Here is a 230,686-nt window from a genome sequence, read left to right as displayed (position 1 = left end):
TTGCGCGAGTCAAAATAGAAGCATGACTATTGGCAGAGCCATTAACACTAACAACCCCTGCTAAATGCCCTTTTGGTACTTCAGCAAGCATGGCAGGAGTTAATGTATTAGCAATCAAAATAGTATTTGAGGGGTAATCTTTTATTGCGTGTTCGGTATTAACTAAGTGATGCAATACGCGTAAGCCTATGTCTTTAACATCAACAGCACGCTCTTTTATGTATGGGTCTTGCATCGCATTAAATTGCGAAATTAAACGCTCAATCACAATTTTAAGTGCGCTTTTTGCACACCATCCCTCGAGTAACTGAACCTCTACATTGTGACCTAAACTTTTAGCATCTAATAACTGTTGGTAAACATCAAATACGGCTAACGCCTCTTGAGGAATAGAGTCACTCAACGTCATCGAAAGCGTGTTAAATTCTTTTCGTGTAGCGGCCACCGCTTGAGTAAATAGGCGGCGCTGCTCTGTTACATCACTATTTTTTTGAAGCTCAATTGATTTAAAGTCAAGCTTTGGTAAAAGTACAAATGCAGTACCTATACCTATACCCGGCGCACTGGATACACCCTTTAAAACGGATGTTTGATGAGATGACTCGTCTTGTCGAAGTACTTCTTTAATTTCGGCATGTGCTAATTGTGAAGCAAGCTGAGCAGAAAGCGTTATTAAAAATGATTCTTCATCTTGGCTGAAAACACGGGCCATTTTTTGTTGAACAACAATAACGCCCAGTACTTTTTTTTGATGAACAACAGGTACCGATAAAAAAGCATTATAGCCTTCTTCGTTGACCTCAGGAGAGAGCTTAAAGCGCGGGTGAGATTTAGCAAAGGCAATATTTATGGGTTCTTCGCGTTGAGCAACTAACCCCACTAAACCTTCTGTAAAACCAATTCTAAACTTGCCTACCGCATCAGGGTTTAACCCTTCGGTAGCCATTAATACAAAATTGTCTTGGCTGTAGTCGGCAAAATAAATAGAGCAGCACTGGGTTTTCATGGCGTCTTTCACCATTTGCACAAAGCACACTAAAGCAGCGTCTAAATTCGCTTGTTGCGATACAGACTCAGCAATAGATCTTAGTGTTGCCAGCATGTCCTGCTCCTTTATTTTATTATAAAGTTATTACCTTTTACTTCGCCAATGGTCTTTATGGTGTTCTCTTTTATTAAAGGGCATAGCAAAAGGAGCAAACTCCTTCATTACACGTCGGTAAACATCCCGTTTAAACGACACAACCTGCCTAACAGGGTACCAGTAACTCACCCAACGCCAATCATCAAACTCTGGGTGATGAGTTTTAAGTAAGTTTACATCTTCATCTTTACAACGAAGTTTCAGTAAAAACCATTTTTGTTTTTGCCCAATACACACCGGACTTGAGTCGCGACGAATTAATCGTTTGGGTAATTTATAGCGTAACCAATGTTTTGAACTTGCGACAATTTCTACATCTTCTGGTCGCAGTCCGACCTCTTCGTGTAATTCACGGTACATAGTTTGTTCTGGTGTTTCACCATCATCAACACCGCCTTGGGGAAATTGCCAAGAGTGCTGACCATAGCGCCTGGCCCAAAATACTTGTCCCTGATTATTGCAAATTACAATTCCGACATTGGCACGAAAACCTTCGGCATCAATCACCTTAGTGCCTCATTTGTAAGTCGATTTTTAATGATTGTTCCACATTAGCCGCAATACGGCAAACACTATTATAAGCGAGCCGCTGGGTAAGTGTAATTTACTCTCATCTCGAAGATGAAAATACTGAGATACGAGTAAAAAGATTTAAAAAAATGTATAAAAGCTATTGCAGTTATTATTTTACTCTAGTTACTCACAGTTTGTGCATAACTTTTAAAAAACACGTTCATTTTGCAAACAAATCCACAATACAAGATCGAAAACGTGTTGTTCTCCACAGATTCTGTGGATAAACATGTTCATATAGTTGTATTTATCCCTGTAACTTTTATTACGCCCAATACAATCAATACTCGCCAACAGAAAAAAACCAAGTTAGTCAGCAACTTAACGAATTAGGTGCAATTTTCACAATGTATAAAATTAACACACACAACCACCGAACAAAAAACACACAACCCTAAAGATATCCACGGCTTAGCTGATTTGCTATCATGAGCATGGTATTTATTCAACTCAAATTAATATTATGCGCCCAACTAAACCACATTCAATTAATGACCTTATTCAACGTGTAAACAGTATTGCAGGCCTTACGCTTGGGCAACTTGCCGAGCAATATAACTTTAAAACCCCTGATGACTTATTAAGAGAAAAAGGCTGGACGGGTCAATTAATTGAGTACGTATTAGGTGCAACAGCAGGTTCTAAACCCCTTCCAGACTTTGAGGATTTAGGTATTGAACTCAAAACGCTGCCTATTTCCTATAAGGGCAAACCTCTTGAAACCACCTTTGTATCGGTAACGCCACTAATAAACGTAACGGGCATGACATGGCACACTAGTGCGGTTCGTAAAAAGCTTAACCACGTTTTATGGCTTCCGGTTTTAAGCGAGCGTGATATAGCACCGTTTAATAGAACCATTGGCAGTGGCTTTTTATGGCAACCAACGCCTGAGCAGGACGCTAAACTACAACGAGACTGGGAAGAGCAAATGGAGCTTATTGCGCTTGGTAGGGTTGATGAAATATCAGGCCATTTAGGCGATGCAATGCAAATACGCCCAAAAGCAGCTAATAGCAAAATTGTGACCGATGCCATTGGCCCAAACGGGCAAATAATAAAAACCCTCCCGCGTGGTTTTTACTTAAAAACCAGTTTTACAGGTGACATTTTAAAGCAGCAATTTCTGCTTTGATTAATCCTCGTCGACAACAAGGCTTAAATTTTCTATAAAACTTTTTAGGAAGTTTTAACACCATTAACGCCATATTAGTATCTCAAATTAATTGAGGATTCTTGTTAATTAGTGTTGTAGTTACTCAAAAGCTTAAACAAAAAATCCCCGCATTGGCGAGGATTTTATAGCTTAAAATTTAAAATCAGCGTTTAAAAAAGAATTACTGACCTTTAACTTCTTTTAAACCGTTGTACGGTGCTTTAGCGCCTAATTGCTCTTCAATACGAAGCAATTGGTTGTACTTAGCTACACGGTCAGAACGACTTAATGAACCCGTTTTGATTTGGCCCGCAGCAGTACCTACTGCTAAATCAGCAATTGTTGCATCTTCTGTTTCACCAGAACGGTGAGAGATAACAACAGTAAAACCAGCGTCTTTCGCCATTTTAATAGCCGCTAACGTTTCAGTTAGTGAACCGATTTGGTTAAACTTAATTAAGATTGAGTTAGCAATACCGTTGTCGATACCACGCTTTAAAATCTTAGTGTTAGTTACAAATAAGTCATCACCTACTAATTGGATTTTATCGCCCATTAATTTAGTTTGGTGAGCAAAGCCATCCCAATCTGACTCATCTAAGCCATCTTCAATAGACACAATTGGGTATTGCTGTGTAAGCTCTTGCAAGAAGAAGTTAAATTCTTCAGACGTGAATTTTTTGCCTTCACCTTTAAGGTCGTAAATGTTTGCTTCTTTGTCGTAAAACTCAGAGGCAGCACAATCCATCGCTAAAGTAATATCTTTACCTAGCTCGTAACCTGCGTTTGCTACCGCAACTTTAATTGCTGCAAGTGCTGCTTCGTTAGACTCAAGGTTTGGCGCAAAACCACCTTCATCACCAACCGCTGTTGAGTGGCCGTCTGCCTTAAGTACTTTTGCAAGGCTGTGGAAAACCTCTGCGCCCATACGTAGGCCTTCACGGAAGTTTGCAGCGCCAACAGGTTGGATCATAAACTCTTGAATATCTACAGAGTTATCTGCGTGTTCACCACCATTGATGATGTTCATCATTGGAAGTGGCATAGAATAAACACCCGGTGTACCGTTTAAATCAGCAATGTGCTCGTATAGTTCTACTTTTTTAGACTGAGCTGCGGCTTTAGCTGTTGCTAGAGATACTGCTAAAATTGCATTTGCACCTAATTTTTCTTTGTTCTCAGTGCCGTCTAAATCTAGCATTACTTTATCAACTGCACTTTGGTTAAGTGCATCTTTGCCAGCCAACGCATCAGCAATTTCTTTATTGATGTAACCAACCGCGTTTAATACGCCTTTACCTAAGTAACGTGCTTTGTCACCATCACGTAACTCTAATGCTTCGCGAGTACCAGTAGATGCGCCTGAAGGTGCTGCCGCACGACCCCAAGAACCATCAGCTAAATGTACGTCAGCTTCAACAGTTGGGTTACCACGCGAGTCCATGATTTCGCGACCAATTACTTTTACGATATTTGACATCTTGTTTCCTCTATATTCCCAAAATGGTGAGTTTTGTTAACTTTACTATGTTTGATATAGCTTAGTCAGTCTTAAAAACAAAAAAGCCGTACAATATATGCACGGCTTTTTATAAGTTACGATGACGCTTTTTGGTGGATATGCGCTGCTGCTACAAACCCTTCAAATAGCGGATGACCATCACGTGGTGTTGACGTGAATTCCGGGTGGAACTGCGCGGCAATAAACCAAGGATGATCTTTGTTTTCAATAATTTCTACTAGTTTTTTATCTTCAGATAAACCCGAGAATGTTAAACCTGCTTTTTCTAGTTGGTCTACGAAGTTGTTATTTACTTCGTAACGATGGCGATGGCGTTCTACAATTTCCTCGCTACCGTAAACTTCGTGCACTTTAGAGCCTGGTGTTAAGTAACATTTTTGTGCGCCTAAGCGCATTGTGCCACCAAGATCTGATTTCTCGTCACGAACTTCTACTTTACCTTCGGCGTCTAACCACTCGGTGATTAAGCCAACAACCGGCGCTGCAGATTTGGCATTAAACTCAGTAGAGTTTGCATCAGCTAAGCCTGCTACATTTCGTGCATACTCAATAAGCGCGACTTGCATACCTAAACAAATACCTAAGTAAGGCACTTTATTTTCACGTGCGTATTTTGCCGCTAAAATTTTACCTTCAACACCACGACCACCAAAACCACCTGGAACTAAAATAGCATCAAGGTGAGAAAGTAATTCTACGCCTTTACTTTCTAGGTCTTGTGAATCTACATATTCGATGTTGATTGTTAAACGGTTTTTAAGGCCCGCATGTTTTAATGCTTCGTTAACCGACTTATAGGCATCAGGTAATTCAATGTATTTACCCACCATACCAATGGTCACTTCGCCCGTAGGGTTAGACTCTTGGTATAATACTTGTTCCCACTCAACCAAGTCAGCTTCAGGCGCGTCTAAGTGAAAACGACGACATACAAAATTGTCTAGCTCTTGTGATTTTAACAATGCTGGAATTTTATAAATACTGTCTACATCGGGTAATGAAATTACCGCTTTTTCTTCAACATTGGTAAACAATGCAATTTTTGCACGCTCGTTATTAGGTAACTTACGATCTGAGCGACAAATAAGAATATCTGGCTGAATACCAACAGAACGAAGCTCTTTAACTGAGTGCTGTGTTGGTTTTGTTTTCACTTCGCCCGCAGGGCCTAAGAAAGGCACTAACGTTAGGTGAATAAAGAGTGCGCGTTCGCGACCTATCTCTGTGCCCATTTGACGAATTGCTTCGATAAACGGTTGTGATTCAATATCACCTACCGTGCCACCAATTTCAACAATGGCAATATCGTGGCCTTCAGCGCCTTCATAAACACGCTGTTTAATATCGTTAGTGATATGAGGAATAACCTGAATAGTGGCGCCTAGGTATTCACCACGACGCTCGCGACGTAATACGTCTTCATATACGCGGCCTTGCGTGAAGTTATTTCGGCTAGTCATTTTGGTGCGAATAAAACGTTCGTAGTGACCTAAATCAAGATCAGTCTCTGCGCCGTCTTCTGTAACGTATACTTCACCGTGTTGAATTGGGCTCATTGTGCCTGGGTCAACGTTGATGTAAGGATCCAGCTTTAAAATAGTAACATTTAAGCCACGGGCTTCTAAAATAGCCGCCAACGATGCTGCTGCAATACCTTTACCCAACGAAGAAACAACCCCGCCAGTAACGAAGATAAATTTTGTACTCATGCGAACCCTAGAATATCAGGAATTAAAAGGAATATAACACCCAAAAAAGTGGCTATGGGCATATCATCAAGACGGGGCGAAATTGTACCAAAACCTGCTTTAGCAATCCAGCTAAAATTAGCGAATAAGCGATTAAAAAACGTGCGCTATTTTATTTATGTTTTTTGATTGCTTCCCACGCATTATCCATTTCTTCAAGGCTTGCTGTCTCTAGGCTTTTACCTTGCGCTTGCAAATATGCTTGTACCTTTTCAAACCGGGCAGAAAACTTATCGTTTGCATTTCTGAGGAGCTGCTCTGGGTCACGTTTGACATGACGCGCTACATTAACGGTGGCAAATAGTAAATCGCCAAGCTCTTCTGCTGTGTGATCCGATAAGGGGTCGTGCGTTATTGCTTCTTTAACTTCAAGTACTTCTTCGCTTACTTTATCAAGCGCACCATGATAAGTCGGCCAGTCAAAACCCATTGAAGCTACTCGCTGTTGAATTTTTTTAGCCTTGCTAAGACTTGGCATATTTGCAGGAATATCTTGCCATAACAGTGATTCTTCAGATATTGCTTTTTCGCTTCGCTCTTGGGCTTTAATAGCTTGCCACTGCAATGACAACTGCTCATCATTGAGGGCTTTTTTCTCGCCAAAAACATGAGGGTGGCGACGTGTTAATTTTGCATTTAATTGTTCTATTACGTCGTTAAAGTCAAACAAGCTTTGCTCTTGAGCTAATTGGGTATAAAAGACAATTTGAAACAGTAAGTCACCAAGCTCATTTTTAAGCTCATTTAAATTACCCGATTCGATGCAGTCGGCAACTTCATAGGCTTCTTCAAGTGTATGCGGCACAATTGATTTAAAGTCTTGTTTAAGATCCCACGGGCAGCCGCCATTGGGATCTCTGAGTGTTTGCATAATATTTAAAAGTTCTGTTAATGCTGAATGGTTAGCCAAAGCTACTGCCCTCGCTTAGCGTGGTGAACACCTTCAATTTGATGCAATTTAGACAGCACTCGGTTTGTGCCCGACAAATCGTGTACTTCTATTTGCATGGTAAATACCGCTAACTGGTCAGCACCCACAGTATTAACGTTCATATTAATTACGTTTACTTTTTCGTTAGCAAGTACAGAACTGATATCGCGTATTAGTCCAGATCTGTCGCTTGCTTCAATTTTTATACTGAGCGCGTATGATCCATTTATATCTTCAGACCAACTAACTTCAACAACACGCTCTGGGTGCTGCGTTTTCAAATTATTAAATGAATCACAATCATCACGATGTACACCAATACCGCGTCCTTGCGTGATATAACCGATGATCTGATCACCAGGAACGGGGCGGCAACATTTAGCAACGTGGCTCATTAAACTACCCACACCATCAACCACTATGCCGTTTTTATCGCCCGTTACTTTGCTTGGTGCTTTAAAACGAATAACGGGTTCGTCTTCTGTGCGGTCAGTAACAAAATTAAGCATTTGGTTAAGACGCACATCGCCCGCTCCAATTGCGACCATTAAGTCATCAAGCTCCTTAAAGTTAAATCGCTTGATTGCTGGGGCTAAATCTTTGTATGTTAAATCAAGCTTTTGCAGCTCGTTATCAAGAATTTCTTTACCTGCACTTAGGTTTTTATCGCGGTCAAGTTGCTTAAACCAGTGGTGTATTTTGGCACGTGCACGAGATGATTTAATATAACCCAGTGACGGATTTAACCAATCTCTACTGGGATTTGGCTGTTTTTGTGTGAGGATTTCGACCTGATCGCCCGTCGTTAATTGATGCGTAAACGGCACTATTTTGCCAAATACTTTTGCGCCAATACAACGGTGTCCCACATTAGAATGAATGTAGTAAGCAAAATCGAGCGGTGTGGCCCCTAATGGTAGATCAAAAATATCTCCACGCGGGGTAAATACATATACACGGTCTTCAACAACTTGGTTTTTTAGCTCTTCAGCTAAATCGCCGCCATCAACCACTTCTTCCTGCCATTGCAGTAATTTACGTAACCAGCTAATTTTTTGCTCGTAGCCTGAGCCACGCCCAGGTAAAGCCCCTTCTTTGTACATCCAATGAGCGGCTACACCGAGTTCTGCATCTTGATGCATATCTTGTGTGCGAATTTGTATTTCTACGGTTTTGCCCTCAGGGCCAAAAACAACGGTGTGAATTGACTGATAGCCATTTTGCTTAGGCGTGGCAACATAGTCATCAAACTCTTTGTTCAAATGGCGCCAGTTGGTGTGCACTATACCCAGCGCACCGTAGCAATCTTGCAAGCGCTCGACCACAATACGCATGGCACGAATATCAAACAATTGATCGAACTCGTAGTTTTTTTGCACCATTTTTTTATAAATACTGTAGATATGCTTAGGCCGACCATATACTTCGGCGTCAATACCTGCTTCACTTAAACGGCTTTTAACCTGCTCTACCATGTCTTCCATGTAGGCTTCACGGGCAAGACGTTTATCATCAAGCTGCTTGGCTATTTTTTTGTATGTATCTGGGCGTAAATACCTAAACGATAAATCTTCAAGTTCCCACTTTAATTGGCCAATACCAAGTCGGTTTGCTAAAGGAGCAAAAATGTCGGCTGTTTCTTTGGCGGCAATAACACGCTCTTCTTCACCGGCGTCTTTCACGTTTCGTAAATGACAAACCTGCTCGGCAAGCTTTATTACCACAGCCCGCACATCTTCAACCATGGTTAACAACATTTTACGAATATTATCAACTTGAACAGTGCCTTTACCTTGGTGCGACAAAGTACTGATAGTAGCCATTTGAGAAACGCCCGTTAACAGCAGCGATATATTACTACCGAGCTGCTCTTGAACGGTTTCAAGGGAGACAACGTCATATAAAAAATAAGGCGTTAAGTAGGCCGTGGCTAACGATTCGGCATCAAGGTTTAGCTCGACTAAAATTTCTACCATTTCGATGGCTGTATTTTGCCAAGCTTGGTTATCACTTTTAACACAAAGCGCTTGCGCCTTATTAAGCAACTGAATCTTTTCTGTAGATAGGTCGAGTGCTTTTAACCGTGTAAAAAGATCACCCGCTTCATCTTGTTGATGTGATTGACGTGTCGCTACCATAATGCGCTTTACCTCCGTTGAAATAACGCCATAGTTTCAATATGCCCAGTATGAGGGAACATATTCATTAGCCCAATTTTGTTGAGCTCAAAGCCTGCTTGCGAAATAATAGCGCTGTCACGGGCTAGGGTAACAGGGTCGCAAGAGACGTATAAAATTGTTTTAAATTGCTTTAAAGGTAATTGCTCTAATATAGCCATTGCACCAGTACGTGAAGGGTCTAATACCAACACATCTAGATTTTTATTAAACCACTGCGCATTTTGTATTTTTTGCGTTAAATCAAAACAATGAAACTGCGCGTTACTGATAGAGTTAGTTTGCGCATTTTGCGCGGCCATTGCAACCGCAGAAGCAACACCTTCTATACCAATAACCGTTTTTGCTTGTTTTGCCAGCACAAGTGAAAAGTTACCAATACCACAAAATAAATCTAATATATTTTCATTACCACTTAAACCAAGCCAATCTACCGATTGTTTTAACATAGCTTGATTAACTTGCGCATTAACTTGAATAAAATTATCCAAACCAAACTCAAATTTTAGTTTAAATTCATCTAGGTAATAGTACGGCATAGTAATATTAGTATGGTCAATTACATCACTTTCGCTTTGCCAAATAACTGAGTATTTGTAAGGCGTACAGGCTTTTATGACCACAGCTTTTACTTCATCACTAATTGCTTTAGTGTGACGAATAACTACAAAGTTATGCGTTTCACTTTGGCATAATTGCAGGTGGCTTATACTGTGTAATGACTTATTGTGATTAATTAATTCATCAAAAAGTGTAAAAACAGCTTCATAGGCATCAGTCAAAACTGCACACTTATTGATACTGACAACATTTTTAGAACCGCTTGCTCTGTACCCTATACGCATTTTTTTAGCAGCCTTATCAAACATAACCGCTATTCGTGCACTTCGCCTATAATGTGTTGGTTTACTTAATAATGGAGTTTGCCAGTTTAAATTTGTTTGCTTGGCAAATTTTTCGAAAAGCTGTTCAACCGCGGTTTGCTTTTCAACTACTTGCTGATTCACATCTAAGTGCTGTAATTGGCAGCCACCACAGTGATTATAATGCTCACAAAAAGGCGCTACTCTTGCTTTACTTTCTTTAATCACTTTGTGTGTAACAGCACTACTGTAACGCGCTTTATCATCAACAAGCCTCGCTTTTACCTGCTCGCCTGGTAATGCACCTGCAACAAAGCATACTTTATTGTTATATTTTGCTATGCCACGGCCTTGGTGATCCATATTTGTTATATCGAGCACCACTGACTTTTGTTGAAGAGGTTTTTTTTTCGCTTTAAAAATTTGTGCCATGTGGCATTACCTTACATTTATTTAGGTTAAAACTCGTTACTAATCACGTGTAGGTGAAGCTTTGAGAATAAGCATCGAAACGTATATACTCAAAACATACTAATAATGATAATAATGCTCCCACTATGACCAAATTAGGCTTACGTGATTCAGTTTTAACTTTGACCATGATCCCCACGGTGATCATTGGATTGCTGCTTGGTGGTTATTTTACAGTAAATCGTTACATTGAGCTTGATGAAATTTTATATCAGCAAGGTGCAACAATTTCAGAGCCTTTAGCTATTGCCCTAGAGCAGCCACTTCTTGATAAAAATAAAGTATTACTTAATCGTTTAATCAGTTTTACACATAATCGGCACTCCCCGTCTATTAAGTCAATTGCTATATTTGACACTAACAACGAGCTGTTGATGACGAGTAATTACCACCGTTCATTCGATGAATTAATTAATCAAGCGTCTCTTGAATCACTTAAAGTCACAAAAATAGAATCCTCAAAAGATATAATTACTTTCTATACGCCAATTGTGGGTCATTCTTCACCTAATACTCAATGGGACGCTTCAGCCTTTCAAACATCGTTAGGTACGGTCATTTTACAGCTAAACAAAGATAAAGCCGTGATTGGTCAACAACGCGCCTTACTTATTAGTGGCATTGTTATTATTTTATCTTTGGTATTAGCGGCAGTTTTGGCATTTAAACTTAGCCGTATGTTTATGACCCCTTTAAATAAGTTAGTACTTGCAACCGACAAACTTGTTGAAGGAAAAAGAAGTACAGGCCTTACCGATACCATGTTAGGTGAATTTGATATTCTTCGTGAAGGGCTAAACACGATAGCCGATACTATGGTGATGCAAAAAGACGAAATGCAAAAAAATATTGACCAAGCAACCAGTGATTACCGTGAAACGCTTGAACAGTATGAAACACAAAATATTCAGCTCACAATGGCAAAAAAAGAAGCACAAGATGCCAACCGTGTTAAGTCTGACTTTTTAGCAAAAATGAGTCACGAGTTACGTACGCCACTTAATGGTGTAATAGGATTTACTCGCCAGCTTTATAAAACACCACTGAACAAGCATCAAAAAGATTACCTAGATACAATCATGTTGTCGGCTAATAGTTTAATGACCATTATCAGCGATATTTTAGATTTTTCTAAACTAGAAGCTGGGGCGATGGAACTTGAGTCGATTCAATTTCAATTGCGCGATGCAGTAAATGAAGTAATGACACTGCTTGCCCCAAGCGCCCATGAAAAACAGCTTGAGCTCTCTATTTATATAAACCCGCAGGTCCCTGACGATTTAACAGGCGATCCTACTCGCTTTAAACAAGTACTTATTAATTTATTAAGTAACGCAATTAAATTTACCGAGCAAGGTTCTATAAAAGTAGATATTAGCTACCGCTTACTTGATGAAGAAAGTGCCTCTGTTTTAGTGTCGGTAACAGACACAGGTGTGGGTATACCAATGGATAAACAAGATTCATTGTTTACCCCTTTTGGCCAAGCAGATTCGAGCATTACGCGTAAATTTGGGGGTACCGGCCTCGGCCTGATTATCACCAAACATATTGTTGAAGCGATGAATGGTCGAATATCGTTAAACTCAGCGCCTGGTAACGGAACATGTTTTACATTTAATAGCGTTTTTAGACTCCCTAATCACGTATTTACCAACGATCTACCAAGTAAGTCACTCATTGGTAAGCGTATTTTATACTTAGAGCCGCACGAGCATACGCATCATGCTGTACTGTCTTTATTGACTGAGTGGCAAGCAAATGTAACGCCATGCTTTAACGAAGCCAGCTTCTTATCGGCTGTAGAAAATACCCAAACTAAATTTGATATTTGTTTAATAGGTCACATGGCATCGGTTGATCATATGCAACTATTAAAAGGCTATGTAAAAACAGTAAGAGACTCGACCGATTATTTATATTTAATGCTCAACACCGTTTCACATAATATGCGAGAGGCGTTTATTGGCAGCGGTGCAGATGCCTGTTTAAGTAAGCCGCTTAATCATCGTAAGCTATGCGAGGTACTTGCTGCGCCATATAGGCTCGATCACCCTGTCCATAATATAGAGCAAAGCGAACAAAAGTTGTTGCCACTCAAAGTGTTAGTTGTTGATGATAACGATGCTAACTTAAAACTTATATGTACACTGCTTGATGAGCAAGTTGAGGTCATTGATACCGCTCATAATGGTTCACAAGCTTATAGTTTAAGTAAAAGCCATAAGTATGATGTTATTTTTATGGACATTCAAATGCCGATAATGGATGGCATAACCGCATGTAAACTTATCCAAGAGTCATCCCTTAATGAAGATACACCTATAATAGCAGTAACTGCGCATGCCCTGCATAGTGAAAAAGAGCAACTACTGAAAGATGGCTTTAAAGGGTATTTAACCAAGCCCATTGATGAAGATACACTTAAACAAATTATTAGCGACCACAGCCCACAAACGCCAATAAACCGTGAAAAAAGCAAAAATGAAATACCACAAAGTCCAGCGCCTTTTGAGAGTAGCCGAATAGATTGGCCCCTTGCATTGCAACGGGCTGGTGGAAAAAACGAATTGGCGCTTGAAATGCTTAATATGCTGCTTTTAAGCGTACCAGAAACGCTTAATTTACTGACTAAAGCTATTGATGATGAAGCTTGCGAACAAGTACTCAGTATTGTGCATAAATTTCATGGTGCGTGTTGCTACACCGGTGTACCGAAATTAAAATCGTTAGCTGAAACTATTGAGACTTCACTTAAAAATGAGTGCGTGCTCGAAAATATAGAACCTGAACTTTTTGAGCTACAAGATGAGCTTGAAAACCTATTGGTTGACGCAAAAATGGATAGTAAAAACAAAAAAGACGTGCTTTAAGCGCGTCTTTCAATTAGGCCTTAACACTCAGACCTGATAGTTAAGTTAAAACAGCTATTTATAATTGAAGTTAAATCCGCGCTTCAATCATTAGGCGCTTCATATCACGCACCGCTTTATCTAAGCCATCAATGGCGGCACGCGCAATAATAGCGTGGCCTATATTTAACTCATAAATTTCTGGCATAGCCGCTATTGGTTTTACATTATGGTAATTTAAACCATGCCCTGCATTTACAATTAAGCCTAAACTTGCTGCGTATTGTACACCTTGACGAATGTGTTCAAGTTCTCTGCTTAAGTCGCTATCGTTTGTAGCGTCTGCGTATGCACCAGTGTGTATTTCTACATAAGGTGCGCCACAGGCTTTTGCAGCATCTAATTGTGCAGTATCCGCGTCAATAAATAATGAAACTTTGATACCTGCATCAGTAAGGGTTTTAGTTGCCGCTTTTATTTTGTCTATATTACCTGCAACATCTAAACCGCCCTCAGTGGTCAATTCCTCTCGTTTTTCCGGCACTAAACAAACATATTCAGGTTTCACCTCTAAAGCAATAGCAATCATTTCATCGGTTACTGCTGTTTCGAGGTTCATACGCGTTTGAATTGTTTTTGCCATTACATACACGTCACGGTCTTGAATGTGGCGGCGGTCTTCACGTAAATGAATGGTAATGCCATCTGCACCGGCGTGCTCTGCAACGCTTGCTGCATGCGCTGGGTCAGGATATGTTGTTCCTCGTGCTTGGCGAAGCGTTGCAATGTGATCAACATTTACACCCAAAAGAATATCTTTCATTGTTTTACCTGTAAAATTACGTTTATTGAGAGGCCGTAAATAACTCACGACTTTTTAATGGCTTATTACCTAACAAAGGTTTTAGTAAATAGCGACTTAACTGTTTCGCCATATATAACACATCTTTTCGGCTAAAGTCATGATTTGCTATTGCTTGAAGCTGTTCACCGCTAAAACCTGAGCGAGTATCTTCTTGGATAACAAACCCAAATTCAGAGAAATAACTATACGTAAGCGCTTCATCTATTGGCTCACCGTTGGTATCAAAACTAAAATCAACACCGTAACCCAATAATTCTAGTAGTTGAAATTCGTACGAACGCAAAACAGATTGCAAATTGGCGCCACGGTTTAAATTTTCTAAATGAGATTTATAAAGCTCATAAGCTTGTTCAATTGGCTCATTAACAGGCACTATTCTGTTTGTTAACTCGTTTAAATAAAACCCACAATAAAGCTCGTCACCAGATAAAAAAAGCGGTGCGTCGTGCAGCTCAAATTTATTAATGTATTTTAAATCGTACTTACCACTATAGTGAACAAGTAGAGGTTGAAAGGGTTGTAATTGCGCTTTGTGCTTAGTGGCCTGGCGGCCACTAATTCGTGCGATCATTCTAAGCTGGCCAACGCCTTCTACTAGCATATCGAGCATTACTTGTGAGTCACTATAAGGACGTCGGTGTAATAAATATGCGGTATAGAAGTCACTATCCATAAAGTAGGTTACTTACTATTTTAGTCTTCACCATAGCCTAGGCTTCTAAGTGCGCGTTCGTCATCAGCCCAACCAGATTTAACTTTTACCCAAAGCTCTAAAAATACTTTGTTATCGAGCATTTCTTCAAGGTCTTTACGGGCTTCACGGCCAATTACTTTTAGCTTTTCGCCTTTATTACCAATAACCATGCGCTTTTGTGTTTCACGTTCAACTAAAATTAACCCATTGATATGCCAAACACCGTTTTCTTGCCACTTAAACTGCTCTATTTCAACAGTCACCGAGTAAGGTAATTCTTCACCCATAAAGCGCATTAGCTTTTCACGGATAACCTCTGCAGCCATAAAGCGCATCGAACGATCGGTTACGTAGTCATCAGGAAAGTAAAACTCACATGGCGGAAGACGTTTGGTTACTTCGTCTTTTATAAGGTCAACATTTTTACCTTGCTTAGCCGAAACGGGCATAATGCTCACAAAGTCAAACTTATCGCCTAATAACTTCATGTGCGGAAGCACTAAATCACGGTCTTTCACTTGGTCAATTTTATTAATAACCAACATCACTGGCTTACCGCTTTGCGATACTTTATTTAGTACCATTTCATCATCAGCAGTCCAGTGTGTTCCTTCAACCACAAAAATAATCAGTTCTACGTCACCAATCGAACTAGATGCAGCTCGATTCATTAAACGGTTAATTGCGCGCTTTTCTTCTATGTGAAGTCCCGGCGTATCAACATAAACGGCTTGATGCTTACCTTCTGTATGAATACCCATAATACGGTGGCGCGTTGTTTGCGGCTTACGTGAAGTAATACTGACTTTTTGCTCAATAATCTCATTGAGTAAAGTCGATTTACCTACGTTAGGACGTCCTACAATGGCAATCATGCCACAAAATGTATCAATATCGCCTTCATGAGGTTGTATTAGGGTATCAAGATTCATTTTTAATTATCTTCAATGCTTTTTCAGCAGCTTTTTGTTCGGCCTTACGGCGTGAGCTACCAACAGAAATTATGCTATCCATTCCATCAACAATACATTCAACCGTGAATGTTTGATTGTGCGCTTGGCCCTTTGTATCAACCACAGTGTAACCTGGTAAAGGAAGTTTGCGACCTTGTAGATGCTCTTGCAGCAGGGTCTTCGGATCTTTTTGATTAAGCCCTGGTGAAATAGCATCTAAGCGTGATTCGTACCACGATAAAATAAGCTCGCTGCAACGCTCAATACCTGAATCTAAGAACGCAGCACCAATGATGGCTTCTACTGCATCGGCAAGTGTTGATTCGCGGCGGAATCCACCACTTTTAAGCTCACCTGGGCCTAAACGTAAGTAATCACCTAAACCAAACTCAACGCCAAACTCAGCAAGTGTTTGACCACGTACCAGTGTTGAACGCATGCGGCTTAAGTCGCCTTCACGTGCTTTAGGGAATTTGGCATAAAGTGCATTAGCAATAACAAAACTCAAAATTGAGTCGCCTAAAAACTCCAAGCGCTCGTTATGCTGACCTTTGTGACTGCGGTGCGTCATTGCCTGTTCAAGTAAACCTTGATCAGAAAACTCGTAGCCGATTTTGTTGTATAACTCTGTTACATTTTTTTTCATTGTTACTGAATATTACCTAGGCGTTCAAAGCGAACACCAGTTGGAACCCATCCTGGTAAAACATCATCAGGGCCATTCTCAAATTCAAAACTCATCCATATAAAGACAGCTTTCCCCACCAAGTTTTCTTTTGGTACAAATCCCCAAAATCGACCATCTTCACTATTATCTCGGTTGTCACCCATCATAAAATAGTGATCTGCAGGTACAACCCACTCATCGGTGCGAGTACCAGCTTGTCTAAAGTAGCGACCCTTTTTCTCTGGAACCTCAGGGTAAATTAAAATATCGTGACCATCTTCTGTTAGCGATTCATTTATTCGAACCGATTCCATGCCTTTTAGCATAAACTCGCCTCTATCTTTCACTTCCATGTTAATTTTGTTGTACTCACCACATTGTAAGTTACTGCGGCTTACTTCACCTTCGCTGCACTTTGGCTGAATGTATAGATGCTTATCGCGGTATACAATCTTATCGCCAGGTAGTCCTATTGTTCTTTTGATGTAGTCAATTGTTTCATTACCAGGAAACTTAAAAACAACAATATCACCTCGTTCAGGCTCATCCATCTCAACTAATTGAGTGCGCCAAACAGGATCTTTTATACCGTATGAGTACTTTTGTACTAAAATAAAATCGCCCACAAGGAGTGTGGGCATCATTGAACCTGACGGAATTTGAAAAGGTTCAAAGATAAACGATCTGAAAATAGTAATAGCAGCAATCATCGGAAAAATCGATTTTGCAGTTTCAGTTAATACTGGCTCTGGTGCAATTAATGCAGCTGTTTCATCATCTAACTTTGCGCCAGCTGAGGTTTGTGCTAACACTAAACGCTCTTGCCTTTTTGGTGCATACATTAAGTGGTCTATTAACCATATTAAGCCTGAGCCTAAGGTTAATAGCACCAATAAAATTGAAAAGTAACCAGCCATTTATAATCCTTTGTTGTTATTTGCCAACTTTCAAAATAGCTAAAAACGCCTCTTGAGGTACTTCTACATTACCTACTTGTTTCATGCGTTTTTTACCATCTTTTTGTTTTTTAAGTAGCTTTTTCTTACGACTCACATCACCACCGTAACATTTAGCAATTACGTTTTTACGTAGTTGTTTTACAGTTGTACGCGCAATAACATGCTGGCCAATCGCGGCTTGAATTGCAATATCAAACATTTGGCGCGGAATAAGTTCTTTAAGTGCATCAGCAAGTTGACGACCACGCGATTGCGCACTGTCTCTGTGGGCAATAATTGCAAGCGCGTCAACACGTTCACCATTAATTAAAATATCAACGCGAACCATGTCTGAGGTCTGAAAGTGCTTAAAATTATAATCTAGCGATGCAAAACCACGACTTGTAGATTTAAGCTTATCGAAGAAATCCATTACCACTTCAGCCATTGGTAACTCATACGTTACTGCAACTTGCTTACCGTGATAAGTCATTTTGGTTTGGCTACCGCGCTTTTCTATACATAGGGTAATTACATTACCTAAGTACTCTTGCGGCACTAATATATTTGCCTCAACAATCGGCTCACGAATTTCTACAATGTCATTTACTGCGGGTAAGTCAGACGGATTATCGATTTGAAAAGTGCGATCGTCCTTCGTTACGATTTCGTAAATTACCGTTGGTGCGGTTGTAATTAAATCAATATCGTATTCGCGCTCTAAACGTTCTTGAATAATTTCCATGTGGAGCATGCCCAAGAAGCCACAACGAAAACCAAAACCAAGTGCCGTTGAGTTTTCTGGTTCGAAGAATAAAGACGCATCGTTTAAGCTTAGCTTGTTAAGAGCATCACGGAATGACTCATACTCGTCAGACGCAATTGGGAACATACCTGCATATACTTGCGGTTTAATTTTTTGAAAGCCAGGTAAACGCTCTGGTGCTGCGTTTCTTTGATGCGTGATCGTATCACCAACGGGTGCACCGTGAATCTCTTTAATACCTGCGATAACAAAGCCTACTTCACCGGTACGTAAGATACCTGTATTGGTTTGCTTAGGTGTGAATATACCCACTTGATCGGCTGTATGAATGTGCTCGTTAGACATGATTTTAATTTTGTCACCCGTACGTAGCTCACCATGCTTGATGCGCACAAGCGATACAACGCCTTGGTATGGGTCAAACCATGAATCAATAATTAGCGCTTGTAGAGGCTCGTCTTTTTCTCCAACTGGCGGCGGGATGTCTTTGACGATCATTTCAAGTACTTCGGCAATACCAACACCTGTTTTAGCACTACACTGCACAGCGTCTAAAGCATCAATACCAATAATTTCTTCGATTTCTTCAGCAACACGCAATGGATCTGCTTGTGGCAAATCGATTTTGTTTAATACAGGAATTACTTCTAAGTCCATTTCAATTGCGGTGTAACAGTTTGCTAGAGTTTGCGCTTCAACGCCTTGTCCCGCATCAACAACTAATAATGCGCCTTCACATGCAGCTAAAGAACGCGATACTTCATAGGTAAAGTCAACGTGCCCTGGGGTATCGATAAAGTTAAGTTGATATGTTTCGCCGTCATTTGCTTTATAGTTCAACGTTACACTTTGCGCTTTGATGGTAATACCACGTTCGCGCTCAATATCCATTGAATCTAAAACTTGTTTTTGCATTTCACGGTCGGTTAAACCGCCACAAACTTGAATCAAACGATCTGAAAGGGTCGACTTACCGTGGTCAATATGGGCGATTATCGAAAAATTACGGATATGCTTCATAAACTGAGTTCAATACTTCTTATTTAAAGGACTAAATATGGATACCTAAGTGACTTGCAAATACTTGTTTTAGTATGTTTTTTGTTAATTAATTAAAACATACATAATGACGAAAAATGATATAAACAATCAAAACGGCTCACACAGCAACCATGCTGCTTAACATTTATTAAGTTGTTTTAAATCACAGCTTCTTGTATTTCCAAGTTACTTGGGTATAAAACGCCAATTTTACATTTAATTGGCGTCAATCACCATCTATTTGAGTTAAAGGGATACTAATTGGGTGAATTTTTACTACTTTTATATCGTGCCTGAGCGATTTAACACGTGTTTTTGCAATATAAAACCCCAAAACACCACCCACCACAGCTGCAAATATTTGCCAACCTTCGCCCATTATCAATAACTCAGACGTTACAAGTGCAAAAATAAGACTAAAAAAAAGCGGCAGCATATACACAGCAAATGCGTGTTTTACCATATGGCTATCATCGAGGGATAAAGTGATCTTCTGGCCTACTTCGACAGGGGACTCAAACTTATAAGGGAGTGTTTTTTTTGCAGTGCCAAATAATTTACTAAATACTTGGGAGCCGCAGCGCCCGTTGCAGCCAGCGCAAGCTTGCTTTTGCTCAGCTTCTAAATGAGCCGTGTGGCCACTAAGGGCCACAACAGTGAGGGTTTGTTCAATCATAACAATCCTTACGAATCGTTTATAAAGCGCGCGTAACAGATTCGGCTATTGCCTTTGCAGTTAAGCTTGGCACATTACCAACAACCGATACATCAAAATTACCGCCATTATGCACATAAACCGTTGTAGCGCCAGAGGTGAGTGCACCACTTAAACGTTTACCAGGCAGTGGTCGCTGAATAAATACCGACACTTCAACAAACCCATCTGAATATAGATAGTAATCCGTAAGCTCGTTATTCAAATCTAGCTTGTGTCTATCCGATTTGAGTAGCTCGAAACCAGCAGGTAACCAGCTTATTTTCCAGTTAGTTGACGAACTATCAACTCCTTTCAACTCGCTTTCAGGCAACGGTGTAGGAAAATTTCGATTTAACACTTCTAATAGCATAGGTGCTGGTTGTTCAGTCACACTAATATGGGTTAACTGAAGCTGCTCAAGAGCCTCTCCTTGATGGTTTACATAAGCAGCTTTCAACAGCAGCGCCGATTCCATATCAAGCCAAATCCAGTAGTTATATTTGTGCTCATCTTTTGACTCTATGCGTACAAGCTGTGCAGCACGCCCTGCAATACGCCCTTTTCCACCAAGTACAAAATCATAGTGCTCACTTAAGCGCTGTATATCTTTAAAAAGAACTTCAGGGATAGGGCCTGCAATTGAATCTGTTTTAATCGAGTAAGGCTCAGACTGTGGCTCAAAATAAGTTACCTGGTCGTTAACTCTAATCATTTCAAGGCCTGCGCCATTGAGCAAACTTAGGTGTTCGAGTTCGGTTTCATCTTGTTTGGCGTGCACCCATCGGTAGGGTTCCATTGATTTACCTTTAACAACAACAAATGAAGCGTCAAAGTTACGATTATGGACAGCATTGGCCATTTCTAATAATAGCATTTTGGCAGGGTTTGTCTCGTTGGCAACGGCAGTAAAGCTTAATACCAACGACAGAACAAAAGTAATTACTTTCATTTAATTAGTTTTTTTCCTCTTGCGCTTTTGTTTCATTTTGCGCTGTTTGAAGAGAGTTAGCAACACGTGCTTGACGTTGATGCTCTAACACCAACGCACCAATACGTTGTTGTTGTAACTCACGCAAACCTTGCTCTGCGTTTTCAAGGGCTGGCGCTGATGAGTAGCTCACTGGTGACGCCATACCTGTTAACGGTGTGGTTTGAAGTAATGGAATTTCATTTTGCTGTGGATCACTTTGCGGCAAAGTACTCACTCCCACAATCGCAAACATTGCTACGCTTGCAGCTATTGCAAGCTGCGCAACAGGTTTACGCCAGTTAAATGCCACTACGTTATTTTGTTCTTTTTTATCAGTTGCTTGAGACTGCCCTTTAGACTGAGTAAAGTCAGCGTAAACAGGCTCGCTTTCTAGTGCTAATGCAACGCGTTCACTAATATCAATATGGATGTCGTGGTTATTTTTTTGAGCACGCATTGCATCACCAATTAACGCATAACGACCAAACGTAGAAACATCTTGCTCTGCAATTTTTGCATCAGCTAGGTGCTGCTCGCCATCAAGTAATGCAGATAACGATTCGTTATCTAACTTGTTAAGGTGTGCTTTTGTCATACTAAGACTCGCCTATTAATGGGTTTAATTTGTTATCAATTGCTTCACGAGCACGAAATATACGCGAACGTACTGTGCCTACAGGGCAATCCATTACCACAGCTATTTCCTCATAGCTCATACCCTCAATCTCTCTGAGAGTTATTGCGGTTTTAAGGTCTTCAGGCAAACTATCAATTGTATTAAAAATTACAGCGCGAACCTCTTCACTTAATAAAAGGTTCTCAGGTGATGCGTTTGAACGCATGGAGTCACCACAATCATAAAATTCAGCTTCTTCGGCGTCAATATCATTGGCTGGCGGCTTACGCCCCTGTGCAACTAGATAATTTTTAGCACAATTAACGGCAATACGGTATAACCAAGTATAGAAAGCACTATCGCCTCTAAAGTTGGGAAGTGCACGGTAAGCTTTTATAAAAGCCTCTTGCGCTACATCAGCAATATCACCTTGGTTTGATACATAACGAGAGATCAAACCTGCAATCTTGTTTTGATACTTCTTTACTAATAGATTGAAGGCATTTTTATCGCCCTGCTGCACTCTTCTTACTAGCACTAAATCCAATTCCTGCTCGCTCATTCGAGCCGGTACTCCTATGTCTGGTTTTACTTGTTATTCATATTATCGCCATTGTTCACAAATACTCTGACCGCGACATGAATAAAAAGTTCTGCTTAATATTATTTTTATATAAAATAGTTCATAAATAACGGCGATAAGCCATTAAAATCACTACATAGTGGTATGACAAATATGATACAACTACGAATATTAAAAACAAATACTGCTTTAATTTAAGCATTGTAACCGCAAAGTACCCCTGACATGAACCAAAATAAACATCACATCGCAGATGTCGCTATTATCGGAAGCGGCGCGGCTGGCTTATCTCTTGCCTTATCATTAGCTAATTATTGTAACGTTACCGTTATTAGTAAAGGCGCGCTTACCGAAGGCTCTACACTTTATGCACAAGGTGGCATAGCCGCAGTATTTGATAAAAAAAATGACAGTATTGAATCGCATGTTGAAGATACTCTGGATGCTGGCGGCGGCCTATGTGACCGTGAAGCTGTTCACTATACAGCAAGTAATGCACACGATTGCCTTCAATGGCTAATTGACCAAGGTGTGCCTTTTGACATGGAATTTGATAGCAAAGGCAAAGAGCGTTTTCACTTAACGCGAGAAGGCGGACATAGCCATCGTCGAATTTTACATGCCGCCGATGCGACTGGTAAAGCCGTTCAAACAACATTAATAAGCCAAGTAAAAATACATAAAAATATCACTCTACTTGAGCAATACAATGCAATTGATTTAATCACTGATAAAAATACAGGCCGAACAGGTACACACGTAAAGGGTATGTATGTATGGAACAAAAAAGCTAAAAAAGTCGAAACTATATCAGCTAAATTTGTAGCACTTGCGACCGGTGGAGCGAGTAAGGTGTACTTATATACATCTAACCCTGATGTATCAAGCGGTGACGGTATTGCTATGGCTTGGCGAGCTGGCTGTAAAGTGGCTAATATGGAATTTAACCAATTCCACCCCACCAGCTTATACCATCCTGAATTACAAAACTTTCTAATTACCGAGGCAATGCGCGGTGAGGGCGCGTATTTAAAACGCCCCGACGGCACTCGCTTTATGAAAGATTTTGATGAGCGTGAAGAGCTAGCACCCCGTGATATAGTCGCTCGCGCAATCGATTTTGAAATGAAGCGCTTAGGTGCCAATTGCGTTTACTTAGATATTAGCCATAAAGATAAAGAATTTATTATTGAGCACTTCCCTACCATTTATGCAAAATGCTTGAGTGTTGGGTTAGATATTACAAAAGAAGCAATTCCGGTTGTCCCTGCCGCACACTACACTTGCGGTGGTGTAATGACTGACTTCAACGGTAAAACAGATTTAGATAATCTGTATGCAGTTGGTGAAGTAGCTTACACCGGCCTGCACGGTGCAAACAGAATGGCAAGTAATTCATTATTAGAGTGCATTGTGTTTGCCCATGCTGCAGCGAAAGATATTTTAAGCAAAATTGAACATGCGCCAGAGCCAATGACCTTGCCGCAATGGGATGAAAGCCGTGTAACTAACTCGGACGAAGAAATAGTCATCACTCATAATTGGCACGAGCTACGTCTGTTTATGTGGGATTATGTTGGTATTGTTCGTTCAACTAAACGGTTAGAGCGCGCATTGCATCGCGTTGAGCTGCTGCAACAAGAAATACACGACTATTATGCTAACTTTAGAGTCAGTAACAACTTACTCGAGCTACGTAATTTAGTGCAAGTAGCAGAGTTAATAATTAGAAGTGCCATGCAAAGAAAAGAAAGTAGAGGGCTTCATTACACGATTGACTATCCTGATCAAAACGAAAACCCAACCCCCACTATTTTGACTCCTGAGCGCCACTAACAGCGCTCAAAACAGCTCGTTTTAATCGGGCATAGCTTTGCTTATCAACACCATTGACTGAAATAATAAGCCAATGGTTGTTACTAAATCCTTTTATGCATAGCCAAACACTGCCCGTGAACACTCTGCTTTTGGTACTTATTTGCCCTTCTACTTTATAAGCGTGATTTTCGAATCTAAACAAGTTGGGCTCTAAAATAATCACGCCCATGTGCGGTTGGCATAAAGTTACTTTACGCTCTACTAAAATCCCAGCGATTAGATTGGCAATAACACAAATTATAATAGACAGGACAGAACTTAAAAATAAGCACATTATTAATGTAAGCACACAAAAAAAGACCACAATGGGTTTGTGGTCTGCTTTATTATTTTTTACTGTGAACCTATACACGAACTCTGTTTAATATAAGTTGAACCATGCTATTTAGCTGCTCGTCTTCACATTTTTCATGCCCCATAAACCATGCAAATAAATCAGGGTCTTCTTGTGTTAACAAGCGCTGAAATATAGCTTGTTGCTCTGCATTTAAAGAATCGTATGCTTCTTCTACAAACGGCATAAACAAAACATCTAGCTCTAACATACCACGACGACAAGCCCAACGAATACGTGCTTTACTATGAATTTCAACCATTTTAAACCTCATACTGAATTGACTCGAGTTTAACAAACACAAGCCGGATTAGCAGCTATTAATCAACTATAAAATAAATACAGCCCTGCGGGTGCTTGTCTGTACCATACGTAACAACTGCGTTATTATGTCACTTCATTTGTATTGCAAAGAAGGTTTTTATGTCTAGCGTTTACGCATGTCCGTTATCTCACCAACTTATTAGCCTTACGGGTGCTGATAAATTATCTTATCTGCACGGGCAAATTACTCAAGATTTAAATAAATTAACCACCAGCAATTTTTTATGGACCGGTCACTGTAGTGCCAAAGGAAAACTGTGGGGTGTATTTAAGCTCTTTTCTCACCAAGACAGTTATTACTTATCTGGCAGCAGTGCCGAGGTGGAGCAATCATTAGTTGAGCTAAAAAAATACGCTGTATTTGCAAAAGTAGACATAAGCGCCTCTTCAAAGCGCCTCATTGGTCTTATTGGTGATGACTTATCCGCTACATTAGATGAGCTAAATATTACCTTTAACGAAAGCACTTCAGCATGTGATTTTCCAAGCGGTAAAGCGTTAAAACTGGCTAATAACCGAGTACTGCTTATGGTCGATAATCAGTTTTCAATACCAGATACAGTTTCAACGCTAGATAACGATGCCCCATGGCAGCAAGCAGCAATTTTAGCTGGCGAGCCACAACTCAACAGTGATGCAATTGGTGAATATGTGCCGCAAATGGTTAACTTACAAGCCATTGGTGGAATCAGCTTTAAAAAAGGCTGCTATACGGGGCAAGAAACTGTAGCCCGCATGAAATACCTTGGTAAAAATAAGCGAGCCATGTATATCGTATCAGGCCAAAGTGAAAGTATGCTGGACGAACCCGAACTTGAAGTACAACTGGGTGAAAACTGGCGTCGTGCTGGTAAGCTTATTGCGCAAAGCTTTGATGAAAAAACAAAGATCTTAACTGGCCTTGTTGTGTTGCCAAACGATACTGAAACAACGCAAGTGCTTCGTGTAAAACACACGCCTCAGGTAGAGCTAAGCATTCTGCCTCTGCCCTACTCTTTAGATGATGAATAAATAGGAATGACTATGATCGTTGCGGCAAACAAAGTGGTAAAAATGCATTATTCAGTGATGGATAATGATGGTAACAGCATTGATAACTCGTTCGGTGGTGAGCCGCTACATTTTATTGTGGGTACTGGTTATCTAATTTCAGGCCTTGAAAACGCACTACTAGGTAAGCAACCTGGTGACACGCTAAGCGTAAAAGTAGAACCTGAAGATGGTTACGGTGAACGCCATGACAACCTAATGCAAGCTGTACCAAAGTCGATGTTCGATGGTATGGAAATTGAAGTGGGTATGCAATTTCGTGCATCAACAGATGATGGCGACCAATCAGTAATGATTATTGATATCCAAGATGAAGAGGTCATTGTTGATGGCAATAACCCGCTTGCAGGTATTACACTAAACTTCGATGTTGAAATACTTGAAGTACGAGATGCAACAGCTGATGAGCTTACCCATGGCCATGTACATGGCGAAGGTGGTTGTGGTCACGACCACTAATAAACCTCTTGTAAAAAAAGCGCCTAAGGCGCTTTTTTTATATCATATTATTACGTTTAACCTCTTTGGGTTCGCTTTGTTGCTTTTTAGGCTGCGCCATTTGTACGTTTTGTTTTTTTAGTGCGTCTAGTAACCCTTGTTGGTCGTTTGTACCCACTCTGTACAAGGTGCCATCGTTAAGCGTAAGTTGTACAGCACTAAATCCAGACACAGTATAAACCCAACCATCGTGCGTTATACGAATACCAATGCCATGCCTATATGAGTTTTGAACTGCTTTCGCCTCAGAAATATCGCTAAGCATAATTTGCTGGCCGGCCACACCCGGGCCAAATCCCCAGCTAATTTTTTTATCGTCTACTTTAACTGTTAAGCCATGAAACAAAAAACCCACCAGTACCAATACACCTGCAAAAATAATTAACGGCCAATCTGCCCCAATTAAATTCCACGCTAAAGCAACAAAGCCACCAATCCAGGTCAAAACAAAAAAGATAAACACCGCATACTGTTTATGCTGATACATATTATTCTCTAATTAAATAAAATACTTAAAAGCTATACACTAAAGTAGCACTGAGCTCAGAATCAAACTTAAGTTTATCATCTTCTGGTTTTGAATTATAACGATACATATAGGCAAACTTAAGAGACACCGCCCCTATAACCTGACTAATCAGCGCAGTTTCAGATTTTAGTCGTGAATTTAACCCTGACAATGACTGCTCTATACTCACATCTTGATTAAAACGAGTGCGTTTTGAAACCAGTCGCTCCCATTGCATAGCAACACGAAGTAAGTAACCGGTTTTACTTTCTTCGCTTTCACTAACCGTTGAGTCTTCATCAGCTACCGAACGGTACAAACCAGGCCCGATATCAATATCTACTTTGTTCTTGGTGCCCTGATAAACACGTGCACCATAGCCTGTTGCAATGGTACTTTTAAATTTAAGACCACTAAACTGATCTTCCTCGTAATCGCCATAAATAAAGAACGATGAGTTTTTAACGCCTACTTTATAGTTACCCTGTGCAGATACAAACACACGGTTTGCAGTTACGTCGCTATCTCCAGTGTCGTCATTTTCGTCGCGCTTATAGAGGGTGTCAATTTTAAATTGGTTTCGCCACTTTTCAAAATCTTGGTACAGGTTACCTTTGAGTTTAAAGCTGGTTGAATTAATATTTCCCCGAGACAAAATAAACCCAAACTCAGTATCGCCGTAAAGCATTTCACCTTTGTGCAACTCGTGAATCTCTTCGTCAGAAAGCTGCCCATACTCATGAAAATCTTCAAATGGATCAACAGCCCAGCAAGAGCCACTAATTAAAACAAAAATTATAAATAAATACTTACGCAACATTCTCTCTCGCCACTTAATAAAAAATAAACAAGCAGTGGGGCTTATTCACTTTCTTTCCATAAAATATGGCAAAATGGGGCGTCTTTATCACGGCTAATTAAAATTTTTGCAAATAGCACATCTTCATTATCAAACTCTAAACCCACTAGCACTTGAATAAAATGTTCTGGCTCAATTTCAAGCGCAACAAAATCTTGCCACTGGTCGTCAGGTTCATCTTCTTCAATAAAGCCAAGGTCTTCTCGGTATTCATTAAAGTTTTCAACGTCATCATCACTTAAGTTACTCGGTGCTAACTCTAAAAAAATATCATAAGCTTGATGTGTTGCTTCTTCGATTGTAAATAAACGTGGACCCGACATATCTGCGTAACCTTAACCTTAATAATTGGCGCTATGTTATCAAATCTGATTAGCTATTTGATAAAAAAGCGTTTAAAAACCTGACTTTTTTAACCTCAAACCACACTTTATGTATTATCAAAATAAAACCAAGTCATTCAGACTGCCCATTTACAAATAAATTCAATCTATTTTAAAAACTGCATCACTTTACTTCACCTTTCTAACCGCATAAGCTCAAGCAACAGGTCAGAGGAGTTAACAATGATAAAACTAGAAAAGCAAAACGGTATTGCAACGGTTACCTTGAGTCGAGCCGACAAACAAAACGCATTAAACTTTGCCATGTTTGTGTCGTTAAATAACACGATTAAAAATATAAAAAAGGATCGTACTATTCGCGCGGTAATTATAAAGGGAGATGGCGATCATTTTTGTTCAGGGCTTGATATTGCCGCGGTTATGGCCTCACCTTTAAATATCATAAAATTACTCTTTAAATGGTTACCCGGCAACCAAAACTTAGCGCAAAAAGTAGTACTGGGTTGGCAGTCTTTAAGCGTACCTGTTATTGCACAAATTAATGGCAATTGTTTAGGTGGGGGTTTACAAATAGCGTTAGGAGCTGATTACAGAATTGTACACAATGACGCCAAGCTAGCCATCATGGAAGCTCGCTGGGGGCTTTGCCCTGACATGGGGGCAAATGTAATGATGGGCGGACTTGTTAAACGCGACCAAGCACTTTTTCTTGCAAGCCATGCAACCCCTATAACCGCAGAGCAAGCAAACGAGCTAGGGCTCGTCACACAGCTAACAAACAACACAGAACTTGCTACCCAAACACTGCTGAGTACATTACTTGAACGATCGCCCGATACCCTAGCTGCTATTAAGCGTATTACTCAATTAAGCTATCAGTCACAGCAACGAAAAATACTCGCAAAAGAAACTTGGAGTCAAATTCGTTTACTAACAAACCCAAATACAAAAAAAGCCATCGCAAAAGCAAAGGGTAAATCCGATATAGAATACAACAACGCTAAGCGGTGGTAATTAAATCGGCGTTAATACTAAACCGACGTTAATACTAAGGCACAATGTACACACCGTTATTGATTGTTAAACTAAATGCACCCTATTAAATTGAGTAATAATGATGAAATATCTTTTAAGTAGCGCAATCATTTTGCTGTGTTTAGCCTGCGCTAAACTTATTATGCATTATACGGGAGGCAGCTTTCCTGCACCTTTACTCGCTATGGTTATTCTATTAGTGTTACTGCTAGCAGGCATAGTAACAGAGCAACAACTAAAGCCTTGTGCCTCCCCAATTTTAAATGTTATGCCTATTTTTTTTATTCCCGCTGGCGTTGGCTTTATTGAACACCTAAACCTTATAAAATCTAATTGGCCTTTTTTAATGTCTGTTATTTTTATTGTGCCAGTAAGTACATTATTACTAGTCAGCTCAGTAATGGTTTTTTTCAAAAGTAGAAAAAACAATGACTGAGTTAAAACCCGACTATTGGTGGTTGTGTATGCCTATTATTATTGCTTTGTTTTTACTGCTTAAGGCCTTTAACACACGCATGCAAACTAGTGCTTTAAAATCAATTACAAACCCTGTTTTTTTAAGTATTGCCGTTATTGCTTTGCTATTAATAAACTTAAACCTGCCTTACTCCAAGTTTGCCCATCATAGTCAACTACTAAGCTGGCTTTTAGAGCCCGCCATAGTAGCTTTAGCACTGCCTTTATATCAGCAATTCATTCATGTACGTAAAAATTTATTATTCATATTAGGTACTTGCAGTTTAGGTATTGTAAATGCAACTTTTGTGGCTTTTTTATTAAGTGTATTTTTTAAGGTTCCTTCTGAACTTAGTGCTTCTGTGGCAGCGCTTAGCGTTACCACGCCTATTTCGTTAATTGTTACAGATTCGTTGGGGGGGATCAGTTCTTTGGCCGCCGCTATGGTTATTTTTATTGGCTTACTAGGGGCATTATTTGGTTTCATGCTGTTTAAATTAGTAAAAATAGGCAGTCATGAACCCCAAGGGGTTGCTATGGGGACAGCCTGCCACGCTATTGGTACAGCAGCGGCACTTGCTGAACACCCTAAAATAGGTGCATTTTCATCAGTAGCTATGGCGCTCAGTGCATTGCTAACGGCCATAATAGTCCCACTCCTCTATCCTTTTTTAGTAAACAGTTTGCTATAGTTTACAAAAATTTAATTACACGAGTTAAGAGCCTATAATGATCAGTTCTGAAATAGAACAATTTGAAAAATATTACACCATGCTCACTGAGTATTTAGTTACCTACAGCATGCAAATTGTAGGTGCTATTTTTATATTATTGGTGGGCCTTTGGGTAGCACAAAAGCTATCTAAAATAGTCGCCAACATAATGACACGTCATAACATAGACATAACACTAACAAACTTTGTCAGTAGCGTTGTAAAAGTACTGCTTATTGTGATGGTACTTGTTATTGTGCTCGGCAAAATAGGCATTAGTGTAACACCGTTTGTCGCAGCCATTGGTGCCGCTTCTTTAGGCGCGGGCTTAGCATTACAAGGCATGCTATCAAACTATGGGGCTGGCCTCGCTATTATCGCTACACGCCCTTTTGTTGTTGGTGACACCATAGAAGTAAAAGGCGTCAGTGGGCAAGTAAAAACAATAGAGCTTGGTTACACCATACTCATCAACGAAGAGAAAGTTGAAATAACAATCCCTAACAAACACATTGTGGGTGAAATTATTCATAACTCATTTAGTTATTCTTTAGTAAAAGGTGAGATTGATATTGCCTATAGCGCCTGTTCAAATACCGCAATTAGCCTAATAGAAGGTGTTTTAAATGCGCACGAAGGTGTTGCTAAAAATCCCGCATCGCAAATAGGTATTGAAAAATTTGCCGATAGCGGTGTTACTATTAGCTACCGATACTGGGTACCTACTACGAAAATTATAGAAACAAAGTTAGCTATAAACGGCGGTGTGTACAAAGCCATTAACGACGCCAATATCGAAATACCTTTCCCGCAACGTGTTGTTACTATAAATAAAAGCGACTTATAACTGTAAATACAACGCTGGTCCAGCTAGGGACTGGCGTTAAAACAACTCAACACCACCGACTAAAAGCCATATTGGTTTGTTATTTTTTCTGTACTGTTAAGTTACAGCTTAAAAAGCCGATACCTTTTTAGAACAACAAAAAAATAATGAGTCACTATGAACCTCAGCCCATTTTATTTAGGCGATTGGCAGGTAAGCCCCCTATCAAATAGCATTCAATATGCTGGTAAAAACAAGCAGCTAGAACCAAAAGCCATGGATGTTTTAATCTATTTATGCTCAAAAAAAGGAGAGCTTGTTAGCAGTGACGAACTACTTACCCACTGTTGGAAAAATATTGAAGTAGGCGATAACCCGCTACATAAAATAATTACACAGTTGCGCAAAGCTCTTGGCGATAAAGCAAGTGCACCACAATACATCGAAACAATAAGAAAACGTGGCTACCGAATCATTGCAAAGCTGGACTTTCCTTTAACTGCAGAAGAAGCCCCGAAAGTGACAAGCTGGCAAGGGGGTTCCCCTTTTTTGGGATTAAGTGCTTACAATACAAACGATAATCACCTTTTTTTTGGCCGGAATCAGGCCATTGCCACGTTATTAGAAAGGGTGGCAAGCCAAGTAAATTTTGGTCGCGCTTTTTGCTTAATTTTAGGCCCAAGCGGTACAGGTAAATCATCCTTAGTTAACGCGGGCATTTTGCCCAAACTGCTTGATAAGCGCGGCTACAATGGGATTGGTGTTGTTTCGTATACCCAGCTAGATTTTGCAGATATTGACCACAGTCGACTTTATTTAGATTTAGCGTCTGCCATGCTTGATTGGGATATAAATAATTTACCTGTCTTTGATGGTTTGAGTGCCGAAACACTTGCCCAGCAATTAACACAAAACACTACTAGCGTTATTCATACTTTAACTAATACCCTAAATAAAACGGTAACAACACTCAAAAACCCGAAATTATTTTTGTTCATAGATCGTTTAGAGGTCCTACTTTCATCACCTTTATTTGATAACGAAACACGTAGCCAATTTTTATCGGTTATTGAACGCTTAGCAACGTCTAAAGCGGTGATTGTATTTAGTGCGTGCAGAAACGATTTTTACCCTTTAGTGGTTGAGCAACCAAGCCTTATGGCTGGCAAAGCTAATGGCGCGCATTACGACTTAACACCACCGAACAGGCACGAACTTCAACAAATTATTCGCCTGCCTGCAATAACCGCTAATTTAACGTTTTCACACGACCCGCTTACCAAAGCACCACTGGATGAAATATTGTGCGCCGATACCGTCAATAACCCAGATGCATTGCCTATGTTGCAATACACTCTTCAAGAGCTGTATTTACAGCGCAGTGATAATAACGAGCTACTACACAGTGTTTACAAAAAACTTGGCGGTATTGAGGGTGCGATAGGCAAAAAGGCAGAGGATGTATTTATTGGCCTTTCTAAAGCGCAACAACTGCAACTAAAAAGCGTGTTATCACAATTAATAACGCTAAACCCTGACGGTAAAACCATCACTAGCCGCGCAGCCCGCTGGAAAGCATTAACCAACACCAGCCAAAAAGAGCTTGTGCAAGCCATGGTCGACAGCCGCTTATTTGTATCGCACTTACAAAATGGCGAAGCCTGTTTTAGCCTTGCGCACGAAGCATTATTACGTCAATGGCCGCGCGCAAAGCAGTGGATAAGTGATCACAAAGATGCACTAGAAGTAAAAAGTCGCTTACATCACCAAGCACAAAATTGGATAGATGAAGGTAAAAGCAATGCTTACCTCCTTGCAACAGGAAAACCGCTGCAAGAGGCCGTTACCTTATTGAACGACAACACATTCGAGCTAGGCGATAACGAACATGCCCTCATAGCCAGCTCTCTTAAGCATAGTAAAACAAAAACAACCCTAAAACATGGCACCGTCGCTTTGCTTTGTTTACTTACCTGTGTTGCCCTGTTTATGAGTTTTACCAGCTTTCAAGCGCAGCAACTAGCACAGCAAAAACGCCAAGAGGCTGAAAGTTTACTAGGGTTTATGGTTGGTGATTTTGCCGACAAACTACGCAGCGTTAAACGTATGGACTTACTTGACGGTATTAGTAACAAAGCACTTGAGTATTTTACTAGTCAAGTCGAGGAACCAAGCTCGCTATTTAACATTAGCAGTCAACAAGCCGAATTTAAAAATCGCTTTCAGTATGCACAAACCCTAGAAGCCATGGGGGAAGTAGCCTATTCCCGCGGCAAAACCATTGAGGCCTTCACCGCCTTTGAAAACGCCCGCACCCGGCTTGAGGCATTATTACAAATACAGCCAAACAACTTAAAGTTACTCACCCTCGCCGGTGCCAATGCCTTTTGGTTAGGGCAACTTAGCTATGATAAAAGTGATTACGCCGCCACCGAGCCATTTTTTAAAAAGTACCATACATATAGCAAAACCATGTATTCGTTAGCACCGAATGATTTTAATACGATTATGGAGCTATCTTATTCGCATAACTCGCTGGGTTCCCTGTATTTAAAGCAATTTAATTACAAGGGCGCAAAGCAACGCTTTAAAGAGTCGCTCGTTCTTAAAAATGAAGCGCTTGTGCTAAAACCCGATAACAAAAACCTATTAAGGGATAAAGCCGACACCTTAAGTTGGCTTGCTAAAACAGAAGAAAGGTTAGGTAACTTTAATGCCGCGCTAACTATCTATGGAAATGCCTCAAATGAATTGTCAAATATGCTAATGAATTACCCAGATGATGCGAGTTTATCAAGTAGCTTGGCCTATACTTATATTCAGCAAAGTTACCTTTTGAGCTACCTGCCTAATAAAGAACTCGCCTTTAAAAAATCCCAGCAGGCAATAAACACTATTAGTAACGCACGACTACAGGATCCAAAAAGTAAACATTTTCAGCAAGCTTATTTTCGTTTTTTAGCCCACAATTTGATGCTCTCAGCTGACAAAATTATTAATAAAAAAACTCAAGACATAATAAGCTTTATCAAAAGCGAAGGATTTAATAACGCCCATTTAATTAATACACAGGCAAGCTTGATTACATACTTTGTTGATAGAAAATCAGCTTCTAAAGGCCTAGAGCTATTAACTGCACTTGAAAATGATGAAAATTTTAAACAATTCATAGCCAATCAAAAAAGAGTTGGGAATAGCTTATTACTCACACGACTAAATCTAATTAAAGCTAAGTTAGCCACAACGAGTGCAGAGCGAGAGCAACTTTGCTTAGATGCACTTAATGCGATTACTCAAACAGTAGAGACAAACCAAAGCGTTCATATATTGCACCCAATAGTACAAGCTTATACTTGTCTAAACCGAACAAACGAAATACCCAAGATGAAAGCACGCCTAGTTAAACTGGGCATCAATAGCTTTCAACTATAACTACAAAAGGAAATAATATGGACAACACTCAAGAAAAAATTCACTTTACAATTAAAATTGTACTAGGCAGTGACGGCAAAGCTAACTTTACATACTTTATAGGTGACAACAAAGTCACTGGAGGCGGAATTGTTAGAACCAAAACAGCGGGTATTTATAGCTTAGATAAAGAAACACTTGCCCAAGGTTTTTTATTTATCGCCGCTACTATTACCGACGTTGATACAGAAACACATTGTGCACAAGACTTCAGTTTTAAAGTAATCGATAATGGCCACAAAATTATTATTACCGACACCGATGAAAACTCTGGCACAGCTTGTTTAATCTTTAACGTTGAGTGTAATGGCAAAACCTACGAAAGCGCTGATCCGCAAGTTGAAAATAAAGAAGAAGATTAATTAACAACGCGTAGCTATTAATAGTTACATTACAATTTGCACAAGGCTAATTTTCCCCAGTGCAACATTTTATACTGTAAGCACCTTACCCCACCACTCTGAAAACTAAGAAAGCAAACTATACGCACAGCCAAAAATGAAAATAAAACATTAAAAATCAGAATCTTAAAAAGGAAGGTTACCGAAAGGTTTAAAACCCATAAATTGAATAAACTGCTAGACATCAAGTTTCATTAACAATAAAAAATGAGCAAAACTATGTCTAACAATAATGAGAATAGCAGAGAAAATAACACCAACAACGCAGTATCTGCATTAATGAGCAGCATTTCTAATACAGTTAACAATGAAAAAATAAGCGCGATTATTAATGTAACTAATGTGATGGCCGATGCTATTTTTATTGTAAATGCACACGGTGTGTTTGAATCGGTAAACCCGGTAGCTGCACGATTTTTTAATGTTCCTTCAGATATACTAATTGGTAAAAAGTGGCAGCATTTTTTACAAGAGCAATACCGTAACGATTATCAATATATGTTTGAAAGTTGGAAAAACAATTATCAAACGCCCCTTAATCATGGCCCCAAAGAAGTAAAAATAATTAAAGCTAATGGTAACTTTTTAGATGTTGAACTTTCGGTTTCGTGCATTCCACCAGCAACAACCAACAATACTCCTTTATTTATTTGCATCATGCATGATATTTCTAAACACATAAAAAAGTATAAAGTACTCGAAACACTTTCAAAGCTCGATCACCTAACGAGTATTGCAAATCGTGGCACGCTAGAAAAAACAATCCACAAAGATTGGCAAACATGCTTAATGAACAAGCAGCCATTAAGTTTTATATTGATTGATATTGATTATTTTAAACTATTTAACGATAACTTTGGGCATGTAAGGGGTGACAAGTGTTTACAAAAAGTAGCAAAAACAATTGAAGAATGCTTACCGTCAAAAGACAGCTTAGTTGCCCGATACGGTGGAGAAGAATTTGCCGTGATATTACCACGGTCTCATATTTCGAACGCTGAAATGATAGCCAAGCGTATTCAAGATAGAATTTTAAATTTAAATTTTAGAGAAATAGGCCTACCTGACAACATTAAAATTAGCGTTAGCCAAGGCTTAGCGTGTGAATACAATAACCAATATAGAACATCTGAAGCATTAATGTGTGCGGCCGATACCGCTTTATATAGAGCTAAATCGGAAGGAAGAAACATGATTTGTATCAGGTAATGATGACTATTTAAAACAATAAACTTTTTAAAAGCCATTTTATAAGTAAAGTGGCTTTTAAGTTTTGCCAAAACTGAACAACAAATATTTACATTTCTTTACAAATTCAGTTTGAAATCCAAGCCTTTATTAAAGGCTTTATTTATTTAAATTCATAAACTTGCAATAATAAGACAGCCTAAATAACAAGTTAAGTTAGTATAAATTTAAAACAACATGATAGACCTTTTATTTTTGTTAACATATAATAATACTTAATAATTAATACAAAATAACTAGAACAGCCTCGGAACGCTTTCCTTTGAGCAATAGTTTAAAATTAATATAACGAATCATTAATGAAATATATTTTATGGCTTTTGCTTTTAGTATCAGCGCAGTTACTAGCAAAACCCGTTAATAACAGCATCGCATTTTACTACTCAGCCCCAATGCCCCTAGCCGAAATGACTTTTTACTCGCGCGTTGTTGTGCAACCTGAGTTAGTGACTGAGCATGAATTAAATTGGTTTAAAGAACGTAACATTTCAGTTTATGCTTATTTGAGCATTGGCGAATCATACAATAAAAGTGATTATTCACTCACCACAAACCCGAATTGGAACAGCTATATTTCCGATTTAACTTCAACACAATGGCAACAACAATTAAATAGCTCGGCTGTTGCATTAAAAAAACGTGGCTTTAGTGGGTTGTTTTTAGACACCCTTGATAGCTATCAATTATTAGACAACGCACGCTATGATAAATCAGCGCAGCAGGCTGGATTAGTTTCAATAATAAAAGATCTTTCTTTAGTATTTCAAAAGCAACTAGTGCTCAATCGTGGCTTTGAGTTACTCCCTAGCCTACAAAACCTTGCAACCGATTTAGTCGCTGAGGGGTTATTTAGCCATTTTAATCCACTTGATAATAGCTACAAATTTACCACTGAGAGCGATCAAGCATGGTTAGATGCCCAACTTAAAAAAGCGCAAAGTTTAGGTTTTAACGTTCAAGTTATTGATTATGCAAAACCTGATAAACGTCTTGTAATGGCTGAAAAAATTATTGCTTCAGGGTTTAATGCCTGGGTGACCGATGGGCATTTACAAACCTGGGGAACATCAGCTATTAGCCCCGTACCTAGGCGTGTGCTTATTCCGTACAATAGTGACTTAAAACCTCTTATTTATTCTACGGTTCACTTAAAGCTGGCCACTCTTATTGAGTATTTAGGTTATATTCCTGACTATATTGATATGGCCAAGCGAGACCTGCCATTAGTTGACCCAAGTTTACATGCTGGAATTATTTCGTGGACCAACATGGCCGGCTTCTACTCCGCGACGGTTATAAACTGGCTTGAGAGCAACTTAGGCGTTGTGCCTCAATTAATTGTTGGTGAACTACCACAATCAGCTAAATTATTAGCCGCATTAGGCGTGCAAACGCTGAACAGCTCCCCCCCTGGCCCTTATAAACTTAACTATTTAGCACCATGGTTAGAAGGTGAGTCAGGTTCTTCGCCTGCCATTACTAAACCTTATTTATTAAAATTAGCGCCAGAAGCCACCACTCTTATTGATATAACAGCAGCTGATGGCAGCACAATTGTACAAAGTGCCAAAACCAAATATGGTGCAGTTATTGTCGCCCCATGGTTAATTGATACGCTACCAATGGAAGGCAGTAACTGGGTTGTTGACCCACTTACACTGCTTACTAAAGCGATGGGATTACCCGCTATATTAGCACCCGATACAACGACCGAAAGTGGCAGACGAATGCTTACTATGCATATAGATGGTGATGGCTTTACAAGCATTGCACACTTTGAGGGAAGTCCTTATGCCGCAGAGGTCATTCGCGATGACATTATTAAACCTTATAAACTTCCCATAACATCTTCCATTATTCAGGCTGATATAGAGCCTGGAGGAATTCATGCTAAACACAGTAATAAGCTAGAAAAAATTGCGCGCAGTATTTTTGAACTTCCCTATGTAGAAGTGGCTTCGCATACTTATAGTCACCCTTACTTTTGGACCGCGCTTTCTGGCCGAAAAGAGATTGACGAAGAAGATACAGACTATGGGTTTCACTTAGATGTACCTGGCTATGACACAATTAGCTTAGAAAAAGAAATTACCGGCACCATTAATTATATTAACGAAAGGCTAGTACCTAAAGGAAAAAAAACAGTACTTATGTTGTGGTCGGGCGATGCTACACCCGGTCCAGACGCATTAAAAATAGCGCGTAATGCGGGTGTACTAAACGTAAATGGCGGCAATACTGATGTAAATAGTGATAACCCTAGCCTTTCACATATATCGCCGATTGCGCGCCCAGAGGGTGATTTACTGTATCAAATTTACGCGCCAATACTGAACGAAAACGTATACACTAATTTATGGCATGGTCCGTATTACGGGTTTAAGCGACTAACAGAAACCTTTGAAATAACCGAAAAGCCATACAGGTTAAAGCCCTATACTATTTACTATCATTTTTATTCTGGCGAAGTTCCTGCAGGACTTGATGCCCTAAAGCATAATATTGACTATGTATTACAAAGACCTAATACACCGGTATACTTAAGCCACTATGCAAAAATTGCGAAAGATTTTTACTTTTCTGCTTTAGCTAAAGATAGTAAAGGTGACTGGTTGTTTAGTTCAAAAAATATTCGCACCCTTCGCATACCCAGCGACTTTGATATTGCAAACATATCACAAAGCGATGGGCTGCTAGGAGTAACGCAACAAGGCAACTACGTACACACTATTGAGGGTATCTCGCGTATTAGTTTTGACCATAGCCAAAAAGATAATGCCCCTTATTTAGCCTCTGCCAATGTAGTAATAGATACATGGCAAGTAAATGGCGCTGTTAGTTTTAAAGCGTGGATACCTGCAACACTTGATTTAGTGAATGCCCGCTCATGCCAATTTATATCTCACATGGGAAAAAGGTATAAAGGTATCACTCGCGCAAATATAACCCACTTTAAACTACCTGCAGGTGATTTTTTTGGTTATTTAAACTGCACAGGGGTTGCTAATTAATGAATACTAAAAAGCGCCCTCATTTAGTTTCTATAAAAACAATTTTAACAATTCTCGCTGTTAGCTGTTTTTCGTTGTATGCGCTATTTCCGCACACCTTATTTTTTGAAGACGATGCACTTTCACAAGACTATACGTTCGAGAAGTCATACTTACACGCAGCACTTAATACTGACCCAAACAATGAAAAACTGCGCGCTAAATTGGCTGAGCTTCATATAGCATTGAGTGAATATTCAAACGCAACTAATGAGCTTGAAAAACTACCAAAAAGTAAGCGTAAAACAGAACTTGAAATAAAGTTACTTTACTCATTATGGCTTGCAAGTGGTGCCAATGTAGATGATCGATTTGAAGAGCTTTCATTAAAGGTTAGTGCCTATAAACCATGGAACGAAGACATTCTTAGTATCGCTAAGGCACTCGGTTTGAATGTTAAGCTTGCACAATATTATGAAACACACAAAAAACCGTTAATTGCCGCTGATTATTGGTTAACGGCAGGCGAACCTGCAAAAGCGTTGCTGCTTTACAAAAATAACATGAGCGAAACAATAGCCGAAAAAGCGATTGAAACCGCATTGGGTGCAAACGAAGCGGTGCAAGCGTATGCGTGGTGGAAACAATATGGAGATCAATCAAATATAAAGCGCACACTTTATCTCGCTGGCTTAGCAGGCAATAAAGAAGATGCAATTATTGCAGCAACAAAACTGCTGCAAGAAGAGCCTAACAATATTGAGTACTTAACACAGGCAATGCAGCTTCACTTAGCTAATGGCGATGCTAATGGCGCTGAAATATTGCTTTCAAAACTACTAAAACAAAAGCCTAACGATAAAGAGCTTCATTTACTTAACTGGAAAGTAAAGCGCTGGCTTAATAAGCCAAAAGAAGCACTTAAAGAATTTAAATGGTTAATGATAAATAAAGCTGTTACCGCATCAATGCTTACAGACAGTATTAACGATGCAACGGCTTTATACTTATACCAAGACGCTAACGACATTTACGCTTACAAAGCTAAAAATAGGCAACTAAAAGGCAATGGCTTTACTAAATGGATGCAAACCAACGAATTTATTGGCGATGCCAAACAAGAGCTCAGACACATAGAGCGTTTTGAAAGCATAAACGGTAAAAGTGTATTATCGCAATATTGGAAAGCCAAAGTACTGCATGACACAGGAAACTTAAACGGTTTACGTAATTTGTGGCCTATTTATCAGGGTCCCAAAAACGAAGAGGATTTAATGTGGCTAGCTCGCGCGTTTTGGTTAAAAAACGACTTTAACACGGCACTAACTATTTTAAAGCAAAAGCAGCAAAGTACCGATGACGAGTTTTGGAGTGCCCGCGTTGACATGGCGCTCAGGACAAAAAATAAAAAAGAACAGCTTCATGCCCTTGAGCAACTCAAAGCACTGGGTAAATTAGGCGAAGGCGATTTATTGCAGTACCAGCAAATACGCTTTGAAGGCAACCCCAAAGCGTTACTTGCACATTTATGGCAGCAACCTTCACTGAGCGAAAGTCAGCTAATTGACATTGCTAACTTAAGTACGCAAATAAACGATTCAAACGCCGTTGAACGAATCCATAATGAACTGAACAAGCAACGCTACAACAAGGCGCTCTACCCTGCTTGGTTAATTATTTCTAACTGGTATCAAAATCAAAGCGATTTAAATTTAGCGTATACAACACTTAACCGCGCCGCAAAACTGAGCGAATACAGCCCCGATGTGGTGCTTGCACAAGGCTGGTTAGCACTGCAAATGCACGACAGCATTATGATTTCACGTATTTTAAATAACTATGCGGACAACGACCCAACGTATGCGTGGGGCCAACTTTTGGCGAGTTTATCAATTTATGAAAAGTCATATAACAGTGCTTATTTTTACCTACGAAAACTAGCGATAGCTGAGCCCAGTGACTTAACCACATTAGTAAATTTAGCCGATGTAATGAAACAACTTGGCTATTACGCTAACGCCACAGAACTTAATCATTATCTTCTTCAGCATTTACCGAAAAATAAATACGCATACCGAGGACTTATGTTTCGCTGGGCTGGCGCTATGGCTATGCCTCATTTAATGCAGCTAAACACACTCGATGAGTTAGCCCCTGAAACCATAGGCACAGCACAAGCAAATTGGTGGTTATCGCGCCGTGCGGCGCAAAAGCTTGAGCCTTGGCAAACACTCCAGTTGTACATGACCCAAGGTGAGTTTAGTAAAATTAAACAATTAGTTGACACTAATAAGCTTAGCAAAAACGATCAGTTAAGTGCGCTTTTATACCTAAATCAACCTTATGCAACTATGCAACGTTGGTATGAAGAGCTAATTAACGAACCAAACGAAGCTCAACTAGGCTTTTTAAGAAACGCGCGAACAACTTATTTTCGTGCACTTGAAGTCAACCTATCTCCGCAAGCTGGGCTCAATAGTACGCAATACGACATAAATGTGTATTTTCCTTATGCAAAAGGCCAGTGGAAACTTAGCCTTAGCGATCAGCAAAACCTTGGGAATAACGGACTCCTATTCGCAATAGAAAATACCATGACGTTTGGCCGATGGGCTTTAAATGCAAAAGTTGATACGCATCAAGGCGATATTGTTAGCCGACAAGGCTTGAGTTTAGATTCTCGTTATCAGTGGGATGCGCGTACTCAAGTTGGCGTAAACTTACAATACAACGCCGAAAACCGCCAATCTGAAGTGTTACTAAGCTATGCACAACTTAATAAAGCCACGGCTTATATAAATTATAATATTGATAACAGGCAAAGCGTGCAGCTATCAGCCGCTGCTATGTCGTTCACGCGAAGAGACAACAACAGCACACTCGTTAATGGACAAGAATATAACGCACGCTATCAATACAGTATTTTAAAAGATCGCCCTATTTGGAACGCCTACTTTAGTGCGCAATGGCAAGACTTTGACCCAGTAAATACTGCTATTAATACAAATAGAAGACCAAGACGCATAGTTATTGAACCTTTTAGGCGTTTTGCCCTAGGTACTTCTTTTGCCTCAACAGGCTCATTAACGCCCCCATACTTGGGTGCCAGTCCGTCTTGGTTATTTGACATAAGTACAGGCTATCAAACACTGAACGATACAATTGATGTGTCTGTTTCCAGTGGTGCTGGATGGTCAGTACTTGGTGATGATTTATTTAAATTACAGCTCGGTTACCAAAGTAGTAATAAGGTCGGTAACTCAGATACACAGTTACAATTAGGATATTACATACATTTTTAATGTTAGGAGAGAATATGTTTCGCTTAGTTTTACTTAGTTTGGTTTTGCTCTTGTCGGCGTGTACTACAAGTCGAATTGCTGATGATATCGAAATTAGCCCAGCAACTACCGTGGCTTTATTACCGCTTGTTAATCATGCACAAACACCACTGGCAGGTGAGCGCGCTGAAGATATTTTAGCAAGTATTTGGCAACAAAATAAGCTACCTAAGTTACTTCGTGCACCAAGAAATAGCAGTAAAGACCTGCCACCTTTAGACGATCAATACCGTTTAAACAACGCAATGCAATGGCTCAATACTCAACAAGCTGACTATGTACTTAGTGGCAGCATTGAAGAATGGCGTTACAAAGCAGGTCTTGATGGAGAGCCAGTGGTTGCACTTACTTTATTGCTTACAAAAAACGGTGAAACAACGCCAATTTGGACCGGCACCATTGCAAAAAGCGGTTGGGGACGCGATAGCATTGCAGCAACTGCGCAAGATGTCATTGCCGATTTAGTGTCTTATATTGAGGTTAGTGAGTGAAAACACATTTCTTACGCCCAAGAGACGTTCCTGAGCTACAGATATGGGCTGAGGTATGTTTTTTTACCGCTTTAGCTTTGGGGCTGCCTGTTCTATTTAACGCTGAGGACCCCTATTGGACGCAAGGAGGGTTTTCTTGGCCAGTATTAGGGCCGTTGCTTGTTGCTCTACGCTATGGCTTTTCAAAAGGTTTTATTAGTATTTTAACCTTACTAGTAGGGCAATTATTGCTAATACAAAGCAATATATTAGACCCTCAAAGTGAGTTTAATATTAACGCTATGATTGGCTACATTATTGTAGTTATGGTGGCAGGTGAATTTAGAGATGTATGGGAGCGAACTAATCAACAGCAAAGCATTCAATTAGCCTATGTATCAGACCGACTTGAAAAATTTACGCGCCAGTATCACTTAATTAGCTCATCACATGACCGAATCGAACAAATGCTTGCTGGACATACACTTAGTTTACGAGAGTCATTACAAGCCGTACGAGAATCAATTGGTAAATTAAAAGAAAGACGCTTAGACAGTGCCGCTGAGGTTATTTTAAATCTATTTATAGAATATGGCTCGATAGAAAAAGCAGGCTTATATAAAGTTGAAAACGATAAAATACAAGAGCCTGCACTAGCTGCTATCGGTAAAATGAGCGAGCCATCTAATTCAGACCCATTAATAGCTGCCATGTTTGACGAAAAAGAACTGGTCTCACTTAAAAACCCAAAAGCTTCATCGGGTGATAGTAAGTATCATATTGCTATCCCATTGATTGATGTTAACGACACAATTTATGGGGCTATTTTAGTTGAAAAAGTGAAGTTTTTTGCTCTCAAAGAAAACACCCTTACTTTACTTGCCGTCATGGCCGGACACATTGGTGATTTATTGCGTCACGAAATCACTAATCCAATAATGACCCGTGAAGAGTCGCCCTACTTTAAGCGCCAAGTTAAACACGCAAACAAAGAAGCAAAGCGTTATAAAATTCCTTCACACTTTTTAAAGGTGAACGCGCTAAGTATTAATGATGAATCTCGGCGGCTGATGGAGTATTTAACCGAGGCTCGCCGAGGGTTAGACATTTATTTATACGATAATGAAAAACAAGTTCTGTTAATACTGATGCCGCTTGCCGATGAGCTTGAAAAAGATGGTTTTGTAATGCGAATGAATAGCTGGTGTAAAGAGCGTACCGGTAAAACATTACAAGAACTCAATATTATTATTGAGCAAGAAGTGGCGTTTCCAGTCAATAAGGATGAATTATCTAAACTGGTAGCCATACATGATTAAAGTTGTAATAGTCGCCTTAATAGCATGTATATGCGAGTATTTTGCACTGCAAAAAATCCTTAGTACACCAAACTGGTTTAGTGTAATTTTACTGCATGCCATTGCAAGCATACTGTTTACCTTTGTAAGCTACGTTTTAATTCCTAAAAAATATAAAACAACACTTATAAATGGCTCGCTATTATTCTTCTTGTTACTGTTTAGCCTACCTGTTTTTGGTATTTTAGGTGTCGTGCTGGCGCTTACGTTCGCGCTATGTAAACCACTTAAAAATGACGATACCGAAATAATAGAACATGAAATTCCAGAGCTCCCCTTTGAAGTTCCTGATATTTCGGCGAACCCGACTTATTCGATTGGTGGCGTAAAAGCCATTTTAAAATACGCAAGCGAACCTAACAAACGCTTAACCGCGGTAATGGCTGCCCGGCATATGCGCGACAGCCAAGCAATCCCTATTTTAAAACTAGCCCTAAAAGATTTAGAAGACGACATACGCTTACTGGCTTACTCAACACTAGATGCCAAAGAAACAAAATTAAACGAAAAAATTAGTGTTTATCAGCAACAAATAGCTAACACCACAAAACAACCTGAACTGAGTAATTTACAGCAACAATTAGCACACGTGTATTGGGAGCTTAGTTATTTAGGGCTTGCACAAGGTGCTCTAAAAACATATGTATTAGAAAAAGCTGAAGCGCTCAGTTTACAAAGTATTGAGTACGCGCAAAAACCAGCTAATTATGTATTTTTAGGGCGTGTTTATTTAGCGTTGGGTTATTACGAACGTGCGCTTGACTTTCTTGTACAAGCAACTGAATTAGGTATGGCGCGTCGCCATGTTTTACCCTACAAAGCCGAAGTTGCCTTTTGTATGAATAAGTATGATGACTGTAAACGCTACTTAAGTGAGCTACCTGAACAACCTAAAGGAAGCGAGCTTCGCCAATTACAGGAGTATTGGAATGCCTAAAACCAATGCTGATATTTTATTATTGTTAGAAGGTACTTATCCCTATGTGCGTGGGGGCGTATCAAGTTGGGTTCATCAAATTATCGAAGGGCTACCTCATTATAACTTTGAGCTTATTTTTTTAGGCGGTGCTTCTGAGCACTATGGCGATATTAAATACACACTTCCAAAAAATGTTACAAAATTGCATGTTCATTATCTAGTAGAGCAAAATAATACTGATATAAAAGCAAAGCACGGCGTTAAATATAAAAAAGAGTTGTTTGAATTTTGGCAGCAACTACAAAGTTACTTTAGAGACTCAAAAGAGCCTATTCCTACTGAATTACTTAAATTTGCATTTGAACAACTTGGACAAAAAAACGGCATAAATGAGGCTGATTTTTTATATAGCGAGTCATCTTGGCAAGTATTAGCTGATTACTATTTAACATTTTGCGACGAATCATCTTTTATTGATTTCTTTTGGTCGTACCGTAATTTGTATAAGCCTTTGTTTAAAATTGCAGATATTGCCCGCCAATTACCGAATGTTAAACTTATACACTCTATTTCGACAGGCTATGCTGGTTTTTTAGGTGCCGGTGCAAGCGTAATTAATAACACGCCTTACTTATTAACAGAGCACGGCATTTATACCAAAGAGCGAAAAATAGACTTAATTCAAGCCGATTGGATAAAAGAGTCTGAAGCTATTTTAGGTAAAAACTTAAATACCGAAATGGGCTTTATTCGCCGAATGTGGATCACTTTTTTCGAGCAAATTGGCCGCACGAGTTACCACCAAGCCGATAAAATAATTTCACTATACGAAGGTAATAGGCAGCGCCAAATTAAAGATGGAGCCTGTGAGGAGCGCTCTTTAGTCGTACCAAACGGCATTAAAACCGCTCACTACGCTAAAGCACTAGCTGCACGTTCTAAAACTATTCCATTAACCGTCGGCTTAATTGGGCGTGTAGTACCAATCAAAGACATTAAAACCTTTATTCGTGCCATTAAAGAAGTGCAATCAAGCATGCCCGAAATAGAGGGATGGATCATAGGCCCTTTTGAAGAAGACCCTAAATATTACAAAGAGTGCCAGTTACTGGTGGGCAGCCTTGAGTTACAGAACAGCGTGAAGTTTTTGGGTATGCAAAATATAGCTGAAATACTCCCTAAGTTAGGCCTTGTTGCACTAACATCTATTTCTGAAGCCCAACCCTTGGTGTTACTAGAAGCAATGGCAGCAGGCGTGCCTGTTCTAGCCAGTGATGTTGGCTCGTGTCGAGAAATTATTGAAGGTGCCACAGAACAAGACAAGGCTTTAGGTAAAGCAGGTGAAGTTGTTTCTATTGCATCGCCAAGCGATACAGCCGTACAAATTACAAACATACTTAATAACGACGATAAATGGCATGAGTATCAATCAAGCGGCTTAAAACGTGTAAGAGCATTTTATGACGAAAGCCACATGTTTGCCCGATACGACAAGCTTTATAAGGATACAATGTCATGGCCGGAATAGGTTTTGAGATACGGAAAATTCTCAAAAAAAACACGCTTCTTTCTGTATTTGAAGCCTATAGTTACGCAGGTTTAATTGGCTCGGGCCCTTGGTTATTATCAATTATCGCACTGATGTTGATTGGTATTTTAAGCCTTGGGATTGTACTACCTAAATTACTGATTATTCAGTTTTTAACGCTTATCACTTATATGATGGCGGCCTCGTTAATATTAACTGGCGGCTTACAGCTAATGCTTACGCGGTTTGTTGCTGATTTATTTTTTACAAAAGACGACGACTCAGTACTCCCCAATTTACTTGGTGCGCAACTTATTACCACGATTGGTGCATTACTGGTTGGATTTGCTGTTTGGCCATTTTTACCTTTACCCGTTGTAACCAAAATTATTATTTTAGGTGGCTTTGTTAGCCTTTGTAATCAATGGCTTGGCGCTATATTTTTATCGGGCATGAAAGAGTATCGGCTTATTTTAATCACTATGCTCAGCGGATACGCGTTTATGGTGCTACTTGCATTATTACTACGTGACTGGCAATTAGATGGACTCTTTTTTGCTTTTTTTGCAGGTGAAGCACTGTTATTTTTTAGTTTTTTATTCATGATTATTCGTCGCTACCCAGGTAATAAACTAATCAGCTTTGACTTTCTTAGTCGAAAAAAAGTCTATTACATGCTGTTCTTTTGCGGGCTATTTTACAATATTGGCGTTTGGGCAGATAAAATTTTATTTTGGTTTTCACCAAGTACATCCATACATATTATAGGCCCCCTAAGAGCTAGCCCAATTTACGATCTCCCCATATTTTTGGCCTATTTATCAATCATCCCCGGCATGGCGGTATTTTTAGTAAGAATGGAAACCGACTTTGTAGAGCAATATGACCGGTTTTATTCTGCAATAAGGGGCGGCTCCTCGCTCGAAGAAATTTACTTTTTAAAAGACAACATGATCACGACAGCCCGAGGTGGCTTGTACGACATATTTAAAATTCAAGGCATTACTGTTGCGTGTTTACTATTGTGGGGCGAGCAAATTCTTACCTACATAGGGATTGATCCTAACTATAAAACACTCCTTTTTATTGATGTAGTGGGCGTAGGCGTGCAGGTAATATTTTTATCTATTCTCAATATATTGTTCTATCTTGATAAGCGCTTTACTGTGTTGGTTCTTTCGGGCCTATTTTTAGCATTAAACATTGTGCTTACGTATTTATCTATTGCACTTGGGCCACAATTTTATGGCTACGGATTTGCCCTTTCTACAATAATTACTTCTGTAGTTGGCTTGTTTTGGCTATCAAAGCAGTTTGAAGACCTAGAATACGAAACATTTATGTTGCAATAAAAACACTTACACCTAATAAAAAGTAGCTAATATATTTATTGTTTATTAGGTGTAAACTTTATTTACTTACCCAGCGGGCTTTAAAACCACGTGTATCTACATGTATAAATGCCCCTCGGTGTGGTTTAGAGCCATAAACGCCCAACCCACCTAATAAGCCTTTAAATGATTCGCGTTTGGCTAACGACTCTACAATATTTGCCATCACTTTTGCGTCTTCAATAGTATATTTTGCATCTTTATTAATATCATCCATACGGTAATTTCCATCGTTATCGATAAAAATATCTGCTGCGTCTCCAAACACATGACGGCTCAGTTTCACATTCCCAATGGCTTTATTGTAATAAGGTGTTCGGTAACCACTCATCACCACCATGTTACTAACTGGAATGCCTTCTAAAATTAGTTCCTTACGAATCATTTCTAACTTTAGCAGCAGTTTATTTTGCAAAAAAAGATACTTGGGATGATTACTTTTTTGCTTACTCACAAATTCTTTTAAAGAAAAATGAGGCGATAATTTGGTACTTTCATTCTCTGGGGTCACTTCAACAAACCCGTCAGGAACAATATAGTGCTTTGAATCCTTAATTTGCGATGGCTTCGGGTAGTGCCCTATTTGGTAATATTTTAGCTTTCCGCCCTCTACTCTCTCGGCAGGTACTTTTACAAACACGTTAATTTTCATGCGCTGTTTTTTATTTGGCGATTCAATTATTACCGATGTTAAGCCGGGAGTATCCGGTGCCTGCCATTGCCAACGGTTAGTATCAGTTAGCATGAACTTTTCATCGCTAATTAATGTGTAAGCATCGGGTGATTGCGCATATAGCACTTCAAATTCAACCTGCTCATTGGGCATTACAAACACCGAAAAAAGTGAGTATGGCATGACAATATCGTTAATTTTTAAACTAAATTCTGCGTCCTCAAAAGCAGGCCTGTTTTGTATATCAACAACCTGATGAGCCGTTTTAGCAGGCTGAGAAGCAAATAAATGCGTACTAAGCAGAGTAGTCAGCATACTGATTAATAAAATACCGATTAATTTCATATTACCTCTCATTATTTACTTTCTAATAATGCTGCAATAACCGACTGGTTATCATTTTTTAGGAGTGCTTTTTGATCGCGTTTGTAAATATCATCTCTAAAATTAACGAGCTTGTTTTCATCCACCCACGCAGTCCAATAAACTAAATGAATGGGTAATGGCTCGTCCAAATAAAATGTTTGTGTGCTGTTTTCATTTCGTGCATCGTTAACTTGTGCCAATGCATGCTTTTCACCTTGGTGTTTAATTATTTCTTGAGCAAGTGAAAAAGGGTCTTCAATTCTTATGCAGCCATGCGATAACGCACGTCTTGTTTGGCTAAATCGCTGCTTTGCAGGTGTATCATGTACATATATAGCCTCAGGGTTAGGGAACAAATATTTTACTTCACCAAGGGGATTTTTTTCACCCGCACGTTTCACTAAAAAATGGTCAAATTGATAAGGCTTAATTGAATCCCAATCAATATTATTTGGGTTAACTGTTTGTGAGTCTATGTAGCTGTTTTTTCTGATTTCAATATTGTTTTTAACAAGGTAATCAGGGTCTTCTGCTACTTTAGGGGCTATTTCCCTAGTAGCAATTGAAATAGGTATGCGCCACTCAGGGTTAACAACAAATTTTTCTATTTCGTCACTAAATGCCGGTGTTTCCCAGCTAGGTTTACCAACAATCACGTTGTTTTGAAGTTTTACATCACCTACTTTCACATAACGCAACTGATACTCAGGAATATTTACATACACGTACTGTTCATCGCTCGAACCGGCAAAGTTGGTAATGCGATAAAAGTTTAACTTTAACTTATTGAGTTTTTGCTCAGCTGAAATATTAAGTTTAGCAAACGTGTTTTTGCCAACTCGTCCATCAACGTTTAAGCCATGGCGATGTTGAAACTGCTTTACAGCGCGCTCAATATGTTTATCAAAAATGCACGGCGCTTTGGTGCATACGTTAGTGAGTAAATCTTGTTCTTGAAATAAACGCATAGCGAGTAAACTTACCGCTTTACTGTTACTACCTAGTTCAAGCAACTCGCTGGCGGGTAAAGAAATAAACCCACCGCGATTCACTATTTCTTGGTACCAATTAATCGCTTTTTCAGTACGCTTTATTAATTGGGCTGAGTATTGATCAAAGTAATAGCTATCTTTAGTTTGCGTGTAGCGCTGCGAGCTGTAAGTGGTCAGTGAAGAGCTGGCAAGTAAAACACCATCAAGATCATCATTCGCGAGTAAAGGTGAAGCAAACATGCTTGCTAAGCTCACAAACAAAGCCCCTTTCAAAGTAGCTTTGTTTGTTTTGGTAAAACCTTTTTTTGTAAATAGTCCCTTCACGGTGCGCCCCTCGCTAAATAGTGTTGATAAATGCATGTGTACTTGCCGTTTAATTATCAACGAGAGTTGCAACGTCGGTGCCAAAAACAGACTCAAACCTAAGGCGCTGAAAATATTGAGTTTTTTAAAAAATAAATCAATTCATTTAAGTTATGGCACAAGCTGCTTGTGTAATTAATATACTCAAGTGTGTAAAGTTGCTATGTCGATTAATCGCTTAAAAACGCTAAAAAACCACGTTCGTATCTGCTTAAATACTTAGTTTTGCGAGGTAACGTAAGTGACTCACGCCACGCATTTTGTGCTGCTTCATCTTTTTTACATAGGGTAATTAAATCAGGGTGAACATAAGATTTGCGCGCTATTGCTGGGGTATTACCTAATTGTTGAGACACACAATCGAGCATGCTTTTTAAGGTAAGTGCGCCCTTTGCTTTAGCTAACTGCTTAAAAGCAATAACGCTTGCTCGCCAGGTTCTAAAATGTTTTGCACTAAACTCCTCTCCCATTATTCGCTGTATGTATTGGTTTATTTCGCTCGATGTTACATTAGTGCGCTCACCTTCACTTATGTACTGAAATAAATGCTGGCCAGGTAAATCTTGTAAGTCTTTAATTACATGGCTTAGCACTCTGTCAGTAATGTTGACCTCACGTTCTTTTCCAGATTTAGCTCGGTATTTTAACTGAATATTTTTACCTGTTAGCTTTGCGTGTCGTGTGCGTAACGTTGTAGCGCCAAAGCTTTTATTTTGTTTTACGTTTCGCTCATTGCCGACTCTAAGTGCCCCTAAGTCCATAAGCCTAACTACCGCCGCTAATGTGCGTTCTACATTTAACTCACTGCCTTGTAAGTCTGACTCCAAGCGAGATCTCAATAAAGGAAGTTTATGGCCAAAAACACCACAAGCTTGGTATTTTTTAGCCTCTTGCTGTGCTCTAAACTCTGGGTGGTATCGGTATTGTTTTCGCCCTTTACTATCAAAACCTGTGGCTAAAATATGTCCATTTTCTTCGGGGCAAAACCATGCGCTTTTGTAAGCAGGCGGAAATGCTAAGTCATTCAAACGCTCAATAACCGCTTCATCTTTTATTAATTTGCCAATAGGATCGAAATACTGCCATTGCTTATTTTTAAGCTTTCGAGTGATACCAGGTAAATTATCATCCACATAAATTAACTTCATAATCACTGCACTCCGTTTTGATCAATGACAGCCTATAAAACATTTAAACTAACATATTCAAATAACCTTAAACTGAACACTATTATTGATATACAATCAAAAATTAAGCAATAATGTTTAAAGTGCATACGTTATTGTAACTCTGCTGATATTCCCTTTTTAGGGTATGCTATTCATAAGGAGCATTTAATGGCTTTTGATTACGGATCAATCGATCTTGGACTAAAAAACCCTTTTAAACTGGAAGGAAAAGTAAAGGCCGTAAGAGGACTGATTGAGGCTGTTGTGGGTGTTAGCCTGTTGGTTACCGCATCTGGCTCAGTAAAAGAAGATGCAACCGCAGGTTGGATTTTAATGATATTTGGCATGTTAATACTCGCACTCGGTATTCGTACCTTATCTGGCGGTATATATGCCACACTTAAGTACTTTGTAGGTAGAAATCACCCTACATCGCTGGCGTTTAACTTTAGTAAATCGCAAACCTCAACTGCACAAGAAGAAAAAAACGAAGTAGCCTACACAGCACAAACATTAGAGGAAATGCTTGTTGGGCGCAAAAACAGTACGTTCAAAGAACCAAACGGCTTTTTATCTCGCTTACTACACAGCTTAATACCAAAATTATTATTTCTACCCTATCCAATACGTAATGTTGCCCAACGTTTATTTGGTTCATGGGTTAGCACGCTGGTTGCACTTGTTGCTTATGCGTTGGTTGCATTTGTATCACTGTCAGGCTTTACAGGCGAAGCGGGAGAACTTGCTTTTCCGATATATAGCGCAATTTTAATGTTTTACGTGCTGTTTTCTTGGCGTTCGTCTGGTAAACCCATTTCACGAAATGCCGAAAAAAACATTGAAGCCTTGGGCACGGGTGCGCTCGCTAAAATCATTTCCTTATCATTTATATTACCCATTGCTATAGGGCTTTCTATGTCGTGGCTAATGCAAGAACAACGCATTAGTAAACAACAAATAGACAACTGGCTAGAGCAATTACCCAGCCTTAATGCTGGCCTTTATTTAACAGCCATTATCATACTAGCCGCACTGAGTTGTGCCCTTGTGTTTGTGATGGTTAAAGCTCGTTTAAATATTGTGACCCCCACTGCAGAGGTATCAGAACTGAGAGAGAACTGGCAAGAGTCTGTTCATCCCGATGAAATTTTTATAAACCTTGATAATTTAGTGATGGCAAACCGTCGTTACAAAGAAGTACCTAATAGGGTTTACCGTGAATTAGACCCTAAGCTACAAGAGCAAATTGAAGGTAAAGGCGGATTTAAAGGTGAAATGATTCAAGAAATTCAACCTAAACTGCACACGATGGACTTAGATAAACAGTTTAGCCTTTCGCGTTTAATTGCGTTAATTAGCGGTAACTTGCTTTATATTGTAGCGCTTACTTTTACCGTATTGCTTGCCTACTCGTTTATTAATATTTACCACTATATTGATGCAGCAAATATAAATAGCATTGAGCAAGCGTTTAATAATCAAAATATTATTAAGTTTAGTGAACTGTTAATGGCAAGTGTTCACTTATTACTGATTGGTGTATTAATTAAAGCCTTTGCCCAGCTACTAAGCAACAGCGCCCACTTGTTCTTTGCCGAAATGCAATTTGAATCTTTATTGGTATATTTTAAATGCGAAGGCACATTTACTGAGTCAAAAATATCAACAGGTACAGGTATTCATGATAGCACTCGTTCAGAAAACACCTTAGTGCGCAGCAGCATAACACCTTGGGTGATTGTTTCGCGTGTCGTTTCGACAACCTTTGCCGCAACAGGTATGAAAAACCTAGAGCATCCTCGCCATATTATGGAGATGCACAAAGATGAAGGTCAATTACAAGCAATCAAAAAAGATGTAATCGCCTTTTTGAAAGACCGCGAATCCATAGCCTCTATTACGAGTGAACGCGATTTAGGTAATGCATCTCAACTACATCAGTTGAATCAACAAACTCGCGCAATGCCTATGCAACCTACTCTAACTAAAAACGATGAAGAAGCCGCTGGCTTTTTACGTCAAGAAGACGACTTGACGTCTGAGCCAAAAAACTAGCATTTTCAGATAAATGCCACCTGTATAATTGGGTGGCATTTTTTTACCTCAAAATGCCCCACCGCTATGTAACGTCTAAATTAAACTAAACACTTGCAATAACATGATTAATATTTGATTAGCCCACAAAGCCCTTGCTTTATGTTTTAAAACACAAATAATGAAACATTAATCACAGGGTAAGAATGAGGAAAATGAGTTACATACTAACCACCCAATGTGCCGACGATGTGGGCTTAATTGCTAAAATCACCGGGCTTTGTCATAAAAATAACTTGAACATTACTCGTAATAACGAATTTGTGGACAAAGACGCCAAACGTTTCTTTATGCGCACTGAGCTGACGGGGCAACCACAAAGTGACTTTTTAGAGCAGCTACGCGCTTTATTACCTGAAGGCGCCAAACTTGCATTACACGACGATGCAAAAACTAAAGTGGTACTGCTTGCCACCAAAGAAGCACACTGCTTAGGTGGTATGCTATTAAAACAGTTTGAGCAAACACTTAATATTGAAGTGTTAGCTGTTATTGCTAACTACCCTGATTTAGAACCACTTGCTAAAGGATTTGGTGTGCCATTTCATGTGGTATCGCATGTTGGGCTAAGTCGAAGTGAACATGACCAACAAGTAGGTGACTTAATTGCTAGTTATAACCCAGATATAATTGGTTTAGCCAAATATATGCGTATTTTGAGCCCTGAATTTGTAGGCCGCTTTGACGGTAAAATTATTAATATTCATCACTCTTTTTTACCCGCATTTATTGGTGCAAAGCCGTACCACCAGGCATTTGAGCGCGGCGTAAAAATTATTGGTGCAACGGCTCACTTTGTAAATAATGAATTAGATGAAGGCCCAATTATTTTACAAGACGTGACAAGTGTGACTCACGCTAACACAGCTGAAATGATGGCAAAAATGGGTAAAGACGTTGAAAAAACGGTTTTTTGTAAAGCGTTGCAACTCGCTTCAGAGCACAAGCTATTTATAAATGGCAATAAAACCGTTGTATTTAGCTAGGATGCGTTAATCTTTGTGGTTATACCACGCTCATTTGCTAAAAAAGCCAGCTAAGCTGGCTTTTTTATTGTTCGCGTAAAGTAAATAATTACGGTGTGTAATACGTAGGAGACTCAGGCCCTACAGGCATACCCAGTAAAAATACCCACACATAAAACAAAATGACCCAGCCAATAAAAAATATAATACTGTATGGCAGCATGGTAGCAACCAGCGTACCTATACCCATGTCTTTTTTATACTTAACAGCCACGGCAAGTATTAAACCAAAATAACTCATCATCGGGGTTATTAAGTTTGTTACCGAGTCACCAATACGGTAAGCCGCTTGAATAGTTTCTGGCGCGTAGCCTATTAACATAAGCATAGGAACAAAAATAGGCGCTGTAATCGCCCATTGCGCTGACGATGAGCCTAAGCTTAGGTTTACTAACGCACACATTAAAATAAACAGAACAAATACTTCAGGGCCTGTCAGGTTTAAAGCTTGCAAAAGCGCCGCACCGTTTATAGCTAAAATGGTGCCTAAATTAGTCCACTTGAAAAATGCGACAAATTGCGCCGCAAAAAAGACTAGCACAATATATAACCCCATTGAGCTCATGCTTTTACTCATGGCATTAATAACATCTTTATCGTTTTTCATAGTGCCAACAACACGGCCATACACAAAACCAGGAATACTAAATGTCACAAATATAATAACCACAATCCCTTTTAAAAAAGGAGAACCCGCAACTTCACCGGTTGCAGGGTTTCGTAAAATGCCATCGTCAGGAACGATGGTCCAAGCAAGTAATAAAGAAACTACTAATAAAGAAACGCCAGCCCACTTTAAACCTGACTTTTCTTTTTGGGTAAGGGTATCTATGCTGTTTTGAGACAGATCAATACCGGCTTCATCTGGGTTATATTTACCTAAACGTGGCTCAACTATTTTTTCAGTTACTAAAGTACCTAGTACTGAAATTAATAGCACCGATATCATCATAAAATACCAGTTTGCCTCTGCGCCAACAACATAGGTTGGATCAATCATTTGAGCCGCAGGAGTTGTAATACCTGCAAGAAGTGGGTCAATAGTTCCTAATAATAAGTTAGCACTATAGCCACCCGACACGCCTGCAAATGCAGCGGCAAGGCCAGCTAAAGGATGACGTCCTAAACTGTGAAAAATCATCGCTGCGAGTGGAATTAAAACCACATAACCTAGCTCTGAGGCGGTATTAGACATAATAGCGGCAAACACCACCATAAACGTAACTAAACGTTTAGAAGCGCCCATTACCATGCCTCGCATGGCTGCAGAGAGCAAACCCGAGTGCTCAGCAACGCTTACACCAAGTAGTGCAACCAACACGGTACCTAAGGGTGCAAACCCCGTAAAGTTAGTGACAAGCCCAGCCATAATGCGCTGTAAACCTTCAGCGCTTAATAAGCTAACGACTTCAATAACGCCATCAGCGTCGCGCCCTGGAGCGCCTACCGGGCGAGGGTCTATCGCACTTAATCCAAACCAATCTGCAATACCGCTAAACACAACAATTGCCACTGCAAATATTGCAAATAGTGTAATTGGATGAGGCAGCATATTGCCTAAAAATTCGACGGTGGCTAAAAACCGATTAAATAATCCCTTATTTGGATTGTTGCTAGGTGAGTGTGTGGAGTCTGTCATACCCTGCTCTTAAAGTTATAAAATTGCCGTAACCTAGCATTATTTGTAATTTAGATCATGTATAAAAGGTGAATGGTTTGAGAGTAAAGTCAAATAACACAAAAGCAGGAATACGTTGACCTTTTGTAATTAATTACGCCGTTTTATGTTTAATGTTAGACAAAGCAGAAGGTATAGGCATTAAGCGTGTTTTTCATAAGTGAAAAGATAAAAAAGCATAAATGCTAAGCAGACGCTGCCTAAAGGGGTTAACCTACGCCTGCCCTAAATTAAATGCGTTTCAAATTATAGCTAAGCGAGCACTTGCGCTAAAATACCAATTCAAAATAGCGGGCAAAATATAACGGTAATAAATTGCTTCAAAACCCTTAAAACCATTATTGAGCTGGCTCAATAGGCTCTAGTTGTAATTTAGCAGCAATAAGCACGGCTTGAGTGCGGTTATAGACACCGAGCTTTCTAAAAATTGCGGTAATGTGTGCTTTTACTGTTGCTTCTGAAATGTGCAACTCATAAGCTATTTGCTTATTGAGTAATCCTTCATGCAAATATTGTAAAACGCGGTATTGCTGAGGTGTAAGAGAAGCGACTTGCGCTGCAATTTCTCTGTCTTCACCCTCAATTTCGGCTACTTTGTTTTTAAGCTCTTTTGGCAGCCATGTATCACCTTCAAGTATTTGGTTAATTGCATTGGCAATATCGTCCGATGGCGATGATTTGGGAATAAACCCCATAGCACCATAACCCATGACTTTAGAAACAATATTAACGTCCTCACTGCCTGAAACCACAGCAATCGGTAAACTTGGGTATTCTTCTCGGATACGAATAAGACCATACAAATCACCATTACCTGGCATGTGAAGGTCTAGCAGTAATATATCAAGATCTTCTTGCTCGCTTAGCACTTGCAATGTGCTATCAAAATCTGACGACTCGAAAACTTCTAGCCCTTCAAATTTTGCGCTCAGTGCGCCCTTTAGTGCTTCACGAAATAACGGATGATCGTCCGCTATTAAAAACTGACTCATGGTCCACTCCTAAATATTCGGCTGATACTTATTCCTAAGTAACAGCCGATATACTACGTTTAGAATTAACTTGTAATCAAGCTTTTAACGCGTATTTAACGATTTAATCGATTTTCAATAAGCTCATCCACAACCGACGGATCGGCAAGTGTTGACGTATCACCTAGCTGCTGGTGCTCATTAGCAGCAATTTTACGCAATATACGACGCATTATTTTACCTGAGCGTGTTTTAGGCAAACCCGGTGACCATTGAATCATATCTGGTGAGGCTATTGGGCTAAGTTCTTTACGAACCCAATTACGAACCTCTTTTGTAAGCTCGTCACTCACCGTCACCCCTTCGTTGGGCGTAATGTAAACATAAATACCCTGGCCTTTAATATTATGCGGGTAGCCTACTACTGCAGCCTCTGCCACAGCTTCATGCGCAACTAAGGCGCTTTCAATTTCGGCAGTACCCAAGCGATGCCCAGATACATTGAGCACATCATCAACACGCCCTGTGATCCAGTAATAGTCATCTTCATCACGACGACAGCCATCACCTGTAAAGTAGACACCAGGGTATGCGCTAAAGTAAGTTTGCTCAAAACGCTCATGATCGCCATAAACAGTTCGCGCTTGTGATGGCCAGCTATCTAAAATAACTAAATTACCGTCAACCGCACCTTCTAGTGTATTTCCCTCAGCATCATAAAGTGCCGGTGCAATTCCAAAAAACGGATGTGTTGCAGAACCGGGTTTTGTATCTGTTGCACCAGGTAGTGGCGTGATCATAATACCGCCCGTTTCTGTTTGCCACCAAGTATCGACAATTGGGCAATTAGACTTTCCTATGCTTTCGTAATACCAGTTCCATGCTTCTGGGTTAATTGGTTCTCCTACAGAACCCAAAATGCGTAAACTATCGCGGTTTGAAGTTGCTGTGGGTTCATCACCTTTAGCCATTAATGCTCGAATCGCTGTAGGCGCAGTATATAAAATAGTGACACCATGTTTATCGACCACTTCCCCCATTCTTCCTGCGCTTGGGTATGTAGGTACGCCTTCAAATACAACTTGTGTACACCCATTCACCAGCGGTCCATATGCAATATAACTGTGCCCAGTGATCCAACCTACATCGGCACTACACCAATACACATCATCATCTTGTAAATCAAATACGTACTCGTGAGTCATTGACGCATAAACTAAGTAACCGCCAGTTGTGTGTACAACCCCTTTAGGTTGACCTGTTGAACCTGATGTATACAAAATAAATAGCGGATCTTCTGCGTTCATTGGCTCTGGTTCACACTGTGCTGGTAAGTCAGCGACTAAGTCGTGCCACCAAATATCGTGATCGTGCCAATCAACTTCACCACCTGTTAACTGATGTACAATCACGTGCTCAATAGTGGTTACAGAATCTTGTAATACGGCTTCATCAACATTCGCTTTTAATGGCACGCAGTTACCTGCACGTCGGCCTTCATCAGATGTAATGACCACTTTAGCACCAGAGTCTTTAATACGGTCAGCTATTGCCGAAGGTGAAAAGCCACCAAATACAACTGAGTGAATTGCACCAATGCGAGCACACGCTTGCATAGCATAAATAGCCTGCGGGGTCATTGGCATGTAAATAGCAACTCGGTCACCTTTTTGCACACCTAGCTTTTTTAAACCATTAGCAAATTTGGCCACTTCATCGTGTAATTGCTGATACGTAATATTTTCGCTTTGTGACGGGTCATCACCTTCCCAAATAAGTGCAATTTTATCGGCTTTGGTTTTTAAATGACGATCAATACAATTATAAGAGGCATTTAAGAAACCATCTTCATACCATTTGATACTGATGTGCCCTTTATCAAAAGAGGTGTTTTTAACTTTAGTATAAGGAGTAGACCAATCGAGGCGTTGACCATGCTCTCGCCAAAAGCTTTCGGGGTCATTAATTGACTGCTGGTACATCGAATTATATTTATTTTTATCAACGAGTGTTGTGTCTTTTATATGATTAGGAACAGGATAGATACTTTGTGACATCTTAGTCTCCGTTTAAATTACTTGCCTTAGGCTCTTAACAAGGATTACTCAGCAGTGCTTTATTAAGTATTAGACCTTAGTTGTACTCACCTACTTATTGCGTGTTTGTACTATATAATTAATAAACTTAAATATTTTTACGTAAACAATACAGGATGTTAAATAAAGGTGGCAAGAAGCTACCTAATTGTTAAACCTTAGTCTTATAGACCAATAGATAATTGAGTAAACACTACACATAACTAAAGTATTTATGGTGAACAATTAAGCAAACAAACCTGTTGCATGCATTGTTTAAAAATTACAAAAATATTTATAAACACTAAACACACTGACAACATTTATTTTTATTCGTAATTTGTACTTGTAGCAAATATTGAGCAAAAACGAGTAAAAAATAACAAACAACAAGTAGCCTAAACAAGGGATACCAGTATGAAAATTACTCCATTAAAAACACTCGCAGCAAGCGCTGTTTTATGTGCACTATCGAGCACTTCTTATGCAGCGACGGCTGCAAAAATTGGTGACACTGAGTTCACTTACGCCGGATATATTAAACTCGACACAATGTGGAGTGATTATTCAGCGGGTGCCTCTGCTGGTACAAGTGTTGGTCGTGATTTTTATGTGCCAAGCACACTAACGGTAGGTGATGATGACAGCTCGGATGCAGTATTTGATATGCATGCACGTCAATCGCGTTTTAATTTTGGTACGTCGACTTTACTCGATAACGGCAAAAAAATTAACAGCAAAATTGAAATCGATTTTCTTGCCTCAGCCGCAGGTGGTAATGAACGCGTATCAAACTCTTTCGCTCCACGCATCCGCCACGCTTTTATAACCTACGACGGATGGTTATTTGGCCAAACATGGTCAAACTTTCAAAACGTAGGCGCTCTTCCTGAAACGTTAGATTTTGTAGGCCCTGCTGAGGGCACAGTGTTTGTTCGCCAAGCTCAAATTAAATACACAACAGGTGCATGGTCTTTCTCATTAGAAAACCCTGAAAGCACAATCACAACAACAGGCGGAGCACGCGTTGCAACTGATGATGCTTCGCTTCCTGATTTTACCGCACGATACACACACAAAGCAGACTGGGGTAACCTTGTTGTAACCGCACTTGCTCGCCAATTAACGTATAAAGTAGGCGGTATTGATGCTGATGAAACGTCATTTGGCGTAAGTGCATCGGGTATGTTTAAAGTAGGCGACGACAACATTAAATTTATGCTGACACAAGGTAAAGGTTTAGGCCGATATGTAGGTCTAAATGTTGCTCATGGTGCCGTACTCAATGGTGATGAGTTAGATGCAATCGACTCCACGTCTGGCTTTGTTGCTTATCAGCATAAATGGAGCAGCCAATGGCGTTCAACATTCCTTTACTCATTCTTTTCAGCTGACAACAACACTGATTTGTTGAGCATTTCAGGTGATCCAACTGAATCAACGCAAAGCTATAGCGCAAATATTTTATACTCTCCGGTTAAACGTCTAACATTTGGTGCAGAGTTAAAACATGCTGAACGAGAAACCCAAAGCGGTATTGATGGTGATTTAGACCGCTTACAATTCTCTGTTAAATACGCTTTTTAACTTTAAAGTTTACTCAATAAATTAAGCGGCTTAGGCCGCTTTTTTTTATGTGTATAACTTTAAATTTGGTTAATAAACCTCTTAATTTAACCCTACATAATTTTAAAATAAACCTAAGGTATTAATTAAGCTGGCCCAAATTAGTTAAAAGATAAACAAACCACAACAATGCAATTGCAAATTAATATCATTTAGATTAGCATAATTTCCAATTTTTTAACGAACTGGAACCGATATGTCGTCCCCTACTATTTTGCGTTTGTCTAAACTAAGCATTGTTACTTCTTTAATTTTATCTGGAAATACGTTTGCGCAGGAGTTAAAAACTAACAACGAGTCATTAGAGAAAATAGCCGTATATGGCCAGCATCATAAAAACTACATTACCGAAGATGCGCAGTCTGCAACTAAGTTAGGCCTTTCAATTAAAGAAACACCGCAAAGCATATCTGTTGTATCACGTGCACTAATGGACGACTTTTCACTAGACAACATTAACGCTGTGCTTGAAAGTACACCCGGTGTAACGGTGGAGCAAATAGAAACAGATCGGACTTACTTTAAAGCCCGTGGATTTGAAATCACAAACTTTCAAGTAGATGGCTTGGGTATTCCACAAAGTTCGGGATCAATTCAAGGCTCATTAGATACGTCTATATACGACCGTGTAGAAATAGTTCGTGGTGCCAACGGCTTAATGACGGGAGCAGGAAACCCGTCCGCAACCGTTAATATGGTACTTAAAAAGCCAACTTACATAACACAAGCTCATGCATCTGCATCTTATGGTTCTTGGAATAACAAGCGTTTAGAGGTTGATGTTTCAACACCTATAAACGATGAACATGCGGTGCGCGCTGTATTTACTAAGCAACAAGCCGAGTTATACTTAGATCGTTACGAAACAGATAAAACAATTGGTTATCTAGCCTACGAAGGCAAAATAACAAATGACACAACGCTAAGCCTTAACTACGTTAATCAACAAAAAGATGCCGACAGCCCACTTTGGGGAGCATTACCACTTTATTATACTGATGGCTCAGCCACAGATTACGATTCATCTACCAGCACCGCTTCTGACTGGTCATACTGGGACAATAGCGCTGAGCAAGTTTATGTAACTCTTGAACAAAATTTGTCGACTACATGGGTTGCAACGGCTCGTTACGCACACATTAAAAACGAGCAAGATTCAGAGCTTTTTTATGTATTCGGTACACCAGATAAAGAAACAGGACTTGGCCTTACTGGTTACGCAAGCCGTTATAATTACAAAGATAAACACGACCTGCTTGATTTATACGCTAGTGGTAAGTTTGGTTTATTTGGTCAAGAGCACGACCTATCATTCGGTGTAAGCCAAGCAAACATGGATTATAACGAGCAGTCACTATACGATTACACAACGGGCAATGGCTTTCCTGCCATGCCATCACTTGATACATGGGATGGAGTAGCGCCAGAGGCAACACTTGCAGACGGTTTAAACGGTAGTGACATTGAAAACAAACAGCAATCAACTTATATCTCAACTCGTATAAAACTAAGTGCACCACTAAGTATACTTGCGGGCGTTCGTTATACAGACTGGGAAACAAAAGGCACAGCATATGGTGTAGCGCAAACACGTGATGACAGCGAAGTAATCCCTTATGTTGGGGCTGTTTACGACTTTACTGAGTCACTTTCGGCTTATGCAAGCTACACCGAAACATTCGTGCCACAAAATGAACTTGATATAAACGCAGAACAACTTGCGCCAATTACAGGTAAAAGTAGTGAAATAGGTTTAAAAGCACAGCTTTTAGACAATCAAGTGTTTTTAACTTTAGCGTATTTTGATGCTAAGCAAGAAGGACTTGCAGTCGCACTACCTGATTCACTACCAAGTGATACACGTTACTACGGTGCCGATGGCATTAACAGCGACGGTTTTGAAATAGAATTAAGTGGAAAACTTACCGAAAACTTAAGCACAAGCATAAGCTTTAGTAACCTGAGCATTGAAGGTGATGATTTAGTAAAAGACTACACCCCAGAGAACCAATTAAAGGTGGCTGCTACTTACCAAGTACCGCTTGTAGAAGGTTTAACATTTGGCGCAAACTACCGCTGGCAAGATTCGGTGAGCCGAGTGCAAGTATCAGATCCAGCGGGGGCAGCGCTTGTAACAACAAACCAAGGTGCTTACGGTATACTTGATTTAATGGCTAACTACAAAATCACTCAAAACGTAGGGGTTACTTTTAACATTAATAACACCACTGATGAAAAATACCTACATAGCCTATATTGGGCACAAGGTTACTATGGCGCGCCACGCAACTATGCGTTATCGGTTAATTGGCAGTTATAAAGCAAATTATACGTCTTTATATAACTTAATTTAAACGACACATACTCTGTGTCGTTTTTTAATTTGTAATAGCATTCGCAATAATAATTTAGGAAATAAACCTAATGCTATTTGGACTTCCTTTCGCAAACATAGCTCAGCTAGTTAGACAAATCGTTATTATTCATTTAATAGATGTTTAAACATAAAAAAACGCTAACCATTACTGGTTAGCGTTTTTATAAAGCTCGGGTCAAATCAAGCTTAGAGAACATTTTAAAGCTTAAAGGTCGCCTTCATCACCTAGCACATCTTCACCGTCTTCTGGCTCAATTGTCGCTTTAAGCAATAACATATCGCGTAATTTGCCTTCAATTTCGTTTGCAATTTCTACGTTTTCTTTTAGGAATTTAATCGAATTATTTTTACCTTGGCCTACCTTGTTACCATTGTAGCTGTACCAAGCACCTGCTTTTTCAACAATTTTGTGCTTAACACCTAAATCAATTAGCTCGCCTTGCTTAGAAATACCTTCACCATACATGATGATAAATTCGGCTTGTTTAAACGGAGGCGCTACTTTGTTTTTAACGATTTTAACGCGCGTTTCGTTACCAACAACTTCATCACCTTCTTTCACCGAACCAATACGACGAATATCAATACGAACTGATGCGTAAAACTTAAGCGCGTTACCACCAGTTGTTGTTTCAGGGTTACCGAACATTACACCAATTTTCATACGAATTTGGTTAATGAAAATACATAACGTGTTTGAACGTTTAATATTACCTGTAAGTTTACGTAATGCTTGCGACATTAAGCGTGCTTGCAGGCCCATGTGCGAGTCGCCCATGTCGCCTTCAATTTCAGCTTTTGGTGTAAGAGCAGCAACAGAATCGACAATAACCACGTCAACCGCACTTGAACGGACTAACATGTCACAAATTTCTAGCGCTTGCTCACCCGTATCGGGTTGAGATACTAAAAGCTCATCAATGTTAACACCTAGTTTTTGTGCATATACTGGATCTAGAGCATGCTCAGCATCAACAAAGGCACATGTTTTGCCTTCTTTTTGAGCTTGGGCGATAACTTGCAAAGTCAGCGTAGTTTTACCTGATGATTCAGGACCATACACTTCTACAATACGACCCATTGGTAAACCGCCTATGCCTAAAGCAATATCGATCCCTAGTGAACCTGTAGATACGGCGTCAATGTTTAGGGCTTTGTTGTCACCCAACTTCATGATTGATCCTTTACCAAATTGACGCTCAATTTGTGATAGGGCTGCATCTAACGCTTTTTGTTTATTATCGTTCATTTTGTTCTCCAAATCCGGCTAATGCGAACAAGTATACTGTATGAAATCACAGTATCAAGCAAAATTTATAACTTTATCTTTTCAATCGCAATTTTTAATGAAAATTCAATAGCTTGAGTTCTTACACTTGCCCTGTCACCACTAAATATTTGCTTAAATGTAAATTGTTTATCTGCAATTTGTAGGCAAAACCATACAAAACCAACAGGTTTATCTTGTGTTGCTCCACCCGGCCCAGCTATACCCGATATAGCAATAGCAACGTCAGCATTAGCTATATTTTTTGCACCCAGCGCCATTTCTTTTACTGTTTGCTCGCTCACAGCACCATATTGCTCTAACGTATTCGTCGCTACATTGAGTAATTCGTGCTTCGCTTCATTACTATATGTGACAAATGCGCGCCCTAAATATCCAGAGCTACCGGGGGTATCTGTGAGTGCATAACTGACCCCTCCCCCCGTACATGATTCAGCAGTAGTGATCCATAAGCATTTATCCGTTAAAATAGCACCTAATTGCGCAGCAAGTGTTTTAATCTCTTGATGTAATTCCATATTCAGCCTTTGGGTAAATACATGTCGTTTGATCTTTTTGCACCACACACTATAAAACAACAAACCCCTATGATGCAGCAGTATCTAAAAATAAAATCAGAGCATCGCGATATTTTATTGTTTTATCGTATGGGTGATTTTTATGAGCTTTTCTTTGACGACGCAAAACGTGCAGCGCAATTACTCGATATTTCGCAAACCCAGCGCGGCAAAGCCGGTGGCGACCCAATTCCTATGGCAGGTGTGCCTTATCATGCCGTAGAAAACTACCTAGCTCGCTTGGTACAAATGGGCGAATCTGTTGCTATTTGTGAACAAGTTGGCGACCCCGCAACCAGTAAAGGTCCTGTTGAGCGAAAAGTAGTGCGTATTGTAACACCGGGCACTATTTCAGATGAGGCGCTACTACAAGAGCGGCAAGACAATCTACTGACCAGTGTTTGGCAAAATAAAAAGGGTCAATATGGAATCGCTTACCTTGATATAAATTCTGGTCGTTTTAACATTGTAGAAGTCAGTACCGATGAGGCATTTAGTTCAACACTACAGCGTTTGTCACCAGCAGAACTTTTATATAGCGAAAACTTTGAAAACACCCATTTAATTGAGCATATCAAAGGCGCTCGTCGCCGTCCTGAATGGGAGTTCGACTTAGATACGGCCCAGCACTTATTATGCGATCAATTTGGTACAAAAGATTTAGTCGGCTTTGGCGTAGATAAAGCACATACTGCACTCGTAGCCGCGGGCTGTTTAATGCAATACGTAAAAGATACACAACGCATTGCTTTGCCTCATATTCGCGCCATTACGCTTGAGCACAACGAACATGCTGTTATATTGGATGCCGCTACCCGTAAAAATTTAGAACTAACGGTTAATCTATCTGGCGGGTTTGAAAACACGCTTGCACAAATACTTGATAAAACCGCTACAGCAATGGGATCGCGCTTATTAAAACGCCGCATTCATACACCTGTTCGAAATAAAGACGAGCTGAATTCTCGTCTAAATGCTATTAGCGCAATTTTAGACGTACAACTATGTGGAGAGTTACACGAGTCGCTAAAAGATATTGGCGACATAGAGCGTGTAATAGCGCGTTTAGCATTATGCACTGCACGCCCAAGAGATTTAACACGCTTGCGCAGTGCACTACAGGCACTTGCACCTCTGCATAATTTATTAAGTGACGCGAGCGACCCACGCATTACAAGTATTATCAAACACTCGCCAGAACTACCTGAGTTACAAGCATTGCTAGAGCGAGCTGTTATTGATAATCCGCCAGTACTTATTCGCGATGGGGGCGTAATTGCACCAGGTTATAACAGTGAACTTGATGAGTGGCGTAACCTAAGTAAAGGGGCAACTGATGTACTTGAGCAGCTTGAACAACGCGAGCGTGAACGTACTGGGATTAGTACGTTAAAAATTGGCTATAACCGAGTGCACGGCTTTTTCATAGAAGTGAGTCGCGCTAATTCGCATTTAGTTCCTGCTGATTATATTCGCCGCCAAACGCTAAAAAATAATGAACGCTATATTATTCCAGAGCTTAAAGAGCATGAAGACAAAGTACTTGGTAGCCAATCAAAAGCGCTCGCGCTTGAAAAACAACTATACGAAGAGTTATTTGAATTTATAGCCCCACACATTGAACAGCTGCAAATAATGGCTGCAGCGCTTGCTGACTTAGATGTATTAAATAACTTAGCAGAGCGTGCCTTTGCGCTTAATTATGCTAAACCAGAGCTTTGCGACAACGACAACATTAGCATTCAACAAGGCCGTCACCCCGTTGTAGAGCAAGTAATGAAAGAGCCCTTCATTGCAAATCCTGTAGAGCTTAATAGTCAGCGCAAAATGTTGATTATTACAGGTCCAAATATGGGTGGTAAATCAACCTATATGCGCCAAACAGCGCTTATTGTACTCATGGCGCACATTGGCAGCTATGTGCCTGCTGATAGCGCGAAAATAGGTAATATAGACCGAATATTTACGCGAATTGGCGCAAGTGATGATTTAGCTTCTGGCCGCTCAACCTTCATGGTTGAAATGACCGAAACCGCCACTATTTTAAATAATGCGACAGCGCAGTCGTTAGTTTTAATGGATGAAATTGGGCGAGGAACAAGCACCTACGACGGGCTTTCGCTTGCGTATGCCACGGCCGATCATTTAGCATCAAAAATTTCAGCTAAAACACTATTTGCAACACACTACTTTGAACTTACAGAGCTTGCAGAGCGAACTCAAGGCCTTGTAAATGTTCACCTTGATGCAATAGAGCATAACGACACCATCGCATTTATGCACACCGTGCTAGATGGTGCAGCAAGCAAAAGCTTTGGTTTACAAGTCGCCGCTCTTGCAGGCGTACCTAAAGCTGTAATTGCGCAAGCTAAACAAAAACTTAAGCTACTCGAAAACCATCAAAGTGTAACGGCGCCTAATACAGAACAACAAACATTTTCATTTAATAACGAAGCGATTATTGAGCCTTCACAAGTGGAAGAACAGTTAAAGTCAATTGATCCAGATAACTTAACACCCAGACAAGCTCACGAATTGCTTTATAAATTAAAAACATTGCTTTAAGTTTGCCTTGTAAAAAACATAAAAAAGCCGAAGATTAATTTCTTCGGCTTTTTTATTCAAGCCCTGTAAGGCCTTACATTTGCTATTAAGAAAATTGGTTAAATAAGCTATCAGTGCTTAACCCTTCTTGTTGCAAAATATCTTTTAAACGACGCAGTGCTTCAACTTGTATTTGTCTTACTCGCTCTCGTGTTAGGCCTATTTCCCGGCCTACATCTTCAAGTGTAGATGGCTCGTAGCCGAGTAACCCAAACCTGCGAGCGAGCACTTCACGTTGCTTGAGGTTTAACTCTCCTAACCAATCAACAATGTGCTTATTAATTTCGTTGTCTTGTACTTCACCTTCTGGACCATTGCCTTTTTCGTCAGGTAAAATATCTAACAGAACGCTATCGTTTTCGCCACCAATAGGCATATCAACCGAGGCTATTTTTTCGTTTAAACGTAGCATTTTGGTTACGTCTTCAACTGGCTTATCTAAGCACTCCGCTATTTCTTCAGCAGTTGGTTCATGGTCGAGCTTTTGGGTTAGCTCTCGTGCTGTACGTAAGTAAACATTAAGCTCTTTTACTACATGGATAGGCAAACGAATGGTGCGTGTTTGGTTCATAATGGCGCGTTCAATTGTTTGACGTATCCACCATGTTGCATAAGTTGAAAATCTAAACCCGCGCTCAGGGTCAAACTTTTCAACAGCGCGAATTAACCCTAGGTTACCTTCTTCAATTAAATCGAGTAGTGCAAGTCCACGGTTATTGTATCTACGGGCAATTTTAACAACTAAACGTAAATTGCTTTCAATCATGCGTTTACGAGAAGCTTCGCAGCCTTTTAAAGATTTGCGAGCAAAAAAAACTTCTTCTTCTGCGCTTAATAATGGAGAGAAACCTATTTCACCTAAGTAAAGTTGTGTGGCATCAAGGTTTTTAGTAACTTCTTCTTTTGCAAATATGTCTTCGTCATCTACATTTTCAAGTAACGATGTTGCTTCTTCAACGGTGTTTTCATCAAACTTGTCGTCATTGTTGATATTTTTTTCAATTTTTGCTGCATTAGCCATAAGCCTTCTCCAGAGCAATTATCAATACCTAAAATCTAAGGAAGGTATTTAGCAGGGTTGACAGCTTTCCCCCGGTAACGAATTTCAAAGCGAAGCGCGGTAACCGAAGACTCTGAATTGCCAATTTCTGCTATTTTTTGTCCTGCCTTAACTTTTTGCTTTTCCTTTACAAGTAATTTCGAGTTATGTGCATAAGCACTTAGATAATCATCATTATGTTTCAAAATGATTAAATTACCATAACCTCGAAGCGCGTTACCCGCATACACCACCGTTCCTTGTGCAGCGGCTAAAACTGTAGCCCCCATTTTATTAGTAATTTGTAAGCCTTTATAGCCGTTTTCCTTATTAGAAAAGCGTTTGGTAATTTTGCCCTTTGCTGGCCAAAACCACTTTAATTTATCGCTCGACAACTGCTTTTGGTTACTAACTTTATTATTGGCTTGTTTTTGAACATACTCTCGTTTTTTTGGCTGATCAAGTCCTTTCTTTAATTTTTTGTTATTATTTTGTATGTTTTTTCTAGACTTTTTACTCGAATTCGTATATTTTTTTGAACTTTTAATTTTTTTTATAGTGCGAGAGAGAGAGATTGACTGGCCTGGATATATAACATAAGGACTTGAAATTGAGTTATTTTTAGCAAGTTCTCTAAAGTCTTTTCCTGCGCTAAATGCGATTGAATAAAGTGTATCCCCTTTTTGTACTGTATATTTGCCATCTACAATGTTAATTAAATGGTTTGATTCATTAACATTATTATTTAAACTACTAACGGGCGCTGGAGCATGGCGAGATGAACAACCAAAGAGAAAAACACTAATGAACAAAGCAACATAAAGCATAAATTGTCTATTCATCGTACTTTTCTCCATGTTTAAATAACGCTATTTTATGTAGCTTAACGCAACAAAAAGTACGCAACGGCTATTAATATTACTAATCCCCAGCCAAGCACTTCAATATACTGACGTAATTTTTTCTCCATTTGCGCTCCGCCCCATTTCATAAGCGCAGCAACTAGAAAAAACCGAGCACCGCGCCCGATTGCTGAAGCAATTAAAAATGGTATAAACGCCATCTGTAAAACGCCCGCACCAATTGTAAATACTTTATAGGGTATGGGTGAAAAACCAGCTAAAAATACCACCCAAACGCCATACTCTTTAAACCAATTTAATGCTACATCAAACTTTTCTTGCCAATGCATCTGTGCAATTAGCGGCTCTACAACAGGTTCAAAAAGCCAAAAACCAAGAAGGTAGCCAATTACCCCGCCCAGTACAGATGCAATCGTTGCGAAGCTAGCAAAACGCCACGCCTTGCTAGGTTGTGCCAGCGACATTGGCGCTAACATTACATCGGGTGGGATAGGGAAAAAAACAGACTCGGCAAAACTCATTCCTGCTAAATAACGCTCCGCATGGCGGTGCTTTGCCCATACTAGGGCCATATCGTACAACTTAGTAAACAACTTCAAAGTGAATTCCTATTCAATATCACCAGGTACCAAAGGTACAAATCTTACTGGTGCAATAACATGCTCTGTAAAGCTTTCGCCCTTTCGAATAACCATTATTAATTTTTGATCAGCTTCGCCAACCGGCGCTAATAATACACCGCCATCAGCGAGTTGACTTAACAAACCTTGAGGTAAGGTGGCAGCCGCAGCCGTAACAATAATACCGTCAAATGGTGCTTGAGATTGCCAACCTTGCCAGCCATCTCCATGTTTCATTGTTACATTGTATAAATCAAGCTGCTGCAGACGCCGTTTAGCCTGCCATTGCAAAGCTTTGATCCGCTCAACAGAATAAACGTTAGTAAACGTTTTAGCCAATACCGCTGTTTGATAGCCAGAGCCCGTGCCGATTTCTAATACTTTATCGCGCACACCGGCCAACCTCAAAAGCTCCGTCATACGGGCTACAATATAAGGCTGCGAAATAGTTTGCCCTTGCCCAATAGGTAGCGCTGTATTTTCATAAGCTTTGTGCTGCAATACGTCGTCAATAAATAAATGTCGAGGTATACCTGCAATGGAATCAAGTACGCCTTGATCCTCAACACCTTCACGTTTAAGTAAATCTGATAACGCTTTCGCACTTCGCGTGTAATTAGCGAGCACGATTTATCTCCAAACTAGATAACCAGTCCCCAACTGCCTTAATGCTATTGTGTGCGGTCATATCAACACTTAGTGGTGTAACCGATGCAAAGCCATTATTAATGGCGTAAAAGTCAGTTCCTTCACCTGCATCACTCTCTGTGCCAAGCGAGCCATACCAGTAAATACTTCGACCCCAAGGGTCCGTTTGCTTGGTCATAGTTTCAGCTTTATGCCGAGCGCCTAAACGCGTAACCTGCACACCTTTTAATTCACTTAGTGGAACATCTGGCACATTAACATTAATAATTTGGTCTTTTGGTAATGGGTGCGATGCAAGTTCTTTAATTATATTAACTGTTACCGCGGCCGCTGTTTCAAAGTGCTCGCCATTGTGTGAGCAAAGTGAGACTGCAATAGCAGGCAACCCCAAATGACGCCCCTCAGTAGCAGCAGCAACAGTGCCTGAATAAAGCGTATCATCACCTAAATTGGCGCCATGATTAATGCCTGCCACAACTAAATCTGGTTTTTGGTCAACAAGCTGATTAACACCTAAATGAACGCAATCGGTTGGCGTACCATTAACTGACATAAACCCATTTTCAAGAGTTGTTGCACGCAATGGGTTCATTAATGTGAGCGAGTTACTTGCACCACTGCAATTGCGATCGGGTGCCACCAAAGTGACGTCTGCAATTTTTGTAAGCGCGTTATATAAAACCGCTATGCCTTTAGCATTAACGCCATCATCGTTACTTAACAGTATCTTCATTTATGCCATTATCCTTTTCTTTTCGCTCTTTTGGACTTGCATCTGTATAGTCCACCAGCTCACGTAGTAATGCGGTTGCAAAACATCCTTTAGGTAAACCAAAGCTCAGCTTAAGTGTGGTGTTATCAAGTGTTTCTACTGCCAAGTTATCAGGAATCAAACGCAACATTCTACGCTCGTTTTTAAGCCCTAATTCACCCAGACCTTCACACCATGCCTGATAGGGTTTAAGCCATATTTTTTCTTGCTCAGTTAACCCTTTATCACTTTTGCCTGCCATTGGTGCCGACATTACAATATCGCCAGAGGCTAAACGCGCTATGTTTTCGTCGTTAATTGCATCTTCAAAAAATGCATTACTGCCGCTGAGCATAAATACTTCACGGTGCATAGTTTTAGCTAAACCGTGTTCTTTTACACGTAAACTTACAAGTTGATTAAAAATATGTGAACGCGCAGCTGAAATAATAATACCGCGTAACTTCTTATCGCGAATACGCTCGCCGGCAAACATTTTTTCGGCCATAACTAAATTATGCCCATCGCGGCCAAAACGCTGCTCGCCAAAGTAATTTGGCACACCAGCACGCACAGCATTTATACGGCATAATATATCAAGCGGCTCGGTAACATTACGAAGGGTAATGGTAAATTTATTGCCCTTGTGGCAACCCGTTCGTAGCTTTCGCTCATGGCGCTGTTGCGACACTATAAAAATGCTTTCGCTATTTAGCTCGCTAAAATCTATATGCTTTTTAATGGGCACTTTTACACTAAACCATTGGCTACATACACCATGACGATCTTTCATGCCCGCGTAGCTTACATCGCGAGGGGAGACACCGGCTTTTTGCGCGATAATTTTAGCCACATATTGTGTGTTTTCGCCTTTTTTAACCACCTGCAAGCATACATGCTCACCGTTACCTGTAAACTCTATACCTAGATCTTCATCTACCATAAAGTCTTCTGCTGTCGTTTTAAAGTCAGCTTTTGAAAGCGGTGCGCCGTATAAATAATTTAAGTCGCTCATGCGTTTTTTGTACTCGCAAGCTCTTTACTCATAATAACCACGGCATGACTAGAAATACCTTCTTTACGTCCTTCAAAGCCCAACTTTTCAGTTGTCGTAGCCTTAACATTTATTTGGCTAAGATCGCAGTTTAAATCATTAGCTAAATTTACACGCATAGCCTGTATGTGCGGCAGCATTTTTGGTGCTTGTGCCACAATGGTGACATCGCCGTTTCCTAATACATAGCCTTGCTCTTTAGCTAACTTAACAACATGACGAAGCAAAATGCGGCTGTCTATATTTTCATATTCGCTCGCTGTATCAGGAAAGTGCTTACCAATATCGCCCATAGCGAGCGCACCTAAAATAGCATCACATAATGCATGAATAGCTACATCGCCATCTGAGTGTGCTAAAAAGCCTTGTGGGTAATCAATTTTTTCGCCACAAATAGTTAACGGGCCTTCGCCGCCAAATTTATGTACGTCAAAACCATGGCCAATTCGTATCATACTCCACTCTCGTTTTGTTGTTTATTTAATAAAAACCCTGCCAAAGCTAAATCTTCTGGCGTGGTTATTTTAATATTATCGCTACGACCCGCTATAAGTTTTACTGGTTTGTTTACCCACTCAATTGCACTGGCTTCGTCGGTAATAGGCACCCCACTTTGTAGCGCATTTTGCAGCGCATTTTTAAGGTCACTGTACTTAAAAAATTGAGGGGTAAGCGCTTGCCATAGGTCGTCTCGGGGGACGGTTTGCTTTGAGTGTGTATCGCCGCGTTTGATGGTGTCTTTTACTTTAGTGGCTAAAATTCCGCCTTCATTTTCACGAAGGCACTCACTGATAAGGCGCTCTATGTCTGCTAGGTCAACCAATGGGCGCGCTGCATCGTGCACTAATACCCAATCAGGAGGATTGGGTGCTAAAAATAACAAACTATTAAGTACTGAATCAGCACGTTCTTTGCCACCACTTGAACGAACAATGCGCGCATCGGTTAATGGTAGTTCATCAAAGTATGGGTCGGTATCGCTAAGAGCAACAACAATAGTTTGTAGTTGTGGTAATTGAGATAATTTAGTTAGGGTGTGTTCTAAAATTGTTTTACCCGCTAACTGTATATATTGTTTAGGTGCATTGTGCTGCATTCTGCTGCCTACACCTGCTGCGGGTACAATCGCAACGATAGTTTGTTTATTTCTCATATTGGTTGCCCGGTAAAACACGAATAAATGTTTCGTCCGGTTTAATCATTCCTAATTCATTTCGGGCACGTTCTTCAATGCCTTCAAGGCCTAGCTTTAAATCTTCTATGTCGGCTTTGAGCACTTTATTACGTTTTATCAACTTTTCGTTAGTGTCTTGGTGGGTTGCCACCGCGCCTTTTAAGCGCGAGTAATCTTGCACACCATTTTGACCAAACCATAACCTGTACTGAACAAACAGTGCTAAGCACAGTAAGCACACTTGAAAAACACGCATTTAACACTCCTTATTTAATAATTTAAAAGTTTTAACTTAACTAAGCTAGTGGACGTTTTATATTGCGCCAATTAATATTCCCTGCCAGTAGCATTTCACGTAATGATAATAAACGTGGTGTACAACGCTTTGAAAACTGCCACTGATGCCCACAACACGCTGCTGTTAAACTTATTTTACTCGGTTTAATTAATTGCGCATTTTGTTCTTCAAGGCTCTCGCCTAAAAAATCAAACCACCCTAGCTCGTTGCAATGCAGCTTGTTTTCAGACACCTGATCAATACTGTCTATCCTAAGATGTAATTTGTCATACTGGTTTACTATCACCGGAACAATTAGTCCCACTTTGGCATGCGCTTGAAAAAAAAGTTCATTGGCTTGTTTATTTACATCGGGCGGCGTTGCTTTTTGTTTTTCGAGCCACGAGCCATTTTGTGCATCAAGCGTAAAAGGCGAATGCCCGTTTACTACAAGCGATGCAGCTCGTTCAATGTAATAAGGCAAACTTTTTAACTGCCTACGCAGCTTATCGGCATTAGGTTCGGCGACTAAACGCTGAACTTCTCGCTGATAAAATGCATTGCACAACTGCGCATAAAGCGCCTTTTGCGCATCAGTTTGCCAAATTTCAACTTGCTGCTGTTCACCAAGTGACTGATTTTTCGCGACCAATTGCTTTACTCAAAAACATTCAGATAACTGTTTTATAACATAGTACTGAATAGTTTTTAAGCACACATAATAAATTAAGCGCTTGGTTTTTCACCTAACTTAGCTTTACCCGACTCTAAAAATTGCACAACACTGTTGCGCTTTTTACCAACTAGTAAACTGCCATCGGCTAAAAACATAAAGTTTTGCCAATTACGTTTAAATACGTCAAACGTTGTTTCAATAACATTATCGCGCGACATACAAAAATATACCGTGGTATTTGCTTCCCACCCTAAAAACTCTAAAATTTCTTGAGGTGGTAAAGCATCGCCATTTTCCCAAGCTGCTTCCCAGTTAACTTCATCACTAAAGCTTTTATCTTGACCGCACCACATACTGTCATCAAAAAAGTCGGGGTGGTCAAACTCCCGGCTTACCATTGTGCTCCAAAGCACAGCTGCGCGCTCGTCGCTCATTGGTTTTATTTTAGCTGCGTCATCACTTGATACCGGAATGTCTTTATGGCGAAAAACCCACGCTTTTCTGTAATCATCTAACGAAATATAGTTCATAATATTGGCAAATTAGTTAGCATTAAAAGTGCAAACACAAATTATACAAGAGATTGAAGCATGACTACAGCACTAAAACTGGGTTTATATCAACACTACAAAGGCCCGCAGTACAAAGTTTTATATCAGGCAACACATAGCGAAACAGACGAACAACTAGTTATATATCAGGCCTTGTACGGTGAGTTCGGTATTTGGGCACGACCACTTAGTATGTTTTTAGAAACCGTTGAAAAAGAGGGCAAAACTATACCTCGTTTTGCCTACCTTGGACCTGCAGATTAACTGTGGCATTATAACCCCATTCAAAACTGCTCAGACCAGACAAGGGTACACCGTGCAATTTAATTCTACTGACAATTACATCGCAAGCAGCTCGCTAAAACAGGCTGTAAATGCTGCTATTATGCTTGAAAAACCATTACTTATTAAAGGTGAACCTGGTACAGGCAAAACGATGCTGGCCGAAGAGCTTGCGAAAAGTTTAAACACCGAGCTTATTCAGTGGCACATTAAATCAACCACTAAAGCACAACAGGGCTTGTACGAATACGACGCGGTATCGCGCCTACGCGACAGTCAATTAGGCGATGAGCGCGTACATAATATTGGCAACTACATTGTTAAAGGCAAGCTGTGGCAAGCGTTTAACTACGCTGAACTTAACGGCAAACGCCCAGTGCTTTTAATCGACGAAATAGACAAAGCCGACATCGAGTTCCCGAACGACTTACTACTAGAGCTTGATAAAATGGAGTTTCATGTTTACGAAACTAACGAGCGCATTATCGCAAAAGAGCGCCCTATTGTGATCATCACGTCAAACAACGAAAAAGAATTACCGGACGCATTTTTACGCCGCTGCTTTTTTCACTATATTGATTTTCCAAGCAGCGAAGAAATGCAGCAAATCGTTGATGTGCACTACCCTAACGTTAAACAAGATTTAGTACGCCAAGCATTAGAAGTATTTTTTAACTTACGTGAAGCCAACGGCCTTAAAAAGAAGCCCTCCACCAGCGAATTGCTAGATTGGTTAAAACTTTTAATGGCAGAGGATATAGACGCTAAAACATTACACGACAAAAGCCAAAAAGGCGGCTTAATGCCGATGTTTGGCGCACTGCTTAAAAATGAGCAAGACATAAGCCTCATCGAAAAACTTGCGTTTATGAGCCGTCGCTAACATGTTAGTACAGTTTTTTTTCACGCTGCGCAAATACCGCTTACCGGTAAGCCTGCGCGAGCTACTCGATTTAATAAACGCCTTAAAAAAAGGCGTTATATTTGCCGATGTAGATGGCTTTTACCATTTAGCCCGCACCATAATGGTAAAAGACGAAACCCATTTTGACCGGTTCGACAAAGCCTTTAGCGACTATTTTAGCGGTATTGCCGACTTAGACCTACTCGAGAGTTTAAAGCAACAGCACAACTTACCTGAAGATTGGCTACGCAAAGAGTTTGAAAAAAACCTAAGCGATGAAGAAAAAGCCCAACTAAAAGCGATGGGTGGGCTCGACGAGCTCATGAAAACCCTGAAAGAGCGTTTAGAAGAGCAACAAAAACGCCACGCAGGCGGTAATAAATGGGTAGGTACCGGCGGTACATCTCCTTTTGGCGCGTATGGTTATAACCCTGAGGGCGTGCGTATAGGACAAGACGGCAACCGCAATCGCCAAGCGGTAAAAGTGTGGGACAAGCGCGAATACCGCAACCTAGATTCAGACCGCGAAATTGGCTCACGCACTATAAAACTCGCCCTTAAAAAGCTGCGCAAATTTGCCCGCACCGGCGCAAGTGACACCCTGGATTTAAACGAGACCATTCGCGCAACCGCCAAGCAAGGCGGCATGCTAGATGTAAAAATGGCACCCGAGCGCCACAATGCGGTAAAAGTATTAATGCTGTTTGATATTGGCGGCTCAATGGATGACTACATTCATACCTGCGAAGAATTATTTAGCGCAGCCCACAGTGAATTTAAGCATTTAGAGTTTTACTACTTTCATAACTGTTTATACGAACACGTTTGGCAGGATAACCAACGCCGCCATTCAAACGTAATAGACACCATGACGCTGATTAATAAATTTACCAGCGACTACAAAGTCATATTTGTGGGTGATGCCACTATGGGCCCATACGAAATAGCCTACCCCGGCGGCTCAGTAGAACATTACAACGAAGAACCCGGCAGTGCATGGTTGCAACGAATAACAAATCACTTTGATAAAGTCGCGTGGCTCAACCCACAACCCGTTGAACACTGGCCTTACTATCAATCAATTGGCTTTATAAAAGAGTTAATGAACAATCGCATGTACGCGCTGAGCTTGGATGGGATAAGTAGAGCGATAAAAGAGCTGAGTTAATACTGAGTATTAATAAAATGCATTCTTAAATTATAAAGATATATTCTCAATAAAATGGGGGGGATTTTGTTGAGAAATCTAATATGACTAATTTACTTTAACCGTGAAATACCGACTAGAACACAAATAGCGCCACCGACCATACCAGCCCACGCTTCCATTGGCGTATCGCCGCTTAATGTTCTGCTGATTTGCGACGCAGCTGAATCGTAAACATTGTAGCCCCACGTAGCTAATGCTGCGCCAACTACTACAAGTACTATTCCTAAAATTTTATTATTCATTTTTTCTCCAAATATTACTACTATTTACCTGAATCAGTTAAGTACCAACACCGCTATATAGTTAACGCACACCTTAGGTAGTTAACGTAACTTAAACAGATAATATAGAAAGTCATAACTATTTTTTAAGTGTAAAAATACAACCTTTGAAGTTATTATTTACATCCAATATATACAGATTGCTAACCAACAGTACCCTCTGAATAACTCTACATTTTAATCATCGCAAGTGTAGTCAGCTATAATAAACAGAGTTATAACAATCAATGTTAGTTTACGGTTTAAATTGCGCAGTCGAGGAGTTTATTGAAAATAAAGGGCTATATGACTTAAATATAAAGAAGTGAGCCCCTTAATAAAAGAGGCTCACAAATATATTACTTAGCGTAATACTTGCCAGTTATCAGCTTATTATAAATGCTTTCATAATACTTAATTTTTGGCTCAAGATTAGAGTTTGGAACTAAAGAGTTACTCGAATAAAAGTAATAAGGTTCAAATATATCTACCTTATTGACTTGCACATTCCCTACTTCACTTACAATTAAATCAAAAACATGCCACATTTCATCTGCACCTTCACTAGGTGGAGTAAACACATACCTACGGTCGTCAATTAATAACTCAACCTTAGTAGTATCAGAGTCAATTTCTGGAGTACCAGAATAATTATGTACTTTGTAAGAGTATGTTCCTGGTAAAGCAAATTCTGGTATAGAGATCACCTCTGGGCCATAACTAGTGACATCGTCAACGTCTAAAAACATAACTACGTCGTTTACTATTACTTGCTCATTTCCAAAATAAATATGGAACTGTTCGCCGTTCGTACTTGAAGGCCCCCATAAATGAGAATCCAAATCAGTTGGCATTAATCCCCAATTTAACTTTATCTTAGTAAACGCTTCATTTAAAACAACACACTCACTTAGAGTAATATCAGTATTAAAAGTATCAATAGAAAATGTACGACTTTGAATACCAGCCGAAGATGAAATAAGAACAGTACTATTCATCTTTGCAGGTATTGAAAAGTCGCCATTTTCATCAGTAACCGCTGATGACGAACCTATATAGTCCCTGCCTTCTGAATTAATTTGTACACCTTCAAGTCGATTTTGATCCTTGTCTTCAATACAACCATTTATAAAAATAGTTTCATATATCCGATCAGCATTCCATGTAGTAAAATGGGAAACCATTCCGGAATAGTAATTTCCTTGTGGTCCAGATACTAACTCAACCTGCCCCTCTTCTATCCAAAGGCCAGAGTTATTGTCAAAGTAATATAAAGGAACCGTTCCATCTAGCTCACCAACAGCTGGAATATTTATTTTGGCTTGCATATTTTCAGTCAAATTAAGTTCAACGCCATCAGCATCTTCAAAAGTAACCGTTATCGCTCCAAAAGACTCAATAGGTTTAATCTCTCCATTAACATCTTTAGTAATCATTTCACCGGGCATAAGGTTAATATCAATAGCAGGGTTTATAATTGTGAGCTCTGCATTGACGAGTCCTGTAGCTAAAGTCCCATCAGCTCGCTGCAAGCTGTTAGCAGGTAACTCTACAAGTACAAAATCCTCAACGGAAAGATTATTCTCGATAGTTGGATCAAACGATATCTCAGCCTGAACAGGTTGTAATAAGATATTATTAGACAGGTCTATTTGCTCTTCATTTAAGCCTATAGCCATCTCAGCAAAGCCAGAAGCGTCACTGATAATAGACATGCGTTCAGTAATGTATATATCTTGGATAGAAAATGTAACAATCCCATTTTCATCAGAGACCGAATCAGCTAGGATTTCATTACCATTCGTCAAAAAAGCATCTGCATTTGGAATTACATCTTCAGTGTAGTAATTTTTTATAACCGCTGAAATACTTTGAAAGAATTGCTCATCAAGTATGAATGAAGCTCTTACAGGTAATACTCCATCTTCTTGTCCATCTCTCACTTCAACTGTTAAGTTATACTCAGTTGTCTCTGAAGCTCTGGCTTGATAAGTAATTAGACCGTTTTGATCTATTTCCATTCCTTCAATTTCAGGGGAAACTGAAAACGAGAAGTCACCATTTTCTATATTATCGTCAGGATCAGTCAAAACTAATTGAAAACTAAAATCATCCCCACTTTTAACTGTTTGATTAGGTATGAGGGATAATACAGGGGTATCATTAACCGGAGTAACCACTACTTCAAATGATTGAATTACATTATCATTTTCCCCGTCATTAACGGCAACAACTACTTCACCTGAGCTTAATACTCCTTCGGTAGGAAGCCATTCAATTAAGCCTGTTTCAGATATAGACATACCCTCTGGGAATGAACTGAGTGTAAACGTCAAATCATCTCCATCATCTTGAACTTCAACTAAATAAGTATAAGTATTGTCTTCGATAGCAGAGGTTACCGCTTCAGATGTTATTAGAGGCGCATTATTTACAATAGCAACTTCATTATTAGTCGCTTTCTCATTTGAATCTGAAGAGCCACATGCGGTTAAAATAGTTACAAGAGGTAAAACAAGTAGGGATTTGAGTTTAAATTGATGTTCCATTATATTTCCTTATATTTATCAACGGCAAAGATATTAATCATAAAAAAACATTAAAACAACCTTTATTTAACAAGTAGATATGGAAAAATGAGATCTTTGTAAATAAGTTTAGCAACTTAAAAGCATTGAAAGAAAAGGTTAAAGGTGATTTCTCTATCTACGAAATTTTTTATACTATTTAAATAAACTTACACATTCCTAACCCTAAACTATCGCCATCACGCTTTACATAACCATATTGAATATAAAAGCTTTCCTTACCGTGAGCACTTAATAAACCTACTGTAGCGCCATTAGAGCAGGTACTGCTTAGATAGTTTTCAATGTGGGTCATTACTAAACGACCAATACCTTGTTTTTGATAACTAGGCGCAACAATTATATCTTGAATATAAAAATACATTGCGCCATCACCAATCACTCTCCCAGTGCCTATTAACTTATCAGTGTCGTACACGGCAACCCAAAATAGTGAGTTTTCGATGCTTGCTTTTAATGTTTTATAGTCAGGGTTTTGCCACTTTACTTGTTTACGTAAATTAGCGAATTCATCCAGTGCTGGAGCTTTAAGTTCAACTTTATAAGCCATAATATCCTCTACTCACTTTAAAGGAATTTACTCATAAACAAGCTATACGGGTCTGGCTCATAATTCCCAAACGGTTCACACTCTTTAAAACCAAATTGGGCGTAGAGCTTTTGTGCTGGTAAAAATGCCTTAGCAGTGCCGGTTTCTAAGCTAAGTTTTTTATACCCTCGCAGTGTTGCTTGCTCAATAATATGCGTGAGTAACTTAGCCGCTATGCCTTGGCGTAAATAGCTACTTGAGGTGCGCATTGATTTAATTTCGCCATGCGTAGCATTGAGCACTTTTAATGCGCCAACACCCGCTAAATTATTATCAATCCATAAACTATAAAAAGTTATATCGGGCTGGCTGAGTTTAGTTACATCAAGTGCATGTACGCTCTCTATGGGGGAGTGTTTTAGCATATCGTTATGATGCGCTTGTAGTAGCTTTATAACGTGAGGGTTTGAAAGCTCGCCTGTTCTAATATCCATTTATGCCTCGTTTAAATTTTAGGCTTTAGGGCTTTAACTAATGCACTTAATTAAAGCCCTTAAGTAAATAGCGAAATTTAAGCTGCTATTTTCCACACCACAAAGGCAACAGCAAAACCTACTAAATACACTAAGCCTAGCCACGTTAAGCTGCGTAATAGCACGCTGTGTTTAATGGCGGGCTCTGAGCGTACAAGGCTAAAGTTAAGCCATGCAAAAACGGGAGTAGTGACAAAAGCAAGTGTCATGGCAAAAGTAAGCATTGGCCCCAGGGCCGATTTAAAAAATAAAATAACGGCCATACCTGCAAGTGCTTGTAGTATTAACCAAATATTTAGGCTGTGTTTTGATTGCCCAAAGCCAAGTAGTTTATGCGATTCGTTAAGTGTGCGTGCGTAGCCGTCAAGCACGGTGAGTGTAGTGCCAAACATACATAAAAAAGCAATAGCTGATACCAGCGGCCTTGCCCACTCGCCAATAGTCAGTGCGTACATATCAATAAGCTGTTTAGCAAAGGCAACACCGCCAAGTTCTATATTACTGCTTTGCCCATATTGCACCAGCACACCTAAGCTAAAAAATACCAATGCTAGGCAGGCTGTTAGCCAATAGCCTACGTTAAAATCAAACAAACCTTGGCTTTTAGTAACCACTTGCTGAGCTTGCTTTTCTTTAAGCCATAGCGAGCTAAGGGCCGATATTTCTATGGGTGCTGGCATCCAACCCATTAACGCGACCATAAAGCTGAGCATAGCAAGTTCGTAAGGTGATGGACCAACATAGTCAGCTGGCGCCATTGGGCCATTACTAAACGCAATAACCAGCGCAATAACAGTAGCCAGTGTTAATAACCCCATAATGCCTTTAGCAACGCTGTCGAGCGCTTTAAAGTGCCCTAACAATAATATGGCTAAGCACACACCGAGCAATATCCAACATAGCAGGGTTACCTCTATCACTACAGGCAATGCGTAATGCAGTAAGCTGGCGGTAAGTAGTAATACGCCTGCGGTATTAACAACTGCTGCCAGTATGTTCAAGCCAATAAAACTATAAAAATACACCGGGCCTTTGTTTTTATAGCCTTCTACTAAACTGTTTTTAGTGGCTAAGGTGTATTCCATACCAAAGCGAAAAAACGGATATTTTAATACGTTAACAGCCAGTATTAACCAAAATAGTTGCCAGCCAAATAGCGCGCCAGCTTGAGTAGATGCAACTAGGTGAGACCCGCCAATTGCAGCGGTGGCCATTAAAATACCCGGGCCTAGTGCGCCTAAGTGATATTTCCAAGAAGTGTGTGTTTGCTGCATTAATTTCTCAAATTATGTGTGTTATTCACTCTGGTTATTAATTTTCACAATTAATAACACCGAAGGCTGCATAACTTACCTAAATTAAAGGCAATAAAAAAGAGCCGTAAGGCTCTTTTTTATAGTACTTTGGGACTAAAAATTATTTTAGTTCCATCTCTTGGATGATTTCGTGCGCTATTTCTGGCGTTGTACTTACAGGCTTTTCGTGTAAATTTGCTTTTATTTGCCCTTTTCGATGTTTTAGTGCTGCATCGAGTTTTTTAGCTGCGCTTGCAATAGCTGGGTACATTACTTCGTTTTCCCCTTTTACTGATATTCGCGCACCTTCGTAATTAGTGCTAATTTCGGCTTGGATTTTATGATGCTCTTTAGACAAGATCATATCGAGAGAAATAAGTGATGGAAAGTGGCTCTCAATTTTAGAAAATTTTTCGTTGATGTGCTCTCTAATAGAGTCAGTAACTTCAACATGGTGACCAGAAAGATTAATTTTCATAGGGTATCCTTTTATTTGTTACCTCATAAATAGTATTGGGGGCTATTTAGATTAACACAAGGAAAAAAGAGAGATATTTGAGGTTTATTTGCGGTTTTTGGTGATTTAAATCATGTGTTGCGCAAAGTTTATGCAAAGCCCATAAACCATGGGCTTTCAGACGTCTAGCTGTGCTAGCTATTAATCTGTGTACGAGCAACAGTAGTCGGCAAAATCACTTACTTTTACTTTAAAGCTTACGTTAGCGTCTACATTAAATGACTCGCCCGCAGAAAACGTTTTCCACTCGCTTGCCCCTGGTAATAAAATATCCCACTGGCCGCCTAACAACTCCATGAGTTCTTTTTTACTGGTATCGAATACAAATTCACCCGGCTGCATAAAGCCTAATGTTTTGGTAGTTCCATCGCTAAATACAACCGTACGGCTTGACACTTTACCGTCAAAATACACGTTGGCCTTTTTAACTACGCTGACATTTTCAAACTGAGACATTTTAGCTCCTGCTATTAATTTAAAGATCTTTATTTATAAATTTTATCGCACTACCTTGCCTGATAGCTTACTTTCATGCAAGAAAAGCAGTAACGCTTAATACCAATTCGCAATAATACTTAATCATTTTTAGGGGCTAAAAGTGTCGCTATCTGCGTTAAAAAATCCTCATTCAGAACAACTAAATAACGAATTTTTTGCCTAGCTATCAACACGTTTATCTATCCTCAAAATAGATCACTTAATTAAGCGGATTGGTATAAGATGAAGTTGTTTCATATGTGGGCATAAAAAAACCCGCACATTGGCGGGTTTTTAAGTTACTTAACTTATTTAATCAAAAACGATTAAAAAAGTGCGTTTGCTTTACTTACAATGTTTTCAACCGTAAAGCCAAAGTGCTCAAACAACTCGTTAGCTGGTGCAGACTCACCAAAGGTGGTCATACCGACTACGGCGCCATTTAGGCCTACATACTTGTACCAGTAATCAGCAATACCTGCCTCTACCGCTACGCGACGTGAAACGCTTGCTGGTAATACGCTTTCTTTGTACTCAGGCGATTGATCTTCGAATGCATCAGTACATGGCATAGATACAACACGTACCTTTTTACCTTGGCTGCGTAATTCAGTAGCTGAATCTTGAGCTAATTGCACCTCAGAACCGGTTGCAATAATAATTAGCTCTGGGTTGCCGTCACAGCTAAGGATGTAACCACCCTTTTTGACGTCGCTTAACTGTTGTGAGTCACGCGCCTGTTGCTCAAGACCTTGGCGTGTGAATATTAACGATGTAGGACCGTCTTTACGTTCAATAGCTTGTTGCCATGCAATTGCTGACTCAACTTGGTCACACGGGCGCCAGTTATAAAGGTTAGGCGTTAAACGCATGCTGGCAATTTGCTCTACTGGTTGGTGAGTTGGACCGTCTTCACCTAAACCAATTGAATCGTGCGTGTATACAAAAATGCTTGGTTGCTTCATTAATGCAGCCATACGAACCGCGTTGCGTGCGTATTCCATAAACATTAAGAACGTTGCACCGTAAGGAATAAAGCCTTTATGAAGTGCAATACCGTTCATAATTGCCGACATACCAAACTCGCGTACACCGTAGTAAACGTAGTTACCACTTGCATCGTCTGCTGTTAGGCCTTTAGAGCCTTCCCAAATTGTTAAGTTTGAACCTGCCAAATCGGCAGAGCCACCCATAAATTCTGGTAATAATGGACCAAATGCATTTAATGCATTTTGTGACGCTTTACGAGATGCTGGATTTGCCGGATTTGCTTGTAACTGTTCAATATACGCTTGTGACTTTTCAGCCCAGTCGGCAGGTAAATCTGAATTTGTACGGCGTTTGTACTCAGCTGCAAGCTCTGGGTATGCTTTTGCATAGGCTGCAAACTTTTCGTCCCAGCTTGATTCAAGCTCTTGACCTTTAGCTTTTCCATCCCACTGTGCATAAATGTCTTCAGGAATTTCAAAGGCATCGCCCGTCCAACCTAAAAACTCACGCGATGCTTTAATTTCGTCATCGCCAAGTGGTGCACCGTGACAGTCGTGGCTACCCGATTTATTAGGTGAACCGTAACCAATGATTGTTTTACAACAAATTAGTGTTGGTTTATCAGTCACGCTTTTTGCTTCGCTAATTGCAGCACTTACTGCATCGCTATCGTGGCCATCAACGTCACTAATTACGTGCCAGCCGTACGCTTTAAAACGCGCTGGTGTGTCATCGCTAAACCAGCCTTCAACTTCACCATCAATAGAAATACCGTTGTCATCCCAAAAAGCAACCAGCTTGCCTAGGCCTAATGTGCCGGCAAGCGAACAGGCCTCATGCGAAATGCCTTCCATTAAACAACCATCACCCATAAATGCGTAAGTGTGGTGGTCAACAATGTCGTGACCTTCACGGTTAAATTGTGCCGCAAGCGCTTTTTCAGCAATTGCCATGCCTACCGCATTTGTGATCCCTTGGCCTAGTGGGCCCGTAGTAGTCTCGATACCTGGCGCATAACCGTATTCTGGGTGGCCTGGTGTTTTAGAGTGCATTTGACGGAAGTTTTTAATTTCGTCCAGTGGTAAGTCATAACCACTTAAATGTAGTAGAGAATAAATTAGCATTGAACCGTGGCCGTTTGACAGTATAAATCGATCTCGGTCTGCCCAATCTGGATTTGATGGATTATGTTTTAGATAATCGCGCCATAATACTTCTGCGATATCAGCCATGCCCATAGGGGCTCCAGGGTGACCAGATTTGGCCTTTTGTACTGCGTCCATTGACAAGACGCGAATAGCATTTGCAAGTTCTTTGCGAGATGGCATGAATTCTCCTACCTTATATATATATTTGCGCGGGTATTTATGTGTTCGTTTATGTACTCAAATTATATGGGCACTGTTATAGCAACCATTCTTACTTATTGTGGGGGCTGTGTGCAATTAAAAACCCTATAAAAATGAGGTATTATGAATATTTTTTAAGACCATTATGTCATAACTAATTTAATTTAGACGTCTAGGCGTAAAAACACTATGCAAGGTGTTTCGTTTTAGATAAAATACGCCCCTTAATTTTTTAGCGCTAATACCGACGTTTGTGAAGCGCAATATTTGTGAGCATAATTACAATGGCAAAACATTTATTTACTTCTGAATCTGTTTCTGAAGGTCATCCGGATAAAATCGCCGACCAAATCTCTGATGCGGTTCTTGATGCTATCCTAGAGCAAGACTCTCATGCCCGCGTTGCGTGCGAAACATACGTGAAAACAGGTATGGTTATGGTTGGTGGTGAAATCACGACTAGCGCATGGGTTGATATAGAAGAGATTACGCGTAAAACAGTACGTGAAATTGGCTACACTCACTCAGATATGGGTTTTGATGCTGACTCGTGTGCAATTTTGAACACCATTGGTAAACAGTCTCCAGACATTAACCAAGGTGTTGACCGTACTAGCCCAGAAGAACAAGGCGCTGGTGACCAAGGTTTAATGTTTGGTTACGCATGTAACGAAACTGAAGTGTTAATGCCTGCACCTATCACGTATTCTCACCGTTTAGTTCAACGTCAAGCGCAAGTGCGTAAAAGCGGCGAGCTTAACTGGTTACGTCCAGATGCAAAATCTCAAGTTACTTTTGCATATGAAAACGGTAAACCAGTAGGTATTGATGCAGTTGTTCTGTCAACTCAGCACAGCGAAGACATCTCTCAAAACGATTTAGTTGAAGCGGTGATGGAAACCATCATCAAGCCAGTACTTCCTGCTGAACTAATCACAAGCGCAACTAAGTTTTTTATTAACCCAACAGGCCGATTTGTAATTGGTGGTCCAATGGGTGACTGTGGTTTAACAGGCCGTAAAATCATTGTTGATACCTACGGTGGTATGGCACGTCACGGTGGTGGTGCTTTCTCTGGTAAAGATCCATCAAAAGTTGACCGCTCAGCCGCATACGCTGCACGTTACGTGGCTAAAAACGTAGTGGCTGCTGGCCTTGCTGATAAGTGTGAATTACAAGTATCTTACGCAATTGGTGTTGCAGAGCCTACTTCAATCAGTGTTGAAACGTTTGGAACTGGTAAGTTAGAAGAAGCACGTTTAATCGAATTAATTCGTGAACATTTTGACCTACGCCCTTACGGCTTAATTCAAATGCTTGATTTAGAGCGCCCTATCTACCTTCCTACTGCAGCTTACGGCCACTTTGGCCGTGATGAATTCCCATGGGAACGCACAGATAAAGCTGACGCACTTCGCGCAGCAGCCGGTCTTTAAGACTAAAGCAAAAAAACGGCCCTTTTAAGGGCCTTTTTTATAGCTAGCAATTATGTAACGCATGGCTAATTCATAGTTTAAAAAATAACTATTAATTGGTCCTCGAACTTTTTTATACTTTAGGTATATACTCATTTAATTATAAAGCTTTAGGGATATTTAAATGACCGATAACTTTCGTGTTATGTTTGCTGGACTCGCTGATAACGTTGACACAAAAACAGCGTGTACAACACTGGCGGCAAAACTAAAGATCTCAGAAGAAAAAGTAGCCTTATTTTTTAAAGGTAAGCCTTTATTTGCGCCTAGCGATAAAAACAAAGCGTTAAAACAAGCTAAGCTACTTGTTGGAATGGGTATTAAAAGTAAACTTCAAGCTGTATCGACAAATACTGAAAAAACCACTCAAACGGTAAATGATAGCCAGCGAGATGAGCGTATTTTTGACGCATTAGACTACATAACCAGCAGCTTAATCAGGCTAGAAGAAAAACTCGAAGACCTCGAGCAGCGCCTACCTGAAAACCAAACAAAAAACCCTGAAGTAGATGAAGACGAATGGCAAGACGAAGAGCTATTGCTTGAAGAAGACCTAATAACTCAGCCTAAAAAACGCAGTAATGCACTGCTTTATTCGTTAATTGCTACGGTTGTTACGTTGCTTATCATACTTGCGGTGTACTTGGCATTTCCTGATCTGGTTTCTTTTTAACTAAGTGGTAAGTTTACAAAATGAGCGATTCACGCGCCCAAATAAGAAAGTCCATTCGCGAATTACGTAATAATCTGTCTAGTGAACAGCAAAATTTAGCATCTCAATCATTAAGTATGAATTTTATTCAATACTTAAAATCAAAAAAAACAGCTGAAAGTCAGCATGTCGCCATTTATTTAAGCAATGATGGAGAGCTTGATACCTCTTTGTTAATTAAGGAATTATGGAACTTAAATCACATTGTTCACCTACCAGTAATACACCCATTTAATGGCGCCACTTTGCTGTTTCAGCGCTATGAGAAAAACTCACCCATGAGGGCAAATCGCTATGGTATCTTTGAACCTAAGCTAAATTGCAGTCAAATATGCCCTTTACCCGAGCTGGACTACTTACTTATGCCGTTAGTTGCATTCGATAACCAAGGTAATCGCTTAGGAATGGGAGGTGGGTTTTACGATAGAACGTTGGCTCGTTTACACGATGAAAACTGGCAAAAACCGCAACTTATAGGCCTTGCACATGAGTGCCAAAAAGTTGATGTATTACCAGTAGAATCTTGGGACGTACCACTTAAAACTATAATAACACCGAGCAAAAATTACTGCTGGTGATGTGATTATTCACATGCTTACAGCACACGTTTGACATACAAGAGCACAAAATAATGACACAAGATGAATTAAAAAAAGCAGCCGCATGGGCTGCACTCGAGTTTGTAAAAGAAAACACAATAGTAGGTGTAGGCACAGGCTCAACCGTTAATCACTTTATTGATGCCCTTGGCACAGTTAAAGACACTTTAGTAGGTGCAGTATCAAGCTCTGAAGCTTCTACAGCACGTTTAAAAGAGCTTGGTATTGAAGTGTTTGAGCTAAACGATATCGATGCACTCGATGTTTACATCGACGGCGCGGATGAAATTAACGCTCAAAACGAAATGATTAAAGGCGGTGGTGCTGCACTTACCCGTGAAAAAATAGTGGCTGCAGTTGCTAAGCAGTTTGTGTGTATTGTTGATGACACCAAACTAGTAGACACATTGGGGGAATTTCCGCTTCCAGTTGAAGTTATTCCAATGGCGCGCAGCTACGTAGCACGTGAGTTATTGAAATTAGGCGGCGATCCAGTCTATCGCCAAGGTGTAGTTACCGATAACGGTAACGTTATTTTAGACGTATATAATTTAAATATTACCAATGCTAAACAACTTGAAACAGATATAAATCAAATTGTTGGCGTAGTTACCAATGGCCTATTTGCGATGCGTGGTGCTGATAAAGTAATTATCGGCACTAAAAATGGGCCTCAAATTAAATAGGATGAGGTTATGAGTAAGGTATCGTTAGCAAAAGACAAAATTAAAATTCTCTTGCTTGAAGGTGTGCACCAAAGCGCAGTTGAAACGCTAAAACGAAATGGTTACAGCAATATAGACTACGTTAAAACATCGCTGCCTGAAGACGAGCTAAAAGAGCGTATAAAAGACGCGCACTTTGTAGGTCTGCGTTCTCGTACTCATATTAACGAAGCTGTTTTAGATGCTGCAGAAAAGCTGATTGCCATTGGTTGCTTTTGTATTGGTACTAACCAAGTTGACTTAAATAGTGCTCGCGAACGTGGCATTGCTGTGTTTAATGCACCATTTTCTAATACTCGCTCTGTTGCAGAGCTGGTACTTGGCGAAATACTGCTTTTACTTCGCGGTATACCTGAGCGTAATGCTGCGGCTCACCGTGGTGAGTGGTTAAAAACAGCAACAGGCTCGTTTGAAGCTCGTGGTAAAACCTTGGGTATTATTGGCTATGGCCACATTGGTACTCAGCTCGGTATCATGGCTGAAAACATTGGTATGAACGTCGAGTTTTACGACATTGAAGATAAGCTAACACTCGGTAATGCAAAACAAGTGCATAACCTTACTCAACTACTTCAGCGATCTGACGTAATTAGTTTGCATGTGCCAGAAACATCGCAAACTAAAAACTTAATTGGTTCAGCTGAACTTGCCGTAATGAAACAAGGCGCTATTTTGATAAACGCCTCACGTGGTACGGTTGTTGATATTGATGCCCTTGCAGAAGCACTTACTGAGAAAAAGTTAAGCGGTGCAGCAATCGATGTTTTCCCAGTTGAACCCAAATCGAACGATGAAGAGTTTATCTCGCCACTACGTGACTTCGATAACGTTATTTTAACCCCGCATATTGGTGGTTCAACACAAGAAGCACAAGAAAACATTGGTATTGAAGTCGCTGGTAAATTAGCTAAATACTCAGATAACGGCTCTACAATTACTGCGGTTAACTTTCCAGAGGTATCTCTGCCAGAGCTTGCTAACCGTAGCCGCTTATTGCACGTTCATCACAACCGCCCTGGGGTACTTACGCAAATTAACCAAGCGTTTGCACAGCACGGTATCAATATAGCGGCTCAGTACTTACAAACTGATGAAGCAATTGGTTATGTGGTTATTGACGTTGATACCGACCACTCTGAAGTAGCACTAAAAGAGCTAAGTGCGGTAGAGGGAACAATTAGAGCACGTATTCTTCACTAAACATTATCTATAATAAAAGCCGCATTTGATTAAACAAGTGCGGCTTTTTAAATTATGATTTAACGACTTATCGTGATTAGTCGCCTTTAACCTCTAAATTAATAAACTTAACCAGTTCTTCTGGCTTACCAGCTAATATCATTAATTGTTGATTAACTTCCATCATAGTTTGGCCTTCAGGCAATTTTGCTGAAACAGTTAACGAATTTAAACCGCTGGCAAAGCTTGTTAACGCACTAGCAATTTCTTCAGTTACAGGCGCTTGCTCTAACTGCTGGGCTAGCATTGTTTGCATTTGCTCAATAGTCATACCTTGCTTTGAAAGCTCACTTTCTAATAACTCTTTAAGTTTACCTTGGTTATTTATGACAAAGCTTGCGTTACGGGGTTCAAGCTTGCTCATTGCTTGCATCATACGTGTTTGTTGTTGCAGTTGCTGCTCATAAGTTAATGGGGTATCACCCGCTTGCTTTTGCTCTTTGCTCATAGCAAGCGACGTATCCATGAGCGGTTTAGAATTAGCTAATCCTATGTCCATATTAAAACTGATCACATCTTGAGCATTGAGCTTAACAACCATATCGCTCTCACCCGACTCTTCATTATAATCTAAGGATGAATGCAGGTTGTAACTTGCTGACGCTAATATTGCGTTTGTGTCAGCTGGCAGTGTGGCAATAAAGTCTTTACTCAGTGTCAGATTTTTTACATCAAGCGATGTATGTGGCGAAATTTTATCGGTTTCGTAGCCTTTAACTTCAATACTTTGAACGTTGGCAACACTCTCGCCCTCAGGGCTTATTACTTCCATGTTTGTAATTTCAACACTTTTTGAAATAACACTTGCAGATAAGCCAGCATATTTAAATGTTGCACCCGTTTGCTCACTCACCATGGCCAGCTGCTTGTCTACTTCAGCACGAACCTCTTGGGTTGCAACATAGTTAGCATAGCTAACGCCGCCAACACCTGCGGCAATAATCGCTGCTGCTATAATTAATTTTTTCATGTTATTTCCTTATTCTATTTTTTATAAAAATTGTATTAACCCAAGAGTAACATTGCATAGCAGTCGCTGTAAGCGTTAATTAATCAGGCTCAGTAACTCATGTACCGTTTTTACCGGAGTTATTTTAGCGCCTAGGCCTTCCATTGATTTGTGGTAATTACGAAACGGGATAAATATTTCTGTAAAGCCATGCTGCGCAGCTTCTTTGACTCGAGGTACACCGCTGTCTATTGGGCGCACATCACCGTTTAAACTCAACTCCCCCATAATACAAGTGGTTCGAGGCACAACAAATTCGTTCAAGCTACTAAGCAGTGCGGTAACGAGCGCTAAATCTATGCAAGTTTCTGACTCATCAATTTTTAAACCACCTACAATATTAAAAAAGGTGTCATGAAATATTTTAGTTTTTGTATGCTTACGTAAAATACCGGTAAGCATTTTTATTCGGTTCATATTTAAACCCACACAAACACGCTGTGGAAATTCAGCCTCGGTTTCTGTTGTTAAACATTGTATTTCAAGCAATAGATTCCGATTACCTTTACGGATACAGGTAATAGACGACCCCGGGGATTCAGTTGTCGATCCCGACAAAAATATCTCACTCGGGTTGTCTACGCTTAACATTCCACGCTCACACATTTTAAAAATACCCACAGTATCAATGTCACCAAAGCGGTTTTTATTGGCACGTAAGGTACGAATTTGTCCATCATTGGTGTCTATGTGTAATAACGCGTCAACAATGTGTACTAAGGTTTGCGGGCCTGCTATTTCATTGTTTTTATTCACATGAGCAATAATAAACATGGTCACGTCATTTTGCTTACAATACTGGGTAAGCGCTTGAGCTGCACTTTTAACTTGCGAAGGTGAGCCCGGACTACCATTTGCAGTATCGGTAACAACTGCTTGAATGGAGTCGATGACTGCAAACTTAATTTTATTTTTATCAAGCTCTTCAATAATGGTTTCAACGCTAGTTTCTGAGAGTAAATAAAGCTCATCGGCGTTATAGTCTAACTTTAAGCGATTAACACGATTTTTAAACTGCGACAAAGACTCTTCTGCTGTACAGTATAAGGATGGCATACGCTTTGACATTCTTGCGACTAAGTCAGATAGAAGCGTTGTTTTACCCGCCCCCGGATCGCCCGAAATAATATTTACCGAGCCCGTAGTAACACCACCACTTAAAACACGGTCAAGCTCGCCTATTTCAGTGAGTTGTTTTTCGGCTTCAACGGTCGCAATATCATTAATTTTTTTAGAACCACCACCAATTCCGCCGGCATAGCCGCCTATACTTGCTCTTGCTACAGTTTTTTTGCTTTGCCCTGCTGAAGGTTTAAATTCAGCTAATGTGTTCCAAGCACCGCAGCGACATTGTCCCTGCCAACGTTGGTAATTCATGCCACACTCTGTACAAACAAACTCTACTTTTGCCGCTTTAACCATTAATAACCTTATTTATTAATCATTGAATTTAAAAATGTGTATTGTTTTGTTGTTATTTTGCCATTTCACCTATTTACATAACAACATAGCTTGCCTGTGGAAATTTCTTAAGCCACAATCATTACCTAATTAACTGTTTTGCTTTTATATATCTTAGGGCACAGTTTTTGCTTTAAAATTGAATAAAAGTAACTTGCCAATAAAATGGCGCATAACACATAATAACAAAAACTAAATGGTAGTTGCTCTAATAATCGTACCTATATTAACAACATAGCACGCTTTACGTTTATTGAATTTCTAATAAATGGATTTAATAGTATACCTACTTTTTCAAAGAGACGGTGATGGTTTTATAAATGGCTGATGACATCATGCTCAAACACGAGTCCCTCGTTAATGAGCTAAAACAATATTTAGGCAACGCCAAGTTTGACCTAATTTTTAAATCAAAAACAGCAGAGCTTACGAAGCCTGAACAGTTTTTAATTAAAATGGAAATGTCGCGCCTTTCTCAGCCTGTCGAGCGCTTTATTGATCTACGTGGTTTAGTTACAGGACAAGTAAAACCTTACGAACATAATGGTAAACAGCACTTTATGGATGAAACGGCCATTGAAGTGTTTGAAAGCGCATTAAAACAGCATGGTAAATACACACTTGCTGTCTATGAAGCTGTTATGAACACGGAGAATAATCACCGCGTAATGCAAAAAGAAGCGGCCGAAAAAGGGAATAAGCAAGAGCAAGAAGATTTACTAAATACCAATGTTATTAAATTTGCATCTTACGAAAGCCGTGCAGAAGAAAGAATGAATTATTCAATAAAAGTTACTATTGAATATAACGATAAGAAAAATATTAAAGCAAGCACCTCTGATATTTCTTTGAGTGGCTGTAAAATAAAGTTGGCAAAGCGAAACATAATCAGAAAAGGCCAACTAATAGCAATGCGTTTGGTGGGTCTAGAGCAAGACTTTGAACTGGGTTTAAAAAATGGCATTCAATATGAAGTAGTTGCCGTTGAGAATATATCACGTGAGTTTAATCATATTCGCTTAAAGCGTACATATGTTGAGAATAATGAAGCCTTTGATAACTTTTTAGAAAGCTTTATCCACGGAAATAAACGCCGCTACAAAGTTAATTTAGATAACACACTTGATGCGGTTGTATCTAAAGGTTATGAGCAATATTACATACCTCGTGTTACTTCATTGTATGTGTTTTTAAGTAAAAAAGACGATCAGTATTATCCTAGTTTAAGCTTAACAACCGAAAATAATATTTTTATTCAGCGCTACTTTACTGATGAAAGAAGTGTACCTTGCTTATACAACGTGCTTAATCATAAACGGGTCAGTGGGTTATTAACGCAACCAACAGCAGTTAAAGAAGATTACCTGTACACCTTTACACATGTGACCTCAGGAAAGGTTTATTACTATTCAGCAACCCGCACCGAATTAAACAATAATGCCAAACTACGTGATTTATTTTTAGGGTTTGGTAGTCAAAAAGAAAGCTGGCAATGCTTTAAAATTCAGATAATGCCAAGTCATCCTGATGATGCATTCATACCGCTTTCACTGCCAAATTCTGCTGGTAGTAAGATTGAAAAACTTAACAAACCTCCTTCGCCTCGCGTTGAAGGATTGGTTAAAGACGTAAAATATATTGTTGTGCTAACTAGTATAGGTAATAGTATTGAGCAATCGCGTTATAAACAAATAACTTACGATAAAGCTTTGGTCAATCAGCTTAAACTTTTTGGGCATGCCAAACATAAAACGGCTCCCTATTTAGACATTGTTGCGCTTGAGTATGTTAATTTACGCTCGCATAAACGCTATTTATACAAAACCGACGTTAAATTACATATTGATGATACGGTATTGAATGGACATACACGCGATTTTTCAGTCATGGGACTACAACTAGAATGCGATCAGCCTGTTAGCTTTAAAAAAGGCGACATTGTCTTTTTAACATTCCCTGATTTACAAAAAATAACTAAAAAGCATGCATTAAACGAACTCAAGTACGAGGTTATGGCTATCAGTAAGTCACTGACTACCGTTAACTTAAAAGCCAATAGAGTGGCTGACTTACCCCATGCTGGCGTTAGTTTTTTTACACAATTAATTGAAAATAACAAAGATAAATTAAAGGTAAGTGAAGAGGCTCCTAAAATTGAAGGGCTTTCTACAGCACTTAGAAACATGGTAACAAAAAGCGTTTGCCAATTTCCGCTGTACTTACACAAAGAAGCGGCACATTTTAAAGTGGGTGCAATTGGTTATGGTTTATATTCAAGCCCGCTGCATGTACTTTTACAAAACTTTGGTCTACTTAGCAATAAAACCGACGTGTCGAGTATAATAACTAAAGAGCAAATTTTAAATGTGATCACCCCAAATATAAAAGACCGCAGCAGACAAGATCCGCCACTTGCGTTTACACTGGCAATCAATTTTGATCCCCGACAAGATAAAGTCACCGAAGCTATTCAAAGCCAGTGTATATTAGGTGAAGATTACAGCAGCTTTGATGAACAAATTAGCAAGGGGATTAAGTCTCAAATTATATTTGTTATGCGATTATATATTTCACGTACTGGTCGCCCAGATACAGATTACCTGTCCAACGAGCTTAGCTATGTGAGTCAATACGCGTTACATAAAGCTAAAGAGTTGGAAGAAGCTTTATGGTCGGTAACAGGTGTGGGTGATGTGGTTGACATTACAGAAGAAGCTTTAAGTCATTTTCAGTTCGATCAACAAAAGGTTGACCAAATGGGCCGTCGTAAACTGCTTTGGTTAAACCGCTCTCGCTAAGCGGTTTAGCGCTAATACTAATATATATGCCATCATTATTTTTTGTTTAATGGAATAGCGAGCATATAAAGCAACTGTAATAACGAACCTTTACAAATAGCCGCTTGCGCTTGCTCAACTACTTTTGGTTTACCGTGAACAGCAACCCCAAGCCCAGCCTTTGCCATCATAACGAGATCATTTGCACCATCGCCAATCGCCACTGTTTGTATTTTTTCAAGTCCGAGCTTAGCCTGCAACGACTCTAAAATAACCGCCTTTTGCTGTGCATCCACAATAGTACCTAACACTTTACCGGTTAGCTTATCGTCTTTGAATTCAAGCACATTTGCATGTACTTCGTCTAAATCAATAAGCTGCTGAACACGCTCTGCAAATGGTACAAAACCACCAGAGGCAATAGCTAAATACCAATTGTGATGTTTTAATACTTGGCATAAGGCTTTTATGCCCGGCATTAGTGGCAAGGTATTTTTTAACTCATCTATGAGGCTTTTTTCAATGCCTTTAAGCTTGGCTACGCGTTGATTTAAGCTTTCACTAAAATCGAGTTTACCTGCCATTGCGAGGGCAGTTACAGATGCCACATCATCGTAAACATTTGCTAAGCGTGCTATTTCATCAATACATTCAATAGTAATCGCTGTTGAATCCATATCCATCACTAACAAACCCGGCTCGTAAAGGTTAGGCGGTGTATTAATTTGTACTAGTTGGCACTCTAGTGTTTCTGAAAACGCTTTAAGCGTTAATGGATTAATTGATTGCGTTGTATTTTTAGTATAAAAACACAGTGCTGGAGATAAGCCTAAATCAGGCTGGTATTGGCATAATGCTGTGACCGTTTGCCCGTGGTGAGCTAAAAACTGAATAAACGTATCTATACTTGTCGCATTAAAGTCACCTGCAAATGCAATACTAAACAACCCTTCTTGTGTATTTGGAACACCATCAAATAGTGTAAAAATCCCGTTGTTATGAGCAAACCATTGGTTGAGCGTTAACATTGATAATGATTGCTGAGAAGTAAGCTGTGCCATGCTGATTTGCGACATGGGATCTCCGTGTTTATTTTTATTCCACTGATATAAAACGAATTGAAGCGGTAATAATAATGCTAAATTCGCCATCGGGGTTAATTTAAGGTTATAGTAGTAGTTGTAACATCAAATCAAAATTCTGTCAGTAGCATATACGGTGACTATGAAAAATAACCATCTTAAAAATCCAATATCGGCATCACAAAAAAAACGACTTTTACGGTTATTATTAGCCGCTGGCTGTTTTGTATTGCTTAGTTGGGTAGGTGTAAATAGTAGCTTTCAAAGCCATCAGTTATTATATGATAGCGCCGACAACACAGCACAAAGCTTAACGCAATTTATGGCTTTAACTGTTAAAACACCGCTGATAGAAAAAAACAAACCGCAGTTAAACACTATTTGTAACGACATAGCTAAAGACGAATTTGTACTGTCGGCTACCATTTATGATCATCAGGGGATTTTAGTCGCCAGCAGTGATAATTGGCAGTCACACCATATTTTAGGTCAACTTCCAGAATCGACTCCAGGAATAAGTAAACTTAAAACACCATTTGTTGAACCCGTTATAAGCGATGATGATCGCCCTCTAGGGTTTGTTTCGGTAACCTATTTAACACGAGCTGCTATTTCAGACAGCCACAGCCATTTTCATGATTTGGGTCGTCAGGTTTTGTTAATGCTAGTTATTGCATGTATTTTTACATGGCAATTGGGGCGTGGCTTAAAGCGTTGGCAAGTAAACCGCTATATACGAAAAACCTCAGAGCAAGAGTCGTAGAGCATTTTAGCTAGCACCTCTTTATCGCTACTTTGTTTTAAACTACACAGAGCGTTGAACACATTAGGGATATGAAGCGGCGTATTCATCTCACCTTGATGACCATTTAGTGGCATTGAGGGCGAATCGGTTTCCAGCACTAAGTGCTGAGGTTCAATTTGAGTAATTACATTACGGGTTTTAGCTGCGCGCTCGTAAGTTATTACCCCGCCCACACCTAATTTAAAACCCTGTTTAATATAATACTGTGCTTGCTGTAGTGAGCCAGAAAACGCATGTATCACTCCACCATATTTTGGCTTACAACGTTTAAACGATTGCGCAATTAAATCATGACTTTGCCGATGGTGGACAATAAGCGGCAAATTTAGCTCATTAGCAATCGTTATTTGCTGCTCAAACAATCTCGTTTGCTTTGCAAGGTCTTCGATACGTCTATCAAGCCCACACTCACCTATAGCTATTAAATGATGCTTATTTGCAACCCCGAATTCAAAAAGTGCTGCTATATGCGATTCTTTATGTCGATCTAAAAAGTAAGGATGTAACCCCGCTGCTATTTTTATACTTGGAAAAGTAGCTTTGAGTTTGATAAGAGTATGCGATTGAGCGAGCGTAATACCCGGTACAACAAACTGATTGACTCCCTTTGCTATACACTCGTTTATGAGCGATTCACGAATTGAATCAAACTCGCTAAAGTCGAGATGGCAATGAGAGTCAATAAATTGCACGGTTACTTAATCATCAATTTATTAAGGGTTTAAGCGTGTAACTTGCCAGCTGTTATCTGCTTGACGCTGGTACATAAAACGGTCATGTAAACGGTGTGCACCACCCTGCCAAAACTCAATTTTAGTAGGCACTACGCAGTAACCGCCCCAAAAGTCAGGCAGTGGAATTTCGCCATTAGCAAATTTACTCTTCATATTGGCAAAGGTTTCCATAAGTACTTTGCGCGATGAGACTGGCCTGCTTTGCGCTGAGGCCCATGCTGCTAATTGGCTTTCTTTAGGGCGCGATAAAAAATACTTAGCCACTGCAGCCGTCGGTAATGGTTTTGCTTCGCCGTATACAATCACTTGGCGCTCCATATGGTGCCACGGAAAATGCAGCGATATTTTATTATTGCCTTTTAGCTCTTGCGCTTTACGAGAGCCTGTATTAGTAAAAAATACAAACCCGTTATCATCTAAATGTTTTAACAATACAATACGCTGTGAAGGTTGCCCGGTTTCATCAACCGTTGCCACAACCATGGCCGTTGGGTCTGGAATATTACTGCCCACAGCATGCTCAAGCCACGTTTCAAATTGTTTGAATGGATCATCTTGCAAGTTATCTTCGCTTAGCGCGTCTTGCAGGTATTCACGGCGGATATCTTCGAGTTTCATAAACAAATCCTTCTCTGTTTATTAAAGCGTATGTGGGTACGTTACGGTCAGGCTGTTAATCGTTATAAGAGCAAAAATAAAAATGTTTTGTGTAATATTAGTTTAGTGTAGGGTTTCGTTTCACTGTACTCAAACTACGGTACAAACCTATATATCTGCAAGTGCAGGAGTGCCGACAAGGCGAAGTGCTTTTTTATGCCAAGGAGCATACGATTAGTATGTGACTTAGGCTAAAAAAGCACGACAACGAAGTCAAAGCGAACTACACGAAGCAGAAGGCTCACCTAAGTAGTTTAGCCTAAGACAAGGCATTCACCCCTACTTATCCCTATGAGCATACTATTTGTATGTGATTAGGGTAAGTCGGAGTGGATAACGCAGTATTAGGTTAAAATACGACGGTGATTACATTTGCTCCATGACTTCAATGCCTAACAAATCCAATCCTGTTTTTAGCGTATCTGCCACTAAATTACACAACACTAAACGGCTGTCACGTACGCTTGGCTCTACGCCTTCTTTGAGTACTGGGCAGGCTTCGTAGAATGTCATGTATAAGCTAGCTAGCTCGTATAAGTAACCACATAATACGTGCGGAGTAGCCTCAGAGATCATTAAATCAAGCACTTCTTCAAGCTGCAGTAGCTTAAGCGCTAACGCTTTTTCTTGCGGCTCTGCTATAGCTACATCAGCATTCAGCGTAGCAGCATCGACACCTGATTTACGGAAAATACTACGAACGCGAGTATAAGCATATTGTAAGTAAGGTGCTGTCGCGCCTTCAAAGCTTAGCATGGTGTCCCAGTTGAATATGTAATCGCTAGTACGATGCTTAGAAAGATCAGCATATTTAACGGCGCCAATACCTACTTTGCGGGCAATCTCGCTGCGATCATGATCCGATAAATCAGATTCACGCTCAGCTAGTTTTGTTGCTGCACGGCTAATTGACTCTTCTAGTAAATCGGCAAGTTTAACAGTGCCACCAGTACGGGTTTTAAATGGTTTACCATCGGCGCCCATCATGGTGCCAAACGGGCAAAACTCATAGCTTGTTTCATCGCGTAATAGGCCAGCTTTTCGTGCTGTAAGCTCTACTTGATTAAAGTGAAGGCTTTGGCGCGCATCAACAAATATTAAAATACGCTCAGCACCCAATTTATTTGAGCGGTAATCACATGCGGCTAAATCGGTGGTTGCATACAAAAAGCCACCGCCTGATTTTTGGACGATAAACGCCGATGGCTCGCCATCTTTATTTGCAAGCTCATCTAAAAACACGACTTGTGCGCCTTGCGACTCTACAGCAATGTTTTTATCTTTTAATAAGCTAATAATATCGTTAAGCTCTGCATTGTAAGCACTTTCGGCCATAATATCAGCTTGAGTAAGCGTTACATTTAGGCGTTTGTAAACTTCTTCAGAATGTTTAACAGAGGTCGCTATAAATAGCTTCCATAGTTTTTCACAGTGCGCATCGCCGCCTTGTAGTTTAACGACGTAATCACGGGCTTTATCGGCAAAGCCTTCTTCATCGTCAAAACGTTTTTTAGCGTCGCGGTAAAACGTTTCTAAATCAGCAAGCGCTACCGATTCTAAGTCTACGCCTTGGCTAATTTGATCTTCTAAATGCGCAATTAGCATACCAAACTGTGTGCCCCAATCGCCCATATGGTTTTGACGAATGACTTTGTCGCCTCTAAATTCAAGCGCACGTACAATGGCATCTCCAATAATGGTTGAACGTAAATGGCCTACGTGCATTTCTTTTGCAAGGTTAGGCGACGAGTAATCTACCACAACAGTTTGCGGATTAGCGTGCTCGTTTACTGCCAGTTTTGCATCGCTATTAGCTGCTTTAACACTGTTGGCTAAAAACTCAGGCTTTAAATGAATATTAATAAAACCCGGCCCGGCAATTTCTGTTTTTTCAGCAATGTCGGTTACATCTAGGTTATCAATAATTTTTTGCGCAAGCTCACGTGGGTTGCTTTTCATTTTTTTAGCGGCGCCCATTGCACCATTAATTTGGTAATCACCAAACTGTGGGCGTGTGCTTTGTGTAACCGCTGGGTTTGTGTCTTCTGGTAAGCCTGCTGCGGTCATGGCGGCAATGGCTTTTTCTACTAAAATAGTACGAATGTTCATTATATTATTTACCTTTGTAAGCCCGCCATAGCAGGCTTTCAGTTAACTTTAGTCAGTCAATTCTAGTTTTCGCGCGTGTGGTTAAAGGTTACTTCTGGGTAACGCTCTGTCGATAAGTTTAGGTTTACACGGCTCGGTGCTATGTAAGTTAAGTTATCGCCACCATCGAGTGCTAAGTTGCTTTCGCACTTACGTTTAAACTCTTCAAACTTTTTAACATCAGTTGAGCTTACCCAACGTGCTGTATTTACGTTTACGCCTTCGTAAATTGCATCTACGTTGTACTCAGCTTTTAAGCGCGCTACAACTACGTCAAACTGAAGTACACCTACCGCGCCTACAATTAAGTCGTTATTAATGAGCGGTCTAAATACTTGTACCGCACCTTCTTCAGAAAGCTGTACTAAGCCTTTTAATAGCTGCTTTTGTTTAAGCGGATCACGCAAACGAATACGACGAAATAGCTCAGGCGCAAAGTTAGGAATACCGCTAAACTTAAGCTTTTCGCCTTGCGTAAAGGTATCACCAATTTGGATTGTACCGTGGTTATGCAAACCAATAATATCGCCTGCGAATGCATCTGCTGCACGCTCACGATCGCCTGCCATAAAGGTTACTGCATCTGAAATACTCACCTGTTTACCAAGGCGTACATGATTCATCTTCATGCCTTGACTGTATTTACCCGATACAATACGCATAAAGGCAATACGGTCACGGTGTTTTGGATCCATGTTAGCCTGTATTTTAAATACAAAACCAGTAAAGTTCTCTTCTGTTGCGATTACTTGGCGGTCTTCTGTTTCACGCGGAAGTGGCGCTGGAGCCCACTGTGTTAAGCCATCGAGTACGTGGTCTACACCAAAGTTACCAAGGGCAGTACCAAAGTACACTGGCGAAAGCTCACCCGCTAAAAATAGTTCAAGGTCAAACTCGTTTGAAGCACCTATAACAAGCTCTAGTTCTTCACGTAGTTGCTCAGCGAGTTCTTCACCAATGGCGGTATCTAGCTCTGGGTTATCAAGCCCTTTAACAGTTCGAACTTCTTGAATTGTATGACCTTGCCCTGTTTTGTATAAAACCGCTTCGTCGTTATGAATGTGGTAAACACCTTTAAACTCTTTACCACAACCAATTGGCCAGGTAATAGGCGCACAGGCAATATTTAGCTCTGTTTCTACTTCATCAAGTAGTTCCATTGGGTCACGAATATCACGGTCACACTTATTCATAAAGGTCACAATAGGCGTGGTACGTAGGCGCGTAACTTCCATAAGCTTACGGGTACGTTCTTCTACACCTTTTGCAGCATCAATAACCATTAAGCACGAATCTACTGCTGTAAGAGTACGGTATGTATCTTCTGAGAAATCCTCGTGTCCAGGGGTATCCAGTAAATTAACCAGCGCATTGTTATACGGAAATTGCATTACAGAGGTTGTAACCGATATACCACGCTCTTTTTCCATTTCCATCCAATCAGACTTTGCATGCTGATTAGAGCCACGGCCTTTTACCGTTCCGGCTTTTTGAATCGCTTGTCCGAACAAAAGTACTTTTTCGGTGATGGTGGTTTTACCTGCATCTGGGTGAGATATAATTGCAAAAGTACGTCGTTTATTTATTTCGCTAAGGAGATTTTGGTCTGCCATTAAAAAGTTCTTATAGTTTGAATACGGATAATATCACCATAAAGTGTGCAGACGTTTAAAGGCTAAAACTGCTAAACCCCGAAACCTCAACACACCAGAACCAAGAGTAAATTAGCCCCTAGTTTGCGATCCGTTATGTTAATCGTAATTAAAGACTATTTTCGCTGATCTTGACCTTTTAAACAATCAATGGTTAGTTATTAACTGATCTTTTTTATCAATATTTAAGCTCTGCCCGTTCAGTTTGTAATTTGACTCAAGCTAAATAAAAACTTTTACCTAATTAAGTAATTAAAACCTACGCATAAAGGAGAAGTTATCTCTAACTAAAGTTTATATTTTAACGATGAGTAAAGCGCAGGCTTGTTTAATAAACTGGTAACGCATACTATAAAAAGATTGCGCCAAGGATATTAGTTAGTTAATGAAAACCAGTAAGTTAAGCATCAGATTATTATGGTATATAACCCCGCTTGTTATATTGCCCCTGCTATTTTTAGGTGGGTTTACGTTAACTAATGTAACTAATTCTACTCAAAAACAAGCCGATCTAATCATGAGCCGCTTTGTTGAGCAGCAACAGCAAAAAGCGTTTAACTATATAGACTCATTCCACTCTACCACAAAGCTACTTTCTCGTTCTCCGGTACTTAACGACTTTTTGGCCAATGACGCACTTTTAGACGGAAATTATACACGCAGGCTTGGCGCTCTAATGGATGTATTTGCCAGTTACAGCGAAGCCTACCCTGACATTATTAGTATAAATTTAGTGTCGGCTAGTGGTAAAAGTGATGCCTATCATTCAAATAATTTAACCATAGCGCCTAAAAACTACCCCTTTTTTAATCAGGTTATACAAAGTAATTTAAGCCAACAGCAGTTTATGGTTCAAAAACCCGACGGCACAACTAGCCTGTATTTTGTACAACGAATCGACAGTGTGGGCTATTACCTAAAACGTCCACAACAACTGGGGTTTATTGTTGTAAATGTTGAGCCTTCAATTTTAAATACTAGTATTTTAGAAGCGCCTTATAACAATACGCTCAATTTATTATTGACCAAAGACGGTAAAATACTATTTAGCTCTAATTATAATTTACGAGGCCAATATATTAGCGAATATGAACTTAATAAAGTTCACGATTTAGCCGACATAGGCTCACTTTCGACCATTGAGTTATCGAGCATTGATAAAATCGAACGTATGATTTTTGCCGTACAAATGAGCGGCGGCTATTATTACGTATCAACAATCCCCAAAGCCGTGCTTCATCAATCGGGCAAAGCTATTAGCCTAATTACAGGTCTGATTGTTATTATTTCAGTGATCTCGTTACCTATCTTAATATTTGTTGTTGTACGTAACTTATTATTAAACCCAATAGAATTGTTAGGTGCAGCCAGCCACAGAGTCGGTGACGGAGACTTAGCGGTAAGCTTACCTGCTCATACCGATGACGAAGTGGGCATATTGTTTAACGACTTTAATCACATGGTTAATCAAATTAGGCATTATCAGCAACAGCTCGAAGAATACAAACACCATCTAGAAGACAAGGTAGAAAGCCGAACTCAAGCACTTGAGTCTATGAATAGCCAACTTGAACTCGCCATTACTCAAGCAGAGCAAGCTAACCAACTTAAAAGCCGTTTTTTAGCAAACATGAGCCATGAAATACGAACCCCTCTCACCGCTATTATGGGCTTTACGGAGCAGTTGCTACATAACGATAAAATAGTAAACGACAAACAACATTTAAGTACTATTTTACGAAATTCAAAGCACTTACTTGAACTCATAAACAATATTTTGGATTTATCTAAAATTGAAGCTGAAAAATTAGCTGTAGAGCAAGCCTCTGTGAACGTTGTGCAGTTAATCCATGATATTGAGTCAATCATAACGCCACTGGCGCAAGAAAAACGTTTAGAACTTAATATTATTTTTGACTTACCAATACCGCAAACTATATACACGGATATAACACGCTTAAAGCAAATTTTAATCAATGTAGCAAACAACGCTGTTAAATTTACAGAGCAAGGGCATGTCACTATTTGTGTACATTATCATGCTAAAAGCAACCTTATTGAATTTGTAATCACCGATACCGGTATTGGTATGTCTGAGCATCAAATTTCTCGTGTATTTAAGCCATTTGAACAAGCAGATGCGACAACTACGCGACGCTTTGGTGGTACAGGATTAGGATTATGCATATCTAAAAATTTGGCACAATTACTGGGTGGCGACATAAAACTAGAAAGCGAAGTGGGCGAAGGAAGTAAATTTTCAATTAGTGCGGCTTGCCACTTAAAGGGCAAAACACCCGAGCTTAAGCTGCTTGTCAATCATGCACAATTAACCCCTGAAAAAGACCCTCTTTTATCATTTGCAACTAACAGCTTTGACGCAAACATTTTGGTTGCTGAAGATAACCCAGATAATCAGTTACTCATTAAGTTGCTGTTGCAAACTTGGGGGCTTGAGCCTGATATAGCTAATAATGGTGCACAAGCCGTTGAAATGGCGCTAGTAAACGACTATCAACTCATTATTATGGATATGCAAATGCCTGTCATGGGTGGGCTTGAAGCCACTAAAATGCTAAGACATGCTGCTTACGACGGTCCCATTATTGCGCTTACCGCAAACGTAATGAATCACGATATTGGTACCTATATAGAAGCTGGCTGCGACAAAGCGCTTGGAAAACCAATAGATAAAGATGCCCTCGAAAACGTACTTGTAAGCTACTTGCACCTTGAAAAGGATAATCAAAATAAGTGGGATGACCTGTTAAAAAGTGAAAAATTTCAACAGATATCTGATAATTACTTAGCAAACTTACCCAGTTATTTGGAAAAAATAAAAACATTTCACCATGCACAAGATTGGGAAAGCCTAAAAGCAGTAGCACATAGTGTTAAAGGCAGCGCAGGATGTTTTAACTTTGATGCTATTTACAAAAGCGCAGGCGACCTTGAAGAAAACCTAAAAAGTAACGATAAATCACAAAGGGATGAAATTATAAACTCAGTAATAGTGGCAATACAGCAGGCAATTAACTCAAAATAAAACCGTTAGCTGCCCGCAACTAAAGATCACATAAACCCTAAGCTTAATGCCATACCCATTAAAATGGCATCTTCAAAGCCGTTTTTAGTTGCATCGTCACTTGGGTAATAATTCTTTCGTACCGACATCTCTATAAATCCGGCTTGCTCATAAAGCTTAATTGCACGTGTATTTGACTCGCGTACTTCTAAAAATAAATTCTCGGCATTTTGCTGTTCACCGTGCTCTATAAATTTACTCAATAGCTGCTTAGCAATCCCCTTACCCTGGTGCTCAGGCGTCACGCATATATCCATAAGCGTAAAATCTGGCCCTGCTTTTTCACCAATGTAAAAACCAACGAGTATGTCACTATCAAAAGCCGCTAGATTAAAATAACGCCCCCCAATACATGAACTCATTGTTTTTAAAGTCCAAGGATGACTATGACACGCATTTTCAATAGCCATAAGCGTCTCTACAGCATCGTTATTTACAGATTTAAAGTTTATCAAGGTGTTCACTTATTAAAGCCCACAAAGCACGTTTTTCGGTTGCATTAAGTTGTGAGGATGGTAATTCGAGCTGATCACCCGTTAATTGCATGTGCTCACCTTTAACCACACTATTTATAGCTACAGGCACTGCTGCACGATGAATATCTGCCAGTAATTGGCTAGAAAGCTCAAGGGATTCAAGTAAAACAGGTGTTAATTCTTTTTCCACATTACTTATAGGATTTTCAGAGCTGGCAGGTAAAAAATGAGTATTTAGTTCGAGGTTTTCAATACCAAAAACAGCTGCGTACCGTGAATGCATAACGACTCGATGAAATTAGTAAGTAAGGTAATATAAGAATTAATAAATACGATGTAAAGAAGAAATGGCAGGGGCGGAGAGATTCGAACTCCCAACCGTCGGTTTTGGAGACCGCTGTTCTACCAATTGGAACTACGCCCCTGCAATGACGACGAATTATAGAGAAGTTTCGCTAAAGGTAAAGAGAAAAATCACACATTTAGTTTAACTGCTTTTTAAATAAACAAAACGGCGAATTAGCATGCTAATTCGCCGTTTTTTATCACTTTAATTTACATAACTAAATGCAGGGTAAATTATTCCCACTCAATAGTTGCCGGTGGCTTACCAGAAATATCGTAAACAACGCGTGAAATACCATCAATTTCGTTAATGATACGGTTAGAAACCACACCCAAAAACTCATACGGTAAATGTGACCAACGCGCCGTCATAAAGTCGATAGTTTCAACACAACGAAGTGAAACAACCCAATCGTACTTACGTGCATCGCCCATAACACCTACCGATTTAACTGGTAAGAACACGGTAAACGCTTGGCTAACTTTATGGTAAAGCTCGGCTTTGTGCAGCTCTTCAATGAAAATAGCATCTGCGCGGCGAAGTAAATCACAGTACTCTTTTTTAATTTCACCCAGTACACGTACACCTAAACCTGGTCCAGGGAATGGGTGGCGGTAAAGCATGTCGTACGGTAAACCTAGCTCTAAACCAATTTTACGTACTTCATCTTTAAATAACTCACGTAGTGGCTCAACTAGGCCCATTTTCATGTCATCTGGTAATCCGCCCACATTGTGGTGAGATTTAATAACGTGTGCTTTACCTGTAGCAGATGCTGCAGACTCAATGACGTCTGGGTAAATGGTACCTTGACCTAACCATTTAGCGTTCTTAAGTTTTTTAGCTTGCTCATCAAATACATTAATGAACGTGTGGCCAATAGCTTTACGCTTATCTTCTGGATCTGACTTACCAGCAAGATCAGCTAAAAATTGATCTTCAGCATCAACCTTTACAATGTTTAAGCCAAACTTGTTACCAAACATGTCCATTACTTGCTGACCTTCGTTTAAACGAAGTAAACCATTATCAACAAATACACATGTTAATCTATCACCAATCGCACGATGAATAAGCATAGCAACAACCGATGAATCAACACCGCCTGATAGGCCTAAAATAACTTCGTCGTCGCCAACTGTTTCTTTAATGCGCTCAATGGCATCATCAATAATTTTTGCTGGAGTCCACAATTTTTCACAACCACAAATATCAATAGCAAAGCGCTCTAATAAACGCTGACCTTGGTGAGTGTGCGTTACTTCTGGGTGAAACTGTACACCGTAAAAACGTTTTTCTTCGTTAGACATAGCAGCATGCGGACACGTTGGTGTTTTAGCTGTTGTGCTAAAGCTTGCTGGTACTTCCATTACTTTATCGCCGTGACTCATCCATACGTCTAAAACGCCGTTGCCGCCATCGGTAATATGATCTTCAATTGCATCAAACAATGCACAGTTGCCTACCTTTTCAACTTGCGCGTAACCAAACTCTTTTTTATCAGAGCTGTGAACACTACCACCAAGCTGAGTAGCCATTGTTTGCATACCATAACAAATGCCTAATACAGGAACGCCTGCATTAAACACATACTCAGGAGCGCGCGGGCTGTTTTCAAGTGTTGTTGACTCTGGGCCACCAGAAAGAATAATACCTTGTGGGTTAAACTCGCGAATTTGCTCTTCAGTCACATCCCATGCCCACAGCTCACAGTAAACACCAATTTCGCGTATACGGCGAGCGATTAGCTGAGTGTATTGTGAACCAAAGTCTAAAATGAGAATTCGTGAATCGTGAATATCTTTGCTCATGGAGTATCTCGTAAAGTAGATGCTAAATTCCACTAATTTGCTTAGTGGCTATTAAAGAGGGCTGGTAAAAGCCAGCCCCGTAATTTCAAGTCGTTGTTTAACCTAAGCGGTAATTTGGTGCTTCTTTGGTAATTTGCACATCATGAACATGCGACTCACCCATACCTGCAGATGTAACACGTACAAACTGAGGCTTAGTGTTTAGCTCTTCAATTGTTGCACAACCCGTTAAGCCCATTGCGCTGCGAAGGCCACCTACCTGCTGGTGAATAATAGTCGCTATTGGCCCTTTATACGCTACGCGACCTTCAATACCTTCAGGGACTAACTTGTCAGCTTCGTTTGATTTTTGGAAGTAGCGATCTGATGAACCTTCTTTTTGATCCATCGCGCCTAAGCTGCCCATACCACGGTATGATTTGTAGTAACGGCCTTGATATAGTTCTACTTCGCCTGGTGCTTCTTCGGTACCTGCGAGCATTGAGCCCACCATTACACACGATGCACCCGCAACAAGTGCTTTCACAATGTCGCCTGAAAAACGAATACCACCATCGGCAATCACTGGAATATCGCGACCTTTTAAGCCATCAACTGCATCTGAAATAGCCGTGATTTGTGGAACACCACAACCGGTAACAATACGGGTTGTACAAATAGAACCAGGGCCGATCCCTACTTTTACTGCATCAACACCTGCATCAGCTAGCGCTATTGCTCCCTCGGCAGTTGCAACGTTACCCGCTACAATTTGAAGATCTGGATAAGCCTGACGAGTTGCAGATACACGGTCAATTACACCTTGAGAGTGACCATGAGAAGTATCGATAAGTAGAACATCAACACCCGCTTCAACTAGTGCAGCAATACGCTCATCAGTACCCGCACCAACACCTACCGCAGCACCTACACGTAAACGACCTAACTCGTCTTTACATGCATGTGGTTTATCTTGCGCTTTTTGGTAATCTTTTACGGTGATCATGCCTTTAAGTTTAAACGCATCATCAACAACTAAAATCTTCTCAATGCGGTGTTCGTGCATTAAACCTAAAATTTCTTCGCGAGCTGCGCCTTCCTTAACGGTAACTAGCTTTTCTTTTTTAGTCATAACAGTCGAAATTGGCTGTTCAAGTTTTGTCTCAAAACGCATATCGCGGCTTGTAACAATACCTAATAAGGTATTTTCTGGGTCGGTAACTGGAAAGCCTGAGAACCCTTTTTCTTCAGCAAGGTCCATAGCATCTGCAATTGTTAAATCAGCAGTCACTGTTACAGGGTAAGACACAATACCCGCTTCGTAGGTTTTAACTTTACGTACGTTTTTCGCTTGTTCTTCAATAGTCATGTTTTTATGAATAAAACCAAGACCACCTTCTTGCGCAAGGGCAATAGCTAAACGAGCTTCTGTAACAGTATCCATAGATGCTGAAATAAGCGGCAAGTTAAGTTTGATACCACGCGTTAAGCGAGTTGAAATATTTGCCGTGTGTGGCAAAACAGTAGAATGACCTGGTACTAAAAGTACGTCATCAAAGGTAAGAGCTTCTTTAGCAATTCTAAGCATTTTGGCAACTTCTCACATGTGGATCTAAGATAAGGAATTGCGGTCAAATTTTAACAGCGTTATAGGCATTCGTAAATAATATTTCGCAAATATTTATGATAAACTTCCCTTATAACTTGCCTCATAAATAGTTTTAGGTTGTTTTTATGTTTTCAAAGCCTTCGCAAACGGTTTATACCGTCTCGCGCCTTAATAGAGAGATCAGAACATTACTAGAGCAAGGCTTTGCTTCATTAGTGCTTACTGGTGAAATTTCTAATTTCATTGCGCCAGCTTCTGGGCATTGGTATTTTTCGTTAAAAGATGACAAAGCACAAATTAAAGCGGCTATGTGGCGAGGTAATAACCGAAGCCAAAGTTACCGCCCAGAAAACGGCGCACAAGTAACAGTAAAAGCACGCGTATCACTTTATGAGCCTCGCGGCGATTACCAGCTTATTGTTGAACATATGGAACCGGCAGGCGAAGGCCAACTCAAGCAAGAGTTTGATGCGCTAAAAATGCGCCTTGCTGCTGAAGGACTGTTTAGCTCTGCATACAAAAATCCACTGCCGCAAAATATAAACCGGATTGGTGTAATCACCTCTGCAACGGGCGCAGCTATAAAAGATATATTAACCGTACTTAAACGCCGCGCACCGCAATTAGAAGTCATTATTTACCCAGCCATGGTGCAAGGTAAAGAAGCCTACATACATTTAATTAACCAAATAGAGTTAGCCAATGCACGCAACGAAGTAGACATACTTATTTTAGGGCGCGGCGGTGGTTCACTTGAAGATCTGTGGTGCTTTAACCACGAACAACTCGCCCGCGCTATTCATAACAGTGATTTACCTATTATAAGTGCCGTAGGCCATGAAATAGACACCACAATCAGTGATTATGTTGCCGATATGCGGGCCCCTACCCCCTCTGCAGCGGCTGAGCTTGTAAGTCCTAACACGCAAGAGTTGCATAGCAAAGTAACCCAGCTTATTAACCGCTTAAATAATGCATTTAAACATAGCATTGCAGATAAGCGTGCGCTCGCAACCCAATTACAACATCGTTTAAATCTATGCCACCCGCGCAATCAGCTCAATCAAAAAGCGCAGCGATTAGATGAGTTAAGTATTGCCTTACAACAAGCTATGCAAAGCCGGTTGTACCAACAAGAGCGCACGCTTAATAATTTAACGCCACGTTTAATGCGTCAATCTCCAGACAAAAAGCTAGCACAAGCTTCTCATCAGCTGTCGCAATTACAAGCAAGATTAAACCAAGCTATACAACAACAATTACAACAAGCCAATAATAGCCTGGCATTACAAGCAAGTAAGCTAGATTCGGTAAGCCCGCTTAATGTTTTAGCACGCGGTTATAGCATCACTAAAACACAACAAGGGAAAGTGGTTAAATCTGTGGGTCAAATTAAAGCCGGTGATGTTTTAGTTACAGAGCTGGTCGATGGCTCTGTAAAGTCAACAGCGCTTTAAAGCTCTGTTGCCATTAGTAACGTAAGTTCGGTGTCGCTTGAAGTCGAGGTTGTTCTTTTAAATTGCAACCAAAGCTCTTGCTTCATTAATTTATCATTTAGCTCTCGCCATTGGGTATGATCGAATGAATCGTTATCCGTTGGCGCTGCAAGTTTAAATTTACAAACCGTTGACTTACATTCTGCGCTGACAATATCAGGCGTTGAGGCTAAATCTGCGGTAAGTAAAAAATCCTGCAAGGCGGTTTCAGTTTGATAAGCCCACTCTTCATCACGTTGTTGCTCATTAAACTGTGCCTGTAAAGCGGCTTCAACATCATTTGGGGCACGCAGCTGCTTCACCACACTTTCCATTAACGACTTTTGCTTAGCTAATTCCTGCTTAAGTTGCACAACTTGCTCTTCTAGAGGAAGCTCATCAATCTCTTGAGGTTCAAAAGCGGTGGAGGCGGAAGTTTCACTTTGCTCTAAGCTAACGGCTTGTTGAGTTACAGCTGGTACAGTATTGTTTGCTGTTACTTCGTGACTTGTTGGTTGTGGAGCATGAGTTTTCTGCAAAAGAGTATTACTTTGCTGCAACTTATCTGGCTCTAAATCATTTGAAGCCAAATTAAAATATCCCCAAGTTAAACCCACACCTGCAATAAACCCAATTCCAAGGATTAAAACGTTATTTTTGTTCATATTAATTCCTTTTAAAGTTTATTTTTCTTATATGTTAAAGCATAGCGCTGGTATGCGATTCGTTTTCAGGCTCTGGTGTAGCTAAAAAGTTTTGGTTCATACTTTGCGCAGGACACGGGCATTCAGGTCTGCCAATAATTTTAGCTGGTACGCCAACGGCCGTTGTATGAGGTGGCACAGCCGTTAATACCACCGACCCTGCACCAATACGTGCGCCCTCACCCACTTCAATGTTACCCAGCACTTTTGCGCCTGCACCAATTAACACACCCTCTCTGATTTTAGGGTGGCGATCGCCCTGCTCATTACCTGTACCACCTAGCGTAACCGATTGCAGTATTGATACGTTATCTTCAATGACTGCCGTTTCACCAATAACAATGCCCGTTGCGTGGTCAAACATTATACCTTTACCAACCTGACACGCAGGGTGAATATCTACGCCAAACACCTCAGAGGTACGGCTTTGAATAAAACGCGCCAGTTCTTTACGGTTTTGTTGCCATAGGCAATTAGCTAAACGGTGAGCTTGAATAGCATGAAACCCCTTTAAATTTAAAATAACAGTCAGGTAGGTTTCTGCGGCTGGATCTCTATCTTTTACGGCTTTAATATCTTCTGCGACAAAAGACAGCATACGATCGCATTTTACAAATGATTGATCGAATAATTCACGAATAGTAAATGCAGATACAACAGCATCGGCCAATTTGTTAGCAACAATAAAGCTTAATGCCGAACCCAAACACTCATGGTTCAAAATACATGAATACACATGACTTGCTAAAAGTGGTTCGCGAGTGACGACTTCATTTGCTTCACTTCGAAGCTGTTGCCAAATTTCATGACGCATAATACTGAACTGCCTTAAATTGATATAAAAAAGAGCCTTTTGCTAAGTCTAACGGATTTAAAGCTCAAGGTGTTAACGCCTTAGTTATTTGTTCTGGTTATTAGGTATAACAAAGCACATTTAACAACTAAGTATTTAAAATTTAGTCAACCACGGTTAAATCGGCTGCACATACTAAATTTTTACCCGCAGTTTTTGCTTTGTATAATAAGTCATCGACTTCTTTGACCATATTTTGTATTGTATAACTATTACAAGGAATAACACTTGCCAGCCCAACACTAACAGTAAGCGTTTTACTTGGTAAAGACAGCTCATTACAAATATTAAGCTGCTTTAGCTGTTCTACAATAGCATTAATAATTATTGTTGCTTGCTCAGAGTTTGTGTTGCCATAAACAAGTACAAACTCCTCCCCGCCAAAACGTGCGCAAATATCACTGGGTCTTTTTGTATATTGCTTAAGGACTGCCGCAACTTGTTTTAAACACTCATCACCTTGTTGATGACCATAAGTGTCGTTAAGTAGCTTAAAGTCATCTAAATCAATTAATGCCAATGAAAGAGGCATGTTTAAACGCTTGCACCTATTCCATTCTTGCTCTAAAAAGCTATCAAAATAACCACGATTAAATATATCAGTTAGCCCATCAATACTTGCCAGTTTCTGGACTTCTTCTTCAGCGAGCTTTCGCTCTGTAATATTTTGATGCGTAATTACATAATAAAAATCAGTACTGTACTTAAATGGTACTACGCGCATCATAAACCAGCGTTTTTCATCATCACTATGGCATGGGTATTCTAAATAAAACGCTTCTTGCTCTGCATTAATAACAGCATTAATTCCCTTCAATGCTCTTTCGCCTATTTCGTCACCATTGTCTGCTGCTTTTTTACAGGTAAATAAATAATTTTCTTTTTCCCAAGCACCGCATGAGCAGTCATTTTCTTCACCAAAGTTTTGCCATCCTTTATTTATAAAAACCATTTCTCCTTCTTTATTAATTACAACAACCTGCTCTGGCATAGTGTCCAAAACTAACTTTAAAAATAATTTATCATCTAGCACGCTTACCTTCAGACTTATAAGAATAATTGTCTGAAAGTATATGTACTTAGCGTTTTTTTGACAAAAATAAATGCGTACTTTTCTTTAAATTTATTATTTACTCAATCAAAGAATAAAAATGATACGACAGCAACACTCATTTTAAACCTGAACGAAAATTAAATAAAACACATTAAAATCAGTAATTAAACACACATGACATACACAGTGTCATATGCCAAACTGCTCACTGGCATACTCATGACGGCGTAAAAAATAATAATAAACGCTAAATTAGCATCATCAACTCAACAAGGATAACGATGATGAAAAACGACATATTAAATACTAAAAAACTCGGCTATAAATTTTATTTTCAAGATGGCGACAATCAAATAGCCTGTTTTGGAAGTTACTTTACTGGTAAAGAAGAGGTGTACCTAAACGATGATTTATTTAGTAAAAAGCGCAATGTAAATTGCACAAGCACCCACTCTTTTGATTTTGAGAGCTCACAGTACCAAGTAAAGTTTGACATGCTAAACATACTCACAGGGCGAATGGAGTGCACACTTTATAAAGATACAAAAGTCGTTGCCAAACAAATTCAATGCAGTCTTCCTGACGATCCTAAAAAGGCTTTCTTTTTTATTGCTGGTTGCGCATTAGGCGGTGCAGTGTTTGGCTATGCAACTGCAACCATTGTTGAACTATTTGTAGGGAAGCTTTAACGTGCAATTAAATCCTACAACTGTTAAATCACTCAGAGGCCAGTTAAATTGGACCCAGCAGCAACTTGCTGACGCCTGCGATGTTAGTTTACGAACAATTCAACGGGTAGAGAAAGAAGGTGCAGCATCAAAAGAAACAACAATGGCTTTATGTGCTGTATTGGAAGTACGCCAAGGTGAATTAATTAAACTTGAAGATAACACTAACTCTTGCGATGTTAGTCCAGTTTTAAACACGCGTAATATAACCTCAATTTTAGCACTATCGTCAGTAGTCAGCTTTATATTGGGGATGATCACTGTATTTTTTATAATGAGTTGAGGCAATAAAAAATGTCAAAACGTAAAGAAAAAGAACGACGAGGCCATATCACATTAATAGCTATAATCAGCGCAGTAATAATTTTAGGGTTAGGGATAAAGGTTGGCTCAATGCTATAAAAAAGCCCCAAACGTGGGGCTTTTCATTATCTACAAGTCGTTTTGTTTAAGGTTTATTTAAAAACACTATCAACTTTCACTACTTCAATATTGTTAGCCGGAATAGCTAATGCGTAATCGGCAATAACTTTATCCTCTGCAACAAGCGCTGCTGGTTTTTCTGTGTTGTAAACCATTGGCGATGTTTGCTCTAACACTAAACGTTTTTTCATGTCTTCACCGTCACCGGTAATAAACACGTACTGCACGTTATCGGTTTGTAGATTATCTTTAATCACACGATTCACATCAGCAAGCGTTAGCTTTTCAAGTTTACTTGTTACATATTTTACAAACGATTCTGTGTTATAAAATTCGCTATCAAGTGCATAACCTAACTGGCGGTTTTGACTTGCTACAAGCTGCGGCACGTAGTTAATTAAAAAGTTACGTGTTGCCTCAAAGTCTTTTTCGGTTAAGCCGTTTTTAATAAGCTTATCCAGCTCAAATAATGCGGTACGCGTTGCAAAGTGCGCGTCGTTGTTAGAGCGAAGTGGGCGCAACCATACTTGGAATATTTGCTCAGAACGCCCTAAATTTGCATCAGGCTTAGTTTGAAACATACCACGTGGGAAGTATTCAATATATGCGTAATCGCCGTAGTTCATACCGCGCGTTTGACGAATTCGCTCATATAAGTATGAGTTAGAACTACGATGCTCACCAAAGTACGAACGCACAAGCCAAAGTGCAGTCCAATCTTCACTGCTGCGAATTGTATCAATCGGGAAGCCAAACGATACTGCCGTCGATTGCGCTGATTTTTCTACAATCGTTGCATGATGGCCTTTAAGTACTGGTGCATCAGGAATACTTAAACGGCTTTTCTCACCTTTAGGTAAGGTTGCTAAATCGCTCATCATTTCAGCTTTAAGCGCGTTAGGCACAGCGCCAATTAAACCCAGTGTTAGTTTAGATTGAGTAAGCTCTGAATTGTAAAATGCTTTTACATCATCAAGCGTTAATCCTTCTAAATCAGAAATATCACCGTAGTTGTAGCTTTCATATGGGTGGCCTTTGTAAAGCGTGCTGTAGAGTACTTCTTTACCTAGCTCTTCATCGTTAGACGCTTTTAATCCCGACTTAATACCGTCGATCATTTCTTTTTTAAGGCGTTGAAAGTCATCGTCTCTAAAGCCTGGATTCAGTAATTGTTCGCTTACAAGTGCATACCAAGTTTCAGCGTTATCTTTATGAATACGCCCTTGGAACGACAGCATTTCTTTGTCAATCTGGTAACCAAAACTACCTGCAAGCGGATAAAGCGCTTTTTGAATTTCTTTGTAGCTGGTGCTTTGCGACCCACCTTGAGCAAGCATTGCGGCGGTAAGCGCAGCTACACCTTTTTTACCTTGAGGATCAGCAGCTGCCCCTGTATTAAATAAAAAGTTTACATCAATCAGCGGCGAGCTATTGGTTTTATCAAGCACTTTAAATACAGGTGCCTCTGGGGCTTGTTCAAGTTTTGCAACTACTGCACTTAAACTCGCCTCTTCTGCAAACCCCGGTGCTTTATCAAGTGCCGACATAGTCACGGTAGTACGCGTGTTATCTACAAAGTATTTATTGGCAACCGCTTTAATATCTTCTGCTGTGATGTTGTCGGCTGATTTATAAAGCTGGTTAATAACCTCAGGATCGCGTTCAAAATGCATGTAACTTGCAAGCGTTGATGCAATTGCTTGCGAAGAATCTAAACCATTAATAAAGCCATATTTAAGATTAGATTTTAAGTCACTTAATTTTTGTGCATCGACCAATTCTGTTCTGGCTTTTGCATAAGTGCGGTTAATTGCGTCACGCGCTTTTGCTAAATCATCAGCGTTTTCTACTTTTACAAATACATGCAGTAAGCCTGGATCTTTGGTTTCTGGATTATAAGTAAACATTTGACTCGCTATTTGTTTATCAACAACGAGCTCTTGATATAAATCTGAGTTACTTGAAAAATAAAGCTGCGAGATTAAATCAAGTGCTGCTCTGTCTTTTTTAGCGGGTTCCCACGCAGCACCTTTATACGATACCAATAGCCAATGCCCCGGCAAGGCTTTATTTTGTTCATGCAAATATTTAGGAGCTTGCTGTTTTGGCTCAGCTTTAATATCGGCAACGTAATTACCTTTTTCCCAACCACTCCAGTGCTTTTTAACCATTGCCATAGTCGCTTTTGGGTCAACATCACCCACAATAACTAGCGATACATATTCTGGCTTATAAAACTTATCAAAAAACTCTTTACCGTAAGCCATTTGGTCTGGCATGGCTTCTATGTCTTCAAAAAAGCCCATTGTGGTGTGTTTATAAGTGTGTTTTTCAAAAGCCTCTGCACGCACAGCACTTAACAACTTACGAATTGGGCTAGCGTTATTTTTTAAGTACTCACCTTTAACCGTGAGTGCTTCGGTTCTAAATTGCTCTTCGGTATAAGTTAAGTTTTGAAAAATATCAGCTTCAATTTCAAGTACCTTATCAAGGTGCTGCTTTGAAAAGTTTAAATGGTAGTTAGTGTAATCGTTTGTTGTGTATGCGCGGTTATCAACCCCTGCATTTTTAAATATGGCGGTGTATTCGTCTTGCGGAAATTTTTTAGAGCCTTTAAATACCATATGTTCAAAAAAATGAGCAAAACCAGTTTTGCCCGCTTCTACCTCATTACGCGAGCCAACAGAAACGGGTATTTGCAACGAAACAACATCAGGGTAATCCGTTTTTACAACCATTACACGTAAGCCATTCTCAAGCTCTTCAATTAAGTAATCTTGTGAAAAAACACGGTCGTCAGTTTTTTTTATTTGTTCTTGTTTTGCTGCTTGTGTTGTTTCATTTTTTTGCATTGCACAGCCAGTTAAAGCGAGTGATACCGCAAGGCTTGTTGCTAATAATTTAAATTTCATAATTGTCCTTTAGTAAATTGAGCAAAGTTGTTGTCAAAATATTTACAATTTCACTACTAATTATGCCCCAAAGCCAATGAATATAAGAGCCCTCAGTCGCTTTATTATGTAAACAACTGTGTCATGCACTTAATTTAAGGACTCCTTTGTATGAATAATCCTCACGTTGCTTGAAAAACTTTCACTTAAAAAATCTATCTAGACGTCTAAATGGCTGCTATATTAAATCTATCAACCATTGAGCTGGAATGAGGATTATGGCTTTATCACTTCAAGAGAAAATTGAGGACACTAATCAAGGTGTTTATCTTATTGGCACAACGCCACCCAAAATAGGCACTGATAAAGCGCAGTTAAAAACCATTGCAGAAAAACTATTAGGCCGCTTACACGAAATCGAATACGACGGTGTTGTAATTTACGATATTCAAGATGAGAGCAGCCGTACTAATCAGGCTCGTCCGTTTCCATTTAAACAAACGGTTGATCCGCGTGAGTACAGTAAGTTGCTAAAAGACTTATCACGCCTAGATGTAATTACCTACAAAAGCGTAGCGCAACGCGGTGAGGCTGAATTTAAAGAGTGGCTAGATGAAACTAAAAACGAGTTTGATTTAAAAAATGTCGTTTTAGTGGGTAGCCCATCGTCGGAAGGTGATATTAAACTAAGCCTACCTGACGCTTATAAAACATTAGCTGAGCAAAGTGATGACTTCTTTTTAGGAGGCGTAACCATTGCGGAGCGACATGCAAGCAAGCGCAATGAACACGAGCGCTTAATAGAAAAAACAACACAAGGTTGCCAATTTTTTATATCGCAAGCGGTTTATAATGCTCAAGCTACTATTGATTTAATAACAAGTTACGCGCGTACTTGCAAAGCACAAAGCGTTGCACCAAAACGTATTATACTAACATTTACGCCGTGTGGCGGAGAAAAAACCTTAGAGTTTATGCAGTGGTTGGGGATTTCTGTTCCTGAGGCGACCAAATGGCGCATGCTTGACGCCGACAACACCTTGAGTGAATCGGTGCGTATTTGCCGCGAAAATCTCGATTCAATTCTAAAAAGCTGTGCGCACTTAGACGTGCCACTGGGTTTAAACATTGAAAGCTTAACAAACCGTAAAGAAGAAATTGACGCATCAATTAACCTATACCGTTTATTAAAAGCAACTATGGAGCTCAACCTAGCTGAGAAACAAATAGCGTAAAGTTAAACTAATTTACACCCTTCTTGGCAAGCTAATGCTTGCCTTTTTTGTCTCACTAACTTATTTAGTAAACAACTCAAAAACAAAAATCTAAATACACACCCACTTTGCTATTACTTCAAACATACTTTCAACCTTAATGGGCTTTGAAATATAGCCATTCATACCGCAATCTTGCGCCTTTAATAAATCGGTTTCTCTTGTATTAGCAGTCATTGCAATAATGGGTAAATTTTTAAACTTTGCTTGTTTTTTTATTTCTATGGCTGCCGTATAACCATCCATTCTAGGCATTTGGCAGTCCATGAACACACCATCGTAAGTTTTATGCTTTAGCGCATCTAATGCCTCAAGGCCATCGTTAGCAATATCAACAATTAAGCCATTTTTACGCAGTATTTGTGTTGCTACTTGTTGATTGAGCGGGTTATCTTCAACCAATAAAATATGAATGCCTTGCAGTTTTTGTAGTGTGTTTTGTGTATTTAAGCTCTCTTGTGATTCTGGTTTTTTTAGTGTTTTTATATGCATAATTTGTAAAAGTACGTTATGCAAAGTACTTTTAATTATTGGTTTTATGAGTACTTTATAAGTGTTATTACCAAACCCTAGTAGGCTTTCGTTTAGCGCTTTATTTTCACAAGGCGCTATTACAATTAGCTTTTTTGCATTTAATTTAAGCTTATTGCGCAAAGACTGCGCAGCACTATCATGATTTAAATTTAAAGTTCGCCAATCTATAAATATAAAATCGTAATCATGTAGCATGCCTAGCCGGTCTAATACTTGGTTGATATTATTTACAGTGTCAAATTTTACTTCAAAACCTAAAAGCAGCGTTTGTAATGATGTTAACTGACTATCTGAACTCTCAATAACAAGTGCTCGCTTGGCTCTAATTTGTGATATTTCAAACTCATTTTGCTTAGTCGAATAATTGAGTGAAATAGTAAAACTAAAGCAGCTTCCCTTATTTAATTTGCTGTTTACTGTAATATCGCCCTGCATTAGTTCGACCAATGTTTTGCTTATTACCAAACCAAGCCCCGTTCCACCAAACTTTCGGGTTGTCGATACGTCAGCCTGAGTAAAAGGTTTAAATAGTGAGTCAACTTGTGCTTGGGTCATCCCAATGCCGTTATCTGAAATAGAGAAAGCAACACTGCAATAACTATCTACTTTCTGAACTAGTTTTACAGCTAATATAACCTTACCCCGTGTTGAAAATTTAAGTGCATTATTTAACAGATTTAATAGTACTTGGTTGAGTCTTAATGCATCACCAATAAAAAAGTCAGGCAGTAAGGGGTCAATATCAAACACCACTTCAATTTTTCTTTGTGATGCTAGCGTGCTAATAATATTTACAAGATTTTCTAGGAAGGTATTAAAATTGAATTCTTTTTGTTCTAGCTCTATTTTACCCGCTTCAACCTTTGAAAAGTCTAAAATATCATTAATTATTCCTAATAAAGACTCTGCCGAATAATGAATTTTTTCAACATAATCACGCTGTTTTTCCGAAAGCTCAGTATCTAAAGCCAAATAAGCCATGCCTATTATGGCGTTCATTGGGGTGCGAATCTCATGGCTCATGTTTGCTAAAAAGTCTGATTTAGCCTCATTCGCAGCTTCTGCATCTTGTTTAGCCAGTTCAAGGTCGTGAGTTCTATTAGCAACCTCTTGCTCCAAATTTTCAGCCGCACCTTTGAGTACCTTATTGGCTTCGTAAAGCTGTAACGATTTGGCTTCAAGTAGTTTTTCAGCTTCTTTTCGTGCCAAACGCTCTCGTTCTAATCTGCGCTGTAAAAGAGCTATATCCATATTTAACCTACCAGAGTTAAGTTAAATGTAGCAACTTGATGATCGTCACTGATATCGCTGCGTATGCTGATATTTTCCTTAAAATGCTCGGCTGCACCTTCTATTAACCCCTCAGCGAGCACTGCAAAGGGATTACTCGAATGGTAAACCATCTGCATTTGAGTATCACTTAATCGCTTGGTTTGAAAACTAGGTAACTCAACGTCGGTATACAATTTTTCAACTTCTACATGTACGTGCCTATCTATGGTATCTAAAAAATCAAACGTGGTAGTGAGGTTTTCAAAAAACTGTGGATAGTAAACCAAGAAGCGCGTTAACAGATATTTTCCGTACTCTTTAACCAGTACATCTACTGGAACATCGACGATGTTGCTCAACGAAGTCACTAATTTTAAAAGCTCTTGCTTGTTATAGTTACCAACGCTGGTGTAAATCCCATTGGAATCCAGTTCGTTTTGTACAATAATTTGATCGGCAACGGCAGGTGAAAATGTGCTTTCGACCATTTCTAAAAATTCAGTAAAAATAATACCTTTCATCGCTCTACCAACCTATTAGTCGTAGATTAAGTATAGATTTAAACTGTAATAATGCACATTTGTAAGAAGAAAAAACACTTACAAAGTATTGCTATTTAAAGGGGTGGTATTTATTTAGCCGCTTTATGTAAAAGAGACCATTAAAATAAGCGCAGCGGATGTGTATAAAATTGCTAAATACTATTTAAAACTCATTTTTTATCACTAAATGGGGCATTAACTGCCCCATGCTATTGGCTATTATTTACGGCGCCTGCTTGGAGCCCTTTTACCTGTAATACGCTTTTTGTCACGATCTTTACGCGCTTTATTGGTGTTTTTTCGGTTATCTTTAGGGGCTTTGTTTAAGTCAGGCTCATAACCTTCTAACCATTGTGGTGCTAAACGCGTATCAAGCAGTACTTCAATTTCTTCAAGTAACCATTGCTCGTCAATACTTACAAGCGACATTGCAAGGCCTTGCTCGCCTGCGCGCCCCGTACGGCCTATGCGGTGTACGTAGTCTTCAGCTATGTATGGCAATTCAAAGTTAATTACGTATTTAAGCGCCGGAATATCTAAACCACGGGCAGCTACATCAGTGGCAACTAATACGCGTGTAGTGCCTTCTTTAAAGTTTTGTAGTGCACGGTCTCGCGCACCTTGCGATTTATCGCCATGAATGGATTCTGTTTTTAAACCGTCTTTACACATTTCTTTGGCAAGCTTATCGGCCATTTGTTTGGTGCGCGTAAATATAAGTACTTGGCGCCAATTTTTCATGCCGATCATATGCGATACAAGTTCACGCTTACGCTCTTCATCAACTGCGTAAATAATTTGCTCTACTTCAACGGCGGCTGAGTTACGTTTATCAACTTCAATCAGCTCGGGATTTTTAAGTAGTTTTTTACTTAGCTCAAACACGCTGTCATCGAATGTGGCTGAGAACAATAAGGTTTGGCGATCGCCTGGAATGTGGCGCAAAATACGTTTTATTTCATCAATAAAGCCCATGTCGAGCATGCGGTCGGCTTCATCAAATACTAATGAATCAACACTAGAAAGCACCACACTGCCTTTAACGATATGATCGAGCAAACGACCTGGTGTGGCCACTATCACTTGCGCCGTTTTAAGTGCTTTAATTTGCGGGCCAATACTTGCACCGCCATACGCTAAAGCACCCTGAATATTGCTGCCTTGAGCGTATTTTTCAAAGCTTGCAAACACTTGCTGAGCAAGCTCACGCGTAGGCGTTAAAATGACCACTCGGGCAATGCCTGGCTCATCTTTTTTAGGTGTATTTAAAAGCTTATGTAGTAATGGCAATACAAAGGCAGCTGTTTTACCTGTGCCAGTTTGCGCGCTACCCATTACATCGTTGCCCGCGAGAATTGGCGGAATAGTTTTAATCTGAATTGCGGTTGGCGTAGTGTAATTATTTTGCTCAATCGCTGTTAATAATAACGGGTCGAGATTAAGTGATGAAAATGATGTAGCGGACATAGGCTTAGCTTTAAAATAACAAAGAGCGCCATTATACCTGAGCTTTAGCAATAAAAAAGGCGCTATCAATAGCGCCTCATTTAAATGCTGATTTTAAACTGGTTTTAAGGTCGCTTTTCGCTCATTATAAAATGCGATTAAGTCATCAACCGTTGCTTGGCAGTATTCACGAATACCCGACACCACCATGTGCTTTTCACCAAAACCAACTTTTTCGCCGTTTTCTAATAGGTTAAAGCGCAGGGTAATTTTGCCGCGTTTACCTGTATATTCAAAGCTCGGCTCAGCAAACTCAAGCGTTGGTGCTTGAATATTAATGTCATCAAGATTAATAATCATCGACTCGTAAATAACCATAGGGCGCGCTGGGTTAATCATCACCTCTTGCTTGCCCATTAACGGAATAATGACATGTGGGAATGCCGCACCAGAAAACTCAACATAGTTTTTTATTAGGCTATTTGTAAGTGTTGGGCATTTGCTGGTTTTGCCTTCGCGTTTTACCTTTAAAATTACCTTATCGCCGTTGGTTACATCAAACTCATCATCCCCTTGTGGAAAATTAAGTTTGGTATTTTCGTCAACCATGCCAGCAAAGGTAAACTCCATTCGCTCACTTATACCGTAGCGGTCTAACACTAAAGAAAAAAGTAAGTCTCCTGGCGCGCAAAACTTTTTGGCATCTTTATCATGAAGTGGATTGTAATCATCTGCAACGCACTTTGCGAAACGACACCCTTGCTCACGAGAGATAGAAACATAATCAGCGTGCTGCTGAAAGTAAGGACTTAACATAGTTTGTTCACTGCTTAAACTGCTTATAACTTACCCATACTACCAGAAAAAATTTAAAGAGAGGTCGAATCACTTACAAAATGATACAACTTACTTTTGTTTTTGTTTTGCTTGCTTTTGTTTTTATTGATAATTTGTTCTTAAGCCAACAATAACTAAGGGATTAATCATTATGCTGCGTATTTTTGCTGTAACCTGTGCGCTAACTGCACTAACTGGGTGTTCTGGCGTTACTTACCATACCAATATAAACAACGATGTTTTAGGTGATGAAATTGGTACTTATGTAAATAAAAGAGATCTGCATCAATTTTATAGTGACCAACAAGCCCATGAAAGCGGTGCTTCATTATTAGGCCGAATTGAAGGCGAGAGCTGTAATGGAGATGGCCGTGGTGAAAACAATAACGTTAGTTACAATCGCGCCAAATCAAGTGCCATAGATTCACTTAAAGCGGATGCAATGCGCAGAGGCGGTAATGCCTTTACTATTAATTCTTGTAGAGAAACTCCTCAATCTTATTGCGACATTTCGGTTACTTGTACGGGTCAAGCTTACGACTTGAAATAAATGCAGTAATACCAGAACTAATTAACACTGGCTCCCTAAAACAAAAAAACCGAGCTTACTTAATAAGCTCGGCTTTTTATAAAGTATGACTAAAGATTATGCGCTTGGGTATGTGCGGTACGCACGCTCAATATTTTTAGCCTGCTTTTTAGAAATACCTAAATGAGCAAGTGCTACACGTAAACGCGCACGTGATAGGTCAGAGCCTAAAATTTCCATTGCATCAAGTACCGACGTCGATGACGTTTTACCTGTGATTGCTACAAATATTGGCTCTAAAAAGTCTTTAATTTTTAGCTCGTGGAATGTGGCAACCTCTTTTGCAATGGCAAAAATAGCTGGCTTATCAAAACTACGTAAGCCTTCTAATTGCCATACAAAAAATTGTAGCGCTTGGCGTATTACATTTTCGTCGGCTTTGCCCGCCGTTAACAATGCTGGGTCGTAAGTTGGAATGCCACCTACAAAATGACCTGCTAAATCAACCATATCCGAAAGCGTATTAATACGCGTTTTAGCTTCTGGTAATACTTTAGCTAGCATTTCGCCGTTAAACTTCCAATCAACAAAGCGCTGTACAAGCTCTTCGTCAGTCAAGTTTTCGCGGATCCACGTACCGTTTAACCAGCTTAACTTATCTACGTCAAATACTGGGCCACCAAGCGATACACGCTTCATGTCAAAGTGTTCAATCATTTCATCAAGTGTGAACTTTTCACGCTCGTCTGGCATTGACCAGCCCATGCGGCCTAAGTAGTTAAGTACCGCTTCTGGTAGGTAACCCATTTCTTTGTAGTAATTGATACTTGTAGGGTTTTTACGCTTAGAAAGCTTTGACTTATCTGGGTTACGTAATAGTGGCAGGTGCCCAAGTACTGGCGCTTCCCAACCAAAATCTTCGTAAAGCTTTAATAGTTTAGGTGCTGAGTTAATCCACTCTTCACCTCGGAAAATATGGCTAATTTGCATGTGGTGATCGTCTACCACATTTGCTAAAAAATACGTTGGGAAGCCATCGGCTTTTAATAGCACTTGCATGTCTACGTTTTCCCACGGGATCTCAATCTCGTCGCGTAGGTAGTCGTTGAACTTGAAGGTGCCTTCACTTGGAATTTTCATACGTATAACGTAAGGCTTACCTGCAGCTAGGTTAGCTTTAATTTCGTCTTCTGTGTGGTTTAAACCACGACCGTCGTATTTAGGACGCAGACCTTCGGCCATTTGTTCTTCGCGCATTTGGTCAAGCTCTTCGCTTGTTGCAAAACAGTAAAATGCTTTGCCTTGCTCAACGAGTTGGTGTGCGTATTTTTTATATAAATCGCTACGTTCAGACTGACGATAAGGGCCAAATTCACCGCCTACATCAGGGCCATGATCCCACTCAAGACCTAACCAACGTAGGCTATCCATTATCGCTTGTTCCGACTCAGGTGTGCTTCGTACTTGGTCTGTATCTTCGATACGAAGAACAAATTCGCCGCCTTGCTGTTTAGCAAAACAGTAGTTAAATAATGCAATATAAGCGGTGCCAAGATGCGGGTCACCAGTAGGTGACGGGGCAACACGAGTACGGATTGTCATGATAATGTCTCTTTAAATAAGTGAGATAAAAATTAAATGAATCGTTTAAGCAGCTACTTTATTTAAGTACGCAATAATATCGTTAGATTCGTACAGCCATTGAGTTTGGCCATTTTGCTCTATACGTAAACAAGGCACTTTAATTTTGCCACCTTGTTCTAGTAGCTCTTGACGATATTGCTCATTGTTTTTTGCATCGCATGTTTCTATGTTCAAGCCTTCGCGCTTAATAGCACGGCGTACTTTCACACAAAACGGGCATGCTTTAAATTGGTAAAGTTTAAAATGAGAGGTTTGCAGATCAAGCTTGGCTTGCTCTTCGCTTGCACGCTTTTTACTACGAGGAGTAAATATAAAATTAAAGAATAAAATTATACAACCTAAAAACCAACGAACGAATTTCATGCTTAATACTCTGACTACAACAATTTAAGGAGCCAGATTTTAGCACAAATTTACAATCAAAAAAGCTCAATACTATTGAGAAATCCTGACTTCTTTACTGAGCGTAAGTTCGTGACATGATGTCACCTTATTCCGTCCTGTTTTTTTTGAGTGATATAACGCCATGTCGGCTTGGTTTACTATGCTTGAAACGGTATCAGCGCTCTGCAGCTCTAAAAAGCCAATACTGATTGTTAACTGCTGTATGTGCTCAAAATCATGACTGGCTACTCGCTGTCGTAAACGAGTTAGTGCATTAAGTGCATCTGTATTTGTTTGCGACTGAAACACTATTGCAAACTCTTCCCCTCCGTATCTAAAAGCATAATCTTCAATTCTAAAATTATTTTTTATGAGTTTAGCAACTTGTGCAATCACACCGTCGCCAACTACATGGCCAAATGTATCGTTAACATTTTTAAATAAATCAATGTCAACAATGGCTAAATACCAACAGCGTTTTGTATCTGCTTGCTCTCGGGGTAATAAAAAACCATTACCGGTGACTATTTCCATTACCTTTTTGTCAAAGGTTTGGCGATTTAAAAGCCCCGTTAAAGGATCAAGCCGCGACTTATGCAAAATCCATAATTGATTCGCATATACATTTAAAATGTACATCGCTAATGCACTTATTCTATCGGTTATTAACTGCTTGGTTTTAATAATTAAAACACCCAGAATGGTATCGCTATGATTAACCGGGATGTATGTTGTTACATCATCAGTCGTATGAACAACCCTTGTTTTACTGGGCGTTGCTTTATTAAGGATTAATTGGGCTTGACTGGGCTCTAAGTATGTTAAGTTGCTGTGTGTGTTTATCAGTATTGGTGGGGCTTGCAAGGTAACGTGCTTGTTTATGTAAATCGCAAAATTATCGACGCTTAGTAAGTCACCTAGCACGTCTATTAAAGCCGAATCTAAATGGCTTTCGTCTTCCTGACAAGTGAGTTCGACTACCCACTCGTGGCCACATGAATTGGCTTGCATTGCCACACCCAATTTGAATAATTTTTAACCATTGTAGACGTAATCTATAACTTTACTAAATAATTAGACAGTTAATTAAAATACATGCTTTTTAGCTAAGCATTAAAGTAGTACCAAATCATCCCTATGCAATACTTCTGCCCCAGCGTCATAACTAAGTAACTGTGCAATATTTTTTGAATGTGCGCCTTTAATTTTATTAACCTCCGAGCGACTAAAGCGGGTTAAACCACGCGCAATTACTTGGTTATTTGTATCAATCAAATCTATTAAATCACCACGCTCAAAATCCCCAAAGGCACAAGTGACTCCTTTGGCCAATAAACTTGCCCCATTATTTTGCAGCGCACGAATAGCGCCTGCGTCTATTGCTATTTGCCCATTGCTTTTAGGCCCGGCTAATAACCATTTTTTGCGACCATCTTTAGGCGCTGTTAACTTTAAAAAGCGAGTACCCGGTAATTGCTCGCTCATGCATTTTAAAATAACGTTGCTGCCAGCGCCTTTGGCAATAATAACTTCAACGCCTGCACGCCTTGCTATATCAGCCGCTTGCAGCTTTGTTGCCATACCGCCAGTGCCTAAGTTAGTACCACTGCCACCAGCAAGTTGACGCAGTTCATCGTTTATATGGGTTACTTCGTCAATAAGCTTTGCATCGGCATTGGTGCGCGGATCGCTGGTAAACAAGCCGTCTTGATCGGTAAGTAATAGCAATTTGTCTGCATTAGCTAATATAGCCACCAAGGCCGATAGGTTATCGTTATCACCCACTTTTATTTCGCTCGTCGCCACCGCATCGTTTTCATTTATAATAGGCACCACATCATAGCTAAGTAAGGCCGTTAATGTATCGCGTGCGTTTAAGTAGCGCTCCCTGTCATCAACATCAGCGCGTGTTAGCAGCATTTGCCCTACGTTTACACCATACAAGGCAAACAAACTTTGCCATATATGAATAAGTTGACCCTGCCCAATGGCGGCTAACATTTGTTTATCCACTAAGCTCGTACCACAAGGTTTTAATAGCTGCTCACGGCCTGCAGCTACGGCGCCGCTCGATACCATAACAACCTGATGCCCCTGCTTTTTAAGCTCGCAGCATTGGCGAACTAACTCAACCATATGGGCTTTATCTAGTTTATCGGTGCCACCAGTTAGTACGCTTGTACCTAACTTTACAACTATTATCTGTTCCCTTTGCATTGTTTTTAGCTATTAAAATTTTATTATGATTTAACTTATACCAGCTCGGTATTTTTGAACAAGTTAAAAATTTTCATGCTAGGATCGCGCTATATTTTATAGTTTAAATAAGTCTTATGCCTGCTAGTTTATGTTTAATTATTGCCACTTTTTTATGGGGCAGTTCGTTTATAGCGCTTAAATACGCCATTGCCATTTACGATCCAGCATTGGTGATATTTTTACGTATGCTTACTACGCTCGTTATTTCATTGTGTTTATGGCGTTATGTTATTCGTTTTGAATACCTAAAAGGTGATTGGAAATATTTAGTAGGCATGTCGCTTGCTGAGCCTTGTTTATACTTTTTGTTTGAAGGCCATGCAATGGAGTATACGTCTGCATCTCAGGCGGGTGTTATTGTGTCTTGCTTACCAATTATAGTGGCGTTTTTAGCTTTTTTTATGCTTAAAGAATACATAAGTAAAGCCATTGTGGTGGGCTTTACCCTATGTATTGGCGGCAGTATTTTACTTACGCTGCTCTCACCAAGTTCAGAACAAGCGCCTAATCCTATTTTGGGTAACTTTCTAGAGTTAATGGCTATGGTGTGCGCTGCATTTTATACTGTTAGTATTAAGCACTTAGCAAACCGGTATTCACCACTGACTTTAATTGCATTACAAGGCATTAGCGGGAGTTTGTTTTTTGCCCCCTTTTTATTTTTTATTGACCTACCCAGCGAAAATCAACACGACCTAACGGCACTTATGAGTATTTTATATTTAGGCTCTTGCGTTACTTTAGGCGGCTACGGTATGTACAACTATGCAATTAGCAAGGTATCGGTGCTTACTGCGGCGGCGTATTCAAATTTAATTCCTATTTTTACACTTATCTTATCGGCCATTATTTTGGGAGAAGTACTTACACTTTGGCAGTGGCTTAGTATTTTTGTGGTATTTATTGGCGTTATGGTTAGTCAGCGCCATCAAGAGCTTGTTGTTGATATACCACTTAGTGAATCTGGTGAAGATATTTCTGCCGATACCAATAACCTCAAATCGGTGCCCGACGCTAATGCATCAAAGGGATAACAGGTAAGTAAATAAAGCCCCGGTGTGCGTAAAAAGTCATGCTGCGATTGATGAATTATATCAACCGCCGTGACTTTATACTGTTGTAACTCCCCGCTTTGTAACTGCATAGTAAACTGATCCCCCATTTTGACGTGCTGTAAAAACGCAAAGTGGGTGTCGTTATGACCTGCTATTAACGCTCCCTTCTGGCGATTGCCCAATTCCCCCGCGGACAAAAAATGGCTTGGTGCAAATGCTAAATTTCGACCACTCGCACCACCGAGCACACTTAACGTTTTATTATGCGATGGAAAATAAAGCTGCGCGGTTACAAAACTGTCAGCATAAAACCACGGTTTTACTTTTTTACCCGGCTCTGCAAGCGCTTGCTGCCACGCATGCTCAATAAGCACTTGTGCAAGCCATGCCTTTGCTTGCATATACAAACCGTGGCCAAACAAGCTGAGCCCTATAATTAATAGCCCTGCACTTAACCACTTTTTCATGTTTTAGTTCGTCTTTTTGATTTAAGTACACCAAACACCATAAGTAATATACAACCTAGCATTATATGCAGCCTACTTTGCCCATCGGTTTGCGGCAAACGCATTTCCATCCCTTGCGGTACTTGGTTAGCGGCTTGCGCTGTTTGATCTGCAACGTCTTTAATTCGAGTGTGTTCAATGGCAATAAACGCAGTAAATGGACTTAAAAGCTGATGCGTTAAAGCTAATTTTTGCACCTCGTCTTTAACACTACTTTGCTCGTTATATAAAAGTAACGATTTAATTTTTTGACGCGCCCACAGTTTTGCTATGCCTTTGGCTTGAGAGCTATTTTGTGTGCTTAATTTAATACTTAAAGGCCCTTGTGCTGTTTGCCCTGTCAGTATCACACTTTTAGCATCATTAAGTTTTATAGCAACCATAACTGGCTCACCAAAATATAAATCAGGCAGTGGTGACGGCCAAAAATCTAAGCTGTTACCGTTTTCATCGCTTAAAGCGAGGTCTGTAATGGCTGGGTGGGCGAGCTTATCAAATAACTGCTGCATTTTAGGCTGTACTTCTTGTGTGCTGCCGATAAAAGTAAATGTGCCTTTGCCTATATCGGCTGCACGGCGCATAAAAAAGCTATTAGGAGCACTACCAATTCCTACCGTAAATAAACGGCTATCACCTAATTTAGCCTGAATATTTTTAAATAAAGTAGCTTCGTTACTTACACTGCCGTCTGTTAAAAACACTACTTGGCGTACAAAACCATCAAACGTACTGCCATCAAGTACCGCGTCAAGCGCGCCTTGTATTTCGGTGCCACCATCGGCTTCAAGGCTGTAAATAAAACGCTCTGCTCGGCGTAAGTTAAAATCACTGGCGATAAGAGGCCTATCACTCATGGCGGTGACATTATTATCAAAACCAATAATGTTAAAACTGTCGTCGCTTTCAAGTAACGACAGCGCATAAAATAATGCCTTTTTGGCCTGCTCAATAGACTGCCCATGCATTGAGCCCGATGTATCTACTACAAATACCATTTCTCGGGGTAAGCGCTGAGTTTGCGTAAAATGATCTCCAGGCGGCATTAACATAGCAAGGCCATAGCGGTCTGCGTTTTCAAACTGCTGGGTAAAAAAGGCAGCTTGCGCGTTTTCTTTTTGAAGCGGCTTAAACGCTAAAACAAAGTCACGATTAGCCCCATTTGTATCGTTCAGTGCTATTTTATATTGCCCAAACGCAGGATTATTAACATTAATACGGTGATGTTTAGAGGTTATATCAACAAGCTCTAACCCCACATCTATATCTATGTTTAAAGTAAACTCACTGATAGGTGCATCATTATTTTTTTGAACGTTATAAACCGGGCTTAGCCAACCACTGGGCGCTACGTTTTGATCCATAAGGCTTGAACTAGGCTGCTCTAATGTGCCATTTATTGCATGGTAGCGCGGCGTAATTGTGGTAGGGAAACGAATGGTAAAAGTGCCACTGCGGTAATTAATAATTTCTTGATACTCAAGTTCAATAGCCACCTGTTCACCAGGACCAATATTTGCCACATTAGTGACGAACATATTTGCCCGTTGTTGACGCACCAGTGCAGCCTGCTTTCCTGCCTTTTGAGCTTGTGCGTATTTTTTTTCGGCCTCTATTTTTTTATCAATGTGCCCTTTAATAACACGCTCACCAATGCGCATTGTCATGGCGTGCACTGCACTTTCGTCGGGTAGTGGAAACACATAACGCGCATTCACCGCAAATGGGTTTTCGTTTTGATAAGTTTGCTTAACTACAACATGGTTAATTAACCCTGTTACTGTCATATGAGCGTCACTTTTTAATATTATGGCAGGGCTAACGGGCTTACCTAAGGTATCGGTTAGTTCAAGCTTTGGCGATTGCGCATAGCTGCTATTACTTGCTAATAGCGCTATTGCCGTGAATATAAAAATGCTTGCCTTAACAAGCATTTTGGTTGGGTTACTCAACATAAAATCACTCCATCGAATGCTAAAATTAGTTACTCGCCGTTTGGCCATTTACAGGCGCTAGTGAACGGGTAGTCAGCGTTACTCGACGGTCAAAAAAGTTATCTTCTATTGTATTGTTATTTGCCAATGTGTGTTGTTCACCAAAGGCTTGGGTACTTAAACGTTTGTGGCTAACGCCGTGTTTTATTAAATAACTTTGCACTGCATTTACACGTTTTTTAGACAGTAAAAAATTAGCCTGCTCATCGCCTCGTTGGTCGGCAAAGCCACTTAAATCGAGGGCCAATTGAGGTTGGTTGTTTAAAAGTACTACTAACTGGTCGAGCTGCTTAGCAAAGTGAGGCGCTATAGTGCTTGAACCCGTTTTAAATTGAACGGTCATTGCAAGTAGGTTATTAATTTGAGATTGTGTTAACTGCTCGTTTTGCTGTGCTAGCACCTCTAATTGCTGCTCTAACAGATTGTTATGATTAAGTACGTGTTGATAGTCGTTGGTTTTTTGTTTCATTACGGCCAAGGCGCGTTGTTGTTCGTCAATTTTGTTGTCGGCGACCTTTGCATCCCCAATTAAGCCACCAGCAAATGCGCCTATAAACGCGCCAATTGGTCCACCAACCACACCACCAATAATAGCGCCTGTCCCTAAACCTATTGCGGTTTCTTGAGTTGCTTCTTTTGAGGGCGAATGTTCAGAAGCCGATGAAAATGTCGGAGCAGAAAAACTAGCAACAAGCGTTAGCGCGATTAATGTCTTCTTCATAATATGATCCTTAAAATTGATTTAACTTTGTGATGTTTTGTTTCGATAGGTGCATTAAAACAACACCAAGTGGCAACAAAGGGGAGCAAAAATGGCAAACCGCTGAGCAATTGTGGCAAAAAAATGGCAATTGCCTTTTTAACCGTACATAGCTGAAAAACTTCGATATAGTGCGTTTTAAAATAAATAAGGGTGTGTAGAATGAAAAAAATAGCCATCATTGAAGATGAAACCGCCATTCGCGAAAACTACATGGAAATGTTAGGCGCACAAGGCTACCAAGTGAGTGGTTACAGCGACCGCATAACGGCAGAAAATGCATTTAAAGACGCACTCCCCGATTTAGCCATTGTTGATATAGGCCTTGGCCACGAAATTGATGGCGGCTTTTTACTGTGCCAAACCCTGCGTACCTTATCTAAAACGCTCCCTATTATTTTTTTAACCGCACGCGATAGCGAAATAGACACGGTTTGCGGCCTACGTATGGGCGCTGACGACTACTTAACAAAAGACATTAGCTTGGCACATTTAGCAGCCCGAATAGGCGCATTATTTCGCAGAATGGAAGCCCTTGAACACCCTGCCGATGCCAATGCACTTATAACACGCGGGCAGTTAACGCTCGACACACAGCGCATGCAGGTATTTTGGCAACAGCAATTAGTGGATTTAACCGTGACCGAATTTTGGATGCTACATTCACTGGCGCAGCGCCCAGGCCATGTAAAAAGCCGTAACGATTTAATGAGCGATGCAAAAATATATGTGGACGACAGCACCATCACCTCTCACGTTAAACGCATTCGCAAAAAGTTTATAGCCCTCGACTCACAATTTGATTGTATCGATACCGTGTATGGTATGGGTTATAGGTGGGAGCAGCATTAATGCTTAGATTTGGCCTGCGTAGTAAGTTTATTGTGCTTTCTTGTTTTTTATTTTTACTGCCGTGGCTAGGCTACGAGTACGTATGGGAAATGGAAAAGTTTTTACGCCAAGGCCAAGAAAAAACTCTCGTAGGCACAACGCGTGCACTTGCCACTGCTCTGCACGAACGCCCTGCTTTATTTGACGAGCAAACCAACTTTTTAGACCAAGTAATAAAAGGCCGCGATTTATACGCCTACAACTTAAAAAACCCTATTCAGCTCGACGGCAAACTAACCGACTGGGAACCCTATAAACCGTTATTTTGGCATTACGATAAACGCTATTTACAAAAAACTAATAAAGATCACCAAGCCAGCAATTTATCGTTCGACCACATGGTAGGCAAATTTGATAACTACTTATATGCCGTTTTTAATGTTACCGATAACACACTTATTTATCGTGCTAAAAACAGCTTAAGCATTACTAATAACGACCATTTAAAAATTGGTTTAAAAGCCCCTGATGGCCAGTTTAATACCTATATCATTGCTCCAAGGCAAGACGGCTGGGTTAATGCATTTAATGCTGACACCAAAGCACCTTTTACAAAAATTCAGGGCTATTTTAAACGCACCCAAACAGGCTACACCGTTGAACTACGCTTTCCGTTAGCCATGCTAGGAAACAAACTGGGTTTTGCTATTGTAGATACCGATAGCTTAAGCGAGCTACCAAACGCTAACGTTATGTCGACCTCTAATTTGAATAACCCAAGCGATTTAGGATCGGTGCTAGTGCCTTCACCAGAAATTAGCCGAATTTTAAAAGGAATGGGCCACAGTGGCAGCCGTATATGGGTGGTAGACAATCATCACCGCGTACTTGCGCAATCGGGCACGATTCAAAACGCTGATGGAGTATGGGCAGATGGCCTTAAAAATCAGCCACCCAAAAATGCATGGCAGCGCTTTGAACAAACCTATTTGCACCCACTTTATTATAAAATTTTAACCCGCCCTGAAAACGAATTTATAGATACCCTACACGACGTAGCATCTATGCAAGGCAGTCATTTAGCCAATGCATTAAAAGGCCAACCTGCATCGTCTTGGCGGCTCACCCCCGATAGCAAAGCCGTTATTTTATCTGCCGCCTACCCTATTTGGATTGAAGACAAAGTCATTGGTGCAGTAATAGCTGAAGAAACTACAAATGGTGTGCGTACGCTTCGTAATAAATCGCTCGAAAAGTTATTTAACGTTATTTTAGCCGTTATGCTGATTGGTACCGTGACTCTATTCTTTTTTGCATCACGAATATCGAGCCGTATTAGGCGCCTTCGCGATACCGCAGAGCAAGCAATAGATGCACAAGGGCGTGTTACCGGCAGTATTAGTTACAGTGATTCTAATGATGAAATTGGCGACCTGTCGCGTAGCTTTGCAAATATTGTGAGCCGATTGGGCGGCTATACCGACTATTTAGAAAACATGTCGTCGCGTTTATCTCACGAACTACGCACGCCTGTTGCCGTGGTGCGATCATCACTTGAAAACTTACAAAGTTTGGAACAAACCGAACTTAGCCAAAAATACCTCGATCGCGCCAGTGAAGGCGTAGAGCGCCTAGGTAAAATAATTACCACCATGAGTGAGGCTACTCACCTTGAGCAAAGTATTCAAAGTAACGAGCCTGAGCCTTTTGATTTACAAAAAGTAATAAATGGTTGCATGCAAGGCTATCAGCTTACTTACCCTAAGCAATTATTTACGCTTGATGTATGCCAAAACAAATTACCTATGCAAGGCGCACCTGAGTTTATAGCGCAGCTGCTTGATAAGCTCATTAATAACGCACTAGAGTTTAGCCAAGCTAATACCGCAATTAACGTAACGTTACAAAGCAAAGATTCACAAGCAGTTCTAAGCGTAAGTAATACAGGCCCATTATTACCCGAAGGGCTAAGCGAGCACATATTTGATTCTATGGTGTCGGTGCGCAGCCAGCACATGCAGCAACAACCGCATTTAGGATTAGGCCTTTATATTGTAAGGCTGGTGTGCGATTACCATAAAGGCAGTGTAACTGCGCAAAATAACACACAACATAATGGGGTCACTTTTACAGTGAGTTTGCCGTTAGCAAATTAGTTGAAAATTATTTAGTTTTAAGTCGTTTTTAGCCTTACCTAATGGGGCTAGCTGAAAGTTCTAATTAAATGCAAGAAACAAAAAAGTGTAATTGGCGGGAAAAATTAGCTGCTTATTAAGTGAAATCATGTCCACCCAAGCTCTGCATATGTTTTTTGTCGTATTCAGGGAATTCAGTATTGTACTCTCCCCAACCCATATATTTGTAATACTTGGTCATTGCCTCAAAATGAGATGAAGCTTCACACGTCCAAATAAGTTTAGCCTCAGTTCCTAGAAGAGCTCGAACCTCATCTCCTTGTGGACCAGACAAACAAAATGTTTGCTTATCATTACTTTCTACCCAGAGCTCATGCTTCATAAGTAGTGGTATTTAAATAATCAACAACGTGCTCGGTAACGCTCAACACAAGAGTAAAACTTTCATAAGCGTATACACCCCAACGAACAAAAAATGTGTTTGTTAACAAACTAGCTGCCATTACCGAAACTACCTTCGTAAACATTAGCGCTAAATATGAACCATGAGTTATCGATTTGGTGGCAAATATAAAGTGTACGAAAATCTATATTTGAGCCTTTATTATAAAGCCGCCACCCAATGGTAACAGCGGTTTTATCTTTACCCAGTTGCTGTTTTTCAAGCACGTTAAATTCAGTATTCTGGTAACCTAAACTGCGCATAGTTTCACAATTAAAAGTAAACTTTTTAACGAGAGCATCTTTATCTGTAAATGTTTGTACACCGTCGCCGTCTGCAATAGCGCAAGGTAAACGGTAAAGGTTAGCTATTGCTTGTGGGTTGAATGCATCAAAAGCCGCCGCATATTTTCTAAAAAGTTCGTCCATGTTTTCCCGAGCCTCCTGACGACATAGCGATACCAATTTAATGGTGGATTAAAGTGAGCGTAAAACGTTATTTCACTAAAGTTTAATTACAGTACTAGTTGCTAACTTTTAAAGTTAAGTAAATATAACCAATATATAAAATTACAAACACATACCCTATAGATATCAAACTATTAATGCCCCATACACCGTACCAAAACTTACCATAAAAATAAGTGTTCGCTCTTAACTTAGCATTAAATAGTGCGATAGATGAAGGAATTAACAACAAGGCTGAAAAACCAAAAAGTGGTGCTACAAAAAACATTAAAAACAAGCCAATAGCACCTTCTACTGAAGCGCTACTGTCAGGCGAAAGCGGAGCTAAAGCCCAAAACAAACACAAAAATGACACTATTGATGTCAATAAACCTAAAAATTGAATTGAACGCATATCTTTCTTGTTATTACACTTTAATCAATCTTATGTCTTTAATCATATTCACGGACATTTTTGCCCACAAAAGAATACCAATAAAACCTAAACCAAGTAAAAAGTAGTGCTTGATGTTGCTTAACCCATCAGCATACATAAAGATAATAAAGCTGTACCCAAATAAAAATACCGCAAATAATGGGATGGTAATTATTGCAGCAAATATTTTAAATTTACGTGATTGACGAACCATTGTAGGTACTCCTCTTTATATGTAAGACCATCAAAGTCGACTTAAAATGGTTGGCTTAAATGAAGTGAACAGCCCGCTAATATTTAACCCTTGTTAACTGCTTTTTAGTTTACGTTCTAAGAATACAACTCTCGTTTTACCCAACTTTGCCGTTTTAAACTCAGAATAACCACGACGTTTATACATCGCTAAATTACGAGCACTAAACTCCCCAGTAAAAAGCTCGACACGATTAGCTTCTGGAAATACAGTTTCAAGTGAAGAAAGCAACTTAGATCCAACACCCTTGCCATGTAGGTCAGGCCATACCGCCATGCGTCCAATATGACAACTACCAGCTTCTAAGCGAGCTTGACCGCTTGCCAATAACTTACCGTTATCAACAACTTTCAAAATGGTTTTCTTCTCAAAGTCTGCTTTCAGTTCATCAAGCGTTTGAGTTAAAGGCGGGATATTATAGTCATTATGCAGTTCAGCTTCTGATTGATACGCAACGCGTTGAAGCTCTAGTAAACTTTCTGCATCTTCTATTGTGGCGTGAAATATTTCCATATACTGAATTCCTTTTGGCAGCTAACAACTTTGTATCCGACATGTGTCGCTTTATAAACCGGCATATGTCCAAATATTACAATTAATCTAATGTAGCCAGCTAATAAGCGTATGTAAACAAATAGTTATGTAGCATTTAAATATTCTAAATGTAAAAGTACCCCAAAATGGTAGAGTTCAGTAATATTAGAAAGAAAAGAAATGTGCCAATAAACAGTGAGGAAATAAACAGTCACCTTCCTTTGTAACTATTCACCTTTAATTCAGTCGCGTTCACATACTCTGGAACTATATTAACGCATTAAGCAGTAGGATTTGCCGTGACCCCATCACTTGAACGAGAAGAGCTCGACTTTATTTTTAGTTTATATAAATCTGATAAAAACGCTGAGCCAGAGGCAAATAAACTACAGCATACGCAAATAAACGACCTTCAAAAAGTACCGCGCCGTGATCAACAAGGCGTATCTCAATACTTGACTTAATTTACACTAGTTAGCTTGTTGTACTTGGCTCATCACTTAAAAACGCTTTGATACAGTTTATTTCTGCCAGCTTTACTGCCTCGCCTATTTCGGGGCCTTTTTTGCCACTTTTAAGCGCCTCTTGTACTATGTGCTTTTTATCCATTTGCTGTAATTTACTATGAATGGCGCGCAACTTAATTGCCTGCGGGTAAGGCTTATTAACCAGTGTTTCTCCGCGACCTTGCGCGTCACATTGGCAGGCTTGAGTAAATGCTAAAAAGCGCTCAGGGTGCACCAAACCATTTAAATTAGTGACAATTAATTTATGAATAGTTTGCGGCCTAAGCTGATCAATCGTATGGCATAAAGTGTGATTATCGCTGGTAAGCACGCCAATATCACGAAAACGATTAGGCACTTTTAAACGATTACAAAATGACTCTACCACCGCTACACCTTCGCGTTCGTGACCGCGTAAATTGCCGCGTATTTTATAGCTAAGGGCTTTGCCAAAATCGTGGGTAAGCGCAGCAAAGCGGGTTTCTAAATTAAAATTTAAGTCGGCTGCACGCCTGAGTACCAACATTGTATGCACAAATACATCGCCTTCAGGGTGATGATTGGCAGGTTGTGGTACGTTTTTCATTTGTTCTATTTCAGGAAAAATGCCCAGCCCATCTAATGCTTGAAAGTAAAGCTCGGGGTGTTTTTCGCCAAGCGCTTTTTCGGTTTCTAACCATACACGTTCAGGCACTAAGTGGTTAAGCTCGCCTTTATTTTTAAGCTCTCGCATTAACGCATAAGTGCTGGGATGGATTTGCCAATCGCTGCCGTAACGCGCTAAAAACCGTGCAATACGCAGCACTCGCACAGGGTCTTCTACAAAGGCGTGTGTGGTGTGGCGCAGTATTTTGTTTTGTAAATCGTGTTGACCATTAAAAGGGTCAATAATTTTACCGTTTTCGTCAAGCGCCATAGAGTTTATGGTTAAGTCGCGCCTAGCGAGGTCTTCTTCAAGTGTTACGCTAGGGCTGGCGTCAACCACAAAGCCTGTATAACCCTTACCGCTTTTTCGTTCGGTACGCCCTAGTGCGTATTCTTCTTTTGTTTTTGGGTGCAAATAAACAGGAAAGTCGCTACCTATTGGTAAAAAGCCAAGCGACTCCATGGTACTGGGCGTTTCGCCAATAACCACATAATCGTTATCTTTTGATGCAATGTTTAGCAGTTTATCGCGTACTGCTCCACCGACTAGGTAAACGTTTTTTAAGCTACTTTCCACGTTGTTTCCACACTCATTTACAAACTTCATTTATAGCAATCATATCATTAAAAGCGTTGTGGTTTGCCAAGCATATGTAAGCTCATTACAATAGCGCATCATTTTTTGTTTAAGCTGTTATTCAATGAAAAATCATTCATCAAAAAAAGAGCTCATGCTGTTGCCAATTTTACTCGTTGTTATTGTTATGTGTGTGGCGGGGCACTTTTTATTGCAAGCTAATTTTCAAGATAGCAACATAGTTGAATACATGTTAGCAGCTCTGCCGTTCGCTATGTTTGGCTTAGTTATTGTGGCTTTTAAGCTGGCATCAAACAGTGAAAAAAATGAGCAAGAAAAATAGCGGTTTGAGATAGCTTTATTATTCAGTGCTCAGATTACTTAACTTATAAAACATGGTAACCAAACCAATCCGGTTTTATAGGTTGTGAAAGCCCACTTGGGCTAAGTTTTATTGTTAATTGACTGTCGAGTAAATCAATTGCAAAGCAATCGTCTACGTCGTGTAAGTCGTCTTTATGAATATGGCTCAGGCCTGCTAATAAATCATGTTTAGCTCGCTGCTTTGCCTCTTCACTGCTGCTTGCTACATATAATGCAAAGTCGTGTTGCTCTGCCATTGAGTCGCTTCTGTAAGCGCCTAAGTTTACAAAATAAAGCTGTTTATTTTGTTCAACATAATCGTCTACCACTTCTACTTTGTAGCCATCAATATTGTTAACAGCCATAAAACTATCCATGTGTACGCTGTTTTTGTCGCCAACCCATTGGCTTTTTAATTTGGTGTAGGTTTGCTCTATGTTTTGCCCAACTACAAAGCGAATGTCGTGCATTTCTATGTGGCAGCCTTGAATTCGCCCGCCTAAATACACCATAAATAACTGCATGAGGATTCCTTTAATTTTTTACGCCAAACTATCAACGTCAATATTGTGTTTTTTAATGAGTTTATAAAAGTCTGAACGATTACGCTTAGCAAGCTTGGCGCCTTCTGCTACGTTGCCGCCTGCCATTTTTAGCGTATTAATAACGTAATCACGTTCAAACTCTTTTTTAGCGTCGTTTAATGAGAGTGGCTCTACACTTTTTTCGTTGCTATCGAGTGCTGCTAACACTAAATGCGCTGAAATAAACTCGCCCGGTGTTAAGGCTACCACTTGTTCAACAACATTTTGTAACTGACGAATATTTCCCGGCCAATCATAACGTACCAATGCGTGCATGGCATCATTGGCAAAGTGTTTTTCATTTTGGTTCATTCGTTTAGCGATACTTGCGCTAAAGTATTGGGCTAGTAGGCTTATGTCTTCACGGCGTTCACACAGTGGTGGTAATTTTAAATTAACTACATTTAGGCGGTAGTATAAATCTTCTCTAAACTGCTGGTTTTTAATGGCTTCGGGCAAGTTTTTGTGAGTTGCCGATACAATACGCACATCAATTGAGATCTCTTCTTGAAAACCCACTGGGCGAATGGTTTTTTCTTGCAGTACACGCAGTAACTTTACTTGTAAGTTAAGGGGCATATCGCCAATTTCATCTAAAAATAATGTACCGCCCTGCGCTTGCTGAAATAAACCTTGATGATCTTTTACAGCACCAGTAAACGCTCCTTTTTTATGGCCAAATAATTCAGACTCTAAAAGCTCCCCTGGTACAGCACCACAGTTTATAGCCACAAAGGGCCCGTTACTTACTTGGCTATGCTGATGAATAGCCTGCGCTAATAACTCCTTACCCGTTCCACTAGCCCCCGAAATAAGCACATTAACGTGAGTAGGCCCAAGTAACTTAACTTGTTCAAGCAAGTGCAACATGGCACCACTGCGCGTTACTATATTACTTTTTGATGGAGCTTCATCGGTATTTACACCATGAATGTCTATTGCATTTGCAAGGCTATCGAATAGCTCGTCTTTATCGACCGGTTTAGTAATAAAAGCAAAAATACCTTGTTTGGTGGCTTCAACCGCATCAGGAATAGAGCCATGCGCCGTCATCATAATTACTGGTAATGCAGGGTATCGACTTTGCAGTTGACGATGCAGCGCCATGCCGTCCATTTCATCCATTCGTAAGTCGGTAATGACGGCATCAAACACGTGGCTTTTTAAAATTTGTAGCGCTGCTAAGCCACTTTCACAAGTTGTTACTTGATAGCCTTTTGATTCAATACGAATAGCAAGTAACTTTAATAAACTTGCATCGTCATCAACTAATAACACTTTTGCTTTGTGCGAACTATTTGTGGCCATGGTTACTGCTCCTTAGTATCTTCGCGAAGTAATAACTGCTGCTCTATATCTGCCAGCGACGACAGGGTTTTCTGCATTTGGTTATTAAGGGCTTGTTGCTCTTTTTGCGCGTTTATTTGTAAGGTAATCTGCTGTTTTTGCAGCCATAAATACTGTTTTATATCGTCAGGCCAAAAATAGGCTAGGTCGAGTTTAAGTAACTTGGTCATTACTGTATTTGGGTCGGTACTTACTTTTAAGCACATAAATTTAAAAAATGCTTTTAGCTCATTTTCACCTTTAAATGACCGCTTTGTTGGTGGCAATGTAAACCCACCACATTGATTTGCATGAAGCGCTATAACCCGCTCAGCAGAGGGATAAACAGGGGCTAATTTAGGCATTGCCTTGGGACTAGGAGATACGTTTTTAGTATTTGATGTTTTATTACTGCCCAGCGCTTGCGTGCCATTATTAAGCTCACACCCCGATACAATTAAGCTACCTGCAAGCACACATAAAATAGTGAGTATGCGCATTGTTAATTAACTCCTAAATTTTTACTGATTGGTATTTTTATTAAAAAACGGCAACCGTGTGGTTTATTTTTCTCAACACTTAATGTGCCTTGTAGCTGCTCAACCGTTTCTTTTACAATTGTTAGGCCCAAACCACTGCCTTGTAAGGTAATGCTTTGGTCATGTTTACCTTGATAAAACGCACTAAAAATATGCTTTATTTCGTGCTCTTTAATGCCACAGCCATTATCGGCCACAACCAAACACAGCTGATGTTGCTCGCATTTTAAATTTACAGTCACACCTTGGTTATCATCAGAAAATTTTAAGCTATTTGAAATTAACTGAATTAGCATCATTTCTATTAGTTCATTAGGAAGCGCAAGGACAGTGCTTGAAACAGAGTTTTGCCACTGAATACGTTGCTTTCGTGCCGTTAGACGATGCTCAAAATGACCATTAATTTTTTTAATTAAATGATCAATATTAACCTCGCTTGAGCTGTTTATCGTTGCTCTAATAGCGTTATAGCTGAGTAGGCTGTCTATCATCATGCGAAGGCGCACCGTAGATTGAGTGATCAGAGCAAGCACCGCTTTTTGTTCGTTATTAATAGGGCCAACAATTTCATCGGTTAGTAAATCGGTTCCTTCAACCATAGAGGCAAGTGGTGTTTTAAGTTCGTGTGTTACGTGGCGTAAAAACGTATCCTTTTGTTGCTCAAGCATATACAGCTGAGTTTGTACCCACTGTAGTTTTTCTCCGAGTTCGACTAACTCTGACGAGCCTTTTACGGCTATTTTTTGCTGCCAGTCACCCTGCCCTAGCTTATCAATAACCCTAGTAAGCCCTTTTAAGCGCAAACTTATACGCCATAAAAAGCCGCCGCCAACCAATAAAGTAAGAGGAATAAGTGCCACTAGCCAATTTATAAACGACGCTTGTAGCCTGGCTAGCTCGTTTTGGTTATGGGTTATTTGCGCTTCGTTTTTATTTTTGAGCCACACTGTGAGCTCTGTAATTGACTCGCTTATGGGTAAGAAGAGCTCTGCTTTTTGCTGTTTTTTCTCAACGAGCTGGTGTTGTGCTGTTTGCAAAATAGTTAAAAGCTGTGTCCATTGGTTTATGTAGTCTGGGTTTGCATTAATGTGTTTGAGTTCATTTATGCTCTGCACAGACGATTCCCATTTATCAACAATGAGGGTGTTGAGCGCATCACTTTTTAACACCCAATTTTGCCTTGTTGCGCGCTCAACGCTATTAAGGTCTTGCTTTAAATTAGCGAACGATTTTGTGAGCTGGTAATGGTTACTCACAATTTGCTGGGTGGTTGCTAGCTGTTTATTTAACGCATTTAAAAAAACAATAACCACAATAGAAAGTGGCAATAACGACAGCAGCATGCTTAACGCAAACTGCCCTATTAAATTAGGGCGCCAATTAAGCATTGCATTGTAATGTTTAGCAAACGTTGCAGCCATTGCAGTAAACTCTGTAAGTAAATAACGCGCCTATTATTATCAATACCGCCTATACACATGCTGAACCATATTCATTTTAAATCGCCATTTTGTTGCTAAACAGCAACAGCACAACTGATTGATTTAACTAAGATCACAAAAAATACCTTCAACCCTGTTGCTGTATTTACACAAAATTACACACAGTCAGTGTAATTTTTACCTACAACCCCAAACCAAAAAAACATAACTCATTGAAAGTAAATAAAAATAAAATTTGGCACCCTTTTTGTAATGGGTGTAATAAATAAATTTAATAGGGAAATACACATGAACATTAACACTTTGGTTTTTTCAACATTACTTGCGTTGGGTTTAGTGAATACAGGCGCATACGCTATGGACGTTGACGCTACGTTTAATGAACTCGATAAGGACAGCAACGGCCTGTTAAGCGAAGCCGAGGCAAAAATGGACGCCGTGCTTAAGGAAAACTTTGCACAAATAGACACAGACCAAAATGGTCAGTTGTCGCTAAATGAATTCAGAAAATTTATCCAATAAATTAACTTCAAAAGGAATGAAATTATGAAACAACTTATTGCTGCTTTTTTATTATTATTTTTAGCTATCAGTGCAACGGTATTAGCTTCTCCTTCGGCCGTGCGATTTGCACACTTAGATACAAACATGGACGGAAGTATCTCGTTTGTTGAAGCCAAGCAGGATAAAGAGCTACTTAGGCAGTTTACCGATTTAGACGAAGACAACGACGAGATGATCTCTAAAGCTGAGTTTGAAAACTTTAAGCCATAACAGATTAAGTTTTGCTTAAGCTTTTAACTTGTAAAGTGTACTAAAGCATTTGCCATAATCCCTGAGGGAATGTGTAAAAGGATTTAATGTTGGGAGTTAAATTATGGCAAGTGCTTTATCTCATTAAGCGTAATACCTCACTATTCAATACAACTTAATTACCCTTTTGGAAGGACTACCATGAAGATACGTTACTTTGTAACCACCATAGCGTTGATTTTAAGTTTTAATGCCTTAGCACTTGATGTAAAACAGCGCTTTGATCACCTTGATACAGATAAAAGCGGTTACCTTACTCATAACGAATTAGAACGCCAGCCCCAGTTACTTAGCACGTTTATAATGTGGGATAAAAACCAAGATAAACAAATTTCATTAATTGAATTTAAAAACTACCTTACTAACAATCTTTACTGAGTATTTTAATGAATCCCATACACTTTTTTATTTTATGCACTCTAACCGTATTTAGTGCATCAAGCTTTGCCGCAAGTGACACTATTAACAACCAGTTTAAAAAAATAGATAGAAATAAAGACGGATTTTTAACGCGTTCTGAAGCCTTAATAGACCCCGCCTTGTGGTCTAAGTTTATTCGTTACGACCAAGATAAAGACGGCCGGCTAACACTGAGCGAATACCATTTATATGCCAGTAAGTAGCCCTTACATAAGTAACCTTTCTGACTTAAGGTTTTAGGTAATTAATTTAACAGCTAAGCAACCAGCTTAGCTTTAACTGTCTATTTTACGAGCTTATCGCATCCTATTGGTATTCTAAAAAAGGGTTTGCTAGTGTTATTGCACTAAAAATAACAAAACAGTGCCCTATGTTACTCAAAAAAATACTTAAACCACTTGTGCTTGCCAGCCTTTTTACAGGCTCTAGCTTTGCGATTGCGCAAACCAAAGTTATTTATAATGCCAATGGTTATACCCCGCTTTATAAAGGCAAAATGCAAAAAGGCGAGCTTCAACAATTTAGCACTTTGGTTATAAAAGATGGCAAAGTTGTAAAAGTAGGCGGCGACACACTAAAAGAAAGCTTTCCAGATGCCAAATTAGTAAATGCAGAAGGCAACACATTACTGCCCGGCTTAATTGATGCCCACGGCCATGTTATTGGGCTAGGAGATAACTTATCGCAGTTAGATGTACGCGGCGCTAAGTCGGTTGATGACGTTACAAATAAACTAAAGCAATTTGCGCAAGGCAAACAAGGTTGGATCATCGGCCGAGGCTGGAACCAAGAGTTATGGCCAGATACGCGCTTTCCTACCGCTAAAGATTTAGACAAAGTAGTAAGCGATCGTCCGGTTGTTTTATCTCGTGTTGATAGCCATGCAATTTGGGTTAACTCAAAAGCGCTTGAGCTTGCGGGCATTAACGCTGATACAAAATCGCCAAAAGGCGGTGAAGTAATAAAAGATGAATTTGGTCACCCTACCGGTATTTTTGTTGATAAAGCTGAGTCGTTAATTGTTCAGCACATGCCAGCCCCTTCAAAACAAGATATTAGCAACTCGCTAGATGCCGCAGGTAAGCACTTATTAAGCCTAGGTATTACTTCTACTCATGACGCTGGCATAGATAAAGCCACATGGGAAGTGTACAAAGAGCGCGGTGATCAAGGCAATTTACCATTACGTATTGTGGCAATGCTAAGCGGTGCTAGCCCAGATTTACCAGCTATGCTAAAAGCCGGGCCATATCACGATAACTACGACTTTATGGAAATTCGTAGTGTAAAAGTATATGCCGATGGTGCATTAGGCTCGCGTGGCGCAGCCCTTATTGAAGATTATGCCGACCGTGCTGGCCATCATGGGTTAATGCTTGAAACCCAAGAGAAACTCGAAGCACTATTTACCCAAAGCTTTAAAAATGGCTTTACCGCCAACACCCATGCCATTGGTGACAAAGCCAATCGTGTGGTTTTAGACGCTTACGAAAATGTGTTTAAAAAAACAGGCGGTATTCTACTGCGCAACCGAATTGAGCACGCACAAATAGTAACGCCAGACGATATTCCTCGATTTAAAGCACTAAAAATTATTCCATCTATGCAACCTGTACATGCAACATCTGACATGCATATGGCAGAGCAGCGCCTGACTGAAAAGCAACTTAGCTTTGCGTACGCATGGCAAACATTTTTACAACAAGGTTCAGTGGTTGCTGCGGGTTCTGACTACCCTGTAGAGCTTGCAAATCCGTTTGATGGTTTATATTCAGCAATTACACGAATGGATCATAACAAACAGCCTGAAAACGGCTGGCGTCCAAGCGAAGTACTAAGTCGCGAAGATGCACTACGTGCCTTTACGCTGGGCGGAGCTTATGCCGCGCATCAAGAGTTTAAAATAGGGAGCTTAGAGCAAGGTAAATGGGCCGACTTTATTTTAGTGGATAAAGATTATTTTAAAGTACCCGTTGAAGATATTTATAAAACTCAAGTACTACAAACATGGATTGCCGGTATGAAGCGATTCGATAACAAAGAGAGCGTAGCTAAATAAACAAAAAAAGGGTTAACGCAAGTTAACCCTTTTTTAATACAAACCATGTCATTTAGCTTTTTGGCTGCTGTGCCTCGGGCTGATCAACTTTTGGCTGGCGATATAATTTTACAATGTGATACAAGTTAACCAATGCCAGTAGCGCGTTGGTAAAAACAACAGGAACAGCACCAATAGCTACGCCATAAGCCGTAAACACAATACACCCTAACATATTGTACCAACGAAGCTTTACTACATCGGTCATAGTGAGTGATGCAACCAATAATGCTGACGCAATATAGCCTAAATATTCCCAACTCAATTGTTCTCTCCTAGCCTTTGGGTTAGCATTACACTAATGCTAACTTATTACAGTTGTAAGTATTGCAAAGTAATAGCACTTTGCTTAATTATGAGCGTTATTTAGAGTTTGAAAATAATTGGCTAGTAAGAGAGTAGCTCTCTTATATTAATAATTAAGCGAAGTGACATACGTAAATAAAAAGCTAACTTACTTAAAAACCTGAAAAAGTTTGCCGGCAAAAAAACCAACAAATTCTTAAATCATTACACGGGAAATGAAGGTAAAATAATACCCATAGCAAAGCTAAAAGTATTAGTAGCAAGTTAGCGTAAATTCTTAATGTGTTAATGCTACCGTCATTAAAACATAATAAATAGGACAAATGTCCGAAGAGCATATTGATGTTTCAATACCATTTTTCTAGTTATCTAGTTGAACAGTTACTCACCTTTGCCGGTAGTAGTTATCAACAATCAAAAAAAGAAGTGCTGATCCATCAAGATCAGCCTTTAAGCAAGCTTGTGCTTGTGCGCAGCGGCACTGTGTCATTTAGTTATGACGTAGGAAACGGACGACGCCTGCTGCTAGGACAACTGGATTGTAATAATACCCTGATAGGCGAAATAGAAGCACTTAACAACAATCCGTGTATTTATACGGTAACGTGTTTTAGTGATGTGACTTACAACCTGATTGAATTAAGACACTGGCGTGCATTATTGCTCGAAAAACCAGAGCTTAGCTTATACACGGCACAAACTATTGCTGCTAAGTTTCAAGAAAACCAAAAAATCAACTTAGATAAGTTATTACTGCCACTTAGCTATAACATAGCCAAAGACTGCTTACTAAGAGCCGAGAACAACAACCCTACACTGCTTAGAGCCTACCCAACTGTCAACGCTGAGGCTGAACGCTTTGCAACCACTGAGCGAGCTTACAGGCGTGTTGTAACAGAATTAGTCGAAAAAGGCTTAGTGCAAAGAAGTACTAATGGTTTACAAGCGGTCGATATTCCAATGCTTAGTGAATATGTAGATAGCTTTGCACAGCTTTAAACACGCAATAAAAAAGGCCAATTAAGGCCTTTTTTTATTGCCCTAAAAACAAATAACACGTTCGTAAGGCTAAATATGCATTTGATGCACTCGTTGTATTAGTCTTCTAACAAAATATCGTGAATTTTCACTAAGTCAGATTTACCTTCAATAATTTCATCTGGTGTTAAACCCGACAATTCATGCGGGAATACTAACCATTCTTCAGACTCATGAATGTAGTAATCAGGCACGGTATCTACTTTTGAATTTTTTGGTTTGTAGTATGGGCAAGCAATTCGAATATCGCGCGGTAAATTTAAGCGCATTAGTTCTGAAAGCTTTTCTTTTAGTGCAACAATACTGCGCCCTGAGTCAAATACATCATCAACAATAAGCAAAGAATCACCCGCATTAGCGTTTTCTACAATGTAATGTAAACCATGTACTTTAATTTCTTTTGATTGCTGGCCAATACCGTAATAAGACGATGTACGCACTGCAATGTGGTCAGTTTCAATACCTTTGTAATCGTAATATTCTTGCACAGCAATACCAATTGGTGCACCACCTCGCCAAATACCTATAATAAAATCAGGACGAAAGCCGTCTTTGTATACTTGTGCCGCTACGCGGAATGAATCTTCAAGTAACTGTTGAGCTGTGATATAGCACTTATCTGACATAGTTAGAAACCCCAGTGGTGGATATAATATTTGAGTGTAGTTTAGAGTAAAACCAAATTAGTCACTCAAACAGGTATTGGCGTGGGATTTTACCGTAAATTAAATAAAATTGCTTGCTTGTGGATCAAAAAAGGCACCAAATGGTGCCTAATTTCTCTCAATAGCGTATTTTTTAGCGTTACGCTTTTTCAAGCAGCGTACGAGCAACTGTTCGCATACCTTGTGTTGTTGCGCCAGCAGCCCACTGACTTGTGCTACCCATATTAAATGCAGCCGCTAAGTCAATGTGTACCCAACCTTTGCCATCGTTTGGTACAAAGCGTGATAAGAAGCCAGCAGCATTTGATGCACCGCCATAGCCGCCACCTTTTTGCGCGCGGCTATTAGCCGTATCAGCATAAGGTGATGGACAGTTTTGTTGGTGCCACTTTTCAAGTGGTAATGGCCAAGCGGCTTCCATTTCTTGAGAAGCAAAGCCTTCAACTTCACGTGCCAGCTCTTTATCAAGTGCAAACAACGCATTGTATTCTTGGCCAACAGCAACCAACGCAGCGCCTGTTAATGTTGCTGCGTCAATAATTAAAGGTGCGCCCGTTTCGCCAGCAGCCATTAGACCATCGGCAAGCACTAAACGCCCTTCTGCATCCGTGTTTACAATTTCAACGGTTGTGCCATTTTTGTAAGTAAGAATGTCGCCTAATTTGTAAGCGTGGCCAGAAATTAAGTTCTCAGCACAGCATAAAAATAATTTAATACGCTTTTCAATACCGCGATTAATAGCAAGTGCTAAACCAGCCGTTACTGTTGCAGCACCACCCATATCACACTTCATCCCTAGCATGCCTTCGCTTGACTTAATTGAATAACCGCCCGAATCAAACGTAATACCTTTACCCACAAGGGCTGCACTGACTGGTGCGTTATCGTCGCCTGTAGGGTTGTAATCAAGCTCTAATAATACCGGTGGGCGAACACTCCCACGACCAACAGCATGAATACCAATCCATTGTTGCTCTAATAACGCATCGCCTTTAATTATTTGGTAGCTTACGTGCTCAGGAGCCAGTGATTGAATAAACTCAGCGGCTTTTTCTGCAAGGCTTTCAGGGTAAATATCGTCTGCAGTGCCGTTAACCATTTCACGCGCCCACGTTGCTGAGCTTTTTAAATGCGCAAGTTCTTGCAGATCAGATTGTGCGTTATCAACAAACTCAACACCGTTTAATAGTTTAGGTGTGACAAAACCTTGATAAAAAGCCCATTGGCTTTCTGTGCACCATGTATCGCCCGCAAGTTCAACGTGTTTAACGCCTTGATTGGCAATAGTACGCGCTGCTTTTTGAACATTTTTTAATGTTTCTTGCTCAGATAAATGAACGGTTGCACCACGTTCGTTAAATGACAACGTTGCGCTTTCGCCCCAATGACTCGGTGCTGCGTGTTCGCTTAGTTGAACAACAAATTTTTCACTCATGTTAGAATATCCTTGCACTTAAATGTGCTGTTGAGTCTACTATAGTGCGCCTAAGTTCCCAACAGCTTGAGATAAATAACCCTCATCACACTATTAACCACATTGGACATAACCATGAAGTACACACCAGCATTGCAATCGGCCACATTAATTAAACGCTACAAGCGGTTTTTGGCTGATTTAAAACTCGGTGATGGCGCTGAGTTTACCGCGCATTGTGCTAACACAGGAAAAATGACAGGCTGCGCAGAGCCAGGTTTTACTGCTTTTTATTCAACAAGCGATAACGTAAAACGAAAGTATCCACACTCATTAGAGCTGACCAAAAATAATTTAGGACACCTTATATGTGTTAATACAGCGGTCGCTAATAAGGTGGTAGAAGAAGCAATTAATCATAATGTAATTAATGAACTAACTGGCTATGAGCAACTTCAAAGTGAAGTTAAATATGGCAGTGAAAACAGTCGCATCGACTTTTTACTCACAAGCCCAAATACAAAAAATTGCTACGTTGAAGTTAAATCAGTCACCTTGCTAAGCCAAGATGAACCGCATAGCGGCCAAGGCTATTTTCCTGATGCACAAACATTACGTGGACAAAAACACCTTCGCGAGCTCATTGAAGTGGTCGAACAAGGCCATCGCGCCGTACTACTGTTCGCTGTTTTACATGAAGGTATAAATGCAGTGAGCGCAGCAGCGCATATCGACGAAAAATACGCACAACTTTTACAAAAAGCCATTGCTAGCGGTGTTGAAGTAGTAGTGTATAAAGCACTCATTTGTGAAAATGAAGTGGTGCTTCATAAAAAAATAGCATTTATACAGTAATGTATAACCAAACAATTACATCAGGTAATTAGAACAAGCAACGCGATGAAAATGATTGATGCAATAAAAATCAATTCCAGAGTTAGCCTTGTTTTTTAAAATTTTGCCCATATATAAAGGCAAGTTTTATAAACCAGTAAGTTAGTTAATTAAGCACCATCATTAACGCACTTTTTACTCGCAAAGCATGGTTGAAGCTAATTCGTATAATTAAAAATAAATTTGCCTAGGGTATAAGTTTCTGTTATTTATACCGCCGGCTAATGCTGAGGCATTAAATTAAGGATTTAGGAGAGAGTTATGCCAGACCAAAAGAAACATGGTTTATTGGCTCAAGCCGGTTTAGAACCATACCAAGAAAAACCAGGCGAAGAGTATATGAATGAAGCACAACGTGCTCATTTCAAAACGATTTTAGAAACTTGGCGTAACGATTTACGTAACGAAGTTGATCGTACAAAGTCGCATATGCAAGACGAAGCTGCTAACTTTCCTGACCCAGTTGACCGCGCTGCACAAGAAGAAGAGTTCTCTTTAGAACTTCGCACTCGTGACCGCGAACGCAAATTAATTAAAAAAATTGAAAAAACAATTATTTTAATTAAAGAAGATGATTTTGGCTTTTGTGAGTCTTGTGGAATCGAAATTGGTATTCGCCGCTTAGAAGCGCGACCAACTGCTGATTTATGCGTAGACTGTAAAACACTTGCAGAAATTAAAGAAAAACAAGCTGGACGCGGCTAATTAACCTCATTAATTAGCATGTCACCTGCAGCCGTTACTGCGCCTATGCGCAACTATCGCGGTCGTTTTGCACCGTCTCCTTCTGGGCCACTTCATTTTGGCTCACTTGTTGCGGCTGTAGGCAGCTACCTTGATGCAAAATCAAATAAAGGGTCTTGGCTCGTCCGTATCGAAGATATAGACACCACTCGAGTGGTAAAAAATGCCGACACCGATATCCTAAATACCTTACAAGCCTATTGCCTCCACTGGGACGAACCGGTTGTATATCAAACCAAACGGCTCGATTTATACCAAGACGTCGTCAGCTCACTTGAAAATCAAAACTGTGTTTATGCCTGCCAATGTAGCCGAAAACAAATAAAAGCATTGGGTGGAATTTATCAAGGTCAGTGTAAAAATCTTGGACATTCAACCGATTCAGGCGCACTTCGTTTAACACAATGCCATGCAACCACATATTTTAACGATCTGATTCAAGGTGATATTAGTGTTTGTAGTGAGCTGGCCCACGAAGATTACATAATAAAACGAAGTGATGGCTTATTTGCCTACCAATTAGTGGTTGTTGTTGACGATATTGATCAAGGCATAAATCGCATTGTTAGAGGCGCCGATTTAATAGAACCCACAGCACGACAAATCAGTTTATTTAAACAGCTCAATCATCCTATCCCTGAGTTTGCCCACTTACCTCTAGCCGTTGCCAAGCCGGGCTTTAAACTATCTAAACAAAACTACGCCCCTGCAATTAGTAAAATAGAGCCAAAACCCGCATTAATAAGTGCCTTTGAATTTTTAGGCTTGCCAACTCATGCTGATTTAACGGATTTAACCACCGAGCAGCTGGTTGAATGGGGTGTAAATACCTTTGAGTTAAAGCAAGTACCTAAAGTTGCTGAAATACAAATTTCTCAGTAGCAAACAACTCAAGTCAACTAATTTACTAAACTGTGTAAATAAAATCGCGAAAAACAGCTTAATTTCAACACATCAACTTAATTTTTAAACCCTGCTGGTATATGATAGCCGCCTAAATATATGCTATTTAAGTAAGACAGTAAGTATTGGGGGTTAATACCACTATTTGCGGTTGTTTTTGATTGTGATGACATGCCAATCAACACCTTCTAGGAGACGGATTATTATTTCCAAGCTTTTTCAATTTTGCCGACAGATAATCGGCCCAAATACGAGTGCTGAAAATGCCTCTGTAAGCAGCGAACCATTAGTAATCACACGCGGTGAGCATGGTATTTCTCGTAAACAATTTAGCCCAAATGCAATCAAAGTGTTATACCGATTAAAAGACGGTGGCTATGATGCCTACCTGGTTGGTGGTTGTATTCGCGATATATTGTTAGGCCAACAACCTAAAGACTTTGATGTAGTCACTAACGCAACACCCGACCAAGTTAAAAAGCTATTTAGGAACTGTAGATTAATTGGTCGCCGCTTTCGTTTAGCGCACATTGTTTTTGGCCGAGAAATTATTGAAGTGGCAACCATGCGTGGCCATCACGAAGCGCCTGAGTCTAAAAACCAAATAAGCCAATCAAGTACTGAAGGGCAATTATTACGCGACAACGTATTTGGTAGCATTGAAGAAGATGCCGAGCGCCGCGATTTTTCAATTAATGCTTTGTATTACTCAATTAACGACTTTAGCATTCACGATTACGCCAATGGTTTAGCCGCTATTAAAGCAAAACAAATTGAGCTTATAGGCGATCCCGAAACACGCTACCGTGAAGATCCCGTGCGTATGTTACGCGCAGTACGATTTGCAACAAAGCTTGATATGAGCATTGCGCCAAATAGCGAAAAGCCGATCAGCGAGCTTGCCAGCTTACTTGATAACATTCCACCGGCGCGTTTGTTTGAAGAAGTGCTTAAACTGTTTTTAAACGGTAAAGCTGAAGCTAACTTTTTAATGCTTCGCCAATACGGGCTTTTCCGTGCATTATTTCCTGCGCTTGATAAAATTTTAGAAGCCAACCCAAATGGTTTAGAACAAGCCTTTGTTCAGCAAATGTTTCAAAATACCGACAAACGCATAAATGCTGATAAAAAAGTAACGCCTGCATTTATTTTTGCCGCGCTATTATGGTTCCCACTTTTAGCAATAACCAAAAAGCTTCAAGCAGAAGAACAACTTAGCGAGTACGATGCCTTTGCACAAGCAATGAATAAAGTACTTAGCGAAAGCGCACAACATATTGCAGTTCCAAAACGCTTTACGTTGGGTGCGCGCGATATTTGGCACATCCAGCACCGTTTAGATAAACGTGCAGGCCAACGTGCGTACAGGTTAACGCAACAACCGCGCTTTAAAGCCGCTTACGACTTTTTATTATTGCGCGTTGATGCGGGTGAAACTGAGCATAAAGAACTTGCACAGTGGTGGACTCAATACCTTAGCCAAGATATTAACGGTCAAAAAGACATGGTTAAAAACTTAGGTCATCAAGGTGGTCCAAAGCCGCGTAAACGCTCTCGTCGCCGCGCACCAAGAAAGCCAGCTGAGTAATAACATGAACTGTGTTTATTTAGGGTTAGGTGCTAACTTAAACTCGCCTAAACAACAGCTTGATAACGCGATTGCGGCACTTAAAAAACTGCCGCATAGCGAGTTTGTAAGCGTGTCTCACTATTACGCAAGTAAACCTATGGGACCGCAAGACCAACCCGACTACATTAACGCAGTTGCATGTATTAATACCCATCTTGAACCAGAACAGCTACTTGATTTAACACAAAAAATTGAACTAGAGCACGGCCGTGTTAGAAAAGCTGAACGTTGGGGTCCTCGAACGCTAGACATAGATACCCTTTTGTTTGGTAATAAAATTATTAATACTGCACGCTTAACTGTGCCCCATTATGGCTTGAACGAACGCGAGTTTGTGGTGTATCCACTGCTTGAACTTGCGCCAGAACTTATTTTACCCAGCGGCATTGCACTAAAAACCATTGCAACTAATTTACCGCTCAACGACTTACAACAATTACCTCTGTAATTAACCAAGGCTTATGCCTGCGAGGAATATTATGTCTAAAATAACCGTTTCTACTTTAAATAAAATGAAAGCAGAAAATAACAAAATCACAGCATTAACTGCTTACGATGCAAGCTTTGCAAAGTTATTTCATGATAATGGCGTTAACGTTATTTTAGTCGGTGATTCATTAGGTATGGTGCTGCAAGGCGGTGATGATACGCTTGGCGTAACCAACCAAGATATTGCTTACCATACGCGCTGTGTGCGTGCAGGAAGCCGTGAATTATTTGTTATTGCTGACATGCCATTTATGACATATTCAAGCGTTAACGACACGTGTAAAAATGCCGCAGAACTTATGCGCGCTGGTGCAAACATGGTTAAACTTGAAGGTGGCGAATGGCTTTACGACAGTATTAAAGCGCTTACTCAACAAGGTATTCCTGTGTGTGGGCACTTAGGCCTTACCCCTCAATCTGTGCACGTATTTGGCGGCTTTAAAATCCAAGGGCGCGAAGAAGACAAAGCACAAAAAATGATTGATGATGCAAAAGCACTGGAAGCCGCTGGCGCACAATTATTAGTACTTGAGTGTATCCCGAGTGCATTGGCAAAACGTATTACTGATGCGCTTAGTATTCCAACCATTGGCATTGGTGCTGGTAATGTGACCGATGGTCAAATATTAGTAATGCACGACCTTGTGGGTATTTCGGCAGGTTATATTCCAAAATTTTCAAAAAACTTTTTATTAGAAACTGGCAACATGCCAGCGGCCGTTCAAAAATATTGTACCGATGTAAAAAGTGGCGCTTTTCCAAGTGCTGAACATGAGTTTAAATAATGCAGTCAATTACTGAAATTAAATCATTACGTAGTCAAATTAAAGCATGGCGACAAGCGGGCTTGAGTGTGGCGTTTGTCCCAACAATGGGCAATTTACACCGAGGACACTTTTCACTCGTTGAAAAAGCAAAAACTTTAGCTGATAAAGTGGTTGTTAGTATTTTTGTAAACCCAATGCAATTTGGCGCTAACGAAGATTTAGATAACTACCCACGTACATTATCAGAGGACAAACAAGGCCTTGCAGAATTAGGTACTGATATTGTATTTACACCAAGTGTAAGCACAATTTATCCAAATGGGCTTGGTGAGCAAAGCTTTGTTGACGTACCAGGCGTGTCGCTTGGTTACTGTGGTGGTTCGCGCCCTGGGCACTTTAAAGGCGTTGCAACTGTTGTGACTAAGCTATTTAACCTAGTGCAACCTGACTACGCTTGCTTTGGTGAAAAAGACTTTCAGCAACTGCAAGTGATTAAAACGATGGCCCGCGACCTATCTATGCCTGTTGAAATTATTGGTGTACCCACCATGCGTGAAGTATCAGGGCTTGCTATGAGCTCACGTAATGGCTACCTATCAGCAGAGCAAAAAACAACAGCAACTGCTTTATTTAAAGCGCTAGGCCAGTGTGCCGAGCAGCTTAAGCAAGGGAATAAAGATTTCACTTCGCTTAAAACACATGCTAAGCAAAGCCTAGAGCAAGCAGGCTTAAAGCCAGACTATTTTGAGATAGCTCAACGAGATACCTTAAAAACTGCTACACTCGATGATAACCATTTTGTTATTTTAGCCGCCGCCTTTTTAGGCTCTGTGAGATTAATTGACAACATGCAGGTCGATATTTAATTTATTGAGCTCACTTTAAGGATTTAAAATGCATATATTAATAAAAATAAGCGTAGTTGCCCTCACTTTTTTTGTTTTAGCCGGTTGTCAAAACCATGTTGAAAATGCCGAGATGAACCAATGTGCTCAACAAAACTTTCGCTGCGAAAGCACCTGCGAGCAACAAACAACAGCTGAAGGGCTTAAGCAACAAGTATGTTCTGCTAAATGTGTAGAAACATACAATCAATGTAAAGCACGTGCTGAAAAGTTAGGTGGTATTTAATTCACTAAAATGTTTAATTTTAAGCACAAAAAAAACCGCTCAATGAGCGGTTTTTTTTTGCTTAGGTTTATTATTTTAAACCTAGCTTTTTAAGCTCTACTTCAACTAGCTTTGCAGAAAGAGGAACATAACCATCTTTTTCTACAATTTGTTGACCGTCTTTTGATAGAATCATTTTTAAGAATTCAGCTTCCATCGGAGACAAGGCTTTATTTGGGTGCTTGTTAACGTACACGTATAAAAAGCGAGAAAGTGGGTATTTACCTTGCGCAACATTATCAAGTGTTGCATCTACAAAGTTAGTGCCTTTTTTAGATAATGGAACAGTACGTACACCTGACGTTTTGTAACCAATACCTGAGTAGCCAATTGCGTTCAGTGAAGATGAAATTGATTGTACTACAGATGCAGAACCCGGTTGTTCATTTACGTTATTACGGAAGTCACCTTTACACAGTGCTTTTTTCTTAAAGTAACCGTAAGTACCTGATACAGAGTTACGGCCGTATAATTGAATATCGCGTGCTGCCCAGCTACCTTCAAGGCCTACATCGCTCCAACGGTTAACTTGCTCTGACGCACCACATTTACGAGTTGATGAGAAAATAGCATCAACTTGGTCAATACGAAGACCTTCAATTGGGTTATCTTTGTGTACATAAACAGCAAGTGCATCAATAGCTACGCGAACTGCTGTTGGTTTGTAACCGTAACGCTTTTCAAACGCTTCGATTTCTTTTGATTTCATTGCGCGGCTCATTGGACCTAGGTTAGCAGTACCTTCGGTTAATGCTGGAGGCGCTGTAGAAGAACCTGCCGCTTGAATTTGAATGTTTACATTTGGGTAAATACGTTTGTACTCTTCAGCCCAAAAGGTCATCATGTTAGCTAAAGTGTCAGAACCTACTGATGAAAAGTTGCCTGATACACCGCTGATTTTTTGATACTCAGGAATGTCTTGATCTAAAGCCACTGCTTGAGCAGATACGAAAGTTGTAACAGCCACACCCATTGCGGCAACTAAATTTTTAAATTTCATGTGGGTTCTCCGATTTGTTCGTCCCATTTTCTAACTGCTGCCCACTCTAAAGTGAGTACATGACAATGATATGACTCTTAAATGACACTTTTATGACTTTACCAAAACATGTTGTTTATTTTGGGGTTCAACTATCTTATCTATTGAAAAACAAAAAGAAAAACAAGAACCCTTTCCAACTTCACTGGTGATATTTAATTTACTATCGTGGCGTGTTAACACATGCTTTGTAATTGCCAAGCCTAAACCAGACCCACCAGTGGTTCTGCTTCGTGCTTTATCAACACGATAAAACCGCTCAGTCAGTCGATTAATATGCTCTGCAGCAATGCCATCACCGTTATCAATAACAGTAAAACAAGCCATATTATTTTTACGAAGCCAGCTAACCTGTATTTTTCCGCCGGGTTTAGTGTAATGAATAGCGTTAAAGACTAAATTAGAAAACGCACTACGCAGCTCATCTTCAGAGCCTTTTATGTCGAGTGTGTTATCTATATCAAATAGTAATTCGTGGCCTTTGTCTTGATTAATAGACTGGGCTTCTGTTTGAATATAGCCAAGTAACTGAGGTACATTAATTGCTTTATCGTTATCTTGTCGGCGTGAGCCTTCTATACGGGAAAGGGATAATAACTGGCTGACCAAACTGTCCATACGTTTACACTGCTCAAGCATGGTCGTTTGTGCTTTATTCCACATTGCAGGAGGCGGTAAGTTGTCGCTGTCCATCATTTCAAGGTAGCCTGTAACCACCGTAAGCGGCGTACGAAGCTCATGCGATACATTAGCAACAAAGTCTTTACGCATTTGTTCAAGCTGCTTTAAACGGGTTACGTCGCGCACCACAACCATTAACTGCGTAGTTGCATAGGGCATTACCCTAAACTCAAGCACTTGCTCAATAGCATGGCCATTATCTAGTTCTAGTGCTTCGTCAAAATCACCTTTGTGCATATATTTTGCAAACTTAGGTTCGCGTATTAAGTTATCTAAGCGCTGCCCATGATCGGTTGGCCACTGCAGCCCTAACACTTTAAGCGCCAGTTGATTACACCACACAATGCTTAAATCGGTTTGAAGCACAATAACGGCATCGGGTACCGCTTCGGCCCCATCACGAAATCGCCTAATTAAATCGGCCAATTCATTGCGTTTTTTTCGGTTACGGTGTTGTAGATGATAAATGCCTTCAAACACTTGCTCCCATGCACCTTCGCCTTCAGGCGGGTTAAAACTGCGCTGATTTAAAAGCCAATCGCTTAAACGGTATAATTGATGATAATGCCAAACAAGAAGTGAAAAGGAGCCTAAAAATAAAAGCAAAAAAGGTGCGCCAACTAGCACACCAATTAATAGTAAGGGTAAAAAATAGATAAACAGACGTTTTATTAACGCCTGCTTATTAACAACTCGATACATACACTCACTTTACCTTAGAGTAGTTATACACGTATAAAACTAAGCTGGTGTTTAACTAGGTTATAGTTTACTTGAAAAACGGTACCCTGCACCACGAACTGTTTGAACCAGACGATCGTGTCCTAACGGGCCAATTGCTTTGCGTAAACGGCGAATGTGAACATCAACAGTGCGGTCTTCAACGTACACATTGGTTCCCCACACATGATCTAACAATTGTTCACGGCTGTAAACCCGTTCTGGGTGAGTCATGAAAAAGTGAAGGAGCCTAAATTCAGTAGGGCCCATATCAAGCTCATTTCCTTCAGAAGTAACACGGTGGGAAATAGGGTCTAAACGCAAGCCATGCACTTCAATCGCTTCTTCTAAAGAGGTTGGCGACACACGACGAATAACCGCTTTAATACGCGCCATTAATTCTTTTGGCGAAAACGGTTTAGTTACGTAGTCGTCAGCGCCTACTTCTAAGCCGCGTACTTTGTCTTCTTCTTCACCGCGTGCTGTAAGCATAATAATAGGTATTTGGCGCGTATGTTCGTTTTGCTTAAACTTTTTAGCAATTTGAATACCGCTTCCGCCAGGCAACATCCAATCAAGCAATACCATATCAGGGTAAGGCTCAACCATTGCAGCAATAGCAGAATCATAATCTTCAGCTTCAATTGCCTGAAATCCATTTTGCTCTAATACAAAAACAAGCATCTCTCTGATAGGCGCTTCGTCGTCTACGACTAGTACTTTACGTGACATTCCAATTTATCTCTTAAGCTATCGAATAAGTTTTCATTATTATGACTAAGTATTACATTTTTATGAAAGTGTAACGTGTAAATTAAAATCGGGGTAAAAAAAAGCCAAATTAATAATAAAAACCTCATTACTGTCATAAATTTATATATTTTAAAAATTGAATAAAAACATTTTTAGTACTTACAGAAGTTAAATTTTTAATATGATCGAATACTCAGATCATTGCTTTACCAAGTTTGTATTTACTTAGCTTTTAATAGATCTGGATTTTACTAAGCTTAACTTTAAAGATCAGATTTTTACCAAGGCGATCAATGTTGAGATCAATACTCTACCTACTCAAAAAGTTAAGCTGTTGATTGTTTGTACAAATAAAAAAGATCTGATTATTTTTAATGCTAAATAAAGCTAAAAATTACGTTTACTTAGTAAAGCAATGATCCAAAACACCCTGTGTTAGTAAATGAGTGATCCCAAATAATACCGTTGGTAATTGCATGATCTGCTCTTGGCAGGCAATAAAAAAGCCAGTAATAATATTACTGGCCTTTACACATTGATCTGTTTAATCAATCGATTATTTAATCTGTGGTGCTAACTCGCCGCTTAAGTACTTAAGGTGCATGTCATCAAGAGAAATTGGTTTAATTTTACCAGCCTGCCCTGCCGTTCCAAACGAGTTGTAACGCGCAACACAAATCTCTGTCATCGCTTTTGTAGCTTCTGCTAGGTATTTACGTGGATCAAAGTTAGATGGGTTAAGCGCCATATGACGACGAATAGCACCGGTAGACGCTAAACGTAAATCGGTATCAATATTTACTTTACGAACACCGTGCTTAATACCTTCAACAATTTGCTCAACTGGTACACCGTAGGTTTCAGGAATTTCGCCACCGTACTGGTTTATGATCTCTAACCATTCTTGTGGTACCGACGACGATCCGTGCATTACTAAATGCGTGTTAGGAATACGTGCATGAATGGCTTTAATGCGATCAATTGCTAAAATATCATCTGTTGGTGGGCGCGTAAATTTGTAAGCCCCGTGCGATGTACCACATGCAATAGCAAGCGCATCAACATGGGTTTTATTTACAAAGTCAGCGGCTTCTTCAGGATCAGTTAGCATTTGATCAGTTGTTAATTTGCCTTCTGCGCCTACACCGTCTTCTTCGCCCGCTTCACCCGTTTCAAGTGAACCTAATACACCTAGCTCGCCCTCAACCGATACACCGCACGCATGTGCCATAGCGACTGTTTCGCGAGTAACTTCAACGTTGTAATCATAACTTGAAGGCGTTTTACCATCGCTCATTAACGAGCCATCCATCATTACTGATGAAAAACCAAGTTGAATTGAACGCTGACAAACTCCGGGCGAAGTGCCGTGATCTTGATGCATTACGACAGGGATATGTGGCCATTCTTCAACGGCTGCTAAAATCATATGGCGAATAAATGGTGCACCGGCATAAGCACGAGCGCCTGCTGATCCTTGAACGATTACTGGGCTGTTTGTTTTGTCAGCCGCTTCCATTATTGCGCGCATTTGCTCTTGGTTATTCACGTTAAAAGCGGGTACGCCGTAACCATGCTCAGCTGCATGATCTAAGAGTTGTCGCATACTGATTAAAGCCATTGGGTATTCTCCAATTTATCGATAGCATTTCACTGCCATCTAGTTTGAACGGATATGTTAGTTTGGCGTTTAAATAACACCACGAAAAATCACTGCTCAGCAGTAAAATTACGTCGAAATCAGTTATTAAATTAGGGTGAGAGGTATTTAATAACTAATTGTCGGCGAGGGTGTCCCCTCACCTTACACGGCTAAATAAATTTATTTAGCGCGCGACTCTAGCATTTCCACTGCTGGAAGTTTTTTGCCTTCTAAAAACTCTAAGAACGCACCACCACCGGTAGAAATATAAGATACTTTATCGGCTATGCCGTATTTATCAATTGCAGCTAAGGTATCACCGCCACCCGCAATTGAAAATGCGTTTGAATTAGCAATTGCTTGAGCAATAGCACGTGTGCCGTTGCCAAACTGATCAAACTCAAATACACCTACAGGACCATTCCATACGACCGTGCCTGCATTTGCAATAATTTTAGCAAGTTGGCTGGCGGTATCTGGACCAATATCAAAAATCATATCGTCGCTAGTCACTTCGCTTACATCTTTGAGCGTAGCAACTGCTGACTCTGAAAACTCATTACCTACCACTACATCCGTAGGAACTGGAATTTCACCATCGTTTGCTTTAGCTGCTGCACATAAACGATTTGCTTCATCCATTAAATCAGCTTCAAAAAGTGATTTACCTACCGGATTGCCTGCAGCTGCAATAAACGTATTAGCAATACCGCCGCCAGTTACTAGCTGGTCAACAATTTTAGAAAGCGAGTCTAATACAGTTAGTTTAGTCGAAACTTTTGAACCACCCACAATAGCCACTAATGGGCGAGCAGGGTTATCAAGTGCTTTGCCTAGTGCTTCAAGTTCAGCCGATAGTAATGGGCCTGCACAGGCTACATCTGCAAATAAGCCAACGCCATGAGTAGAGGCTTGTGCGCGGTGAGCTGTACCAAAGGCATCCATTACGTATACATCACATAATGCTGCAAGTTGTTTTGATAACGCCTCATCGTTTTTCTTCTCGCCTTTATTAAAGCGCACGTTTTCAAATACAACCACTTCGTTATCAGCTACATTTACGCCATTTAAGTAGTCTTTTTCAAGACGTACTGTTTGCTCTAAGGCATCGTTTAAATAGTCAGCTACAGGTGCAAGCGAGTATTCTTCGTTGTATTCCCCTTCCGTAGGACGGCCAAGGTGTGACATAACCATTACTTTAGCACCTTTCTCAAGCGCTAATTTAATAGTAGGTAGTGCAGCGCGAATACGCGCATCTGACGTCACTTTACCTGCTTTAACTGGTACATTTAAATCTTCACGAATTAATACGCGTTTGCCGTTTAAATCTAAATCTGCCATTTTTATGACCGACATGAATATCTCCTTAGTTAACGATACTGAACCTGAAAAATACGTTTAAATTATTATAGTAATATAAAAAGTTACTGAGTTACTGCAACCATCGCACGCGCTGTATCGAGCATACGATTTGCAAATCCCCACTCATTATCACACCAAACAAGTAACTTTATCAGCCGTTTGTGACTAACTCGTGTCTGTGTGCCATCAATAATACAAGAATGTGGATCGTGATTAAAATCAACTGATACAAGCGGCTCTTCGGTGTAGCTTAAAATACCTTCGAGTCTATCTTTTGCTTGTGCTTTAAGTGCATTATTAACAGCCTTTAAATCTACATCGGCATTAACCGTTACACTTAAATCCATAGCCGTTACATTAATTGTTGGAACGCGAACAGCTATGGCCTCAAAGCGACCTTCAAATTTAGGTAATATACGGTCTATACCGCGGGCAAGTTTTGTATCTACCGGAATAATAGACTGACTCGCAGCGCGGGTACGGCGTAAATCATGATGGTACGCGTCAATCACTTGTTGATCGTTCATCGATGCATGAATAGTGGTAATAGCACCCGACTCAATGCCAAACGCATCGTCTAAAACCTTTATAACTGGCACTACACAGTTTGTAGTACACGAGCCGTTAGATACAATAGTGTGCTCGCTTTTAAGCTCATCGTCGTTTATGCCGTAAACAATAGTGGCATCTACGTCGTTATCAGCCGGATGCGAAAACAACACCTTTTTGGCGCCCGCTGTAATGTGTAATTGTGCATGCTCACGCGAGTGATAAACACCGGTACATTCAAGTACCACATCTACATCAAGGGTTTGCCAAGGTAATTCTACTGGGTTTTCTTCACAAAAAAGTGCAATGGTATCGCCTGCAACACTAATGGTGTCTTCACCAAGTTTTACAGGAAAAGAAAAACGACCGTGGGACGTGTCGTATTTTAATAAATGAGCAATAGCTTCAGGGTCAGCCAGTTCGTTAATGGCAACAATTTTAATTTCGTCGCTCAAACCTGACTCGTACAACGCGCGGACAATATTTCGACCAATACGACCAAAACCATTAATTGCAAGTTTGATTGCCATGAAATATAAAATCCACTCTTTTAGCGTGCAGATAAAGGCTATGTGCCTTTTAGATGCCTGTATTGTAATCGACCTTGCGCCTGATTATAAGAGGGGGCGATTAGAAACTTTAAATTAACGTTGAAAATCCCCACATAGCATTAAAGTATACACGTTAAAATTTGCTTATAACCCGCTTCCATTGTGTGTGTTCGTACCAGAGGAAGTTCCTCCACCAAAGCTTTTAGGTATGCTTTTGGGCTTATCCTGTGAGCGATAAAACAACCACAAACCAACCGCAGCAAACAACGGAATTAACCAGACCAATATGACTTGCGCCACTTTTTGAAAAACCTCTAAATCATCGCGCTTTATTAAAAGAACGCTAACAATGAGATTCAGTAATGCAGTGACACCAAACCCAATATAAAAATACTTTAATTCCATTTCTCTAATGCCTCATACCCTAATTGTTATTTTATCTCTAAATCAAACACCACGTTTATAGATGATTCAAATGTTATAGAAATTTCTAAATAACGCCCCGCTGCAAAAGGAGACTCACTCATTTTCGAACCAGTCACATCAATGCGCTCAACATACATTGAATGATAGCCATAATTTGAGCGATTGTTATTAGAATTAATACTATAAATATTTCCAAGAGATGCACCAAATGAACTCGCTAGTACTTTACCTTTAACTTTCGCATTTTCTACTGCATTCTGCGTAGCCTGAGCTTCCAACTCTTTGGCTTTTGAAGACAGTAACTCTATATTAGTTACTTCATTTATTTTTACACTCAATGCAAAATCAACAATTTCATTCATCTTGTTAATATCATCAATAGTAACTTTGAGTGAACGCGAAGCAATGTAACCTACCCGTTTTTCTTCACCACTTTCTAAATATTGCATATCAGCAGTAGTTAATAAATTTGAGGCTGATACTGCCGACTCTGCGACCCCATATTTATCTAAACCATTTAAAAATAAATTAACCCTAGCATCCACATCACGTTTTGCATCAAGTGATTCTTTTTTCATACTAACCACCTCAAATGAAATTTTGGCTATATCTGGTTTAGCTAATACCTCACCCTTCCCCTGGACAGCAATATGTCTATTCGGCGGCAAACTTGAATTTGCAAACGTAACAAGTGGAAATAAGGCAATAAAAATAGCGATGATAAGTTTCATATTCGTTCCTTGAAAAAGTGAAATTATGACTTATATGCCTACACCTATAAGTAACATTTAATAATATTTCAGCTAAATATTTTATGCTTACGTGCCTGAGTATCCTCATTAAATTAGCTAATTTTTGGGTGATGTAGAGGCTATTATTTTGACTCTGAGCTAACCGTTTTTTCTTTATTTTCATTAGGTATTAATGCTGAAATATTTTCTTGTGAAATAATAAGTAACTTATCTTGTTTATTATCATAAACAAATAAATTCCCCATTGTTGAGGCTACTATTTGAACATTTTGAAGTTGAGTTACTTTACTCTGAGCAATTGGATAATTTAATGATAAGTGATAACTCATTGTTCTTTCATTTACTATGTCTTTACTGTGTGAATACGCCAACATAGTAGGGTATGTAGATATTATAAGTGCTAAAAATAACATTACTGAGTAACTAGGTTTTAATAAATAGAACGGGTAACCAAAGCCATAATAAAGATTTTTTAACACGGTTGTTTTACTAGGATCTGGCATGTGTCCTGAGCGCCAATTTAAATAAATAGCTGTTATAACGATGAGCGTAGTATAAATAGTAATAAGTAAAGGATTTGAAATCAGTGCCAGTAAAAAGTCACTTATTTCAATAAAGTTGAATACATCAACCGAAAAGTTATTAAGTAAAACGTAAAGATACACAACACCTGATAAACTACCTAATAAGTAAAGAATAGTAAGAAACACACCAAAATTGTTGTGAATGTAATTTTTAACTGCTTTGAGGTCATTGTTTAACTGGTTGTAATACTTACTGGCGGCTTCAATTACCATAATAAATCCTTTTAAAAGAATTGAGTTTAACAAAATTATACGTAAGTGAAATAGCTTTGTTAAACTAGTGCTCTTAACGTTAACTCTTTACCGGCGCCTATTTGATGGCATTGGGCCAATAACAGCTCAGCAGTGGCTTGTGCATCGGTAAGCGCATGATGGCAATGATAGCTTGGTAAATCGTAGCGGTTACGGCATTCATTTAAGGTTAAATCATCTAATTTTATATCGCTTGTGTGTTGCAGTAAGCGCTTTTTTTCTATTTGTAGGGTATCGATGATCAGCTTAGGCCGCTGGGTGACCCCTGCATTTTTTAGTGCTAACTTTAAAAAGCCCCAGTCAAGCATGGCATTATGAAATACTAAAATGCAGTCACTAAAGTGAGCGCTTAAAGACATTAAAATACTCTGTAGGCTTTGCCCTTGTGCCACCGAGTCAGTACTAATACCATGAAAAACCGGGCTTTGTTCAAGGCTTTTTACGTCTTTATTAATAAAATGCTGCGACTCACTCATTTTTATACATTGGTTATCAATTACAACCCATGCAACCGACACTATTTCGTGCTGTTTTGAGTCAAGCCCAGTAAGCTCTAAATCAATCACCAAATAGCGCTGCGAGAATGCATTTTTTGCTAGTAATTGACGGCGCTTTATATACCGCGTAAGTAACATTTTTACCATGAGAGCCTCACAAACTGCCCCGTGCAAATTTAAACGCGGCGCCTTGCTGCGCTTGTTTTACTAAATAAAACGCTTCTTTTAACTGATGGCACTCTAGTGAATTTAATTTATTAGGGTTAATACAGTTACTTGGTAACCCCTCTTCATTAATTTGTGTGCTTAAGCGCAGCTGAGTTAAAAAACGCCAACAATCTTTTAAGTTGTAAATATCGTCTTTGTTGATGAGGTTATACTTTAATAAAGCTTCTAGGCGCTCTTGGGTGTTAGCCCGTTTAATTCCCGCTTTTAATGCGTATAAGCGCACTATGTCGTTAATGATCACCACACCGCGTTTTTTCAAATCTATGTATTTGTGGTTGTTGTCATCTTTTTGCGTTTTAAACTTGTTAAATAACCCTATGGGTACGCTGTTATTATTTATGTCGGTAGCCATGGCTGCATAAAATAAATCGTTTCGCGATATGCGCACTAATTGTTCACAAAATGCGGTATATAACGAATTTGAACCTTCTATAAAACGTAAATCAAAAAATATTTTACAGTTAAGCATGGCTTCGGGGGTTGGGCTTTTTATCCATTTAAAGAAGCGTTCCGACCAATCGTTCACGCTCATGCGGCATAAGTCACTACTTGCCATTATGTTACCAGGGCATCGCCTAATGCCGCATTCAACGAGTTGTTCGCAAACAAACTCTCCCATTTGTTTAAAATAAGCATGCTGCTCTTGAGTTAAATCGTTGGGGAGCAGTAGGCCGTTATCTTGATCTGAATGCAATGTTTGCTCTTCGCGCGCTTGTGAGCCAAAGCATATAAAACTAAAACTGGTTGGGGCTGCGCCGTGATCTTCTTGAAATAGTCTGATCAAGCGCGATGTTAATGCATCGGTTAACCCGCTTAGTAATTTACCAATAAGTGAAATATCGTCAATATTATGAGAGAAGCTCTTTAGTAAATCGGGTACTTCTTTGGCGTAACGTTTTAAGTCGGTCACGTTGTGCGCTTTATAAATGCGGCCAATGAGCTGCACAGGATCACTTTTTTGTTGGCGCAGTAAATCAGTACTGGTGAGCATACCTACCGGGTTATGGCTTTCATCAAGTACTGGCAAGTGGTGGATATTATATTTGAGCATTAAATGCAACGCAGAAAACACGCGGTTATTTTCAAATATAAATTTAGGGTTTGTGGTCATTATGCTGCTAACCGCTTCTTGCGGGTCTACTTCGTCGGCAAGCACTCTATTGCGCAGATCACGGTCTGTGACCACGCCAACTAAATGGGCATGTTGAATAACCATAATTGACGACACACCGTGCTCTTTCATTTTTTTAGCGCTTTGTCGAATGCTGGCATCGGGTGAAAGCGTTATGGCTGTGCGGGTCATGAGTTCAGATATTCTGCGCTCTGACCAACTGTCGTTTTTACTTTTATAATGTGATGAGAGTAAACGGTTTGCGTGAGCTCTTACGAAATATTGCTCAAACGGTTTGTACTCTCGGCGTAAAAAATCAAAGTGTTCTTGATTGAGCATATATACTATGCCTTCTTTTTGAACCGCCAATTTATTTTGAATTGCTTCACCGGTTAAAAGCGAAGGAAAACCAAAATAATCACCTTGCGCTAAACGCGTTACTACATCACCTTTAGCATCAACTAAATCGTAAAGACCCGAGCGAATTAAAAAAAGCTTTGGGTGTTCGCTCTGTAGCCACTGCGCCTGGTTTTCCCGCGTTAAATAAATAACATCAATATGGTTTACAAAGTAGTCGCAAGCACTGTTATCAAGCATGCTGAACGGCGCTTGAAGGTAAACATATTGGGCCACTTCTTGTTGTTCTACACTCATTGTTACACTCACTAAAAAGTATACACAGCACCAATGTACTCATTATTTATACAAATAAAAAGCCCGACTAAGGTCGGGCTTTTGGTACTTTACATATGAGTTGGCTTAATGCGCGTGCGCTTCTGCCGACCCTTTAGGATTACGAATACCTTCTACCATTTCTTGTATTTCAACAGGTGTTGGTTTAGTAAATTTAAGTACTGCGGCAGCAACAACAAAGTTAATAACCATACCAACTAAGCCTATACCTTCAGGCGAAATACCTAAGAACCAGTTCTCAGGGCTGTTAAGCTCTGGGCTCACAAATTTAAAGAAGATGATATACGCTGCTGTAAAGCCAATACCGGTGATCATGCCTGCAATAGCGCCTTCTCTGTTCATTGTTTTAGAGAATATACCCATAATAATTGCAGGGAAGAAACTCGCCGCTGCTAAACCAAAGGCAAAGGCCACCACCGACGCCACAAAGCCTGGCGGGTTGATTCCAAAGTATGCAGATATAACAATGGCAATCATCGCGGCTAATCGAGCAGCTAGTAGCTCTTGTTTATCACTAATATCGGGTTTCAGAGTACGTTTGAGTAAATCGTGCGAAACAGAAGTCGAAATAACCAGTAGTAAACCCGCTGTTGTCGACAGTGCTGCAGCAATCCCCCCTGCGGCTACAAGTGCAACAACCCATGCAGGTAAATTAGCTATCTCAGGATTAGCCAATACCATAATATCGCGGTCTACTTTTACTTCATTTGCGCTATTTGGATCTTCTATTTTACCTGCTGTGTAGAACATTTTGCCGTCACCATTTTTATCATTAAAAGTGATTAGGCCTGTACGTTCCCAGTTTTTGATCCACGCTGGTGCTTCTGCGTAAGCTGTGCCGCTGCCGTCTTTACCATTGATTGTATCGATCATATTTACACGTGCAAACGAAGCAACTGCCGGTGCTGTAGTATAAACAATAGCGATAAATACTAACGTCCATGCTGCTGAAATACGCGTATCTTTCACGCGTGGTACAGTGAAAAAGCGAACAATAACATGTGGTAAACCTGCAGTACCGACCATTAATGCACCTGTAATAGCAAATACATCAATCATGCTTTTAGAGCCTTCGGTGTATTGTGCAAAGCCCAACTCTGCGCTTAACCCATCAAGCTTATCAAGCACATACATACCCGAACCGTCACTCAATGTGGCACCAAACCCTGTTTGTGGGAAAAAGTGACCCGTCATCATCATTGAGATAAAAATAGCCGGAACTAAGTATGCAAATACAAGTACACAATACTGCGCTACTTGCGTGTAGGTAATGCCCTTCATGCCGCCAAGAACCGCATAGAAAAATACAATCACCATACCAATGTAAACACCGGTTTCAATTTCTACTTCTAAAAAGCGAGAAAACACAACACCTACGCCGCGCATTTGCCCTGCAATGTAAGTAAAACAAATGAATATGGCACATAAAATTGCGACTAAACGTGCTGTGCGCGAGTAGTAACGGTCACCAATAAAGTCAGGCACCGTGAATTTGCCGAATTTACGTAAGTAAGGCGCTAAACACATAGCGAGCAATACATAGCCGCCTGTCCACCCCATTAAGTAAACGCCGCCATCATACCCTGCGAACGAAATAATGCCTGCCATAGAAATAAATGACGCGGCGCTCATCCAGTCGGCTGCGGTTGCCATACCATTAGCAAGTGGAGGCACACCGCCGCCCGCTACGTAAAATTCGTTAGTTGAACCTGCACGGGCCCAAATTGCAATGCCGATATAAAGCGCAAAGCTTAAACCGACGATTATAAATGTGAGTGTTTGAACATCCATTGCTTAGCTCCTATTCGTCTACGCCGTATTTTTTATCTAACGTATTCATTTTGAAAACGTACACAAAAATCAAAGCAACAAAGGTGTAAATCGCGCCTTGCTGGGAGAACCAGAAGCCAAGTTTAAACCCAAAAAAACGTACTTCATTAAGTACATCAACCAGTAATATGCCAAAGCCAAATGAGACCACAAACCACACTGCTAGTAGTTTAAACAGTAGTGAAATGTTTTCAGCCCAATAAGCTTTTGCTTGTTCTTCGTCTTTAAAAGCCATTTTTATTTTCCCCTTTAAGCACCGCAGTATCGCGATGGGTGGTTTTTTATCTTCGCTAATCAATTTAGCAACGCAGCTCGCATATTGAATTGAGACCATAGTCGTAACAGCTAGTTAACGTTTACGTAAACTGTATTTAACCTGCTTGATGGAAGCTGTTCTTTTTATTTAATATCAGCATGTTACGTTCATAGCACCTGCTATGTTTGTTGCCTAGTTACCGAGCAACTCACAAATGCGACATTAGTCTAATACGCGGCCGACTTTATTTTTTATTGTTATTATTCAGTAAGATAAATTTAAGTTTTATTAAACAATATCAAATCAGCCCTCACACTTAAGCTCAGTTCTGGTATTGTGTAGTTGCCTCTTGGGTTGAGGGGCATTTAAAAATAATAAGGTTAATAACAACATGACAGCCGTTCTGATAATTGTTGCGTTAGGGTATATAGGGGTACTGTTTTGGCTCGCTAACTGGGGTGATAAAACCACGCCTTTAGCGAAGCGTATTAGTCATCACCCTTTTGTGTATTCGTTTGCAATTGGTATTTACTGTACCTCTTGGACCTATTACGGCTCTGTAGGTACTGCGGCCACCAGCAGTTGGAGCTACTTACCTATTTTACTAGGACCGGCCTTATTGTTTTTTTTCGGGCAAGGATTTTTGCGTAAACTAGTTTTGGTGAGTAAAAAACAAAACATTACCACCATTGCTGACTTCATTTCAGCGCGGTATGGCAAACGCCAAACCACCGCTATTATGGTTACTCTTATTGCGCTGCTAGCGACTATTCCTTACATTGCGTTACAACTAAAAGCGCTAAGCACTAGCTTTTTGCTATTGCAAAACAGCAATAAAATATCAGGTGATATGCTGGCACTTTCTGCCACACTCATCATGGCATTATTTGCAATATTTTTTGGCACCCGCAAAGTCGATGTCACCGAATATCGCTCTGGGTTAATGCTAGCTGTTGCATTCGAATCTTTAATCAAACTTTTTGCATTAATGGCTGTGGCAGGCCTCGCTATTTATACGTTGTTTAATCTACCCGAGGCTACATCGTCCCAGTTGACTGAATCTGCTTGGTCGCACTGGAGCAACTTTAACTTTTTTAGTTTTAACTTTATTGGCCAATCGCTCATGGCAGCGGCGGCTATTATTTGTTTACCCCGCCAGTTTCATGTAACCGTGGTCGACAACCAAAATAAGCGCCATTTAAACACCGCTCGCTGGGCGTTCCCATTATATTTATTACTAACCGCAGCAATGATTTTACCTATAGCCACTGCCGCTATTCACCCAAGCATTGGTATTGGCTATTCGCCAGATAGCTTTGTACTGGCACTACCATTAATTAACGACAATGCCTTTTTAACGACCTTAGTATTTATTGGTGGCTTATCGGCTGCAACGGCCATGATTGTGGTTGCAACACTGACTCTAAGTACCATGATCTCAAACGATGTAGTGCTGCCATTAATACTGCGTCGTAAGTTTAAACGTAACCTAATTACCACCAGCTATAAGGCACAAATTTTATTAGTAAGGCGCTTTACCATTGCAGGTATTTTAATATTGGCTTATTTTTATCAACAGTGGTTTGGCCATAGCAGCGCACTGGCTAGTATGGGCTTAGTTGCCTTTTCGTTAGTGACTCAGTTATTGCCCTCTATTGTTGGTGGCTTATATTGGCGAAAAGGTCATGCCTATGGCGTTTATGCTGGTCTTTTAGCTGGTATAACCTGCTGGGTGCTGTTTTTAATGTTACCCATTTTAGATGCAGGTAATACCTTAAATAGCGAGTTACAACAAACACTCATCACTCGTGGAACACTCATCGCACTCTTTGCAAATATAGGTTGTTATATTAGTTTTTCTTTAGGAGCCGAAGAGCGCCTTATTGATAAAATTCAGGCCGCTGCGTTTGTAAATCCAAAAGATCAGGCTATTTTGTCTCGCCGTTTAAATAAAGATGTTAAAGCCACGGTTTACGACTTTAAAATATTGCTGCAAACCTTTTTAGGCATACAACGCAGCCAACAAGTACTGGCTCATTACGCACTTGCGCACCATTTAAACGACAATAACGCTCACCCAGAGCCCGAATTTATAGCTTATTGCGAACGCGCATTAACTGGTGTTTTAGGTGCGTCATCTGCACAAGCCCTTATTCATACGGTGTCATCGGGCAAACGCATGGCATTTGAAGAAGTGGTTAACTTTTTTGATGAAACCACGCAAGCCCTACAATTTAACCAAAACCTATTATTTACCTCTTTAGAAAACTTAAGCCATGGTATTTCGGTTGTTGATAAAAACTTAAAGCTAGTGGCATGGAACAAGCGCTACAGTGCCATGTTTAACTACCCTGAAGGTTTTTTAGAAGTTGGCCAACCCATAGAGGATATTATTAGATACAACGCTAAACGCGGTGAATGTGGGCCAGGAGAAATAGAACGCCAAATAGAAAAACGTGTGCAGCATTTAAAAAATGGTAGCTCTCATCACTTTATACGCCACCGTCGTAATGGCCAAGTGTTTGAGATGATTGGTAATCCACTGCCTGATGGCGGCTTTGTAACGAGCTTTTCTGATATCACAACTCACATAAGCACCCAAAATGCGCTTGAAGAAGTGAACATGGATCTAGAAAACCGTATTGAGGCGCGAACCCAAGAAGTACAAACCATAAATAAAGACTTACAAGCGCAAATAGACAGCCGAGTACAAACGGAGAAAGCACTTACTTTAGCAAAACGAGAGGCCGAACAAGCAAACGACAGTAAAACGCGCTTTTTAGCACTCGCTAGCCACGATATTTTACAACCGCTTAACGCTGCACGTTTATACCTTGCTGCCATTGACGAAAAACAGCTTGATGCCACTAATGCTAATAACTTTAACAAGCTTGGTGACAGCCTAGATTCAACAGTTCACTTAATGTCAGCCCTACTTGAAATAGCTAAACTAGAGCAAGGCGCAATGACCCCCACACCGCGCCACTTTTACATTGAAGATATTTTAGCGCCGCTAAAAAGTGAGTACGCTATTTTATCAAGTGATAAGGGGCTAAAGCTCACAGTGCGTTCTGGAGGCCAAGTTGTGCATAGCGATATCACCTACCTGCGCCGAATTATTCAAAATTTAGTGTCTAATGCTGTTAAATATACTGATAAAGGACGCGTGTTAGTGGCATGTAGAAACCGAAAACATAGCCTTCGCATTGAAGTATGGGACACAGGTCCTGGTATTAGCGACGTTGAACAAGCCAAAATATTTAACGATTTTTATCGCGTCGAGTCTGGCGACAACAAAGGCGTAGGGCTGGGCCTTGGCGTGGTGAAGCGTATGGCAGATTTATTAAGTTTAGAGCTTGATGTGCACTCAGAACTAGGTAAAGGCAGCCGCTTTAGTATTGACGTACCCTATGGTGACGCCCAGTTTGTTCAGCAAAAAAGCGCAGCAAGTAACCTAATAGAAAACCGCACGGCAATAAACATTATTGCCGTAGATGACGATCCAGAAAACCTCGCAGCTATGGCAAGCTTACTTAAAAAGTGGCAAGCAAATTATACCCTGTTTGATAATGTCGAAAACGTCATGTCGCATGCTAAAGCGCATAGCGCACCAGATGTTATATTAATGGATTACCAGTTAGGCAATGAGTGCGATGGCATCACTTTAATTAAAACACTCAGAGAAATATGGCAAAGCGACATTCCGGCTATTTTAATTACCGCAGTACGCGACACCGAGCTAAAACAAGAAACAAAAGCAGCTAATATTCACTACTTAAGTAAGCCTATTAAGCCGGGTAAATTAAAAGCCCTGCTTAATCACAGCACTTAATTTATTACTTAGTTACTGGTAAATAAAAAGCCCAGAACGTTTACTGGGCTTTGCTTAATAAAGTATCTATATATTTTATATTGTTTTTGAGCGGTTTCTAAGCTTTTGAAATAACCAACTTAGCCCAACTAACGAAAGTCCTAAACCAATAAACGACAGGGCTTTTAACAGCCCCGTTAAATTAGCCATATCAATTAAAAACACTTTTACAATAACAGCCGCAAGTAATCCTAAGCCTATTTTTTGAATAAGTAACTGGTTTTTAAGGTGTCCGAATATAACCGTACCAGCGCCCAGTATTAGCCAAATAACAGAGTAGCTATACAACTCTTCGTTACTGGCCCCTTTAGATAGATAAATATAAGCCCCTTGCCAGTATTGACGAATAAAACTGTTAATGGCAATTAAGCCAAGTAAACCTGCAACACCAAGTACAGACGGCGCTATTTTAGCGTTTATAGGTTTAATAAGTGAGTATAACCAAGTCGTTAAGCCGGCTGGTACTAACCAAAGTAAAAACAGCCAGTTAAGTACTGGGAGCTCACCAATATAAATAGGGGTTAATAACGGGTTATCGTCGAGTAGTGTCTTAAGTGACATAAAGCCAGCGCCTCCTGCTAATACACACCCTGCAATTTGATACAGTTTTGCTAAGCTCCCTGCAATACGTGCACGATGCAAATAAACGCAGCCCAGCGCAAGCCAATTACAGGTAAGCAAAACTTGCTCATAAAAACTAAGCGCGTCAAATTGTGGGGAGTGCCCCACTAACTGGTAACTGGTTTCGGTTGTAATGAACAGCGCAAAGCAATGAAGCGCGGCCCCTTCTAACCACACTTTTAATTGCGATGTTTTATAGCATTTAGCTGTGGCAAAAAATAATGCGGTACACAGCGGATATACAATAATACTCCAGTGCAAGCCAAATAATGTAAGAGCGTCGTAACTTGGTGTCCAAGGCGCAAGCGTTAAACGCAGTAATAACGCAGCCACTAACGCCTTAATTGGCCAATGCGGCATAGGCACATTATAACGCTTTATGAGCACACTAATTAACAGTACTTGAATAGCTAATGCAATGGTTAAACCGCTGTCGCTTAATAGCATGGTGATAGCTAAAGTAATATTAGCATTTGCCCCTACCCAATAAGTAAAGCGCTGAAATAGCGTTGTATTATGCTGCGCACACTTAATTAAAATAGCCGCTACAACAAATAATACAAAAGCCCAAAAAGGGTAAGCAGTACTTAATGCGCTATTTGGAATGAGTACATACAAGGTACTTATCATTACAAAAACGCTAAATGCCGCACTAATATGAAAGGCTAATCGTTTTACCTGTTTTTTACCAAAATAAAGTCCGTACGCCATAAAGCCAAAACCAAGCAATAACCCTAAGCCGTATTCGCTTTTAAATATAAATAATCCATCATCAAAAAAAGCGGATAAAGAACTTGTTTGCTCTGCGCTTATAACCATTAGCGTAGCAATAACAAGAGATAGCCCTTGCCATAAATCCCAGCGACTATTTTTAAGTGCTAAAAATAATAACAATCCAATACTTAATACACCGATAGTTTGCCATTCTAAATTGTAATAGCTTATACACATGGTAAAAATTAGCGGAACTATAAAGGCAAGGAGTAAAAGGTGATCGGGGAATACTTTTATAAGGCGCTTTAAAGAGTGCGGACGATGTTCAATACTTTTTAATTTAAAACCCAAACGCGGCAAAGCAATCAGGCCAACAATACTCAGTAATGCAAAGGTTGCAAGTAACCAAGGTGTATTACTTTTTAGCTGCATTATTATAAAACCAACTAAATACCAACCAATATGCCCTGCCCACATTAAATACCAAAGCCAAGCTCGCTGCACTTTGTGTGCAACCAAGGATGCCGATAAACTAACAAAGCCAACATACATAAATAATGCAAATACGTTGCTACTGCCGGTATTAACCCAAATAGGCACGCTGTAAGCACCAATAATTCCTAACACCGCTAGCAATGGCCCAAGTGTTATTGCCATTATGCTCGCACTTATGGCAATAATAGCTAGCACTATAAAAGCGGTTGTAGGGCTAAGCATTTGATAGCTACTATAAGCTAAAAGCGTTAATGCAAAACAGGTTATAAACCCGCCACTGGCAAGTGCTGCAGGTATGTAGTTATTAAAGCCTTCAAAAATAATACGTTTATAATGTAAATAGGTTGCAGCTATGATCAAACCTACCCCAAATAAACCACCTAAGCTGAGCCTCATTACGGGTGATAAAAGCCCTGCTTCTAAGCTGTATTTAGCTAAAAATATGCCGCCAAAAGCAAGCGCTACTGCGCCAATCCAGGTCAGCCAATTTTGTTCAAACCCGGTGCGTAGTTTTTCAAACACGGAGGCCATAAATGAAGGGGTAGCGGGATTCGCTTTTGTTGATTTAACGTTAGGCGTTACAACCGTATTTACTGGCTCATTTTGCGCTGAATTACTTTTTGGTACTGAGGTGGGCTCTACTTTATAAGCAGTAGATTGTGCATTTAAAGGCGCAACGTGTTTTGAGGATGAAAAAGTTTTTGTATCAGAATGATCCGCACTTGGGCTTGCCTGCAGTTTGACTACTTTAGCCCTTAAAATCGCGATTTCTTGCTTTAGGCCGTTTACTTGTATTAATGCAATTAATCCACACAAAGCACCGGTTGCAATAATCAGCATGACTATCACTATTAACCCAATAAAATCATCCATGGCACACTCTTATTATTTATTATGTCATGAGTGTACCTAATTATTACTAAGCCGTTAAATTTTGTTCAATAAAAAGCCTAAATACACTCTGTATTTAGGCTTTTAACTCTCATTTTATTATTCAACACTGTCTGTAATTGTGCGCTCTAAAGACATTTTATAACCTGATGCCGTGGTTTCATCATGCTCTAAAATTAGTATGTAATTTCCCTCTTGGGTAAAGTCCATATCGCTTTGTTGAATGAGTACAATTTGCTGGCCGTTATCCTCAAAAACAGCGTACACTGTATAAATTTCGTTATCGACTACTTGCTCTTCTTGATCGTAGCGGTCTATGCCATCAACTACATTACTAGTGTCGTCGACCGTTTCTCCATCAAGAGTAAAGTACACATCAATGTCGGTCACCGACTGTCCTGCGTAACTCTCAATAAGGTTAACAACCGATACGGTATGGCTATAACTGCTTGGGGTTAAATGTTCTTCTACACTCATCATTCGTAGGCCATTGTCGATATCGTTATAAAAAATGCCAACCGCGCTTTGTTCACGTTCAAGTGTCATTAAAAAGTTATCGGCTAGTTTGTTACCTTGCTCATCAAACATCGCCACGCTGTAACTGTTTGGCGAAAGCTCTATGTAATCTGTATACGCATCGCTTGATACCGTATTTGTTGGGGTTTCTGTAGTACCACGCGTTACACTGAAGCTAACTGGTGAATAGTCATCAAGGGTATTAATAAAACGTAATTGCCCTAATGCCGATTGGTGTTTAAGTTCAGTGACATAGTTATTGTCGGTTACTACATCAAGCGTAATGCCGCTTAGCTCTGTGGCATAACTTGGGCGAATAATCGCTACGTAGCTTGCCTCATCATACAAATAAACCGATGACGACTCGTAAACTACATCACTACTGCCCGCGGGGGTAATAAAAATAGTGTAATATCCTTCTTCTAGACTTTGTAAGTCTAATTCACTTAAGTACTGCGCAGATGCAAACAATGTCGCGCTTTCAAATACGCCATCGTCTGTTGCCAGATAAATATCGTAGCTGGTGTCCTCACCCGTGATGTTAAAAAAGCCAAGGTTAAACTCGCCGGTGTCACTACTAATAGGCACACTTAATTCAGTAAAAGTGGGTTCTGCAAAATCGCCACTCATAACAACTAATTGCGTTTTATCACCTTTAATTGAAATTTCTTGGTCGCTAATAGTAATGTAGCTATCGTTAGCGTCTAAATATTCAAAGCTAACATCAAATGTGCCAGTACTGTAATTATGGCGGGTGGTGACTTCTGCAAAGTCGGCGCCTGAGCGCTCTGTTTCTTCAACAAACAAGCGCGTATAAGGGCTGTTGTATGAGCCATTATACATTTGAATATAACCTGTAGAGCTTGCGCTATCATCAGAGCCACAGCCAGATAAGACACCAAGTAAAGTAAGAGGTAAAGCAACTTTTAAAAGAGGGTTGGTCATCAAGGGGATTCCTTATTATTAATATCCCCTCTACGACCTTTACATTTTAATTTAATTTCATGCTTTACAAAGTATTACCTACGCTGACATTTACTTACGAAAACGTAAAAAAGTGTAGCAAATGTGCAAACAATAAGGACCTGCTACTTAAGGCTTTGTTGCGATTACGAATCGGTTGCGACCACTATTTTTAGCTTTGTATAAAGCTTGGTCTGCGCGTTTCATTACGCTGTCAAATGATTCGTTTTTAAAACGTTTAGCTACCCCTATACTGGCACTAGTATAAAGCTCGTCGGTAACCTCAATAGTGCGAGCACTCGCTAACACCGACTCAGCAAACGCCTGCATTTGTTCTAAAGTGCAATTTGGTAGGTAGCCTGCAAACTCCTCACCACCAATACGCGCAAAAATATTGCCATCTTCAAACAGAGCGTCTATTTTACTAGCAAAAGCTTTAAGCACCTTGTCGCCCTTACCGTGGCCGAAGGTATCGTTAATAGATTTAAAATGATCAATATCGATAATGATTACTGCATACGATTCGTCTGTTTCGTTTTCAACGTATTCGTAAAAACATCGGCGATTGTAAACTTGGGTAAGATCGTCAACTATAAATTCTTGGGCTAGTCTATTGTGCATTTTTTGCATAAATAACATAGTTTTAAATAAGCCATAAGCAGTAATAACAACCCCTACAGAAATACATAAGTCTTTTATGTACAACGTGACCCATTGTGGTTGAACAACAAGCTCGTCAAGCACATCGGCGGTCATTCCAACTATCCAAAGCATTAATCCAATGGTGACATACTGGTATGCTTTTTTAGCTAATTTAGAACACTGCACAACCCAAAAAACCGTCATTATGACAATAAGATTTATGAACTCACTAGCAAAACCAGACATGCTTTTTTTAGCGCCTACCAGTGGGAAATAGGTGAAGTTGTAAATAGTGAATACCACTATAAACACTAGCAGCGCAAACATAAGTAATTTGTTCAACCGCGTTATACGAGTAAAGCGGGTCAACTTAAGGCTGACAGTTTCAACATTCATCATATAAATAGATTACACGTGAGCTAATAAATCATCTTCAAGAATTATAACACACCTTACAAATTTAGCCTTAAAGTAAGGTACTAATACCCCACCCCAGTAAAACTAAAATAGTTAAACTAATCATGGCTTTAACTTTATGTTTACTAATTATACGTTCAGCTTGATTTCCTGCGTAATACACAACAATAGCAAGCCCGAAGTAACGAATTGAACGAGCAATTGCGCTGGCTAATAAAAATAACCCAAGAGAGTACTTGGTAGCGCCCGCAGCGAGCATCGCTATTTGAAATGGGATGGGTACTATCCCTAAAGTAATAACAAACCAAAAACCTTGGTCATGCATTTTTTGTTTAACATTTTCGAACTGTTCTGGGCTTGAAAAAGCGCTGATCACCCAATCGCCAACAGCATCAAATAAATAATAACCAAGGGCATAGCCAAATAATGCCCCCACAACACAACCCAGCGTTGCCATTAGTGCAATCAGCCACAGCTTTTCTCGCTGTGCCTGCATAAGTGGCACCATTACAGCCTCAAGTGGAATGGGAACAATAGTCGACTCTAAAAACGACGCAATCGTAATGCCGCTGAGCATATGCTTTGATTCTATAAAATTACGTGTTTTTTGCTTTAGCTTTTTTTGTAAAGCCATAAGTCGCTCCTGCCCATTGCTCTGTATTTCCGTACTTATATTGACACAGCTAAGTTAATACAACCTGAAACACGCTTTAAAAAGCAATAAACAATCACTTAGTAATAGCATTAACAAAATAGCAATATTTATAAGAATATTTTATTATGTGCCAATGCACTTAAATACCTACCAAAGCAGTTAAAAATTTATGCAAAATGCGCGTTTTATACCCTTTCGTAAGCAAGATATTATTGAAATGTGTAGCAATGAACTTGACAGTAATACACAAAAAACCTCGTTTAAACAGTTTTGTGACCTACTTGCTAGCCTTATTCATTATGATTATCACGAAACGCTTGAGTCGCTAAAAAATAACTATGCGCCCTTTGATCCTAATAGCGATACACGCTCTTTAGCGCCGGTATCAAGTGATCAAAAAGCGCAGTGCCAACGCGAATTTGCCAAAGACTTTGCTAAGGTTTTAAATGCCGCTAATTTTGAAGTCATTACCAACGAAGATTTACAAGATGCTTTAAATGAGGAGTCATTATTTAAAGTACGTCTTGAGGTAGAGTTTGACGACTTTGAAGAAGTTGTTTTTTATCGCCGTGGCGAATCACAACTTACTGAAACAATAACCAGCTTTTGGGGCCTACGTAAAAAGCCGCTGCACTTTACCAATTACGACCGCGTTGCGGTGTTTATTCGTTTTAAAGATAAAGCCTACTTTGAGGCTAAAAATAAAACGCCTTTAGGGTTTGAGCCAAGCTCGACCATAGTTAAGCTATTTCAAAATGTACCCAAAGCCGATCTTGAAATGCTATTTCCTAATAGCGAAGTACGCATGCGCCCTATAGATAAAGTGATTATTGGCTCGTCTGCTTTAGTGGGTGGTGCTGTAGTATTAATTACAAAGCTAGGCGCATCAATTTTATTATTGTTTGCTTTGATTGCTTTTTGGGGCGGCTTTTCAGATAAAGCCGTAGAAATGACCCAGCAACATTTTATTACCTTTGCTATTGGCATGGGAGTATTTGGTAGCTTTATTTTTAAAGAATGGAGTAAATTTAAAAACCGTAAAATTAAATTTATGAAAGCGCTAAGCGATAATCTTTACTTTAAAAACCTTGATAATAACGCCGGTGTTTTCCATACCCTTATTGACGCCGCCGAAGAAGAGGACATAAAAGAAGCCCTGCTAGCCTATACATTTTTACTAAAATCAGAAAGTGGCCTAAGCGCACAAATGCTTGATGAGCAAATAGAGGCGTGGTTTAAATCAAAGTATAGATGCGAACTCGACTTTGAAATTAGCGATGCGCTTGAAAAGCTCACTCGAATGCGTTTAGTAACCTGCACTAACGATGTGTATAGCGCAATAAATTTAGATCATGCCAAAACCATTTTGGATGAGCGATGGGATAACCTGTTTCAATATAATTAAAATATTTAAAACGACTTTTTTCTAAAATCAGTAGGTGATACTCCCACAGATTTTTTAAACCGTTTTGAAAAATTAAATATATTAGGGTATCCCACATAAGCGGCAATATGGGCAACAGGCCAGCGAGTATTTAGTAACAAGTTTTTGGCCCGTTTAATTCGTAAATAAATCAGCTGCTGCATAGGACTTTTACCAAATTGCGCTTGGCATAGCCTATGTAAATGCGGTGCTGAGTAATGTACTTGTTCGCACATGGCGTCTATTGTCCAATCAAACTGCAGGCGCTCTTCTACTTCTAAAAACAAGCTGGTTAACCTGTTTTGTCCGTCTATTTGCGGCTCGCTTTGAAGCGTAGTATTTAAGTAATAGCTTAAAATAGGCATAACGCCTTCACGTAAAGTAGCGTTGCTTTCGCTGTATAAAAACTCCATTGCAAAGTGCAGCGGCTGTAATTTTTGATCATAAAGTACCAGCGCCTCAACTAAGTTTAAGTGTTTCCAACGATTAGTATTTGCAAGGTTTAGCCAAATAACATCCCAATGCGCAGCATCAATTTTAACTTCAAAGCCTTGCTTGGCGGGTAACACAATGAGCGTATTCGCTGTCAATGTATATTGGTTATGTTCTGTAACCAGCTTTCCTTGACCTGATAACGTATAAAACAGTGTGTGCTCCAAAGGCGATGAGCGCGCAACACAATATCGCCCAGATAAGTTAGAGCACCCTGCTAGCGTAAGTTCCAAATCTGAGGCTTGTGCTAAAGCCGCTACATCGATAAACCGCTCTATACAAGTAGGGCCAATATCAAGTACATCTTTAATGGTGTTGCGCATAATTTAAAATGATAGTTTTGGATAAATAAAAGAGAGCTTTAAGCATAACCGCAACACATTATTTTAGCTATATTTAAGCCACTTTAATTGCCACACATGCAATAGGACACTTATGAACTCACTACAGCACATAATTAACCGTCGCGATTGGGAAAACCCTATTTCGGTGCAAGTTAATCAAGTAAAAGCACACAGCCCACTTAATGGTTTTAAAAGCGTTGACCATGCCCGTAAAAACACACAATCACAAAAACAAAGTTTAAACGGCCAGTGGGATTTTAAATTATTTGATAAACCCGAAGCGGTTGATGAGTCACTGCTAAGCGAAACACTACGCACCGACTGGCAAAGTATTCCAGTGCCTTCTAACTGGCAACTACACGGCTTTGATAAACCTATTTACTGTAATGTTAAATACCCGTTTGCAGTTAACCCGCCTTTTGTACCAAGCGATAACCCTACAGGCTGTTACCGCACTGAATTTACGATTACGGCGGATCAATTAGCGCAACGTAACCATATTATTTTTGAAGGCGTAAACTCGGCGTTTCACCTTTGGTGTAACGGACAATGGGTGGGCTACTCGCAAGATAGCCGCTTACCAAGCGAATTTGATTTAAGCGAGCTGTTAGTGGCTGGCACCAACCGCATTGCGGTTATGGTTATCCGCTGGAGCGATGGTAGTTACCTAGAAGATCAAGACATGTGGTGGTTAAGCGGTATATTCCGCGATGTTAATTTACTTACTAAACCGCAACACCAAATACGCGATGTATTTATAACCCCAGATTTAGACGCCTGCTATCGCGATGCAACACTACATGTAAAAACGGCGATTAATGCGCCAAATAACTATCAAATAGCAGTGCAAGTTTTTGATAACGAGCAAGCACTGTGTGAGCCACACATACAAAGCACTAACAATAAGCGCGTTGATGAAAAAGGGGGCTGGAGCGATGTGGTATTTCAGACAATTGATATACAAAGCCCTAAAAAATGGACCGCAGAAACGCCAAACTTATACCGCTGCGTTGTAAGCTTACTAGATGAGCAAGGCAACACAGTAGATGCAGAAGCCTATAACATTGGCTTTAGAAAAGTAGAAATGCTTAACGGGCAGCTTTGCTTAAACGGCAAACCGCTGCTTATTCGCGGTGTTAATCGCCACGAGCATCACCCAGAAAACGGCCATACGGTAAGTACCACTGACATGATTGAAGATATTAAGCTGATGAAGCAAAATAACTTTAATGCAGTACGTACCGCTCACTACCCTAACCACCCGCGTTTTTACGAGCTGTGTGACGAGTTAGGTTTATACGTAGTAGACGAAGCCAATATAGAAACTCACGGCATGTTCCCAATGGGTAGGCTTGCAAGCGATCCACAGTGGGCTGGCGCATTTATGTCGCGTTATACACAAATGGTTGAGCGCGATAAAAACCATCCCTCTATTATTATTTGGTCATTGGGTAACGAATGCGGGCACGGTGCCAACCACGATGCTATGTACGGGTGGTCAAAAAGCTTTGATCCATCGCGCCCAGTGCAATACGAAGGTGGCGGCTCAAATACTACCGCTACCGACATTATTTGCCCAATGTACGCCCGTGTAGATAACGACTTGGAAGACGATGCTGTACCTAAATACTCTATTAAAAAGTGGCTAAGCCTACCGGGCGAAACGCGTCCACTCATTTTATGTGAATACGCCCATGCAATGGGTAACAGCCTAGGTAGCTTTGACGATTACTGGCAAGCATTTAGAGAATACCCGCGTTTGCAAGGTGGCTTTATTTGGGATTGGGTCGATCAAGGTTTATCTAAAACAGATGAAAACGGTAAGCATTATTGGGCTTACGGTGGCGACTTTGGTGATGAGCTAAACGACCGCCAATTTTGTATTAACGGCTTATTATTCCCAGACCGTACGCCGCACCCAAGCCTGTTTGAAGCTAAATACAGCCAGCAGCATTTACAATTTACACTGCGTGAGCAAACTCAAAACCAATACACCGTTGATGTATTTAGTGATTATGTATTTAGACCAACCGATAACGAAAAACTGGTTTGGCAGTTAATAGAAAATGGCCAATGTGTAGAGCAAGGCGAGCAAGTTATTAATATTGCTCCGCAAAGCACGCAAACGCTAACTATTAATACAAAAACGGTGTTTAAAGCCGGTGCGCAATATCACCTTAATTTAGATGTTGCACTGATTAACGACTCAAGCTTTGCAAGTGCCGAGCATGTATTAAATACCGAGCAATTTAAGCTTATAAATTGCCAAAGTTTAAGCGCTGATGCATTTTCACCTGCTTTAGCAAACGCCTCAACACAGGGCGCACTAAATATTAGCGAAACCGACACACAGCTCAGCATTGAAGGCGATACCTTTAAGCTTGTGTTTAATAGCCAATCAGGCCTTATTGAGCAATGGCTACACAATCAAACCCAAGTTATTAAAAGCCCATTGGTTGATAATTTTTACCGCGCCCCGCTTGATAACGACATAGGCGTAAGCGAAGTAGACAACCTAGACCCTAATGCATGGGAAGCACGCTGGTTAAGAGCGGGTATTGGGCAGTGGCAGCGTACATGTCGCTTGTTTGAAGTCGTGCAATCAAACAAAGATATACGTATTACCTGTGTGTTTAGTTATGAATATAATGGTGCAGTACAAGTAAAAACAACATGGCTTTATACACTTAATAATACAGGTGAAATTAGCTTAAATGTTGATGTACAACTAAACGATACTCTCCCGCCCATGCCACGCATAGGGTTAAGTACAACGCTTAATAAACAAAGCAATACACAAGTAAATTGGCTTGGTTTAGGCCCATTTGAAAACTACCCAGATCGCAAAGCGGCTGCGCGTTTAGGGTATTACAGCGCGCAACATAATGAGCTATATACACCGTATATATTTCCAACCGATAACGGCGTGCGTAGTGATTGCCAATTACTTAACATTAATAACTTAACCGTTACTGGTGCGTTTTTATTTGCCGCCAGTGAGTACTCACAAAGCACGTTAACGCAAGCAAAGCACACCAATGAGCTAGTAGCCGATGATTGCTTACATGTACATATTGACCATCAACATATGGGGGTTGGTGGCGATGACTCGTGGAGCCCAAGTACACATAAAGAATATTTACTAGAGCAAAAACAGTACAGTTATTCACTTACCTTTTCTGCTAAAGACTAAAGATTTTTAGTACAAAAAAAGCCGCTAACATAAAAGTTAGCGGCTTTTAGTTTTATATACTTATAAGTGCTTAAGCAACTGCTTGCTCTAAAATTTCACGGCTTTGTTTGAGTGTAATTGCCTGGTTTTCACCTAGTGCTAGCATACCGTGTGCTTCAAGCTTAGCAATAATATTGTCAATTGCTGCAGCTTTATCATCGCCATGCTCAGTTAGCTGTGTAGCTACATCTAAACTGTGGTAAAACGCCTCAATTGCTTGAATTGTTTGCTCTGCTAAATCATCAGATTGCGCTAAGCCAAATACGTTTTTACCCATTTGCTCTAGCTTCGCTTTCTTAACGTCAAACTGGTTACGTAGCAAAGAAGGCTGAACAATAGCAAGTGAACGTGCATGGTCAACACCGTAAGCGGCTGTAAGCTCGTGCCCAATCATGTGTGTTGCCCAATCTTGTGAAACGCCTGAACCAATTAAACCATTAAGTGCTTGGTTTGCAGCCCACATTAAGTTTGCACGCCATGCATCGTCTTGGTTTTCAAAGTTATCGCCCAGCGTTTTTAGCGTTCTTAAAAGTGCCTCTGCATAACCTTCTTGCACTAACGCATTTTGTGGGAAAGTTAAGTATTGTTCACAGGTATGCACCCACGCATCAACTAACCCGTTTACAAGTTGGCGCTGCGGTAATGTTTTCATTACATCTGGGTCCATAATCGCAAATTTAGGCAGTACTTCAGGTGATGCAAATGGTAGTTTTTGCTGTGTCGCTTCTTTACTAACAACTGAGTTCTGATTTGATTCAGAGCCCGTTGCAGGTAAGGTAAGTACAGCCCCCAGAGGTAAAGCTTTTGTGATTTTGTATTTACCCGTTAATATATCCCAGCCTTCACCGTCGTATAATGCAGCCGCTGCAACATATTTAACGCCATCAATTACAGAGCCGCCGCCTACACCTAATACAAAGTCGATATCTTGTTCTTTACAAATATTTACGGCTTGATCTAGTACCTCAACAGTTGGATTTGCACCAACGCCCGAAAACTCGACCCAATCAAAACCTTCAAGTGCGGCAACAACTTGGTCGTACACGCCATTCTTTTTGATAGAACCACCGCCGTAAACGACTAATACTTTTTGATCTTTTGCGATCAAATCAGTTAGTGATGCAATTTGCTGTTGGCCGAACTGAATAAGTGTTGGATTTACGTAGCTAAATTTCATTATTTTGCTCCTAGGTGACGGTTAAATACTAAGTAGAGTACTTAGTTACTCACTAAACTAAATTTCAATGAGTGCATATTAGTGGCAAAATAAACATTAAAAAAGCCTAATAAATGCCTAAAGCTTGCCTAATACTGCCAACATTGTTATTTTACGCAAAATTTGTACGACACAAGGTTTTTTAATGCCTACTATAGCCAGCATGTTGCAGCAATACGCCGAAAAAAATGATTTGCTCAACTTTGAAGGCGTTACGAAAACGATTATTCCCGGTGTTTATTTTCATCGTGCGAGTAAAAGCTCACCTCGTCAGCCACTCATTTATAACTCTGGTATTATTTTAGTTGGTCAAGGGCATAAAATTATTCATTTTCCTGATCATCAAATAAAATATGGCGCTGGTGACTACCTTGTTTTAGGTGTCCCCGTCCCCCTTGAGTGCGAAGCCTTTACTGATAATGGCTTACCTGTAATGGGCGTAGTGATTGATATAAACCCAGTAACATTGCATAAGTTAGTAAACCAAATAGGCGAGTATACGCCGTTTACTTCTGGGCAAATGAGCGGTGTGCAATCAGCAAAAATAGATGGAGCTATGGAGCAAGTAACTCATCGTTTATTAAGCGCACTTAATAACCCTTTAGAGGCCGAAATTTTTGGGCAAGACATAATAAAAGAGCTGGTATACCGTGTACTTTGTGGCCCTCAGGGTCATACCTTAATTGGCCTTGCTATGCACGATGGGCACTACGCCCGAATAGCACGAACGCTTTCTACTATGCATAAAAGCTATGCAGATCAAATTACGGTTGAAGGCTTGGCTGAAGAGGTAAATATGAGTGTGTCGTCGTTCCATCGTGCCTTTAAACAAGTGACCTTTGAATCGCCATTGCAATACTTAAAAAAGGTACGTTTAGCAAAAGCAAAAGAACTCATTACAAACAACGGTAGTAAAGCAAATGAGGCCGCATTAAAGGTAGGTTACACCAGCCCTTCGCAGTTTAGCCGCGAGTTTAAACGCCACTTTAATAAAACGCCAAGCGAGGTCGTACCTCAATTACAGAGCTAAACCTCAACAAAGCCACTATAAAAGTGGCTTTGAATACATAAAAACTAGTTAGACTTTTTGAATAAAACCTCAGGATTAACCATGGTTTTCATTTCGAGTACATTGCCATTAGTATCTTCGATAAAAAATGTTTCTTGCTCAAACTCATCTCCTACAAATCGGCGATAAGGCTTATCAAGGTATTCTAAACCAGCATCTTCTATACGTTTTTTCAAATTGTTAAATTCATCTTCGGATAAGTGAATGCCAAAATGAGGAACCGCAACCGCCCCCATATCTACATCATGGCGAACAGTCGGTAAGCGCTCAACGCTTTGGTGTAATGTAAGTTCGTTACCCCAAAAGTCGATGTCGACCCAACGCCCCTCTTCACTATTACCGGTTTTACAACCGAGTACGTCACAATAAAATGTTTTAGCTACTTCTAAGTCGCCGGCCGGAATTGCCAAATGCAAACAATTAGACATAAATTATCTTTGGTTATTTCTTAATCTTCAATAAGTTTTCTATATTATACATAAATTGTAATTTACATTACACAAAACACTTTTTTTGAGCATATTTAAACCTTCTGGTAGCTTTACTTGATCTTTTTAACTATTCACTCGCAATAGTAAGCACTGCTTTTAAACATTCCCGAGTTACTTTAAACTAAGCGCCCTATGCTTAAATTCTTCTTCGTAAAATTCATCGCTTTTTTTATTGGCTGCTTACTGTGCTTTGTATTGCACTCTGTATTTAATATACCTGCAGTTATTGCTGCATCCTCAGTAGGGCTTGCGGGCTCATTTATTCCTTTTTCTCAGTTATTTAAAAACCACCCAAGCGCTGCTATCTATGCAGGGAGTTTTGCAGGCATGTGCTCGTCGAGTTTAATTAGCAGCTACTGGGAACTGGGGTTTATTTCACTTATAGGCGCATGTTTGTATGTACTTACTTTAAATTTATTTCCCGGCTTTGGGGGAAAATTAGGAAGTATTGCGTTTGTAAGCGTTGCTGTATTTGCTCTAGCTAAAGGTTCTTTTTTATGACAATAGAATACCCTGCCATTGCTTTTTTCGGCGCTTTATTAACATTTTTACTTGCTAAACATAAGCCTTTTAGCGCTATTAGTGCCTCTTCGAGTTTATCTCTAATTGCTTACTGCATTTTTTATAGTTTTAATTTACAACCCGATCTATACAGTGCCATTTTTTTTGGTGGTACGTTTATTGGTATGAGTGCACCAAAGCGTTTTGGTGTGTATACAATAACCAGTGCAGCAATGATTTTTGCGATCCTATTTGAGTATTTAGTTCCTAAAATTAATAATTATGGTGGAGCACTGGGTATTAGTGCTTTTTTATCTGTATGTGCTTGTCATATATTTATTTTATTTGGGGCGCCACGTAGTAAAAAGCGATAAATCGTTTAATCCCTAACAAACTTCATAGCTATAAACGTTCATAAAACACTCAAATAAATCTGATCCATTGTAAAAAAACGCCCGTAACGTTACGAGATTGTTAATTACACCTCACACAGAAGGATCAGGTCATGAATAAATTACTGAAGGTATGCCTCATTACACTTCCCTTGTTATTAGCACAAGGGTGTAATAACGATGATGACGATAACCCCCCTGTACAAGTTGAACCAGAATCATCTTCAACCATTGTTGACGTAGCAAGAGACGCGGGTAACTTTACCACCTTAGTTGCAGCATTAGAGGCAACAGGTTTAGACGATACTCTTGCCGACACTAGCCAAGAATTTACTGTTTTCGCTCCTACCGATGATGCCTTTGCGCTACTTGGCGAAGACGCAATAAACGCCCTGCTTGCCGATACAGATACACTAAGTTCAATACTTACTTATCACGTAGTTTCAGGTAGCGTTAACGCTGAAGCAGCAATTGGTCTTGCTGGTACAACGGTTGACACTGTAAACGGCGGCAAAGTCGCTTTATCGTTAAATGGCGAGAGCTTGTTAATAAACACAAGCACAGTAACCATGACTGACATTGCAACTGACAACGGCATCATTCATGTAATTGATGCAGTACTTATGCCTATCGCCACTGCTGAGGCAGCGCCAACTACCAATATCGTCGAAACAGCACAACAAGCGGGTGGATTCACCACGTTACTTGCTGCATTAGACGCTGCGGGTTTAACAGCAGCATTAAGCGACGAATCAGCACAGTTCACTGTTTTTGCCCCCACCGACGCGGCCTTTGAAGCCGTTGGTAGCAAAATGATCAATACGCTTTTAGCAAACCCAGATGTACTTGGCGACATTTTAAAGCAACATGTTCTGACTGGCGCGGTTGATTCGGTAACTGCTATGTCATTAAATGGTCAATCTGCAGAAACGCTGCTAGGCAACTCTCTTCCAATTACAATTAATGCCGAAACAGACATGTTAATGTTTGGTGGTGCCAATATTGTGGTTAAAGACATTGCTACAACTAATGGGGTAATTCATGTAATCGATTCAGTTATTGTGGCTGATGTAACACTGCCTGAAAGCTTTGGTACAATTGCTGATGTTGCCAGCGATAATGGTAACTTTACAACACTGATTGCCGCACTAGGTGCTACAGGGTTAGACACTTTAGTTGCTGATCCTACCAATACATTTACAGTATTTGCTCCTACCGATGACGCTTTTGCAGCGCTTGGGCAAGACACTATTGATGCACTACTTGCAGACACTGATACACTTCGCGATATTTTACTTTACCATGTAGTTGCTGATGCAAGCGTTTTATCTGACGCAGCAGTCACTATTGCAAATAGCGAAAATAATAAAGTAGAAATGGCAAATGGCGATATGGCCGCCCTATCATATGTAGACAGCGCACTGTTTATTAACGACTCTGCGGTCACTGCGGCAAATGTAACAGCCGATAATGGTGTAATTCATGTACTCAATAAGGTCATTATGCCACCAGCCGAAGTAGGCACACCTACCAAAACAATTGCTACTGTTGCAACAGAAACAGACGCACTTTCAACATTAGTGACAGCCTTACAAGCTGCTGACTTAGTTGATACGTTTAATGATACGACTAAATCGTTCACCGTATTTGCTCCAACAAACGCTGCATTTAGTAAAATCCCAACGGATACCTTAAACGCGCTACTCGCTGATAAAGATGCATTAACCGGCGTATTAACGCAGCACGTTCTAGGTGCTCAAGTAGGCAGTACGGATGCATTTGCAGCTAATGGTAAAATGGTCACTACGCTTGCTGAAAACATGATAAGTGTAAACATTGTAGACTTTACTAACACCACAAACACTGAAACAGACAGTGTTGCATACGATACAGACAATGCGCGTTTAGTTACTGGCATGGCTGATAGTAATGCAGGTAAAACGGTCTACGTTTTTGACAATGACTTAGGCGAGTCAATGAGCGTATGTGAAGATACATGCGCAACAACGTGGCCACCAGTGCTGGGCACAGCGGATTCTATTGAAAACATACCGGGTTTATCACTTATTGCTCGTGCAGATAGCACTATGCAGGTTGCATACCTAGGTCGTCCGTTATACACCTACTCAGGCGATACTGCTCCTGGCGATGAAAACGGTCAAGGTGTACGCAATGTTTGGTGGCAGGTAAGCTTACCCGCAACTTCATTGCAAGTTGCTGGTAGTAACGTAACAACGACCGACATATACACTAGCAATGGCGTGGTTCACTTGATTGATACAGTCATTACTACCGCACAATAGTTTCTTTCCTTAGACAACAAAGTTAAGAGTGGATAACCACTCTTAACTTTTATAACTCACGTCATTATCATTGTTTTTCTGAGAACTAGTTGGGTAGCCAAATAAAATACTCAGCTTGGCTCTAAACCCCTTTGCTTTATAAGTTTGTTTAATTAAGTGCCACCATTGATGAAATGTAATAGTGACTGGATTATTGCTATTTAATTGCCCCACAATGCCATACTTACATGGCTTATTAGAGTCTTCTTCAACATATGTACCAAACAACTTATCCCAGATTATAAGTACGCCTGCAAAATTTTTGTCCAAGTATTCTCGGTTTATAGCGTGATGGACACGATGATGCGACGGCGTATTGAATACACTTTCAAACCACCCAAGTTTTTTAACTATTTGTGTATGCACAAAAAACTGATATGCCAAGTTTAACGCAACAACAGTAAGTACCGTTATAGGATCAAAGCCGATTAAAATCATGGGTAACCAAAATACCCACATACCTGCTAAGGGATACATTAAGCTTTGCCTAAATGCCGTTGTAAAATTCATTTTTGTAGAGCTATGATGCACAACATGTGCAGCCCATAACCAATGAATATTATGCGACGCCCTATGAAACCAATAATACAAAAAGTCTTGAAATATAAAGGCAAACAAAACGGTAAATACCGAGAGCTCTATATCGAACACGCGGTATTCATATAACCAATTAAATAATGGCATCAGTAATATTAAAGAAACCGCATCAGCACCTTGGTGCAATAACGCCAAGGCCGTATTCGCCATGCTATCTTTTATATCGTAAAAACGCCTGTATTTAATAAATTCAACACTAACAAATACTAAAAAAATGGGACTAAGTGCAAGTAAAATTACTTCAATGGTCATGTTGTGCCCTCTTAAAATAATGCTGTAATTTTTTAAGTGCTTGCGATATATCATGTTTAACAAGTAACTTTATTAAGCTATCCGGCATCCACCATGGTGGCCTAAAGGCGATACAATACCTAAGCGCTGTAGCTGTATTACCTTCATACTCAATGGGAGTTAAATATATGTCTCCTTGATGATTCTCCACCGGCTTATCACCCATTATGCGATAGCAAATATGATTACTGCTGGCATGTATAATTTGTTCATTAAAAGCAACAAGCGGCGTTTTAACTTGCCTTATGGCACCTGCCCCACCTTTCATTTCACCTTTATTGTGGGGTTTTAATTGTGAAAATTGAGCATTAAAAAAACGCCCTAGATAGGCATGTTCCAGCAATACAGCCGCCACCTTCTCAGGCGGAGCAAATAAAGTACATTTTAAATTTATAGAAACCATAAGTGACCAATACTTAAAATAAGGCCTCTAGCATAATAAAATTTAACGTGGCAAACTTGCTCATACGCGATCATTTTTTAGCTTTAGGCGACAAATGCAAACCATTGCCGATCATTACTTTTCTAGTATTCTTGATTATCTACAAAGCCAAGGTTTAAATAATGAAGATGCTCTAAAGGCAATTAATTTTACTGAATTTAGTAATCGCACAAAACAACAACTATCACCACGCATAAGCCTAAAAAGCTATAACGCATTGCTTAATTATGCTCAAAATACACTTAAAGATCCTTTATTTGGCTTTAGACTAGGTCAGCATATTCGTACGGCTGACTATGGCGTTTTGGGATATTTAGTCGAGTCAAGCAACGGATTAAGCAACGCTATACAAGCGCTTTTAAATTACGACTGCTTGGTGGCCAATATAGGTCAAGCACAATTTGAGCAACAAAAAAGCCAGGCAACTATCCGCTGGTTTCCTCATGCTCAATGTAATGAACAAGTAGTATTAAGAAATATGACAGCTTGGGTGAGTGTTGTACGCCAATTACTCAATAACGAATTATCACCGACACAAGTTAGCTTTCAACACCACTTTACTCAAGCGCAAATAAATACGCTAGCAACATGGTTTAATTGCCCAATTTTAACTAATGCAAAACACAACGAAATTTGTTTTCCGAGCAGCTATTTAAGCCTTAACTTTAAAACTGATAACGCTGCTATACATTTAGCACTTAAGCAAGTATCTGATCATCAATTAAGCCTTTTTACTAACCAGCAAAATATAACTGAAAATGTCAGCCAAATTTTAATGGCAAAGCTCGATTTACAAAACTGTACGTTAATACGCACTGCAAATGCCCTAAGTATGACACCTCGCACCTTGCAACGGCACTTAAAATTGCACGGTACAACGTTTGCCCTCATGCTTGAAAACGAGCGAAAGCGACGTATTAACGAACTGCCTAATAAACCTAATTTAGCACAGCTAGCATTGCTGCTCGGATTTAAAGATCAAAGCTCTTTTAATCGTGCTTTTAAACGCTGGTATTCGTGCAGCCCACTAGAATACTTTAAAACGAAGAAGGGGTAATTTTACTTTGATTTACTTTTATTAAACATTTAAGTTTATATTTCAGGCAATATTATTTAAACTCAACCAATGTTGGCTAAAAAAGACTTTTTTATGTACCTGCGTGTTGTAATTAGCGCCTTTGTATTTATGTTTTGTACTGCGGTAAATGCAATGAGTACAGTAAACTTTATTGCCGAAGATTTGTACCCTTATCACTTTAAAAACGAGAATGGTCAAGCCGATGGCGCACTTGTTGATATAGCCAAAGCCGTTTTAAAAATCACACCATTAAACGCTAAATTTGAAATAATGCCCATGGCGCGCGCATTTCACGAGCTTGAAAGTAATCCAAACACTATTTTACTTTCTTTATTAAAAACCCCTACGCGCACAAATAACTTTAAATGGCTAGGCAGTGTTTATTTTACCGATGCCTACGTAGTTAGCTTAAAAAGCAATAAAGCAGAGGTCACACACTTAAACCACACTAAGTTTTATAAAATAGGCACTATTCGTGGTTACTCAAGTGCTAAATATTTAAAGCAAATGGGCTTTAAAGAAGACAAAAACTTAGTATTGGTGAGCTACTACCAGCAACTTTGGCAAATGCTTTACAAAAAACGTATCGACTTTGCCTTAATGAATACACTCACATTAGAAAACGAGTTAAAAATGTCGGGCTTAGATCCAAACCTTATCACCAAGCGCATTCACTTAGATGACTTTCCTTCAACGCTTTATTTTGCCAGTAATAAAATGCTTGAAGAAAGTACAGCTAACACCTTATCGCAAGCACTTGTAATAATTAAGCAAAACGGTGAATACGAAGCAATTTTAAATAAATGGAAACTTCCGCTTCCTACCACTGCCAATAAACTGTAATAAATACGCACTACAATTTTAGTAAAGCTGATAACCTAACTTGGCTATGCGAACAATTAAAACACCGTACGGTATAACGCTTCACTATCAAGACGAAGGCAATAAACACTCTCCTGCCGTTATTCTAATAATGGGTTTGGGTGCTCAGATGACCGTATGGCCAGATTCACTATACTATGGTTTGGTTAACAATGGCTTTAGAGTTATCCGTTTTGATAACCGTGATAGCGGACTGTCGACTCATTTGGATCATTACCCCTCTCCTAGTTTAGTGAAATCTTGGCTGAGTAGGCGCCTTCCCATACAAAGCCGAACTCCCTATTTGCTCGATGATATGGCAAACGATGTATTGGCGCTTATGAGCGCTCTTAAAATTAAAAAAGCCCACTTTGTTGGTGCATCTATGGGTGGAATGATTGCCCAGCTAATCGCAGCGCAACATAAAAAAAAGGTACTGAGTTTAACCGCTATTATGTCAAGCTCTAGCCTGCCAAGACTGAGCGCTAAAAGCATTGGCGTATTTATTAAGCTTGCCAAATTAAAACCAAAAACACCAAGCCGGGATGAAGCAATTAATTACAACATTAAACTAAACCAACTAATTGGCAGCCCCGCTTACCCTCAAACAGAAGCCGCCCTTCGGCTTCATGCAACACAAATAGTTGAGCGTTCACACAACCCTAATGGCTACAAACGCCAGCTCATTGCAATGGCTGCCAGTAAAGATAGGCAACATTTAATTCGAAAAATTAAAACGCCTACATTGGTCATTCATGGTAGTCATGATGTAGTCATTCGCGTGGATGAAGGTAAAAAAACGGCCATGCTAATAAAAAAAGCAAAACTAAAAATAGTGCCTGGTATGGGCCATAATTTTGCACCAGAACTCATGCCAAAAATGACAAAATGGCTCACAAAGCATATTAAAAAGGCACAACGTAAATACATTAAAAAAAAGCTCAAAAAACACATTGGTATAACCAAATGTGAAAGGTAAAAAATAAAAATCACAGCAATTGGTAATGTTGATATTTTAAATTGGTATGTTAGATTAGCGTAATCAAGGTCGATATTGTCCTTCATTAACATCATCACACAGAGACAACAATGAAAAATCTAACATCTACTTTTAAACTCATAGCACTGGCTGCTGTTACTCCGTTGCTATTTATGGGCTGCGCAAATACAAGCACACCTATTAATAGCAATACACCTGTTCCTGCATCAAAGTTTGATTTATCACAATGGAAAATAAACGTACCTGTTGATTTAAACAACGACGGTAAAATAGACACAATTGATGTTGAAGAAATTCAGACTTACGCGCACCCTGATTTTTTCTATCTTGACGATCAAGGTTACATGGTATTCACCTCGCCAAATAAAGCATTAACCAGCGCTAACTCTACCAACACCCGCAGTGAATTAAGGCAAATGATCCGCGGTACTAACACAAAAATAAAAACAAAAAGTTCAAAAAATAATTTTGCATTAGCTGTTCACCCACTCTCAGAGCGTTTTGGCTCTGTAGGTGGAAAAATGGAAGCCACGTTGAGGGTTGATCATGTCGCATTGCGCGCAACAGACTCAAGTAAAAAAGCAGCTTATTCTGTGGTGGTAGGACAAATTCATGCAGGTAAAGACCAAGCATTAATAGATACAAAACTGGGTTATGGTTGGGGCAACGAACCGCTAAAAATTTACTATAAAAAATGGCCCGGTCATAAAACAGGCTCCGTTTTTTGGAACTACGAACGTAACTTACCAAAAACAGATCCTAACCGAACTGATATTACATACCCAGTATGGGGAAACACGTGGGAAAACCCTAATGATCCGGGTGTTGAAGGTATAGCGCTTGGTGAAGACTTTAGCTATACCGTAAACGTACATGGTAATGTAATGCACCTTACCTTTAGCGCAAAAGGCAAAAAGGATGTTAACTACTCAATTAATTTGGGAAACAATGAAGATGCCTACGGCAAGGTGGACGACAAAGATCATCCACATGGTTATGCTGCCGATTGGCACTATTTTAAAGCCGGTGCTTATAACCAATGTAGCACTAAATCATCTAAAGGTATTTGGTACCCTGGCTGTTTAGGCACAGGCGAATGGGCGCTCGACAAGCAAAATGGTGATTACGCACAAGTGAGCTTTAAAAAATTAGTATTAAGCCCATCAACTAAACCATAAGCGTTGCTGTAGTTAAGTAGTTTTTAAGTGATGTAAACAGTGGTGATGGTAAATTATTAATATCGCACCAGCGCCACTGTATACATTTATTCGGCTCGTTTAGCACAGGCTCACCGCCTTCGTAATCAGCTTTTACGTACAAAGTAATGTAGTGTTTGTTTTCAGCACTGAAAATATCGTTAGTAAAATCTAGCTTAGTTATTTTACTAACGCTTAGCCCTGTTTCCTCAAATACCTCGCGTATTGCACACTGCTCAACGCTTTCGCCAAATTCTAAATGTCCACCCGGCGTTGCCCATGTATTTGCACCATGCGCACCAATTCGCTCACCTAATAAAATAGTGTTTTGGCGCATAATAATAACGGCTACACCGACTCTAACTTCGTTACTCATACAATTAACCCTTTACAAATATAAGGCAATGCTGAGCCTCACGCCTAAATTTGTCAAACTCACTGCTGCTGCATATTAACCATGTGATTAACTTTTAGCCGACCAAGGTCGAATAGCCTATGCACATAAAAAAGCCTACCTTTTGTAAGGTCTCTCATACATATTTAGTTTTAGGAGCCTATTATGTCAGGCCTGTATAAACAGCAATACACGAGCTTTAAACAAAACCCAGCCCAGTTTTGGCTAGAACAAAGTAAAAACATTCCCTGGTACAAAACACCAAACCAAGCATATACGCAGGATAAAGACGGCCTTTATCATTGGTTTAGTGATGGACAGTTAAATACCAGCTTTCTAGCGCTCGACCAACACGTAATTGCAGGCTTTGGTGACCAAACTGCGCTGATTTACGACTCGCCTGTTACCAATACAAAGCAAACTTATACTTACACTCAACTACAACAAGAAGTCGCTAAATTTGCAGGCGTAATAAAAGCACTTGGTGTACAAAAAGGCGATCGTGTAGTGATTTACATGCCCATGATCCCACAAGCTGTTATTGGTATGTTAGCTTGTGCTCGCTTAGGCGCTATACACTCCGTAGTATTTGGTGGGTTTGCAGCGCATGAACTAGCTGTGCGTATAGACGATGCAAAACCTAAACTGATACTTAGCGCTTCTTGCGGTGTAGAGGTCGATAGCATCATTGAATACAAGCCACTTATTGATGACGCCATAGAGCTTGCAAAACATAAAATAGATCACTGTATTATTTATCAGCGCGACCAAGTTACTGCCAATATGGTCAACAAACGCGATATAGATTGGACACACGCAATGCAAAGCGCACAGGCGGCAGATCCAACACCTTTAAATGGCAACGATCCACTTTATATTTTATATACTTCAGGTACAACAGGCACCCCAAAGGGGGTTGTACGTGAAAATGGCGGACACGCCGTAGCGATGAACTACAGTATGAAAACGGTTTACGGTATGGAACCGGGCGAGGTATTTTGGGCCGCCTCAGATATTGGCTGGGTAGTTGGGCACTCTTATATTGTGTATGCACCATTAATGTACCGATGTGCAACCGTATTATATGAGGGCAAACCTGTGCGCACTCCCGACGCTACTGCTTTTTGGCGAGTAGTGGAAGAATATAAAGTAAGCGCCTTATTTAGTGCCCCCACAGCATTTAGAGCAATCAAAAAAGAAGATCCTAATGCTGAAGGCTTTAAAAAATATAATACCTCTAGTTTAAAACGATTATTTTTAGCAGGCGAACGCCTCGATCCGCCCACATACAATTGGCTAAAAGAGAAAACTCAACTTCCGGTACTCGATCATTGGTGGCAAACCGAAACAGGCTGGGCCATTGCGTGTAATCCAGTAGGAATAGAAACATTAACAACCAAACCTGGCAGTTCAACCGTACCTACACCGGGATTTGATGTTCGTATACTCGACATGGACGGTAATGAATGCGCAGCTAACGAACAAGGGGCCGTAGTTATAAAACTACCTTTACCACCCGGATGCTTACCCTCTATTTGGCAAGACACAGCCCGATTTAAAGCCAGTTATTTAAGTGAATACGAGGGCTACTACCTCTCTGGCGATGGCGGTTATATAGATGAAGACGGCTACTTATTCATAATGGGCCGTACTGATGATGTTATAAATGTTGCAGGCCACAGACTTTCTACCGGCGAAATGGAAGAAATTGTAGCGGCTCATCCAGCGGTTGCCGAATGCGCTGTATTTGGTGTTAACGACCCACTAAAAGGCCAGCTCCCAATGGGTATGATTGTCCTTAAAAATGACTTTACAGGGTCAAGCGAAGAAGTCGAAAAAGCACTTGTTGCCTCAGTGCGCAATCAAATCGGCGCCATAGCATGTTTAAAAAATATAGTTAGCGTAGAGCGCTTACCTAAAACTCGTTCCGGCAAAATACTACGTAAGAATTTACGTCAACTTATTGATGGCGACGAACTGCAAATCCCTTCAACCATAGACGACGCGAGTATTTTTGAAGAAATAAACCAACAACTTACTATGCGTTAGTCCAACCAAACAAAGCCACTTTATAATTAATAAAAAGTGGCTTTGTTTATTAGGACATGGGTATATAGAGAGTTAAAAAGGAGTTAACTGAAACAAATAAGAGAATGTAGGTAATCGCTTAGTCACTTTTTAATAACAAACAGTGATTTTAAATATAGGCTCAATAAAATTTTACCTCTATAATGATAACCAAATGTAAATTAATATTTAAAAATCAAGGTCTAAATATGTTTGTTTTAAGTTCAACCTACTCAATATTGAAAAACGAAAATGACCAACTAAAAAAAGAAATTGAGAGTTTACGTAATAAAAATACATCGTTAATAAGTGAAAATACATCACTTATTGAAGAGCTTAACAATCCTAATAGTAATGAAGATCATAGTTTCACTCACTCATTACTTTCCAGCTCGATAAATGGTGTTGCTCAAATTGAAGATATAAGACAAACCGTATTGGGCTCTTACTCTAAAATTGATGAAGAAAACAAAGTAAGCGATAAAATAAACACCCTGCTCGAAAAATCAAATAGCTCGCTAAATCATATTGTCAAAGAAATGGATTTAATGACCAGTAAAATGGGAAGTATGACTGAAAACATTTCAGGCCTAGCCAGTATGGCAGGCACTATTAGTACGTTTGTTTCAACCATTAGTAAAATATCTGATCAAACCAATTTACTAGCACTAAATGCTGCTATTGAAGCAGCACGAGCAGGTGAAGCTGGCCGAGGCTTCAGCGTTGTAGCAGACGAAGTAAGAGTATTGGCCACAAATACAAATAAATCGGCGCAAGAAGTGGCCGACCTAGTAAAAGAAATTATTAACAAAACAGATGAAACAGTGGTATCAGTAGAAGGTATTAAAGAGAATAGTTCGCACCTAAGTGATAATTTTGACGCGCTGAATACCGATTACACTTCAATTATCAATTTTTGTAACAACATGAAAAATACGATTTCTCAGGCTGCTACGTTGTCGTTTATTCAAACCGTTAAACTAGATCATGTTGTATGGAAAGGTGACATTTACGCAGTAGCAAATGGCCAAAGCAACAAGTCAATTAATGACTTTAGCGACCATACAATGTGCCGATTAGGCCAGTGGTATAGTTCAGAGCAGTCTGCTGAATTTAAACACACCAATGCATTTAAACAATTAGAAAACCCGCATAGTGAAGTGCATAAAAATGGTGTTGCGGCTCTGCACTCAATTCAAAATGGCGATAAAGAATCTGCAATTAAGCATATTCATAAAATGGAAGCAGCCAGCGAACGCGTGATGCATTTACTCGATGAGATTTGTTAACCCCAGCTAAGCACTAATGAACAAGCTATTAAAATGATTTAAATTTTAATAGCTTGTCTTAAAATTAGTCTTTAATTTTAACCTGCACTCTTCTTTCACCACATGTAGATGATTGTTTAAAGCGCCCTGTTTAAAACTGTAATAAAAAGTAAGAAACTGTTTAGCTTACGTAAAGCAATGTAAAGGAACGTCCAAACATTAAATAGGTCAGTTAATGTTCAGTTTCAGAGGTTAATATTAAGCCTAGTTATGTAACAACATAAACGAGGCACACTATGAAACTTACATTTTTACTATCGGGTATAATTGCCATTAGCGCGCTTTCGAGCACCGCAATTGCAGCGCCCAACGAGCGAGAAGTTCATAAAAATTATAAGCACGAAAACCCTAAACGCATTGAGTATAAGCGCGATGAACGTCGCCATGAAAAAAAACTACGTATAGAGCAAAAAAAAGAAAAGCGCCAAGACCGTAAAAAAGAAAAAAACAAGCAAAAAAAGCAGCAAGAAAAGCGTAAACAACTACGTTTCGACAATCATAAATATAACTACCTAACTAATAGGTATAAGCCGCGTTATTACAAAGAAAATAGATACATAAGGCACTTGCCAAGAAAAAGTACCTCTATTTGGTTTAATGGAATTTCATTTAGCTTTAACGACGGCATTTACTACCGAAAAGCTAAAAAAGGCTATCACGCTGTGATGCCACCTCGCGGACTGCGAATTAAAAAACTTCCAAGACATTATTCGCGTATGAAACATCGCAACACCACATATTATGCTTATCAGAACGTATACTACATTGCCGATAACGGCGGCTATAAAGTGGTAGATGCGCCAATAATTCAGCGCAACAAAGCTATTAAAATTGGCAACGTCTTCGACTATAGCTTAGGGCAAGTTTACGATGAACTACCATCGTCAGCTGAGCCAGTTACCATAAACTCTCAGCAATATTTTAAATACAACGATATTTACTTTTTGCCACAAATAAATGGTGATGAGATACAATACCTAGCAATCAGCTTAGGCTGAGCATTATTTAACTACTTAACCTGCCTACAGGTTAAGTAGTACTTTATTAATATTGATTTCAGCAACCCTCTTATAAGATTTCCTTTTGTAATACCCCCTTCTAAAAACATAAAACGTTTATTTAGTGAACAATTTTAATTTTTGCTCCGTATGCATGTTTAATATTTGTAAATAAAGCGTTTATGACCTAAACCTTAATAGAGGCTTTATAGAGGAGCTCCACTTATGCCTACAACAAAAACAATTGAAAAAAATACCGAATTTGCTCGCTGTATAGAGTGTAATAAAGTAGATATGTTCGCTGCTTTTCACTGGTTAGCACTTGCGTTTAAAGATATGACCCGAGCCCCATTACTTACTGTAATTTATGGCCTAGTGTTTAGTATTATTCCTGCAGCTATTATCTACTCTGCATTTTTTGCACAAAGCGTATTTGTAATTTTACCCGCCACTGTTGCGTTTGTTTTAATTGGACCCGCTTTCGCAGCCGGCCTATACGACGTAGCATGGGAGCTAGAAAAAGGCCACAAACCCACTTTTAGGCATTCGCTAAAGTCAATGTTTAGAAACCCAGTTGGAGAGTGGGGATTTGCAATATTATTACTTGTTATAATGATTGCGTGGATGCGCATTGCCGCCCTTGTTCATGCTTTATACCCTAACTACGCTAACCCAACATTTGAAGAACTGTCAGCATTTTTAACGCTAGGGACAATTGCAGGTGGGGTTTTACTTGTGTCTGTTTTTTCAGTGTCTGCATTTACACCACAAATTATGATGGAAAGACGTGTAGACATAATGACAGCTATCGTCTCATCTATTAACGCTGTTAAAAATAATTTTGCGCCAATGGTTGTTTGGTCAATATGCATTTTCCTAATGGTTGCGCTTGGTTTTGTAACAGGGGCTGTTGGGTTTATTGTAATTATGCCACTACTTAGCTATGCAAGCTGGCACGCATACATTGCAGTAATCAAAACTAAAAAAGCCAGAAAATACGAATAGTTAACAAATTTTAACTTGTGTCACAACCTAGCAAATCTAGTTTGTGGCACAAATAATACTTTCCCCTACTCTCTGCATTAAAATGTCCCGATTTTTTAAAAAGTTATAATCAAACATCCTCACTTTAGTAGCTATACTTTTTAGCGCCTGATAAAGTAATTTTTACTTTATTAAACATAATGACTTAAGGTACCTAATGGCAAATCAATTTAACGTTCTGGATACCCGGTTGCAGTTATGCTGTGGGAATGGCGGGTACACTCGCGAGGGTTTTTGCTATGTACCAGACTCTGATCGCGGTAATCATAGTGTGTGTGCAATTATGACCGAAGAATTTTTACAGTTTTCGAAGTCACAAGGTAATGATCTAATAACGCCCAATCCACTTTACGATTTTAAAGGCTTAAAAGCGGGCGACAAATGGTGTTTATGCGCAATAAGATGGCTTCATGCGCAACAAGCAAACGTTGCGCCGCCAGTAATACTGGAGGCCACAAATAAAAAATCGCTTGAAGTAATACCGCTTGAATTATTAAAGGCACATAAATACACCCGTTAAAAATATTTTAGTTTGGTTTCAACAAACCTTGTTGGTCTGCAAATTTTACAAAAAGATGCAGACTTTTCATAACCACCTCATATTAATAAAAAACAAAACAAACATAAAAACACAAACACCTGATTTAAAACAACTTTATTTAGTTTAACTTCCGGCATATTGATTGCTTTATATAATTATCACGTATTTATTACGTAAAGGACTACGTGAAAATATTAAATAGTTAAGTAGGAGAAGTTATGAGCAATACAAATAAGCAAGCTAAATTTACTGCACCAGGTATGAGTAATGAATCAGCTGAAAAAACTATCGCAGCCTTAGATAACCGCATGGTTGCACTTATAGATCTTCAATTAACACTAAAACATATTCATTGGAATGTTGTTGGTCCTAATTTTATAGGTGTGCATGAAATGCTAGACCCTCAGGTTGAAGCTGTGCGCGAAATGACAGATACAATAGCCGAGCGTATTGCCACTTTAGGCGGCATACCAGTAGGGACACCTAAGTCAATTGTTGACCGCCGTACATGGAACGAATATTCATTAGGTAAAGGACTTGTTACCGAGCATTTAGGCGCGTTAGATAAAGTGTACAACGGCATTAATGCCGATCACCGTAAAGCCATCGAAACGATATCAGATTTAGATCCAGTATCTGAAGATATGTTAGTAAGCCAACTTGCTGACCTTGAGCAGTTTCAGTGGTTTGTAAGAGCACACATCGAGTCATCTACTGGTGAATTAACGCAATAATGCGTTTATTACGTAAATACCTTAGCCCAGCATTTTTGCTGGGCTTTTTTTTAAAATCATAAAACAAAATATCACTAAGATATTTGAGCCGTGCAAGAACTTGCGGCATATGAATCGACCTACTAGTATCAGTAAGCAGTTTTCATTATTGATACAAATTGGCATGCTGAATTTTAAATATCCTAAACAATTTTGGCTTTTTTCTTTAATCTTTTTATCAGCCTGCGGTTCAGGCAGCAGTAATACAAAAGTTCCGCAATCAAATACAAGTGAAAGTCCGACTCCAATTACACAAAACAATATCGAAGATAATTACAACATTATTATTTATGGCAATAGTCACAGCAGTCAGTTAGGGCGGATCATTGAGCATATAATCGAAAACCAATACCCAGATAAGTCAGTTCATACAACCACCGTATCGGGACCTTTTTTAGATAATATTGTGAGAATGAGGGCAAATGTAGACAAGCTTAAAAACAGCAACCTAAGCCATGCTATTTTTCAAGGCCAAAAATACTCTCAGTCTGGTTTAACAACGTACCCTACTGATGCCGCTGAGTATTTAATTTCATCAGCCAAGACACAAAACATTACACCTATTTTATTCCCAGAACACCCACAAAAAGGCAACACTGAAGAAGGCCAACGTGTATACGACTTACACTTATCAATAAGCGCTAAACAACCTAGCTGCGTGGCTGCCATTGGCCTTGTTTAGAACAGGCTTTTAGTGTTAATGCCAAATGCAAAACTACATATGGCTGATGGCAACCATGCCTCTTATGCAGGCAATGTATTAACAGCAATGACTTTTTCAGAAATAATTACTTCACGGTCCGCCGACACCATGAAATTTGACCCAACTATTAATTTGTCAAAGCAAGAACAAGCTCTATTTGGTCAAGTAGTTACCGAAGTGCTTAATTTATATCCTGCATGTGGTGTAAGCTAATCTAATTATAAATCTATTTTTGTGTTTTAATTTTTTACTTTAATTAAAAATAAAATGTCAGGTTATTCTCATTGTTATCGACTAATAACATAACAATCAAAAGGAGAGTAATTATGAATACATTAACAGTAACCCCACTACATACTTTACCCGCTAGTGAAGCCAACCAATGGGTTAAAGACGGTTTTTCACTATTTAAACGTGCCCCTATAAAACTTTTTTTATTTTTACTGCTTCCTTTAATTATTGAAGGGATTTTTCAAATACTACCCGCCCCATATGGGATGTTAGCCTCTAAGTGGGCTGCCACTTTTGTAGGCAGTAGCGCTATTATCGTCATTCACCATCTGGCCACTCATAAAGTATTTTCATTAAAGACGATTTTTAAAGCTAAAAACTGGCTAAGCATGATTCCGCTTTCAGCAATTTTAGCATCTGCTTTTTTTATTCAACTATTGGTAGCAAAGCTTTTACTTGGTAATGATGGCATAAGCTTACTTTTATTTTCGCAGCCTACAGAAGTAAGCCAATGGCAACTGGGTATTATTTTTGCCTCGATTATTCCTGTTACACTGCCAGTCAGCTTTGCAAGCTATTGTGTTTTACTTGGTGAAAAAAGCGTACTGCAAGCATTAAAAAGTAGCCTAAATGCTTTTTTCTATGCGTTTAAACCAATGTGTTTAATCGCGCTAATTTCCTTCTTAAGTCTATTGTTAGCTCCTTATACTTTTTTATTAAGTGCGATTATTACGGGTCCTATACTCACGTGTATAAGCTATATTGCTTACAGAAGTGTATTCATCAAAAACAAGGAAGCCTAGTGGAAAAAAGGGATCATATTCATGAGATACTACTGCAATACGCACCTTTAATGGCGCGTATTGCTGCAACGCATGAAGCAGACCAAGCACTTAGAGAGGACCTACTGCAAGATATATCGTTAGCTGTTTGGCGTGCAGTAGAAAACTTTAGAGGCGATTCAAGTATGAAGACCTTTATTGCTAGGGTCGCACACAACCGTGCTGTCGATCATGTTTTAAAAGAAACACGTCGCCAAGATCGTCATAATTTAAGCGACCCTTTACTTGACCTGGTTAGTACTGATTCTCATCAACACAGCGATAACACGTATGATTTAATGACAGCGATGAGACGGCTACCATTAAAATTTAGGCAAGTTATTTCTCTTCAATTAGAAGGTTTTAACCAAGCCGAAATAGCACATACGTTAGGTCTAAACGAAGCGAACGTTGCCAAGCGCGCTAGCCGCGCACGTGTGCAACTTCAAAAGCTCATGGAGCAATAATAATTATGGATCCACTATTAGAACAATGGCAAAAAGACTATAAAAATGCGACGCCAAAACTGGATACTGTCGAACTACTGAGCCAAATTACATCAGCAAGAAAAAAACAAGCAATTAAAGCATGGTTCGACTTAGTTTCAGGCGCATTTGTTAGCTTATTTTGTATCTATGCATTAATTTTTGAAGCAACGAATACTCCAGAGCAGGTGTTGTATGCAATTTTAACTCCGTTACCAATTGGGTTTTCAGTATGGGTATTTATTCTGCGCAAAAAGCTAATAAAAACACACACCCTAGATGTTAATGGTTTACTACTTTTTAAAAAGCAGCAGCTCATTAATCAAATAAACTATTGGCGCTTAAACCTTATAGGCTGTTCCATTTTGTGGGCAGCACTTTGCATCACTGCGGCCGTGAGCATTTTAATGTACAACTACACAACAATATGGCTCACACAAGTAGGTATTGGCACTTTGGTACTAATTGCCACACTAGCTCGCTACATTCATGTAAAGTTAAATTTTAAAAGTAAGCTAAAGCTAATTGAAAATTTAAAGTAGGTTTACCGGCTTAAGCTACTCAATAAAGTGCTTTCACTAAAGCTGCAAAAACTAAGTAAAGCACCTAATAATATTTAAAACCTATTAAAATAAAAAAAATATATGAATGCTTGGTTGGTTTAATTTCAAAGGTACAGTGCTTAACGTTCTTGTCACTAGTAAAAGGCCGTTAAATTTTTAACTGATTAATTAACCTTTCAACTTATTTTATTGAGCTTAATGTAAATCAATAACTTTTTGTAAATGGCAGGCTGCCTACAATAAAGCTAACAAATATTTGTTTCTTTATTGTAACTTGTAGCTAAAAGTTGTCATTCAGTTCACTTTACTTCTATAGTAACGCTATATAAACATTAGGTATTACTATGCAAAAAGCGCCAATTCCAGCGGATGAACAATCTCGATTAAAAGCCTTATATGAGTATGAAATATTAGATACCGATGCAGAAAAAGTATTTGATGATTTAACTCAGCTAGCTTCAGATATATGTGATACACCAATATCACTTATAAGCCTTGTCGATCCTCAAAGACAGTGGTTTAAATCAAAGTACGGTATTGATGCCAGTGAAACAGAGCGTGATATTGCGTTTTGTTCCCATGCTATTTTGCAAGACCAAGTATTTGAAATACAAAATGCTTTACTTGATGAGCGCTTTCACGACAACCCTTTAGTAACAAACGATCCAAACATTCGCTTTTATGCAGGTGCCCCCCTTATCACACCGCAAGGCAGTACAATTGGTACTTTATGTGTAATTAGTGATAAACCTAAAAAATTAACTAAAAAACAAATTAGTGCGTTAACTATTTTAAGTAAAGAGGTAATAGCCCAATTAGAGTTAAGGCTAAAAAACAGAGAACTAAGTAAAGCATTAGAACAGCAAAAAACTCATATTCAAGAGCTTGAAAAACTAAAAGCTGAAGCAGATACATCCAATAATTTAAAAGGTAAATTTTTAGCTAATATGTCGCATGAGCTAAGAACACCACTTCACGGTATCTTAAACTTGGCCGAATTTGGCTTATCTGATAGCAGTAATAGTGAAAAAGATATTGCGCTAAAAAGTATTCTAAACTCAGCCAATATTTTATCCAATATAGTGAATGACATTTTAGACTTTTCAAAAATAGAAGCCGGAAAATTAGATATTGAACATATCGACTTCAACCTTAAAGACGTTGTCTATGGTGTAATTGAGCCACTAAAAAAACAAGCCTCTGATAAAGGTATAGAGTTTAATGTATCAATAGATAAAAAAGTGGCTGAAACATTAAAAGGTGACCCTCTTAGAATATCGCAAATATTAAATAACCTATGCTCAAATGCAATTAAATTTACTCAAGCGGGGCACGTTGATTTAATTGTTAACCTAAAAGGTCATTCTTTAAATACACAGAACATAGTATTTAAAGTTATAGACACTGGTATAGGAATAAACAAAGCAGCACAAGCAAACTTATTTAAAGAATTTCATCAAGCTGACTCATCTACCTCTCGTAAATTTGGTGGTACAGGGTTAGGTCTTTCCATTTGTAATAAACTAAGTCATTTAATGGGTGGGAAAATCAGTTTTACCAGCCAAGAAAATGAAGGCTCTACATTTATTTATCAGCAAAGCTTTGAAGCATCGATTTTAGATAGTTTGCTAAAGAAAAACAAAGAAGTAACTAATTTACAAGGCTGTACTATTTTAGTGGCAGAAGATAATAAAATAAATCAAATCGTCGTCAGTAAAATGTTAAAAGCGCACAATGCAAAAGTAGTTTTTAGTGAAAACGGTAAAGAGTGTGTTGAGTACTTTAATGCCAATCATGTAGATTTGATTTTTATGGATATTCAGATGCCAGTAATGGATGGGGTTGAAGCAACTAAGGTCATAAGAGCACAGAGCAAAGGCAAATCAATACCTATTATTGCCATGACTGCCAACACAATGAAACAAGATATTGAGCATTACCTAAATATTGGCATGGACGGTTATTTAACTAAGCCATTTAATAAAGATAGCTTGAACAGCTTGCTTAATGTTTACAACCCAAATAATGAAAACCTAAAAGACTTAGCAATAAAAATTAGTGATCCGAGCATTAAAAGAGAACACAAACTTAAACAAACATGTAGTGAACTAAAAAAATTAATACCTGCGGCCAACAGAGTCAGCCTATGGTTGTTTAATGAAGAATACTCTGAGATAAATTGCTTAATGTGCCTTGATGAGAACGATGAAGTCATTCTTGACTCAGTATTAACAGCAAAAGACTACCCTGATTACTTTAACTACATACTAAGCCACCAAATACTTGATGCCCCCGATGCAAGAAATCACGAAGTTACAAAAGGCTTTACCAAAAGCTATTTTGAGCCACACGATATTTACTCACTACTTGACTACATTTATTTTAAAGATAATAAAGCACTAGGCGTGATTTGCTGTGAAAGTATTGGATCGAAAATATCATGGACCCACGCAGATAAAGAAGCCCTGATAAAAATAACAGACTTAACTACATTATTTTTGTCAAAACAAATAGATTTCAATTGAATTTACGACTATTCAACCGTAAATCTTTATAGAGTGGTTTTGCCGATTAATAATAAAAAAGCCGAGCACATTTAATAAGTACTCGGCTTAAGCCGACACGGTAATTTTTAGTGAAATAACCACTTTCCCCATACCTTCACCACTAGCAAGGCAATTATGCGCTTTACCTGCATCCTCAAGGTTAACTTCAATATTGTCTAAAACAGGCACCAAGTGCCTTTTATCAATTATTATTGCAAGCTTAGCTAGTATTTCGCCATGCTGTTGGCGTTCATGGTAACCCCCTTATTTAGTTTATACATACAGCACATTTACAACCCCTACATATGATAATACACTCAAATGAATAATCAGTATTAAATTTTTATTAATAATAGGCTTTAATAATGAACAATGAACACCTCAAGTTATTCGTTCGTGTTGCCTCTACACACAATATTAGTTCAGCAGGCGCGGAACTCGGTCTTTCGCCACCAGTAGCTAGCATGCATATTATTAAGCTTGAGGAATCGCTTGGTGTAAAACTAATCCACCGTACAACAAGGCGAGTATCTTTAACTGAAGAAGGCCGAGAGTTTTTACCTCACGCTGAAGAAATATTAAATGCTATAAATAGTGCAAAAGCAGCTGTAGGCGCAGGCTCTTTTACCCCCCAAGGCACGATTCGTGTTGCAGCCCCTTCCTCATTTGGTCGTATGCATATAGTGCCCGCACTTAAAGCTTTTATTGATCAGCACCCTGAGCTTAAAGTGGATTTAAGACAAAGTGATAGTATTGTAGACATGGTAGAAGGTGGTTTTGATATCGCTATCAGAAATGCCGAGCTTAACGATTCCACCCTCGTAGCCAGAAAGTTAGCCCGCGACCATAGAATTATATGCGCCTCACCAGGCTACATAGCAGAACACGGAGAGCCAAAAACACCACAGGATCTTCTCAACCATAATTGCATTAAATTAATTGGGATTGACTACTGGAGCTTTAAAACGCCAAATGGCATTGAAAAAGTTAAGGTAAAAGGCAGTATTCGTATTGATAATGGAGAATCGATAAGGGATGCGTGTATTAATGATGCAGGTATTACTATTTCGTCTATTTGGTGCGCCCACAACGCATTAAAAGAAGGCACCCTAGTTCAAATACTAAAAGATTACCCCATGGATTCAAGTGCCGCTATTTGGGCTGTATACCCAAGCTCTCGATTGCTTGCGCCAAAAGTACGTGCATTTATTGACTTTTTTATAAAGTATTATGGGGAAATCCCATATTGGGAAACGGCGTGAGTGGCGAGTTCTTAAACTTTCAACTGGGTGTAGTACTTAACCGTTAAAGAATTTAAATACCAGCACATATTAAAAATTATTTAAAAACACTAATCTATATTAATTATTAATAATTTGGTTTATTCTTTAAAACTAGTTATTTAAGCACGGAGGCAATCAAATAATGCAGTTTTTCATTCCCTCCTTTACACAAATAAAATTATCCTATAAACATACAATTAGTGTCTGCTTAAATTTTCACCTAAATTAACTACAAGGTTAGTGACCATATGAAAATATCACGCACATTATTAACATCTGTTGCCGTTATTGTTATTGCTGGCTGTAATACAGTTGCAGAAAAAAGCGCAAATACATCTGTTTCAAATCTGCCCGATTGGGTGTTAAACCCTCATGTAAGTGACGGCATTGCCGCGACAGATTGTGTGAAGTTTTCAGGCAACTTATCTGTTGATAAAAAACTCGCAACAGCAAACAGTCGTCTAGCGCTAGCGCAACAAATAGAAACACGGATTGAAGGGCTTGAAAAAACATATAGCAATCGTACAGACTCAAACGACGATACCACTGTTGGTACAAGCTTTAGTTCTGTTTCAAAACAACTAACCAAACAAAAATTGCAAGGCTCTAGGCTAATAAAATCGGATATTGTTAATATATCTGGAAAAGATCATTTTTGTGTACTTACAGCGCTTGAACCAAATCAAACAAAATCCTTATTCAATGATATTCTTAAACAAAGCCAACGAACCATAAACCCCGCTGACGAAAAGTTTTTGTATCAAGAATTCAAAGCCAAAAAAGCCGAAAACGACCTAGATCAAGAAATAAAAAAACTAACGAATTAATTACATAGTGTCGGTCAAAAAACTTCACTAAATTACTACACGTGAAGTTTTCCATTATAAGTAAAAATATGACAGAAAATAATAATCAAACATCAACCTGGAAAAAAGTACAAAGCTCTATCTTAATGATAGCCGCTATATTGATTTCTATTGGGCAATGGGGTGATACAAAAGATGTTCTTAAAAGTGCTTACTCTGCGTTCGTAGAGAACTTTACACATAAAGTTCAGTATAAGCAGATAGATAAAGTTAACATTGGTAATAGCATCGCTTACATCAAAACATTTCTAGGGGAGCCCAACGCAGTAAAACGGTCACGAATAGATATTGATGTTGAGTTTTACTATTACATTAGAAAAAAGTTTATCTTTACAGTCATCACCTCTGACAAGCGTATTAATGGTTACTCCGTAGTATCACGTATCTCAGACTTTTCTCCTAAGGTACCTTTCTCGGGTCCACTGGGCGAATCAACAATTTTAGAGAAAAATTCAAGTGAATTTGAATATAGCTTTGACAATCGTAACTTGACTTATTATCTAGAATCTCAAAATCTTGGTAAAGAAAAAATGTTTCTTTCTTTATCCAAAGGGTTTATTGGCTACGCCGCAGTTCCGGGCTCCGTGGAAATACCAGAAAAATATTTAGCAACAATAAAAACAAGTATTAACACGATGGATTCTTTGGCTACCTATTCTGATAATCTTAATGAGTTGAAAAAGGAAGTTGAATCATTACGAGCGATGATAAAGCCCAACTATTATGCGGTTAGTGAATTAGAAAACAAAATTGTTGCAGAGTCCTTACTCACCCGGTTTGAGTACCAAACATTAACAAAAAGTTGATAAAGGTTTTTTATGAGTTTATTTAAACTTAATTTATATGTACCACTATTTACCACCTTAATGCTAAATGTAACGGAAGTTTCAGCACAACAAACAAATGATCCATTTGAGCAACTAGAGCAAGAAATGGCCGCTTTAAAAAAAGAAGGCAGCGCAGAAGAACTAAAAGAGTTTAACGACTGGAAAGAAACCTACTTATCTGAATATCAAGATTTTAGGCGTAAACATTTTAAAAAACTTGATGATATACGCGACAAACTTATTAACACGTGGGGGGAAACAGATCCTCTGCTTTCTAGTCAAACGACCTACTATAGTCCTGACAACAAGGCAAAAACCACTATTGACTATGAAAATGACCAGATAAGTATTAGCATTTTGCATAACGAGCAAGATCATGTTTCTACAAATGATATCACTAACGCTCTAAAAAGTGCGTTAAATACTAATGAAATGGTAGCGGACAAAATAAAAAGTACTTCATTTAAGATACTTAAAAAAAATATAGAAAATACCTCTCCCATTAAAACGCCAGTTAGAGTAATTGCACAGCCTGAAACATTAATAAAAAAAGAAATTAATAAAATAAATAAGCAAGCTATTGAAGCTCGCCAACAAGTTGAAAAAGTGTTTGATATGTCTTTACAACTATCATCACCTGTTCAGCTAGATAGCGACAATTTACTAGCCAAAAAGAAATTGACTGCAGAAATAGCAAAAATAGAAGTCGAAAAAGCACAGCGTATAAAAAGGTTAAAAGCGTCGCAAGTAGAAGCTAACGCGATGCAACAAAGAGAAAAGCTAAAAAATAAACGAGTTACCACCTACACCATACCGCTAGCCCATAGTAGTTTTATAAAAAAAGCAGCACCCTATAAAAATATTGTTAGTAAGCATAGTAAGCGTTGGCGGTTGCCCGAGAGTTTGCTTTTTTCGATTATCCATACTGAAAGCCACTTTAATACTCAAGCAGAATCTCCAATCCCAGCCTTTGGTTTAATGCAGATTGTGCCTATAAGTGCAGGAGCTGATGTTAATCTTTTTTTACATAAGAAAAAGAACATTATGAGCAAAGAGTATTTATTCAATCCAAAGAATAATATTGAAACAGGTGTTGCATATATGCACCTTTTAAACACACGCTATTTGGCTAAAATAAGTAATCAGCAAAGTCGATTTTATTGCATGATTGCAGCTTACAACACCGGTGCAGGGAACGTAGCTAAAGCCTTTAACACAGACAACTCAAGAAATATCAATAAAGCTTCTAACATAATAAATAAAATGACGCCTGAAGAGGTCTATAACAAGCTTATTACAGACCTACCATACGAAGAAACAAAAAAGTATTTACAAAAGGTACTAGAGCGTCAACCTATTTATAAATCTATGGACCAAATTTAAAACTACTTATCTGGTAATTAATTGCCTTCCCAGCAAAAAAGGCGTTAGTTATGCCCCAACATGTAAATGGAAAAAGCGATGCTAAATATTAAAAAAACATTCTCACACTCATTATACTTTTTTAGTTTATTGGCAGTACTTACTGGCTGCGCTTCAAAAGTTGAAGTTGATTCAACAATGAATATGCCTAGTAAGTCAGGCCTTGCTCTTGATCATATTGCTGTAGTTGGTTTTAACGGCGATAAATATAACATTAAGGGAAATGCGCTTTCGGCAAAAGTAAAAGCTAAATTAATGAGTCATGGATATGTAAAGGTACATGCCAATTCCCCCTATAAGCTGGTTGGTGAAATTTCGCCATCTCGAGTAGAGCGTAATTCATGGAGTGAAAAGCATGAAGGAAAAAAAGAAACGTGGTACAGCTATCATGCATCAGTTAAACAAACTTTAACCCTAACTTACTACGTTATTTATGGCCAGCAAACACTAAATAGTGCTTCTGAAACATTCACTTATAGTAAAGAAAAGAGCTCAAGCGAAAATAGAAGCAAAGCAAAAGATAAGCTCCGGACCGATTCTGAAGTTGCTGACTTTTTGATAGAAAAGGCGGCTGATTTTGTTGTTAAACAAATTTCCCCATATCGTTCTTTAGTAAAACTTAATTACCTAAACGGGGAAGATGAAAATATTGATTTAGGTATAGAGTACGTAAAAAAAGACCGTTTAAGCCAAGCTTTTAGTATTTTTGAACAAGTTGCTCAAAATAGTAATTCAATTGAAGATCAAGCCATAGCACTTCACAACCAAGGTTTAATAAAATTAATGCAGGGCAAACATTCAGAAGCCTATGACTTAATGACAAAAGCGAATCTTATCGATCCTAGAAACTTTGATATTCTTGATTCAATAAAAGAAGTAGAAGACTACAAAGTATTAAGTGATGCGCATAAAAAGCAAAGAGGTCTAAAATGAGATTACTACTGTTAATTCTAATTACTTTTTTAGCGGGGTGCGCTACCAACAAAAATAGTGCATACGACATCGTTATTCCTTTAGCTGAAAGCAATAAAATAAAACCTCAGCCAACCGAACAATCGAGTAGTAGCTTTAAAATACATTACAAAAAAGATATCAATAATAAGCCTATAGTAAAAACTATAAACAGATCGACTACGGTTATGGGTAGCGATGATGAAACTTTAAAAAACTTAAAAGAGCGCGCAAAAAAAGATATAGTTCAACTAGCTACAGAGGAAGTAAATGGTGTTGTTATAGCCTCAACATCGAAGACTAATACGACTGTTATTAATGTTGACTCAAACAAAAATAACACACGCTACTCAAGACAGGACTTTACTGAGAAAGCCGTCGCACAAACAGCTGGGATTGCGCAAGTAAAAAACTTGCAATGCCAAACACTACCAACTAAAGCAAGTAACTTAACAATAACGTGCAGTGCTGATGTTACGGTACACCTAATTGAAGATATTGATTTTACTCAATAAACTTTTACAGCGACCGAATCCTAGAGCATTATTATAAATAAGGCCACAAGTGTGGCCTTTTAATACAAAACTAAACGCAGTGACTAATATATTTCAGCACTTACAAATGTATATACATAATTACTAAACTCTGGCTTAGTTAAATGCCCACCTTCAGAAATCGTGTCTAAAAGTTTTGCATAACTGTTTGCATCGGTTGCATTACCAGCATAGCCATAAAGTAATACCGTTAACTCTTCTAAAATAACCTCGTCGGTAGGTTCAGGGAATACACTACCAAAAGACAAATCTGGAATTTGACCACTTATGCCCGCTTTTATTGTCCAATCAAATCGGCTTTCAGCAGAATCATCAACTAAAAAGCTGTAACCCCATATTGTGCGAGCAAACCGATTGTCAACGTTACCAAAGTCAAAACTTGAATCATTGTTTTCAGCAAATTGAAGTAAACTAAATCCTAAATCGTCAGTAACGATAGGAAGTGTGGTCAGCTGATAATCACCATTAGTATCTACTGCGCTTCGGGCATAGCTTTGAAACTCAACGTCAACACCATCTACATTCATAAGGTCTGACATAAAATCAAGTTGCACATAAAAATTATGCTCAGTCACTGTTGGGAATACAAAAAGCGTGTTTGATATTTCAGAACCACTATATTGAACAAACCTATACGTATTATCAGCTTCTATATAACCTCGAGTACTAGCATAATCAGCATCAATATCTAATTGAACAGGAACTTCAACACCGTCATGAATAAAGTCTTCATCTGTTAGGGTAATAACTGATGAGTTTACCGGTATATCAATAACGGCAGCTTTTGCATCAACTGAGTAACTAGAAAGCGCCGTTAAATAAAGCTTATTATCATTCGGGCAAACATTTACAGACCCCGAAACTTCGTTACCTTGTGATTGATATATTGTGTAATCAGACGCAATCGTACTCAGCGCTGTGGTATCAACACTATATTCAGTACATCCACAATCACCTGTGAAGTCATTAAAATAAAAGGTGCCTAAATTAGTTCTATTTTCAATATTAAGCTCAGTGATAATTTGCTTATAACCACCGTCTTCTTCATCAAACACATCACCTAATACTGATACATGCTTGGTGCCTGAGGGTAGTTCACCTGAAAATTTACCTTCTGCATCAGTTTTAACAGAACCGATAGCATCGCCGTCATCACTATGAAAAACAACATCTGCTTGATACGCAGAATCAGCCCCGCATTCGCGAGTTAATGTTTGTAAAGCAATAGTTTGAAGTTGGGCTGTGTTGCCACCGCTTGACGAGCTGCCAGAGCTACTCTCTGATGAAGAGCCACCACATGCGCTAAGCGTTAAAGAAAGTGTAATAGCAAGCGGGGTAAGTATAAATTTATTCATTTTAATTAGTCCGTTAAATTGGTTCACCTACCATTATCTCAACTTAAGCAAAACAATAACAAGGTAACCCCACCACCAAATGCTTACAAAATTGCAATGATTTGTAAACAAGCCGCGATTAAGTACCTCACACATAACACCATTTACTAAATTAACTCACTTGTTCAAGTGAATTTATTAAAAACTGCACTACGCTTTATGTATTAAATAGTTAACGGCTATTTATTTGCTTAACCCTTGTTTAGCCAAAATACCGAGATAAATACACAACAGGACTGATCTTATGAATCGCTTACTTGGCCGACTATCTATCATTCAGCTCTCTTTGTTAACATCAATAATATTAATGGTTTTTATTTTTATACTTTTAATACAAAACATCACAAATAAATGGCAAGAGTCGCAAACACTTCAGCAAGATATAACTTTAATTAGCTTGTTAGATGCACTGGAAAAAGTGGCACATAACCATGCTGTAGAGCGAGGGTTAACTGCAGGGTTTTTAGGAAGTGGTTCAGCCGAGGCTAAAAACAAAGTGCTCGCGCAACGCCAAAAGGCAGATGCTTCAATACAGCATTTAAAGTCGGTAAGTGCTCAACTCACTAAAAACTCTACAAAGGTCACTAAAAATTTAAGTATTCTTTTTGATCACAATGCAAAAAAAGCGGCATTACGCACACAAGTTGATAATAAAGCAGCCCCTGGTGCCTTCGCGTTTTACAGTAAACTAAACCAAATTTCACTTGATGTAGCGGCAAACCTGAGCAGCCAAATAAAGCACCCAGTGTTATCTAAAGATCTCAATATTGCCTTTTTACTCGCTCACTATAAAGAACGTTTGGGCCAAAACCGAGGGAAAATAAACGGCACTTTAGCTAAAAAGCAATTAACGAGTGTTACGCAGCAAAATATTGCCTTATACAATTCAGAAATCGATTTGCTCAATCAATATTTAATAGCTAATTTGCAAGGCAAACAATTACAAAACTTTAACAGCATTATACAAAGTGCTGACTCACGTAAAATTAATGCAATAACAAATACATTACTCAACACAAACTCCCCAAACTTTACGACTTTGCCGGCAGCCTCTGTGTGGTTTCCTATGGCAACACAGCAAATAACTCAAATTAAACAATTACTAGACACCCAGTGGAATACGGTTGATAAAGATGGCCTTGAACTAAAAGAAGCGGCCGATACATCGCTTACACTCACTATTATCTACTTTTTGGTTACACTAGTGATTATCGCATACTTAAACTTTCATTTATTAAGTACTCTCAAAAAGGAATTAAGCCAACTAACGTCACTGTTACTTAAAGCCGAAAAAGGCGACCTAACAATAGACATAAGGCTTAAAAGTAAAGATGAACTCGGCGAAATATCAAATGCCATTCACAATACTATTTTCGCTTTTAAAGACCTGTTATTAGGGCTCGACCATTCCATCAATTCAGGCTCCAAACTCAGCGATGATATGAGCAATGCAACCAAAACAGTCCTTGATGATTCAAACAAAACATTGGCTATGGCGAGTAATATAGCCACCGCAATAGAAGAAATGGCCGCAACAAGCCGCGAAATAGCAGGCTCAGCTTCTGAAACTCTCAGCTCGAGTGACGAGTTAAACAAACAAGCCAATCTATTGATTGAAGATAACAAACTTAGTCAAAGCTCTATTAGTGAGCTTGCAACGGGGATGTCTGACGTAGAAGAAGTGGTAAGTAAAATGGATCAGCAGGTAGCGAGCATATCGTCTATTTTAGATTCAATTAGTAGCATTGCCGAGCAAACTAATTTACTAGCTCTCAATGCCGCTATTGAAGCAGCAAGAGCAGGTGAGCATGGTAGAGGGTTTGCCGTTGTTGCCGACGAAGTAAGAAGCCTTGCCGGAAACAGTAAAGAATCATCAGAAAAAATTTCGTCTTTGCTCGGCGAGTTACAGTCTATCAGCGATCAAGTAGTTAGCTCTATTGTAGCAAGTACTAAATTATCAAAAGCCACTTTAGAGCGATTTGATCAAGCAAGAGCGGTATCCGAGCAAGTGCATGCACAAAGTAAAGTACTTGAAAACTTAGCCATGAACGTGTCATCAGCCGCAGAACAACAGTCTGCAGTTGCGTCAAATATTGCAGTGGATGCTGCAAGCGTATTTGAATACGCAAATCACGAAGTTGAAGCCGCGCGAAAACAAGAAGTAATTTTTAATGAAATGCGACTTAATACTGCAACCCTCCAGCACACAATGAAAAACTTTAAGTTTCAGTAGTTAAGGGCCAATTGCATAAGTAAAATAAACTAAAGCAATTGGCCAACTTTATTAAGTTACTTTGCCCTGTAAGTTAAACCGAGGCTCGGCGTATAACTTTGTTGTTACTACATCAACTAAAATATTCACTGCGTTCCATACATCTTCAAACGAGGTATATAAGGGCGTAAAACCAAACCGTAAAATGTTAGGCGCTCTAAAGTCAGCTATAACGCCTTTCTCTATTAATGCTTGGCAAATAGCGAATGCCTGGTTATGCGAAAAAGCCAATTGGCTTCCACGTTGGATGGAATCTTCAGTAGAGCTTAAGCGCAAATCAACCAAACTAGCATGCGACTGCACAAGGGTAATAAACATTTCGGCTAAAGCAATCGACTTAGCCCTCACATCGCTTATTTTAACGTTTTCCCATACATCAAGCGCGGCATCTAACGCACTCATAGCAATAACACTTGGCGTACCACATAAATACTGATTAATACTTTCTGGCCGCTCGTAATGGGCATTAAATGCAAATGGTTTTGCATGCCCCATCCAACCGCTTAATGGCTGTTTAACTGTGCATTGGTGGCGCTTGGCAACATATAAAAAGGCAGGCGACCCTGGGCCACCATTTAAATATTTGTAGCCACAGCCTACTGCAAAATCAACGTTGCATTTATCTAACTCAACCGGCAATGCACCTGCACTGTGCGCTAAATCCCATATCACTAAAATACCTTTTTGCTGGGCAAGCTTTGTTAGCCTTTGCATATTTAAAAGCTTACCGGTTCTAAAGTTAACTTGGGTAAGTAGCAATACAGCGATGTCGTCAGTTAAGTTTTGCTCAATACAGTGCTCTTCGACTAATTTTAATTGGCATAAGTCAGTACCTAATAAATCGCTTAAGCCTTGCACCATGTATAAATCGGTCGGAAAATTATCTTGCGTTGATAACACTTTACTACGACCCGTGTTTAACATAAGCGCGCTGCTTAAAAGCTTAAACAAGTTTATTGAAATCGAATCACAACAAATTACCTGGCCTTTTTCAGCACCTATTATGGGCGCTATTTTTTCGCCAACCTGAGTAGGTAAATCAATCCATTGGTGATCGTTCCAGCTCCTAATTAAATGACTCCCCCACTGCTCGCTGACTACTTGTGCCACTCTGGTTTTAACCGCTTTGGGTAAAGCACCTAGCGAGTTACCATCTAAATAAATAGTGTTTGCGGGTAAATCAAATTCATCACGCTTGCTTGCAAGTACATCGGCTTTATCAAGCGCTACAATATCATCAAAATTCATTTATCGATTCCGTTTAAATGTTTAACTAAGGTGCTAAAAGCAGCAGAACCTGGGTGTATCCAATCAAAATGCCCCACCCCTTCGAGTAAATCTACCGGTCGATTAAGCTGTTCTAAATTATACGCAGGAACAATGCTGTCATTCGCACCTTGTAAAATTATGCTATGCGCATGCAAGGGTTGCTCGCTTGGGTTGGCCTGAGTGTATTCTTTAGGCTTATCGCTTGGTATACCTTGCATAAAATCTTTAGTTACTTTTTGACAACTATTAGTACCTGCCGCGTAGGCTTTAATATCGATAATGGGAGCAAGGCCAATTACGCCTTTTAATTCACTTATTTTTCCACCCGCAAGTAACGCTAAATGCCCACCAGCCGAGTGCCCCACAACAACAGTATTATTAAGTTTAAACTCACCACTATTGTAAGTACTTGATGCTAAAATACCGGCTTTTATATCGTTAAATGTAACTGGCCAACCGCCACCGCTTTCGCCGCTTCGGCGATATTCCACCGACCATACATTAAATCCTGCCTGTGCCAAGCCAGTGCTTAACGCATAAGTATGTTTTATGTCGTATGCACTTAACCAACAACCACCATGCAGTAATACCACCAACGGCTTTGATTTAGTTTGTTCAGCATGCGTGGCTCGCCAAAGTAATGCAAATTGTGATTCGTCACTGCCATAGTGTATTTTTTCGTTAGCATTTACAAAACCGAGCGACGCCACTTTAGAATACGCAACATTGTTTTCAACAACAGGAAACTCAATGTTGTTGGTAGTCGTACACCCACTTAAAATCCACATACCTAAAAGTAAAACAACCGTATTTTTCACAACACAACTTCCTTTTTAAATCTTAAAAATAGCATCTTGCGCCCATTAAACTGCAAGCCTACTTGTACGTATCACTTGCATCATCACGTCACTTAGTTATTAATTAATAACACTTTAGTGACTGCAATTATTATTGTTATTCACAAACTGGGCGTAATAAATTGACTCTTATGTTTGCGTATTTAACCAAACACTATAAAACCCTCGCCAAGTTAACCATGCTAAAAGCGACGAGTAAAGTTACTGCGTTTAAGCTTATATTTATACCTAAATTATTATTAACTTAGCTTTAAGGTGTTGGGCACTAAAAGCTGATGTATAATGACCCACTCTGGCTATTATTATGCCCTCAAGTGGAACACAACAATGAAAAAACTATCTAAAGTGCAAGAAAAACAACAAGCGCTTGTGCTTAACGTTGCCGATAAAATAGAAGAGCAAGGCCGAGCCGAACTACCCGGTATGCTGCAATGTTGGTTTGACGTGGAGTATCACTTATTTCCGGGCTCATTACTTATGTGCTTTCAGTTTGAAAACCAACAAGCCCTTGATGCCGCAGAGCCCGACATATTAAAATGGCAAAAACGATTAAGCGGCGCCATGCTTAAAAAAGGCGTTATTTTAAAAGACATGCGCAAACACCTAAAATTCACATTAAATGGCCCAGACGACTAAACGCGTTAGCAAAAAAATCGCCTAATATTTACTAACAAAGATTCAAATCTCCTCTGTATTAAACTCTGTTACATGCGTTATTAATTGTGGAAAAAACGCTAAAAAAGCCGCATCCAACTGGTAGTAATGGCGTTTTATATCTTCAGCAGCACCAGCAAATTGGTTGGCAAAGCGAATACGATTAGCAATGTTGTCTAGCGCAGTCCCCACACCATTAATGGTTTCGTAATCTTTAAACCAATCGTTTTTAGTCATGCTAGTAACTACGTGCTGCATACGCGGTGGCATGTGCGCTAACCGCTTATTTAAAAGCTCAAAACTGTTACGTTTAAAATCACTCAAAGGTTGCTCACTAAACTGCTGCCAATGCGTAATTAAAAAGTGATCAAACACCACATCTATTGCCACACCAGCAAAGCGCCTTCGGGTTGGTGAAAAGTACTGTTTAGCTTCTTTCACAACAGGGTGTGCATCTGTGAACTTATCAACTAAATAGTGATTATTTAAAGCATTTTTTACAGGTTCTGAGAGCTGTGCCACATGCCTATGGCCGCCAAAATCGCCTAGTAAATTTCCAAAATGGGAATCAGCCGTAGGCTTTGCAAAATAAAGGTGAGCTAAATAATTCAAAGTGTTCTCAAGTTTATTACACTGTTTAAATAGTAACTTAGGGATCTAACATATACTATGCTTCGTATAGATTTAGTCTAATTATAAAGTTGAGCAACATGGAAAATATATTTCAAACTAGCCGTTTTTTAGTTGTCATTGCGGTTATCACCGCAGCAGTATCATCGCTCCTTGTTTATGTTTCATGTATTAATATTGTTTTTAATATAGTGGTTTCAACCATTCTCGACTTGCCCGACTCAGCCAAAGCAGGTAAAGGCCTTATAGTTGAACTACTTAAAATCCTCGATTTACTATTAATCGGTATTACCCTACAGGTAATTGCCATTAGCTTATACCGCTTGTTTATATCGCCTGCTAAATCAAAAGAAAGTAAATTTTTAGCCGCTTTTAATATTAAAGACTTCCATGATTTAAAAATAACCCTAGTACAAGTAACCTCAGTTGTTCTTGTCATACTATTTTTAGAACATGCAGTGGAATTTGGCGGCACAATAGAAACCCTGTACTTAGGAATAGCCATTGCAATTGTTATAGCCGCCTCAACATTTGCATGGCGCTCAATGAAAGACTAGCTATAAATAGTTTTATATACGTTTTTAATACGCCAAATTACAAATCAGTGGATTACAGTGCCACGTGCTTTTACATTCAAATTACGGCTTAAGTTAGGCTGCTTCCTTTTCGGTATATAAATTGCTGTTACTCATGTTCTTGCTTTAAAAATTAAACATAAATAACCCTTATTGATATTTGTTAAAAGGAGAACATTATGAGTAATAAACAACTAATTACGACCGTAGGTATAGGTCTTGCCGCTGCATCTGCAGGTATGCTAACAAGGAAAACTTTACAAAAATCGTGGGAAAAGGTTACCAACGAACCAGCCCCAAAAGACAAGCCAAGCGAAAATACAGATCTTAAAGAAGCAGTAACTTGGGCGGTAGTTTCAGGCATTGGAGCCGGCGTTGCAAGAATGGCAGTGCGTTATGTTCTCGATAAACGTCAATCCAAATAAGATTTATATTAATGCCTCTTGTAGTGTCATTCGTTACAGGAGGTTTAACCTACTTTTCATTACGCCAACCAGAAAATAATTACCCCGAACAATATAGATATGAACGCTCACTATATTCCTGTAATAGACCGTGTACGCTTACCCACATAATTTTTATAAGCGGAGTTGATAGGTACCACTATAAAGCACTGCTCAAGCAGTAAACAACTCTTCCTCTTTGGTTAAATTATTCGTTCAACGTTTTGTTTTGCTAAGTTGTGTATTTTGACGTTATCTTAATTGAGCAACTATAACTATTAGATAATAATTAAACAAAAGGAATGTACCGATGTTGAATATTACAACAACAGGTTTATATAGATCTGCACTATCAATTTTCACCTGCTTATCTTTTTTAAGCGTTTTAATCGTACCAATAGCGACTGCTGCAGAGCAATCTGAACCCATCGCATTAGTTGGCGGAAGGCTGATAGATGGATTTGGTAATCAGCCACTTGCCAACAGTGTCATACTAGTAAAAAACGGGCTCATTGAAAAAGTAGGAACAGTTGATACATTACCTGTACCTACGGAGTACAAAATTGTCTCAACAGAAGGAATGGATGTACTTCCAGGCCTTTGGGAAAACCATGCACATTTAATGCTAAATGGTCATGCTAACTACAAGCATTGGCATAAAGAATACACTCCCAAGCTCACGAACGAAATCATGCCTGCAAGCGCTGAACAACTATTGTTAGCAGGGATAACTAGTGCCCGCGATTTAGGCGCACCATTAAAAGACTCCATTACAATAAAAAATAAAATAGACAATGGTGAAATCCCTGGACCACGCTTGTTCGTTTCAGGCCCCTTTTTGCAACACGAAGCCTATCCTGGTACCGAGCTTTATAGGTGGGGTGTTAAAAACGTTGAAGATGCCAAAAAAAAGGTCAACAAACTGGCTGATGCTGGTGTTGATATCATCAAACTAATTGACCATGACATGATGAAAATTGAGGTAGCACAGGCTATTGTTGACCAAGCCCATAAACGCAATCTGGTAGTTGTTGCTCACTCACACAAACCTGATGAAATTAGACGAGGCCTAGAAATCGGAGTAGATAATTTTGAGCACACTGGACTTACCACAGCTCCCGAATTTCCCAACGATGTAATTACTTTACTCAGAGAGCGTACTGCCAAAGGCCGAATTGCCGGCGGACCACTTTATTGGACCCCAACTGTAGAGGGACTTTGGAATTATGATTTAACCGTTGCCAACCCTGAGCGTTTAGATAATACATGCTGGCACAGAGGTCTAAAGCAAAGCACTATTGATGATATTCGCGGCTCATTAAAAAATGTAGGCGAACTTGAATATATGCAATTAACACCAATGCGCAAACCTACCTTAAAACGTAAAATCCAACAATTAAAAGAATCTGGCGTAGTTTTATTGGTAGGTACAGACAGCGGAATACCAACTAAATTTCATTGCCAGAGCACATGGAACGAACTAGCTGTTTGGGTAAACGAAATGGAAATTTCTGCAATGGATACAATTCGTGCCGCCACTTACTGGCCATCAGTGCTTATGAAGGTAAACGATAAAGTGGGAACAGTAAGCGAAGGGAAATACGCCGACATTATTGCTGTTAAAGGTGACGTATTACGTTATATAAACCTTTTACAGCATGTTGATTTAGTCATGAAAAACGGCAAAGTTTATAAGCAAGACGGTAAAGCGACTGCTGACAAATAGCCCCCCTAAACCTTTTTCTCCACTTTCTTAATGCACGTCGAAAGTGGAGAGCATTTATTTAATATTTTTAGTGCTTTCCCCATAAAAAAGACTCAATGCTAGCTTTATAAATCCAATAACCAAAGTGAGTTAATCACAAAAGCAATTATCAGTCGATTCAACGTTAATGGGTTGCTCTAAATTAGCAATCGTAGGATAGTAAATTACATATAAAACAATAGCCTTATATTAGGAATATTATGATCAAAGTATTATTAGCGACCAGCTTAATCGCCTCTTCATTCGCTGCTTTAAGTAATCCTTTAACTGTTGAAGAACAGCGTATCAACAAAGCCCAATTAGCAATGCCCAATGTTTTAAAAGCATTTACCCCAGAAGTATCAAGTTTTGAGCAGCAATTTAAAGAGCTTAACAACTTTAAAAGTGCAAAAACATTAGTACAACGCTTTAGCTTTGAACTATGGGAAAACGCCAAACAACGTATAATAAATACCAATAACTACGACGACCGAGCACTTTACTGGGCACGTCTGCTTTCAAGCAAAGTAATACGGACAACATCGCCTAAGTTTTCAATTACGCAGGCTCAACTCAATACGTTACTAACCCTACTAGAGGACGGCAGCAGAGGGCGCACCGACCTTACTTTTTCATCAGGCAGCACTAAAAAAATATTACTTACAGGCTTTGACCCATTTTTACTCGATAGAAACATAAACCAAAGTAACCCCTCAGGTGTTGCAGCGTTATTACTCGACGGCCAAGTTATTAATTACAACGGTATCAGCGCAGAAATCAACACCGTTATGGTGCCTGTGCGCTACGAAGATTTTGATCAAGGCATAATAGAATCACTACTTGCCCCTTACTACGCACTTAACAATGTAGACATGGTAGTCACCGTAAGTATGGGCAGAACACAATTTGATTTAGAGCACTTCCCGGGTAAACGCCGTAGTGTAACCGCGCCCGATAACGCTAATATTGTGTATGGCGGAACACAAACAAGCCCAGTAATACCAAAACTTAATGGCCGACCGCTCCCAGGCAACGAGTTTGTAAAATTTAGCTTGCCTGTAAATTTCATTCAACAAGCCAAAGGCCCCTATAAAGTTATCGACAATCGTGAAGTCACCACGCTTGAAAAAACCTATAAAGCCGGTTCGTATGGCGAGCTAAAAAATAGTATTGCGGTAAATGGCGGCGGCGGTGGTTACCTGTCTAACGAAATATCGTACCGAAGTATTCGCCTGCGCGATGCGCTTAATTCAAGTATACCTACAGGGCATATTCACACCCCACGTATACAACAATTCGAACCCGAAACAGAAGCTAAAATAGTAAACCAAATAAAGGCAATGCTAGAGCAAAGCCTAGTCGCGCTATAAGTTATCAAAATAAGTTTAAGCGCGTAAAAAAGGGCAATATTATTGCCCTTTTTTATAACTAGTTAAAAATTGCTTTTGAGTCGTTAAATAGAAAAATACTTTTTATGAGATTCTTAATCAACTCTTACTTCAACAGGACGGTTAAATAGAGTTACTAAGGGCAAGTTTACATTTTTACTCATTAAACAGCAGAAAACTGACCCAACGTGGCGTTCTTAAAAACACATAAAATATAATTACTATTTATTAAGATTAGGCAAAAACATACTTTCAGGTACTTTATTTTTAATCATAACGTCACGGTATGTACCGTCGCTCATACCTAAATCAATGGCTTTATTCACTACCGCCATAGCTTTCAAACTTTCAGCAATATCTTTTGCAAATGCAACATGAATTGAACGTTTTTCAATTACATCAGAGTCAAATAATATGTCGTTTTTAAATTCAATTAACTCAGTGCTCAACAAATACTTGCCATAACTTTCTGACATAATTAAACGGTCTACCTTTTGGTTAAAAAGCAGTTTAAACCCTTGCTGAGCTGTGGCAACTTCTAACAACTCATAACTATTATAGCCAGTTAATATTTTGTCATGCACACCTAAACGAACACCCGCAATAATAGTATGTTCGTCCTTTCTATCCTTATGATAAAAAGCACCAAATACCCCCATTCCAATTGGGTTTGATAAAACCGCCCACTGCTCTCGTCCTGGCAGGTTAGCAGCTAAAAATAGACCGTCAGCTTTTCCTAACTGAGTATAATAGTTCGCTCTAGCCCAAGGTAAAATAATGGCGTCTACTTCATATCCTAATTTAGCTAAACTTTGATTTAAAAATTGCCAACTAGCACGATAAATTGGGTAATTCTCCGTGAGCATTTTGTCATGGTCGTGACCAACCGCAAACGTAATGGTTTTTCCCTTTTCACTGGCATTTAACGAGCCAATGCTAAAGCAAAAAATGCAAAGTAAAATAAACACCCTACAAATCATAGTAACCTCTTATTAAAGATCTCATTAAGTTAAGGGGTCAAATCTTGACTTCAGACATCAAACAACCTCGAAGCGCTTCCCACTGTAATTCAACCTGCTTATTCTCAATAATTAATGCATTTAATCTACCAACAGCTTTTGATATGGCCGAATAGTGTTTAACATTAAAAACATCTGCTAATGCCTGCAAATTTAATCCCGTTAAATCTTGGCACAATTTAATAGCATACCATCGGGGTAAGTTTTTTTCTTTTCGCCCCTTTTTAACCATTACTATATCATCTACCTCAACATTAAAGTGGTTAGCCAAATAGGTAATTACATCATTCGCTGAATGCCTTTTACTAACAAGCTTGCTTTCATTGTTTGATGTTGCAATATAGCCTTTAATACTTTCAATAAAGTCATCACTACCTAGCACCGACAATAACTTTTTAGCACCATAAAAAGCGCTTACTTCTTCATTACACTCATATTCAACAAACTGCTTGTATGCAGCATACTTACGCTTTTTACCTTGCAGCGAAAATATAAAATCTCGAACCAACCATTTAGGTGTCGCACCACTTTTAATAAAAGCTGAATAGCTAGACCATTTGTACTTAGCAAGGTCATCTACCAACGGGGTGCTCGTTTCAATTGGGTTACGATGAATATACCGGCTAACATGCAATAAGTAGTTATCAGCATCCACTAACACAGCTTTGTATCGGCCCCTGAACAGTGCACCATCTGTGTTATGTGTTCGATTAAAGTATTGAGTGTAAAGGCCATTAATATGCTTCATGGCTCGGCCTAAATTAGCATCGGGAGTTTTTATTAGCAGATGGTAATGATTA

210 protein-coding genes and 1 tRNA gene (1 of these 211 cut by a window edge) are annotated in these 230,686 nt (G+C 39.6%); 94 read left to right on the top strand and 117 right to left on the bottom strand.

All coding sequences use genetic code 11. The features are described from left to right. Positions 1 to 1,102, bottom strand: the 5' end (the start) of a protein-coding gene (gene ptsP / locus ACFI34_RS03065) for a phosphoenolpyruvate--protein phosphotransferase (protein WP_462672366.1). Its footprint begins 1,163 nt before the window's first position; 1,102 of the gene's 2,265 nt are visible here — the first part of the coding sequence; it begins with the start codon at positions 1,100 to 1,102; its stop codon lies off the left edge, out of view. Between the two features lie 30 nt (positions 1,103 to 1,132). Beyond that, positions 1,133 to 1,651: an RNA pyrophosphohydrolase gene (rppH, locus tag ACFI34_RS03060; RefSeq protein ID WP_058402976.1), complete on the bottom strand. Its 519-nt coding sequence runs from the start codon at positions 1,649 to 1,651 to the stop codon at positions 1,133 to 1,135. Positions 1,652 to 2,180: 529 nt separating this feature from the next. Here rppH and mutH point away from each other — a divergent pair. Beyond that, entirely contained in the window at positions 2,181 to 2,852 is a 672-nt protein-coding gene (gene mutH, locus ACFI34_RS03055; protein ID WP_008132736.1) for a DNA mismatch repair endonuclease MutH, read from the top strand. 202 nt (positions 2,853 to 3,054) lie between these two features. Here the strand turns inward: mutH and eno are convergent, their stop codons facing one another. From eno to rlmD, 5 genes are all read right to left on the bottom strand, one after another. Next, entirely contained in the window at positions 3,055 to 4,353 is a 1,299-nt protein-coding gene (gene eno, locus ACFI34_RS03050; RefSeq protein ID WP_462672365.1) for a phosphopyruvate hydratase, read from the bottom strand. 116 nt (positions 4,354 to 4,469) lie between these two features. Further along, the gene (locus ACFI34_RS03045) at positions 4,470 to 6,104 is read right to left on the bottom strand and encodes a CTP synthase (protein WP_410899600.1); all 1,635 of its coding nucleotides are present in this window, start codon (positions 6,102 to 6,104) and stop codon (positions 4,470 to 4,472) included. Between the two features lie 151 nt (positions 6,105 to 6,255). After that, positions 6,256 to 7,053 carry a nucleoside triphosphate pyrophosphohydrolase gene (gene mazG / locus ACFI34_RS03040; protein ID WP_462672364.1) on the bottom strand — a complete coding sequence of 266 codons (798 nt, stop codon included), beginning with the start codon at positions 7,051 to 7,053 and terminating at the stop codon, positions 6,256 to 6,258. Between the two features lie 2 nt (positions 7,054 to 7,055). Next, positions 7,056 to 9,212, bottom strand: a complete 2,157-nt coding sequence (gene relA / locus ACFI34_RS03035; RefSeq protein ID WP_462672363.1) for a GTP diphosphokinase — start codon at positions 9,210 to 9,212, stop codon at positions 7,056 to 7,058. An 8-nt stretch (positions 9,213 to 9,220) separates the two neighbouring features. Continuing rightward, entirely contained in the window at positions 9,221 to 10,546 is a 1,326-nt protein-coding gene (rlmD, locus tag ACFI34_RS03030) for a 23S rRNA (uracil(1939)-C(5))-methyltransferase RlmD (RefSeq protein ID WP_462672362.1), read from the bottom strand. 125 nt (positions 10,547 to 10,671) lie between these two features. Here rlmD and barA point away from each other — a divergent pair, with 125 nt between their 5' ends. Then, positions 10,672 to 13,458: a two-component sensor histidine kinase BarA gene (gene barA / locus ACFI34_RS03025; protein ID WP_462672361.1), complete on the top strand. Its 2,787-nt coding sequence runs from the start codon at positions 10,672 to 10,674 to the stop codon at positions 13,456 to 13,458. Between the two features lie 70 nt (positions 13,459 to 13,528). Here barA and pdxJ read toward each other — a convergent pair whose 3' ends face one another. The 10 genes from pdxJ to rpoE all read right to left on the bottom strand — a co-directional run bounded on the left by pdxJ (position 13,529) and on the right by rpoE (position 22,206). Next, on the bottom strand, positions 13,529 to 14,260 hold the full coding sequence (pdxJ, locus tag ACFI34_RS03020) for a pyridoxine 5'-phosphate synthase (RefSeq protein WP_462672360.1): 732 nt from the start codon (positions 14,258 to 14,260) through the stop codon (positions 13,529 to 13,531). A gap of 22 nt (positions 14,261 to 14,282) precedes the next feature. After that, on the bottom strand, positions 14,283 to 14,975 hold the full coding sequence (gene recO, locus ACFI34_RS03015) for a DNA repair protein RecO (protein WP_462672359.1): 693 nt from the start codon (positions 14,973 to 14,975) through the stop codon (positions 14,283 to 14,285). A gap of 20 nt (positions 14,976 to 14,995) precedes the next feature. Beyond that, a complete protein-coding gene (gene era, locus ACFI34_RS03010; RefSeq protein WP_010555866.1) occupies positions 14,996 to 15,928 on the bottom strand; it encodes a GTPase Era in 933 nt (310 codons plus the stop codon). Next, positions 15,918 to 16,595, bottom strand: a complete 678-nt coding sequence (rnc, locus tag ACFI34_RS03005) for a ribonuclease III (RefSeq protein WP_006794149.1) — start codon at positions 16,593 to 16,595, stop codon at positions 15,918 to 15,920. Before rnc ends, era begins: the two co-directional genes overlap by 11 nt. Before the next feature lie 2 nt (positions 16,596 to 16,597). Further along, positions 16,598 to 17,533, bottom strand: a complete 936-nt coding sequence (gene lepB, locus ACFI34_RS03000) for a signal peptidase I (protein WP_462672358.1) — start codon at positions 17,531 to 17,533, stop codon at positions 16,598 to 16,600. A 16-nt stretch (positions 17,534 to 17,549) separates the two neighbouring features. After that, positions 17,550 to 19,340 carry a translation elongation factor 4 gene (lepA, locus tag ACFI34_RS02995; protein WP_008132753.1) on the bottom strand — a complete coding sequence of 597 codons (1,791 nt, stop codon included), beginning with the start codon at positions 19,338 to 19,340 and terminating at the stop codon, positions 17,550 to 17,552. Positions 19,341 to 19,587: 247 nt separating this feature from the next. Continuing rightward, positions 19,588 to 20,037: a SoxR reducing system RseC family protein gene (locus tag ACFI34_RS02990; RefSeq protein ID WP_462672357.1), complete on the bottom strand. Its 450-nt coding sequence runs from the start codon at positions 20,035 to 20,037 to the stop codon at positions 19,588 to 19,590. 19 nt (positions 20,038 to 20,056) lie between these two features. Then, positions 20,057 to 21,007, bottom strand: coding sequence for a MucB/RseB C-terminal domain-containing protein (locus ACFI34_RS02985; protein WP_462672356.1), 951 nt, complete (start codon positions 21,005 to 21,007; stop codon positions 20,057 to 20,059). A gap of 4 nt (positions 21,008 to 21,011) precedes the next feature. Next, positions 21,012 to 21,623 carry a sigma-E factor negative regulatory protein gene (locus ACFI34_RS02980; protein ID WP_462672355.1) on the bottom strand — a complete coding sequence of 204 codons (612 nt, stop codon included), beginning with the start codon at positions 21,621 to 21,623 and terminating at the stop codon, positions 21,012 to 21,014. A 1-nt stretch (position 21,624) separates the two neighbouring features. Then, positions 21,625 to 22,206, bottom strand: a complete 582-nt coding sequence (gene rpoE, locus ACFI34_RS02975) for an RNA polymerase sigma factor RpoE (protein WP_006794143.1) — start codon at positions 22,204 to 22,206, stop codon at positions 21,625 to 21,627. A gap of 246 nt (positions 22,207 to 22,452) precedes the next feature. On the opposite strand from rpoE, the gene nadB reads away from it, so the two are divergent. After that, positions 22,453 to 24,063: an L-aspartate oxidase gene (gene nadB, locus ACFI34_RS02970; RefSeq protein WP_462672354.1), complete on the top strand. Its 1,611-nt coding sequence runs from the start codon at positions 22,453 to 22,455 to the stop codon at positions 24,061 to 24,063. Between the two features lie 386 nt (positions 24,064 to 24,449). On the opposite strand, the gene ACFI34_RS02965 is transcribed toward nadB, so the two are convergent. Next, positions 24,450 to 24,701, bottom strand: a complete 252-nt coding sequence (locus ACFI34_RS02965) for an FAD assembly factor SdhE (RefSeq protein WP_462672353.1) — start codon at positions 24,699 to 24,701, stop codon at positions 24,450 to 24,452. Positions 24,702 to 24,862: 161 nt separating this feature from the next. Between ACFI34_RS02965 and ygfZ the strand changes: the two genes are divergently transcribed. Both ygfZ and ACFI34_RS02955 read left to right on the top strand, forming a co-directional pair. Continuing rightward, positions 24,863 to 25,774 carry a tRNA-modifying protein YgfZ gene (gene ygfZ, locus ACFI34_RS02960; protein WP_462672352.1) on the top strand — a complete coding sequence of 304 codons (912 nt, stop codon included), beginning with the start codon at positions 24,863 to 24,865 and terminating at the stop codon, positions 25,772 to 25,774. Between the two features lie 12 nt (positions 25,775 to 25,786). Beyond that, positions 25,787 to 26,272, top strand: a complete 486-nt coding sequence (locus tag ACFI34_RS02955) for an FKBP-type peptidyl-prolyl cis-trans isomerase (RefSeq protein WP_008132774.1) — start codon at positions 25,787 to 25,789, stop codon at positions 26,270 to 26,272. Between the two features lie 37 nt (positions 26,273 to 26,309). Here ACFI34_RS02955 and ACFI34_RS02950 read toward each other — a convergent pair whose 3' ends face one another. Genes ACFI34_RS02950 through ACFI34_RS02940 form a run of 3 tightly spaced genes read right to left on the bottom strand, consistent with a single transcriptional unit; the run spans position 26,310 to position 28,001 of the window. Further along, complete coding sequence (locus ACFI34_RS02950) at positions 26,310 to 26,798, bottom strand: hypothetical protein (protein WP_462672351.1); 489 nt, start codon at positions 26,796 to 26,798, stop codon at positions 26,310 to 26,312. A gap of 25 nt (positions 26,799 to 26,823) precedes the next feature. Then, the gene (locus ACFI34_RS02945) at positions 26,824 to 27,639 is read right to left on the bottom strand and encodes a DUF481 domain-containing protein (protein WP_462672350.1); all 816 of its coding nucleotides are present in this window, start codon (positions 27,637 to 27,639) and stop codon (positions 26,824 to 26,826) included. Between the two features lie 41 nt (positions 27,640 to 27,680). Continuing rightward, positions 27,681 to 28,001, bottom strand: a complete 321-nt coding sequence (locus tag ACFI34_RS02940) for an HI1450 family dsDNA-mimic protein (protein ID WP_006794135.1) — start codon at positions 27,999 to 28,001, stop codon at positions 27,681 to 27,683. Positions 28,002 to 28,244: 243 nt separating this feature from the next. On the opposite strand from ACFI34_RS02940, the gene ACFI34_RS02935 reads away from it, so the two are divergent. The 14 genes from ACFI34_RS02935 (at position 28,245) to pelG (ending at position 48,130) form a co-directional block, all read left to right on the top strand. After that, positions 28,245 to 29,036 carry a crotonase/enoyl-CoA hydratase family protein gene (locus tag ACFI34_RS02935; protein WP_462672349.1) on the top strand — a complete coding sequence of 264 codons (792 nt, stop codon included), beginning with the start codon at positions 28,245 to 28,247 and terminating at the stop codon, positions 29,034 to 29,036. A 103-nt stretch (positions 29,037 to 29,139) separates the two neighbouring features. Next, entirely contained in the window at positions 29,140 to 29,493 is a 354-nt protein-coding gene (locus ACFI34_RS02930) for a CidA/LrgA family protein (RefSeq protein WP_462672464.1), read from the top strand. Continuing rightward, the gene (locus tag ACFI34_RS02925; RefSeq protein WP_462672348.1) at positions 29,486 to 30,205 is read left to right on the top strand and encodes an LrgB family protein; all 720 of its coding nucleotides are present in this window, start codon (positions 29,486 to 29,488) and stop codon (positions 30,203 to 30,205) included. Before ACFI34_RS02930 ends, ACFI34_RS02925 begins: the two co-directional genes overlap by 8 nt. A gap of 37 nt (positions 30,206 to 30,242) precedes the next feature. After that, a complete protein-coding gene (locus ACFI34_RS02920) occupies positions 30,243 to 31,073 on the top strand; it encodes a mechanosensitive ion channel family protein (RefSeq protein ID WP_462672347.1) in 831 nt (276 codons plus the stop codon). Positions 31,074 to 31,229: 156 nt separating this feature from the next. Next, complete coding sequence (locus tag ACFI34_RS02915; protein WP_462672346.1) at positions 31,230 to 34,484, top strand: nSTAND1 domain-containing NTPase; 3,255 nt, start codon at positions 31,230 to 31,232, stop codon at positions 34,482 to 34,484. A gap of 17 nt (positions 34,485 to 34,501) precedes the next feature. Next, positions 34,502 to 34,885 carry a DP-EP family protein gene (locus ACFI34_RS02910; protein ID WP_462672345.1) on the top strand — a complete coding sequence of 128 codons (384 nt, stop codon included), beginning with the start codon at positions 34,502 to 34,504 and terminating at the stop codon, positions 34,883 to 34,885. Between the two features lie 258 nt (positions 34,886 to 35,143). Further along, the gene (locus ACFI34_RS02905) at positions 35,144 to 36,133 is read left to right on the top strand and encodes a GGDEF domain-containing protein (protein ID WP_462672344.1); all 990 of its coding nucleotides are present in this window, start codon (positions 35,144 to 35,146) and stop codon (positions 36,131 to 36,133) included. Positions 36,134 to 36,471: 338 nt separating this feature from the next. Continuing rightward, on the top strand, positions 36,472 to 39,183 hold the full coding sequence (locus ACFI34_RS02900; protein WP_462672343.1) for an endo alpha-1,4 polygalactosaminidase: 2,712 nt from the start codon (positions 36,472 to 36,474) through the stop codon (positions 39,181 to 39,183). Next, positions 39,183 to 42,464 carry a tetratricopeptide repeat protein gene (locus tag ACFI34_RS02895; RefSeq protein ID WP_462672342.1) on the top strand — a complete coding sequence of 1,094 codons (3,282 nt, stop codon included), beginning with the start codon at positions 39,183 to 39,185 and terminating at the stop codon, positions 42,462 to 42,464. Before ACFI34_RS02900 ends, ACFI34_RS02895 begins: the two co-directional genes overlap by 1 nt. 14 nt (positions 42,465 to 42,478) lie before the next feature. Further along, entirely contained in the window at positions 42,479 to 42,994 is a 516-nt protein-coding gene (locus tag ACFI34_RS02890) for a protein PelC (RefSeq protein WP_462672341.1), read from the top strand. Beyond that, positions 42,991 to 44,292 (top strand): PelD GGDEF domain-containing protein, encoded by a 1,302-nt coding sequence (locus tag ACFI34_RS02885; protein WP_462672340.1) that lies wholly within the window; start codon positions 42,991 to 42,993, stop codon positions 44,290 to 44,292. Before ACFI34_RS02890 ends, ACFI34_RS02885 begins: the two co-directional genes overlap by 4 nt. Continuing rightward, on the top strand, positions 44,285 to 45,268 hold the full coding sequence (locus tag ACFI34_RS02880) for a tetratricopeptide repeat protein (protein ID WP_462672339.1): 984 nt from the start codon (positions 44,285 to 44,287) through the stop codon (positions 45,266 to 45,268). Before ACFI34_RS02885 ends, ACFI34_RS02880 begins: the two co-directional genes overlap by 8 nt. After that, positions 45,261 to 46,778 carry a GT4 family glycosyltransferase PelF gene (pelF, locus tag ACFI34_RS02875; protein WP_462672338.1) on the top strand — a complete coding sequence of 506 codons (1,518 nt, stop codon included), beginning with the start codon at positions 45,261 to 45,263 and terminating at the stop codon, positions 46,776 to 46,778. The genes ACFI34_RS02880 and pelF overlap by 8 nt, the downstream gene beginning before the upstream one ends. Continuing rightward, complete coding sequence (gene pelG / locus ACFI34_RS02870) at positions 46,766 to 48,130, top strand: exopolysaccharide Pel transporter PelG (RefSeq protein WP_462672337.1); 1,365 nt, start codon at positions 46,766 to 46,768, stop codon at positions 48,128 to 48,130. The genes pelF and pelG overlap by 13 nt, the downstream gene beginning before the upstream one ends. Positions 48,131 to 48,188: 58 nt before the next feature. Here the strand turns inward: pelG and ACFI34_RS02865 are convergent, their stop codons facing one another. The 3 genes from ACFI34_RS02865 to ACFI34_RS02855 all read right to left on the bottom strand — a co-directional run bounded on the left by ACFI34_RS02865 (position 48,189) and on the right by ACFI34_RS02855 (position 51,711). Further along, entirely contained in the window at positions 48,189 to 49,187 is a 999-nt protein-coding gene (locus ACFI34_RS02865) for a D-Ala-D-Ala carboxypeptidase family metallohydrolase (RefSeq protein ID WP_462672336.1), read from the bottom strand. An 11-nt stretch (positions 49,188 to 49,198) separates the two neighbouring features. Beyond that, positions 49,199 to 50,455 (bottom strand): L,D-transpeptidase family protein, encoded by a 1,257-nt coding sequence (locus ACFI34_RS02860; protein ID WP_462672335.1) that lies wholly within the window; start codon positions 50,453 to 50,455, stop codon positions 49,199 to 49,201. 278 nt (positions 50,456 to 50,733) lie between these two features. Beyond that, positions 50,734 to 51,711, bottom strand: a complete 978-nt coding sequence (locus tag ACFI34_RS02855; protein WP_462672334.1) for a DNA topoisomerase IB — start codon at positions 51,709 to 51,711, stop codon at positions 50,734 to 50,736. 189 nt (positions 51,712 to 51,900) lie between these two features. Between ACFI34_RS02855 and ACFI34_RS02850 the strand changes: the two genes are divergently transcribed. After that, positions 51,901 to 53,787, top strand: coding sequence for a hypothetical protein (locus ACFI34_RS02850; RefSeq protein WP_462672333.1), 1,887 nt, complete (start codon positions 51,901 to 51,903; stop codon positions 53,785 to 53,787). A gap of 194 nt (positions 53,788 to 53,981) precedes the next feature. Next, positions 53,982 to 54,812, top strand: a complete 831-nt coding sequence (purU, locus tag ACFI34_RS02845; protein ID WP_138528856.1) for a formyltetrahydrofolate deformylase — start codon at positions 53,982 to 53,984, stop codon at positions 54,810 to 54,812. An 88-nt stretch (positions 54,813 to 54,900) separates the two neighbouring features. On the opposite strand, the gene ACFI34_RS02840 is transcribed toward purU, so the two are convergent. From ACFI34_RS02840 to acs, 3 genes are all read right to left on the bottom strand, one after another. Continuing rightward, a complete protein-coding gene (locus ACFI34_RS02840) occupies positions 54,901 to 56,490 on the bottom strand; it encodes an AbgT family transporter (RefSeq protein WP_462672332.1) in 1,590 nt (529 codons plus the stop codon). A 377-nt stretch (positions 56,491 to 56,867) separates the two neighbouring features. Then, positions 56,868 to 57,521: a response regulator transcription factor gene (locus tag ACFI34_RS02835; protein WP_462672331.1), complete on the bottom strand. Its 654-nt coding sequence runs from the start codon at positions 57,519 to 57,521 to the stop codon at positions 56,868 to 56,870. Positions 57,522 to 57,616: 95 nt separating this feature from the next. Beyond that, entirely contained in the window at positions 57,617 to 59,557 is a 1,941-nt protein-coding gene (gene acs, locus ACFI34_RS02830; RefSeq protein ID WP_462672330.1) for an acetate--CoA ligase, read from the bottom strand. A gap of 435 nt (positions 59,558 to 59,992) precedes the next feature. Between acs and ACFI34_RS02825 the strand changes: the two genes are divergently transcribed. Beyond that, a complete protein-coding gene (locus ACFI34_RS02825; protein WP_462672329.1) occupies positions 59,993 to 61,162 on the top strand; it encodes a DcaP family trimeric outer membrane transporter in 1,170 nt (389 codons plus the stop codon). A 235-nt stretch (positions 61,163 to 61,397) separates the two neighbouring features. Continuing rightward, entirely contained in the window at positions 61,398 to 63,521 is a 2,124-nt protein-coding gene (locus tag ACFI34_RS02820; protein WP_462672328.1) for a TonB-dependent siderophore receptor, read from the top strand. Positions 63,522 to 63,783: 262 nt separating this feature from the next. Here the strand turns inward: ACFI34_RS02820 and recA are convergent, their stop codons facing one another. Further along, positions 63,784 to 64,827: a recombinase RecA gene (gene recA, locus ACFI34_RS02815; RefSeq protein ID WP_058403019.1), complete on the bottom strand. Its 1,044-nt coding sequence runs from the start codon at positions 64,825 to 64,827 to the stop codon at positions 63,784 to 63,786. 65 nt (positions 64,828 to 64,892) lie between these two features. Further along, the gene (locus ACFI34_RS02810) at positions 64,893 to 65,384 is read right to left on the bottom strand and encodes a CinA family protein (protein ID WP_462672327.1); all 492 of its coding nucleotides are present in this window, start codon (positions 65,382 to 65,384) and stop codon (positions 64,893 to 64,895) included. 21 nt (positions 65,385 to 65,405) lie between these two features. On the opposite strand from ACFI34_RS02810, the gene mutS reads away from it, so the two are divergent. Then, the gene (gene mutS, locus ACFI34_RS02805) at positions 65,406 to 67,988 is read left to right on the top strand and encodes a DNA mismatch repair protein MutS (protein ID WP_462672326.1); all 2,583 of its coding nucleotides are present in this window, start codon (positions 65,406 to 65,408) and stop codon (positions 67,986 to 67,988) included. 85 nt (positions 67,989 to 68,073) lie between these two features. Here the strand turns inward: mutS and rpoS are convergent, their stop codons facing one another. The 11 genes from rpoS to ACFI34_RS02750 form a co-directional block, all read right to left on the bottom strand. Next, positions 68,074 to 69,048, bottom strand: coding sequence for an RNA polymerase sigma factor RpoS (gene rpoS / locus ACFI34_RS02800; protein WP_462672325.1), 975 nt, complete (start codon positions 69,046 to 69,048; stop codon positions 68,074 to 68,076). Positions 69,049 to 69,083: 35 nt separating this feature from the next. Next, entirely contained in the window at positions 69,084 to 69,908 is an 825-nt protein-coding gene (locus tag ACFI34_RS02795) for a peptidoglycan DD-metalloendopeptidase family protein (protein ID WP_462672324.1), read from the bottom strand. A 41-nt stretch (positions 69,909 to 69,949) separates the two neighbouring features. Next, positions 69,950 to 70,528, bottom strand: a complete 579-nt coding sequence (locus tag ACFI34_RS02790; RefSeq protein ID WP_462672323.1) for a YqaA family protein — start codon at positions 70,526 to 70,528, stop codon at positions 69,950 to 69,952. Positions 70,529 to 70,537: 9 nt separating this feature from the next. Next, on the bottom strand, positions 70,538 to 71,176 hold the full coding sequence (locus ACFI34_RS02785; RefSeq protein WP_462672322.1) for a protein-L-isoaspartate(D-aspartate) O-methyltransferase: 639 nt from the start codon (positions 71,174 to 71,176) through the stop codon (positions 70,538 to 70,540). Beyond that, positions 71,166 to 71,930: a 5'/3'-nucleotidase SurE gene (surE, locus tag ACFI34_RS02780; RefSeq protein ID WP_462672321.1), complete on the bottom strand. Its 765-nt coding sequence runs from the start codon at positions 71,928 to 71,930 to the stop codon at positions 71,166 to 71,168. Before surE ends, ACFI34_RS02785 begins: the two co-directional genes overlap by 11 nt. Then, positions 71,911 to 72,963 (bottom strand): tRNA pseudouridine(13) synthase TruD, encoded by a 1,053-nt coding sequence (gene truD, locus ACFI34_RS02775; protein ID WP_462672320.1) that lies wholly within the window; start codon positions 72,961 to 72,963, stop codon positions 71,911 to 71,913. The genes surE and truD overlap by 20 nt, the downstream gene beginning before the upstream one ends. Further along, on the bottom strand, positions 72,960 to 73,457 hold the full coding sequence (gene ispF, locus ACFI34_RS02770) for a 2-C-methyl-D-erythritol 2,4-cyclodiphosphate synthase (protein WP_008126885.1): 498 nt from the start codon (positions 73,455 to 73,457) through the stop codon (positions 72,960 to 72,962). Before ispF ends, truD begins: the two co-directional genes overlap by 4 nt. Further along, positions 73,454 to 74,155 carry a 2-C-methyl-D-erythritol 4-phosphate cytidylyltransferase gene (gene ispD / locus ACFI34_RS02765; RefSeq protein ID WP_462672319.1) on the bottom strand — a complete coding sequence of 234 codons (702 nt, stop codon included), beginning with the start codon at positions 74,153 to 74,155 and terminating at the stop codon, positions 73,454 to 73,456. The genes ispF and ispD overlap by 4 nt, the downstream gene beginning before the upstream one ends. Continuing rightward, positions 74,145 to 74,432 (bottom strand): cell division protein FtsB, encoded by a 288-nt coding sequence (ftsB, locus tag ACFI34_RS02760; RefSeq protein WP_006791955.1) that lies wholly within the window; start codon positions 74,430 to 74,432, stop codon positions 74,145 to 74,147. Before ftsB ends, ispD begins: the two co-directional genes overlap by 11 nt. Before the next feature lie 40 nt (positions 74,433 to 74,472). Then, positions 74,473 to 75,105, bottom strand: coding sequence for a hypothetical protein (locus ACFI34_RS02755; RefSeq protein WP_462672318.1), 633 nt, complete (start codon positions 75,103 to 75,105; stop codon positions 74,473 to 74,475). A 74-nt stretch (positions 75,106 to 75,179) separates the two neighbouring features. Next, complete coding sequence (locus ACFI34_RS02750; RefSeq protein WP_462672317.1) at positions 75,180 to 75,659, bottom strand: DUF2947 domain-containing protein; 480 nt, start codon at positions 75,657 to 75,659, stop codon at positions 75,180 to 75,182. A gap of 60 nt (positions 75,660 to 75,719) precedes the next feature. On the opposite strand from ACFI34_RS02750, the gene ACFI34_RS02745 reads away from it, so the two are divergent. The 3 genes from ACFI34_RS02745 to ACFI34_RS02735 are packed head-to-tail and all read left to right on the top strand — an operon-like array spanning position 75,720 to position 78,034. Further along, a complete protein-coding gene (locus ACFI34_RS02745; RefSeq protein ID WP_006791952.1) occupies positions 75,720 to 75,944 on the top strand; it encodes a DUF1653 domain-containing protein in 225 nt (74 codons plus the stop codon). Between the two features lie 52 nt (positions 75,945 to 75,996). Next, positions 75,997 to 76,845: an AAA family ATPase gene (locus ACFI34_RS02740; protein WP_462672316.1), complete on the top strand. Its 849-nt coding sequence runs from the start codon at positions 75,997 to 75,999 to the stop codon at positions 76,843 to 76,845. 1 nt (position 76,846) lies between these two features. Next, positions 76,847 to 78,034 (top strand): vWA domain-containing protein, encoded by a 1,188-nt coding sequence (locus ACFI34_RS02735; RefSeq protein WP_462672315.1) that lies wholly within the window; start codon positions 76,847 to 76,849, stop codon positions 78,032 to 78,034. A gap of 92 nt (positions 78,035 to 78,126) precedes the next feature. Here ACFI34_RS02735 and ACFI34_RS02730 read toward each other — a convergent pair whose 3' ends face one another. From ACFI34_RS02730 to tkt, 8 genes are all read right to left on the bottom strand, one after another. Beyond that, positions 78,127 to 78,318, bottom strand: a complete 192-nt coding sequence (locus tag ACFI34_RS02730; RefSeq protein WP_305470854.1) for a DUF3185 family protein — start codon at positions 78,316 to 78,318, stop codon at positions 78,127 to 78,129. 377 nt (positions 78,319 to 78,695) lie between these two features. Beyond that, the gene (locus tag ACFI34_RS02725; RefSeq protein WP_462672314.1) at positions 78,696 to 80,885 is read right to left on the bottom strand and encodes a putative Ig domain-containing protein; all 2,190 of its coding nucleotides are present in this window, start codon (positions 80,883 to 80,885) and stop codon (positions 78,696 to 78,698) included. 178 nt (positions 80,886 to 81,063) lie between these two features. Then, positions 81,064 to 81,474, bottom strand: a complete 411-nt coding sequence (locus tag ACFI34_RS02720) for a GNAT family N-acetyltransferase (RefSeq protein WP_462672313.1) — start codon at positions 81,472 to 81,474, stop codon at positions 81,064 to 81,066. 17 nt (positions 81,475 to 81,491) lie between these two features. Next, positions 81,492 to 81,947 (bottom strand): GNAT family N-acetyltransferase, encoded by a 456-nt coding sequence (locus ACFI34_RS02715; protein WP_462672312.1) that lies wholly within the window; start codon positions 81,945 to 81,947, stop codon positions 81,492 to 81,494. A 77-nt stretch (positions 81,948 to 82,024) separates the two neighbouring features. Then, positions 82,025 to 83,260 carry an NRAMP family divalent metal transporter gene (locus tag ACFI34_RS02710; protein WP_462672311.1) on the bottom strand — a complete coding sequence of 412 codons (1,236 nt, stop codon included), beginning with the start codon at positions 83,258 to 83,260 and terminating at the stop codon, positions 82,025 to 82,027. Between the two features lie 142 nt (positions 83,261 to 83,402). Then, on the bottom strand, positions 83,403 to 83,759 hold the full coding sequence (gene hpf / locus ACFI34_RS02705) for a ribosome hibernation-promoting factor, HPF/YfiA family (RefSeq protein ID WP_006791946.1): 357 nt from the start codon (positions 83,757 to 83,759) through the stop codon (positions 83,403 to 83,405). 180 nt (positions 83,760 to 83,939) lie between these two features. Next, positions 83,940 to 84,254, bottom strand: coding sequence for a pyrimidine/purine nucleoside phosphorylase (gene ppnP / locus ACFI34_RS02700; protein ID WP_010555829.1), 315 nt, complete (start codon positions 84,252 to 84,254; stop codon positions 83,940 to 83,942). Positions 84,255 to 84,601: 347 nt separating this feature from the next. After that, the gene (tkt, locus tag ACFI34_RS02695) at positions 84,602 to 86,593 is read right to left on the bottom strand and encodes a transketolase (RefSeq protein ID WP_462672310.1); all 1,992 of its coding nucleotides are present in this window, start codon (positions 86,591 to 86,593) and stop codon (positions 84,602 to 84,604) included. A 305-nt stretch (positions 86,594 to 86,898) separates the two neighbouring features. Between tkt and metK the strand changes: the two genes are divergently transcribed. From metK to serA, 5 genes are all read left to right on the top strand, one after another. After that, positions 86,899 to 88,050 (top strand): methionine adenosyltransferase, encoded by a 1,152-nt coding sequence (gene metK, locus ACFI34_RS02690; protein ID WP_006791943.1) that lies wholly within the window; start codon positions 86,899 to 86,901, stop codon positions 88,048 to 88,050. 163 nt (positions 88,051 to 88,213) lie between these two features. Next, complete coding sequence (locus ACFI34_RS02685) at positions 88,214 to 88,762, top strand: hypothetical protein (RefSeq protein ID WP_462672309.1); 549 nt, start codon at positions 88,214 to 88,216, stop codon at positions 88,760 to 88,762. Between the two features lie 20 nt (positions 88,763 to 88,782). Then, positions 88,783 to 89,379 (top strand): 5-formyltetrahydrofolate cyclo-ligase, encoded by a 597-nt coding sequence (locus ACFI34_RS02680; protein ID WP_462672308.1) that lies wholly within the window; start codon positions 88,783 to 88,785, stop codon positions 89,377 to 89,379. Between the two features lie 53 nt (positions 89,380 to 89,432). Continuing rightward, positions 89,433 to 90,086, top strand: a complete 654-nt coding sequence (gene rpiA / locus ACFI34_RS02675) for a ribose-5-phosphate isomerase RpiA (protein ID WP_058428471.1) — start codon at positions 89,433 to 89,435, stop codon at positions 90,084 to 90,086. A gap of 9 nt (positions 90,087 to 90,095) precedes the next feature. Further along, entirely contained in the window at positions 90,096 to 91,325 is a 1,230-nt protein-coding gene (gene serA / locus ACFI34_RS02670; RefSeq protein ID WP_462672307.1) for a phosphoglycerate dehydrogenase, read from the top strand. A gap of 76 nt (positions 91,326 to 91,401) precedes the next feature. On the opposite strand, the gene ACFI34_RS02665 is transcribed toward serA, so the two are convergent. After that, positions 91,402 to 92,334: a hypothetical protein gene (locus tag ACFI34_RS02665; RefSeq protein ID WP_462672306.1), complete on the bottom strand. Its 933-nt coding sequence runs from the start codon at positions 92,332 to 92,334 to the stop codon at positions 91,402 to 91,404. Positions 92,335 to 92,409: 75 nt separating this feature from the next. Next, positions 92,410 to 93,795: a DNA repair protein RadA gene (gene radA / locus ACFI34_RS02660; RefSeq protein ID WP_462672305.1), complete on the bottom strand. Its 1,386-nt coding sequence runs from the start codon at positions 93,793 to 93,795 to the stop codon at positions 92,410 to 92,412. Between the two features lie 359 nt (positions 93,796 to 94,154). Here radA and ACFI34_RS02655 point away from each other — a divergent pair, with 359 nt between their 5' ends. Next, a complete protein-coding gene (locus tag ACFI34_RS02655; RefSeq protein ID WP_462672304.1) occupies positions 94,155 to 96,632 on the top strand; it encodes a PilZ domain-containing protein in 2,478 nt (825 codons plus the stop codon). A 35-nt stretch (positions 96,633 to 96,667) separates the two neighbouring features. On the opposite strand, the gene serB is transcribed toward ACFI34_RS02655, so the two are convergent. After that, positions 96,668 to 97,687, bottom strand: a complete 1,020-nt coding sequence (gene serB, locus ACFI34_RS02650; RefSeq protein ID WP_462672303.1) for a phosphoserine phosphatase SerB — start codon at positions 97,685 to 97,687, stop codon at positions 96,668 to 96,670. A 148-nt stretch (positions 97,688 to 97,835) separates the two neighbouring features. Between serB and ACFI34_RS02645 the strand changes: the two genes are divergently transcribed. Beyond that, the gene (locus ACFI34_RS02645) at positions 97,836 to 98,456 is read left to right on the top strand and encodes an AhpA/YtjB family protein (protein WP_462672302.1); all 621 of its coding nucleotides are present in this window, start codon (positions 97,836 to 97,838) and stop codon (positions 98,454 to 98,456) included. Here ACFI34_RS02645 and ACFI34_RS02640 read toward each other — a convergent pair. The 4 genes from ACFI34_RS02640 to prfC all read right to left on the bottom strand — a co-directional run bounded on the left by ACFI34_RS02640 (position 98,423) and on the right by prfC (position 103,650). Continuing rightward, positions 98,423 to 99,190 (bottom strand): TatD family hydrolase, encoded by a 768-nt coding sequence (locus ACFI34_RS02640; protein ID WP_462672301.1) that lies wholly within the window; start codon positions 99,188 to 99,190, stop codon positions 98,423 to 98,425. The two genes, ACFI34_RS02645 and ACFI34_RS02640, sit on opposite strands and share 34 nt — an antisense overlap. Before the next feature lie 21 nt (positions 99,191 to 99,211). Then, positions 99,212 to 99,850 (bottom strand): pyridoxamine 5'-phosphate oxidase, encoded by a 639-nt coding sequence (pdxH, locus tag ACFI34_RS02635; RefSeq protein WP_462672300.1) that lies wholly within the window; start codon positions 99,848 to 99,850, stop codon positions 99,212 to 99,214. A 405-nt stretch (positions 99,851 to 100,255) separates the two neighbouring features. Beyond that, positions 100,256 to 101,998, bottom strand: coding sequence for an arginine--tRNA ligase (gene argS / locus ACFI34_RS02630; protein WP_462672299.1), 1,743 nt, complete (start codon positions 101,996 to 101,998; stop codon positions 100,256 to 100,258). A gap of 62 nt (positions 101,999 to 102,060) precedes the next feature. Further along, the gene (gene prfC / locus ACFI34_RS02625; protein WP_462672298.1) at positions 102,061 to 103,650 is read right to left on the bottom strand and encodes a peptide chain release factor 3; all 1,590 of its coding nucleotides are present in this window, start codon (positions 103,648 to 103,650) and stop codon (positions 102,061 to 102,063) included. Between the two features lie 424 nt (positions 103,651 to 104,074). Here prfC and ACFI34_RS02620 point away from each other — a divergent pair, with 424 nt between their 5' ends. Further along, positions 104,075 to 106,735: a hybrid sensor histidine kinase/response regulator gene (locus tag ACFI34_RS02620; RefSeq protein ID WP_462672297.1), complete on the top strand. Its 2,661-nt coding sequence runs from the start codon at positions 104,075 to 104,077 to the stop codon at positions 106,733 to 106,735. Between the two features lie 26 nt (positions 106,736 to 106,761). Here the strand turns inward: ACFI34_RS02620 and rimI are convergent, their stop codons facing one another. The 5 genes from rimI to guaB form a co-directional block, all read right to left on the bottom strand. Continuing rightward, positions 106,762 to 107,229 carry a ribosomal protein S18-alanine N-acetyltransferase gene (rimI, locus tag ACFI34_RS02615; RefSeq protein WP_462672463.1) on the bottom strand — a complete coding sequence of 156 codons (468 nt, stop codon included), beginning with the start codon at positions 107,227 to 107,229 and terminating at the stop codon, positions 106,762 to 106,764. Next, positions 107,216 to 107,533: a hypothetical protein gene (locus ACFI34_RS02610; RefSeq protein WP_462672296.1), complete on the bottom strand. Its 318-nt coding sequence runs from the start codon at positions 107,531 to 107,533 to the stop codon at positions 107,216 to 107,218. Before ACFI34_RS02610 ends, rimI begins: the two co-directional genes overlap by 14 nt. A 65-nt stretch (positions 107,534 to 107,598) precedes the next feature. Next, positions 107,599 to 107,675: transfer RNA gene (locus tag ACFI34_RS02605), tRNA-Trp, on the bottom strand. A gap of 154 nt (positions 107,676 to 107,829) precedes the next feature. Continuing rightward, the gene (guaA, locus tag ACFI34_RS02600; protein ID WP_039036494.1) at positions 107,830 to 109,407 is read right to left on the bottom strand and encodes a glutamine-hydrolyzing GMP synthase; all 1,578 of its coding nucleotides are present in this window, start codon (positions 109,405 to 109,407) and stop codon (positions 107,830 to 107,832) included. Positions 109,408 to 109,504: 97 nt separating this feature from the next. After that, on the bottom strand, positions 109,505 to 110,974 hold the full coding sequence (gene guaB / locus ACFI34_RS02595; protein ID WP_462672295.1) for an IMP dehydrogenase: 1,470 nt from the start codon (positions 110,972 to 110,974) through the stop codon (positions 109,505 to 109,507). A gap of 146 nt (positions 110,975 to 111,120) precedes the next feature. Here guaB and xseA point away from each other — a divergent pair, with 146 nt between their 5' ends. After that, positions 111,121 to 112,452 carry an exodeoxyribonuclease VII large subunit gene (xseA, locus tag ACFI34_RS02590; RefSeq protein ID WP_462672294.1) on the top strand — a complete coding sequence of 444 codons (1,332 nt, stop codon included), beginning with the start codon at positions 111,121 to 111,123 and terminating at the stop codon, positions 112,450 to 112,452. Here xseA and ACFI34_RS02585 read toward each other — a convergent pair. From ACFI34_RS02585 to ACFI34_RS02575, 3 genes are all read right to left on the bottom strand, one after another. Continuing rightward, positions 112,449 to 113,135, bottom strand: coding sequence for a hypothetical protein (locus tag ACFI34_RS02585; RefSeq protein ID WP_462672293.1), 687 nt, complete (start codon positions 113,133 to 113,135; stop codon positions 112,449 to 112,451). The genes xseA and ACFI34_RS02585 overlap by 4 nt on opposite strands. Before the next feature lie 34 nt (positions 113,136 to 113,169). After that, positions 113,170 to 113,988: a serine O-acetyltransferase gene (gene cysE, locus ACFI34_RS02580; RefSeq protein WP_462672292.1), complete on the bottom strand. Its 819-nt coding sequence runs from the start codon at positions 113,986 to 113,988 to the stop codon at positions 113,170 to 113,172. 142 nt (positions 113,989 to 114,130) lie between these two features. Next, positions 114,131 to 115,060, bottom strand: coding sequence for a GGDEF domain-containing protein (locus ACFI34_RS02575; RefSeq protein ID WP_462672291.1), 930 nt, complete (start codon positions 115,058 to 115,060; stop codon positions 114,131 to 114,133). Between the two features lie 302 nt (positions 115,061 to 115,362). On the opposite strand from ACFI34_RS02575, the gene ACFI34_RS02570 reads away from it, so the two are divergent. Continuing rightward, positions 115,363 to 115,770, top strand: coding sequence for a hypothetical protein (locus ACFI34_RS02570; protein WP_462672290.1), 408 nt, complete (start codon positions 115,363 to 115,365; stop codon positions 115,768 to 115,770). A 1-nt stretch (position 115,771) separates the two neighbouring features. Further along, positions 115,772 to 116,092: a helix-turn-helix transcriptional regulator gene (locus tag ACFI34_RS02565; protein ID WP_462672289.1), complete on the top strand. Its 321-nt coding sequence runs from the start codon at positions 115,772 to 115,774 to the stop codon at positions 116,090 to 116,092. A gap of 172 nt (positions 116,093 to 116,264) precedes the next feature. Here ACFI34_RS02565 and ACFI34_RS02560 read toward each other — a convergent pair whose 3' ends face one another. Beyond that, entirely contained in the window at positions 116,265 to 119,144 is a 2,880-nt protein-coding gene (locus ACFI34_RS02560; RefSeq protein WP_462672288.1) for a M16 family metallopeptidase, read from the bottom strand. A 257-nt stretch (positions 119,145 to 119,401) separates the two neighbouring features. Between ACFI34_RS02560 and ACFI34_RS02555 the strand changes: the two genes are divergently transcribed. Continuing rightward, a complete protein-coding gene (locus ACFI34_RS02555) occupies positions 119,402 to 120,358 on the top strand; it encodes a methylenetetrahydrofolate reductase (RefSeq protein WP_462672287.1) in 957 nt (318 codons plus the stop codon). A 90-nt stretch (positions 120,359 to 120,448) separates the two neighbouring features. Here the strand turns inward: ACFI34_RS02555 and ACFI34_RS02550 are convergent, their stop codons facing one another. From ACFI34_RS02550 to ACFI34_RS02535, 4 genes are all read right to left on the bottom strand, one after another. Next, positions 120,449 to 122,182 (bottom strand): response regulator, encoded by a 1,734-nt coding sequence (locus ACFI34_RS02550; protein ID WP_462672286.1) that lies wholly within the window; start codon positions 122,180 to 122,182, stop codon positions 120,449 to 120,451. 2 nt (positions 122,183 to 122,184) lie between these two features. Further along, positions 122,185 to 122,724 (bottom strand): heme NO-binding domain-containing protein, encoded by a 540-nt coding sequence (locus tag ACFI34_RS02545; protein WP_010555805.1) that lies wholly within the window; start codon positions 122,722 to 122,724, stop codon positions 122,185 to 122,187. Positions 122,725 to 122,964: 240 nt separating this feature from the next. Continuing rightward, the gene (locus ACFI34_RS02540) at positions 122,965 to 124,212 is read right to left on the bottom strand and encodes a DEAD/DEAH box helicase (protein WP_462672285.1); all 1,248 of its coding nucleotides are present in this window, start codon (positions 124,210 to 124,212) and stop codon (positions 122,965 to 122,967) included. Positions 124,213 to 124,305: 93 nt separating this feature from the next. Beyond that, the gene (locus tag ACFI34_RS02535) at positions 124,306 to 125,007 is read right to left on the bottom strand and encodes a DUF3581 domain-containing protein (RefSeq protein ID WP_462672284.1); all 702 of its coding nucleotides are present in this window, start codon (positions 125,005 to 125,007) and stop codon (positions 124,306 to 124,308) included. Between the two features lie 172 nt (positions 125,008 to 125,179). Between ACFI34_RS02535 and ACFI34_RS02530 the strand changes: the two genes are divergently transcribed. Continuing rightward, positions 125,180 to 125,578 carry a hypothetical protein gene (locus ACFI34_RS02530; protein WP_462672283.1) on the top strand — a complete coding sequence of 133 codons (399 nt, stop codon included), beginning with the start codon at positions 125,180 to 125,182 and terminating at the stop codon, positions 125,576 to 125,578. Between the two features lie 96 nt (positions 125,579 to 125,674). Here ACFI34_RS02530 and gltX read toward each other — a convergent pair whose 3' ends face one another. From gltX to proB, 4 genes are all read right to left on the bottom strand, one after another. Next, the gene (gene gltX, locus ACFI34_RS02525; protein WP_008130406.1) at positions 125,675 to 127,159 is read right to left on the bottom strand and encodes a glutamate--tRNA ligase; all 1,485 of its coding nucleotides are present in this window, start codon (positions 127,157 to 127,159) and stop codon (positions 125,675 to 125,677) included. 45 nt (positions 127,160 to 127,204) lie between these two features. Next, positions 127,205 to 127,564 (bottom strand): glutaredoxin family protein, encoded by a 360-nt coding sequence (locus ACFI34_RS02520; RefSeq protein ID WP_462672282.1) that lies wholly within the window; start codon positions 127,562 to 127,564, stop codon positions 127,205 to 127,207. A gap of 72 nt (positions 127,565 to 127,636) precedes the next feature. Further along, entirely contained in the window at positions 127,637 to 128,596 is a 960-nt protein-coding gene (locus ACFI34_RS02515) for a GGDEF domain-containing protein (protein WP_462672281.1), read from the bottom strand. 102 nt (positions 128,597 to 128,698) lie between these two features. Next, entirely contained in the window at positions 128,699 to 129,802 is a 1,104-nt protein-coding gene (proB, locus tag ACFI34_RS02510) for a glutamate 5-kinase (RefSeq protein ID WP_462672280.1), read from the bottom strand. A 116-nt stretch (positions 129,803 to 129,918) separates the two neighbouring features. Here proB and ACFI34_RS02505 point away from each other — a divergent pair, with 116 nt between their 5' ends. Then, a complete protein-coding gene (locus tag ACFI34_RS02505; RefSeq protein ID WP_462672279.1) occupies positions 129,919 to 130,878 on the top strand; it encodes a DMT family transporter in 960 nt (319 codons plus the stop codon). Here ACFI34_RS02505 and ACFI34_RS02500 read toward each other — a convergent pair. From ACFI34_RS02500 to pdsO, 3 genes are read right to left on the bottom strand one after another with little or no spacing between them, the layout of a single operon-like run. Next, positions 130,773 to 131,366, bottom strand: a complete 594-nt coding sequence (locus tag ACFI34_RS02500) for a class GN sortase (protein WP_462672278.1) — start codon at positions 131,364 to 131,366, stop codon at positions 130,773 to 130,775. The two genes, ACFI34_RS02505 and ACFI34_RS02500, sit on opposite strands and share 106 nt — an antisense overlap. Further along, positions 131,363 to 133,357 (bottom strand): marine proteobacterial sortase target protein, encoded by a 1,995-nt coding sequence (locus tag ACFI34_RS02495; protein WP_462672277.1) that lies wholly within the window; start codon positions 133,355 to 133,357, stop codon positions 131,363 to 131,365. Before ACFI34_RS02495 ends, ACFI34_RS02500 begins: the two co-directional genes overlap by 4 nt. Before the next feature lie 25 nt (positions 133,358 to 133,382). Continuing rightward, positions 133,383 to 134,117, bottom strand: a complete 735-nt coding sequence (pdsO, locus tag ACFI34_RS02490; protein WP_462672276.1) for a sortase-associated OmpA-like protein PdsO — start codon at positions 134,115 to 134,117, stop codon at positions 133,383 to 133,385. 201 nt (positions 134,118 to 134,318) lie between these two features. Between pdsO and pdsR the strand changes: the two genes are divergently transcribed. After that, entirely contained in the window at positions 134,319 to 135,008 is a 690-nt protein-coding gene (gene pdsR / locus ACFI34_RS02485; RefSeq protein WP_006791901.1) for a proteobacterial dedicated sortase system response regulator, read from the top strand. Further along, complete coding sequence (gene pdsS / locus ACFI34_RS02480) at positions 135,008 to 137,143, top strand: proteobacterial dedicated sortase system histidine kinase (RefSeq protein WP_462672275.1); 2,136 nt, start codon at positions 135,008 to 135,010, stop codon at positions 137,141 to 137,143. The genes pdsR and pdsS overlap by 1 nt, the downstream gene beginning before the upstream one ends. Positions 137,144 to 137,614: 471 nt before the next feature. On the opposite strand, the gene ACFI34_RS02475 is transcribed toward pdsS, so the two are convergent. The 4 genes from ACFI34_RS02475 to ACFI34_RS02460 form a co-directional block, all read right to left on the bottom strand. After that, the gene (locus tag ACFI34_RS02475) at positions 137,615 to 137,992 is read right to left on the bottom strand and encodes a ketosteroid isomerase family protein (RefSeq protein WP_462672274.1); all 378 of its coding nucleotides are present in this window, start codon (positions 137,990 to 137,992) and stop codon (positions 137,615 to 137,617) included. A gap of 94 nt (positions 137,993 to 138,086) precedes the next feature. Continuing rightward, a complete protein-coding gene (locus tag ACFI34_RS02470) occupies positions 138,087 to 138,425 on the bottom strand; it encodes a hypothetical protein (RefSeq protein WP_462672273.1) in 339 nt (112 codons plus the stop codon). A 13-nt stretch (positions 138,426 to 138,438) separates the two neighbouring features. Continuing rightward, entirely contained in the window at positions 138,439 to 138,660 is a 222-nt protein-coding gene (locus ACFI34_RS02465) for a hypothetical protein (protein WP_058428445.1), read from the bottom strand. 93 nt (positions 138,661 to 138,753) lie between these two features. Next, positions 138,754 to 139,212 (bottom strand): GNAT family N-acetyltransferase, encoded by a 459-nt coding sequence (locus tag ACFI34_RS02460; protein ID WP_462672272.1) that lies wholly within the window; start codon positions 139,210 to 139,212, stop codon positions 138,754 to 138,756. A gap of 320 nt (positions 139,213 to 139,532) precedes the next feature. On the opposite strand from ACFI34_RS02460, the gene ACFI34_RS02455 reads away from it, so the two are divergent. Next, positions 139,533 to 139,697: a hypothetical protein gene (locus ACFI34_RS02455; RefSeq protein WP_462672271.1), complete on the top strand. Its 165-nt coding sequence runs from the start codon at positions 139,533 to 139,535 to the stop codon at positions 139,695 to 139,697. A gap of 10 nt (positions 139,698 to 139,707) precedes the next feature. On the opposite strand, the gene ACFI34_RS02450 is transcribed toward ACFI34_RS02455, so the two are convergent. Beyond that, on the bottom strand, positions 139,708 to 140,961 hold the full coding sequence (locus tag ACFI34_RS02450; protein WP_008130981.1) for a multifunctional CCA addition/repair protein: 1,254 nt from the start codon (positions 140,959 to 140,961) through the stop codon (positions 139,708 to 139,710). A 124-nt stretch (positions 140,962 to 141,085) separates the two neighbouring features. Here ACFI34_RS02450 and ACFI34_RS02445 point away from each other — a divergent pair, with 124 nt between their 5' ends. Next, the gene (locus tag ACFI34_RS02445; RefSeq protein WP_462672270.1) at positions 141,086 to 141,304 is read left to right on the top strand and encodes a hypothetical protein; all 219 of its coding nucleotides are present in this window, start codon (positions 141,086 to 141,088) and stop codon (positions 141,302 to 141,304) included. A 43-nt stretch (positions 141,305 to 141,347) separates the two neighbouring features. On the opposite strand, the gene ACFI34_RS02440 is transcribed toward ACFI34_RS02445, so the two are convergent. The 4 genes from ACFI34_RS02440 to ACFI34_RS02425 are packed head-to-tail and all read right to left on the bottom strand — an operon-like array spanning position 141,348 to position 145,194. After that, positions 141,348 to 141,848, bottom strand: a complete 501-nt coding sequence (locus ACFI34_RS02440) for a DUF1543 domain-containing protein (RefSeq protein ID WP_462672269.1) — start codon at positions 141,846 to 141,848, stop codon at positions 141,348 to 141,350. An 18-nt stretch (positions 141,849 to 141,866) separates the two neighbouring features. Beyond that, the gene (locus tag ACFI34_RS02435) at positions 141,867 to 143,216 is read right to left on the bottom strand and encodes a sigma 54-interacting transcriptional regulator (RefSeq protein WP_462672268.1); all 1,350 of its coding nucleotides are present in this window, start codon (positions 143,214 to 143,216) and stop codon (positions 141,867 to 141,869) included. 2 nt (positions 143,217 to 143,218) lie between these two features. Continuing rightward, complete coding sequence (locus ACFI34_RS02430; RefSeq protein ID WP_462672267.1) at positions 143,219 to 143,734, bottom strand: hypothetical protein; 516 nt, start codon at positions 143,732 to 143,734, stop codon at positions 143,219 to 143,221. A gap of 2 nt (positions 143,735 to 143,736) precedes the next feature. Further along, the gene (locus ACFI34_RS02425; protein WP_462672266.1) at positions 143,737 to 145,194 is read right to left on the bottom strand and encodes a sensor histidine kinase; all 1,458 of its coding nucleotides are present in this window, start codon (positions 145,192 to 145,194) and stop codon (positions 143,737 to 143,739) included. A gap of 309 nt (positions 145,195 to 145,503) precedes the next feature. Between ACFI34_RS02425 and ACFI34_RS02420 the strand changes: the two genes are divergently transcribed. From ACFI34_RS02420 to ACFI34_RS02400, 5 genes are all read left to right on the top strand, one after another. Continuing rightward, the gene (locus tag ACFI34_RS02420) at positions 145,504 to 145,737 is read left to right on the top strand and encodes an EF-hand domain-containing protein (RefSeq protein WP_462672265.1); all 234 of its coding nucleotides are present in this window, start codon (positions 145,504 to 145,506) and stop codon (positions 145,735 to 145,737) included. A 24-nt stretch (positions 145,738 to 145,761) separates the two neighbouring features. Then, the gene (locus ACFI34_RS02415; protein ID WP_008130972.1) at positions 145,762 to 145,989 is read left to right on the top strand and encodes an EF-hand domain-containing protein; all 228 of its coding nucleotides are present in this window, start codon (positions 145,762 to 145,764) and stop codon (positions 145,987 to 145,989) included. Positions 145,990 to 146,169: 180 nt separating this feature from the next. Continuing rightward, positions 146,170 to 146,406, top strand: coding sequence for an EF-hand domain-containing protein (locus ACFI34_RS02410; RefSeq protein ID WP_462672264.1), 237 nt, complete (start codon positions 146,170 to 146,172; stop codon positions 146,404 to 146,406). 8 nt (positions 146,407 to 146,414) lie between these two features. Next, complete coding sequence (locus ACFI34_RS02405) at positions 146,415 to 146,651, top strand: EF-hand domain-containing protein (protein ID WP_462672263.1); 237 nt, start codon at positions 146,415 to 146,417, stop codon at positions 146,649 to 146,651. A 167-nt stretch (positions 146,652 to 146,818) separates the two neighbouring features. Beyond that, positions 146,819 to 148,507: an amidohydrolase gene (locus tag ACFI34_RS02400; RefSeq protein ID WP_462672262.1), complete on the top strand. Its 1,689-nt coding sequence runs from the start codon at positions 146,819 to 146,821 to the stop codon at positions 148,505 to 148,507. A 52-nt stretch (positions 148,508 to 148,559) separates the two neighbouring features. Here ACFI34_RS02400 and ACFI34_RS02395 read toward each other — a convergent pair whose 3' ends face one another. Further along, the gene (locus ACFI34_RS02395; RefSeq protein WP_058403091.1) at positions 148,560 to 148,811 is read right to left on the bottom strand and encodes a YgjV family protein; all 252 of its coding nucleotides are present in this window, start codon (positions 148,809 to 148,811) and stop codon (positions 148,560 to 148,562) included. A gap of 383 nt (positions 148,812 to 149,194) precedes the next feature. Here ACFI34_RS02395 and ACFI34_RS02390 point away from each other — a divergent pair, with 383 nt between their 5' ends. Then, positions 149,195 to 149,851 (top strand): Crp/Fnr family transcriptional regulator, encoded by a 657-nt coding sequence (locus ACFI34_RS02390; RefSeq protein WP_006791882.1) that lies wholly within the window; start codon positions 149,195 to 149,197, stop codon positions 149,849 to 149,851. Between the two features lie 98 nt (positions 149,852 to 149,949). Here the strand turns inward: ACFI34_RS02390 and ACFI34_RS02385 are convergent, their stop codons facing one another. Then, positions 149,950 to 150,516 carry a phosphoribosyltransferase gene (locus tag ACFI34_RS02385; RefSeq protein ID WP_006791881.1) on the bottom strand — a complete coding sequence of 189 codons (567 nt, stop codon included), beginning with the start codon at positions 150,514 to 150,516 and terminating at the stop codon, positions 149,950 to 149,952. Between the two features lie 178 nt (positions 150,517 to 150,694). After that, the gene (pepB, locus tag ACFI34_RS02380; protein WP_138527772.1) at positions 150,695 to 151,990 is read right to left on the bottom strand and encodes an aminopeptidase PepB; all 1,296 of its coding nucleotides are present in this window, start codon (positions 151,988 to 151,990) and stop codon (positions 150,695 to 150,697) included. A gap of 114 nt (positions 151,991 to 152,104) precedes the next feature. Between pepB and sfsA the strand changes: the two genes are divergently transcribed. The 8 genes from sfsA (at position 152,105) to ACFI34_RS02340 (ending at position 158,527) form a co-directional block, all read left to right on the top strand. Next, positions 152,105 to 152,824 (top strand): DNA/RNA nuclease SfsA, encoded by a 720-nt coding sequence (sfsA, locus tag ACFI34_RS02375; RefSeq protein ID WP_462672261.1) that lies wholly within the window; start codon positions 152,105 to 152,107, stop codon positions 152,822 to 152,824. Between the two features lie 300 nt (positions 152,825 to 153,124). Further along, entirely contained in the window at positions 153,125 to 153,568 is a 444-nt protein-coding gene (gene dksA / locus ACFI34_RS02370; protein WP_006791878.1) for an RNA polymerase-binding protein DksA, read from the top strand. An 18-nt stretch (positions 153,569 to 153,586) separates the two neighbouring features. Beyond that, a complete protein-coding gene (gene gluQRS / locus ACFI34_RS02365) occupies positions 153,587 to 154,489 on the top strand; it encodes a tRNA glutamyl-Q(34) synthetase GluQRS (protein ID WP_462672260.1) in 903 nt (300 codons plus the stop codon). Positions 154,490 to 154,676: 187 nt separating this feature from the next. Further along, positions 154,677 to 156,098, top strand: a complete 1,422-nt coding sequence (gene pcnB, locus ACFI34_RS02360; protein WP_462672462.1) for a polynucleotide adenylyltransferase PcnB — start codon at positions 154,677 to 154,679, stop codon at positions 156,096 to 156,098. A 4-nt stretch (positions 156,099 to 156,102) separates the two neighbouring features. Continuing rightward, entirely contained in the window at positions 156,103 to 156,588 is a 486-nt protein-coding gene (gene folK, locus ACFI34_RS02355) for a 2-amino-4-hydroxy-6-hydroxymethyldihydropteridine diphosphokinase (RefSeq protein WP_058428428.1), read from the top strand. Between the two features lie 31 nt (positions 156,589 to 156,619). Next, positions 156,620 to 157,414, top strand: coding sequence for a 3-methyl-2-oxobutanoate hydroxymethyltransferase (panB, locus tag ACFI34_RS02350; protein WP_006791874.1), 795 nt, complete (start codon positions 156,620 to 156,622; stop codon positions 157,412 to 157,414). Continuing rightward, positions 157,414 to 158,262 (top strand): pantoate--beta-alanine ligase, encoded by an 849-nt coding sequence (gene panC / locus ACFI34_RS02345; RefSeq protein ID WP_006791873.1) that lies wholly within the window; start codon positions 157,414 to 157,416, stop codon positions 158,260 to 158,262. The genes panB and panC overlap by 1 nt, the downstream gene beginning before the upstream one ends. A gap of 28 nt (positions 158,263 to 158,290) precedes the next feature. Then, positions 158,291 to 158,527, top strand: coding sequence for a hypothetical protein (locus tag ACFI34_RS02340; RefSeq protein ID WP_462672259.1), 237 nt, complete (start codon positions 158,291 to 158,293; stop codon positions 158,525 to 158,527). 70 nt (positions 158,528 to 158,597) lie between these two features. Here the strand turns inward: ACFI34_RS02340 and ACFI34_RS02335 are convergent, their stop codons facing one another. From ACFI34_RS02335 to ACFI34_RS02275, 13 genes are all read right to left on the bottom strand, one after another. Continuing rightward, positions 158,598 to 159,566 carry a PstS family phosphate ABC transporter substrate-binding protein gene (locus tag ACFI34_RS02335; protein ID WP_006791871.1) on the bottom strand — a complete coding sequence of 323 codons (969 nt, stop codon included), beginning with the start codon at positions 159,564 to 159,566 and terminating at the stop codon, positions 158,598 to 158,600. 90 nt (positions 159,567 to 159,656) lie between these two features. Further along, on the bottom strand, positions 159,657 to 160,988 hold the full coding sequence (phoR, locus tag ACFI34_RS02330; protein WP_462672258.1) for a phosphate regulon sensor histidine kinase PhoR: 1,332 nt from the start codon (positions 160,986 to 160,988) through the stop codon (positions 159,657 to 159,659). Positions 160,989 to 161,048: 60 nt separating this feature from the next. Continuing rightward, the gene (phoB, locus tag ACFI34_RS02325) at positions 161,049 to 161,738 is read right to left on the bottom strand and encodes a phosphate regulon transcriptional regulator PhoB (protein ID WP_006791869.1); all 690 of its coding nucleotides are present in this window, start codon (positions 161,736 to 161,738) and stop codon (positions 161,049 to 161,051) included. 577 nt (positions 161,739 to 162,315) lie between these two features. Continuing rightward, the gene (gene fba / locus ACFI34_RS02320) at positions 162,316 to 163,380 is read right to left on the bottom strand and encodes a class II fructose-bisphosphate aldolase (RefSeq protein WP_462672257.1); all 1,065 of its coding nucleotides are present in this window, start codon (positions 163,378 to 163,380) and stop codon (positions 162,316 to 162,318) included. A gap of 201 nt (positions 163,381 to 163,581) precedes the next feature. Further along, a complete protein-coding gene (locus ACFI34_RS02315) occupies positions 163,582 to 164,757 on the bottom strand; it encodes a phosphoglycerate kinase (RefSeq protein ID WP_462672256.1) in 1,176 nt (391 codons plus the stop codon). 68 nt (positions 164,758 to 164,825) lie between these two features. Next, positions 164,826 to 165,842, bottom strand: a complete 1,017-nt coding sequence (gene epd, locus ACFI34_RS02310) for an erythrose-4-phosphate dehydrogenase (RefSeq protein WP_006791866.1) — start codon at positions 165,840 to 165,842, stop codon at positions 164,826 to 164,828. A 165-nt stretch (positions 165,843 to 166,007) separates the two neighbouring features. Continuing rightward, positions 166,008 to 166,268, bottom strand: coding sequence for a hypothetical protein (locus tag ACFI34_RS02305; protein WP_462672255.1), 261 nt, complete (start codon positions 166,266 to 166,268; stop codon positions 166,008 to 166,010). Positions 166,269 to 166,294: 26 nt separating this feature from the next. Next, entirely contained in the window at positions 166,295 to 167,020 is a 726-nt protein-coding gene (locus ACFI34_RS02300) for an SIMPL domain-containing protein (protein ID WP_462672254.1), read from the bottom strand. Between the two features lie 143 nt (positions 167,021 to 167,163). Beyond that, positions 167,164 to 167,838 (bottom strand): hypothetical protein, encoded by a 675-nt coding sequence (locus ACFI34_RS02295; RefSeq protein WP_462672253.1) that lies wholly within the window; start codon positions 167,836 to 167,838, stop codon positions 167,164 to 167,166. Positions 167,839 to 167,897: 59 nt separating this feature from the next. Then, positions 167,898 to 168,521: a 3'-5' exonuclease gene (locus tag ACFI34_RS02290; protein WP_462672252.1), complete on the bottom strand. Its 624-nt coding sequence runs from the start codon at positions 168,519 to 168,521 to the stop codon at positions 167,898 to 167,900. A 7-nt stretch (positions 168,522 to 168,528) separates the two neighbouring features. After that, positions 168,529 to 170,367, bottom strand: a complete 1,839-nt coding sequence (locus ACFI34_RS02285; protein WP_462672251.1) for a DUF294 nucleotidyltransferase-like domain-containing protein — start codon at positions 170,365 to 170,367, stop codon at positions 168,529 to 168,531. 105 nt (positions 170,368 to 170,472) lie between these two features. After that, on the bottom strand, positions 170,473 to 172,197 hold the full coding sequence (locus tag ACFI34_RS02280; protein ID WP_462672250.1) for a sodium:solute symporter family protein: 1,725 nt from the start codon (positions 172,195 to 172,197) through the stop codon (positions 170,473 to 170,475). Between the two features lie 10 nt (positions 172,198 to 172,207). Beyond that, positions 172,208 to 172,471 carry a DUF4212 domain-containing protein gene (locus ACFI34_RS02275; protein WP_004586074.1) on the bottom strand — a complete coding sequence of 88 codons (264 nt, stop codon included), beginning with the start codon at positions 172,469 to 172,471 and terminating at the stop codon, positions 172,208 to 172,210. A gap of 412 nt (positions 172,472 to 172,883) precedes the next feature. Between ACFI34_RS02275 and ACFI34_RS02270 the strand changes: the two genes are divergently transcribed. After that, positions 172,884 to 176,324, top strand: a complete 3,441-nt coding sequence (locus ACFI34_RS02270; protein ID WP_462672249.1) for a PAS domain-containing hybrid sensor histidine kinase/response regulator — start codon at positions 172,884 to 172,886, stop codon at positions 176,322 to 176,324. Between the two features lie 75 nt (positions 176,325 to 176,399). Here ACFI34_RS02270 and ACFI34_RS02265 read toward each other — a convergent pair whose 3' ends face one another. From ACFI34_RS02265 to ACFI34_RS02250, 4 genes are all read right to left on the bottom strand, one after another. Then, positions 176,400 to 179,066, bottom strand: a complete 2,667-nt coding sequence (locus ACFI34_RS02265; protein ID WP_462672248.1) for a DUF2339 domain-containing protein — start codon at positions 179,064 to 179,066, stop codon at positions 176,400 to 176,402. A 117-nt stretch (positions 179,067 to 179,183) separates the two neighbouring features. Then, on the bottom strand, positions 179,184 to 180,545 hold the full coding sequence (locus ACFI34_RS02260; RefSeq protein ID WP_462672247.1) for a hypothetical protein: 1,362 nt from the start codon (positions 180,543 to 180,545) through the stop codon (positions 179,184 to 179,186). A 147-nt stretch (positions 180,546 to 180,692) separates the two neighbouring features. Further along, positions 180,693 to 181,601: a GGDEF domain-containing protein gene (locus ACFI34_RS02255; protein ID WP_039036450.1), complete on the bottom strand. Its 909-nt coding sequence runs from the start codon at positions 181,599 to 181,601 to the stop codon at positions 180,693 to 180,695. Between the two features lie 70 nt (positions 181,602 to 181,671). Beyond that, entirely contained in the window at positions 181,672 to 182,256 is a 585-nt protein-coding gene (locus ACFI34_RS02250; RefSeq protein ID WP_039036449.1) for a YqaA family protein, read from the bottom strand. A 190-nt stretch (positions 182,257 to 182,446) separates the two neighbouring features. Here ACFI34_RS02250 and ACFI34_RS02245 point away from each other — a divergent pair, with 190 nt between their 5' ends. Then, the gene (locus ACFI34_RS02245) at positions 182,447 to 183,682 is read left to right on the top strand and encodes a TMEM143 family protein (protein WP_462672246.1); all 1,236 of its coding nucleotides are present in this window, start codon (positions 182,447 to 182,449) and stop codon (positions 183,680 to 183,682) included. A 5-nt stretch (positions 183,683 to 183,687) separates the two neighbouring features. On the opposite strand, the gene ACFI34_RS02240 is transcribed toward ACFI34_RS02245, so the two are convergent. Then, positions 183,688 to 184,515: a helix-turn-helix transcriptional regulator gene (locus tag ACFI34_RS02240; protein WP_462672245.1), complete on the bottom strand. Its 828-nt coding sequence runs from the start codon at positions 184,513 to 184,515 to the stop codon at positions 183,688 to 183,690. A 112-nt stretch (positions 184,516 to 184,627) separates the two neighbouring features. On the opposite strand from ACFI34_RS02240, the gene ACFI34_RS02235 reads away from it, so the two are divergent. Next, positions 184,628 to 187,729, top strand: coding sequence for a beta-galactosidase (locus ACFI34_RS02235; protein ID WP_462672244.1), 3,102 nt, complete (start codon positions 184,628 to 184,630; stop codon positions 187,727 to 187,729). Positions 187,730 to 187,799: 70 nt separating this feature from the next. Here the strand turns inward: ACFI34_RS02235 and ACFI34_RS02230 are convergent, their stop codons facing one another. After that, positions 187,800 to 188,945 (bottom strand): iron-containing alcohol dehydrogenase, encoded by a 1,146-nt coding sequence (locus ACFI34_RS02230; RefSeq protein WP_462672243.1) that lies wholly within the window; start codon positions 188,943 to 188,945, stop codon positions 187,800 to 187,802. Positions 188,946 to 189,129: 184 nt separating this feature from the next. Between ACFI34_RS02230 and ACFI34_RS02225 the strand changes: the two genes are divergently transcribed. Continuing rightward, positions 189,130 to 190,014, top strand: coding sequence for an AraC family transcriptional regulator (locus ACFI34_RS02225; RefSeq protein ID WP_462672242.1), 885 nt, complete (start codon positions 189,130 to 189,132; stop codon positions 190,012 to 190,014). Between the two features lie 44 nt (positions 190,015 to 190,058). Here ACFI34_RS02225 and ACFI34_RS02220 read toward each other — a convergent pair whose 3' ends face one another. Further along, entirely contained in the window at positions 190,059 to 190,481 is a 423-nt protein-coding gene (locus tag ACFI34_RS02220) for a VOC family protein (protein WP_462672241.1), read from the bottom strand. Positions 190,482 to 190,676: 195 nt separating this feature from the next. On the opposite strand from ACFI34_RS02220, the gene ACFI34_RS02215 reads away from it, so the two are divergent. From ACFI34_RS02215 to ACFI34_RS02205, 3 genes are all read left to right on the top strand, one after another. Further along, positions 190,677 to 191,045 carry a hypothetical protein gene (locus ACFI34_RS02215; RefSeq protein WP_462672240.1) on the top strand — a complete coding sequence of 123 codons (369 nt, stop codon included), beginning with the start codon at positions 190,677 to 190,679 and terminating at the stop codon, positions 191,043 to 191,045. Beyond that, positions 191,042 to 191,419, top strand: a complete 378-nt coding sequence (locus ACFI34_RS02210) for a hypothetical protein (RefSeq protein ID WP_462672239.1) — start codon at positions 191,042 to 191,044, stop codon at positions 191,417 to 191,419. The genes ACFI34_RS02215 and ACFI34_RS02210 overlap by 4 nt, the downstream gene beginning before the upstream one ends. Positions 191,420 to 191,550: 131 nt before the next feature. After that, positions 191,551 to 193,740 (top strand): fasciclin domain-containing protein, encoded by a 2,190-nt coding sequence (locus tag ACFI34_RS02205; protein ID WP_462672238.1) that lies wholly within the window; start codon positions 191,551 to 191,553, stop codon positions 193,738 to 193,740. Positions 193,741 to 193,782: 42 nt separating this feature from the next. Here ACFI34_RS02205 and ACFI34_RS02200 read toward each other — a convergent pair whose 3' ends face one another. Both ACFI34_RS02200 and ACFI34_RS02195 read right to left on the bottom strand, forming a co-directional pair. Continuing rightward, the gene (locus ACFI34_RS02200; protein WP_462672237.1) at positions 193,783 to 194,628 is read right to left on the bottom strand and encodes a sterol desaturase family protein; all 846 of its coding nucleotides are present in this window, start codon (positions 194,626 to 194,628) and stop codon (positions 193,783 to 193,785) included. Further along, complete coding sequence (locus ACFI34_RS02195) at positions 194,618 to 195,070, bottom strand: SRPBCC family protein (RefSeq protein ID WP_462672236.1); 453 nt, start codon at positions 195,068 to 195,070, stop codon at positions 194,618 to 194,620. The genes ACFI34_RS02200 and ACFI34_RS02195 overlap by 11 nt, the downstream gene beginning before the upstream one ends. Before the next feature lie 94 nt (positions 195,071 to 195,164). Between ACFI34_RS02195 and ACFI34_RS02190 the strand changes: the two genes are divergently transcribed. From ACFI34_RS02190 to ACFI34_RS02175, 4 genes are all read left to right on the top strand, one after another. After that, entirely contained in the window at positions 195,165 to 196,166 is a 1,002-nt protein-coding gene (locus ACFI34_RS02190; protein ID WP_462672235.1) for an AraC family transcriptional regulator, read from the top strand. 93 nt (positions 196,167 to 196,259) lie between these two features. Continuing rightward, positions 196,260 to 197,030 (top strand): substrate-binding periplasmic protein, encoded by a 771-nt coding sequence (locus tag ACFI34_RS02185; protein ID WP_462672234.1) that lies wholly within the window; start codon positions 196,260 to 196,262, stop codon positions 197,028 to 197,030. 46 nt (positions 197,031 to 197,076) lie between these two features. Next, a complete protein-coding gene (locus tag ACFI34_RS02180; RefSeq protein WP_462672233.1) occupies positions 197,077 to 198,027 on the top strand; it encodes an alpha/beta fold hydrolase in 951 nt (316 codons plus the stop codon). 110 nt (positions 198,028 to 198,137) lie between these two features. Continuing rightward, positions 198,138 to 199,226, top strand: coding sequence for a polysaccharide lyase family 7 protein (locus ACFI34_RS02175; protein ID WP_462672232.1), 1,089 nt, complete (start codon positions 198,138 to 198,140; stop codon positions 199,224 to 199,226). Here ACFI34_RS02175 and ACFI34_RS02170 read toward each other — a convergent pair. Beyond that, a complete protein-coding gene (locus tag ACFI34_RS02170; protein ID WP_462672231.1) occupies positions 199,216 to 199,620 on the bottom strand; it encodes a nucleotide triphosphate diphosphatase NUDT15 in 405 nt (134 codons plus the stop codon). The two genes, ACFI34_RS02175 and ACFI34_RS02170, sit on opposite strands and share 11 nt — an antisense overlap. Before the next feature lie 183 nt (positions 199,621 to 199,803). On the opposite strand from ACFI34_RS02170, the gene ACFI34_RS02165 reads away from it, so the two are divergent. The 12 genes from ACFI34_RS02165 (at position 199,804) to ACFI34_RS02110 (ending at position 211,717) form a co-directional block, all read left to right on the top strand. Then, positions 199,804 to 201,687 (top strand): propionyl-CoA synthetase, encoded by a 1,884-nt coding sequence (locus ACFI34_RS02165; RefSeq protein ID WP_462672230.1) that lies wholly within the window; start codon positions 199,804 to 199,806, stop codon positions 201,685 to 201,687. 227 nt (positions 201,688 to 201,914) lie between these two features. Then, positions 201,915 to 202,994 (top strand): methyl-accepting chemotaxis protein, encoded by a 1,080-nt coding sequence (locus tag ACFI34_RS02160; RefSeq protein WP_462672229.1) that lies wholly within the window; start codon positions 201,915 to 201,917, stop codon positions 202,992 to 202,994. A gap of 275 nt (positions 202,995 to 203,269) precedes the next feature. After that, a complete protein-coding gene (locus tag ACFI34_RS02155) occupies positions 203,270 to 204,031 on the top strand; it encodes a DUF6515 family protein (RefSeq protein ID WP_462672228.1) in 762 nt (253 codons plus the stop codon). Positions 204,032 to 204,256: 225 nt separating this feature from the next. After that, complete coding sequence (locus ACFI34_RS02150; RefSeq protein WP_462672227.1) at positions 204,257 to 205,036, top strand: DUF2189 domain-containing protein; 780 nt, start codon at positions 204,257 to 204,259, stop codon at positions 205,034 to 205,036. A gap of 196 nt (positions 205,037 to 205,232) precedes the next feature. After that, entirely contained in the window at positions 205,233 to 205,595 is a 363-nt protein-coding gene (locus tag ACFI34_RS02145) for a DUF2237 family protein (RefSeq protein ID WP_462672226.1), read from the top strand. A gap of 239 nt (positions 205,596 to 205,834) precedes the next feature. Beyond that, positions 205,835 to 206,350, top strand: coding sequence for a DNA starvation/stationary phase protection protein Dps (gene dps, locus ACFI34_RS02140; RefSeq protein WP_462672225.1), 516 nt, complete (start codon positions 205,835 to 205,837; stop codon positions 206,348 to 206,350). Positions 206,351 to 206,459: 109 nt separating this feature from the next. Continuing rightward, on the top strand, positions 206,460 to 207,071 hold the full coding sequence (locus ACFI34_RS02135) for a hypothetical protein (protein WP_462672224.1): 612 nt from the start codon (positions 206,460 to 206,462) through the stop codon (positions 207,069 to 207,071). An 18-nt stretch (positions 207,072 to 207,089) separates the two neighbouring features. Continuing rightward, positions 207,090 to 207,305, top strand: a complete 216-nt coding sequence (locus tag ACFI34_RS02130; RefSeq protein WP_462672223.1) for a hypothetical protein — start codon at positions 207,090 to 207,092, stop codon at positions 207,303 to 207,305. A gap of 113 nt (positions 207,306 to 207,418) precedes the next feature. Next, positions 207,419 to 208,126: a hypothetical protein gene (locus ACFI34_RS02125; RefSeq protein ID WP_462672222.1), complete on the top strand. Its 708-nt coding sequence runs from the start codon at positions 207,419 to 207,421 to the stop codon at positions 208,124 to 208,126. Beyond that, entirely contained in the window at positions 208,126 to 208,611 is a 486-nt protein-coding gene (locus ACFI34_RS02120; RefSeq protein WP_462672221.1) for an RNA polymerase sigma factor, read from the top strand. Before ACFI34_RS02125 ends, ACFI34_RS02120 begins: the two co-directional genes overlap by 1 nt. Before the next feature lie 5 nt (positions 208,612 to 208,616). Beyond that, complete coding sequence (locus ACFI34_RS02115) at positions 208,617 to 209,171, top strand: hypothetical protein (RefSeq protein ID WP_462672220.1); 555 nt, start codon at positions 208,617 to 208,619, stop codon at positions 209,169 to 209,171. A 365-nt stretch (positions 209,172 to 209,536) separates the two neighbouring features. After that, a complete protein-coding gene (locus ACFI34_RS02110; protein WP_462672219.1) occupies positions 209,537 to 211,717 on the top strand; it encodes a GAF domain-containing hybrid sensor histidine kinase/response regulator in 2,181 nt (726 codons plus the stop codon). An 87-nt stretch (positions 211,718 to 211,804) separates the two neighbouring features. Here the strand turns inward: ACFI34_RS02110 and ACFI34_RS02105 are convergent, their stop codons facing one another. Continuing rightward, complete coding sequence (locus tag ACFI34_RS02105; RefSeq protein WP_462672461.1) at positions 211,805 to 211,969, bottom strand: zinc-binding dehydrogenase; 165 nt, start codon at positions 211,967 to 211,969, stop codon at positions 211,805 to 211,807. Positions 211,970 to 212,103: 134 nt separating this feature from the next. Between ACFI34_RS02105 and ACFI34_RS02100 the strand changes: the two genes are divergently transcribed. The 6 genes from ACFI34_RS02100 to ACFI34_RS02075 all read left to right on the top strand — a co-directional run bounded on the left by ACFI34_RS02100 (position 212,104) and on the right by ACFI34_RS02075 (position 217,602). Then, positions 212,104 to 213,000, top strand: a complete 897-nt coding sequence (locus ACFI34_RS02100) for a LysR family transcriptional regulator (RefSeq protein WP_462672218.1) — start codon at positions 212,104 to 212,106, stop codon at positions 212,998 to 213,000. Between the two features lie 269 nt (positions 213,001 to 213,269). Beyond that, positions 213,270 to 213,848 carry a hypothetical protein gene (locus ACFI34_RS02095; protein ID WP_462672217.1) on the top strand — a complete coding sequence of 193 codons (579 nt, stop codon included), beginning with the start codon at positions 213,270 to 213,272 and terminating at the stop codon, positions 213,846 to 213,848. Between the two features lie 68 nt (positions 213,849 to 213,916). Then, positions 213,917 to 214,693, top strand: coding sequence for an ETEC_3214 domain-containing protein (locus tag ACFI34_RS02090; RefSeq protein WP_462672216.1), 777 nt, complete (start codon positions 213,917 to 213,919; stop codon positions 214,691 to 214,693). 12 nt (positions 214,694 to 214,705) lie between these two features. Further along, positions 214,706 to 216,097 (top strand): transglycosylase SLT domain-containing protein, encoded by a 1,392-nt coding sequence (locus ACFI34_RS02085; RefSeq protein ID WP_462672215.1) that lies wholly within the window; start codon positions 214,706 to 214,708, stop codon positions 216,095 to 216,097. Positions 216,098 to 216,175: 78 nt separating this feature from the next. Then, a complete protein-coding gene (locus ACFI34_RS02080; protein ID WP_462672214.1) occupies positions 216,176 to 217,069 on the top strand; it encodes a hypothetical protein in 894 nt (297 codons plus the stop codon). Beyond that, a complete protein-coding gene (locus ACFI34_RS02075) occupies positions 217,066 to 217,602 on the top strand; it encodes a hypothetical protein (protein ID WP_462672213.1) in 537 nt (178 codons plus the stop codon). Before ACFI34_RS02080 ends, ACFI34_RS02075 begins: the two co-directional genes overlap by 4 nt. A gap of 83 nt (positions 217,603 to 217,685) precedes the next feature. Here the strand turns inward: ACFI34_RS02075 and ACFI34_RS02070 are convergent, their stop codons facing one another. Next, positions 217,686 to 218,996: a hypothetical protein gene (locus tag ACFI34_RS02070; RefSeq protein ID WP_462672212.1), complete on the bottom strand. Its 1,311-nt coding sequence runs from the start codon at positions 218,994 to 218,996 to the stop codon at positions 217,686 to 217,688. A gap of 283 nt (positions 218,997 to 219,279) precedes the next feature. Here ACFI34_RS02070 and ACFI34_RS02065 point away from each other — a divergent pair, with 283 nt between their 5' ends. Further along, the gene (locus ACFI34_RS02065) at positions 219,280 to 221,268 is read left to right on the top strand and encodes a methyl-accepting chemotaxis protein (RefSeq protein ID WP_462672211.1); all 1,989 of its coding nucleotides are present in this window, start codon (positions 219,280 to 219,282) and stop codon (positions 221,266 to 221,268) included. Positions 221,269 to 221,319: 51 nt separating this feature from the next. Here ACFI34_RS02065 and kynU read toward each other — a convergent pair whose 3' ends face one another. Next, positions 221,320 to 222,555, bottom strand: a complete 1,236-nt coding sequence (gene kynU / locus ACFI34_RS02060) for a kynureninase (protein ID WP_462672210.1) — start codon at positions 222,553 to 222,555, stop codon at positions 221,320 to 221,322. Continuing rightward, positions 222,552 to 223,394: an alpha/beta hydrolase family protein gene (locus tag ACFI34_RS02055; RefSeq protein ID WP_462672209.1), complete on the bottom strand. Its 843-nt coding sequence runs from the start codon at positions 223,392 to 223,394 to the stop codon at positions 222,552 to 222,554. The genes kynU and ACFI34_RS02055 overlap by 4 nt, the downstream gene beginning before the upstream one ends. A gap of 366 nt (positions 223,395 to 223,760) precedes the next feature. Between ACFI34_RS02055 and ACFI34_RS02050 the strand changes: the two genes are divergently transcribed. Beyond that, positions 223,761 to 224,069 (top strand): hypothetical protein, encoded by a 309-nt coding sequence (locus ACFI34_RS02050; RefSeq protein WP_008128815.1) that lies wholly within the window; start codon positions 223,761 to 223,763, stop codon positions 224,067 to 224,069. Positions 224,070 to 224,111: 42 nt separating this feature from the next. On the opposite strand, the gene ACFI34_RS02045 is transcribed toward ACFI34_RS02050, so the two are convergent. Next, a complete protein-coding gene (locus ACFI34_RS02045) occupies positions 224,112 to 224,699 on the bottom strand; it encodes an acyl carrier protein phosphodiesterase (RefSeq protein ID WP_462672208.1) in 588 nt (195 codons plus the stop codon). Positions 224,700 to 224,797: 98 nt separating this feature from the next. Between ACFI34_RS02045 and ACFI34_RS02040 the strand changes: the two genes are divergently transcribed. The 4 genes from ACFI34_RS02040 (at position 224,798) to ACFI34_RS02025 (ending at position 228,849) form a co-directional block, all read left to right on the top strand. Beyond that, complete coding sequence (locus ACFI34_RS02040; protein ID WP_462672207.1) at positions 224,798 to 225,274, top strand: YqhA family protein; 477 nt, start codon at positions 224,798 to 224,800, stop codon at positions 225,272 to 225,274. Between the two features lie 197 nt (positions 225,275 to 225,471). Further along, entirely contained in the window at positions 225,472 to 225,717 is a 246-nt protein-coding gene (locus ACFI34_RS02035) for a DUF4235 domain-containing protein (RefSeq protein WP_462672206.1), read from the top strand. A gap of 328 nt (positions 225,718 to 226,045) precedes the next feature. Continuing rightward, entirely contained in the window at positions 226,046 to 227,461 is a 1,416-nt protein-coding gene (locus ACFI34_RS02030) for an amidohydrolase family protein (RefSeq protein WP_462672205.1), read from the top strand. A gap of 239 nt (positions 227,462 to 227,700) precedes the next feature. Continuing rightward, positions 227,701 to 228,849: a hypothetical protein gene (locus tag ACFI34_RS02025; RefSeq protein ID WP_462672204.1), complete on the top strand. Its 1,149-nt coding sequence runs from the start codon at positions 227,701 to 227,703 to the stop codon at positions 228,847 to 228,849. A gap of 239 nt (positions 228,850 to 229,088) precedes the next feature. Here the strand turns inward: ACFI34_RS02025 and ACFI34_RS02020 are convergent, their stop codons facing one another. Both ACFI34_RS02020 and ACFI34_RS02015 read right to left on the bottom strand, forming a co-directional pair. Next, positions 229,089 to 229,847 (bottom strand): substrate-binding periplasmic protein, encoded by a 759-nt coding sequence (locus tag ACFI34_RS02020; RefSeq protein WP_462672203.1) that lies wholly within the window; start codon positions 229,845 to 229,847, stop codon positions 229,089 to 229,091. Between the two features lie 37 nt (positions 229,848 to 229,884). Then, the coding region (locus ACFI34_RS02015) for a transposase (RefSeq protein WP_462672202.1) at positions 229,885 to 230,686 on the bottom strand (802 nt) is incomplete at its 5' end.

This window comes from Pseudoalteromonas sp. PSi26 (assembly GCF_054960575.1).
Note: the sequence above shows the minus strand (reverse complement) of the source record. Positions and strands in the feature narration are given on the sequence as shown.

Bases quoted from the DNA above. Each gene is read 5' to 3' on its own strand.
- mutH (WP_008132736.1), top strand. From the start codon at position 2,181: ATGCGCCCAACTAAACCACATTCAATTAATGACCTTATTCAACGTGTA.
- eno (WP_462672365.1), bottom strand. From the start codon at position 4,353: ATGTCAAATATCGTAAAAGTAATTGGTCGCGAAATCATGGACTCGCGT.
- ACFI34_RS03045 (WP_410899600.1), bottom strand. From the start codon at position 6,104: ATGAGTACAAAATTTATCTTCGTTACTGGCGGGGTTGTTTCTTCGTTG.
- relA (WP_462672363.1), bottom strand. From the start codon at position 9,212: ATGGTAGCGACACGTCAATCACATCAACAAGATGAAGCGGGTGATCTT.
- rlmD (WP_462672362.1), bottom strand. From the start codon at position 10,546: ATGGCACAAATTTTTAAAGCGAAAAAAAAACCTCTTCAACAAAAGTCA.
- barA (WP_462672361.1), top strand. From the start codon at position 10,672: ATGACCAAATTAGGCTTACGTGATTCAGTTTTAACTTTGACCATGATC.
- pdxJ (WP_462672360.1), bottom strand. From the start codon at position 14,260: ATGAAAGATATTCTTTTGGGTGTAAATGTTGATCACATTGCAACGCTT.
- recO (WP_462672359.1), bottom strand. From the start codon at position 14,975: ATGGATAGTGACTTCTATACCGCATATTTATTACACCGACGTCCTTAT.
- era (WP_010555866.1), bottom strand. From the start codon at position 15,928: ATGAATCTTGATACCCTAATACAACCTCATGAAGGCGATATTGATACA.
- rnc (WP_006794149.1), bottom strand. From the start codon at position 16,595: ATGAAAAAAAATGTAACAGAGTTATACAACAAAATCGGCTACGAGTTT.
- lepB (WP_462672358.1), bottom strand. From the start codon at position 17,533: ATGGCTGGTTACTTTTCAATTTTATTGGTGCTATTAACCTTAGGCTCA.
- lepA (WP_008132753.1), bottom strand. From the start codon at position 19,340: ATGAAGCATATCCGTAATTTTTCGATAATCGCCCATATTGACCACGGT.
- ACFI34_RS02990 (WP_462672357.1), bottom strand. From the start codon at position 20,037: ATGATTGAACAAACCCTCACTGTTGTGGCCCTTAGTGGCCACACGGCT.
- ACFI34_RS02985 (WP_462672356.1), bottom strand. From the start codon at position 21,007: ATGAAAGTAATTACTTTTGTTCTGTCGTTGGTATTAAGCTTTACTGCC.
- ACFI34_RS02980 (WP_462672355.1), bottom strand. From the start codon at position 21,623: ATGACAAAAGCACACCTTAACAAGTTAGATAACGAATCGTTATCTGCA.
- rpoE (WP_006794143.1), bottom strand. From the start codon at position 22,206: ATGAGCGAGCAGGAATTGGATTTAGTGCTAGTAAGAAGAGTGCAGCAG.
- nadB (WP_462672354.1), top strand. From the start codon at position 22,453: ATGAACCAAAATAAACATCACATCGCAGATGTCGCTATTATCGGAAGC.
- ACFI34_RS02965 (WP_462672353.1), bottom strand. From the start codon at position 24,701: ATGGTTGAAATTCATAGTAAAGCACGTATTCGTTGGGCTTGTCGTCGT.
- ygfZ (WP_462672352.1), top strand. From the start codon at position 24,863: ATGTCTAGCGTTTACGCATGTCCGTTATCTCACCAACTTATTAGCCTT.
- ACFI34_RS02955 (WP_008132774.1), top strand. From the start codon at position 25,787: ATGATCGTTGCGGCAAACAAAGTGGTAAAAATGCATTATTCAGTGATG.
- ACFI34_RS02950 (WP_462672351.1), bottom strand. From the start codon at position 26,798: ATGTATCAGCATAAACAGTATGCGGTGTTTATCTTTTTTGTTTTGACC.
- ACFI34_RS02945 (WP_462672350.1), bottom strand. From the start codon at position 27,639: ATGTTGCGTAAGTATTTATTTATAATTTTTGTTTTAATTAGTGGCTCT.
- ACFI34_RS02940 (WP_006794135.1), bottom strand. From the start codon at position 28,001: ATGTCGGGTCCACGTTTATTTACAATCGAAGAAGCAACACATCAAGCT.
- ACFI34_RS02935 (WP_462672349.1), top strand. From the start codon at position 28,245: ATGATAAAACTAGAAAAGCAAAACGGTATTGCAACGGTTACCTTGAGT.
- ACFI34_RS02930 (WP_462672464.1), top strand. From the start codon at position 29,140: ATGAAATATCTTTTAAGTAGCGCAATCATTTTGCTGTGTTTAGCCTGC.
- ACFI34_RS02925 (WP_462672348.1), top strand. From the start codon at position 29,486: ATGACTGAGTTAAAACCCGACTATTGGTGGTTGTGTATGCCTATTATT.
- ACFI34_RS02920 (WP_462672347.1), top strand. From the start codon at position 30,243: ATGATCAGTTCTGAAATAGAACAATTTGAAAAATATTACACCATGCTC.
- ACFI34_RS02915 (WP_462672346.1), top strand. From the start codon at position 31,230: ATGAACCTCAGCCCATTTTATTTAGGCGATTGGCAGGTAAGCCCCCTA.
- ACFI34_RS02910 (WP_462672345.1), top strand. From the start codon at position 34,502: ATGGACAACACTCAAGAAAAAATTCACTTTACAATTAAAATTGTACTA.
- ACFI34_RS02905 (WP_462672344.1), top strand. From the start codon at position 35,144: ATGTCTAACAATAATGAGAATAGCAGAGAAAATAACACCAACAACGCA.
- ACFI34_RS02900 (WP_462672343.1), top strand. From the start codon at position 36,472: ATGAAATATATTTTATGGCTTTTGCTTTTAGTATCAGCGCAGTTACTA.
- ACFI34_RS02895 (WP_462672342.1), top strand. From the start codon at position 39,183: ATGAATACTAAAAAGCGCCCTCATTTAGTTTCTATAAAAACAATTTTA.
- ACFI34_RS02890 (WP_462672341.1), top strand. From the start codon at position 42,479: ATGTTTCGCTTAGTTTTACTTAGTTTGGTTTTGCTCTTGTCGGCGTGT.
- ACFI34_RS02880 (WP_462672339.1), top strand. From the start codon at position 44,285: ATGATTAAAGTTGTAATAGTCGCCTTAATAGCATGTATATGCGAGTAT.
- pelF (WP_462672338.1), top strand. From the start codon at position 45,261: ATGCCTAAAACCAATGCTGATATTTTATTATTGTTAGAAGGTACTTAT.
- pelG (WP_462672337.1), top strand. From the start codon at position 46,766: ATGGCCGGAATAGGTTTTGAGATACGGAAAATTCTCAAAAAAAACACG.
- ACFI34_RS02865 (WP_462672336.1), bottom strand. From the start codon at position 49,187: ATGAAATTAATCGGTATTTTATTAATCAGTATGCTGACTACTCTGCTT.
- ACFI34_RS02855 (WP_462672334.1), bottom strand. From the start codon at position 51,711: ATGAAGTTAATTTATGTGGATGATAATTTACCTGGTATCACTCGAAAG.
- ACFI34_RS02850 (WP_462672333.1), top strand. From the start codon at position 51,901: ATGGCTTTTGATTACGGATCAATCGATCTTGGACTAAAAAACCCTTTT.
- purU (WP_138528856.1), top strand. From the start codon at position 53,982: ATGAGTTACATACTAACCACCCAATGTGCCGACGATGTGGGCTTAATT.
- ACFI34_RS02840 (WP_462672332.1), bottom strand. From the start codon at position 56,490: ATGACAGACTCCACACACTCACCTAGCAACAATCCAAATAAGGGATTA.
- ACFI34_RS02835 (WP_462672331.1), bottom strand. From the start codon at position 57,521: ATGAGTCAGTTTTTAATAGCGGACGATCATCCGTTATTTCGTGAAGCA.
- acs (WP_462672330.1), bottom strand. From the start codon at position 59,557: ATGTCACAAAGTATCTATCCTGTTCCTAATCATATAAAAGACACAACA.
- ACFI34_RS02825 (WP_462672329.1), top strand. From the start codon at position 59,993: ATGAAAATTACTCCATTAAAAACACTCGCAGCAAGCGCTGTTTTATGT.
- ACFI34_RS02820 (WP_462672328.1), top strand. From the start codon at position 61,398: ATGTCGTCCCCTACTATTTTGCGTTTGTCTAAACTAAGCATTGTTACT.
- recA (WP_058403019.1), bottom strand. From the start codon at position 64,827: ATGAACGATAATAAACAAAAAGCGTTAGATGCAGCCCTATCACAAATT.
- ACFI34_RS02810 (WP_462672327.1), bottom strand. From the start codon at position 65,384: ATGGAATTACATCAAGAGATTAAAACACTTGCTGCGCAATTAGGTGCT.
- mutS (WP_462672326.1), top strand. From the start codon at position 65,406: ATGTCGTTTGATCTTTTTGCACCACACACTATAAAACAACAAACCCCT.
- rpoS (WP_462672325.1), bottom strand. From the start codon at position 69,048: ATGGCTAATGCAGCAAAAATTGAAAAAAATATCAACAATGACGACAAG.
- ACFI34_RS02795 (WP_462672324.1), bottom strand. From the start codon at position 69,908: ATGAATAGACAATTTATGCTTTATGTTGCTTTGTTCATTAGTGTTTTT.
- surE (WP_462672321.1), bottom strand. From the start codon at position 71,930: ATGAAGATACTGTTAAGTAACGATGATGGCGTTAATGCTAAAGGCATA.
- truD (WP_462672320.1), bottom strand. From the start codon at position 72,963: ATGAGCGACTTAAATTATTTATACGGCGCACCGCTTTCAAAAGCTGAC.
- ispF (WP_008126885.1), bottom strand. From the start codon at position 73,457: ATGATACGAATTGGCCATGGTTTTGACGTACATAAATTTGGCGGCGAA.
- ispD (WP_462672319.1), bottom strand. From the start codon at position 74,155: ATGAGAAATAAACAAACTATCGTTGCGATTGTACCCGCAGCAGGTGTA.
- ftsB (WP_006791955.1), bottom strand. From the start codon at position 74,432: ATGCGTGTTTTTCAAGTGTGCTTACTGTGCTTAGCACTGTTTGTTCAG.
- ACFI34_RS02750 (WP_462672317.1), bottom strand. From the start codon at position 75,659: ATGAACTATATTTCGTTAGATGATTACAGAAAAGCGTGGGTTTTTCGC.
- ACFI34_RS02745 (WP_006791952.1), top strand. From the start codon at position 75,720: ATGACTACAGCACTAAAACTGGGTTTATATCAACACTACAAAGGCCCG.
- ACFI34_RS02735 (WP_462672315.1), top strand. From the start codon at position 76,847: ATGTTAGTACAGTTTTTTTTCACGCTGCGCAAATACCGCTTACCGGTA.
- ACFI34_RS02730 (WP_305470854.1), bottom strand. From the start codon at position 78,318: ATGAATAATAAAATTTTAGGAATAGTACTTGTAGTAGTTGGCGCAGCA.
- ACFI34_RS02725 (WP_462672314.1), bottom strand. From the start codon at position 80,885: ATGGAACATCAATTTAAACTCAAATCCCTACTTGTTTTACCTCTTGTA.
- ACFI34_RS02720 (WP_462672313.1), bottom strand. From the start codon at position 81,474: ATGGCTTATAAAGTTGAACTTAAAGCTCCAGCACTGGATGAATTCGCT.
- ACFI34_RS02715 (WP_462672312.1), bottom strand. From the start codon at position 81,947: ATGGATATTAGAACAGGCGAGCTTTCAAACCCTCACGTTATAAAGCTA.
- ACFI34_RS02710 (WP_462672311.1), bottom strand. From the start codon at position 83,260: ATGCAGCAAACACACACTTCTTGGAAATATCACTTAGGCGCACTAGGC.
- hpf (WP_006791946.1), bottom strand. From the start codon at position 83,759: ATGAAAATTAATCTTTCTGGTCACCATGTTGAAGTTACTGACTCTATT.
- ppnP (WP_010555829.1), bottom strand. From the start codon at position 84,254: ATGTCTCAGTTTGAAAATGTCAGCGTAGTTAAAAAGGCCAACGTGTAT.
- tkt (WP_462672310.1), bottom strand. From the start codon at position 86,593: ATGCCATCTCGCAAAGAACTTGCAAATGCTATTCGCGTCTTGTCAATG.
- metK (WP_006791943.1), top strand. From the start codon at position 86,899: ATGGCAAAACATTTATTTACTTCTGAATCTGTTTCTGAAGGTCATCCG.
- ACFI34_RS02685 (WP_462672309.1), top strand. From the start codon at position 88,214: ATGACCGATAACTTTCGTGTTATGTTTGCTGGACTCGCTGATAACGTT.
- ACFI34_RS02680 (WP_462672308.1), top strand. From the start codon at position 88,783: ATGAGCGATTCACGCGCCCAAATAAGAAAGTCCATTCGCGAATTACGT.
- rpiA (WP_058428471.1), top strand. From the start codon at position 89,433: ATGACACAAGATGAATTAAAAAAAGCAGCCGCATGGGCTGCACTCGAG.
- serA (WP_462672307.1), top strand. From the start codon at position 90,096: ATGAGTAAGGTATCGTTAGCAAAAGACAAAATTAAAATTCTCTTGCTT.
- ACFI34_RS02665 (WP_462672306.1), bottom strand. From the start codon at position 92,334: ATGAAAAAATTAATTATAGCAGCAGCGATTATTGCCGCAGGTGTTGGC.
- radA (WP_462672305.1), bottom strand. From the start codon at position 93,795: ATGGTTAAAGCGGCAAAAGTAGAGTTTGTTTGTACAGAGTGTGGCATG.
- ACFI34_RS02655 (WP_462672304.1), top strand. From the start codon at position 94,155: ATGGCTGATGACATCATGCTCAAACACGAGTCCCTCGTTAATGAGCTA.
- serB (WP_462672303.1), bottom strand. From the start codon at position 97,687: ATGTCGCAAATCAGCATGGCACAGCTTACTTCTCAGCAATCATTATCA.
- ACFI34_RS02645 (WP_462672302.1), top strand. From the start codon at position 97,836: ATGAAAAATAACCATCTTAAAAATCCAATATCGGCATCACAAAAAAAA.
- pdxH (WP_462672300.1), bottom strand. From the start codon at position 99,850: ATGAAACTCGAAGATATCCGCCGTGAATACCTGCAAGACGCGCTAAGC.
- argS (WP_462672299.1), bottom strand. From the start codon at position 101,998: ATGAACATTCGTACTATTTTAGTAGAAAAAGCCATTGCCGCCATGACC.
- prfC (WP_462672298.1), bottom strand. From the start codon at position 103,650: ATGGCAGACCAAAATCTCCTTAGCGAAATAAATAAACGACGTACTTTT.
- ACFI34_RS02620 (WP_462672297.1), top strand. From the start codon at position 104,075: ATGAAAACCAGTAAGTTAAGCATCAGATTATTATGGTATATAACCCCG.
- ACFI34_RS02610 (WP_462672296.1), bottom strand. From the start codon at position 107,533: ATGCATTCACGGTACGCAGCTGTTTTTGGTATTGAAAACCTCGAACTA.
- guaA (WP_039036494.1), bottom strand. From the start codon at position 109,407: ATGAGCAAAGATATTCACGATTCACGAATTCTCATTTTAGACTTTGGT.
- guaB (WP_462672295.1), bottom strand. From the start codon at position 110,974: ATGCTTAGAATTGCTAAAGAAGCTCTTACCTTTGATGACGTACTTTTA.
- xseA (WP_462672294.1), top strand. From the start codon at position 111,121: ATGTTTTCAAAGCCTTCGCAAACGGTTTATACCGTCTCGCGCCTTAAT.
- ACFI34_RS02585 (WP_462672293.1), bottom strand. From the start codon at position 113,135: ATGAACAAAAATAACGTTTTAATCCTTGGAATTGGGTTTATTGCAGGT.
- cysE (WP_462672292.1), bottom strand. From the start codon at position 113,988: ATGCGTCATGAAATTTGGCAACAGCTTCGAAGTGAAGCAAATGAAGTC.
- ACFI34_RS02570 (WP_462672290.1), top strand. From the start codon at position 115,363: ATGATGAAAAACGACATATTAAATACTAAAAAACTCGGCTATAAATTT.
- ACFI34_RS02560 (WP_462672288.1), bottom strand. From the start codon at position 119,144: ATGAAATTTAAATTATTAGCAACAAGCCTTGCGGTATCACTCGCTTTA.
- ACFI34_RS02555 (WP_462672287.1), top strand. From the start codon at position 119,402: ATGGCTTTATCACTTCAAGAGAAAATTGAGGACACTAATCAAGGTGTT.
- ACFI34_RS02550 (WP_462672286.1), bottom strand. From the start codon at position 122,182: ATGGATATAGCTCTTTTACAGCGCAGATTAGAACGAGAGCGTTTGGCA.
- ACFI34_RS02545 (WP_010555805.1), bottom strand. From the start codon at position 122,724: ATGAAAGGTATTATTTTTACTGAATTTTTAGAAATGGTCGAAAGCACA.
- ACFI34_RS02540 (WP_462672285.1), bottom strand. From the start codon at position 124,212: ATGTCCGCTACATCATTTTCATCACTTAATCTCGACCCGTTATTATTA.
- ACFI34_RS02535 (WP_462672284.1), bottom strand. From the start codon at position 125,007: ATGTTAAGTCCTTACTTTCAGCAGCACGCTGATTATGTTTCTATCTCT.
- ACFI34_RS02530 (WP_462672283.1), top strand. From the start codon at position 125,180: ATGCTGCGTATTTTTGCTGTAACCTGTGCGCTAACTGCACTAACTGGG.
- gltX (WP_008130406.1), bottom strand. From the start codon at position 127,159: ATGACAATCCGTACTCGTGTTGCCCCGTCACCTACTGGTGACCCGCAT.
- ACFI34_RS02520 (WP_462672282.1), bottom strand. From the start codon at position 127,564: ATGAAATTCGTTCGTTGGTTTTTAGGTTGTATAATTTTATTCTTTAAT.
- ACFI34_RS02515 (WP_462672281.1), bottom strand. From the start codon at position 128,596: ATGCAAGCCAATTCATGTGGCCACGAGTGGGTAGTCGAACTCACTTGT.
- proB (WP_462672280.1), bottom strand. From the start codon at position 129,802: ATGCAAAGGGAACAGATAATAGTTGTAAAGTTAGGTACAAGCGTACTA.
- ACFI34_RS02505 (WP_462672279.1), top strand. From the start codon at position 129,919: ATGCCTGCTAGTTTATGTTTAATTATTGCCACTTTTTTATGGGGCAGT.
- ACFI34_RS02500 (WP_462672278.1), bottom strand. From the start codon at position 131,366: ATGAAAAAGTGGTTAAGTGCAGGGCTATTAATTATAGGGCTCAGCTTG.
- ACFI34_RS02495 (WP_462672277.1), bottom strand. From the start codon at position 133,357: ATGTTGAGTAACCCAACCAAAATGCTTGTTAAGGCAAGCATTTTTATA.
- pdsO (WP_462672276.1), bottom strand. From the start codon at position 134,117: ATGAAGAAGACATTAATCGCGCTAACGCTTGTTGCTAGTTTTTCTGCT.
- pdsR (WP_006791901.1), top strand. From the start codon at position 134,319: ATGAAAAAAATAGCCATCATTGAAGATGAAACCGCCATTCGCGAAAAC.
- pdsS (WP_462672275.1), top strand. From the start codon at position 135,008: ATGCTTAGATTTGGCCTGCGTAGTAAGTTTATTGTGCTTTCTTGTTTT.
- ACFI34_RS02475 (WP_462672274.1), bottom strand. From the start codon at position 137,992: ATGGACGAACTTTTTAGAAAATATGCGGCGGCTTTTGATGCATTCAAC.
- ACFI34_RS02470 (WP_462672273.1), bottom strand. From the start codon at position 138,425: ATGCGTTCAATTCAATTTTTAGGTTTATTGACATCAATAGTGTCATTT.
- ACFI34_RS02465 (WP_058428445.1), bottom strand. From the start codon at position 138,660: ATGGTTCGTCAATCACGTAAATTTAAAATATTTGCTGCAATAATTACC.
- ACFI34_RS02460 (WP_462672272.1), bottom strand. From the start codon at position 139,212: ATGGAAATATTTCACGCCACAATAGAAGATGCAGAAAGTTTACTAGAG.
- ACFI34_RS02445 (WP_462672270.1), top strand. From the start codon at position 141,086: ATGAAAAATCATTCATCAAAAAAAGAGCTCATGCTGTTGCCAATTTTA.
- ACFI34_RS02440 (WP_462672269.1), bottom strand. From the start codon at position 141,848: ATGCAGTTATTTATGGTGTATTTAGGCGGGCGAATTCAAGGCTGCCAC.
- ACFI34_RS02435 (WP_462672268.1), bottom strand. From the start codon at position 143,216: ATGGCCACAAATAGTTCGCACAAAGCAAAAGTGTTATTAGTTGATGAC.
- ACFI34_RS02430 (WP_462672267.1), bottom strand. From the start codon at position 143,734: ATGCGCATACTCACTATTTTATGTGTGCTTGCAGGTAGCTTAATTGTA.
- ACFI34_RS02425 (WP_462672266.1), bottom strand. From the start codon at position 145,194: ATGGCTGCAACGTTTGCTAAACATTACAATGCAATGCTTAATTGGCGC.
- ACFI34_RS02420 (WP_462672265.1), top strand. From the start codon at position 145,504: ATGAACATTAACACTTTGGTTTTTTCAACATTACTTGCGTTGGGTTTA.
- ACFI34_RS02415 (WP_008130972.1), top strand. From the start codon at position 145,762: ATGAAACAACTTATTGCTGCTTTTTTATTATTATTTTTAGCTATCAGT.
- ACFI34_RS02410 (WP_462672264.1), top strand. From the start codon at position 146,170: ATGAAGATACGTTACTTTGTAACCACCATAGCGTTGATTTTAAGTTTT.
- ACFI34_RS02405 (WP_462672263.1), top strand. From the start codon at position 146,415: ATGAATCCCATACACTTTTTTATTTTATGCACTCTAACCGTATTTAGT.
- ACFI34_RS02400 (WP_462672262.1), top strand. From the start codon at position 146,819: ATGTTACTCAAAAAAATACTTAAACCACTTGTGCTTGCCAGCCTTTTT.
- ACFI34_RS02390 (WP_006791882.1), top strand. From the start codon at position 149,195: ATGTTTCAATACCATTTTTCTAGTTATCTAGTTGAACAGTTACTCACC.
- ACFI34_RS02385 (WP_006791881.1), bottom strand. From the start codon at position 150,516: ATGTCAGATAAGTGCTATATCACAGCTCAACAGTTACTTGAAGATTCA.
- pepB (WP_138527772.1), bottom strand. From the start codon at position 151,990: ATGAGTGAAAAATTTGTTGTTCAACTAAGCGAACACGCAGCACCGAGT.
- sfsA (WP_462672261.1), top strand. From the start codon at position 152,105: ATGAAGTACACACCAGCATTGCAATCGGCCACATTAATTAAACGCTAC.
- dksA (WP_006791878.1), top strand. From the start codon at position 153,125: ATGCCAGACCAAAAGAAACATGGTTTATTGGCTCAAGCCGGTTTAGAA.
- gluQRS (WP_462672260.1), top strand. From the start codon at position 153,587: ATGTCACCTGCAGCCGTTACTGCGCCTATGCGCAACTATCGCGGTCGT.
- pcnB (WP_462672462.1), top strand. From the start codon at position 154,677: ATGACATGCCAATCAACACCTTCTAGGAGACGGATTATTATTTCCAAG.
- folK (WP_058428428.1), top strand. From the start codon at position 156,103: ATGAACTGTGTTTATTTAGGGTTAGGTGCTAACTTAAACTCGCCTAAA.
- panB (WP_006791874.1), top strand. From the start codon at position 156,620: ATGTCTAAAATAACCGTTTCTACTTTAAATAAAATGAAAGCAGAAAAT.
- panC (WP_006791873.1), top strand. From the start codon at position 157,414: ATGCAGTCAATTACTGAAATTAAATCATTACGTAGTCAAATTAAAGCA.
- ACFI34_RS02340 (WP_462672259.1), top strand. From the start codon at position 158,291: ATGCATATATTAATAAAAATAAGCGTAGTTGCCCTCACTTTTTTTGTT.
- ACFI34_RS02335 (WP_006791871.1), bottom strand. From the start codon at position 159,566: ATGAAATTTAAAAATTTAGTTGCCGCAATGGGTGTGGCTGTTACAACT.
- phoR (WP_462672258.1), bottom strand. From the start codon at position 160,988: ATGTATCGAGTTGTTAATAAGCAGGCGTTAATAAAACGTCTGTTTATC.
- phoB (WP_006791869.1), bottom strand. From the start codon at position 161,738: ATGTCACGTAAAGTACTAGTCGTAGACGACGAAGCGCCTATCAGAGAG.
- fba (WP_462672257.1), bottom strand. From the start codon at position 163,380: ATGGCTTTAATCAGTATGCGACAACTCTTAGATCATGCAGCTGAGCAT.
- ACFI34_RS02315 (WP_462672256.1), bottom strand. From the start codon at position 164,757: ATGTCGGTCATAAAAATGGCAGATTTAGATTTAAACGGCAAACGCGTA.
- epd (WP_006791866.1), bottom strand. From the start codon at position 165,842: ATGGCAATCAAACTTGCAATTAATGGTTTTGGTCGTATTGGTCGAAAT.
- ACFI34_RS02305 (WP_462672255.1), bottom strand. From the start codon at position 166,268: ATGGAATTAAAGTATTTTTATATTGGGTTTGGTGTCACTGCATTACTG.
- ACFI34_RS02300 (WP_462672254.1), bottom strand. From the start codon at position 167,020: ATGAAACTTATCATCGCTATTTTTATTGCCTTATTTCCACTTGTTACG.
- ACFI34_RS02295 (WP_462672253.1), bottom strand. From the start codon at position 167,838: ATGGTAATTGAAGCCGCCAGTAAGTATTACAACCAGTTAAACAATGAC.
- ACFI34_RS02290 (WP_462672252.1), bottom strand. From the start codon at position 168,521: ATGGTAAAAATGTTACTTACGCGGTATATAAAGCGCCGTCAATTACTA.
- ACFI34_RS02285 (WP_462672251.1), bottom strand. From the start codon at position 170,367: ATGAGTGTAGAACAACAAGAAGTGGCCCAATATGTTTACCTTCAAGCG.
- ACFI34_RS02280 (WP_462672250.1), bottom strand. From the start codon at position 172,197: ATGGATGTTCAAACACTCACATTTATAATCGTCGGTTTAAGCTTTGCG.
- ACFI34_RS02275 (WP_004586074.1), bottom strand. From the start codon at position 172,471: ATGGCTTTTAAAGACGAAGAACAAGCAAAAGCTTATTGGGCTGAAAAC.
- ACFI34_RS02270 (WP_462672249.1), top strand. From the start codon at position 172,884: ATGACAGCCGTTCTGATAATTGTTGCGTTAGGGTATATAGGGGTACTG.
- ACFI34_RS02265 (WP_462672248.1), bottom strand. From the start codon at position 179,066: ATGGATGATTTTATTGGGTTAATAGTGATAGTCATGCTGATTATTGCA.
- ACFI34_RS02260 (WP_462672247.1), bottom strand. From the start codon at position 180,545: ATGACCAACCCTCTTTTAAAAGTTGCTTTACCTCTTACTTTACTTGGT.
- ACFI34_RS02255 (WP_039036450.1), bottom strand. From the start codon at position 181,601: ATGAATGTTGAAACTGTCAGCCTTAAGTTGACCCGCTTTACTCGTATA.
- ACFI34_RS02250 (WP_039036449.1), bottom strand. From the start codon at position 182,256: ATGGCTTTACAAAAAAAGCTAAAGCAAAAAACACGTAATTTTATAGAA.
- ACFI34_RS02245 (WP_462672246.1), top strand. From the start codon at position 182,447: ATGCAAAATGCGCGTTTTATACCCTTTCGTAAGCAAGATATTATTGAA.
- ACFI34_RS02240 (WP_462672245.1), bottom strand. From the start codon at position 184,515: ATGCGCAACACCATTAAAGATGTACTTGATATTGGCCCTACTTGTATA.
- ACFI34_RS02235 (WP_462672244.1), top strand. From the start codon at position 184,628: ATGAACTCACTACAGCACATAATTAACCGTCGCGATTGGGAAAACCCT.
- ACFI34_RS02230 (WP_462672243.1), bottom strand. From the start codon at position 188,945: ATGAAATTTAGCTACGTAAATCCAACACTTATTCAGTTCGGCCAACAG.
- ACFI34_RS02225 (WP_462672242.1), top strand. From the start codon at position 189,130: ATGCCTACTATAGCCAGCATGTTGCAGCAATACGCCGAAAAAAATGAT.
- ACFI34_RS02220 (WP_462672241.1), bottom strand. From the start codon at position 190,481: ATGTCTAATTGTTTGCATTTGGCAATTCCGGCCGGCGACTTAGAAGTA.
- ACFI34_RS02215 (WP_462672240.1), top strand. From the start codon at position 190,677: ATGCTTAAATTCTTCTTCGTAAAATTCATCGCTTTTTTTATTGGCTGC.
- ACFI34_RS02210 (WP_462672239.1), top strand. From the start codon at position 191,042: ATGACAATAGAATACCCTGCCATTGCTTTTTTCGGCGCTTTATTAACA.
- ACFI34_RS02205 (WP_462672238.1), top strand. From the start codon at position 191,551: ATGAATAAATTACTGAAGGTATGCCTCATTACACTTCCCTTGTTATTA.
- ACFI34_RS02200 (WP_462672237.1), bottom strand. From the start codon at position 194,628: ATGACCATTGAAGTAATTTTACTTGCACTTAGTCCCATTTTTTTAGTA.
- ACFI34_RS02195 (WP_462672236.1), bottom strand. From the start codon at position 195,070: ATGGTTTCTATAAATTTAAAATGTACTTTATTTGCTCCGCCTGAGAAG.
- ACFI34_RS02190 (WP_462672235.1), top strand. From the start codon at position 195,165: ATGCAAACCATTGCCGATCATTACTTTTCTAGTATTCTTGATTATCTA.
- ACFI34_RS02185 (WP_462672234.1), top strand. From the start codon at position 196,260: ATGTACCTGCGTGTTGTAATTAGCGCCTTTGTATTTATGTTTTGTACT.
- ACFI34_RS02180 (WP_462672233.1), top strand. From the start codon at position 197,077: ATGCGAACAATTAAAACACCGTACGGTATAACGCTTCACTATCAAGAC.
- ACFI34_RS02175 (WP_462672232.1), top strand. From the start codon at position 198,138: ATGAAAAATCTAACATCTACTTTTAAACTCATAGCACTGGCTGCTGTT.
- ACFI34_RS02170 (WP_462672231.1), bottom strand. From the start codon at position 199,620: ATGAGTAACGAAGTTAGAGTCGGTGTAGCCGTTATTATTATGCGCCAA.
- ACFI34_RS02165 (WP_462672230.1), top strand. From the start codon at position 199,804: ATGTCAGGCCTGTATAAACAGCAATACACGAGCTTTAAACAAAACCCA.
- ACFI34_RS02160 (WP_462672229.1), top strand. From the start codon at position 201,915: ATGTTTGTTTTAAGTTCAACCTACTCAATATTGAAAAACGAAAATGAC.
- ACFI34_RS02155 (WP_462672228.1), top strand. From the start codon at position 203,270: ATGAAACTTACATTTTTACTATCGGGTATAATTGCCATTAGCGCGCTT.
- ACFI34_RS02150 (WP_462672227.1), top strand. From the start codon at position 204,257: ATGCCTACAACAAAAACAATTGAAAAAAATACCGAATTTGCTCGCTGT.
- ACFI34_RS02145 (WP_462672226.1), top strand. From the start codon at position 205,233: ATGGCAAATCAATTTAACGTTCTGGATACCCGGTTGCAGTTATGCTGT.
- dps (WP_462672225.1), top strand. From the start codon at position 205,835: ATGAGCAATACAAATAAGCAAGCTAAATTTACTGCACCAGGTATGAGT.
- ACFI34_RS02135 (WP_462672224.1), top strand. From the start codon at position 206,460: ATGAATCGACCTACTAGTATCAGTAAGCAGTTTTCATTATTGATACAA.
- ACFI34_RS02130 (WP_462672223.1), top strand. From the start codon at position 207,090: ATGCCAAATGCAAAACTACATATGGCTGATGGCAACCATGCCTCTTAT.
- ACFI34_RS02125 (WP_462672222.1), top strand. From the start codon at position 207,419: ATGAATACATTAACAGTAACCCCACTACATACTTTACCCGCTAGTGAA.
- ACFI34_RS02115 (WP_462672220.1), top strand. From the start codon at position 208,617: ATGGATCCACTATTAGAACAATGGCAAAAAGACTATAAAAATGCGACG.
- ACFI34_RS02110 (WP_462672219.1), top strand. From the start codon at position 209,537: ATGCAAAAAGCGCCAATTCCAGCGGATGAACAATCTCGATTAAAAGCC.
- ACFI34_RS02100 (WP_462672218.1), top strand. From the start codon at position 212,104: ATGAACAATGAACACCTCAAGTTATTCGTTCGTGTTGCCTCTACACAC.
- ACFI34_RS02095 (WP_462672217.1), top strand. From the start codon at position 213,270: ATGAAAATATCACGCACATTATTAACATCTGTTGCCGTTATTGTTATT.
- ACFI34_RS02090 (WP_462672216.1), top strand. From the start codon at position 213,917: ATGACAGAAAATAATAATCAAACATCAACCTGGAAAAAAGTACAAAGC.
- ACFI34_RS02085 (WP_462672215.1), top strand. From the start codon at position 214,706: ATGAGTTTATTTAAACTTAATTTATATGTACCACTATTTACCACCTTA.
- ACFI34_RS02080 (WP_462672214.1), top strand. From the start codon at position 216,176: ATGCTAAATATTAAAAAAACATTCTCACACTCATTATACTTTTTTAGT.
- ACFI34_RS02075 (WP_462672213.1), top strand. From the start codon at position 217,066: ATGAGATTACTACTGTTAATTCTAATTACTTTTTTAGCGGGGTGCGCT.
- ACFI34_RS02070 (WP_462672212.1), bottom strand. From the start codon at position 218,996: ATGAATAAATTTATACTTACCCCGCTTGCTATTACACTTTCTTTAACG.
- ACFI34_RS02065 (WP_462672211.1), top strand. From the start codon at position 219,280: ATGAATCGCTTACTTGGCCGACTATCTATCATTCAGCTCTCTTTGTTA.
- kynU (WP_462672210.1), bottom strand. From the start codon at position 222,555: ATGAATTTTGATGATATTGTAGCGCTTGATAAAGCCGATGTACTTGCA.
- ACFI34_RS02050 (WP_008128815.1), top strand. From the start codon at position 223,761: ATGAAAAAACTATCTAAAGTGCAAGAAAAACAACAAGCGCTTGTGCTT.
- ACFI34_RS02040 (WP_462672207.1), top strand. From the start codon at position 224,798: ATGGAAAATATATTTCAAACTAGCCGTTTTTTAGTTGTCATTGCGGTT.
- ACFI34_RS02035 (WP_462672206.1), top strand. From the start codon at position 225,472: ATGAGTAATAAACAACTAATTACGACCGTAGGTATAGGTCTTGCCGCT.
- ACFI34_RS02030 (WP_462672205.1), top strand. From the start codon at position 226,046: ATGTTGAATATTACAACAACAGGTTTATATAGATCTGCACTATCAATT.
- ACFI34_RS02025 (WP_462672204.1), top strand. From the start codon at position 227,701: ATGATCAAAGTATTATTAGCGACCAGCTTAATCGCCTCTTCATTCGCT.
- ACFI34_RS02020 (WP_462672203.1), bottom strand. From the start codon at position 229,847: ATGATTTGTAGGGTGTTTATTTTACTTTGCATTTTTTGCTTTAGCATT.